A 230,686-nucleotide genomic window follows, 5' to 3' on the forward strand; every position below is an offset into this window, starting at 1 on the left:
CATTTGCTGAAATTCAGGATCATTGCGCCAAGCTAAGTAACCAATTCGTTCTCCAGCAAGACCTAAGTCTTTTGAAAACGACCTAATGAGCCAAGTATATTTATACATTTCCAAAAGTGAGTGTTGTTTTCCTTCATTAAAAAGAACTCTTGCATAAGGTTCATCCGCTACTAGTTGAATGTTTCTTCCATATTTTTCTTTTTGTTTATTTAAAATATTTGTAATCGCAATAAGTTTTTCTTTTTTATATGAAATTCCAGTAGGATTATTTGGTGAATTAATTAATACAATTTTTGTTTTATCTGAAATTTTTTTTTCAAAATCTTCAATATTAGGCTGATGGAACTCATCGCATTTTACAAAAACAGGCTTTGCTCCACAATTTCCAGTATATGGGATGTATTCAGGAAAATATGGAGTAAAAATTATTACTTCATCATTAATATCTAAGAAAGTTCTAAATACAATTTGAATAGCCCCAGCAGCACCTACAGTCAGAAAAATATTATCTTTTGTTAAGTTTACTTTTTCTGATTTTGATAATTCGTTAGCTAAAAATTCTCTTACATCAGGTAATCCAGCTGCATCCATATATCTATGACTGCCTTTTTCATTACTGTTTAATAGATGAATTAATAAATTTTTAATTTGTATTGGTGGTTCAAGATCTGGATTGCCTAAAGATAAGTCAATTAATTCAATATTTGGATTTTTCTGCTTTAAATTTTGTCCAAGCATAAATATTTTACGAATTTCACCACCCATGTTACTTAATTCTAAAAATTTTTTAGAAAATAATTCGTCGATTTGATTTTTATTTAATTTTCCCATCAATCAATCCTCTAATTTTAATTAGTATTAAAAAATTTATTTTCTTGTCTAAAATTTATAACGTATCTAGGGTATTATTCAATAAAAAATTAAAATTATTTAAAGTTAAGAAGAATTTATAAAATTATTTTATAAGCAAAGTCTCTTCAATAAAAGATCAAAGAGACTTTCAAAATTAGCCAAGTAAACGTAAAGCTGCTTGGGGTGACTGATTGGCTTGAGTAAGGACGGCAATACCAGCTTGCTTAAGAATATTAGATTGAGTATATCTTGTTGTTTCTTCAGCAAAATCAGTATCACGAATACGGCTATTAGCTGCAGAAAAGTTTTCACTTTGAATAGCAAGGTTTGCTATTGTTGAATTCAATCTGTTTTGAATAGCACCGAGATCTGCTCTAAATCCAGCAATAGTATTTATAGCTTGATCAATTTTAGCAATAGAGCGCTGTGCTCTATTTTTCGAAAATGTTGAATCTTTTTGATCTGGTTGGAAAACTCCAATGGATCCTTCTGAGTCATCATTTCCTCTTCCTAAATTTAATCCGACTGTACTTGTATCAATTTGATCAAATTTAATTCTAATAATGTTTACTGGGTTTCTTCCAAATGGGTTGTCAATACCCATTGCATCAACACCTTCATACCAGTTTTTACCAACTTGAACTTCAAAAGGAGGAGTATTTGCACGATTTAACATCATTGGATCAGGAATTTTATCTTCCGCATTTTTTCCAATTAGCAACAAACTACCATTGTATTCTGTTGAATTAGTAATACGATCAATTTCATCTTTTAAAGCAACATATTCTTTATTAATAAAGTCACGTTCATTGTTACCTATTGTATCTGAAGCACCTTGTACAGAAAGTTCACGAAGACGATTTAGAATATTTCCAATTTCGTTCATTCCACCTTCTGCAACTTGCACCATAGAAATACCATCGTTCGCATTTCTTTTAGCCATATTTAAACCACGAATATCTGCTTTAATTTTTTCGCTAATAGCAAGACCTGCTGCGTCATCAGCTGCTCTATTGATTCGATATCCTGAACTTAATTTTTCCATAGACAAATCATTCGCCATTGTTGAAAGATGTAAAACCCGTTGAGAGTTAAGAGACTGCATATTGGTCTGAATTCGCAAACCCATACTCTGTTTCCTCCATGAAATCTTTTTCCCCACAAAGTGGAGTGAGCAATCCTCCTGATTGCCATTTCCTTATTTGTAAAAACGTAAATGATTTTTCTTCACTTTACGGTGGCATTAAAATTTATTTTTAAATTTTATTGTGCCATCATAAACAAGGACTGCCTAAAAATTCGGAGAGAGTTTCTTCTTCTTAAATAGGCAATATTTGCTTAAGACAAGCATAAGACGCAATTATAAATTATTACTAGAACAAAAGATATTTGAGAGGTTCTTAATGCAGCCAAGTATAGACAAAATTAAAAATAATCCAAAACTTGTTTCTGGATTTGGTAAAATCGGAATTGTAGTAAATCAAACATCCATTACTTCAAACTATGAAGCAAGTTGTGAAATTATTTATGCTGCAACTAAACAACTAGATACATCAGAAGTATCTTGCATTTTTGGCCCACAACATGGTTACTATCAAACAGAGCAAGATAATATGCGAGAAACTCCAGATGATTACTACACGTTTTATGATGGGAAAAAAATTCCTCTTTATAGCCTTTATTCTAAAACAAGAGAACCAACTGCAGAGCAACTCCAAAATATTGATACTTTAATTGTTGATTTACAAGATATAGGGTGTAGGGTTTATACTTATATGTTGACACTAGCAGCTTGTTTAAAAGCTGCTGCAAAATATGCAAAGAAAGTTGTTGTATTAGATCGACCAAATCCTTTAGGGTTATGCGTAAAAAATAAAGTCAATAAAAATTGGAATTTCGTCGAGGGTGATAGGCTTAATTTAAAATGGCACAGTTTTGTAGGCTGGTACGATATACCAATGCGTCATGGTCTTTCAATGGGTGAATTGGGGCACTATTTCATAAAATATGATAAGTTAAATGTTGATTATCAAGTTATCTCTGTAGATAATCTTTCACGAAAAAACGATATATCTTCATATAAATTAATTAATTGGGCAATGCCTTCTCCTAATATTCCATGTTGGGAATCTGCATATTTTTTCCCTTCTTTTGTCAGTCTTGAAGGAACTAATATTAGTGAAGGGAGAGGAACTACTGTACCCTTTCAATTGATAGGAGCACCATGGTTAAACAATATTGACTGCCTTAAATTTTTAAATAAATTTAAAGAAATCTATTTAAATGATAAAAAAAATCCTTCCGCTATTGTTATTCGTCCGCACAATTTTAGACCAACATTTAATAAACATCATAATCAAATATGCTATGGTCTGCAATTTCATATTGAAAACCCACAGAACATCAATCTATTCAATTTAGGGATTTCATTTTTAACTTTTTGTAACTTTCATCACAGAGAAACTTTCAAATGGTCTGAACCAGGCTATGAATATAATTACACCGACTTACCTATTAATCTAATTTATGGTACTGATCGTTGGTTAAATTTTTTTAATGAACTGTCATCAGATTGGGATTTGACTCTTTTAAAAGAACAACTTGCTATTTCAGATAAAAGTGCGCAAAATTTTATAAATGAAGTTGAGGAACTTTTAATTTATAGAGAACAGGATGAGCAGACATAGTCTTTCTAAATCCACTGTAACCAATATATCCAAATTTTTATTGGATAGAAGCTTTTTTTATTTTACTTCCTTATTTCTTATTCTTTATTGTATACTAATAAATCTTATAACTTATTATTCTTGGCAGAAAAACTTTTTAAGTTACTTCCCTTTAAACATAGACATAATAAATTTACCAATTTTATCTTTTAAAGATTACTTAACTTTAATTACATTAAATTTTATTTCACTAATAATACCTTCAATTGTAATAAGATTTTGCATAGGTATTTTGTTGATAAAATCACAAATAAAAGTACAACGTTTTTTTACTTTAGTTGTAATAATATTGTTTATTTTTTCGACAAATTTTTCAGGATATTTTTTTGGAAAAAACACCGTAAACTCATCACTAGTAGTAAATACTTCCGGAATTCTAGTTTTTTTATTTATAATATTTTTTATTATTTCATTTATGATATTTTTTGTTAATATTAATGAGAATTTATACAAAAAGAAATTGAGAATAATTTTTTTATTTGCTGGTATTATAACTTTTTTAATCTATGACTGGAAGAAAACAGAAAATTTTAGAATTGAAAGCAAAGAAAATATAAAAAACACCAGTATTTTATTCATTCTTGAAAACGAAAATGATACAAAATTTGAAAATTTTAAAAAATCAAATGAATTTAAATATCTAGAAAAAAACTTTATTTATAACTCTTATGAAGTAGCTCTTGTGTCAAACATTCAGTTAGCAAATTACATATCTCTTCTAACAGGGCTGTATCCTTTTGAATCAGGTATTAGAAATGATATTCCCAATTCTTCTTTTTATATTTCCTTAGAAGAACATATGAAAAAAGTGCGAAATAAAAATTTAGAAATTACTTTTAGCAATATAAGTAATCCTTCAAGTATTGCTTCATTAAGTAAATATTTTGACTCAGGAGTACAATGCGATAATAACATCCAAAGTTTAAAAAATTACTTTTTTTTGCAAAACTTAAATCCTATTCTCATATTTCTTCCAAATTCGATTCTCCTGAAATTTTTTCCAGTTGCACTTTGCTTGAATAAAGTTGAAGATATAAGTGACATCATATTAGAAGATTTTTATTTAAGATTAAATGGAAAAAGTGATAGAAAAAAATTAATTGTTACAGTCCTTCCAGATAAATTTGATTCTTTAAATTTAATAAAAATCATTGAAAAAATCAATGAAACTCTTGAGTCTCAAGAAATAAATATTAATATACTCCCTATCAAAAAAAATAAAAAAACAGAATTAATTGAACTTACTAAAAAATCTTCGCCAAATTTGCCGCTACAAAATATAATTAATTTAGGAAATATATTTTTTAACAACTACAAAAATGATATTCAATTCAACTACTTTGAGGAAAATAATAGTCTTAATTCAAACAAAGTATTTAATCTTATAAATGACAGAGTTTCTCTTAACTTTAATGATAATATAAATCAAGCATTAGGGTTAAAAAGATACTACAAATGTATTTCAAATGAAGGCAGAGATGAAAGTTACTTTTATGAAAGTAATAAAAGAGATTTTCCTCAAAAAATAATTTCAAATTATAAAGAATTAAATTCAAATTGTTCTAAACAGATAGAAAAAAGTTTATTTAACGACATTAATTTTTTCATCAACAAACAATTTTTTGAAAAAATATTTATATTATATTCGGAAAAAACATGAAAAAATCTCATGAAAAAAAATACCCATACGTTATTCTATTTTTTCTTTTATTTTTATCATCTTTATACATATTTAGAAATGCAATCTACTATTTTTTGATTAAGCAAAATATATTTATAGAAACAATCCAGAACCTTTCAGTAGATGAATTTATAGAAAAAAATCAATTTAATAAAAATATGTTCCTTCTTAACATAACCAATCTTCAAGAAGATAAATATATTTTCGATCATTTTAAATACAATAAACATTTTAAAAAACAAGAAATAAATGTTGAATTAATGAAAGATAATTCAATTAATAGTATCGAAAAAACTAATAGCTTACAAAAAAAAATTATTTACTCTTTGAGTAACAATAAAAAAGAACTAATTGAGACCACCTCTATTATACTTTTACCAAATGAAAGTATATCATGTGAATGTTATGATTTAATAAAATCAAAAACCCTAGTTTTTGAAAATAAAGGAATTGCAGCAAATAAAAACGAAACTCCAAGCCATGTCATACTAACTTTTGAAAACAATGGAAAGTTACAATTTGAAATTAATAACAATAATTACACAGAAATAAAAATACCTGATAATTTTAATGCAAAATTACTTACTATTTCATGGACAAAAAATTCATCTGGCGCACTTATTTTTCATGGAATAAAGAAAAATAATCCCAATAAAAAATCAGTATTCATCACTTTTAGGTATAAAAAGTTATCAGATAAATTCTTTAATGAAATAAAAAATATATACCAAAGCAGTAACCTATTTTTAAATAGAAACTCATTTCCTTTATCCACAAACTACAAAGAAAATATTTTATCACTTGAAGCAAATAATTCATTTATAAACAATGGATTTACATATAAATCAAATGATATTTTTAATGAAAATTTTAAATATTTATTTAAAATTATAAACAGTAATTATAAATCACTTTTAAAAATAAATATTTCAGAAAATCCTTCAGAAAAATTAAATGAAAGTAATGCAAATCAATATATTTCAATAAATAGAAAAAGGTCTTTTTCTAATATTTCAGACTCATTATCTCAAATTATTAATAACACAACTCAAGACTTCATAAGTATAAATATTGAAAATGAAAGTTTCTCTGAAGAAAATTTATTAAACACATTAAAAAGCATTGACAAAAATACGAATGTATTTTTTCTAAACTCATATGACTTTACCTTTAATTCAGATCAATTAAAATCGAATTTTTCAATTATTGCTGCCTTAAGTAATTCCGTAAATAAATTATTTCTAAATTCATTAAGTAGTATCAAGGAAGACAGTCCTGTTTCTCAAAACCTATTAATTAATTTAATAATTTCTTATATCAAAGGAACAGAAGTATTTAATTACAAAGAATCACAAACTATCGTATTTCATTCACCAAATGAAGAGTATTTTTTATTCAAAAATAATTACTATTTTACAAATGAAAAATTTTTCATTCCATTAACCTATTTTCCTGATTATATAAAAAAAATAGATGAAGAAAGAGATAAATATCAGTTACAAGATTTAGCATTTTCTTTTTACAATTTTAAGACTATAAAGTTTAAAATTTCTACTAAAGACAAAATTGCCCGTTGCTTTTCAGACTATAATATAAAAATTTGGCAAATTTATTTTGACTCAAAATCAGAATCTTATGTTGCGGATTTGAAAGTACAGAGTGAAAGTGCTATCTCAAAACTACAAGTGAATTGCTTATTGTATTCTGAGCATTTTGCAAATAATTTTCAACTCGAATTTTTTAAGGATAATAAAAATTTGGATCAATTGCAACTCAGAGTAGGTGAGTTTTTATTAAGACCAAATCCTAACTTTATTACAAATAATTTGTTTACGATCAATAATTCAAGTGATTTTTATTTATTAAAATCTTATGAAAATCATGCAAATGATCATATAAGTAATGATTTTGATTTAAAAATAATTTCACATTTTTTCCCTAAAATTCCTGACAATTTGCAGTACTTTATATCTTACAAAGAAAAAAAATGAAACTTTTATATAATAAACAAGAACAAAAAATAATTCTTAGTGGAAATACGTTTAATTTAAAAGAAAAAATAAAGAATATTGGAGGAAAATGGGACCCATTAGCAAAAAATTGGTGGTTTTTATTAACAGAAACCAATATTGATAGTCTTAAAAAATTAGGATTTTCTTTTGAAGATCAAGTAGAAATATTAAACCAAGAAGAAAATTATAAACCTGTTGATTCGTATTCAGTAACTAATTTTCTCCAAATTATAAATAGTATTCTTTCAAAAAATTTGCAACAAAACTATTGGATATGTGGAGAAATTACTAATTTAAAACAAAGCAATGGTCATCTTTTTTTTGAATTAGTAGATAAAGAACAAGCTTTATCTAACTTTAATAAAGCAGCTAGTATTCCATGTATTATTTGGGCTAATGGAAAGAAAATTTTGGAACCTAAATTAAATCAAATTTTGCTTTCTGATGGTACAAAAATCAAAATACTAATTCGCTGTGAGTTTCGCAAAGAAGGAGCAAAAATTGTCGGAATTGTTGAAAATATCGATATAAACTTTACTCAAGGTGAACTAGCCCTTCAGCGTCTTGCGATAGTTCAGTCTTTAAAGAAAAAAGGGCTGTATCATAAAAATAAAGCATTACCTTTTCCACAATATCCTTTAAAAATTGCATTGTTTACAGCAAAAGATAGCAGGGCATACTCAGATTTTCTAGATGAACTTTCTTTATCAAAAATTTCTTTCAAAGTAACCGTATTTGACTGTAATATGCAAGGGGAAAAAACTTCCGAAAATATTGTTTCAGCGTTTCAAATCATAGCAAAAAATATTCATTCTTTTGATTGTGTCGTTATAACAAGGGGAGGAGGAAGCAAATTAGATTTGCGTTGGTTTGACGATTTTGCCATCGCAGAACAAATAGCTTTAAGCCCTATTCCCGTTATCACGGCTATAGGTCATTTTGACGATAACAGTATTGCTGATGAGGTTGCCAATATCGCTGAGAAAACTCCCACAGCAGCAGCAGGAATTTTAACAGATTCGGTTCTGAATTCTTACCAATTATTTTTTCAAAGAATTGATAATATTACTTATTATTTACTAAAAAGACTCGCAAAAGAAAAGAATCTTGTTTTATTGCTTCAAGAGAAGTGTACATCAATAGCAATCAACAGAATCCAAACAGAGCAAAAAAATATTAAAAATATTGAAAAAATGTTGAAAATAATCAAATCAAGCATAGAACAAAATCTGCAACGAGGATTTGCTTTAGTTTACGATGAACAAGGTAATCTTTTACAAGGAAAGCATTTTTTGCAAGAATCTTTTTCAAAAAACTTGAAACTTAAATTCGCTGGTGATTGCGAAAATCACCATATCTTTGTAGAAGTCAAAGTGAAAGCAGTAAGCGAAAGTAGAGAATCTACTTAGTTAGACTTTTAAATTTAAAACATGGAATTTCTATGGAAAATCAAAGTTATCCAGTCTTATTAAAACAAGTTAATGACATTTTAATGAAGATGGAAAATGAAACCATTCCTATTGATGAGCTTTCCCAAAAATTAACAGAAGCTTATAACTTAATAGAAAAGTTAAAGTCTCAACTCTTCAGTGCAGAAATTCAAATTGAACAAATAATTAATTCAAGAAATTTAAACTTAAATTCTAGTGAGGAGAACAATGGATCTCAATAAATTACCCAGAACAAAAATTGTTTGTACTTTAGGGCCTTCTTCAAGCAATAAGGAAATGATTTCAAAGCTAATTGATGCCGGAATGAATGTAGCGCGATTAAATTTTTCACATGGCGACCACGAGATGCACGCCGCTAATATAGCGCTCATCCGAGAAATCTCACGTGAAAAAAATAAGCAAGTAGCCATACTACAAGATCTTCAAGGTCCAAAAATAAGAACCGGAAAATTAAAGGATGGCGGAATTAAGATTATCCGGGGTCAAATTTTAACTTTACGTTATGCGCCAGAGCAAACTTCAAATGAATTTATTCCAATTGATTATCGTGAACTCGCAAACGATGTAAAAGTTGGAGCCAGAATCCTCTTAGATGACGGTCTTTTAGCAATGAAAATTATTGATATAAAAGGATCTGATGTCATTTGTGAAGTTACGCATGGTGGTTTTTTAAAATCTCGCAAAGGCGTAAACTTTCCTGAATGCCATCTTTCTATACCCGCAACAACTGAAAAAGATATTCGTGACTTATTATTTGGCGTGGCGCAAGGAGTTGACTACGTTGCTCTTTCATTTGTCCAAACTCCAAGCGATGTTGCAAAACTAAAAATGATGTTACGTGCCCTAGGAGCAGATACTCCTGTAGTAACAAAAGTAGAAATGCTTGGTGCAATTAATTATATCGATGAAATTTGTGATGTCTCTGATGGAATTATGGTTGCTCGTGGTGATTTAGGTGTTGAATGCGGATTTGCAAATGTGGCTGCATATCAGAAAAAAATTATTGAAGCTGCCCTCAAAAAAGGCAAACCTGTCATAGTTGCGACTCAAATGCTCGACTCTATGATTGAGCACAGAAGACCAACCAAAGCGGAAGTGTGTGACGTAGCAAACGCTGTGTTTGATCACGCCGATGCAACAATGCTGTCAGGCGAAAGCGCTTCTGGTAAATACCCTGAGCTTGCTGTGTCAACTATGCGTGATATTTTGAATCGGGTTGACAATAGCAAAACACTAGCACCAATAGAAACTATCCCCTTTAATGAAAATGAAAATGAGTTTTCAGGGGAAGCTTTTGCTAAAACAGCTGTAGAACTTGCAGAAAAAATGAATGCGACAGCAATAATTTGCCTTACTTTAACTGGCAGTATGGCTAGATATGTAGCAAAATATCGCCCTCAAACTCCCGTAATTGCTTTTAGCCCACGCCCAGATGTTGTCAGAAAATTATGTTTAGTACGTGGAGTGCTAGGGGTTTTGAATAATATTTTTTATGATACGGATACTGCATTTTCAGAAATTGGAAAATATTTAGTAAAAGAAGGATTTGTAAAAGAAGGTGATCTTATTTTAATAACAGGAGGCATTCCAGTTAGCCAAATGTTACCAACAAACACTTTGAAAGTTCATAGAGTAACAAAGGCTGATTTTCTTTAAACCAGCCTTTGGCGTTCATTAAATAAGATTAAAATAATTACCAATAATTTTTTAGATTCAAAGCCTCTCTGGCGCGTTTTGTTACTTGTTCTGCATAATATTGCGCCCGTTCATAGCCTGGGCGCAATATTTTTTTCACCGCGTCGATGTCACTTAAGTAATACTCATATTTTTCACGATAGTTTCCAAATACTTTTTCATGTTCTTCTATGAAATCTTTTTTTGCATGACCATAGCCATAGCCAGTACCATTTTTTAGTCTTTCTTGCATGTAAGAAATTGCTTGTGGTGAAGCAAAAGATTTAAAAATTTGAAATATCGTACAGGTTTCAGGATCTTTAGGATCATCTAAACCTTTTGAATCTGTTTTAATTTCTTTTACTTTTCGTTCTAATTCTTTTTTAGAAGAAAAAATAGGTATGACGTTGTCGTAACTTTTACTCATTTTTCTCTCGCCATCAGTTCCGACAAGAGTAGGTGTTTCTTGGATAATCGCTTTAGGAATGTTAAAAACATTTTTTTTCACTGCATTGTTGAATAATTGAGCCATATCCGAAGCATATTCCAAATGTTGCGCTTGATCTTTTCCAACAGGTACAAATTGAGAATCGAAAGTTAAAATATCTGAAGACATTAATGCGGGATAAAATAACAAACCGGCAGTAGGTGTTTTTCCATTTGCTAGAGCATCTTTATAAGCGTGTGAGCGTTCTAGCATTCCTGAGGCTGTTACACATGATAAATACCAAGAGTTTTCTTGAATTTGTGGAAAATTACTTTGCAAAACAATAGAATTATCATTTATGTTAAAACCTAAAGCCAGATACAGTGCTATTAATGGATGTGATAATTCACCTGGACGAAATATTTCTGTTTTATTTGTTAAACCATGCCAATCAACACACATCAGGATAACTTCATTATTTTGGTCTTGAGATTGTTCAATACAGGGTTTTATTGCGCCAAAATAATTTCCAATATGGACTTCTCCTGTAGGTTTAATACCTGTTAAAAATCGCTTTTTATTACTTTTCATTTTTTGAATATCAAGGTTTTCAAGTTTTTGTGTGCTTTCTTTCATTTTCAAGCGACTCCTAAAGTCTGTAAAAGGCGAATATACAAGCGGTAGCTATACCATGTTAAACTTTTAATTACAATTAAGTGCATTTTAGAAAAAAAAATGGTAAGCAAGAAAAGCTTCCTTTTTCCTATTTTTTGTCGTAAAGGCTATTGACCACAGGAGAAAAGTTGACACTGATGGGGATTGTGTTTGTCCTGATAAATGTGAAAAAATAGAACTATAAAAGTTCTTGCTTGTTATCTATAAGAGGGTGATTATGACTCTAACAAAAGACAAAATTGTCGAATTAATTCGTTCTAAGACTCAATTTTCTTCGCAAGAAGCAAAGAACTTGGTGGAAACTATTTTAGAATCTATCAAATCTAAACTTGAAAACGGAGAAGAAGTAAAAATTTCCGGTTTTGGAAAATGGGTAGTACGTGAAAAAAGAAGCCGTCCAGGGAGAAATCCTCACACAGGACAGCGAATTGAAATTTCCGCTCGTAGAGTAGTCACCTTCCATCCTTCTGAAAAACTAAGAGAGGCTGTAAACAACGCTAATCTAGATGATAGTAAGGTTGTAATGGCGGGTACTCATGAAGAAGAATATAATGAGTAAAAAGAAATAATTTAAATTATTTCTTTTTAGCTGCAGATTTTTTAGCCACTCCAACTCTTTCCTTTAAAGACTTCGCAACGCGGAAACTAATTTTCTTTGAAGCTGGAATTTTAATTTCTTCACCTGTTTGTGGGTTGCGGCCTTTACGAGCAGCGCGGTCTTTACAAGTAAGAATACCTACTTTATCAATACGTACTTTATGCCCACCAGCAACATTGTCTTCAATAGCTTCAAGAAATGCTGAAATTACTTCTTTAGTAATTTTCTTTGGTAATTGTTCAAATCTAGCTGAAACATCTGCAATGATTGCACTAGTTGGAACAGTTGTTAATGTACTTTTGCTTTTTGCCATAATAGAAAAACTCCATGTGTTAATTAATGATACCGATTGCCCGGAAATTTGTATTTACAATTCATTCTTTGATAATGCAAGAATTGCAGTAAAAAAATCTGATCAAATTTTCCGAAAAGAAAATTTATTAATAAATTTGTGTCAATTTTAGATTGATTCATATATGAATTCGCATTGACATCTGCTTAATGGATAAATTGGGACAGCACATTATTATGAATAAATCTTCTTTAATTTCTAAATACTTCTTTCCAGAAGCAAACGAGAAAGAGTTTAATAAATGGGCAACTATTACTTTAAATGCTTCACTCAATTTTTTATACAATAAAAATGGAAAAAAAATCTACGGCGAAATTTCCCCGAAAGAAATTTCAAAATTATTTTCTTCGCCATTGGTTCCCTTGAAAGGTGAAAAAATACCCAAAGTTTTACAGGAAACAATTGACAATATTGTTAAAAATTCTGTAAAAGTATCTCATCCTAACTTTATTGGTCATATGACAGGCGCAACGCCTAGCTTTTCTTTACTATGTGACTTATTAATAAGCACTTTAAATCAAAATGTAGTTAAAATTGAAACTGGACTTTCTGCCACTTATGTGGAATGGCAAACCCTTACATGGCTTCATAAACTTGTCTATAAAAGAAATAAGATATTTTATCAAAATATTATAAATAATGCTGATAAAGCTCTGGGAAATTATTGCAGTGGAGGGACATTAGGTAACCTAACAGCTCTGCTTGTTGCCAGAAATAAAGCTTTTCCAGAGGTTCATAAAAAGGGGGTATATGCTGCCTTACTTAATTCAGGCTTTCAGCGCACAGTGATTTTAGTTAGTCAACGTGGGCATTACTCAATAAAAAAAGCAGCTACTATTCTTGGCATAGGTGAAGATAATATTATTAGCATACCTTGCGAAGCTTTTACTAATAAAATAAATATCGTGGAATTAAAAAAAATAATTCACAATCTGCTTAATACTAAAACAAAAATAATAGCATTAGTTGGTATTGCAGGGACTACAGAAACTGGAAATATTGATGATTTAGAAGAACTCGCTAAAATTTGTCGAATGTACAAAATATGGTTTCATGTAGATGCCGCATGGGGAGGAGCCTTATTGCTTTCCAATAAAAAGCGTAATTTACTAAAAGGAATTTCTTTTGCAGATTCTGTTGTTATCGACGGGCATAAATTCATGTATTTATCAATGTCACACAGCGCTGTTTTATTTAAAGACGAAAACGCTTTAGACTCTATTAGACACAATGCTAACTATATTATCCGCAAGGGGAGTATTGACTTAGGCAGAACAACGATCGAAGGCAGCAGAAGATTTGACTCTTTAAAATTATGGTTTCATTTTAAGGCACTGGGTAAAAATGGTTATAATCAATTAATTTTAAAAGCTATTAGTAATACTTCACAATTAGCAAAACTGATTGAGAAAAGTTTAGCATTTGAGTTAACAAGTTTTCCTGAGACAAATATTGTTACCTATCGATATACAGGCAAAATTTTAAAAAACTTTTTCCAGAAAAACAGTAAGATTTTTAAAATATTTAATAATCAACTCAGAAATGATAATAATGATATTAGTGACAAAAAATTACTGAATTTATTAATTAAAATAAATTTATTTCTTAATGAGTTAAACATTTATATCCAAAAAAAACAAAGACAGTCGGGAAAAAGTTTTGTCTCAAGAACAACTTTAGAAACTGTTTATCCAAGCCAAGAAATTGTCGTCCTTAGAGCAATTCCTTTTAACCCTCTCACAAATAAAAAAATTTTAACCGACATCTTAAAGGAACAGGAGTTTCTTGGGAATGAGTTTTTGCAAAAAAAAGGGAAAGGTTTCTTAAAAAGGGTGCCAGAGTTGAAGGATTTTATTTAATCATATTTAAGTCTTAAATAGTTAAATGGAAATGGTGTTGCGTATCCTCACAAATGTCTTAAAATGAAGGAATGGGTTTAATTTTAACATGACCGCAAAGGAGTAACTCAATATGGCTGATAAAAAAACGACAAGCCGAACATTACCACTTTTGCCCCTGAGGGAGTTGTTGGTTTTTCCGCATACTGTCGTCCCTTTGTTTGTTGGTCGTGAAAAGAGCATCAAAGCTTTGGATGATGCTATGGCGAGAAATAGAGAAATATTCCTTGCTGCACAGAAGAAACCAAAATCTAATGATCCTCTTCCAGAAGAAATTTATGAATTTGGAACGATAGCTCAAATATTGCAACTTCTTCGCTTACCAGATGGAACCGTTAAAATTCTAGTCGAAGGAAAAAAAAGGGGGCGTATTTCCAAGTATGTTGAAGCTAACGAAATGCTTGTAGTCGAAATTACCGAAGTACAAGAACCTAATGGACGTTCAGCTGAAAATGAAGCTCTTGTGAGAACGGTAAAACAAGCATTTGATACTTATGTTAAATTAAATAAAAAAGTCCCGCCAGAAATGGTATTTTCAATTTCAAGTATTGAAGATGAAAGTCGTTTAGCTGATACGTTAGTTGTGCAATTAGCTAATTTAAAACTTGCCGATAAGCAAAGAATTCTTGAAACAATCGATCCTGCTAAAAGATTAGAAGAAATATTTAGTATAATTCAGTCAGAAATTGAAATTTTGCGAGTTGAAAAGAAAATCAGAGCGCGTGTTAAACGCCAGATGGAAAAAACTCAAAAAGAATATTACTTAAACGAACAGATGAACGCTATTCAAAAAGAATTAGGCAATTCTGATGACATCAGAACAGAAATTGCAGAAATTGAAAGTAAAATTAAAACTAAAAAACTTAGTGAAGAAGCGAAAGAAAAACTTAAAAAAGAAGTTAAAAAACTACGCAGCATGAGTCCAATGAGCGCTGAAGCAACTGTTGTAAGAAATTATATTGATACAGTTCTCTCATTGCCTTGGGCTGATTATGCGCCAACCATAAAAGATCAAATGTTTGCTGAAGAAGTATTAAATGAAGATCATTTTGGCTTAGAAAAAGTAAAAGAAAGAATTTTGGAATATTTAGCAGTGACTAGTCTATCAGACAAAATTAAAGGTCCAATACTATGTTTAGTTGGCCCCCCTGGAGTTGGAAAAACGAGTTTAGCAAAAAGCATCGCACGCTCAACAGGACGCAATTTTTCACGCATTGCACTAGGTGGAGTCCGAGATGAAGCTGAAATAAGAGGGCATCGTAGAACATATATTGGCGCTATGCCTGGAAAAATATTAAATGCAATTAAAAAGTCGGGGAGCGGAAATCCCGTTGTCTTGTTAGATGAAATTGACAAGATGAGCTCTGACTTTCGTGGAGACCCTTCTAGCGCTATGCTCGAAGTTCTTGATCCTGAACAAAACCATGCTTTTAATGATCACTACTTAGACTTAGATTACGATCTTTCTCAAATATTATTTATTGCAACAGCCAATAGTTTAAACGGCGTACCAAAACCTTTACTTGATAGAATGGAAATCATTCATTTGAGTGGCTATACGGAACAAGAAAAAATAAATATTGCTCAACAACATTTGGTGTTAAAATCTATTAAGTCAAACGGACTAGAAAAATCTGAACTAAAATTTGAAAATTCAGCTTTAGAAGAACTTGTTCGTTACTATACTAGAGAAGCTGGAGTCAGAAATTTAGAACGTGAAATTTCTAGCATATGCCGAAAAATTGCCCGGGATTTGCTTAAAACTATTAATAAAAAATCTAGTAAAGCAAAAGAAAATAAAGAAAATAAAGAAACAGAAAATACTGCAAAAGCCGTTTCCTTAGAAGGGTTAAAAGCTCCATTAATTGATGGAGCATTAGTGCAAAAATATCTCGGCCCTAGAAAGCATAGTATTGGAGAAAAAGAATCTAAAAATGAAATAGGTGTTGGACAAGGTCTTGCATACACTGAAGTGGGTGGCGATCTTTTAGTCACTGAAGTAGCTGTAATGAGCGGAAAAGGTAACTTAAAAATTACTGGTAAACTTGGCGATGTCATGCAAGAATCAGCTCAAGCTGCTTTCAGTTATGTCAGATCAAGAGGTACTTTTTTAGGCTTAGAAGATGAGTTTTATTCTAAAATTGATATTCATGTCCATTTTCCAGAAGGTGCAATTCCTAAAGACGGGCCAAGTGCAGGGATTACAATGGCGACTGCTTTAGTTAGTGCTCTAACAAAAAAACCATTTAATCGAGAAGTTGCAATGACCGGGGAAATTACCCTCCGTGGAAGAGTATTACCAATTGGGGGATTAAAAGAAAAACTTCTTGCAGCGCATAGAGGCGGAATTAAAAAAGTAATCATTCCTAAAGAAAATGAAAGAGATTTACTCGAAATTCCTAAAAATATCTTACAAGATTTAGAAATTATTCCAGTTGATCATATGGATACAGTCCTTCTGCATGCTATTGCTTGGGAATCTAATGATGCTCTTGAAACCAAGTTAAAAAATGCGCAAATAGGAATTGCAGCCGTAGCGAATAAAGGTAATCCAACTCCTTTACACCATTAATTTTATTTTCATGAACCTTCTGAGCGGAGCTTATGAAAAAAAATAATGACTTAGAGAAATTAGATTTAGAAGATTTAAAACATCAGTGGTTGGCAATGATTGATACCATTGCAGATCCATTGGTGTTTATTGATAATCACTACAATATATTACGAATCAATAAATCCTATTTACAAATCGCAAAAAAATTTAATCCCAAAGCTACTTATAATACATTAATTAACAAAAAATGTTATTCCGCTTTTGCAAATAAAAATGAACCTTGCAAAGACTGTTTACTTAACGAAGCGAAAGTTAACAGACCTGACATAGAATGGACTAGCGAACATTTATTTCCAAATGAAACATTCACAATACGTGCGCATGTAATGGAAAAAACACCTGAACACAAAGAAGGTCGATATGTTATCCACTATCGGAATATTACTCTACAAAAACAACTGCAGAAAAGTTTAGCACATGCAGACAAATTAGCTGCAATTGGAAAACTCGCAGGTGGTATAGCGCACGAGCTAAACAGTCCATTAGCAGGAGTACTTGCTTTTACTCAAATATTACTAAGTGAATTAGATTCTACTGATAGGCACAAAGAAGATTTGCAACAAATAGAGATTGGTGCGAAAAAATGTAAAGAAATAGTTGAAAATTTATTAAGTTTTGCAAGACAAGATGGAAAAATAGAACTCTTTACAGAGATAAATTTAGTTCTCGAATTAGAAAAAACATTAAAACTTGCAAAAGGATTTTTACAACAAAAACATATACAAACTGTTTGGGAAATTAGTAATACAGAAGGAATTATTTCTGGTAATTCAGGGCAAATAGGGCAAATTTATTTAAATTTGATAACTAATGCAATTCAAGCTATGAAAAATGGTGGAGTTATTACGTTTTCAAAATATGAAGATCAAAAAAATATTTATATAGTAATTGAAGATACGGGTTCTGGAATTAAACCAGAAAATATTGATAAAATCTTTGATCCCTTTTTTACCACTAAACCAATAGGTGAAGGTACTGGATTAGGATTATCAATTACCTATTCCTTAGTTAAACAGCATGGCGGAGAAATTAAGGTAAAATCAATTATAAATGAAGGTACTACGTTTACCTTAAAATTTCCTAAAAAATTATAAAGTATAATTTACATATTTTTAAATAAATTTTCATCCGCTGTTATTACTTGATATTTAATTTTTCCGTTAATCACCACAAAAGTATCACTACCAATGTTATAATCTATTCCGTTTACTTTTACATTCCAAGTTAAATATATAATTTGATCAGAAATTAAAAATTTATTTATACTATAGCCTTCAATAGCAGCAGAAGCAGCCGCAATTTTAACAAAAACTTGTTCGATATTGCTCTTTCCTGTAATTACTTTACCATTAATAATTAACTGCGCATCATCACTATAGTCAGATAAAATTCCACTTATATTTTTATCTTTTAAATACCCAACCCGTCTATCAAACAATTTCTTTGATACTTCTGTTAAATTTGCTGGTTTATTACTCGCAATAGTATTATTTTTTTGATTCTTTTTCTGACTACCAAAACTAAAAGGATCATACTCTGAATTTACAGCGTTCTTTTTCTCACACTTCTTAAAGTTCCATTGAACAAGTGGTGATGTAGTTATAGGCATAGCAACTGAAAAATTACTTGGATTGTATTCATGTACTTCTAAAGCAAGTCCATTTTTTACTCTAGAAGAAAGGATTAAATAACTTCTATTTGTTTCTTTTTGTTTTAATTCTGTTACTTGTGAAAAATAAGAAGAATTAAGACTCGAATAGTTTCCATTCATAATCGTATTATTACTTAAAAACTCAATAGAGTTATTTTCTTTCAGAATATCTATTTGATTTTGTGTTAAATTAGGCAAAAATCTTTTAACTTCATTTATAAGGTTTTTATTATTAATTTGATAAGTAGCAACATTACTTCCTTTATCATAGCTCACTAAAATATCATTTTTGTCACAAGAGAGATATACTTCATTTGCAAGTGAATTAGATGAATAAACTGATAAACCCATCAAAACACTTAAATAAAGATATTTATTTTTCATATATTCTCCAAATTTTTATATTAAAACAATTAGAACACAGTTAATTTAATTAATATTAATAAAAGTAACAAAAATTTAATATATTTTTATTTTTTTTTAGTCAAATTTTTAAGGAAGTATTTTTATTTTGAAATTTTATTTTTTTATTTAATTAAAACTAGTTAAATAGTAATTATAATGCATTAAAACATTCTTTGGATATCTTTAGATATAAAACTAAACTATATAAAAATTAAAATAGTAAATTAATTTTTATATAATTAGTTTACTATTTTTTTCATACTTAAATTATTTCGAGAAGATCTAATCTATAAATATTTCTAAATTTTTTCTGAAAATTTTAGATAAATCATTCTGTTTCTTTAATTACTAAAAATTCTTTCTCGAAAATTTATAAAAGGAGTGGGGTCATAATAAAGTTCTAACTTCTCTATTAAATGATTTTTAAAATTAAGCTGTACAGCAGCTCGAGAAGTTTTATTTTGAAAAGTTAACAGATAAGTTAACAATACTTTTTCCCCATTAGCAAAGCTTTCTAGAATCTCAATGTTTTGAACTATTTGAGAATATCCTTCGATAGCTCGCAAAACATTTTCTTTCTTTTTGATTGAGCTCATAGGTCCTACAAATTCAATCTCTTCGTCAAGCAACTCGCTTAAATTATTGATATTTTTTTCTACAATCCATGCATAATACTGTTTTGCTAATTCAATATTGCTTTTTCGCATTTTTTCCTCTTAAATTAGTAATCTAGATGAACCTATATTAAATATAGTATACTATATTTAATATAGGTTCATCTAGATTATATGTCAAGGAGATTTATGAAACGCACATATCAAGCACAAAATAGAAAACAACAAGCAATAAATACAAAGACTAGAATTCTAGAAGCTACAAAAAAATTATTAATTTCATTTAATTATAATGACATTACGGTTCCACAAATTGCCGCAACTGCGGGCGTTTCAACTCCAACAATTTATTCGCTCTTCAAATCAAAGCTCGGTATTTTAAAATCTTTACTAGATTCAGCCACAGACGCAGAAAAATTTTCTCAATTAGTAATAGAAACAAAGTCATCCGCTACGTTAGAAGAAAAATTAGCTCAAGCTGCTAAAATGACTTCCCAAATTTATTCTGCAGAACAAAATTTAATTAACACTTTAAATGGTTTAACTGGTATTTCTAATGAATTAAGTTTAATACAAAAAGAATTAGAAGAACGGAGATATTCACGCCAAGAAGAAATGGTGAAACTAATTTTAGGCGATATTAAAAATTGTAACCAAATGGAACTTCAAAAAGCACGTGATATTTTTTGGGCTCTAACAAGTAGAAATTTTTACCAATTACTAGTCGCAGAAAGACTGTGGAAGGCAGAAGAATTTGAAAACTTTCTTAAACAAATACTAGTTAATATTTTTCGAAAATAATCACTTGAAAACCAAAATATATTTAAATATTGAAGAAAAACATGCGCTTCAGGATAGAGGCATATGCAAATACTAGAAAAAACTGAACATTATAAATCTCGGTGGGATACATTTTTTAAACTGGTTGAAAATTAAAAAAGCCGCATTATTGCTAATGCGGCTTTTTTAAAAGAGAAAGCTTATTTGCTTTCCTTGTGGATAGTATGCTTGCGGCAATACTTACAATATTTTCTTAGTTCAAGCTTTTTAGTGGAAGCCTTTTTATTTTTTGTAGTTGAATAAAGATTGTTCCCAGAACATGCAATCTTGCCATCACCACTACAAATTAATTTAATGATATCACGCATTTAGTTAACTCCTAGTTTCAATATCTGTGCACACGCATATAAAAACGCAGTGGCGCAAAACGTACAAATAAAATTAGAATTTTGCAAGCAGTTTCTGTCAGCATATGATACAGCAAAAGGTTTTATTGATTATGCTCTGTATCGGAAAGGATAAAATGGCAAATGGCAAATTCACTCCAACATATTGAAAATATTATTAAAATAATTGAAGACGATATTTTAGCGACAAATTCAACTGTTGTGAAAGAAAATATTTGCCACCAAGAATTTTCTGAAATAGCTGCAGCCATACAGTACCCATTAACTGCTGGTGGTAAAAGAATTCGCCCTTTACTTACTCTTCTTTGTGCCGGAACTTTTGGAGGAGAAAAAGCCATTCAAAATGCTCGAAATGCAGCTTTGGCACTAGAGATGATACACACTTACTCACTAGTTCACGATGACTTACCATGTATGGACAATGATGATTTACGAAGAGGCAAACCAACTACCCACAAAATTTACGGAGAAGCAAAAGGACTACTCGTTGGAGATGCTTTATTGACTGAAGCTTTTTTCCGTTTAGCTCAAACTGAGTGCAAGGTTTCAGAGTATTTGCAAAGTCTAGTCCAGGAATTAAGTTATTGCTCAGGTATTCAGGGAATGATTGCTGGACAGTGGCTTGATATCAGTTTTACAGGAAAACAAGATCTTTCCTGGGAGCAAATTGAATTAATTCACAAAAACAAAACAGGTAGACTGCTCGGATGCGCTTTTGTATTAGGGTATATTTGCGGTTTAAATGTACTAGAAAAAGTTGATAATCAAGAAAATTTAAAAATAAATAAAGACAAATTACGACAAGCGGGAGAATTCGTCGGAATTGCTTTCCAAATTATTGATGACATTTTAGATATAACTGCCTCTAGCCAAAGTTTAGGAAAAACGGCTGGAAAAGATCAAGAACAATGCAAAGCAACTTCAGTAGCAATACTAGGATTAGAAAAAGCTCAAATTTTGGCCACAGAATTTACATCCAGAGCTTATACGTTACTAGAAGGTGTTTTTGAAAAATTACCTACTAACTCTGAAAATGAGATTTATAAAAATTTACTTTTTCAACAATTAGAACAATTGCTAGTGAGAAAATATTAATTAGAGAAAAAATACTATCTAAGGCAAAATATTCATCCTAATAGTTAACAAATTTTATTATTATTAATAAGAAAAATTACTTCTCGAAACTATTAGGGCAATTGGCATGACTAAGAACTTTTTTGTTTTTCTGATGCTTGTTTCTTTTTCATTAATTTCATGTGTTAGTAGAATGAGTGATTATAATGAAGAAAAATTACTTTCAGAAAATACAGATAGCGCAGAAGGAAATCGACTTGCGGGGAATTCTAAGTTAGATGTTTTAGAATCTTCAGGAAAAAACCATGAATTTCGTATTGTTGATTTAGAAAATCAGGTGAAAAAATTAAATTACCTTATAAATGATTTAACTCAAGATAATAATGTTTCAAAAAAAATTATATCCATTTTAAAAAATGATGTAAGTAGTTTAACGGAACAATTAGCGACCAATAAAAAAGAAATTGAAATCATAAAACGAGGTATTCGTTCAGGGATATTTGAAGACCAGCCTAGTGAGAAGCAATCGCCCGCACAAATTGGCTTATCAATGTTACCTGACATGAACGAAGGCCGGGACATATATTTTGAGAAAAAAGAAAGTCCTATTTTACCAAATACTTCTTCTATGCAAATGAAAGAAACAAATTTAGCAGATCCTACAGGACCAACTCAATTAATAGCAGAAGCTGAAATAAAACTTAGACAAGCACAATATGGTGAGGCAATTTTAGAACTCAATAAATTGAAAAAAAATTATCCTAATTTCGATGACAAAGGTCATTCATATTTATTATCAAGTGAAGCATGGCTCCGCTTAGGGGAATATAATAATGTTCTAAACGAATTAAGAACTTATTATATTAAGTTTCCAAATTCACCTGAATTAACACACGCTAAATTATTAGAAGGCCAAACTTACGAAAAGTTAAATAGCAAATCTAAAGCTGCTCAAATATATCAAGAAGTCATAACTCTTTCCCCCCAAAGCACAGATGCGCAAAATGCCAGGGATGGACTATTACGTATGCGAGATGCAAAATAGAGTGATGTTATGGATAGCAAAAGGTGCCAATATCATTAAATATATTTTGTTTTGACACAAATCACGAAACGGATCTGTAATTGTTTGTAATTATGCGATTTTTATAAAATCAAATGATTTCATTCTGATAAAATGGAAAAAGAAGTTATTTTTGTGTTGCAGTGAGAGGTAAGGCATGCTACAAATCAGGCTAGGACACCTAAAAGGGTAGCCCAAAAGTAATGTCGTTCGGGTATTATTTTTGACCTTCCTTAAACAAAATATCCTTTCCTTTTGAACTCTTGCCTTTAGCATTATCCATTCAAAAATTTCCTATCACTTTCCCTCCTCAGAGGGACGACAAGCCGCCGAGCACCGGACAGCACGGCGGCTAGATTTTGTCTAGATTCCCAATTTTTTAAGTTGGTTTTGGAATTCCAGTTTTGTCAAAAATATCTTCTTTAGCAAATTTTCTTAATTTTATTAAATTTGTATCTATTTTTTCTATGTTTCTATTGATAGTTGATACCATATCCTGGAAGTTTTCATGGTCAAATTTAGGATCCATATACCTTTTATTCTGCGTATCTTCATTTAATTCTTCTAAAAAACCTTTGGTGACAAAGAGCGCATTATTAATATCATGAATTAATTCACGAAGATGAAGGCTAACCATATTAACAATAGCTTCAGGGCTCTGCTCTGGCATAATCCCATCTCCTTCTTCTTAAAATGTACACAATAGCTTAATTATAAAGCATTTTTTAAAGATTTAAAATATATTCTTCAATTGCCCTAGTCACTAACCTGACACATTTTCCAGTCGCACCCGATCCTTCAGACCAGAGAAAAGTTGGCTTATCACACCACATGTAGGTATCAATATGATTCCATTGAGTATTCCCAATAAATTTTTGTAAAAATAAAGCTGCGGTGATTGAACCAGCAAAACCAGAACTCCCACTATTGGCCAAATCTGAAATATTGGAATCTAAATAGCTCTCATAATCTGCTGGTATAGGAATGTTCCAAACCCAGTCTCCTGTTTCAATTCCGGAACGGTACAACAACTCTGTTGTAAATTTATGATTTCCAAATAAGGAATCAACCATTGTTCCTAACGAAACCCTTGCGGCACCCGTTAACGTTGCTAAGTCTATCAGCCAATCTGGACTTTCTTGGATGGCGAGAGTTAATGCGTCAGCTAAAACTAATCTTCCTTCAGCATCAGTATTGTCAATTTCAATTTGCAACCCATTTTTGGCACGATAAACGTCTCCTGGACGCATCGCATTACCCGAAATCATATTCTCTGCTAAGGGAAGCCAACACGTTAAATGAACTGGTAGCTCTAATTTTAGACAGGATAAAAATATCCCAAATGCTGAGGCAGAACCTCCCATGTCTTTTTTCATAATCCGCATGCCGGAAGAGGGTTTAATATCATATCCTCCACTGTCGAAAGTAATTCCCTTTCCAACTAAAGAAATTTTAGGCAATTTTTTTGAACTATTCCTAGGCTGATAAGTTAACTTAACAAGGCGAGGTTTAATTAAACTTCCTTGCCCAACTGCACAAATCAAGCCGCAATCTTGTTCCTTTAATGCTTCATACGACATTACTTCCATATGAATTTCTGCTTTTTCTTCAAAGAATTTTTTTTCATTTTCGATGATGAAATCAAGAAAATCTTCATAAGATTGAGGATTTAAAATGTTTGGTGGCATATTTACAAAAGATCGAGTAATACACATCGAGTCATGAATTGATTGACTTTTATTTAAATCAAAAGGTGAAAAATTTATATCATTGATATTAATTGAAATTTTTTCTTCTTGTAAATAATTTTTACTTAACTTATTTGAAATAGATTTTTGCAAAAATCCAACAAAAAATTCGTATTTAATTGAAGAAAAATTATCAATAAAATTATTTTCAAAATTTAGTAAGTAATTTTTAATTTCAGGATTTTTATTTGAATGATTTAATAAAGAAACAGAAAGCAATGAGCCTAGGTAGCATAAATAATGCGACTTTCCAGGCAAATCAAAGCCTAAAGATTTAGGTAAATCTTTAGGGAAAATAAAGAAAAACTCTTTACCCGAATCATTCATTGGATAAAGAGTTTTTGATTTTACTTCACCATAAATTCGAAAAGCAAAATCATATAGCGCTCTATTTTCGGTAAATTTATCTTCAGTTAAAAGATTAACGAGAACCCCCTTGGGCTGTCGGACTCCTAATTTAATGTCTTCATTGCTTTGAAGATTAAGACTAAATGGAGAACTTAACAGCCATTCTGAGAGAGTTTTCATTTTATACTTCCACCTTTGTTACTTAAAATTGTCCTACGCAAAACAAGGCTTGATCCGCCTGACTTCTTTTTTGCAATTACGGCATATTTTTTCATAGCAACTTTTCTTGCTGCAAGAAACTGGGCATAAAAATTACTTGAAGCAAATTTAAATGAAGGAGAACTATAGTGATCTATTACTTTACAAAGATCCCGTGAACCAGTCTCATCAATAGCTCTCAACATACCGTTTACACCATGATTATAAGCCGTTAACGTAAGAGGCCAATTTTGAACTTTATCGTAGTCACTTTTTAAGAGTTTCATCGCTGCTCGAGTTGAAATTTTAGGATCAGTCCTTTTTGAAACTGCATTTTTTCCTTCCAATAACTTCATCGTATTTGGCATTATTTGCCAAAGTCCCATAGCTCCTACTTTGGATCCAGCTTTTGAGTTATAGCTACTTTCAACATGCGGAAGGAATACGATATCAAGAGGCAAACCGCTATTTTTTATAATAGGATAGACAGTTGGCAAATAGTTAATACTTCTTTGAACACCAGCATCAAACTGAGTTTTCAATCCTGTTTGAACCCTCAAATTATCAATTGCTGCTAAAACATTCTGAGTAGTTAACGTTCCTGGCTTAAAAAGAGCTGCAACTCTTTTTTCATCGGCATTCCATTTTTTTGCAGAAGATTTCAACTTATTAGCTAAATTATTTAAAATATTAGTATATTTTTTTCTTTCAGCTTCAATTTGCTTGTTCCTCAATGCTTTACTTGAGGCAAGAGAAAAAGAACTGTAGATGATACCTAAATCATTTTTATCATGTAAAAACGCATCGTTAACGTCAATTTCAGTATAAACTCTTTCCCAAAAGGCAACATTATCAGCAATACAAGCCAAAGCTGGAAAAGGATCTTTCGAATTACGAGTTTGCGTTGATTCAACAATTTCTGCTTCCTCACTCTCATAAACGGTTTCATCCCGCATTTGTCGTGATTTTTTTGCATTTTTTATAGGTTCATTTTTAGATACATTTAAATTTTGTTGGTTTTTTTTCTTATTTTGCACCAAATTTTCTGGTGGAGGTGGAATACTAGAATCTTCTAGGATTTCGTCTTGGGTCTCAGCAGTAAGTTCATCATTTTTTTTATTTTTATTATCTTTTTTCTTATTTTTCGCGATTTTACCTGAATCATCTGTTTTAATACTAGTTCCAGAGTTAGGCTGTTGATCGACTATTGGATTGTAATATAACACAGGTTCTTTGCCTGCATTTTGGGGTAAATCAACTTTTAGATCTAGCCCATAGACCGTTGAGGTATGCAAAGCAATTACGATTGTAGTCAAGAAAGAAGTTCTTGTTAATTTTAGACTTTTAAGAAACATAAGAAATCCTCTGGCAGAAAGCAATTAACAGCTTTGCGCTTAGAATGATTGAAAGGCAGTGATATGTCTCGCATATCTAAATTGATTTTTCCAGTTTTTTTTGTAATGTTTTTAACTTTTATAGCTGAATTAACGTTACAAAAAGCTAAGGTACCAGAATATATTATACCTTTGCCATCTAAAGTGACAGAAGTATTTTTAGCAGACTGGGAAATTCTGTTACAGAACACTAAAGTGACAACAGTAGAATGGCTAATAGGGGTATTTCTCTCAATTATTATTGGATTTTTCTTAGCTATAATATCTTATAAATTTTCTAAACTAAGAGCATTTTTGTCGCCTTTTTTGACAATCTCTCAAAGTGTTCCTTATTTAGTTTTCATACCATTACTTATGATCTGGTTGGGTCTTGGAATGGCTCCAAAAATTGTTTTAGTAGTACTCACTTGTTCATTTCCTATTGCAATAGTATTGCAAAATGATTTATTAAATTCTTATAAAGAATATTTTTTATTTACTAAAATGCTTAAAATTAAACCTATAAAAGCATTTTTTCACATATACTTTCCAAATTCATTGCCAGGTTTTTTTAATGCTTTAAAAATCAGTGTTAGTTATTCTTTTGGGTCTACAGTATTAGCCGAATTAATGGGTAGTGAAGAAGGATTAGGTATTTACTTATTAAGAGCTCAAGCAACTTTTAGAACAGATAAAGTGATAGCAGTTGTTCTAATTATTATTACTATTAGTTTAATTAGTACTAAATTAGTTTCATTTATAAGTGAAAAAATTATTTTTTGGAATTCTACTAAAAAATAACGATAGGAAAATATTTATGTTAGATATTCATGTTGAAAATTATAATTATAACAAAATAGAACCAGTTATAAAGAAAATTCAAGTAAAATTAAAAAAGGGTGAAATCACTTCAATTATTGGCGCATCAGGGTGTGGAAAATCAACTTTGTTACGAGTTTTGATGGGAATGGAAAATGGAGCATCCGGATTTATAAGAACTGAAAATCAAGAATTTATGTTAGAAAAATGGGGTGAAAAACAAAATTTATTTACTTTAGTACCTCAAATTCCTCATCTCTTACCTTGGAAGAATATTTTAGAAAATATAGCTTTTGTTGTTACAAATATTCAAGTAGAAAAAGAAAAGAAATCTAAAAGAGAAATAGCTTTAGAAGCTCTAAAATTGGTTCAGCTCGATCAACATGCAATGAAATATCCTAATGAAATTTCTTTAGGCATGGCTCAACGCATTTCTTTTGCAAGGGCATTGGTTATGAATTCTGAAGCCATTTTACTAGACGAACCGTTTGCTTCACTAGATGCTCATTCAAAACATTTTTTTCAACAATGGCTTTTTCAGAAAATAACTCAAACTAATAAATATGCTATTTTGGTGACCCATGATGTTCGAGAAGCTTTAAATTTATCAAAAGATATTCATGTTATTGGAGAGAAACCTGCAATAATAAAAAAATCTTTTAAAAATATTATAAACGAAAATGAATATTTAACTGAATTTGAAAGAGAAATAATTAGTTATATTTAAAAGTTAATGAGATACTTTTTTAATAAATTGGCTATTAATATTTTTTAAATTTGATTCATCAAATACATCGCAAGCTAATTGAAAATCATCAATATCTAAATATCCCTTTTCACTTAACACGTCTTTTAATTTGTGAAAAGAATCCATTAGCATTCCATTTTGATCAAGCAAACTATCCATTTCTGCCCTTAATTTACAAACTTCACCGCCTACTCTGGTAATACTATCAAGAATTTGCTCAATTTGTTTATTTAGACCAGCATTTGCAGTAGCATCATCGGCTAACATACTTGCAGTTTCCAAATCCATCGCATAACCCTCTAGGTTTTCTTCATTGAATTCTTCAAATATGTCTTGAGATGTATTAGACATTTTAATTCCTTCCACTAAACTCCAATGAGCTTTCAGTCCTTATGGCTTGTCGGAAGGTTCGATTATGAAATAAGAGGAAAGAAGGGATGACCTGTCCCTAAAATTGGCACACTTGCGGATTGTATGTTAAAAGGCTGGTGGTTTTAAGCTTTTTATTTTGTTTGAAAGGATAAACTTTAAGTCATGTTAAATATTCTCAAATCACTCTTTGGAACGAAAAACGATCGAGAATTACGTAAAATTGCGCCTATTCTTACAAAAATAAATACGCTCGAAGCAACGTTGCAAGCATTCACTGATGCACAATTAAAAGCCAAAACAGCCGAATTTAAGGAACGCTACCAAAAGGGCGAAACCCTAGATTCCCTTCTTCCAGAAGCATTTGCTGTGGTTCGTGAAGCAAGTAAAAGATCATTAGGAAAAAGACATTTCGATGTCCAATTAATCGGTGGTAGTGTTTTACATCAAGGTAAAATAGCAGAAATGCGTACAGGAGAAGGAAAAACTTTAACTGCAACAGCTCCTGTTTATTTAAATGCGCTTACTGGCAAAGGCGTGCATGTAGTCACAGTTAATGAATATCTCGCCTCGACACAATCTGAAGAAATGGGAAGACTTTACAGTTTTTTGGGATTAACAACTGGTTGCATTTTAAATGGAATGAGTGATCAAGAACGCCAAGAGGCCTATCGTTGTGATGTTACTTACGCCACTAATAATGAGTTAGGTTTCGACTATTTAAGAGACAATATGAAAGTTAGTCTTGAAGATTTTGTGCAAAGAGGCCATCATTTTGCTATCGTTGACGAAGTGGACTCTATTTTAATAGACGAAGCGAGAACTCCATTAATTATCAGTGGTCCATCAGATACAACTTCAGATAAATATATTACTGCTAATAATGCAATCAGAGGCTTACGAAAAGAAATTGATTATACCGTAGATGAAAAATCTAGAGCTTGTGCTTTAACCGAAGCAGGAATTTCAAAAGTAGAAAAACGTTTAAATGTTGAAAATCTTTTTGATCCTGAAAATAATGAACTCGTACATGCCTGTAATAATGCGTTAAGAGCCCATGTATTATTTAGAAAAGATGATCATTATATTGTCCAAAATGGACAGATCATCATAGTTGATGAGTTTACTGGAAGACTCATGCATGGCAGAAGATTTTCTGATGGCCTTCATCAAGCTTTAGAAGGTAAGGAAAATGTTCAAATTCAACCAGAAAACCAAACTCTTGCTCAAGTTACTTTACAAAACTACTTTCGGATGTATGAAAAATTATCTGGGATGACTGGTACTGCAGACACTGAGGCCGTTGAATTTCACAGTATTTATAAACTAAGTGTAGTTGTGATTCCAACTAATAGACCAATGGTAAGAAAAGATCATGATGATGTCTTGTATCTAAAACAAGCGACTAAATTTAATGCTGTGGCTGATGAAATTGAAGCCATTCATAAAAAAGGGCAACCTGTTCTTGTCGGTACAGTGAGTATAGAAAAAAGCGAATTACTTTCAGAATTGTTAAAAAAGAAGAATATACCGCATCAAGTTTTAAATGCGAAACATCATGAACAAGAAGCAAAAATTATTGCTGAAGCAGGACAAAAAGGAAAAGTTACACTTTCAACCAACATGGCAGGAAGAGGTACTGATATTATTTTAGGGTCTGGAGTACCAGAACTTGGTGGACTTTTTGTTATTGGAACAGAAAGACATGAAAGCCGGAGAATAGATAACCAGTTGCGCGGACGTTCAGGGCGCCAAGGGGATCCGGGGGCAAGTAAGTTTTTCTTATCTTGGGAAGATGAACTAATGCGTCGCTTTAATAATAAAGCCAATCAGTTTATTATGGAAAGGTTTGTTGGAGATGAAGCCATTCATGACCCTCGCTTAACAAATGTAATTGGCAAAGTTCAAAAAAGAGTTGAAGGTTTTAACTATGATATCCGTAAACAACTCTTGCAGTATGATGATGTGCTAAATCAACAAAGAAAAGCCATTTATTCTGCCCGTATGAGAATTTTACGCAAAGAAAACGTGAAAGATATTTTAGCTGGCGAGCCTATCCAAAAGTTTGCTCGAACTATTTGTGATGACTTTTCTCCTCCAAGTGGATTACCAGGAGAAATGGTTGCAATTGACTATCGTAATTTAGAAAGAATATTATTTCGCAACTTTAATAAGGCAATCCCTTTTACTCCTGAAGAAAGAGTAAAACCTGAGCTAACTCGCGAAGAATTTTATGAGCTGATTACTAAAAAGCTAGAACAAGAATACAATGACAAAGAAAAACTTTTTGGTGTGGATCAAATGCGCGACATTGAGCGCTGGGTAATGTTACAGACAATTGATTCTTGGTGGAAAGATCATTTATTAAATATCGATCATTTAAAAGATGGCATCGGTTTAAGAGGTTATGCGCAAAAAGATCCATTACAAGAATACAAAAATGAAGCATTTGAATTATTCATCAGATTAATTGCAGCAGTAAAGCAAGATTCTTTGCAAATGATCTATCGCATTCAACCTAACTTAGCTGAAAAATTTATTGCTGAAGCAAAAGCTGAAGCTGAAAGAAAGGCCGAAGCAGAGTTAAAAAATGCGCATGCTGAACATGAAGATCCGGAAGAAGCTTTTGAAAATAAGCTTGAAGAACAAGAAGCTTTAGAACGGAAAAGAGCGATGTATTCTAATCCTTAGAGTACATCTTAAACGGCTTGAGAATGTAATAGTAACTTACTTTTCTATAGAGTTTATTAATTGAGTAAGCTTCTATTGTTTTTTCCTATATATATGGTGAGTTTAGAATTGACTAAGTTTCTATCAAGGTGGCAATGACCATTTAAGGTATTAATAATATTTTCTAAATTGGAAACTATTCTATCATCTTGTCTTCCATTTACAGATTCCTTCGCTACTTGAAAATAATTCTTATTCTCATAATCAAATAAGAAATTAAAAGTGCAATTAGCATAAGAAAATTGGATCTCTAATTCACTTTCATTTTCTTTAAATTCAAACAAAATCCATCTGTACTTGGATGATTCAAAACTTTCAATAGAATAATCTATCAAAGAAATAAAAAGTTGAAAAAACATTGCTGAGTTTGTTTCAATCATCAAATTATCAGTAACATGCGATATAAATTCTAATTGAAACTGTTTTTGTTTTATTTTTTTTCGATATATTTTTTGCAAATATTTAATGACGCTAGATAACGAAACTTGATTTTCAGGAAATTTCGGTTCCGTAGAAATACTTTTAAAATCACATTTTACAGAATCACTATCTGAAAAAAGCGGTGTTAAATTAAGAGCAAGAGATGAATTATAACTTTCATTTGAGTAAATATTGTTCAAAGACTTAACATCACTTCCAATATAAGAATGTATCTTTGAATTATTAAAATTACTTTCTCCGAAACTAAATAAAGCATTACTTTCAATGCTACTTGTTTGATGTTTAATTAAAGTTTCTCTTCCGATTTTTGGAATTTGTAATTTAACAGCTCGTGACTCTTTTGCTAACAGAACTTTTTTTCTTCTTAATTCCATTAAATTCATTACTCGAGAAGCTAAATACTTTAGATATTGAAATTGTCCTTCACTAAAATCATTTTCCTTCGTGTCAAAAATCGCTAAAGTACCAACACAATGCCCATCGTAAGAAAAAAGAGGAACAGCAGCATAGAAACGAATAAATGGATTTTGAACCACATAAGGACTTAGCGCAACTCTTTTATCAATTAATGTATTGTGAATTACAAAATAATCCTCAGAATATATTGCATACTGGCAAAAAGAAAAAGATTTTTCATATTCAACTGGGAAATTACCCACAACAGATTTAGACCAAATTCTATCTTTATCTATAAAATTAATCATAGCATAAGGACATTTAAATGATTTAGCTGCTAAATAGGCTATTTCATCAAAATTACTATCAGTTAAACTATCTAAAATAAAATAACTTTTTAAGGACTCTACTCTTTCCCGTTCTTGCAGTAAAGAGAGAGAGTTATTACAAAAGGATTTTTTTTTCCCATGAATCATCCTAATATCCTTAAAGTAGAAAAAATAATGTTAAATTCTTGAAATAAAGAATAAAATATTACTTGCTTATCAAATTTTTATTAAAGGAAAAATTAAAACAAAATGCCTTCATATAAAGCAGACATTATTAAGATTAGATTAACAAAAAAAATAAAAATCCGCAATGAATTTTTGTAAATTTTTCGATAAATTAAATATAAAAAACTTGAAAACCTTAGAAGAAATGGAATAAAAATTGTATATAACTTGTTATTTTTATTTTTTTTACAAATTAGAAAATTATCCACAAATGAAAGACTTTTTAAAATTATATTTTTAAATAACCACACATGAATACTTACATGAAAACGTTTTTTTTGAAAATATAAAAATTATTTTTTTGCAGAGTTAAATTTTTTAGATATTAGAAGATTTTAAAATATTTTCTAATAGAATAATATGACAAGAAAAATTTTCTAGGGATATTCTGACAACTTTTCAAATATTTATAATATATAACATTTTTGGTGTGCTAAAAATTATAGTAATATTTTTTTATTAATTTTTGTCTAAATATCTAAAAAATTTGTTAAAATAAATTTTTTTGGAGAAACATTTTTTCTAAATTTCTATAATTTAAAACACTTTCGATAAATTTAGAGTTTATTTCTATCTCATTAAAAACAAAATGAAATGTATTAACTAAAGATCTCACTTTCTCTTGACCCCTTAATGATAGATTTCTAAACGTATCATTTAAATTAAGAATTTCTTTTATCTGACTGGAAGAACTGTAATTAAGATAATTATTTTCTTGTAAAATTTTTCTTCCATAATTTTCAACAAATTTATCTAGTTTATTTAAATTATTGAAAGATAAAATTTCTCTTTCAAAGCAATCAAATATTTTTCTAGAACTTGTTGGTTCTAACCAGATTTGGAGACAGAATCGATCCAGTAGGGGGCCACTTAATTTTTGTAAGTATTTCCTGATTTCTTTTGGATGACATCGGCATGCTTTTACTGAAGAAAACAAATAACCGCAGCTACATGGATTTGTAGTTGCGCAAAGCAAAAACTTTGCAGGATATCGAACATGTCCACTCGCTCTTGAAAGGCTCACAAATTTAGAATCTAAAGGTTCTCGCAGTGATTCTAAACTTTGACTGGAAAACTCAGACAATTCATCTAAAAAAAGTATACCCTGATGGGCTAAAGAAACTTCCCCAGGTTTTAAAGAACTTCCTCCAATTAATGCCGCTGCCGACACTGAATGATGAGGATTTCTAAATGGCCTTACCAAATCGGTATCTTTAGAATGGATCATTTGAATTTCAAACTCTTCAATTGCTGATAATGGGGGCAATAAATTTTCTATTTTTTGCAAAGAATAAGTTTTTCCTATTCCTGGTTCACCAGCAAATAAAATATGGTGTTTTCCCATTGCAGAAACCAAAACCCCCACGGCTGCCTTAGGATTTTTAGCAATATTTATCACAGTGTTTTTTATTTCATCAAGAAAAGTATCAGAAATAGACTTTTTGTTAGAATCACTAAATACTGAATATGTTGATATAATATTTGATTTACTATTTATTAATTCTTTTTTTCCAATCGTTAATTCCCACCAATCTAACAAATTTTTGTAGTAGTTAATAAAACTTCCAGCTTCAATTTTTCTATTTTTTACTGATAAATTAATTTTATAATTAATATTGTTATTAAACAACAAAGCTTTATAAATTAAAATATTATCTAATTCTTTAATATTTCCGGAAAGGGTTAATTCTCCAGCAAAATATTCGTATATATTATCATTAAATATCAATTTATCTGGATATAATGATGATAAAATTGAGGCTGCTACAGGAAAGTCAAGCTGAGATAATGGAGTTCTGGATTCTTTTATTTTTTCACTAGGTGTAATATTTACGACAACTCTTTTTGCTGGAATTAATACTCCAATAGATTCAAGAGCTGACCTAACTCTCTCCCGCATATTTCTAGAAGCTTCCGAATTTAAACCTAAAATATTTAAACCTGAAAAACCATTTCCAATAAAAGTTTCAATTTCAACAGTGATAACGTCAACACCAAGAAGTAAACAAGCATAAGTTTTTGCCATAATATAAAATCCTCTATAATATCCCCCTTTTTTGTAACAAATTAATCTATAAATGAATTAACAAACAAAAAACTGAACAAAATTAATGATTTTCTATACATTTAAACTAAAACTTGATTAGGAATAAAGAATTAAAAAAATAATCCGATCATTAAAAGGCTGTAAATTTTAGTAAGGAAAACATATGGCTAAGACCATTTTGGTAGTTGACGATGTAAAAACAATAAGAAATGTAGCTAAATACGCCTTATCAAAATCAGGATTTACTGTCTTAGAAGCTGAAAATGGTTCTGTTGCTCTTTCCATTGCAAAAAGTCAACCTGTAGATCTTGTCATTTCAGCTTTAAATATGCCAATGATGGGTGGTTTTGAACTTGCCAAGGCTTTAAAAGCAGATCCAAAAACCCAAAATGTTCCCATTTTTATCCTTGCAAAAGATACAAACCAAGACGATGCCCAACTTGGAAAGGAAATAGGTGTCATGGCTTGGTTTGTGAAACCTTTTGTACCAGACAAACTGGTTGCAGCTGTTAAAAAAGCTTTAAATTAAAGTCTTTAATTCTTCATAGCCACCTTGTGAAGCCACTCTCGTTTCTTTCACACCTCGGTGGTTTAGATACATTTCAGCTCTTTCCGCTCTTCCCCCCGCCTTACAGTAAATAAAAATTTCTTTCTCAACAGGAATTTCCGAAAAACGATTTTCTAATTCCCCGACAGGAATATTAATACTACCTTCTAAGGAGCCTGTAGCACATTCATCTGGTTCTCTTACATCAAGCAATAATTTCTTATTTGCATCCGCTTTTTTGTATAAGGTCATAAATTCTTTACAAGATAATTTCATTCTAGGCTCCAATTCAAAATGTTGTAATCGATAAAGGAGGAAATCATTTCTTCCATCTATTTTGCAACGAACATGAGACGATTATACTCATAAGAAGTGGTAGAAAGAAATTTCTGACCTTAGTCTCTTCAAGTAAAGGTAATTTTTCTATGCCATCAAGTATTCTACAAAAGATCAGAAATGTTGGAAGATTAACACATATAGTAAATATTTTAGCCCGTTATGGCTTCAAAAGAGAAATTCAACGCACTGAATTAAGTGACCTTTTGCAGCAAAGCTCTTCATCAGAAACAAATTCTTCACCTTCAAATCTCAACCAAAACTATACTAGAGCCAAACGCTTAGCTCTTGCTTTTGAAGAATTAGGACCAACATTTATAAAACTTGCACAACTTTTATCTGCAAGAGAAGATTTATTGCCAAAAAGTTATATTGAAGAATTTAAAAGACTTTGTGACAATGTTAAACCTATTCCAAAAGAAATAGTTGAGAAATTATTATCTACTGAACTTTCAGAAAAGCTATTCTCTGAAATAGAATCTTTTGATTTTGATCCAATAGGATCAGCAAGTATAGGACAGGTTCATAGAGCAATTTTGAAAAATGGTTCACATGTAGTTTTTAAAATACAACGTCCTGAAGTTGAAACTATAATAACAAATGATTTAGCTATTTTAATGACAATAGCTTCTCTTTTAGAAACAGCTTTTCCTGAGTTAAAAGTTTTAAAGCCTACTGTTATTGTTGCAGAACTTAGACGTTCCCTATTTAATGAACTTGACTATACAAAAGAAGCTGCGAATACCGAACGAATGCGGCATTTATTTAAAGACAACACAAAAATTCATATTCCAAATATTTACTATACATTTTGTACATCAAAAATTTTATGTATGTCTGAAGTCTCTGGAGTAAAATTAACTGATACCAATTCCCTAAAAAATTCTGATGAACTCATTAAAATTGGTGTTGAAACTTTCTTAGATATGACTTTTCAATTTGGAATATTTCATGGGGATTTACACCCCGGTAATTTAATTCAAATGCAAGATGGAAAATTAGGTATCCTTGATTTTGGTTTAACAGTTCGATTAAAACAAAGCCTAAGAAATACTTTAGCATTTATGTTTTATTCTCTAGCCAAGCATGACATAGAAACATGTGCAAGATTATTTATCGAACTAACTGAGAAAGAAGATCTTTCTATAAGCAGTCAACTAGAATCAGAAATTATTGAAATTTTAGACAATATTATATCTGTTCCGCTTCATGAATTGCAATTAGGAAAGACTTTAATGCGAATAGCAAGAGTAGCTGCTAGCAAAAATGTTCCACTTGAAAGAGATTTAATTTTATTTTTTCGCGCTTTAATAGCGTTAGAAAGTTTTGCTAGAAGCGTTCAACCAAAATTTCAATTTATAGAATTTGCGAATGAATATTATGAAAAAAACTCATTTCTGCAATTTGATAAGCAATGGCTGGAAAGAAATTTGGGTCTTGCTTTGCATGATTCTGGTGCATTTTTAAAAGATCTTCCCATTACTCTAAGAATCCTTGCAAAAAAGTTGCAAGCAGGTTCATTATCCTTTCAGTTTAAGTCAGAAGATATTATATTTTTAACACGCGAATTAGACAGAGCTTCAAATAGATTAAGTCTTGCTATACTTTTAGGTTCCATAGTTCTTGGAAGTAGTATTGCTACTTATGGAAAACAAGGTAAACTCTATGACTTCTTAGCTACCTTTGGTCTTATCGGCTTTGGTACGGCTGTGATACTTGGTTTGTGGCTCATTATTGGAATTATACGGTCAGGAAGATTTAAATAAATGTTACCTGGATTTTGTGTCGACATTTGGTTTTGTTATGGAAGTTTCTCGTATGGATTTGAAAGTATGATCCATGACTACGGGGAAAATGAACTTGCTTTGTGTTTACAAACAAACTCTGATGAACAATCCGATGAAATTGAAAGTTTTTTTGAACAAGTAGTAGATAAACCTAAAGGGCTTTTAAGAGTTGAACTTCGGATATACGGTCCGGAAAAACTTTTTAAACGGCATAATATCAATGGTCCTGTTTATTTATTTACAGATATGGTGCCTAAACAGGGGCCTAAATTTGGCGGTCTTCCTATTCTCAAGTTTTTCAGCATCAAAGGAATATCTCCAGCAAACTCAGAAAGTTGGTTTAAACTCGTCCGTCAAATTTGGAATCAAGTCCAACAAAAGTCACACTAAACAAGTTACAATTACAAAGATTGGCTTAATTCAGATCCCTGCAAGCAAAATTTTTTTCTTGGGAGGCTAACGCCTTGCTAAATAGAATATTAAATTTTAGGCAAATTTCATGGCTATTCTTAATTCTTATATTTATTCCAAAAATTTCCTTTGCTGAAACGCATGCAAATGTTCACAAAGAAAATGGGGAAGAAGTATATGAACCAAAGGCAGAAACCAAAAAGTCAACTCCAATGAAACAAAAGGAAGAAACCTCTAAAAAAAGTGTAGAAAAACAAAATTCCCACTCAGAACACAAACCATCGGGAACTGAGGCATCTAAACAAAAAGATGCTCATGCTACGGATTCACATGGTGATGAAAAAAAAGATGCTCATGCTACGGATTCACATGGTGATGAAAAAAAAGATGCTCATGCTATGGATTCAGCAAAAAGTAATATGAAAGAAGAAAAAGAACATAAATCAGGTTCACTGCTAGATAGATTTAAAAATAATAAACTTGTTACTTTAGAAGAAGAAGACCCTTACGAAGTAAGAAAACCTATGGGAATTTTTTGGTTTGCAGGAGTTTTTCTAATTTTATTAATAGTTATTTTTATTTTTACTTAAAATCTACTTGGATTTAAAATGCCTGGTTATAAAAGCTATATTGAAAATGATTTACAAAATAAAAATAATTTACTTTCACTAAATACAGTAGAGCATTTAAGAAAATTCGATAAAATCCCTAAAGACTATGCAGGATTGTGTGCAGGAATTTCATGTCTTTGGCTAATTTGCATGGAAAATTTTTGGTTTCAAAACAATAAATCTCCAAAAAATAATAAACTATACTACTCAAAGTTTTCCCGTGATTTAAAGCGGAAAAAAGATGCAATGCCAAATTTAAGCAAAGCACTAGAACAAAATAATATTGATAAAAATACTATGTTTTGTGGGCTGGCATTAGATTTCAACATTGAATGGTTTTATAATAATATTTCATCCATTCAAAGTTTTTTACATTATCCAGATGAAAATTTAAATAAAAATGAAATAATATTTATTGAAACTATTAAAGCATTATTCAAAGATATAAATAATTATTTATATTTTAGCAATATAGGCGTTACATTAATTGATAAATTAGAGTTATTTCTTGCAAATATTATCGATCAACTTTCTATCTATAATTACTTATGCATATATATAAATGCAATTAATCATGCAATGGCTCTTTTTGCAGAATTAGATAAAAGCTCATTAAATACTAAAATAAAACTAACTTTTTTTGATCCTAATATAAATAATGGTCAATTAAATATTTTTTTTAATCTCGATCAAATTTACTATACTTTAGTTGGAAAAAATTACAATGAAAAATGCAAGAATAATGTCTATCTTGCTTTCTTGAACAAAATTTCTTCTCTAGTATATAACAGTCTTTTTAATAAAAGTGATTTCTTAAAAAGCATTAAAGATAAAGAACCTATTTCTTTCCAACTTTTTACTTTTAAAGCACAACAAAAAGATAATTATGAATTTGAAGATAGAAATATCTTTGAATTGAATATAAACTATAATAACATTAATGAACTTCCTTTTTTGCTAAATGGCTGTGTACGACTAGGAAATTTAAAAGCTTTTGAATATTTGTTAGATAAACTTAGGTTAAATATAAATTTAAACTTTATTTTCCCAGATGGTTATACTCTGTATCATTTAGCAGCTATTCAAAATCAAATTTTTATTTTAAAATATTTAAATAAATTTAATCATTTAAATCCTAATATACCTTTGACAATACTTTCAAAAGAATATCCAATCCATTCTGCAATCGCAAATAAAAAAATTGAAATTCTAAAAGTAATATTAAAAAAAGGAAATATTGATGTATATTCACTAGATAAATTTTCATTATCACCAATAGGTTATTGCATATTTTTTAATAATTTAGAAGCACTAGAGCTAATATTAGCTTATCCAAATTTTGACCCAAATAAAATTTTTTGTGAAATTACAGCACTAGAATATGCTATGAACTGTGATAACTTAGAATGTTTTAAAAAAATATTATTTCATCCCAAAACCGATCCAAATACTTTAAATACAGAACAATTTTTTTGCTTATATTTAGCTTCAAGTAAAGGAAAATATAAATATGTAGAAATTTTACTTACGCATCCAAACTTAGAAATAAATAAAACAAGTATGGGTTTTACTTCCCTGCATGTCGCAGTTACACAGGATGATCCCAAAATGATCAAACTGCTTTTAACCCATCCAAAGATTGATGCAAATTTATTAAACCCATCTCACAATTCAGCACTTTTTATGGCAGTAAAAGATAAAAAAATTGATTGTATTACAGCCCTACTATCTTCAAATAAAGTTAACGTTGATAGTAGAGATGATAAAAGTTTTAACATTTTAACTTACTTAACAAGGGAAAGACTTTTTTCAGAACCTATGGAAAGGGCAATTTTAAATAAATTACTCAATGTACAAAATTTAAATCCAAATATAGCATGCTTTGTTGATGATAATACTCCACTTCATTTTGCTGTGATTAATAAAGACATTGATGTTGTAAAAAGTCTTTTAAAAATGAGAAATATCAATAAAAATTTAAAAAATGCAGAAAATAAAACCCCAAAAGAAATAGCTATCGAAAAAGGTTATTTAGAAATAGCAAAAATTTTATAATTCTAAGCTTTTCCAGCAATAGCTTTAAATGCAAGAATTTCGTTTACTCCTTCCAATTCTTTGACTGTTCCAACTATGTATATTACTTTTTTGCAATATTCATCTTTAACTTTAATTTGAACATTTTCAATTCTTTTTTCAAAATAGTGCAGAGCATGAATTATGCAATTAGATATAGTTTTTGTATCCACAAAATAAGCTGAAATATATTCAGATAAATCAGGAAGTCCAAAATCTAATACGGTCAATTTTTTTTCTAAATATTGCTCAACCGTCAATCCTGATTTTGTATTTAAAATATGATAAATATTAGAAACAATAGAATTAAGCAAAATATTTTTTCTTTTTGTTATTTTCCAAGTATCATCTCCTTTTTCTTCTATACTACTTGTATAGAATTTTTCAAAAAAAAGAGTTTCAATAATTTCTGGCATAGCTACTCTACTTTTTCTGGTAAAAGAATATCTCTTCAGGTTTTAAAATACTTTTATTGTCATTAAAAATACAGAGTTTAAAGTTTTCATTTGTAAAATTTTCCAAAACAAGCTCAAAAATAGTAACACCTCTTGCTGGCACAATATTTTGCACTTTTTCCATTTTATTTCTTTTATAACCTAGAACCCTATTTCTTATAAAAATATCTAATTTATTTTCATCACATATTATAGCATTTGAAAGCCATTCTATAGAATTACTTTCATTATCACCTATTGAACGTTTAATTCCTATATAAATAACTGAATTTAATTTAGATTGAGGAATATCTAATACATATTTAAATCCATTTTCTTGAAACAAAATTGAGTAGTATTTATCGCTAATACTTTTTTCAAGCAATTGATTCACTAATTCTAAGTTTTTTTCAAAAATGTACTGCAAGTTTTGATGATCATAAACAATAGGAGTCTGGGCAATAAAATTTTCATTAAGCTGACTTAATGCAGCAAGCAATTTAATAAGAAGCTCATACAATTGAAAAGGCGTTACTCTATCACAAGTTAAGTAAAACTCAAATAATGGCAGTATTTGATTTAAGGAAATTAAAAATAAAAAACTTTCATTAATTTGACTATACTTATTTTCAATATTATTTAAATTGTCAGAAATAATATTTGCTTTTATTCTTGTCTTATGAACTATATCTAAGCATCTTTTGTATAAGTATGATGATTTTTCTAAAAAAAGTTGGGCTGGTATATATTCTTTAAATTGCCATGTGCCATTTTGTACATGTAAATCGCACAATTTTATTTTATTCAATTGAGAATTTAATTCATTTTCTGCAGCAATAAAAACATTTGGGGTTAGGCTTGATATTTGAATTGGGTCAGATAGAGTATTTAAATCTTCAACATGCTGAATTGTTGATGAAATATATCTTGGATAATGACCAAGTACATAATTTTTTTCTGACAATTTTGGAACACATAAAAATAAACTAATTTTTTGCTTATTTGAAGATGGATCTGGTAGATTAAAAGTTAACTTTTCTTTTTCACTTTTTCCAGATTTAATATATAATCCATCTTGCATAATTGCTTCAACGTAATTAATACTATAAACATTTCTGATGATCTCAATTTGATCGATATCCAATTTAATTATTCCATACTTATTTATATCAAGGAATGTAAAATAACTATTTACTAAAGCTTCATACCTGAGATTTAGTTGCTGAAAATGATGTGGTAATAAAGGCATTCCTTCATGCCATTGAATCATTTCTGGAACTTGATTGAAATTCATTTAGTTTTCCTACCATACTAGATGCATTATTTTCTCAATAAATATTATTTAATATACTTGATTTTGTCACTAGGCATTTTTTTCATTTACTTTTTTGACACAAGTAATGAATATTTTTCTTACTAAATAAATTTAAACCATTGCTAACATAAGAAGGGGCTAAATTAAAAAATAACATAATGGAGAATATTATGGCTTCAGAAAGCACACAGCATAAAATATCCCGTATTAGAAAACCAAGAGTACAAATCACCTATGATTTAGAAATAGGCGATGCACGAGAAAAAAAAGAACTTCCATTAGTAGTTGGAGTTATTGCTGATTTGCAAGGCCATAGTACCCCTAGTAATGCTCTAAAAGAGAGAAAATTTGTTGATATCGAAAAAGCAAACTTTGATTTAGTCATGTCTAAAATTTCACCCGCTTTAAATATTTCCGTAGCAAATAAAATTAAAGGAACTGAAGGCGAAAAAAGAGAATTTAATTTAAAATTTGAATCAATTGATGATTTTAAGCCTGGAAATTTAGTGAAAAATGTAGAGTGCTTAAATGAACTTCTGGATAAAAGAAAAAGTCTTTTAGACTTAATAAGTAAAGTTGATACTAATGATAAATTACATCTTTTATTACTTGAAGCAGCAAAAGATTCAAATAAAGCAAAAACACTAATTGAATCTAAAGAAACACCACCAGAAACAAAAAATTAAAAGGAACAAAATATGTCAACAGCGTGTATTGAATTAGTGCAAAATTCTCGAATGATTAAAGATGAAAGCCAACTTGATTATGCAAAATATATAGTTTCATCATTTGCAGATGAAGTAGTTAATGGCAAATTTGGTGAAATTGTAGATTGTGAAAATTTAATTATCCCATTACAAAAAAGAATTGCAGAAATTGATCAAATCTTAACCGACCAAATTAATGAAATACTGCATCATCCTGAATTTCAAAAACTAGAAGCTTCTTGGTTAGGTTTACATAAATTTGTTTGCAATACTGAAACAGGTAGAACTCTTAAGATCAAACTTTTATCAGCTGATAAAAATGAGTTACTAAAAGATATTGAAAAAGCGCTAGATTTTGATCAAAGCGCTCTCTTTAAAAAAGTATATGAAGAAGAGTATGGTACTTTTGGAGGCGATCCTTTTTCATTACTAATTGGAGATTATTTCTTTAGCAAATCTCCAAAAGATATTGCCTTACTAGAGGGAATTTCACATGTTGCAGCTGCTGCACATGCTCCTTTTATTAGTTCTTGTAACCCTAATTTATTTGAAATGGACTGTTTTACAGAAATGCCAAATCCAAGAGATCTTGTTAGTTTATTTGAAACTTCAGGTTTTCTCTCATGGAATTCTTTTCGTAATAACGAAGATTCTAAATATGTAACTTTAACTTTACCTAGAGTAATGCAACGTTTACCATATGGAAAAGGATATTTAGAAGTTGATGAATTTAATTTTGAAGAAAGCATGAATGGCGCAGATCATACTAGATACTTATGGGGAAATCCTGCATATGTATTAGGTAACAGAATTACAAGTGCATTTACAAAGTATAGCTGGTGTGCCGCAATTAGAGGAGTTGAAGGTGGAGGCTTGGTTGATAATTTACCAGTTTATACCTATATTTCTCCAGCTGGTGATAGAGAAATAAAATGCCCAACAGAAGTTATTATTACTGATAGAAGAGAAAAAGAATTAAGTGATCTAGGCTTTATTGCATTATGTTATAGGAAAAATTCAAATCAATCTGTTTTCTTTGGTGGTCAAACAGTCGCTAAAGTAAAAGAATATGAAGATCCTGTAGCCACTGCAAATGCTAATATAGCTTTGCAACTTCCATATATCCTTGCTGCTTCAAGATTTGCACATTATCTTAAAGTGATTATGCGCGATAAAATTGGCTCTTTCACAAGCCTCGGTGAAATTTCAATTTTTCTAAATAACTGGATATCACATTACGTATTATTAAATGATTATGCTTCACAGAGCGTAAAAGCATCCTACCCGTTACGCGAAGCAAGAATTGATGTGTATGAAATTCCAGGAAAACCGGGCTGCTACCGCTCAGTTTGTTTCCTTAGACCCCATTACCAATTAAATGAACTCACTGTTTCAATTCGTTTTGTTTCTGAACTTCCACCCCCAGCAGCAGGCTAAGGAAGTTTTTAGCAATTTATAGGAGATTGATATGAAGTTTTATGATCGAGACTACTACGTTGTTCTTTTCGAAGGCGGGACTTTGAAAATTGAGGGCGATTTTCAAGGAAAAAACTATGAAAAATCAGTGGAAATATTAGAATTTAGCAAACCTATTTCCGATGAAAAACAAAGTTCACCTTCCAAGTCAGATCCAGAGGCTATGGTAGGACCTATAGAAATCACTTTAAAATTAGATGATGGAGCTTCAAGAAAAAAAATTCACAATGATTTTATCAAAGTCGTTGGTGGAAACTATGATCACTATACAAAAGTTAAAGTTTCTAAAGTATGTAAATTAAATGATGCATATAGTCCGAAACTCGAACTTGAATTAGAAAATGTAAAGATTCATGGTTATGAATCAGGAATGCGGCATGGAACATTCATTTTACATTTTACCAATGGAAAAATGACTGAAAGTGAGATTACTGACCAAGGTATTCACAAGGGCAATCTCGATTCATTTTTGATCAAGTGTACAGATCCACCTGTGGGTAGTGCTGGTGTATAATTTCATTGCATTAGGTAATTTATTCCCACCAAAAAATTTCCTCTTTTTAATAAATGAAATAAAATATAAGTAAACAATACTAGGCTGGAATTATGCTAGAACAAACAGAAAATGAATATATTGAAAATGAATTAATGTATTTATATGAGAAAATTCAAAATTACTCTAAACTTTTTCCAGATGTCGCATCAAAACTAAGATTTTCTTTAAATGGGAGCGATGATCCTCATATTCAACTCATGCTTGAGTCATTTGCTATACTGACAAGTAAATTACAAAAACAAATAGATAATAGCACATATCCTATTACAGCTAATATTTTAGATAATTTACATCACTCAGGAAATAAACCGATACCTGCTCAAAATATAGTGAAATTTGAACTAGATGAGACACAAATTAATACTTTAGTAAATGGGATCAAAATTCCAAAAAATACTATAATATATCGGAAAGTTGAAACTGAATTTTGTAAATTTATTACTGAAACAGATTTAACATTTTTACCATTTGAAGTGAAATCAGTTTCAACTGAAAAGGATTTAACAAATAGCAAAAAAATAAATTTAACAATTACTTTCAATCCTCTACAGGGAAAACAAAAACAAATTAATATTGATAGTATAAAATTTTATCTAAATGCTCCAAAATACTCTCGATCACATTTCTTAGATCTTTTATTTGATAATAATACTGAAATTTATTTTAAAGATAAAAAAAGAAATATTCAAAATAAAATTTCAAAAAATAATGTCTCTTTACCTTACTTTAAAGAGTATTCTGAGAGTTTTGAATACTATAAAAATTTTCATGATGCTGTAAAAATAATACGCGATTTTTTTTCTTTTAAAGAAAAATTTTACTATATAGAAATAATTCATGAAGAGTTTAAAAAAATTTCAGGAGAATTTGAAATTATTTTAGCATATGAAAAAAATCAAGAAAAGGAATTTTCATTTAAAAAAAATTACATTCTTTTTAACACTGTTCCAATTATTAATCTATACAAAAAAACAAGTGAGCCTTTAATTTTTGATGAGAAGAAAACTCAATATTCTGTATACTCAAACTATAGCTTGAAGAATTTTGAAACAATATTTTCTATAAATAGTGTTTATTATGCCAATAAAGAAAGTGAAGAAATTCTACCAGTTAGCTCTTTCTTGCCGAATGAAATACTGTCTAGTACTTTTTATGAAGTGAAAAGGGACCTTCTAAACCCCTCTCAATTGTTATTTAATTTTCATCAACCTATTAATAAAAGTTATAATAATACTCCTGTATTTTGTAATTTATATGTAACAAACGCAAAATATGCAGAAAAAATATATGAAAATGATTTATTTGAGACAGACTATGCATGTCCTGTAAAAAAAATATATGCCTTAAAAAATAGTAGTTCATTTATTGGAATAAATACTCAGAACAATCTTCAATGGGGACTATTGAACCTATATCAAACAAACAGCCTTCCACTTTTTGATGAAAAATATTTTCTTCAAAAAATCAGAAATATTATTGATTTATATGGTCTCAACATGCCAGAAAACTATCAAGAAACAAATGCTTTTTTTAATAGTATTAAAAAATTTTCAATAAATAAAAAAATGATAAACAAAAGCAAACGGATGATAGATGGAATGATCGATTCGTTTGAATTTAATTTCACTTTAGATAATGATAACTCTAAGTTAGATAGTTTTTGCATATTTGGAGAGTTTTTACTTTTTATTATAAAATCATATTTACCAATAAACAATGAAGCAACTATAATAATAAAAAAAGAAAATAAGATAGAACAATTTTATAGAAAATCTACTATATGAATAAACTTTCTAAAAAACAAAAAGAACTTCTAAAAAAAATTCCTAATGATTATGAGTTAATTCCTCTTCTTAATTTCCTTAGAAAAAATTTTAAAACCAATGAAGATAACTTAACATACAACATTAACTACACATTTTCAAATAAAATAAATAACATTCATGAAGTAATACTAACAAATGAGAATAACTTAAGCATTAAAGTAAATGCCAATAATTTCCTTGGAAATAAAGGAATTTTACCAGACTATTTACTTGAAATGGCAAATTACAATAAAAATAATTCTTTTAAAGAATTTTTTAATATTTTTTTCAATAAAATATTTCATCAATATTTAGAAATAATTAAAAATAGATTTATTCTTCAAAATAGGGAGCAATATTTTGAAATTTTTAAACACTTGAATTTAAGAGCATTAAATAATTCATTTTATTTTAAATTTACTTCTCTAATTAATAACGATTTTCAATCTAAAACATCATTAAAAATAATTCTAGAAAACTTCTCAAAATTAAAAGTTATCATTGAAAATAATAAAGGAAATTTTTATAAAATACCACTCAATAGACAAGCTCAATTAAATTCTATTTCTAAATTAGGAGAAAGTTCATATTTAGGAGAAAGAATGGTAATTCCTTCTAGAAAAATAGATATCATTTATACTTTAGAAAACGAAGAAAAACTTGAAGAAACTATAAAAATTATCACTAGCAGTAAAATGTTAGACATCATAAACATCTTCACTAATAAAAAAGTTTGTTATGATTTATATATTACATTTAATATTAATAAACCTATGACAATTAAAAATAAAAATAACATTCTAGGAATTAATACTTACTTAAAAAAATTTAACTCAAAATCAAACAAAATAAAATTAAAAATATTTAGGATGATAGAAGATGAATACTGATGTTACAGAAAAACTTCAGATTGAAGTATATTCAGAGATAAAAATTGAATCTATTAAAAACAAATATATAATTAATAAACTTTTATTGGCACAAAAAATATCTGAAATTGATGAATTTATAATTTCAATTATTGATACTAATAATGAAATAACAGAAAGTTTACTTAATAAAAAAATCAGTGTTTATATTGAAATACCAGACAAAATAACAGATTATCCCAAACAAAACAGAGTAATTAATTACACCGGCTACATTTACAATTTTTTCTCTGAAAATAATGAAACAAAGAATAAAAAAGAAAAAATATTTACCCTCGATGTAAAACCAAGTTTTTATATTTTAAATGAAGGAAAAAGAAGAAAAATATATCAAAATAAGTCTTGCATTGAAATAATTGAAGAAATTTTTAAAGAAAGTAACTATTCAGAATATACTCTTAATATTTCAGATAAATCTATCTATAAAAAAATGGAATACATCACCCAGTATGATGAATCCAACTTAGATTTTATTTCAAGATTATTAGAACAAAATAGAATTTTCTTTTTATATATTTATGATATCAACAAAAAAAATTGTCAATTAATTATTTCTGACAATTATGCACAATTTAAAGATGAAACAAAATCTGAATTTAATGTCGTATTTCAATTTTCATCAAAAGATAAGTTTACAGAAATATTTCCTCCAATAAATCGTGAAAGAAAAAAAATAAATTCAATTTTAGTTAATGCATATAATTACAAAATACCAAAAACTAAACTTACTAAACAACAAAAAAATGATTACTTAAATCTATTCTCAATTTATGGTGAAAATTTTGTAAGTATATCAGAAGTAGAAAATTATTTGACAACTTTACTTCTTGAAAAAAACTTCGATGCAATTAGCTTTGAAAGTTTTATAAGAAGACCTTTAGATATTGGAACAAAAATAAAGATAAAATCTAAAGACTATGCTGAATATGACGGGGAGTATATTATAGCTAGAAGAGAAATAAAAATAGAAAAAAATAAATTGTTATATAAAATTATTTTCTTCCCAGCGAACGTAAAATATGCACCTAATTTGAAACTTAAAAAACCAATCGTTAATGGAATACAATTAGCTGTTGTTGTTGGAAACAAAAATGAGAATGTTTATGTAAATAAATCAGGAACTATTAGAGTACAATTCTACTGGGATCAAGACCATGAATTTAATCAAGAAAGCTCGAACGACATTCGAGTTTCACAATTTTTTGGTGGAAGAAGCGGAGAAAATAGCTCCATGGGTGCTTGGTTTATCCCTAGAATAGGGCAAGAAGTTGTTGTTGGTTTTATCAATGGAGATCCTGATCAACCAATTATTCTTGGCTGCCTTTACAATGGAGCCAATGCCTCTCCTTTTGAAGGAAAAGAAAGTTCAGATGGATACACAAAATCAGGTATTAAAACTTGTTCAATTCCTGACGGAGAAAAAGGGCATGAGTTAATTTTTGAAGATAAAAAAGATGAAGAAAAAATAACCTTATCCTCAGCTAAAGATCTTGAAATTCTTGTAGCTAATGACTCAAATTTAAAAATACAAAAAAACTCCTTAGTTGAACTAGAAGAGGGAGATTACACATTTAATATTAATAAAGGCAATCGGAAGGTAAGCCTGAAAGAAGGAAATTATTCTATAACGATAGAAAAAGGTGAACTCATAATTGAAACAGATAAAAATATTACAATTAAGTCGAAAGAAAATATTTCTTTAAGCGCAGATAAAAATCTTGAATTAACTGCAGAAAATATTTCTCTTATAGCAAAAGATAGTATTAAAAATTCAGCAAAAAATAATTTTTTGATAGACGGAAACAATATAAAATCATCTGCAAAAACGGATACACAATTAACTGCAGCAGCCAATATGAAAATTTCAGGAGGTACAGCAACAAATTTAAAAGGACCCACGATTGGAATTGAAAGCAATTTGTCTTTTGAAATGAAAGGTACCATTGGAAAGATAGAAGCTTCTGGTCCCTTAGAAATAAAAGGTGCTATAACTAAACTTAATTAAATATAAACTGGAGTTCTTATGACTTCAACTGATAGTAATTTAGAAATAAAAGATTATTACGAAAATGGTAATTTGAAAAGTATCTGTTTAAAAAATGATTTGGGATTAAATGGTGAGTATAAAATATATCATAAAAATGGTAAAGAAAAACAAATATCTTACTATTTAAATGGTTTATTACATGGAAGAACAACTATTTGGGATGAATTTGGAAATATACTATATGAAATGGATTTTCTAGCCAATAAATTAAATGGACCTTTTATTGTTTATTCTCAAGGAATAAAAAATATTTGTATGCTATACATTAATGGTGTCTTGAATGGAAAATACGAAGTGTATTCAAGCAATGGAAATTTAATTCAGTCATCTACATACTTTAATAATTTACTTGAAGGTGAAAGCAAGTATTTTAATGAAACTGCAAATACATTGATTAAGCAAGAGTTTTATAAAAAAGGAAAACTTTCAGGAATAGTTACAACTTTCTACCCAAATCAAACTAAAATGCTAGAACAAGAATATTTAGATGGAACTTTAAATGGATTTTCAAAATTTTATTCGCTTGATGGAAGTATAACTGAATATAAAGCATATGAAAATGGAAAAGTAATTTATCAAAAGAATTTTGATTCAGCAGGAAAAGAAATTTCAAATTCAAAATCACCAACTGTAAAATTATCTTTTGCAAGTAAAATCTTTGGTAAATTGTTAAACTACAAAATCTGAGTTTGTCCAGAATTCAAAAATGAGATCAATCCACCCCACATACATATCCCTTTTGAATTTATATCTAAAGCAGGTTTTCCTCCCATTAGAACTGTTGGTGAAGTCGTCAACCAGGGAGCAGTTATAGCTGGAATACATGGTGCAGGAGTAAATACTCCCAGAGCAGCAGCTGTTAAAGCAACAACCATTGGATTTGCAGGAGATTGACACATACCAAAAGGGGGAATATTTACCATAGGTAGATTATCCATAATTTTTCCTGCTGGTGTGGGCATAAATACCATTGAGTCTGGAAGAGCATTAAAAACAGCAGGTGTCATTCCAAAACTACATTGCATTTGACCTGCTGTACAAGTTAAAGGACATGGCATTTTTACACTCCTTAATCATATTGATTATCATTTCCTTGATTACTTAATCATATTGATTATCATTTCCTTGATTAGAAAACTTTTCCTGTAATTGTGTATCCTCAAATAAAGCAAGAAGACTATTCTGATCACTAGAAATTTTTAAAACCTCAAATACAATTTCCAAAAACGAACGATTTTGCCACTTTAATGCTCTTAGTATTATTAATGGAACTGGACTGTGCGGTTCTATTTCCAAAAGCATATCAGCAAATTTTTTTAAATTGTTATAAATATCATTTCTACTCAAAGTATTATTCTCTAATTTTTCATAGTAAATTTCTTTTTCAAGATTTGGAAAATCATTTTCAGGTGCAGTAATTTTTTTAACCTCAGCATTTTTTGTAACTTTTAATTGTGATGTAATAAATTTCTTTATTTGATGAAAAATTTCAAAAATTTTAGAAAATATATTATCTTCTAATAATTTTTCAGAAAATAAAAATTCCTTTAATTTTTTTAAATTTTTTTCAATTTCTTGGATTTCATCCTGAATAATCATAAGAATTTCAAAATCATCTTGTTGAAATAATAATTGCATTGTATCTGAAAATTCTTTCTTTCCAGTATAAAGTTCTATATCCTTATAAAATATTAATTTACTAGAATTCTTAACTTGAAATAAAGGAAGCGTCTTTAATAAAAATGGTAATTTTTCATCCAGCCATAAATAGGGAGACTTTCTCGTATCGTTCTCATTGAGTAATGCTGGAAATACATTTTCCCAATATTTAGTGCTAATAGACAGTAAAAGTTCACATGAATTTGCTAAACCCAATATACCATACTGTTTTAATCTTGCTTCTAATAAATAACAACATACCATTAAATCTTTAGTTTTATTTTTCAGTAAGTCTATACATAAATGCTCTATTCTATTCCAATTTGTTTCTTTACTATCACTTACTACCCAAACTCCTAAATTTTCATTTTCAGGCTGCTGTCGATCTCTTTTGATTTGTAAAAAATTTTCGTCGTACATTACATCTTCACCACAAGGTAAATTTTTACTTATTGGTTCTAAAAGCTGAGAAATATTTAAAAGATTTATTTCCATACATTACTTCCTTCATTTTTAGAATAAGAAAAATTATTTGGGTAAGGAGCTTCCGTTGGAAAAGGAGGAATTGGTATAAATTGTTTTTCTAAATTTTCAACGCTAATTTTCATTACTATTTTTGCTAAATTAGTTTCTACTTCATCTGTATTTTTCTTGGTTTTAATTTTTTTCACTGGAATATTAAATTTTAAATAGTGTGATGAAAAATCAGAATTAAATTGATTTGAGTATTTTCTTTGCAAAGCAAAAATAGACCACTTATTGTTAAATTGAATAGTAACTTTTTTATCTAAATTCTCAATCTCATATAAATTTTTTCTCTTTTCAATTTGTAAATTTGGATAAACAGGAAAATCTTTCGCCCATCTTAAAGACACTGTTGTTGGATCAAGATATTCCCAAGAAATTTTCTTTGTTCTATTAGTTGTAGATATCTGTTTGTTTCCAAAATCAAACTCTCTTTCCACAATACTTTCTGTATTTTCTTCATAATTTTTAGAAATTTTTAAATCAACTAAAAAATTTAATTTTAATTGATCTGCCTCTGATTTAACTGGATCAAATTGAATAATTTTAAAAATATTATCTAATTTGCTCAAAAATTCAAAAGAATCTTTCCATTTGCTTTTATCCGAGATTAAAATTTTATATTTTTCTAAATCTTTGAATGAATTATACATAGAGTATAGCCTACTAAATTTATCAATATCTAATTCATCATTTGAATTTACAGGAAGATTTAAAGAAAATGGAAATTTTCCAGAAATTTCTTTATTAAAAAATAAAGCTAGTTTATCATATTCTGTTTTATAAAAATTTTCGATAAGATCATTACACTGACTTTTTAGTAAAGTTACCAAATTTTTTTGCTTTTCTAAAAAAAAGTCATAAATACTTGAATTATTATTATATTTTTCAACGTTTTCATAACAATTTAAAGTATTAATTTTTGGCATAATATTCACGATAAAATCTTGGAGAATTAGAAAACTACTATCCTTACTTTTAGATTCTAATGCTGCAATGTTATTTTTCCAAAATATTATATTTTTTAAATCATTTTGTGAAATTTCGCTTCCTAAAAATTGTGATAATTGTAATAAACTTTGAACATAGTCGGTTTTAATTTTAATAATTTCATTTTTTTGTATTTCAATAAATTCATTTAATTCTTTCATATCACTAACCATATATGCCTGGAATGACAAGTTTTCCACTCCATTCCACCATTTAAAATTTGCATTTTTAGGGGTAAAAAAACCTTTTTTATTAAAATCATCCTGAATAAATGTAAGAAAAATAGATATATCATTATTGAATGAATTTTCAATGGATTTTAATAAATTACTTGCACCAATTTCTTTCAACTTATTTAAGATATAAATATTTCTCTTCAAATTTTGATTAAATGCTAAAATTTTATCTTTTCCTATATTTTTGTTTTCATTTAAATAAGAAATATCATCTGTATGCTTAATTTTTTGACTCATTTCAAAAGAAATACTTTGCGCAGTATATTTTGTCAAAAGCATAACAAATTTCGAATTTATATTTTTAGTTTCATTACTAATAAATTTATCATATTCAAGTAGCATAGACTCTAAATATTCTAAATCACTTTCTGACCATTTATATTTATCCTGGAACTGTATATTATCAGGTAACTTTATACTCATAGAATTAATCATAAAATTTTTTTCTTTGAATTTATCTAAAGCTGCAAGTAATTCAGGAATTAATGGTGAAATTATAATTTCACCTTCATTTTTATTTTTATCTGATTTTTGTGTCAAGAATAGTGGTCCTAGAAGTTGAGAATTTAAAGAAAGTGATTTACTATTTCTTATAGAAACCGCATCTTTTATTTTATTTTCATATAACTGCAAGGAATTTTCATCACTTAAAAGAATTGATTTTTGGAGAATAATCTTAATTCTTTCTATAGGATTTAATAAGTTAGCTGGTACTTTAAAATTTCCTTGTTTAGCTGAAATAAAAGAGTTGTCAATTAATTTATTTAATAATTCGTACAATTCATTGTATTTTCTTTGTGCAATATTTAATGTCAAGTCTTTTTCTATATTATCTATTTTTTCTACCGCTGAATTTGAAATTTGAAAAAGTGAAGAGTCACCTTCAATACCTTGTTTTGCCGTGCTTAGAAGATCTAAAAATTTCTTACTAAAAACATTTTTAACTAGCCTTAAATCTATATTATCTTGACTATAGTCTTTATTTATCTTAAAAGTGATATTATATTTTTCAAATAAATCCGTCAAATCCGCATCAAGTAAGTAATTAAGAATTCTTGTAGAATCTACAATATTTACTTTTTCATTTAGCTTATTAAATAGGTCAATATAATTTTCATTTTTCCAGCATAATTCAGAAAAAATATATAATTCTTTTAATTCACTAATATTTGTATCTAATTCTAGATTATCAAGACCTCCAATGTAATTGCTCGCAAGAAGTTTATTATTCCTTTCTAGTAAAGAATATTTTATTGGCTTGATTAAATAAAAAACTAATAAATTACTATATAAATTTTCGATTCTATTGCTATATCTAGATATATAACTTACTGGATGAAATATGCTTTTAATATCATTCTCAAATAAAGGATTGTACAAATCATAGACATATACTATATTTTTTATGCTTATTTCTTTATCTTTTAATTTTAATTTATTTTGTTCATAATTTTTATCTATGAAAGAAGTCATGTAGTATATATTTTTATCCACTAAACTAACATAATCTTTTATTTTTTTGGAATAAGAAATTAAGCTAGTAGTAAATAAAATAACTAAAAATGGAAGAATAATTTTTGGATATAAAGCATAACGCTGTGCGCTTAAAAAATAATTAAATGTTGGAGCACTGAATTTTATCTCTGATAATACTTTCCTTTGGAAAAAATCTTTTATAAATAGACTTTTACCAAAATTCACATATTCAGTGGAGTTATTTTCAATACTACTTAAAAAAGAATCTGTATTTTTTGCTTTTATTGGAATTTTAAGACCTTCAGCATCAAATCCTGTTAAATAAATTCCTCGTAGTGTATAACTATGATTAAACGATTTATTATTAAAAATTATGTTAACAAACTCTTTTAATTCATTTAAATATATTTCTAACTCAAATGGAAAATTTATCGCATCTTTATTAAATTTATTCTCTTCCTCACATATTTGTCTTTCAATATTAAATTGTTTGATTTTTTCTAGAATATTACTTAAAGCTTCATCAAAAAAATTTTCCTTAAATATCGCTTCTAAGTCATAAGGATTAGACCATCCAAAAATATGATTTTTTAACTCATCATTTAATTGAGATGTAAATTGATTAAAACCATAAATATCTTCTAACTCAGTGATTAATAAATATACAGGTATTTTTAAACCAGATAAATTCTGAATATAATTTAAAATATTTTGATACTGCAATGCTAGTAACTTAATTTTTTCTTTTTTAGTTGTTTGATTTTCATAATAAATTTCGGAAATTTCAGTTATTGGAAATTTTAAAATTATAGATGAAATCGGTTTTAAGTATCTAAATTTTGCAATTGTACTAATAATTTTCTTTATATTTTTTTTAAAATCAGTAGATCCATACTTTAAAAAGATTTTTTGTTGATCTAAATCTAATAAAATATGCTCACTGTATGTTTTAATCTCAAGTAAATTTTCAAACTTTTTTTCACAATTAAAAACTAAATTTGGATTTTTAAAAATATCTCTTTTTTCTTCTTTATACATTCCAAAACTTAGAATAAAGTTTGGGCTAATCTTTTGATTATTTAATTTTTTTAAGTCTCCTATAGAAGATTTCAAATACAATAAAAATGAATCTTTTTCAAAAAATTTAAAACTTCTGAAACCTAATCTTTTTCTTCCACTTGTATGTGTTTTACTTTTTTTTAATTTAATTTTCTTAGCTTTTTTATTTTTAAAAAATATCCAGTAAAATACCAAAAATGAAGATAAAAAAACTATAAATATAAATGAGAAATACACTAAAAAGAAAAGCATTGAATTGGTTGCTAGAATTTTGTTCAAAATTAATATCATTTAACTAACTCGTTTAATATGGAATTATATTTTTCAATTTTTTCATTGCTTTTATTCGTAAAAACAAGCCAAATAAAACTTGAAATAACAAAATAAATAAAAATAGTAATTAAAATATAAAAATACCATTTTTTTATATCTGGTAAAAATAGGTCTTTAATATTTTTTGGAATATTTAATGAATTAGATAAAACAAATTCTTTTTCTTCTGTTATATTCATTTTACTATTAATTATTCTAAAAAGTTCTTTTTGATAATACTTAATTTTATCTTCTTCATTGTTTATATGATATTTCCCTTTAAAACCTAAACCTAGCAGTAGTAAATAAACATATGCTAAGTCAGAATTAAGTGTATCATTTTCCCTTATAATTTTATCTATCTTATCAAAAATAATAGTGCCAGATGACCTTGTTCCATAAAATATATATTCTAGAGTATTATCTTTCCAGTAATCGGAAATTTCATTATTTTTTTTTAAAAAAAACTCATCACTTAAAGCTATCATAGCATATTGAAATTCTAAATATAATTTTCCATTTATTCTATCATAGGAAGTATTATTAGAGACAAATAAGACAATATTTTTATAAACATCATTCCAAACTTCTTTTAATTCCGTATAAAATTCTTTTAAATCACTATTCGATTTTTCTTTAAAAAATTGGAGTTTAGAGTCTACTTTTTTTTCAAAAAGACTTAAATCAAAGCAAAATTTTTCAAAAAATTGAATATTTTTTGTTTGGAATACTGACATACTCATATTATATCCTAATTTATTGCATTATCTAATATTCTCATTCATTTTGAATTTAAACTAAGTAAATTTTGCCTTGTGTTAGATTATTGTTACTTTTAATTTTCTTAATATTAAGAAAATTATAGTAGTATTATATTAATTAAGGATAAATATGAAATTAAAGATTACTTTTATATTATTAATTACTTTTTGCAAATTAAATTTTAGTTTTGCAGAAGAATCTAATATCATTAAAGTTGTATCTTGCCACAGTCCACCTTATTTCTTCTATGAAAATAATAAATTTAAAGGTTCTGAAGTTGAGTTACTAGCATTAATTTTTCGTGCCATGAAAGTTGAATATAGTTTTAGTATCACTGACTGTAATGATGCTGTCCAGAAAACTGAAGTAGGTTATTTTTCAGTATTACTTCATAATAGTATAAAAAAAAATGAAAGTTCTAACTTACTATCTAGCGATCCAATCTTTCAAATGAATCATGTTTTTTTCCGAAAAAAATTTGATTTTACTCAAAGTTTTTTGACAAAACTTACAATTGGTGTGCCTTCTGGATATTCAGACATAAGTTTAAAAAAAAATAAAAATTATAATCTTGTTCCAGTTTCAGGAAATAATAACTATCTAAATGCGCTTCTTAAGGTTTATTTCAATGAAATAGACTATTTTCTATGTGATCAAATTACTTGTGAGTACGTTATCGATAAATACAAAAATAAATTTCCAGAGCTAAATCGTATTGAAAGAAGAAGCACTCAGTTGTATGAAAAACTATCAAGAAACGCTTATTTTTCAAAAATAAGCTCTTTAAATAAAGAAAGATATTATGAATTTAATAGTATTTTGAAAAAAATTAAAAAAACATACAGTTACAAAAACATTGCAAATAAATATAATATTAGGAATAACTAAATGAAAAATATTGCTACTATTTTTCCAATGAGTATTTTTTTTCTATCATGCAGTACATCAAAAATGCATTTGGAAGCAAATATAGATTTAAACGCAAATAATAATTCTGCAATTCCAATTGACATTATTTTTATTTATGAAGAAAAAATTTTAGATGAATTTAAAAAAATGCCAGCTTCAACTTGGTTTTTAAAGAAAGATCAGTATACAAATGACTATGCAGTAAACAATTTAATTCAAGTAGTATCTTATGAAATAGTACCTGGTCAACACTTTGCTGTCTCTGATTTCAAACCAGACAAAACACCATTAATTACTATTTTGTATGCTAATTACTTAAATACAAATGATAATAGAATTATTTTATCAGACTATAGTAATATTCGCTTGAAAATGAAAGAATCATCTTTTTTATTAAGCCAATAATTTGTATTTAAAATTTGAACAATATTTGTTACTGTCCTCCTGGTAGCTCGAATTATGTTTTATCTGTGAGGTTTATATGTCTGAAAAAACTATATTTGAAAAAATTTTAACTGGAGAAATCCCTTGCAAACCAGTATATGAAGATGAGTTTACTCTCGCATTTCATGATATTTCCCCCCAAGCACCTGTTCATGTATTAGTTATCCCAAAAAGAAAAATTGTAAATGTCGCAACATCTAGTGAATCTGATATTGAACAAATGGGGAGAGTGCTCTTTGCTGCCAAAAAAGTTGCCGAAGTAACAGGCATAGATAAATCTGGCTACAGATTAATTATGAATAATGGTGAACATGGAGGACAAACTGTTTATTATATGCATTGCCATGTCATGGGTGGTCGTAGTTTAGCTTGGCCGCCGGGATAAAGAAATATGAAAAAAGTAGCATTTCTTTATAGTAAAGCAAAGCTACTTAAATAATATCCTGTTTTAAAGATTTAATCATTTAAATTTGCAAAGGTTTCTTCAATTTTTGTTAACTTAGAAGCTTTTGAGATGTTATACTCTGCTAATTTAATTTGTGCTTCAGTATAATTAGCACGAGTATTTTTAGCAGTTTGATTTATACTTAGATCATTTTTAAAAGTATTCAACATAGTAAGTATTGCAGCATAATTAATAGGTTGTTTATTTAATTCTTTATCTAACTCAGTATCAAAGTCTGTAAGCGCTTGTATTACAGCAGCATCAGTTACTGGATCTAAAGCAGTCTTAGCATTACTGTACTCTGATTCTTTATCTGAAAGAAGAAGTGCTGTTATTTTAGCGTCTATATCATCAGTTATAATTTTTATACTGTTTTCTTTGCCAATTTGTAGCAATTGATTTCTTTCGTCAGCAAGATTAGCTGCTGCTTCTTCAGTTGGAAGAGTAACTTTATTAAATTGGTATGTATTAACTTGATTAGATGTAGAAGAAATCATAGTGTACATAGTATAATTTTCATTATCAAATTCTGTGAAATCTGTAGGACAAACTTTAAGCTTAACGTTGGGACTTGTACCAGCAATGTGATTATTAAACTCAGTAGATGTTAAAGTAATACTATCACTTGTTTTTGCAATTACACAAAGCGCACCTGCTTGTAGTCCAGAAATTTTTAATTTAAAACCATCAACTTTTGTAAAATCTTTGGATCCTAAATTTCTTTGTGTTTTATAACTGTATTCAACAGTATAACCATTTCCTAAACCATTAGTGCCATTGCCAATTCCAACCCAAAGTAATTTTTTAGTTAATGCATTTTTATCTATTTCTTTTATTATGCTGTTTGCCACTGTTGGAGTAATTGCCTTATTGTCATCTTTAAAGAAGAGGTTTAAAGCTCCTTCTGCTTCTTTTTTAGCATTTAGGTACATTATTTCTAAATTATTTGAGCTATTTTTAAATTCACCAAAGTTATCTGAAAAACTTATAGTTTTATTAGCAGTTAAATTTAAACTCAATTCTTTACCAGCTGCAGCTTCCCATGTAATAGAATTTGTATCGTTACTTGAGTCAATAATTTTATTAATTTTAATTTCACAAGCTTTATCTGCAATTACTAGGAGTGTCGGATCTGCGCTATTTATTTTTAGGGGACGGAATTCTTTTTCAGATTCACATTTAACGGATCCTTCAATTGCTATTTTTTCACTTACTTGCCAATTTTGCCCTGTACGAAGTACAAAGTTTGTATTTATTTTCTTGGTTTCTGAATTTTTTTCCGCTGCTGTTGTCGTTTTATTATTTTTCCCACCACAGCTATATAAAGCTACAGATGTTAAACTTAAAGTTGCAACTAATATATTTTTAGCAAGCATTTTTTTCTCCTAAAGAATTAGCTTATTAATTCTGCAAATTGCAGTTATTTGAAAATAATATGTAGTAATATCTAAAAAATTAAGATTACCATAACTTTTTTCGTTTTTTTGTTTAAAACAAATAATTAATAAAAGTCAATTTTTTTAGAAATTATTTTTTAAATTTTTCTAATAGAAAAAATTTTTATTTTAATACGATTCGAAATTAAAAATATAAATAAAAAGTACTAATACACTAGGAAAGTTTATGTCTATTTTATTTTCACATTATAGAGATCTGTTAAAAATGCTTTTGATTTTTTTAATTCAATTATTTCAGGCAAATTTTCGTACTCTTTGGGAAACACAGCTTCTTTAAGTTGTTCTCCGAGAGCTATAACATTTAAACCGCCTTGAATAATCTCATATTTTTTAGGTTTTTGAATGTATTGAAAATCAAAAAAAATATGATTATCTTCGATAATTATATTTTTATAAATTCCAATTTCTTCGTCTAAAGAACTTTTTTTCAAAAAATTTAAAGTTAAGTCTATTTTTTTAATATCACTTCTTTCTATTTCTAGAAGCAATCTATTATTTTCTAAAATTTCCAATATTTTATGATAAAAATAAGCTCTAAAATACGCATTTTTACTATGAATTTTATTAATAATCCAATTAGAATCCTGTTTAGTTAAGCTAACATGTACTTTAGAAGCAGAAAAAATTTCCACTAGTACATCTGGTAGATGTAAGTGATTAAATTCAAGTTCATTTTTAATGTGGATTAATTTGCTGGGAAAAATTGTTTCTTTGGCTAATTTCTCTCTTTTTTTAGAAGAATAAGAGTCACTAGTTTGATCTTTTACCAGAATATTATTGTCACCAATTATAGGTAGGAAATCATTATACTCAATTACATTTTTGTTTTTTATACTTTTTGAATTAAGTAAATTTTTTGCACCTTTTTCGTTTTCAGAAATAACTTGCTTTGTATTTTTATTGTCAGTTTTTTCCACAATAGGTTTGCTTCTAGAAGGCAAGTTTCTTTTTTTTTCTTCTTTTCTTGTTGGAGTTAAAGGACTTTCAATTCTCTTTTTTTGTTCTTTAGAAGAAGCTATTACATCTTCAGAACTTTTTTTTTTCTATAATTGTAACCTTTATGGGAGGATTCAATAATTGTCGATAACTTTTAAAATTTGGTAAGTGAAAAGAATTATAAAAAATAATACCGCCAATAAGCATAAAATGTAAGAATACAGCTATAATAATTAACGAAATTTTCTTTTTTATCTGATTTTTTATACTCAGAAGAAACATTTAAGTTTATTTTCCATATGCTTGACCAAACGCTTGCAAAAATGCCTCAGCACTATGCTCTCCATTATATTGTTGCCCATTAATATAAATCAAAGGTGTCCCTTCAATTCCTAATTTATTTGCAAATCCAGCATCATCTTTTAACTTTTGTACTTCAACATGCGAATTCATACATTGCTCAAAAGCATTTGTATTTAGCCCCATTTCTCCTACATGCTTTTTTAAACCGTCAGAAGAAAAATTTTCGGCTCTTTGGGCATTATTCCATGTTTGTCCCTCAAATGCCCAAGTTTTAAATTCCCAAAATTTTCCCTGTTGTCCTGCACAACGCGCAGCTTCAGCGAGTGTACAGCTGTATGGATAAACTCCTTCATGCGAAATATGTGGATTACACTTGTTACTAAAAGGAAAAAACTTATAAACTATGACTACTTTTTCTAATCCAAAAGCATCTTGAGCTTTAGTCATACCTTCAGTTGCAATACGACAATGTGGACAACCAAAATCAGAGAAAACTTGCACAACCACTTTAGCTGAATCACTTCCCCTGCGATAATCTTCACCATTACCAACAAAATTTGTTTTATTAAAACTCATTAAATTATTCATTTGTTGCATATTGCCAGGATTGGAATTATTTACCGGAGCAGTTGAATTATTTACGGAAGAAGAAGTTTTATCTTTATCGGAGCTAGAAAAATAAGGTGCAATAATTGGCGCAAGAAGGCCAATTGCTAACGGAGGAAGCCCCAGGCATAAAGAGACAGCCATAAAACGAATAAAAGCATCATTCTTCGGACCAACTGGTGTATTTTTTACTTTAATATATTCAAAAACTTTCATTCCCGAATATAAAAGAACAGTAATATGAACAATAGAACAAGCAGGGCATACTAACTGCAATTTGAAATAAGAAATGTATGCTAAACAAATAACACTAATAAAACCTAAACCTGCCAACATTAATTCAAGTTGTGCTAACCATTTTTTTGTTACCTGTGTAAATTTTGGTAAAATTGCAGCTGAAAATAGGATTGCAAAAAAAGTCATTCCGTAAGCACCCAAAGGTATAGATGCTATTTCACCAAATGAGCTGCCAATCACTGCTGAACAACTTACAGTTGAATTAAAATCACAAAGCTGTTTTCCACTACTTTTTAAAGTAACTTGTAAATGCACAATTAATGAATACAAGGAAACAGAAAAACCAATAACACTCAGAATGATTGATGTTACATTTAATTTAGATGTGAAAATATTTTCTTGGTCAGTCGATTGCATAACCTTCCTTTTCAATTAGTAATTAGAATTATTTAGCTTACCTTTAATGATGTCATTACCACCACTTGTACCCAAACGAGTAGCTCCAGCTTGAACAAAAGCAAAAGCGTCATCGATAGAACGAACGCCACCACTTGCTTTTATTCCTACTACATTTCCAGTTTCTTGTTGATAAGCATTTAATGCATTTTTTATTACTTCAATATCTTGAAGGCTTGCGCCTCTTGAAGAAAAACCAGTTGAAGTTTTAATTACATGAATGCCGCATTTTGCCGCAATAAGAGTACATTTATAAATTTCTTCAGTAGACAATAAAGCTGTTTCTAAAATCACTTTAACTAACTTATCTTTTGCATTTTCAACTATCAATAAATATTCTTTTTCTAAAGAATTAAACTCACTATTTTTGACAAAAGTGTTATTTTGCACAAAATCGAATTCATCCACAGAATCCATTATACTTTTCATTTCTTCTACTTTTGCAGCAGTAGAGGTATATCCAAGCGGAAAACCTAAAACTGTGCATACTTTTACAACTGAATTTTTTAATTTTAGCTTGGCTTCTTTTGTATAACATGGAGGAACACAGACAGAACGAAATTTAGCAGAGAGAGCATCTTCACATAACTTATTTATTTCACTTTTAGTCGCAGAAGGCTTTAATAACGTTGAATCAATTAAATTAGCAAAATCAAGAGTATTAAATGATTCTTTAATTTTATTTTGCCAGTAAAAATCTTGTTCTAATTCAGAGTGTACAAATTTTATCATTTTTGCTGCTCCACATGACATATACCATCTCCACTGTAATCAACACAAAAATCTCTAGTAATAGCAAATGGGATTGAATTGTGAGTTCCTACCAAAAAATCGGGTAGATATTCATCCCCCCATGCCAGCCATCTTACGGTAAAAGCTTTTGTTTCCATAATATTTTCTTCAAAACTAGCTGAAAAAGGTTTTGATAAGTCTCCTCTATCCAGAACCCATCTCCTCCGCAATTTACCATTTACATACATTTCTACTACACTGGTAGAATTCCATTCAGGAATAAGTACTCTTAATCTAAATTTTTGCTGTACATAACTGGAAAACATACTGTCATTATCTAAAAGAGTAAGTGGTTCAAAGATACTAAAAGTAACTCCATTGCTAGCTTGAACATTTGTATATTTTAAAAATTCTGGTCGATAAACTAATCTGTTAATTTTTGTAAAAGCAGAAAAAGGCACTGCATTATGCGCAATATTTTTTTCCCCAGTACCACCCAAGGGTATCCCTAGAAAAGGTAAATTTTGGCTTTCATTTCGCAAGAAGGAAACGTTCGACGATAGCATTTTTCCAGAAACACCCAAATAAATTTTATTAAAATCAAAATGATTCATTTCATTCATTGAATTTAATTGACTGATTAAAAAATTATTAGAAAATGAAACATATTTGTTGTCTTGATTTTTTGCTATAAAGTTTAATTTTTTATTGACCTCTTGATCAAGATCGTTTTTTATTTCAAAATCTAAGTTAACATTATAAAAATTTGCTAATAATATTTTATTACTTGCAAACAACCAACTTAAAAAAACATTTGACTCCATTAATTGGATTGGAAAAATTGAGTTATCAAAAATATAACTATTACTTTCTTGTTCGGAATCAAGAAAATATTTATCCTCTCCCTCACAATTTAACTCAAAGATTTCGTTATCAGAAAGTTCGATTGTTTTTAAGCAAACTAATTTATTCTTGCGTAAAATTGCAAAAGTATACAAGGCTGGTTCTAATTGAATTTCAAAAGGTTTTTCTCCAATGAAAATTGAAGTTTTTTGATATTCATCGACATTCATCCTTTTGGTTTGAATGTTTCCTATTGAAAAAAGATCTCTAGCTATCTTTGAAGGGATTAACAAACTTCCAGCTTGAAAATTTTCTTCAATTTTTTTCAAATTTTCTTCTGAAAGTGTTCTTCCTAATCGAAGAATGTCACCATTTTTTATTCCATTTATTCCCTTCGGAACTATCTTTGCATAACTGCTATCAAAGAAAGGGACTTTAACATTTGTTAATTCCCCTTCGACTTGAAATTCTCGTCTTAAATCCCCATAGCCACTTGATATTACATATTTTTTAAGTGCAATAAAACAACTCGCTTTTCCTTCAGAATTCATTTTAACCATAGCAAATGGTTTTTTGCTTTCAGAACTCATTAAAAAAAATAGTTTTTTATAATTGTGATGTGGAAATAAACTATCTGATTCAAATTGAATTCGTTTAAGTTCACCTTTTGGTAAATTGCTTATTTCGGAGTCATCTACAATACGACAATTTCCTGGTTCAGGTGGTAAAATAGGGTTATTAGCTCCATTCCAATAGCCAATTAAAGAATCAGAGGGAAGGATAGACAGCCAGTTTTCATTTGGAAGAATAAATGGTGCCCAAACTAGCCCTTCTTCCTGAAATGGGTTTACATCGACATAACTGCTCATTATGAGAATGTTTTTATCGATAGAAGGGTTATAAGGATTGGAGTTTTGCTCAAAAAACTGAATTTCAGCTTCATTTACCGAGCGGCAAGAGCTAAAACTAAAAAAGAAAAGAAGGGTCAAAAAATGTAAGGATATGTATTTTTTAATTTTTTTACAAAAAGTATCATATATCATAGTTATTATTGATCCATATCAAAGAAATTTCTCCTGAAGTCATTTAGCTTTCTGTTTTCAGGCATGATTCGCCTAGACAATACATATCTTATAAATATTCCAATTTATATAAAATGAGGTCACTATGTTTTTACTTCGTCAACGCTCAATCACCCTAGCTAATGGACAAGAGTGTTCTACTACAAAAGAACACCAGCCTAGCCAAACTTCCGATCTTGCCAACGGGGAGAGATATGAGAATGGACAAAGAGTCAAAACACTTCCTCCAAGTGTGATTAAAGATATCGAGCAAAAAAACATTGCTAGACGTTTAGCTGGTTTATCCCCTATTCACGTACGCGTTCGTCGCTGCCTTACTTGTGGTTCCATGTTTGAATCAGCTGGCAACAGAACTTGCGGTTGTTCTAGTCGTACAGCAGGAACAATAGCAGGTAGAGAAATCATTTAATTTTTTTCCTTTATTTTCTAATTAAACTTCTTGTTAAATTAAAAGTGCAAGAAGTTTTTTTTTATGCCTCAATATTAGGTTTTCTTGACCATTTTCTGTAGTCCCAACACCATTGATTTGGATGTTGCCGAATTTGCTCTTCTATCCATTTTGTAAAATAGGCCATCTCAGAGGCGACTTCTGTTTCTCTCTCTTTTATTTTATCTTTGGCAAACAATTCTGCTGGAATTAAATACTCATCTTTTGCATATATTTGCTGATAATTTTCAAGAATATTTTTCTTTAAATGCGGGTTTTTTCCACTTTGCATTTTCAATCTTACTACTCCAGGCATAACACGGTAAGCAGCTGCATAAGCAATAACCATTCCTTGATTCATACACATTCTTAGTCCGGAGGTTGGAAATGCTGCATAGTCATTAAAAAACTGAATAAATAATCCGCCACTTTTCGGTTTTTGGTCAACCAGCATGCAAAATGAAGCTTTCCCTGATTGAATGAGCTTTTCCATTTTATGAAATAAGGATTTGTCCGTCATAACAACACCCATACCTGGGCGTACTCGATACCAGCTCAATAATTTATTTACCCATTGGAACTTTGCTGGCTGAGCTAAAGCATAAACTTTATTATGTTTTCCCTTTACTACTTCTTCTGTGACAGGTAAAGAATACATTTCTACATTTGCCATATGCGATAAAATATAAACAATTCCTTTTTCACTTAAAGCTGGATATTTTTTCTTTAATTCAGCATAAAAATCTTGATAAATAAAATTATCGCTAAATTCACATATATTTAAATTTAACTTTTGAAAAATAAAAGCTTCAATAAAGTAATATAAGTAATTTAAGTAGACCTGTGTTATTAATATATTCGATTTAAAACCTTTAATATTAAGCTGTTGTCTTAAATTTTGCTTTGCTGTTTGGGTAGGAAAGATAGGTAAAAAAGTGAGAAAGAAACTAATAAAACCAAAAAAAATATAGAGAGGTAAAAACAAAATGTTTAGCAATAAAAGGATGATATATTTAATTTTTTTCATAAATTTAAGCCTTACATAAAATTTTCCGATCACCATACTAAGCATTTTTTGCCTATTAAGGGAGAGATCAGTGGTTTTGCCAGTATATGATCGAACACCTTACAATGTCGAATATTATAAGGATGGGGTAAAAGAAACAATTCGCCGCGTTCCTCCCCCAAAATTACATGATATGGAAGAAGGAGATGAAGTCAAAATCATTCGCAAAAAAGGAGATGACTGGGATCAAGGTGATAGAGTAGATATCAAAGCAATTAATCCAAGACAAGCAAATACATTGACTATAGAAAAAGCAAATGGTGATTATACTTTTTTATCATATGATGATGTCGAATTAAAAGAAAAATCAGCCTTGCATTATATTAGGGAAGGAAGAGATCCTTTTGGAAGCCAATATTTACTTTGGCCTTAAAAAATATTGTGTCTCTTTTTAGCATAGTCTTGGTCTGTTTTAATCAATTTTTGATGCATTTCAGGTAAATAAGATGTTGGTAACGTAGGATAAAGATGATGTACCAAATGATAACAATCATTTCTAGGAAAAAATATAGCATTTAATAACGGAATAGAAAATATGTGATTTCTAGTTTTCTCTTCTTTTTCAATTTGATAATAAAGACCGCCATGGTCTAAATAGTCAGACAATATTTTACACATTTGATAAGATGTAAAAAAAGGAAGTAAAAGAAAAAGAAAGATTATTTTAAATCCAAAAAACAAACAGAGAAAAAAAATCATTATGAATGTAACACTATGAATGAAAAAATTTTTTTTCTCTGTATAATTTAACACGAATGAATTTTTAATAAGAAGAAACCAATTTTTAGGAGATAGTACAACCTTAAAAAGAGTTTTTAATGAAAATTTATTTTTACTACAAACACCAATAATTTGTCGAGAAATAAAATCTTTATCAAGATTTAAATCACCTAAATACTTATGATGCGAGTGATGATCTTTTAAATATCTATCAAAGCAAGAAAATTCAAGAGCAGATAATATTTTTCCTATATAATAATTTTGTTTCCTTGAAGAAACAAAATTAAAATGACTACACTCATGAATAATATTTCCAAGAGCACGCATTCTAGTGCCATTTAATATAATAAAAAATACTGAAAAAACAAGAAAAATAAAATTATTTTCAAATTGAAGAAAAAAACAAATAACAATCGGAATAAATAGAATTGTTATATGAAAAAAAATTGTGCTAAGTCCCCAAAATAAATTACCACAAGCGGATTTTTTTTTAAGTATATTGATGGAATTTTCAGTATTATTCATAAACTTTCTGCATTAAAAAAATAAACTCTATATTTATCATTACTATAGAATTTATATCAACGCTCCACATTTATCAATTTCTCTTGAAAATGCAATTGTATCTTCTCATTTTTTTACATTAATTTAAAATTATCTTTTTAAATTAATTACTTCTTCTAACATGGTATCAGTTGTAGTAACCGCTTTTGAGTTGGCTTGGAATCCTCTTTGGGTTAATATCATATCCACAAATTGTTGTGCCAAATCAACGTTTGATTCTTCCAAACTTGCTGAATAGATACTCCCCCTAGAGAGAGTTTGCGGAAGACCTATCCTCGCTTCACCAGCTTTTGGAGTTGCAATGTAGTTGTTACGCCCAATTTTTTGCAACCCATGAGTGTTTTGAAAGACAGCTAAAGCCACAGCCCCCAGTCTTCTTTCCAAACCATTCGTATAAGTACCTCTAATAATGCCATCTAAATCTATTTTAAGAGTTTTTAAATACCCTGCCTCATAACCATCTTGAGAGTGGAAAGCCACCCCAGATTTAGCAGCTAAACTCGTTGAACCTTGAGTCCCAACAATACCATCTTCATCAATAGTTGGACCAAAATTGAATTGAAGTTTTTGTGGTCTTGCCCCATTTACAAATTGGACATCAAAAGCATCTGTTTTATTTATATAATCTATTTGAATGGGTGTTCCAGCCTTGTTTTTAAAATTTAAAATAGGTTTCCCATCTTCATCAAATTCAACTACTCCTTCCGCAATAACCGCAGGTAAAACCTTTCCTTTTTCATTTACCGGAGGATTCATAGAGATCTCCTGGCCATCAACAGTTGCATACCAGTGCCATTCATTTTTTGTTGCGTCTGTAGTTCTGGTATAATAAATAACAGCTTGCCGCCCATAGCCAAAATTATCAAAAATGGTAACAGCACTGGCAAAATTTGAAGTATCTGCTGGACGTGATAAGTCAAAATCATCTACCGGAGGTCTTTCTCTCACATCCAAATTTGTAACTATATTTACGATATTAGTTGGTTTTGGTGGAATAATATTTGTTATGATCTGCATATCAGTCATTTTAACAGAAAGCCTGTTGTTACTATCAGGATCGGGCATGTAACCTTGTACTCGAGCACCAGTCGGATCTGTTAATTTTCCGTCTTTATCAAAGCGAAAGCTTCCTTGTCTGGTATAGAAAAGGCCATTTGACTCTTTGACCTCTGCCACATCGCTTTTAATCACAAAAAATCCATCACCTTGAACACTTAAATCTGTAATTTGTCCCGTATTCGTAACAGCACCTTGATTATATAATGTGGTTATATTCCTAAGCCTCGCACCACGGCCTAATTGGGATCTCTCATTTAAAGTAACAGCAAGCATGTCCTCGAATTCTGCTCTATCTGTTTTAAATGATTTTGTATTGGCGTTTGCAATATTATTTGCGACAACAGACATTCCATCAGCATTTGTTCCTAAGCCAGAAACCGCACTAAATAAGGCATAATTAATAGGCATATCAGCATTCCTTCAAAAATTATAATCTTAAAGTCCTAAGTTCTACCGTTTATCCCATTGACTGTGGGTGCACCTCCATATTTAGGGGCTGCCTTTGGTTCTTGATAATTTTCAACTGCTCTTTGCTTTGGAGGACTTGAAACATTACCAGTGCGTGTTGAAGCTTCTTTTGGCTCCGTAACTTTATTTTGATTTTTATATTCAGTTAAATTTAATTTTGGCTCAGAAAATACATCATTGGGATTTGTTTTTCCTGGCACAGCTTTATTTTTTCCAGTTCCATTATCATTTTCAAAAACTTTATTTTTTGCTCCCGCAAAATCGCTTTCAAAAACTTTATTTTCGTTACCTTGTGTTACAGAATTTAAATGATTTGCTTTAAATTCATCTATATTTTTGCTTGCAGCTGCATCAAATTTATCTTCATCAGGTTTGAATGCTGGTGTTAATTGCCCAGCATGCTCACCTATTTCTTGTAAATTTTTCACTGGTTCTTTTAATTGCGCACTAGATACTAATTGATTTTTTTGTGGCTTTGTCTGAATAGGAGCTGTTACTGGCTCAGGATTTCGAATTGCAATTATTTTCGCCGGATCAGCAGATCCAACATCTGTATCCAATTTTCCTCCAGCTAAAATATCCGTAATTCCTTCAACTTTAGCAATGTAAGAGGTTTTAGCAGTCATTGGTTTTCCATCTTCGGAAGAAGCTAAAATATTAAAAGTATATGTTCCGTTCGGTTGTTTTACACCTTTATCATTTGTTCCATCCCAATTTATTTTATTAACACCTGGCTGCAATGCACCCATTGGAATACTTTTTATAACTTTTGAATGCTCATCTCTTATTTCAGCAATGACATTTGCAGCTGCAGCTGGAAGTTCAAACTTAGCTAAATTAGCTTTACCATCACCGGTTAATTTTATATTGTTACCTTGTATCTCAATATCTTTTCCTAAATATTGAGAAAGTTTTTCAGCTTTTGCATCATTTTGCATTTTTTTCATTTCAGTGAGCACTTTATTAACACCCATTAATTGCTCAACTGTATTAAATTGAGCCATTTGTGAGGCCATTTCGTAATGTTCCATTGGTTTACTTGGATCTTGATATTTTAATTGCGTAACTAGTAAATTTAAGTAGTCGTCTCTTTCAAGTTTATTTTTTGCTAAATCTTGTTTTTTTCCAGTCACTTTTTCTAATTGTTTTCTGAATTCTCGATCGTTTTTTGTTTCTCCCAGACGGAAATCTCCACCCGCTTCATTTTTTTCCTTTTCAATTTCAGCTTGCCTGGCAAGATTTGATTCATAAATCATATTTTCAAAATTTGGAGCATCATCACCTTTTTCCATTTTTAGGCCAACAGATTTAGGTGGCTCAGGGGCTTTTTCAGGTATTTTAGCTACGCCTCTAGATTCTCCGATATACATAACTTTCTCCATTAACAAAAACTTACTGAAAAATTAACATATTTAAACAATAACTTTTATAGAACCATTTGCACCACGTTGTATATTTGTTGTGGAATTTTTTTCCATATTCTGAAAATTATTTATTTTATTATTGCCAATATTAGCTACTTTTACATTTTTAAATTCATCACCCAAATAAGCTGAGTAATTATTCCCATTATTATTCATAAATGAATTTGCTGAGTTTCCTGCAAAAGAATTTTGGTTTAAACTTTGCTGAAATGAAAATTCTTGCTGTTTATGATTACTGCTTTGTTGTTGGGAAAAATTCTGACTACTCATAGCGCCAAAAGTATTATGTACGGTCTTTGTTTCTAAAGAAGTTACCTTAAAATCTGTTAAAGAAATATTTTGACTATCTAGTGCTTTTTTCAGAGAATCAGAGTTATTTTCTAATACTGTTTTTAAATTGCTATCTGAAGCTTTAATTTCCATCGAAACACTATTATCTTTTTTCATTTGAATATTTAATTCAATGGTTCCTAATTTTTCATCTTGAATTTGCACTTTTGCAACTCCACCACCTCTAGCTTGTAATTGGTTTGAAAGATCTATTGCCCTTCTTGTTGCAGATGAAATCAGAGGATTTGAAAAGTCTGAATTACTTTTATCTGAAACGACTATGGGAACATTTACTTGTGATGACATGGTTTTTTCAAAAACACTTGGCTTGTCATCTAATTTTATAGTTTCTTTATTTTGTTTAGATTCACCTGTATTTTGCTCAAAATCCGAAAACTGTAAAGATGCTTCTTGTTTATCAAATTTATTTACTAATGGTTGTATTTTTTGTTTCTCCATTAGAGGTATAATATCTTCCATTTTATTAATTTTTAATGCATTTTTTTTGTCCAAATTTTCAACAAAAACTTTTTGACTCCCCATTATATTTACAGGTTCATCATTTTTTTTACTTTCCTCTCCTTTATTTATAATCATATTTAATTTACTTATATTTTCAATATTTTCTAATTTATCTATTTTTATAGGATAAATTTTTGCTTTCTCAGGAACATCTCGAAATGGTATATCTAAATTATTATTACTAAATTCTTCAATAATATTGTCTTCTTTTGGAGAATTAAATGAATCAAAACTTAGCAATTTTTTAATTCCATCTAGTAAAGAATTTTTTTCAATTATTTTTGATGGAATTTCCTTAATTTTATCATTAAAAATTTCATTACTAGAAAAATTTTTCACGAAAACAGGTAGAGAAAATGTTTCATTTTTTTCATTCTTAAAAGCAGTTGGCTTATTTTCTGAAGTATTTTCACTATTGATAAATTCAATTTTATTTCCATCTATTAAAAATGAATTTTTGTCATTGTTTTTCGTCAAAATTGTTCCTAGAAAAATTTTCTCACCATTTTCATCTTTACTTCCAATATTTTTTTCACTCTTTAATATAAAAAATCCTTCCACTATATTTTTTTTGTCATTTTTAAATGGCAGTAACTCAATCCCATTCTCAAGTTTGATTAGATCATTTTTATACTCTTCTTTAATTTGAATTTTTGTATCAAATTGTTCAGGAATTTTTTCTTTTTCAATTGGAGCTAAATTACTACTAAATTCTATTTGAATATTTTTCGGAATTAATTGTTCATTATTACTAAGTAAAACATTATTTGGGAAATTTTTCTCCATTTCTTTCATACTATTTAAAGATAATAAATTTTTTATCTCCATAGTTTTTAAATTATCAAAATTATTATTTAAAATTTGATTATTTCCGATATTAAAAATATTTTTTAAGACTTCATTTTTATTACTACTTAATTCTTGAAAATTAATTTTATTATCGAATAAATTATTCTTAAATTTTCCATTTTCGTCAGGAAAATTTAATTGCATATTGTTTTGATTTAAATCCATTATTTTTGGCTCAAAATAATCTGCATAGGGTATATAAATACTACTAAAATCAAAGTTTTTATTATTTTTCTCATTCAATTCATTACTTATCTTATTATTTAATTGCAAAAAAGTAGGATTATTTTTTTGGTTTTCTAAGATACTATCTCCTTTTTGATTATCTAAAAAAAGATCCTCCCTAGAATTACTTTGAATTTGAGTTGGGATATTTAGAAAGTTATTTAGTAAGTAATTTGGTTCAAAGTCTTTAACAACACTATTTTTCTTACTTTCTTTACTAGAATGCTCGAAAGAGTTTGGTTCACTATCATTTTCTATTTTTTTATTGTTCAATAATTTTTGAAAAGATGTTTCTTTTTCATGTTCTACAGGAAGGGATTCTTTAGCAAACTTATTGGTATCTTTTGCAAACCTATTTGTTTCTTTTGAGTTTTTCGCGGAGTCATACTTTGTTCCAGTAGAAAAATTATCCTCAATTTCATTTTTGGGACTGTTTGTTGCCCCGAAAGTAATGAGTTGGGTAGATTTGGGAGTATTTTGGATCATATCCTCTTCCCTCTTTTTAAAACTTTATCTTCATGATTTAAAGTAGCGAAGAATTCCAAAAAACTTTAGTCCCGAACTTGCCGTTTAAAAAAGTTGTGGCTTAGGTAAGAAGCAATGGAAATGTCAGAGCTTTTTTGGGCAAAATAGACCAATCCAATTCCTTCTTATTTTTTTTATTCAGTAATTTCAATATATTAATAAATATTCGTTTTTTTTCCTGGATTTTAATTCCTAGTATTTTTTCCCCTACCTGCTAGGATTTCTAAGAAAAAAAAGGATTGACTTTGACACCAAGCTTTTTTATTGTCACCCACTTGCCAAAGGCAGTGATGTGAGCCAACTTTACGCCAAATAAAGCGGCTCTTTTAAGAACAAACGGCTACATACTAGGAAAGGTTTCGTATGCCAACCATTAACCAGCTTGTTGCTAGCGGTCGTAAGCCAAATCCTTACCGCAGCAAATCTCCAGCACTTAAAGAGTGCCCACAACGTCGTGGCGTTTGTACACGCGTTTACACTACTACACCTAAAAAGCCGAACTCTGCGATTCGTAAAGTTGCAAAGGTACGCTTAACTACTGGTATCGAAGTTATTTCGTATATCCCTGGTGAAGGTCACAACCTTCAAGAGCACTCTGTTGTTCTTGTTCGTGGTGGTCGTGTAAAAGACTTACCTGGTGTTCGTTATCACATTGTACGCGGAGCTCTTGACACTACTGGTGTTGCAAAGCGTCGTCAATCTCGTTCTCTTTATGGCGCAAAACGTCCTAAAGGTGGTGCTGCAGCTGCAGAACCAGCAAAAAAAGGTAAGAAATAATTAAGTAATTTTATTACTTAAAAAAGGAGAGATCCCCTACTCCCTGCCTGCAATAGGGCAAACTTAGCGGACAGAGACTTGGCAAAATGAATTGCAAGTTTTTGAGTAAAGGTTTTTGAAACTTTGAAGTTTCTCTTATTAAAAAGGAATCTAAACTATGGCACGTAGACGTCGCCCTATAAAACGTGAAGTACTACCAGATCCAGTATTTGGCGATATTTTAGTAACAAAATTCATCAACTGTATGATGGAAGATGGTAAAAAAAGTGCTGCAGAAAAAATTTTTTACGGTGCAATTGAAATCGTAAGCCAAAAAACTCAAGGCGAAGAAGCAATTGCAGTGTTCAAACGCGCTCTTGAAAATCTTAAACCACAAGTTGAAGTAAGAACACGCCGTGTTGGTGGTTCTAACTACCAAATTCCAGTAGAAGTACGTCCAGAACGCAGACAAGCTCTTGCACTTCGTTGGCTTATTTCCTATTCTCGTTTGAGAAATGAAAAATCCATGCGTGACAAATTAGCTGCTGAAATTGTAGATGCTGCTAACCGTCGTGGCGCTGCTATCAAGAAACGTGAAGATGTTCACAAAATGGCAGAAGCAAACAAAGCTTTCGCTCACTATCGTTTCTAATTTTAACATTCTGCGTCAGTTTGTTTTTACATCTTTTTTTGGCAAAAAGGCTCACAAATTTTTTGTGAGCCTTTTTTATTTAAATAAATTCTATTAAAATGAAAAGGCTTGATCATAAATGGGAGAATTGCATGAAATTAAAAAATTTATGTTTTCTTATTCTTTTACTATTATCCCAACTAAGCTTTGCTGAAGAAAAAAAGAATTTTGGAAAGATATACGCTCGTGCTGATCTCTGGTGCCCCTTTAACTGTAAACATAATGATGAAAATCCTGGATATCTCGTAGAAATATTGCAAAAAGCATTTGGAAAAGAAAATATAAAATATGAAACAATGAATTGGGCCAGAGCAATAAGTGAAACAAGAAGTGGAACTTACGATCTTATTATAGCTGCATCAAAAGATGATGCTCCTGACTTTCCATTATCAATTCAAATAGGAAAAAGCAGAAACTGTTTTTTTGCTCTTGAAAAGAGAAATATAAAGTTTGTTGATTTAAAATCCCTAGAAAAATTAAAATTAGGTGTTGCAAAAGATTATTCTTATTACAAAGAGTTAGATGAATATATTGCCAAAAATAAAGAAAATGAAAATAAAATTAATGAATCATTTGGTGATATTGTATTAGAAAAATTTATCACTAAATTAACACAACAAGAAATTGATGCTTTTGTTGAAGATCCCGTAGTGGTCAAATATTTTTTAAAACAAAATCAAGATATCACTGTACAGATAAAAACAATTGGTTGCGGAAACACCACTGATCTTTATTTTGGATTTGCTCCGAACAAAAAAGAATCAACAGAAAGAATTTTGCAAGTTAATAAAACAGTAAAAGAAATGATAAAAAGTGGAGAAATGGAAAAATTAGTAAAAAAATATGGGATTTTAAAGTGGTATTAAGTTGCAATAGTTATGAAATTACAAAGAAAAAGTTGAAGATAAAAAATATCTTCAACTTAAAATTTTATGCCGCTTCTTTTTGACTTTCATCTTTCAGTTTTTGTTTATAGTTTTTCACTAAACTTACAACAATATTAACTATAGCAAGGACAATAATTACTGGATAAAAGAATTCCAATATAGGTGCCATAAATGCCATAATTCCAGTAAAATCTGTTAATGCTATTACATACGTAACAGCTAGACATAAAAGAAGCGTAAGCGTTCTTCTTCCATTTAATGGTTTGATCTTACTTTTCAAAAAATCTACTGAAACTGACGTAAGAGCAACAGCAGTTGTTAAGCATGAAACAACTAAAGTAAAAGAAATTAAATAATCAGAGGCCTCACCTAATGCTATTCGTGCAATATTAGGTAATATTTGAGGGCCTGGCAAATGCGAAACTTGACTAGAATAGGCAGCCCCTAAATAAACAAGCGCTATATAAACTAACATTAAAAGAAACATTCCCAAAGACATGGCAAGTAAAGTTGATTTATAAGGAATTTTATCGCTGTTTTCTGGTTTAAAGTAATAAACTAAGCTCACACCAAAGAAAATAGCAGCCATTAAGTCCATAGTATTGTAACCTTCAAAAAACCCTGCTTTGAAGGCATTTAAAGGAGTTGTTTGACTTGTTGCTATTAAAACTTCACTCGATGAAGTAGCAAAGTATAAAGAGCCCCCAATCACTAAGGCCAAAGCTCCTAGCTTAAAAGGAGTAAAATATTTCCCAATAATATCAACAATTTTTCTATCACTAATGGTAGCTAATAATATTACCCCAACGCAACACAAAGCAAAAATCCAAAGGGGAGTGCTTGGAGCAAAGGATTGCCAAGCTCCGTATCCCACTGTAATGCAACGCGGAACAACACCAAATGGGCCAATCAACAAAAGAATCAGAAAAGGTAAAATCCATGCACCTTTTTTGCCAAACCATCTAAAAAAGGCATCTTGTGAGCCTTTTAAAAAAGTTAAAGCGACCAAACCAAGCAAAGGAACCACGACACCGGTAATGGATAAGCCCACAGCTGAAAAAATCCAGTTGGATTGTGTGTCACTACCCATTTTTAAAGGAAATACAAGATTTCCTGAGCCGAAAAACATAGCAAAAGCGGCAAAACCAGCTATTAATACCTTCCATGTCGGAACGGTGGCGGTCCCCTGATTTAACATAAAGTATGAGCTCCTTAGATTGGACGACTAATCAAAACAGAAGATGATAAAACCTTGTTAAACAATAAAAGTCAACAAATAATATAATGAACTTTATATTAAGCAATAAATTATTTAATAATTTTAATAATTTGATTTTAATTAACTGTTACTTATAAATTTTAGCAATAATTCATTAAATTTTTTCGGATATTCGAATTGTGGCAAATGTCCGCAGGAATCAAAAATTGATAATTGAGAATTTTTTATTAATTTATGAGCTTTTATAGCATGACTAACATAAATTATAATATCATTTTTACCCCAAATGATTAAAACAGGAGCCCTTATTTTTTCTGCGTCTTTCGCAATACTTCGTACAATTCTTCTTCTAAAACCAAAAATATTGATAGCTGCTCGACAAACATTTAAAAGGGTTTTGCCCATTTCAGGGTGTAATGAATAAGTATATAATTTATTTGCAAGTCCACTTAAATCTAAATTTTGATGGTATACATTTCTTCTTAAGGCACTGAAAAGACCTCTTTTATTTGGCCGAATAAAGAACTCACCCACAAAAGGCAAAGAGAAAATTCTGAAATGGATTGGAATTTTTCTTGAAAATCCAGCGCTTGAAATTAAAGTCAAGGAATGAACTTTATCTGGATTTAACTCGCAAAATCGTGTGGCAATGAGTCCACCCATAGAGTGCCCTACAAGATGAACTTTATCTATGCCTAGTGCAATTAAAAAATCAGAAACAAATTGCGGATAAACCTCTACTTTTTGTTTCTTTTTAGGTTTATCAGTCAGTCCAAAACCTAATAAATCAAGTGCAACTACAGTATAATGCTTTGATAATTCAGAAATATTATGTTCCCAAATCTCTATTGAAAAAGCAAAACCATGCAAAAGTAATAAAACAGTCTTTTCTTCACCAATTTTCCAATACCTTGTATTATAGCCGTTAATAAGAATATAACGATCATTCATGGTACTCATGTGACTCCCCTCAGCGAACTTTCAGGACCTTTGTCACAAAAGACTACATGAAATCTTCTTGAACTCCTAAACCTGGATAAGGTTGGCTTCGTTCTGATAAGGTGTATTTACGAATAAAGGTGAAGCATCAAATCCTAAGGCTAAAATTCTATCTGCCACGGATAAATCTAAATAAGGTAACCATGCCTGAGGGGCATTTTTTGTAGTTATACCGTAACGCAAAGGAAACAAAGCTGTAGGATGCAACTGAGGTTTTGAAGGAGGTCTTTGTAACTTAATTCCCAGCTCCTCAATTGTCTTCGATCCTTTTTTCATATTACAAGTTTTACAAGCAGTAACTATATTTTCCCAAGTAGTTTTTCCGCCTTTGGCAGATGGTAACAGATGATCAAGAGTTAAAGTGGAAGCTCCCCCTTGACTCATACAATATTGGCAACGAAAACCATCTCTTAAGTAAACATTCTGCCGAGAAAAACGGGGACCATTTAAGCGTTTTGTTCTTGGGCGGCAACCATTCAATCGAACAATCCAAGGGACTTTCCAGGTTTTTGCAACACCTTGAATCTGTCTCTCTGAATCCATGATAGAAGTAACACGCCCTGCATAAAGCAAAACAAAACCGAGTTCCATAGTTACAATCTTTACAGGTTCATATCTTGAATCAAGAACAAGCACTTTTCTTTCAAAACTGCCCATAATACTTCCTGGTTACTGATAAATTCATCAGGCGCGCCACTTCCCAATCAATTATTTTATAAATTGATGACAAAACGTCTCATTATGTTTTTCTGTTCTAACGAATATCTTATCGGTCGGAAAGTAACAAATCAATAGTGTTTCAGGTCAAAATTATTTACTATGCGTAGGATCAGTCGTAGATAAAATGATATAAAGTCCAGCAACTACTAAAAGTATTAAGAAAAAAACCACAAAGCCTAATAATATAGCTTTTCTCAGATCCTTTGATTGTTTTTTTTTGGTATAAATTTTCCAAAGTTGCTTAGTCTCATCGCCACTACTTAATGCAATTGGAGTTGTTTTATTTTCTGTGTGCAGCAATTTATTTTTATTATTTTCCATCTTTTTTTTCTCCAGAATACATCCAATCAAATTCAGGCCAATGCCGAAGTAAAATAGTTTCTTCCTGAGTAAGGAAAAGACAGTTCAATTGTTGGTAAAAATCGGAAAAAGAAGTTGTTCTTAGCAATTGAGGTTGCAAAAACGGTTCTCCTAAACCACTACGCAAAGAATTCCATATCATTTTGACCTTTGCAAAGCTCTGTCTGTCAATCACTATATCTTGTGGGGGAATAAATGATCCATAATATGCTATAACCAATTTTGCATAATATTGCTCCCAAGCAGAAAAATCATTGAAACATGTTTCAGAAAATAATCCGTTTTTTGCTTCTGATAAAAATCTTTCAGGATCCTTTTGAAAAAAATCTTGCATTACAGCATAACTAGCAAGAGCTAAACTCAATACTCCAAAAGTAACAGTAACTTTTTTTCCTGAACTTAACTCCTGAAATATCCAAGGATTACGCAACGCTCCTCGACCAATAATTAACTTTCTAACATCATGACATTGTTGGTAAAAATTTTGAAAAGACTCAAGATCAAGAACGTCCCCAGATCCTACTACAGGAAAGGAACAAACTTTTGTAGATAAAGAAACAAGTTCCCAGCGCGAATGGGAAGTATATTTTTCCGCACGAGTTCTTGCATGCAAAGTAAGTTGAGCCAACCTCCGAGCAGCGATAACCTCTAGCAATTGAGGAAATTCTGAATGCTGATGAAAACCAGAGCGCATTTTTATACTAAAGCGATTAGCTCCAATTCTATCTTCTAATTCTTTAGTAAATTTATCAAAAATTTCAGGAGTTTGTAATAAGCTACTGCCAGCATGACTACCAACCACTTTCGGAGATGGACAACCGCAGTTGATATCAACAAAACTTGTAACTTGTAGCAGCGGTGAAGCAATTCTTTCTAAATCTTCTGGCGAATTTCCCATCAATTGCGGAATTAGAGAATAAGGAACAACGTCTTTTAGGTCAAAAATTTCTGCTGCATACGTTGAAGGTACGCGTTTCCAAGGGTAATCTTTAGTGACTCGCAAAAAAGGCGTCATAGCAAAGGCTGGGCGAGAAACTACTGAAAACCATAGTCTTGTCGCTATGCAAGTCACACCTTCCATAGGAGCAAGTCCAATTTGGATATTTCTGTAGGTCGAATTTGTTAAATGGTTTGGCACGTGTTTTCCTTTTTTGCTTACTTTCCAGCCCAAAGTGCTGCTCGAGAGTTTGTATATTTTAAATTAGATTTGGCTTCAACTAGAAAGAAACAGGCATAAACGTATGGAAAATTTGCAGTCACATGAACGGATTGGTTTAACTGGTGCCTCAAGCTTTTTAACTGGCTTAGTGTTAAAGCGGTTAGCATCTTTAGCAAGCATAAAAGAAATTCATATTTTTGATATCAAGCCTCCTACAGTAACATCAACAAAATTCATCTTTCATAGAGTAGATCTTACCAAGGATGAGGCAAGTGAAAATATAGCTGCTGTATTAATAGAAAATAAGGTTACAGCATTTATCCATGGAGCACTTTTTTCTGGACCCACTAGAAGAAAATCATATCATCATGAAGTAGAATCTATCGGGACGTTTCATGTTTTAAATGCAATGGCAGAAGCTAAAATAAAAAAACTAGTTGTACACGGGGCAACATTTGTCTACGGAGCGCATCCTAAAAATCCAAATTTTATTCATGAAGATTATTCTCTCATTTCACAAGGTCCGCATTTTGTTAGAACTCGTGTTGACGTTGAAAACCAAATTCAAGATTTCATTTATAATTATCCAGAATGCGCCGTAACTATTTTAAGATTTGCGCCAATTCTAGGACCTAATTCAACCAATATTCGTGCGCGTTACTTTTTTGCAGGTATTATTCCAAAAGTTTTAGGTTACGATCCTCTTGTGCAATTTATCCATGAAGATGATGCTGTGCGAGCACAATTAGCCGCTTTATCTGCAAATATATCCGGTGTATTTAATATTGTTGGAAGAGGTGTACTTCCTTTAAGTACAGGAGTGCATATGTCTGGTAAAATTCCTGTACCCTTTATTTCACCTATGTGCCGTTCGTTTTTTGCAGCTGGTTATGCTTCGCGTATTTGGGAACTTCCAGCAGAAATTGTCCCATTTTTCCAATATATTTGTGTTGCAGATGGAAAAAAAGCTGCAGATCTCCTTGGATTTATTCCTAAATACTCCAGTAGACAAGCGCTAAAATCAATGATTGAAGCAAATCGCTTAAGAAAAATAGGTTTCTCAATGCCATCTTCTTCATTAGGTGAAGATGTAGCTTATGCTACTTCGCAAGGGTTTCAACAAATTTTCTAAGGATAAAAAATGTATGGCTATGAATCTTAATGAGAAGCATCAACAGCAAAGTTCAAATGAAAATTTGCATCACTTTTCTAATCAAATATTCAATATTAGAAAATTGTTTGTTGATCAATTTAATCGAATAGAAAGAGATCTCCAAAGTAAATTTAATAATAATCAAGAAAAATTTGCAACGAAAGAAGAATTGTATAATGTTCTTGGTAAAATGCAAGAATTTAGACATGAAATAGAAAAAATTCTTACCATTCACGACGATCAAGGTAACAGTGAAAAACCTACCGATGATTTAGTAAAGGGCTTAAACCCTTTTAATATTAGAAAAAAATATCATGAATTATCGTTAAGTTTACGAAGTGAAGAAGTAGATTCTTTTGGTTATGATCCCATTTTTGATCAATTTTTAAGACCACTATTAGATTTCTTTTATTTAAAATACTGGCGAGTTGAAACATATGGAATATCTAATATTCCAGCCGAGGGACCTGCTTTATTAGTTGGAAACCATTCTGGAGGATTGCCTTATGATGCTACAATGTTAAAAGTGGCGATTCAAAAAGAACATCACATGCATCGCGAATTAAGATTTATGGTTGAAGATTTTCTTTTTCATTTTCCATTTCTTGGTTCATTAATGAATAGGTTTGGCGGAGTAAGAGCCAGTCAAGAAAATGCGCAACAATTATTAGAAAATAATCAACCCGTAGTAGTCTTTCCTGAGGGTGTAAAAGGTCTCGGTAAATTATACAGAGATAAATATCATCTTGCACGATTTGGCCGTGGTGGATTTATTCGCTTGTGTTTAAGAACACGTGCTCCTTTAGTGCCTGTTGCATTTATCGGACCTGAGGAAATTCACCCTATGTTAGCTCGCGAAACTGTTTTCTCCCGCATGATAGGAGTTCCATATACGCCGATTACATGGACTTTCCCATGGTTAGGACCATTTGGTCTTATCCCCTTGCCTAGTAAATGGAGTATCCATATTTTACCACCAATTGATTTCAAAAATTTTGGCCCTGGTTCAGAAAAAGATCGTGTTTTAGTTTATAAAATGAGTAAAATGGTAAAGGAACAAATTCAAGATACAATAGTTGATAAATTAAAAAACAGGCGGAGCATTTGGTTTGGATAAGGGGATATTATGTCACAAAAGATTAGAGTAATTTATAATCAAAAAGGTGGTGTGGGAAAAACAACAATTGCTGTTAATTTAGCTGCCTGTGCTGCAATGAAAGGGAAAAGAACATTATTAATTGATTCTGACCCACAAGGTAACGCTACTAGTTACATTTTGGGACATAATAATCAACCAGAAAAAACCCTTGCAGATTATTATGAGAGTTGCTTGCATATCAATATTTTTCGCCAATCCTTATTTGATTATATAATCCATAAAACAAATATTCCAAATCTACATCTTATTGCTTGTAATCGAGAACTAGAAGAACTAAGAACAAAACTTGAAAATAAGCATAAAATAATGAAATTAAAAGATGGTCTAAAAAATAATACCTACGATCATGTTTATATTGATCCTCCACCTGCTAACGATTTTTTTAGTTTAGCCTGCCTAATTGCAGCTACAGAAATTATCATTCCAATAGATTGTGATGCATTTAGCATCAAAGCAGCCCACGAAATTAAAAATACAATTGAAGAAGTGAAGCAAGATCACAATCCGAATTTATTAATCCGAGGAATGATAGTAAATCAATTTCAAAAAGGAACTAAACATTCGGCAGGTATCCTTCAAGATCTGCGGAAAGTTGGTTTTGATATTATTGAACCATTTATCCCAACGAGTATAAAAGTAAGGGAATCTCATTCTGAAGTAAAACCAATTGTACTTGGACATCAAGATCACACTGTGAGCCAAGCTTTCGTAAATATTTTTAATAATATAGAAAATTTATCAAATAAAAATGAGAAAAAGAAAAACTATGAATTAGATACTAGCATTTAAATTAATTTATTTCTAATAGAACTTTTACTTTTATTTTTTTTGAGAATTTTTTATCTGTTTCTGAAACTGCCAGAACTTCAAATTCACCAAAATAAATTCCGACAGGTAATCTAATATTTTTTTCTTTATCAAAATCGATAAAAAGAGCCGCCTGATTTTCTGTGTAAAAAGTAGCAAAATTATTTATAGAAGAATTAAATCCATATCCTAAATATCTTTGCGCAAATAAAAATACATCATAAAATCCCGTACCATTTTTATTCATTAATTTTATTTTTAATTCTGTTCCAACTTTTTCTTGAAATATCTCATTTTGTTCATGGAATGTTTTTTGTGGACCAATTCCAAATGGTTGAATGGGAACAATAAATGCGACAGGTCCATCTTTCATATCAGCTGCAATATTTGGAGTAAAAAATAATTGTGAATTGTAGTTATCCCCATTTTTTTTAACTATTAAACATTCATTTGCATAAATTGTTTGAGCACAATCTTGTTCGGTAATATTTGATGGAAAGCCATTTATGTGCGTCACATTTAAAGAAGTTTCACCTTGAGTTGTTTCCCCATTTTTTGAAGAAAAATGTATTTTTTTACCACATCCAGCAAGTACAAGTATGCTGAATAAAACGAATAAAATATATTTTTTATCTTGTGGTTGAAAAAACCTTAGCATGACTAATGCCTCTAATATTTTTTAATCAATAATATCAATATGTTGAAAAGTAGAGAAAAATCTACTTTTCACCCTTAATAACACAACTAGGTTTACAGAATGATGAAATTGATATTAAATTTGGCCGCAAAAAGAAATTAATGTAATATATTTAATAACTTATGCACTTTTAAACATTACTAACTTAGCATCTTTACTTATTGAATACTTTACATAATTTTTTGGAATGAAGAGTTGAAATCTTGAGCCTAGGTCAGTTTTTGAGATTATACTACATTTTATGTTGTATTTTTCGCATGAATTTCTTACTGCGTCTAATCCTATTCCTCGACCACTTAATTCAGAAATTTCCTCTTTGGTTGAAAAACCTGGAGCAAATAGTAAATCAATAACTTCATCTTCACTACACTGCTCATATGTTTTGCTAATTAATTTTTTCGCAAAAGCTAATTCATACACTTTTTTTGTATTTACACCTCTTCCATCGTCAACAATTTGGATAAGGAAAGCTTCATTATTTTCTTCATATTTTAATTCTAAAATACCTGCTTCGTTTTTATTTTTTTCTAATCTTGAATTACAATCTTCTATTCCATGATCCAATGCATTTCTTAATGAATGAGTAAAAGCTTCTGATAGAGGAATACTAATTTTAGAGTCTAAATATAAATCCCACTCAGGAAGCTTTAATTCAATTTTTTTTCCCAGATTTTCAGCTATTTCATTCAAAGTATCAGTAAAAGAAAAAAATAAATTTTTTAGACTAAAAAAGTTTTTATTTCTAAAATCTTCCATCCATTTAAGAATATTTTCTACAGTATTTACCTTATTAAGCAATAACTTTTCCAAAATTTCTAGAGCATTTTTTTCAGCGTTATTTCCATTGCTTTTTTCATATAATTCTTTATAAATTTCTCGATAATTTTTATAAAGTAAATTCAAATTTATTAATTCTTGAGTATTTATCGTAAAACTATTTTTGTCTTTATTCACAAGTGATAATCTTATAGGTTCTAAAGTATCTTCTAAAATATGGACTTTTTTTGCTAGAAGTTTTAATCCAACACTTCTAGCAGATCCTTTCAAAGTATGTAAGTCTCTAAGCATGACTGAGGCATCAGCGTCTTTAATTGTTTCTTTATATATAGAAAAAGACTCAACTCTTGGATCATTTTCTTTATAAAAAGTCATTAAGTTTTCTGGTTTTGAATAAATATTTTCTTTTAAAATAGTTTCTTTCAAAGAGTTTTCTTCATCTTTAGCTGCTAGTGAAGCTCGTAAAGCTAAAATTTCTGTAATGTCCGATATGACAAAAATTATTTTTTGTATTTGATCATTAAAAAAAATAGGTGAGTATTTTAACGCTAATGTTTTATTTTTTCCATTAACCTCAATATTTACTAATTTTAGTAAATCGCTACTCGATAAACTCCATTGAAAATCATCTGCATATTTTAGAACACCTAAGGTAAACAAATGGCGTGAATTTTCTTCATTATATTTATCAAGTTGGGAAAACAATATATCTTTTATATCTTTTTGATATAATTCAGTTAATTCTAAAATCTTTAATGCAGCTGGTGAATATGTTCTTCCTATTATCAAATCTGGTGAAACTGTTAAAACTCCATCTTCAAGATTGTCTAGTATTTCTTTTATTTCAGAATGAGCTAAAGCAAGTTCTTTAGTTCTTTCTTTAACACGTTCTTCTAGGAATTGATTTGCATCTTCTAATTTATAGTTACTTACTTCTAATTTTTGATAAGTAATAAGTAAATAAACTGCTAATATATATAAAATAATACAACCCAATAAAGTAATAAGAATGATACCAAAATTTATTCTTTCTAATGTCAAAAAACGATAAAATTTTAATCCAAATTTTTGCCCAAATTTATCTACATAATTTTCAGTATATAGATTTGATAAAATCAATTTATTTTGTATATCTTTATCAATCCTTCTAAAGATATCTTTTTCTACTTTTTCCCCACTTAGTATAGTAGTTAAAGTAATTTCAACCTGTTTGCTCCACTGTTCATCCCCAAGTAATTGAGTTAAATCAGCGGTAACTCCAATTATACCGCGTAATTCACTCTTACTTTCATTAATATAGATAGGAATAAATAATTCAACAGCAACATTTCCATTTTCTAAAAGAAAAGTTTTAGAGGCCTGTATAGCTTTATATTTAATTACATAATCAATTGTATCTTTTTTGGTTTTATCAGAATTAATATCCCAGCCAAAATATGTGGTTTTCATCGCACCTGAATTTACAAATAAAATAGGTAAATAAAATTCACGAACTTCAGAAGTTTTTATTTTAGAGTTTTCATCTTCACCACCTTCAAGAATATCATTACCTATTGCCATTTTTTTTAACTTTTTTTCAAAATCTTGCCTTTGATTTTTTTTAACATAATCATAGAAATTTACATTTATTAAAAACAAATTCTTCTGCATTATTTCAGTTGCAAAATTTCCGAATTTATATTGATTCATATTTTGGTCAAGATAGGAAAATGCATAAAACGCAGTAGAAATATCTTCCATTGCTTTTATACCTTGATTAAAGCTTTGTTTAATTCTTATTGTGTCAGTTTGAAAAACACTTTCTGCTACACTTATAGTATACTTCCATGCCCCGAAGAGAATCATAAAAATAATGCCACTGAGGGTTAATAAAGAAATATATTTTATTTTTTGTAATCTATTCATGAATTCTCCTTCAATACAGATATTTATAGTAATTAATTTTAGAAGAGTAATCATGTTTAATTTTTGACATTTTTAAATATTTACTTGGCATATAATAAGAAAAAAGGAGATCCAGATGGATTTATCAAAAAAAATGATACTAAATTCTGCCATTCTTGCGATTTCAACAAACGTTACTTTAATAAATGCACATGCGGCTCCACCTAAAAAAGGAGATTCGCATGTAGAATGTTTTGGAATAAATAGTTGTAAAGGAACTAATGGTTGCAGCGTCAGTGATGAACAAATTAAACTTGCAAACCAAAATTATAAGAATAAATATACTAAAAGTGTTAAAATTGATTGTTCAGGAATGTCAAATTGCAGTGCCAAAAATGGTTTTCTAGCATGGATTAGTAAAAATAACGAAAAAGAATGCTTTGCCCTTGGTGGATTTATATTTACAAAAAACAATAATACTCTTAGCATAAAAGATAAGTAATTATTTAAAACAAAAAACAAGATAAATATAAATGCGAACGATAAAAATCACAATCATTAAAATACTATTCCTCACTGCATTTAATAATACTCATGTATGCATAACTTCATCATTGCAAAAATTTTAATTAATTATTTTACTAGATTAAAAACAAATACGTTATGAAAAATTCTGGATAAATATAATACATTTCAATAAATATCGATACATCTTTATTCTAATTTTTTTATAACAGAATTTCCAATTATTTTGTATGATAAATCACTAATATTTTTTTCCGCAATTTTAGAAGTTGGAACTAAATCTTGATACTGGCTATATAAAAAAATAGATCGCCAATTCTTTTCATAAAATTGATCTATTTGTGCCATTTTTAATAATGCCATATCTCTTAATGGGGGACCGTTTCTATATGCTTTTTCAAAGTGTGTATATGCTTTTTGGAATGAACCGATTTTTTCTTGCATATCACCTAAATTTATTTCTACTTTTGAGTCGTAGGGATCTATTTCATTCCTTAATTTTAGGAACCATTCATATGCTTCTTCTTTTTTTCCTAAAAACTCAGCTGTCCTTGCTCTTGTTTCATAGACTGCATATAAGTTTTCCAATGTAATAGCAGATGGGTTTTTTGCATAAGCTTCTTCAGATAGTTTAATATAAAGGTTTGTTTCTTGGCTTAGGAGATTATAATTTTTTTCAAGATAAGGAATAAAACTACTAAATCTATACCATCTTGAATGAAGAATAATTTTCTCATGCTCTGTAAATTTAGTTGAAGAAATAATCTTCTCAATTATTTCTTTTCCAAGAAAGTACCAATGCTTAACCTTTTCAAGCTCTTTATTTTTACCAAAATAACCTCCACACTGTATGCACATCATGAGTTTTAATCTTAAAGTTTCATCGCAATCAGGAAATTTTAAATATGCTTTATAGCATTTATCAAAATATTCTAAATCATTGCCTGAACGATAACTGAGAAGCAAATTAGTATATACCAAGTAACAATGATTTATATCCCAATTTTCTATATTCCATACCCATGAAGTTGCATTATTAGCATCTTTCTCTAGTCCTAAATAAAGCAATAAACGCGAATAGTAACATGCTTTTAATGAATTACTTGATTTATTTTTGAGAAATTCCTGCAATGATTCAATTAAATTATTGCTACTATAAATTTGCATTATACTAAAATTTTGAATATCAAAAACACTAAATTTATTCAATAAACCTATTTCTTGAAGCGCCGATATTGTCATCCTAGCTTTAAAATGATAGGGTTGAAGGCTTTGAAAATAACAACTTTCAAAAAACAAATCTTTTTCAAGTTCAATTACATCTATAGCATTACTAATTTGTCTATACCAAAATGGAGAATTGCTATTTGTATCCTTTTCAAAGGACCATAAAGAAGGATACTTTTTATAAACATTACTTTGTTTTATTAAATCAAATAAATCATTTTCATTATATTTAAATGACTGATACTTATTATCAGTAGACCAAACTTTTTTTAAATCAGAAGATAAATCGTCACAAAATTTATTACTAGATTCAATTTTTCTAATTTTTTCATAGCAAAAACTTTTTTCGCTAAAACCAATTGAATATGCAAATTGATAAGAGTTTTTTGCAAGAGGGTACATTCCTAAATTCTCTTCTATCATACCTCTTAAAGTATGAACTGCTGAACAAAATGGATCTATTTCAATTAGCTTAGGTATAAAAAAAAGCGCTTGTTCATATTTATGAATAAGACAAAGTCTTGTACAGTAATAAAATAATAGCCTTCTAAGAGATTCTACTTCAAGATAATTTGTAAGAGATACTTCTAATGTTATTTTTTTAATTTGTTCGCTAAGTTCTATTAATTCAAGAAATCTCTCCGAGCAAAAGAAAAACAAAGACTGATATCTAAGTTTTCTTGCTTGAAAATAAATTTTATTGATAGATTCTGGCTCTTGCCATTCACTAATTTCCGCTTCAAGTAAATCTAATATTTTTCTGCTATCTATATTTAAATTTTGACTATATGAATTCATAAGCAAAAATTTCATATGATATTTTACTTCATTTGTTTCAATTGCATCAATATTACTTTTACAAAATTTAAAATCTTTAGTATTTAAAACATATTTTTCTAAATAAATTAAATAACTTGCCCAATCTTGTATGGAACTTTTTTTTGATTTTAATAATTTTGATAGCTGTATTGAATTTACTTTATATATTCCTAAGTAATATAAAAGACGAGTTTGGTAAAGACAAATTTCTTCGGGACATTGATCTTTAAAATTATCTTGTAAATAATTATTAACAATTTTAATAGTATATTCATCATTAATCAATTTACAATTATCTTTATATTGCTCCCTTGTATTTGGATGCAAAACCATCGTTGCACCAAAATTATTATATTTTTTTTGCTTTAACCAAAATGTAATTGCTTGTGAAGTAATATTATTCTCTAAATTTGAACTGAGATTTATAAATGGAGAAATAATTTTTTCTCGAAATGTGATTAGCATAAAATCACCTAGTAAAGTATGTATGTTAGAACAGTCAATAAAGAAAAGTGGAACAAAGTCCTTGGTGCAATCAAAGTAAAAAAGATGTGCATTATGACTCCTAACCAAATTGCGAATATCTTAAATAAGCTGAAGTAAAGCATTATAGGAATAATAATTTCCAAACCTATAGTCAGTAATGAAAGAAATTTAATGTTTATAAAGCTAAAATTATACTTTCTTATGATAGAGGCAAAAGCATTATCAAATTTATAGATACGCTTATCACCTTCTTTTGTTAAATGTTTTAAAGTCATTCCTAGCGAGTATCCAGTTCGGAATTCTTTTTCTGAAAACTTCCTAGTTGCTGAGAAAATATAAAGTGCACTAGTCAGTGACGTAATCATTGCAGGTAGTAGCCATTGAGATTGATTATCAGTAAATTTATTAAAAATACAATCGATTAAAATAGAAAATGCTGTTAAACAAAAATAACAAGTATGAAATTTAAAAGTAATAAGATTCTGGTAAAGCAAAAATATAAATATAAATAAAATATTTATAAGTGGTAAAAAATTACATAAATAACTTAGCAAAGACAAAAAATAAAATATGTTCATAGATTTATAAAATATATTACCAAATATAATTTTATTAAAAATCGTATATTTTACATACCTAGTATCTAAATAATACTTTAAAAATTTATCTTTATCTAAATATTCAAAATAACCTCTTGATATTTCACTTATTAATTTAATTAAACAGCACAATATAAAACCTTTTTTAAAAAAAAGGACAGTTGATTCAGGCCTTAAAAAAACTGAATTTAAAATTTGATCTATGCTTTCTAACATTTCTTTTTCTAACCTGAGTTATTTCACATTCATTAATTTTAATTTTAAAAACAAGAGGATACTCAATTAGAGTTATAGACCCACAAATATTAAAATGCTTTTTCTTTAGATACCTTAGTATAAAAAGAAGAGCATTAAAATTTATTGCAAAATTTGAATGTGGAATAATCTCCCATATTTGTAACTTTTTATTATCTTGATAAAGATCGAAAAATGCACGAGGACTTTTAGTAAACATTCTCCATGAAGCAAAATGTGCTTTTTTACTCAGACCTTGCTTAATAAGAAATAAAATAAAAAGCAAAAAAATAGTTACAGAAATAATTTTCATTAAAGTTAATTACTCCAAATTCCTATAAAGTTATTAATCAAGAAAAACCATTATACCTCTTTTTAAACCTTCATCAATTTTACAGCTTTCATTTGAATTTTCAGTACTATTAGATATTTGGTTTTGATCATGTTGATTTAAACTATTATTATCAGCTATCATCATAAGATTATTGATTGTTTCCATAGATAATTTCGAATAGTTTTTCTCAATGAAACTTAATATTTCCATTTTATCTGAACATTCAGTTATTTCTGGTAAAGATGAATAAACATTAGAAAGTATTTTTGCTTCTTGAGCTGATAAAGAATTACTTCCCATTAAAATACCCGCTAAGACCGCAATTATTTTATATTTTGAAATTTTGAGCTGCATAATATCCTCCATGATATTAAATTACTTGAAAAAAAATAAAAATAGCTACACTGCTATCTTCGACAAATTTTTAATATAAATATTAAAAATTTGCAAATTACTTTTTAACAATTGTTTATTTGTTTAATTTAATTAAACAAATAAACAATATACAATTGTTATAAGGTATTGCACTTGTAATAGTAAGATATCCTCGCTATAGCAAATAATTAAAAATTAAAAGTCTGAATTTTGTTACCTTTATAACAGCTCCACTTTAAGTACCTCTAATTCAAAAAAGTTTATAACTTCTTTCTTTGATTGATAATTTGTTAAATGAAGATGGATTTTAAATAACAATATCTTAGAAAATTACAGCCTTTTTTGTCAGTAGTTTTCTGAATGTTAATTAATGCAAGAGCTTTTAAAAAAGAATATTCTTCAGTGTTTAATATTATCGGAAATTACTTAAAAATTTTTGTGTACTTAGAAAGTATGTTTAATTCTAGCGACATAATCTTAATTCTTATTTTGCTATATTAATAATCATTTTTTAAATTCTCTACTAAACTACTCTTTAGGTAATTTAGATTCAGACAAAATTTCAATTAAACTACAGAATTGGATTCAAAAAAAAATTATTCCAGTTTTAAATAATTGACTATATTTAAAATTTTGTTATTTTTTTTAATAAAAATAACATTTTATTAACTACAAGCGCCGAAAATCTGGAAAAAAATATGAAAAAACAGTTCCCTTGTTGATCTTCAGTTTGAAAAATTTTTTTCTTCTTGAAAATATTAATTACACTATGCCAGATAGAATTTTTTCTAGCCAATTTATGTTTTTAAAATTGTTCGCTGTACAACTACATGCAAATAGTTTTTCTAGATTTAAATTTAATTGATTATTCAAATAAGTTAAATCATTTACTACAGAAATAATATTTATATTGATACAGGGAATGGAAGCTGGGTTTATTTAAAAATCATTCGCTGAGGAAATTCTTTGTAAATTTAAGAATGGATTTTTTATTCGATAATTAATTAAAGAGTTTTGATTTTTTCAAACTTAATTTATAAAAAACTCTACTGATGTTACTACTCTAATTTTTTTCATCATTTCAGATTCACCACCATATGTTTCGTTATTATTCGCAGTAGCAGAACTTATACTGAAGCTTCCTTGCGTAGCTTGACGAATTTTTCCGACACTACTATTAGAATTTTTCGCAAATATTTCTGCAGCTTCTCTTGCATTTGCAGTGGCATTTCGCAACATTTCTGGTTTGACTGAAAGTAAATCTTTAAATGAGTATTGAATAAAATTTCTATTTATTAATATACCAGATTCAATTAATGTTGTAATATTTTGTCCAGATTTTTCAAGTAAATCTACATTTTTAGTAGCAACATTTATACCAGACTGTGCAGTATAATGCGGGACATTTTGCACATTATTTCCATATAAATTTGCTTTATTATCATTTAAATTTACAGTTTCTATTTTAATTTCTTCTTGCTTAAAACCTTGTGCAATTAAAAAATCTTTAATTTTATTTTGCGCATTAGTAGTTTCAGCATAAATTTTCTTTAAATCATCATTTGATACAGAAAATTGGATGCTCCAAGTACCAAAATCCGCCTTAACTACTTTCTCATCTAGTCCTTTTACTTCAACATATCTATCAAAGTTTTTAAAATTACTTATTGATGAGCTTAGTAAAATACCTGAAACTAAAATACCAACTCCTATTGAAAGTGAGGAAACTATAGAACGAAACATTTTTTCTCCTAAATATAAACATGTTTATTTTAATATGTTATAAAATTAATTAGTGAAGAATATCCTCAAAAAAAGCACCAAATTTTAAATCTTTAGTACAAATATGAATTTCAAGTACCCAACGCTCTGCAGCAGGATTAAAATCTAAATCAAAAAGTTTTTCATTTGTATAAAGTTTATGAGAAAATTCTGACAATCTATGGCCTTTTACATAGGCAGGATTTAGCAAATAACCAGCTTCTAAAACAATTTTATGCGCAAATTCGCACAATTCTTTTCCAGTTACTTTATGTAAACGCCAGTAATCTTGAACTTTATCGAAAATATTTTTTACATCATGAGTTATTTTTTTTTGTTCTTCTGAAACATTACCAACTAAAAATGTTTTACCACAGTCCCCTTCAATATTTTCCCAGATAGGACCTATATCAATAAAAAAAATATCATTATTTTTAAGAATACTGTTTTCAAGATAGGGATCATTAAAGCTGTAAATTGTATTGCTTCCAAAGCGAATATGCGTTTGATGCCAAAACTTTTTGACTCCTTGTAACGCTAAATATTGATTTGCAATTTTAATTGCTTCTTTTTCAGTCATCCCTGGTAGTAACAGAGAAGCTATTTTATCAATTGCTTCCCATGTTTTATGCCGAGCTATGGTCATCATTGGGACAATAGCTTCAGGCGATATTTTTTCAATGAGTTCATTAGACATATTTCACTCTTTTTTATACTATTTCTTTTGAATAAAACACAAAGATAAAACTCTATCTGTTCCTGGAAAAGTATCATAGGGTTCAATAAAAACAATTTTGTAACCAACTCCATCTACTTCTTTAGCCATTTTTATGATGTCATTTGAAGATGAAGATAAATAAAATAAAACTTTAGGTTCTAACGATACTATATTTTTTAAAGATATATTGTTTAATTTTTCTTCTCTAGAGTTTAAAATAATGACTTCACAATTTTTTATAATTTGGTTCGATATCAATTCATTTAATTTATCAGACACTTTACCATGATAAAAACCTATATTTTTAATTGAATTTAAGCGAGCATTCTTATTTGCATCTTGAACTGCGTTTTCAGATGCATCTATAGCTGTGACATTTCTAGCTGATGCTGCTAGTAAACAGGAAAGTTCGCCAGCACCTGAATTTAATTCTAAAATTGATTCTCTACCAGAAAGATCTGCGAGCTCTAAAATTCGATGAAAAATTTTGTTATATATTCTAGGATTCGGCGGTAAATAAGTTGATGATGAATATTTAATACTTAATTCACTATACTGTTCTTCTATTTCTTCTTGCCCAACTAATTTTGTAACTTTAATATTCCTATTATCATCGCCATGCTGAGGTTGCACAACTTGAGCAAATACTCCTTGAATATTCATTATTTTTTCTGCTAATTCTCTTGCAATTGGTTTTAAGAGTTGACTTTCATCTTTTGTAATATTGATTATTACTTGAGCTTGTCTTGTAGAGTGAGTCGTTCTAATAACTAAACTATGTATTAATCCTTCTCTATTTTTTGGTGTATAAATTGATAAGTTATGAAGACGTATTCCTGTTCTAAAAAAAGCAGCGATATCATTTGCAAGAGAAGTTTGCACAGGACAACGTCCGATATCTACTACTGAATTAAAAGATTGATTATATAAACCGATATCTACCCAACGTTTCGGGGATACGGGATCATTGCTATAATGTTCAGAAATTATAAGCTTTATTTGATGCCGATAGCCGAAACGATCTTCTGAGGCAATACAATCTTTAATTATTATTTTTTGATATTCTGGGTTTTCCGAATGAATACTTTGTTTCAATTCATTCGTTTTTTGCAACAATTGAGTTTTATAAGGCAGATCAAGATTCGGACAATAATTGCATTTTTCAATTATTTTACATGGTTGTTCATGAAGAACTCTTTCAGAAACTCCTTCTTTTGTAGTCATCATTCTGATATTCAGTGGTTGAGTTCTAGCTGGTTTCCAGGTTAAGGAAGAGGATTTTCCTTTTTTCTGCATGTTAGAATCAGGTTTTTTTTGTCCTCTATCAAAGGAACGAGAAAAATTGCGTTTAGGATTAAATTCATTCATTATCAACACACCATATTAAAATTTTCAAACAACTATACAAAAAGAAATGAATAATTTTGATTTACTAGCTTGGAGAGCTGGTTTGGACAGAAGAATCAGATATTTCCAAACCGCCTGTCGTCTTAGCATTCACGGGCATTATTGCATTCCATGCTTCAGCTAATAGCCTATCTGCTAGAACTTCGCCAGAGGAAACTTGAGGAATTGGGATATTTTTTTGATTCAGAACCCATTGTGAAATGTTTGCTATTCCTTCTTGATAGGAAGTAACTTTAGCATCGGATAATTCCCGCATCTGACGCATAAGTTTGTACATTTTTCTAGCTGTAATGGCTCTGTCATGCCATTTTACAAAAAAGGCTGGATCAAGGGGTTTTCCATCATTTGTTTTAGCAGCATCAAGCCATAGCGATAAGTCGTGTTCAACTAATTTTAGTTTTTCTTGAAGGGAAGAAATTTTGGCTTGTTGGGTTTTCTTAAATTTATCTACTTCATTTAGCTTGCTTTTTAGTGTTGAATTTTCTTCTTTAAATTGCGAAATTTCGAGCATCTTCTTTTCAAAGTCGATCAATGGAACATTATTTCTTTGATTATTTAACGCTTCTTTTAATTGCAAATCTAATTCTTTTAATTGGGTAATAAATCGACTGTTTTCTTCTGTCAAAGAAAATAATTTGTTTTTACTTGCTACTTCTTCTTCTTTTAACGCTTTTTCTTTATTTTTAATTTCTTCTTTTGCTTTTTTAATATCATCTTTTAATTTAGAATTTTCTTTTCTTAAATGAAGCAACTCCTGTGACGATTGATGATTAATATTATTTTCATTTTGCATCTTTTGTTGGGGAATTTTATCTTTTTTTTCAGTTGAAGAATGATCTTTTTTTTCGCCTTGGGCTAAAATATTATTTTCCAAAACAAAAATTTTACTTTGTAACTGTTTGTTACTTAATGTTAGTTTTTGTTTTGAAAGAATAAGCCATGCACATACTAAAAGCGAAATTCCAGAAAATAAAAAAGCGGTGATTGTAACAAAATCCATAAGTTGGTTTCCATGAGTTGGTTAGAAACTCAAGCCCTAAATACAGCTTTTTAGGCTATTAATTTCTATACATCAGAAAATCTTTTAACCGAATGTTGATCAAAGTACGACTCATCCAAAACAAAGCCATCAATTGTTCAACCGAATCTCTTGCTGGATCACATTGGCTAAAAGCAATTTGTAGCAAATACGACGGCATAAGCAAGAAAAGAGCCAGAGTGTTTCCTAAATTTGGATTTTTTGTATCCGACAATTGATTTTTCAACGATTCTTTTTGCAAAAGTACCTGCGCCAGTTCTTTTGCTAAATAAAAGCGAAGAGCAGTTCCCATTTTTTCGCCTTTAGGCCAAGATATAAGTGTTTTTCCATTTTCCTCTTTCGTCAGCACAAAATCTTTTTGACTTTCTTGCGTTTTAAAATCAACTTGCGGCACAATATTTCCAAATTCCTGGACAAAAATAGGTAATGCTTTTACATTTGCTTTTTCAATGAGATTGTTTGCTTCATTAATTAGCAAATCTCTATCTTCTTTCGCACAGCTAAATTCTCCATATCCTTGGTATTCTATCAAAGCGTCCAGTAGAACATTTTTTCCAAGTGAAATATCAATTAAATTGCGAGGATCTATTTCTAAAGCTTTCGCGAGTTGATTTAAATTTTGAATTGATTTTATGTTTTTCCGGCCATATTTCCAATGTGTGCAATCTGCAGGATCAAATCCTAACAAAGCTCCAACATCTTGGTCAGTTATTTTTTCCGCTGTGTTTTTTCTGATATTCAAAACCTCTTTACAAAACTTAAAAAGTTCTGCGCTATGTGGAAAACGATTATTTTCAATATTGATCATGTTTTCTGTCCTTTTTAAAAATCTAAAACAAATATTGAATGAAGTTACCTTCTTGAATTGTAACACAAAAAAAATACATTCCTAATAAATAAGAAAAACAAACAATGCTTTTAATACCTACAACAGAATTGACACAAATCGCTTCCAAATTAAGCATTATTTGATAGCGTAAAAAAGAGACCCATTTTATCAAAGTAATTCCTAAAGAATCCAAATCTCGTTTTTTTGAATGGAGAGCGCAATGGGCTACAGGATAATGACCAACGTCACATCGATAACGAACCAACGGCATATGCGAAATACTCGCAAAATGCTCGATCAAAGCTTGGAACGATTGGCGTCTGGTTATCGAATCAATAAAGCTGCGGATGATGCTGCTGGATTAGCCATTAGTGAAAAGCTACGCTCAAAAATTAGAGGATTACAACAAGCTCAGCGAAATGCAAATGATGGTATCAGCTTGATCCAAACTGCCGAAGGTGGAATGAACGAAATTCAAAATATGTTGATCCGTATGCGAGAACTTGGTGTTCAAGCCGCTTCTGATACCATTGGACCAAAAGAAAGAGTTTATCTTGATATTGAATATCAAGCATTAAAAGATGAAATAGATAGAGTTGCCTATGCAACTGAATTTAATGGCACGCAATTACTTGATGGTACTGGAGGAATTCTCGAAATTCAGATCAATACTGGCGGAGATAACATCTTAGGCGTGGATAGGCTTGAATATAATTCTTTTAAAGCAGACGTAAAAACAAATCGGCTTGGCGTTTCCGAACTTGCCCTCGACACAAAAGTTGGAGCGCAACATTCATTAACCGCTATAGAAGGTGCGATTGATTATGTAAGTGCCATTCGTGCGGATTTAGGTGCTCTCCAAAATAGGTTAGGCTCAACAATAAATAACATTGGCACAACTGTCGAGAATTTAAGTGCTGCTAACAGTCGTATAAAAGATGTTGATATCGCAGAAGAAAGCTCAGAGTTAACTCGCAATCAAATTTTACTTCAATCTGGAACAAGTGTATTACAACAAGCAAATACAACTTCAAAAATGGCATTACAACTTTTAGAAGGAAGATAAAATAAACTATGACTGATAATTTTAAAATCTCTCATGAAAACTATGTTTCTATAGTAAAAGATCTCGTAAAAATTACTGATACTATTTTGAAAAACGTTGTATCAAAAACTGAGCAAGCAGCACTTGAAATTGGAAATAAAATCCAATCCGTATCATCACTATCTTCAGATCAAGCGCAGACAGTGAAAAGTTTAATCACTAGTATGTATCAGGAAGGTACTGATGAGCATTCAGAAGTTGAAAAAATTGCTTCAGAAGCAAACAACATGGCAAATGAAATCTTTGAAAGCGCAGCAGCAGGTGATATTGATAAAGCTAAATCAATTGGAAATAGCGATAGATATAAAGAATTAGGAAGTAAAACAACTAATTTATCTAAACAATTAGAGAAGTTATCTGAATCCGACAAAGAGCTTGCAAATATGATTGCTCCGGTAATTATGGCACTTCAATTTCAAGATAGCGTAAGACAAAGTTTAGAAAATATAATAAAATGTTTTCAAGAATTCAGCAATCGTTCGCAAGAAGTTTCTCAACAAAAATTATCAGGAGACTTAGAAAAAGATTTTTGGAGCACAATGGAAAGTAAGTTTACAACAACTGATGAAAGAAATATAGTGAGAAAAACTGTGTATGGTGAAAAAGCAGAATTAATTGTTGATACACCTAAAAATGATCCATTCTTATTTTAAAAATTTAATCTACATAACACAAATAAATGATTAATATCAATTAAAGTATTTAAATAATGACAACAACTTTCTTTGCTAAAAAGCAATTTTAATTATAGAATAAAACTGATGAGAGAGAGAACTCTCATGTGTTGTTATTTTATATTTGGAGTAAAACCAAATGCTTATTGTATTAGAATTTATTGTTATTTTAGGCTGCCTTCTTTTAGGTACAAGATATGGCGGAATTGGATTAGGAGTAATTAGCGGAATTGGTCTCTTAATCTTAACTTTTATTTTTGGATTAAAGCCTGGATCCCCTCCTGTCGGTGTTATTTTAACTATCATGGCTGTTATCTCATGTGCGTCTGTTTTACAAAGCGCAAAAGGTCTGCAAGTCATGATGCGTTTTGCAGAAAAATTATTAAGAAAAAAACCAAATTATATAACTGTACTTGCGCCTTTAACTACTTGGACTTTGACTGTTCTTTGCGGAACCGGACACGTGGTTTATACCATGTTCCCAATTATTTATGATATTGCAATTAAGAAAAATATACGTCCTGAAAGACCAATGGCTGTTGCATCAGTTGCATCACAAATAGGAATTTGCGCTTCACCAATGTCAGTTGCAGTTGTTTCTTTAGTATCAATTCTAGCAGCATCACATGGAGTTGGAAAATATATCAGCATGATTGATATTTTAAAGGTAGCAATTCCTGCTTCGTTTGTTGGTGTATTGATGGCTGGACTTTGGAGCCTCCGGCGTGGAAAAGATTTAAAAGATGATTCTGAATTTCAAGAAAAATTAAAAGATCCTGAAACAAAGAAGTATATTTACGGCGATTCAGAAAGTACTTTATTAAATGAAAAATTACCTAAAGAAGCTTATATCGCAACTTTTATTTTTCTTTTAACAACTGCTGTAGTGGTATTTTTTGGAGCATTTGAAAACTTTCGTCCCCACGTTATGGATCATGGTAACAGTGTTCCTTTATCTATGAATTTATTAATTCAAATATTAATGCTTGTTGCTGGCGCACTAATATTAATGATTTGTAAAGTTGTGCCAAGAGATATACCAAACGGAGCTATTTTTAAAGCTGGTATGACTGCAATTATCAGTGTTTTTGGGGTTGCTTGGATGGCAGACACATTTTTTGAATCCCATTTTTCTCTGTTAAAACAATTTTTAGAGAGTGTTGTTGCAACAAAACCCTGGACATATGCAATTGCATTATTTTTAGTTTCTAAATTAGTAAACAGTCAAGCAGCAGCTATCACTTCAATAGCGCCTATGGGACTAAGTTTGGGGGTTGATCCTAAAATTATCATAGCATTTCTTCCTGCTGCATATGGTTACTTTATTTTACCAACTTACCCTAGTGACTTAGCTTGTATTGGATTTGATCGTTCAGGAACTACTCATATCGGGAAATTTATAATCAACCATAGTTTTATAGTACCTGGTTTGATAGGGGTTGGTACTAGTTGCTTCTTAGGATATTTTCTAGCTCAATTAGCATTTCCTTAAAGCAACCTACAAAATGCTTTTCAAATGGAAGATTTTGAAAAGCAAATTCTGATTAGTAACTTTGTTTAAAAAAATTTTTTAAAAATTTAATATCTATTGTTGCATTTTTTATTTTAGTTTACTTAAAACATCCAAGATAAATTTCAATTTTTTCACAAATTTCTTTTGGACCAAGGCCAAATCGTATGTAAGATTTTCCATTGTGATTAAAATATTTTGGCTTGACACAAGATAATTGTTCTGCTTCCTGAAATATATTTTGATTTATTTTTGCTTCTAATATTTCTATCAAGATAAATGGAGCTGAAGAGTGAAAAACATTTAAGTGTTTAAATGTTTTTTCTGCAAATTTTGCTGCATAAGTTAACATCTCTTTTCGATTGCTTAAATACCAATGCTTAATTTCTAATGCATTTAAACATGCTCTTACATTATGGCGCTGTATCCCTAATTTTAGTTTAAAGGCATGAGGAACAGTTCCTACAGCATAACCTACTCTTAATCCAGGCATCCCAAAAAGTTTTGAAAAACTGCCAATTGAAATGACATTGTTTGAAGTATAAAAAGAATGATATTGGGAAGAAAAAAGATCTGAATAAACAAGATCTAGAATAAAAATATGCTGGGGAAACCTTGCTATTAATTCTAGTAAATTATCTATTGAAGCATGATAACCAGTTGGATTATTAGGTACTGTTAATAAAACAACAGCCTCAGATATATTAGTTAATTCTTTAATAAAGATTTGTTGATTGACTTCAATATCTTTCTGCGTAAAGGAGTTTGGAATTTTAATTTTTTGATAACCCAAACTATTAATGATAAACTCATAATTATTCCAAGAAAAATCTTCCATAAGAATAGTTTGACGATCTTTTCTTAACCATGTTAATATTTTTATCAAAGCATCTTCAGCACCATGAAACAGTGTAATTTGATCCAAATTCGATAAATTAGAATTTTTAGCAATTTCTTTCAGTAAATAACCTTGTTCTTGCAAAGATGCATAACAAGATATATCTAAAATGTTAAAATTTGAAAATATTTCAATAATTTTTGGATGATGCTGAAAAAAGTATTCATTTCTGTCTAGATGAATGTGTGACAAATTTCTCTTCCTTTTGTAGTAAAAAAAAACAATTAAACTAGAAAATTAAATTTTCTTCGGTTAAGTTTCATTTATAACTTTTTTGATACATTCGTTCTAAATCCATAAAGGCTAAGAATTATGCTTAAAGTTCAAAGTACAATAACAGAAAAAGTGATCAAACAATTATGGAGTATCTATAAATCAAAGGTAGGTCAAGTTAAAACGATAGAACAGGCTATTAGAAAAATGGGTGACACTTGGAGTGAAGATCATATCGCTTTTAGAACGTTACCCGGAAAAAATTGCAACATGAAAGTTCTTTCAAGTATTTTTGAAATGTTAGGTTATACTCACGCAGGTAACTATGATTTTCCTGAAAAAAAATTAAAAGCTATCTCAATGAATCCTCCAGTGAAAAAAAATGCGCATAGTGCTAAAGTGTTTCCTAAAGTTTTTATTAGTGAGCTTCTTTTAGATTCCTTTTCAAAACCTTTTAAAGAATGCGTTTTAAAATATACTAATGACGTAACTGATTCACCCATAGAAAAGTTAAAAATTCAACTAAGTCAACTAAATGCGGATAATAAAAAAGTAAATCAGTTCGCTAATGAAATAGCATTATTTTTAGGATCAGGTGCCATGTGGCGAGTTCCTAAATATCAAGACTACGAATTGCTAAGAATTGAAAGCGAATACGCTGCTTGGACTTTGGTATTTGGCAATACCCCTAACCACTTCACCGTCAGTGTTCACCTCATGGAAACTTTTAAAAATCTCCAACAATTTAATGACTATGTACAAAAAAAATTAAAAATCGAGATGAATAAATCTGGTGGAAGTATCATTAAAGGCTCCAAAGTTGTAAAATTAGAGCAGAGTGCAACATTAGCGGAAGAAAATGTGGTTCGGTTTCAAGATGGATTTTACAACATTCCATACGCATTTGTAGAATTTGCGTTTCGTCATCCGCTACAAGGCAAAAAACATGATGAATTATGGGAGAGCTACTATCAGGGTTTTGTGACTGACAACGCTGATAAAATATTTGAATCTACAAATAAACGGACTGGTTAAAGATATTCTAGAAAAGAGAAATATATTCAGAAATATTTAATTCTTCCAAAAAGTTTTTATCATGCGAAACAACCAACATAGCACCTAAAAATGATTTTAAACTGGATAATAAAATTTCAATAGAATGGATATCTAAATTGTTAGTTGGTTCATCTAAAATTAAAAGTTCAGGTACATTTTCTTGCAAAAATAAACAAGCTAATGCTACCCGCATTTTTTCCCCACCACTTAACCAATTTATTTTTTTAAATATATCATCTCCATAAAATAAAAATCTTCCTGCACTTATTCTGATTTCATGTAATTTCTTGCTGGGTAAAGCACATTTTTGCATATTTTCTAAAATCGTGTTTTCCTGCTCTAAAAAAGAACAAGATTGATCTAAATAGACAATTTTTTTTGTTCCTAACTTAACAGTTCCAGATTGAGGTAATATTTCACCCAAAATAATTTTTATTAAAGTTGACTTTCCACTTCCATTATTTCCTAAAATAGCTAATCTTTTATTTCCAATTAATGAAAAATTTAAATTCTTCTTCCAAAGAGGATATTGAGAATTAGGATATTGAAAGTTTAGATTTTCACAGATAATAATTTCTTTGCATGATGGAATTTTTGCATTTTCTAAATCTACTTGAATTGAAAATTTTTCGCGGATATTTTCTTTTGAAAGTTTTACTTTATTTTCAGCTTCAAATAATTTTTTCCGATGTATATCCAGCAGATTTGCTGAAGTTTTTTCGGCTTTAGATTTTTTATATTGCAATTCTAAAATAGACATCCCTTCATTTTTAGCTTTTTCTTTCCCTGTAGCAGATTTATGAGCTATTTTTTTCAATACCTCATTTGAAATGTTTTGAATTTTTTTAAGATTTTGTTTTGCATTATCTAAAGTATTTGCGTTCGCAATTTCTTCAATTTCTTGTTGCTCACGGTAAAAACTATAATTCCCTCCATATACTTTTAGTCCTAAATTAGAAATTTCAAATATTCTATCCATCCTATTTAATAATTCAATATCATGACTTGAAATTAAAACGGTTAAATTAGGCTGAATTATGTTTTTCATTAAGTCAATTTTAGCATAGCCATCTAAATTATTTGTTGGTTCGTCTAGTAACAAAATATCAGATTTATCTAAAATTAATTTCGCAAATAATAAACGGATAAGTTCGCCACCGCTTAAACTTTTACCCATTCTATTTAGTGGATAAGGAAATAATTTTACCGCATGAAAAGCAAGAGTTATTTCTCGTTCTAAATCCCAGCTTTGATCTATTATTTGAAAATCTTTCTCACAAGCAACTCCAGAAAAAACATTTTGGAGAGAATTTACTTTTTCTTTTACTTCAAGAATTTCCGCTATTGATTTATTTGCAAAGTCATATAAATTTTGTGGAAAATAGGTAGTTTTACCATGTATTTTGATATCTCCTTGCGTTGCAATTATTTCTTTTTTTAATAAGCGCAATAAAGTTGTTTTTCCAACCCCATTTTTTCCTACAAGCCCTATTTTTTCTCCTTTTTGTACTGAGAAATTAAAATTTTGAAATAGTAAAGTACCATCAGGTAAATTATACCTAATATCACTTACTGAGATAGGAGAAGACATAAATTTTTGGTCTCCAAAAAAATATTTAATTGTTTAAGTAACTAATTTTGTAAAGAATTATTGGTAAGATACGGTATTCATGGCACTCTTTCAAGAATGAAATTAACAGGCAGGGATTGTTTATCAAATTTTAAAGAAAATTGCAAGATATAATCATAGAAGAACTCATAACACCAGCGATAACCCCTATTGATATAGCAATTATTGAAATTAAATATTTATTCTTCATATAGCCCTACTTCTTCTGAAGTAATATTAGAATACCTGAATCATCTCAATTTTTTATGCAATTTTTCTTTTAGAAATGTTGATTGTTTTAATTAATCTAAAAAATGGAGAAATGCAAACTTTACTAAGTTTGTATTTCAACCGCTTCTACTTTCGGTAACGGAATAGAAGTAAAAAAACGGGCGATGCTTTCAAATTGCTCTGGAGAATCCGTACATAAAACTTGTTTCTCTCCATGATTTAATATTTTTTCATATTGATTAGTAGCTATAAATTGTTCAACAAAGTTGACTATTGGTAGCGAAGACTCTACCAAAAAAATGGGATCATTTTGGTCTTTAGAGCCAAGTTTTAAAACCCAGTCACCGTCAATTGATTTATAAATTACAGTTTTCCCTAATCTTCGTTCCAAAGATTCAGCAATTGGTAAAGTTAAGCGTGGATAATGAGTACACGCAAGCATCACAACTTTTGTATCCTCAGGGATATCCCACAAATACATATCACAAGCGGCATCGACCATAGGGCCTTGAGAAATACCTTCCTCAACTAAAGGAACAAATAAAGGACATGCCCTTGCCCAAACATTTTCTACACCATTTCTATTCAATTCTTCATTAAAACGGTTACTACGAACGGTAAATTTTGTCCCAAGAACTGCGACTGATCGTGTTTTATCATCTAGTAACGTAGCAACAAATTTACAAAAACCTTCCACTATTCCTATTATAGGAAGTTTAAATAGATGTTGTAATTCTTTAGCTGCTACACTCGAGGCCGTACCACAAGCAATTATAAGTAACAAAGCATTGCGACTCGCTAAGTAGAGCGTAGCTTCTGAAGCATATCGAGTAATAGTTTCTTGACTTTTGTTACCATAAGGACAACGGGCATTATCCCCTAAATATTGGGTATTTAAATTTGGAAAGCGTTTTAATACATTCTCCCAAACGGTTAAGCCGCCCTGACTGGAATCAAAAAAAGCAATGTTAGGAAGTATGTTTATTTTAGTCATAAGCCTATTACATTTCTAAAAATATTTTCCACTCTTCTCGCTGCATTTATGCCGAATAGTAAATTTTCCCTTTCTTTACATAATGTTTTTAATTCCAAATCAGATATTTTGTTACTTTCTATCATTGCCATTATATTTTCATTTAACAAATTTACCAAACTTGCATTCCAACCAAAATCAATGGCGGCTCTTACATTAGCAGGTGTATCATCAATAAAATATGTATCTCCCACATCTAATTTTTGGCGATATTTTTTGGCAATAAATGCCTGCGCTTCTGTAAAAGCAATTTTATATATTTCTTGATCTGGTTTTTCACAGCCCACATCTTGGCTAAAAATAACAACATCAAATAATTCGCGCAAAGGAATTTTTTTCTCAATAACAACTTCATGCCAAGTGGTAGCGTTGCTTAATACACCAATACCAAAATTAAGTTCACGCAATTTTTTAGCCATTTCTAACACAGATTGCCTAGGAGCACCGACGACATAACTATCAGCTTTTTTAATCTCTTGGATAGAAATTTGATTTTCCAGCTGCGGCATTTTTGCCGTTTTTACTAACACATGGATAAAAGATTTGGCGTAATCATACGCCCCCATTTTACCGCAACACCATTTTTCAAGAACGGCTTCCTTTTTCAATACGCTATAGATACTTTTATGATCTTTCACAGCCGTGGGAGGTAATAATTGCTCAAATGCAGTGATATAATAATCCCAGTCTAAATCAAGCAAAACACTTCCAATATCAAAAAACACAAATCCCGAATATGCTTTATTTTTAAAACAATTTTTATATTTTTCTCCAGAAAATATGTTATCTAGTTCACGTAAGTCAGCTATCTGGATCTCAGGCCAAAGCATTTATCTCTCCTCAAGGGTCGTCAATGACACCCGATAAACATAGTTGAAATCTCATCAACTTTGCAACCATTTTGGATTAGAGAATATGAATAAATTAAAAAACATCAGAACTATCAAAAGTAAAAATCCAAATCCAAAACTAACTGTTCTGCTAGGAGATGAGCATTCACTTTCAGCGAGTATGGAGGGCTTAGTTCTCTCCCAAGCTGGATTTGCTGTAAAACATGCTAAATCTATAGAAGAAATAATCAAAATGATTGCAGATGAAAAAATAGATATTGTTATGCTTGATTATCTATTCCAAAAAGGAAATGCACTGAAAAAAATAGTCCAAGCAAAAAAAATTAGTTTAAATCCAAAAATTAGGTTTGTTGTTACTAGTGTTGTAAATAGCGAAGAATATAAAGATGATATTTTTCAAAATAACGCTGATTTATTTTTGCTAAAACCCAGTCCCAAAAGTAAATTAATTGAAGAATTAAAAAAATTAAGTAAAATTGATTTTAGAAAAAGCTTAAGAGTGAAATGTAATATTCCTTTTAAAGTAAAAAAAGAAAACAAATATTTTGAAACTTACGTTATCGATATTTCTGCTGATGGTTTACATGTAATTGACCAGTCAAATCAGATAAATCCTGTAATCGGTACAGAATTAGAATTTGAATTTTTATTGCCTAAGTCAGATGATTTATTAAAAGCAAAAGGGAGTGTAGTAAGGTTTACCGATGAAGGATTTGGAATAAAATTCACAGAAATAACAAAAGTTACAAAAGAAAAAATAAATAAGTTTGTGCAAAGTAACAGCATAGAAATGAAGTCATCACATTATTATTTACAATAATTTTATTTATGTAATTTTTTAAAAATAGCATTAATTTTAATTCAAATAAAAATCAAAATTAATCCCATTGAGATAAAATTAAAGAAACATCATACCTATTTTTTACTTAGTGAGTTCATACTGCTTACAGCTGGTTTCACTTCAGCAGAAAGATTTACAGCAGCCGCACTTGATTTCTCGTTTTTTAAATTTTTATTATTTGCTTCTTCTATTGACTGTTGATTTTTAATTGATTTTAAATAAGTTTCGTATAATTCTGGTTGTAGAGTTGGACTAGGAACACCATCAGGTCTAGGGTTACTAACCACATCACGCCAAGCTTCGTATAAGGTATTTAAAAGTTTTTCAGCTACTTCAATATCCTCTACTTTATTATTAATATTTGCTTCAATTAATTTATCCATTATAAACATATACAAATTTTCTAAATCAGCAGAAAGTTGTCCACCTACTTCATGGTCAAGAGTGTTTATTAATTCAGCAATTATAGCGATTGCTTTACTTAAGTTTTTTCCTTTTTCAGCAATTTTTTTCTCTTGCATTCTAACTTTAGCAACACGTAGAAATTTTATACATCCTTCATACAACATTAAAAGAACTTTTTCAGGCTTTGCAGTTGTTACATTAGTAGACTGATACGCCTTAAATGCTTTCACATTCATTGAAAAACCATCCTTGAAAATTATGTCTTTAGTAAATTATGCAACTATCCCATAGCATCTAGTTTTTGTTGCAATACTTTACCTTGTGCATTCATTCCACTGATAAGTTGTTCAACATATGCAAACTGTCTTCTTAGTCCTTCTTCTCTTTGCTGAGCCTGTCTTGTTTTCACAGCAATGTCTTTGTCAAAATTTTCGAGAATTCTTTTATATTCTCTTTCTTTTGATGGGATTACCCCACTCTGTTGACTCTGAACATTCCGCACAGCATCTGAGAGTCTTGGTCCTATACCTGAAGAATCATCTGATGTGATGAACAACTTAGAAACACCGACATAATCTTCGGACAAGGATTGTTTAGCTTTAGATTCGTCATATTTTAAGTTGCCAGTTTTTGGGTCGGTAGAAATTCCTATGTCAGCTAAAGTTTGAAACTTTCCTCCATTCACACTAAATTGCATTGAACCTTGCAATGCTCTTCTTAATGTTCTTAAACTGTTATCTTTTGAAAGGACTCCCGCTTTATTGGTATTAGGATCAACTTGAAATTGTTTATCAATAAATTCATTTACTTTATTATATGATTCAATAAATTTTTTTATATTTTCCATAGTTTTATCTACATCATAATCAATCTTAATATTCACTTTTGTACCTGGTTCTGCTCTTTTTATATCTAATACCATTCCAGGAAACAGTTCAGTTACTTTATTTGATTCATTATAGACTTTGACATCTTCAAATAACATTTCTAAATTTCTACCAGTTACCTGTTCTTTAAATTCAAGGTAGGTGGTATCAGGATCTATTGTAACTTTAGCTTCTTTTCCAGATTTTTCTGATATGACAATCAACCTGTAATTTTCTTCATCACTATCTTCAATTCCTTCTTTTGTATTGATTACAATTGCTTTAACTCCTTTATTTAAAGAGTTAATTTGCACAGCAACATCATTTAAAGTCGACCTATCAGGATCAATATCCACATCAAAAGACTCTCCATCCTCTTTTTCAATTGTCATATAACCAAATCCAACAGGAGTGGTGTCTTTATCTGTAAAAGATTGAGTAAGTAATTTATGTGTTCGAGCTAAATGTCTTACTTCTAATTCGTAGGTACCAATGGGGGCATTGTTATCAACTGTTCCTTCAATTATATCAGGATGAGAACTTGTGAGTTTTAATTTATAAAAATCTTGTCTTGTTCTTAATCCATTTAAATTAGTACCTAAAGTACTAACCAAACCTTTTAGATCATTAAATAGTTTATGTTCATCATTAATTTCTTTTTTTCTGGCTTCAACTTTTTTAATAGGTTCATGCTCAATTTCAATTAATTGATCAACCATTTTTGGATCAATTCCTGAACCTGTATTGACTCGAATTCCAGCCATAAGTTAAAATCTCCATATTATAAATATGGCAAAAAACCCAAAATAGATAGGAAAGAATTTTTCCCTCTCTGCCAGATCTTTATTCAGGTAGATATTTGATTCCTTAATGATCTAATTTATAGTATAAAATTTTCCGGTTAAGCAATTTATTGCTTTCAATTGGATATTTTAATATTGGAAAACTGAATGCGAAATGCACCTCAAATTATACACGTAAATACCTCGCAAGCTTTTGGCGGACTAGAACTTTATACTGTTCTGTTAATTCAAAAATTAATAGAAAATGGAATAAAAACATGCCTTTATTGTTTACCAGGAAGCAAAATAGAAATAGAAGCACATAAATTAGGAATAAAAACAATCTCTGGCTATAAACAAGCGCGCATAAGTTTAAAAGATATTAGAAAATTAAGAAAAATAACAATAGCTGAGAATTATCAAATTATTCATACCCATACTCGCCAAGATGTATGGCTTGCTAGTTTGGCATTATTCGGGTTACCTGATAAAAAGCATATTTTTAGCCTTTATATGAGCGCCCCATCAAAAAAAGATTTTATTCATAAATTTATTTACAGTAAAATTCATGCTATTACATCTTCATCTGTTATATTAAATGAAAGAATTAAGCTTAATTATCCAATCCCAAAAGAACAAGTTTTCTTGCTTAGATATGGGAGAGATCTCTCTATTTATCAAAAAAATCAAAGAGAAAGGGAAGAATATCGCAAAAAATTTAATATCACTAGTGATGAAAAAGCCATTATTACCATGTGCCGAATCGATCCGGGCAAGGGGATAAAAGAATTTGCTGAGGCGTTTTTACTTCTGCCAACGGAAATAAGAAAAAAAGTCCATTTTATTATCATGGGAGAGCCTACTCTAGATCACATAGATGCGGCTGGTAATAAAATATTTGAACCTCAAGCAAAACAATTATATGAGTGGCTTCAGGATTATATTGCTAACCCTGAAGTCATGGGAAGAATTCATCTGGTACCTTTTCAAGCAAATTTTGTTCCTTTTTTAAACGCTAGTGATTTATTTGTATTGGCAACTTATAAAGAAACCTATTCTTTATCTGTATTAGATGCTATGGCCATGGGCCTCCCCGTTATTGGGACAAATTCTGGAGGTACTCCTGAGCAAGTACTCAACAACGAAAGAGGGCTCCTTGTAGAACCAAAAAATTCTCATGCAATTGCTAATGCTATTGCAGAATATGTAATATCTCCTGAAAAAATCTTGGAACATGGAGAAAAAGCAAAAAATTGGGTATATACTGAGCATAATTGGAAGAAAAAAATTAGTGAACTTTTAAATTTGTATTATTCTTGTCTGGAGAAGCAAAATGCACATACCTCTATCTAAACCACATATACCCAAAAAAGTATTCGAAAATATAAATCAGGTCTTTGCATCTGGGAAATTATCTGGAGATGGTACTTTTTGTCACTCAACCGAAGAAAAGCTAAAAAATATTCTTAATGTTAAGCACGTTTTACTTACATCATCTTGCACACATGCATTAGAGATGAGCATGTTATTATTGGATGGGAAGGAAGGAGATGAGGTTATTTTGCCTTCATTTACTTTTACATCTACCGCAAATGCCATCCTCGTTGCTGGTTTAAAACCTGTATTTTGCGAAATAGATCCTAAAACTTTTAATATTGATATTAATGATGTCCTGAAAAAAATTACATCTAAAACTATAGCAGTAATTCCAGTTCACTATGCAGGAGTAGCATGTGATATGGAAAAACTATTAGAAATATGTCGTCCAAGGAATATAAAAATCGTCGAAGATGCAGCTCACGCAATTGGAGCAAAATGGAATAATACATATTTAGGCACAATTGGTGATATGGGATGTCTAAGTTTTCATGACACTAAAAATGTTATCTGTGGTGAAGGTGGTGCTTTTTTAACTAATGATGATTCTTTAGCAGAAAAAGCAATGATAATTAGAGAAAAAGGCACTAATCGTTCGCAATTTTTAAAAGGACAAGTTGATAAATATACTTGGGTTGCGAAAGGATCTAGTTATATTCTAGCTGAGCCGTTAGCAGCTATTTTATCAGCAGAAGTTGATATTATGTTTGAATTAAATGCAAAAAGAGGAATTATTCATCATTATTACTACGATACTCTGAAAACATTAGAAGAAAAAAATATTTTAACTTTGCCTTTTCTACCAAACTACGCTGAAACAAATTATCACCTATTTTATATTGTTTTGAATTCTCAGGAACAAAGAAATTCATTAATGTCCCATCTAAGAAATAAGGGGATTGGCGCTACTTTTCACTACATCCCTTTACATTCAGCTCCATTAGGAATTGAGTTAGGCAATAAACCTAATGATTTAACAAATACTGAAGAATATCATTCGAGATTACTTCGACTTCCTCTTTACCCAGATATGGAAAGAAAAGATTATGAAACTGTCGCAAGTGAGATCATGACATGGGCTCAGAAATTTAACTAAACAACTAATTTAATTAAGATAATTATTTATTTTTATCTTTTTCTTAATTTTTTCTTTTCCTTTCCAGATAAAAGCCGATAGCAAAAAGAACAGTATTATAAGGATGACAATGAACCTTAGGCTTTTATCTTTGAATATAATAATACTATCAACAAGTTTAATTTCTTCTGCTTGTCGGTATACACCTACACAGCAAATGCCCCAGAATTACTCAGCTGATAGGTTTCCTTATTCTCCAGAAAAAGATACGCAACGGAACCTACTTGTAAACCAAATTTATCAAATAAATTCTGGTCTTCAGGAGCCAATTCCAAATTTCACAATAGAAGGTAACGTTTTTTGTACTGGGAAATCTACATATAACAGACAATTTATTTCTAATTTAAATGACCACACTTTTAAAATTTCGCCAAATTCAACTTGTTCAGTTACAATTGAAAAGCTGCACATAAATAATAGCGAATTTATTCCACAAATTTATGCTCCAATAAAAAAATATAAAATTTCAATTTTAGAAACAGGTGAATATATATTACCTGATGAAAGCGTTATATATCAAAATGCAATTAAATTTTTTTGGTTAAGCGCTAAAGTTTTACCAAATAATTTATTAGAATTTTATTTATCTGACACTAGCAATTCTGTTTTAACTACAAAATAATAAAAATTTAAAATATTGCAGAAAAACTTTTTTTCTTTTTACTAAAGTGTTAACTTAAAATTTAAATTCTAAATATTCAGGAAACAAAAATGGTAAAAAATATAGCAAAAAATGAGCAAAAAAATGTCAACTTACTAAATCATCCTATTTTAAGTCACTCCCTCTCTTCATTGCGAAAAAAAGAAACAAATTCTAGTGACTTTAGACGTTTACTTAGTGAAATGAGTCGCCTTATGGCTTATGAAAGTTCAAGAGATTTGAAAGTAAGAAACCATATTATTGAAACTCCCTTTGAAAGAATTGAAAGCCCTTTTATTTCTGAGGATGTAACTATTGTCGCTGTAATGCGAGCTGGTATGGGTATGCTTGATGGTTTTATGCAAATGTTCCCTCACTCAAAAGTTGGACATATCGGCATATATCGCGATAAATTTTTAAATAATACAGTTGAATATTATTTTAGACTGCCAAACGACATTGAGAATAACAAAATTTTCTTACTTGATCCGTTACTTGCAACGGGTTCAACTGTTGTTGCTGCTATAAATAGATTAAAGCAATATGGGGTCAATGAAATACGTTTTCATTGTTTGCTTGCTTCACCAGGAGGTTTGGAATTACTCCAAAATACACATCCAGATGTCTCTATTTATTGCTTATCTGTCGAGCGTGGTTTAGATGAAAAAGGATACATCTTGCCTGGGTTAGGAGATGCAGGAGATCGTATCTACGGCACAATTTAATTTTAATTAGGGTATTCATTTGAAAAACAAAAAATCTTCTACCGTTATTGCAATTACTGGGGGCAGTGGTTCAGGAAAAACCACTGCCGCACGCAAACTTTTGAAACTTTTTGGTAAAGAACAATGCCAGATAATAAGTCAGGATAGTTACTATTTTGATCATAGTAAAAAATTTACTGGAGATGGGAGCGTTAATTTTGATCATCCAAATTCTATTGATTTTACATTAATGGCAAACCATATAGAATCATTAGCAAATGGTCTTCAAATAGAAATGCCAATTTATGATTTTGTTACCCACACCAGAAAATCTGAGACAATCCAAGTAATGCCTAGTCCCTTTTTAATTGTAGATGGGATTTTAATATTATCCCAAGAAGTTTTAAGACCTCTTTTTGATATCTCTATTTTTATAGATATCCCTGAAGATGTCAGGTTCCAAAGACGCTTGAAGCGAGATGTAGAAGAAAGAGGAAGAAGCCCTGAAGGAGTCAAAGTTCAATATAATTCATTTGTTAAACCTATGCATGACCAATTTGTCCAACCTTCAAGAAAATTTGCCTCATATATTGCCTATGATAACGATACTGTGAATAACTATTTATTAACCGAATTAGTTGAGAATCTAAAAAATTAAGCATTAAAAAATCCATATCCTTTAAATTTTCTTTAAAATTGCTATCTACATTCTTTCTTATTTGTTTTGAAAATTCAGCATTCAGTGTATATTTCGATGACCTTAAACTTTTTTCTGGGGGAAAAATGAACTTTTCTTTAAAAGATTTGTTAAATAAGAATAAATATAGAATCGCAACAACCGTAACATTAACAACTTTAGCTTTTATCGGGTGTCAATCCCAAAAATCCAAAAGTTCTGATGATGTATTAGGCTCCTTTAACTCTAAAACCATTAAATTTAAAGATCTTTCAACAGCTGAAAAAACTGAACTTATCAATGCACAAAAAAAAGTATATGAAACGGCATCGGCTATTTTAGAAAAGCACTATTTAGATGCATGGTTTGATGATTATAAAAATCAAAATAAACTAGCTTCCTTAGATGCTGCTAAAGAAGATTACTATTCTAAAAAAGCAGTAGTTGGAGATGAAGTTGTTAAAAAATTTCTTGCAGACAATGCTAACAACCCTCAACTTTTGCAGATACCAGAAGACAAACGTTCTGGTTTGGTCAAACAATATCTAACAAGAATGGAACAAGCTAAAGCTGAACAAGAACTTATAGCTGAAGCTCAAGATAAAGGCAAAATTAAAGTTACTGGGATTGAAAAACCACAAGAAATAGTTGTCACCTTTAATGATGCAACAGGATATAAATATAATAGTAATTTAAAAAATCCTAAGGTTACTATAGTTGAATTTGCTGATTATCAATGTCCTTATTGCGTAAGAACTCATGAAACTCTTGAAAAAGTAATGGCTGAATACAAGGACAAAGTTCAATACATTTATAAAGATTTTCCTTTAATGCAAATCCACCCAGAAGCTCTACCAGCTGCAATTGCTGCGAAATGTGCTGCTAATCAAAACAAATACTGGGACATGCACAAATCGCTATATGTTAAAGGCTCTACTGATAAACTTTCATCTGAGACTTATCAAAAAATAGCTACAGAGCTAAAATTAAATATTGCTGATTTTAAAACCTGTTTAGAAGACAAAGATAAAACCATAAGCCAAGCTGTAATGGCACAAATGGAAGAGGGAAATAGTGTTGGAGTGAATGCTACTCCTTCCATTTTTATTAATGGTGAAAAATTTGAAGGTAATTTAAGCGTTGCTGGTCTGAAGAAAGAAATTGATGCTAAATTAAACGCAAAGTAACTTAGACCTTTCCATTACCAAACGACCAACAAGCTCTTTTCATTAGAAAAGAGCTTGTTTTTTATTAAATTAAAAAAATAATTAAGAGTGTACAAATTCATGACAGCAGTGTATAAAAATTATACATTATTTCTTTCTTAAATTATAGTTCTTTACCATTAACTGAAAATAAATTATACACTTTACCTTTGTTCACTTTCTCTACTTAGAACTTTATCTTTTTAAAGAATAAAAATAATTTATAAAAATAAAGAAAAAAATTTATTTTTTTATCCATTTTTCTATAAAAAACATTAATTCAATTTTAATTCAAAATTAATTAACAGTTATCTTTTTTGAAATAATTAAAAATCATCTAAATATTTTGGCACATTATTTGCTTTGTTTTTTTTATCGGTTCGTTCATCTTGAGCAGGGAGAGATCATGCAATTAAATAGTCATAATGTGAAGTATTTATACACTAGTCTGCTTTCCTTAGTTGCAGTTAGTTGTAATGTTGATTCAAAAAAATCAAAATCAGAAAAATTTGATGGTTCAAATTTTGTTACTGTTAGTGAGAAGAATTATAATAAAAATTACGACCTATCTACAGAAATAAATGAAAATAAAGTAGTAAAATTAGAAGGAATTAAAAATTCTGAAAAACTTCAAGAACTTTTATTTAAAGTTTCACCAATTGCATTAAATGATTCTGAAAGTAGCGATAAAGAAACTGACGTTTATTTATATAAAAACAATGAAAATAACCTTAGCTTAATTTCTGCAAGCAGCAATAATAAAGATACTGAAAAAGAAGTTGGAAAAATGATTTATGCTGAATTAAATTCAGAAAATAAATCTGATACTGAAGAAAATGATCAACCTCTTGACAAATCTTCTGTCACAGTAACTATTTTTGAGGAAAATTTATCTTGTTTTATGCCAAAATTAAGCAAAGATGACTCTCAATTAATTGATTACTGCGATAAAAAAGCTAATGTAAAATTACATTTTAAAGTAGATATGTTCGGCTCTCGTGCTGGAGAATTTATTCCTAAGGAAAATCCAAGTCAAAAAATAAGAACTGAAGATGGAAAATTCATAACTTTTAGCATTTCCCCAAGTGAAAGGGGTGGCCCAGGGTGGCATATAAAAAATTCTATCAAACAAGAAAAAATAAAATATGGAGACAGAATTTCTCCAGTAGCAAACAAGTATTTTTTTGAAATAAACTCTGACTCAAATAGTGGGAAAACTTTAGAAAATCAAGTACATATTGCAAACACTTTTCCAACAAATTTAAATCCTAAAACTACTTTTAGCGAAACGATAGGTTACAACTCAGGCATATCTGGTGGCTTAAAATTAGGCAGTAAAGCTGAATTCAAGCCAGCAGTTTCTCCAGCAACAGGACTTAGTCTTGGAGAAGTTGAAGCAAATGTTGGCTTAGAACTTGGTGCAAATATATTAAGAACAAGATCTAGAACAATTCAATTTGAGACATATGAATACACTGTCGAAAATAATAGCAATGGAAATAAAGCAATGTGGATTTGGGATGCAAAAATTCCAGAAAACATATGCACCTATTTAACTGGTTTTGACACAAAAAATTGTGACTTTAGTACATTACCTTGGAACACCAGATGGGCATCAAACATTAATAAGTTTTCAGCTATCAGCCACAAATCTTTTACACCAGCATTTTTGGCTACATATAGAACTTCAACTAGAAACAAAGGGATAACTTCTTTTGAAATCAGCACAAAAGCTCAAACAGCTGCTATATTTGGAGAAGTTTCACAATTGGTTATAAAAAAATCTTATAAGCTTGAAGTAGGTACTGGAGAAATTTCTGTAAATCCAATTGTAGTTTCAGTGAATTGGAATTCTCCATTTTTTGCCTCTGAAGAAAATATAAGATTGCAAAAAACAAATAGCCTTTATGCAACAAAATGTTTGGCTGTAAATAAAGCAACCAATGTTGTTTCATTAGCTGACTGTGATAATACCCATGAACAAATTTGGGGATATGACATAGAATTAAAGCTATTTAAATCTAGAACTGGACTGAATAATCTTTGCTTAGCTCTTCAACAAGATAAATCTGGACAAGATGTTGCTGTAGCCGAACCATGTTTTGCAAATAGTGAAGATAAAGTTGTAAAAAATAATCAAATTTGGGAATTTACAACTGAAGGCTATATAAGGTCTAAAGAAGATCCTGAGCAAAGAGTGCTTGATACGAATGATAATGGAGAACTTGTATTAAAAGTTCCCAATAAGTTAACACCAAAATTTAAAGCTTATGACGCCAAACTTTAAAAGCTCTTTAGCAAAGAGACGAAGATAATAACATCCTCGTCTCTTTTTTTGTTAACGCTTCTAAAATTATTTTAAGATTTAAAATTTCGTTTGAAAAACAATTTACTTAGCTAAAGCAGCAACTCCTAAAAGTCCTTTTATATCTTCATCCGTGATAGATAAACCAGCACCTACAAATGGAAACGGCTTATCATATAAAACCAAGCCGTCTACCCCAGCCGTAAGAAAGATATTTGGGGTAATAAATACGTTTGTAAAAGCTTTGATATTAAATGGACCTTTGCTGCCATATTGAGTATCAGATGGTGTTGGGCTGCCACCAAATTGAGAAAACTCAATAGACCCAACTAAACGATCTTTAAATACAAAAAAATCTGTTGCAAATCCGCCTGAACTAGCAAACATACCAACCCTCAGCCCCATAAAACCAATTCTTTGCGAAATTTGTAAATTATACCGTAAATTTGAAACATTTTCATTGGTATTTTTTTGGGTAGTTGTAGTGGTTGTATTTCCATTTGTAGTGGTTGTTGCAGTTGTCGTATCTACTTGTCTTCCATATGATACATTTGTAATACCTAATAAATAATATCTATCGGGGCGTGTGGAAAACATTAAATCAAACTCATTTGTAAATTTATCGCCAGTTTGCGCATTCGCCACCCTAAATTCAGCTCTATCCATCATTGTTAATTTTAATTGCGAAATAGGTTTTACGACGTCTTGAATGCTTTTCAAAGTAGCTTTAACTTCATCTGCAGTTTCATCTTTTGCAATTAACTGCCCAATAGTTCCTTCACCTTTTTCAATTTTAGAGGCCATTCTTTTTATAGAAGCTGTTGCCTCATCTACATTGGCAATAATATTTTCAATTTTTTCACGGTTTTCAGGAGTCGAAATATTTCTTAATTCAGAACTAAATGTTTTTAAATCGGAAATAATTTGATCTACTTTCGAGTCATTGCGCTCAATTAAATTTGAAATTCTAACTGCGCTATCTCGTATTCCTTTAATTGCTTCTTTTATGTTTGTTTTTTGCGAAGAAGTTATATCACGCAAATCAGCAGATACACCTTCAATATTATCAAGAATATTTTTAACAGAATTTTCACCTTCTTTAGTACCTAAAACATTCGATAAAGACCCAGTAATTTTTTTAATATCTCGGGCAATATTATTTAAATTTGTCATAAGAGCTTCAATGTCATTGGATTCTGGATTTCTAGGCATAAATTCGCCTGAAGACATATTTCCGACACCAGCTTGGTTTCTGACTATTTCAATAAATACATCACCTAAAATTCCTCTTGATTTTATTTCAAGAAAAGAACCCTTCGGTATTTTTAAATTACCGTCAACACTAAAATTTATTTTTGCACCATCCTGCAAAATTTCTACTGAAGTAACTTCACCAACCTGAACACCTGATGCACGCACTTGAGTGCGCTCTGCAACTCCTCTAACGTTACTTATCACAGTGTAAAAATGTTGTTTTTTTGAGGCAAAAGGATTTCCACCTAAAACCACAGCTGTGGTTGTTAGGACTGAAGCACCTAATATAGTAAATAAACCAACTTTAACTTCAGAGGACAGTGCCATTGTAAAACTAATCCTTAAATTCTAGATTCCGCATATTTAAATATTAAATTAAGCTATAGGAACTTCTAATGGTCCATTTCTGCCGCCAGTTAAAAATTGTCTAACAAGTTCGTCGCGACTTGATGCAAAATCATTTGGAGTTCCATGAAAGTATATTTTTCCTTTATGCAAAAGAAAAACATAATCTGCGACATTCATCACAGATGTAATGTCATGGCTTACCACAACAGAAGTGATACCGTCCAAATTTTTTTGCGTGTTTATTATCAAATTATCAATTAAGTCTGAAACCAGGGGATCCATACTTGTTGTAGGCTCATCATAAAGTAACAACTCAGGTTTTAGTGCCAAAGCTCTTGCAAGACCTACCCGTTTTCTTTCACCTATTGATAACTCTGGAGGATATTTTTCTTGGATACCAGGTAAACCAACCGTAGTAAGTAGTTGCGCTACTTCACTTTCTAATTCTGATTGCTTTAGTTTGCGATGATTTTGGAGTGGAAAAGACACATTTTCAAAAATAGTTAAACTATCAAACAATGCACCATCTTGAAAAAGAATACCAATTTTACTTCTAACTAATTCCCATTTTTCCTCAGAAGCACTCATCATATTGTTGCCATTAATAAAAATAGAACCGGAATCTGGTTTTAGCAGTCCGACTATATTCTTTAAAGTAACAGATTTTCCTTCTCCACTTCGTCCAATAATGAATGAAATTTTATTTCTTGGAATTTCTATATTCAATCCATTTAACACATGGTTATTACCAAACGATTTTTTTACTTCGACAAGTGAAACAATGCTCTGACTTGACATAATTATAATGTTTTACCTTATTTGGAAAATAGTTATGAAAAAGTCACCAACTAATATTGATAACAAACTAGCAACAACTGCGCTAGTAGTTGCCTCACCCACTCCTTTTGCTCCACCTTTTGCCTTAAACCCTTTATAGCAAGCAATAGTTGAAAAAATAAAACCAAATGCGGTAGCTTTAATTAAGCCTTTAACTACATCACTCCAATAAACAATCCATTTTAATTGCTGCATAAAAGTCATCGTATCAACTTTATAAAAGATAACTGCTACGGCATAACAGCCAATGACACCAACAAATAAAAAAATAGCTGCCAGAATTGGCATCATTATTGTACTTGCTAAAACCCTAGGAATAACGAGATAACTAATAGGATTTACACCCATTGCTTCCATTGCATCAATTTGTTCATTAACGCGCATAGTTGCAATTTCAGCAGCCATTGCAGCACCTGCACGCCCAATGACAATAAAACCACACATCACTGGTCCTAATTCTAGTGCGAGAGATTTTCCAGTTGCAGCACCCATTAATCCTTCTGCACTAAACAATCTAAAAATAACACCTAATTGTAATCCCAATACCCCACCCACAAAAAAGGCAGAAATTAAAATGATAGTAGCACTTTTATTTCCTACAAATTCTAATTGTTTAATTAAAAGACCTAATCTAAAAGGAGGCTTAAAAAACCAAACAAAAACTTCTTTAAAAAACAACAAAAAACGTCCTAAACCTGCAAGTAATTTTATTAAAACATCACCGATTACAAAAGGAACTAACGTAATATATTTCATTTTAAATATTTCCTGTTTTTTGCTGAATAATATCCCCTAGAGAAGATAAGTCAGAAAAGCGTAATTCTTGCTCACCGTCTAATCCAGAAGCGATTGGTATTTCAATGATGGATATTTTTGCAAACGAAAGTTCCTTAGAAATTTTTGTTTGTGTGTCTAAATAGCTTTTTAAATAGTTAGTAAATAATTTTTCTTTCTCATCAATAAATGAATTATCTTGAATAAACTGCAAAAGATTGGCATCTATTTTTAAATGCTCAGGAAAAGTTTTATTAATAATGGCATATTTGGGTTTAATACCTAAATTAACTAATATTCTTTGAATTTCTTTTGCTGTAAAAATTGCATCTTCTCTTATTGCGGTAACAATAAATATTTGAGTAGATGGCGTATTTAACCATTTTTGAGCTATTTTAATTCTTTCAAGTGCTGTAATAAAAACTTCGTCTAATAAAATTAAAAACTCACCAAAATTGACTATAAAATTGCGCCCACCTACTAAAGCTAAACCATCAATAATTTTTTTTGCTCCAGATTTAAATGCCCTTGCTACAAAACTTTGTTTTTCATGCGCACTTCCAACAAACCATTTAACCCAATCAATAATTTTACTATCTAAAAATAGTGAAACTTTCTCAGGCTTGGCAATAAAATCTATAGCATGAATACCGGGTGCTGTATCTATAACTAGCTCCTCTGTTTCAGGATATTGTTCAAGCCATTCCGCAACCCTTATTGCAGCTAAAGTATCAATGGCTGTGGCCATTTTGTTCGATAGTGCAGAAAAATAAGGATTTTTTAACAAATCATCCTTTTTTTCTTGCGACAACCCTTTTTCTTCTACCCAACGCATTAAGCTATCACCAATATGCAAGACGGAAGCACGTAATTGTCCTTTAGAATTTTCCAGAGGTATGATCGTACCCTCCTCTGTAATCGAGGTTGTACCTAAAGCTGTTTGTAATCTTTTAGCAGGATCAATACTTATGAGTCCGACATTTTTTCCCTTTTGCGCCATTGAGATGGCAAAAGAAGCAGACAACGTCGTTTTTCCAACTCCACCAGCTCCTAAAAAAACATGCAATCTTGGAAAAGATTTTCCCATGGAAACCTCTTAAGGAGTTCATTTTTTAAAAGTAAGAAGATAATAATTCAAGCATTTGGGGATGTGAATTAGACTGATTAATAATATTTAAATCAGGTAAAGAAACTATTGGAAGAGAATTATTTTTTTTATCCCTTTGATTTTTTGCCCAATTTGTTAATTTATTTTCATTCAGAGTTCTTTTATGCAGTATCGACAAAATTAATTTTAGTTCATTTTTAGCGTTATTAGTTTTTAATTTTGCTAATAAGTTTTTAAACCAAAAATCTTCTTCTGAAAAATTAAATGCAGGAAATTGATCAACATTTACAGATTGATTCACTATTAAAGCCAAGGGAGGTCTGAGCAATTGACTTGTAATTTTGGGGATAGTTTCTATACTTTCTTCGATTGGTAATTCCTCTGGTAAAGTAACAACTAAAACTCCTGTTTTTTCTCCATCCAACAAAAGTTTATTAACTCTTTCACACTCATAAGCAAGTGGCCCGGTCATTCCTAAATTTGCAACAGCAGGTGCAATGCCAAATAGTGATAAACCGTGTCCTGTCGCAGGAGAGTCTACGATAACTTTATCGTAGCAATATCCTTTTTCTTTTTCAGCGAGTTCAACTAACCAAAAAAGACGACCAAGAAAAAATAACTCTTGAACTCCAGGGGCGGCATGAATCAGTCGTTGTACGTGCTTATTTTCAATGACGACATTATAAATTAATCGCATTTTAAGATGTTCAACAAAGTATTCCTTAATAGACTCAGACGCAGAAAAGTTCATTGTCTTATAACCATGCGGAGTAGAAGATTCTTTGTGCGTGCAAGCAGGGATCGAATAAAGTTGAGAAATGGCATCTTTTAATGCCCATTGAACTAACAAAACTTTTTCACCTTGTTGCGCATAACGATACGCAATGGAAGCCGAGACCGTGGTTCTTCCTACACCACCTTTTCCTACTACAAATATAAGCTTTTGCTTTAATTCATTTAAAAGCGTCATGCATTAGACTTTTGGAACTTCTTTGTGCTCAACGTCTACAACTTGATTTTGATGTTGTGAGTTTTGCGGTGGAGTAATTTGCTTATCTTCAGTAGAGGAACCATTCAATCCTTTTTTAAAATTAGAAATTCCTTCTCCAAGTGCCTTACCCACAGAAGCAATTCTTTTTCCACCAAATAATACAATTACTATTCCAAAAATGAGTGCCAATTCACCAAAACTAAAGGTGTGCATAGACCACCCTCCTAAGAGCAGAAGAAATTGTTAGGTAAAACCAGAGACTAGAAAAGCCTCCCACCACGATTTCCCTTGGGATAACCTTAGCACAAAGATATGTCAAATATCAATTCTACCTAGAACTGCTTGCTTTATTCACATCACTCGGCATTGCTAGCATGACAGCTTCAGCAATATCCATAATCTCTAAGTCTTTTGTTTTTTCAATATTTTGGAAAGCACTTTTAAAGTTGATCATACAAAATGAACAACCCGTTACTAATGTTTTAGCTCCTGTTTGAGCAACGTGTTCTAATCTTTTTTCAACAATCTTTCCACCACCTTCACTTTCATACCACATATTACCACCACCCATTCCACAACAGCTGGAAGTTTCTCTACTTGCCTCCATTTCAGCTAAACGTAAGCCCGCTACTGCTTCTAAAATTTTGCGCGGCGCTTCGTATTCACCGTTGTGTCTTCCTAAAAAGCAGGGATCATGAAAAGTAACAGTTTTATTTACTTCAATAGGTAACAATAATTTATTTGCTTTATGAAGCTCTGATAGTAATTGTGTATGATGATAAACTTCATAAATTCCACCATACTCTTGATAATCATTTTTCAAAGTATTAAAGCAATGCGGGCAATGGGTAACAATCTTTTTAAATTTTAATTTATTTAGTTGTTCAACATTACTGTTTGCAATTTCTGCAAAAGAATACTCATCACCCAAACGCTTAACCGGTTCTCCATTACATTTTTCGGCTTTACCCATCACAGCAAAGTTTACTCCACAATATTTTAAAATGGAGACAACAGCTTTTGCTACCTTTTGATTCCCTAGATCATAAGCGCCTGCACAACCAACATAATACAGATATTCTACTTCAGGGGAGTCTCCAGTAATAATCGGTAGATCTAGTCCGTCGGCCCATTTAAAACGCTCCGCAGAAGCGAGTCCCCAAGGATTACTATATTGTTTTATATTTTCTATTGCTTTGCCAGCTGAAGCAGGAATTTCTCCCAAAGATAAAGTTTGGTAACGTCTTAACTGCATAATTGTACGAAGTTGATCTATTCCGACAGGACATTCATTTACACAACCACCGCAATTAGTGCATGCCCAAATTTCATTGTGTGTTATTACACCATTTTCAAATAGAAAATGCTTTTCTTCTTCACCTTGTTTTGGAAATAAAGCTTCAACAGTCATACTGTTCTTCATTTTTAAAATTATTTCCCTAGGATCTAATGGCTTTAATACTGCATTAGCAGGGCAAATATCTGTACATCTTCTGCATTCAGTACAACTATCAAAACTTAACAAATCTTTCCATGAAAAATCACGAATATCTCTTGCTCCAAAATATTCAGCTTCAGCATTTTCAAAATCCATTTTTGCTAGCATTACAGAAGGGGTTAATCTTTGAGTATATAGATTAAGAGATGCTGTTACAATATGCAAAGCTCTTGTATATGGTATTGTTGCTATAAAGGCCATGGTTGTTACCATATGAAAGTACCATAACGAAGTATAAATCATATTGGCATTACTTGAATCCATATTTTTTGGAAAGAGAAGACTAAATAAGTAACCAACAAAAGCCCATTGCGTATCTGGTGCATGCAGATCAAAAGCTAATCTAAATCCTTGCAACAAAAATCCTTGAATAACTAATAAAAAAAGGAAAGAATAAAGTAACGTATACCCAAGACTGTGGCTAAATTTATATTCTTTATTTGATCTTCTGAAAATTCCCAGAAGAAGACCAATTGCTAAAGAAACACCTCCAATTTGCCCGGTAACTTTTACAAATGCATAAAACCAACCATGATAAAGATCTGTGATGTTATAATCTTTTAAAGCAACAATAGTTGTACAGAAAAATAAAGCAAAAAAACCATAAAAAATGAGTCCATGCATCCATGCAGCATATATTGATCTTGGTTTAGGATCTCTTTGCCTGCGTGAACGCAAAACTTTTGCTTGCGCAATAACATTCCGGAAAAATAAAATAATTCTTTCAACAGGCTTATCGAAACAAACTTCTGGTTTCCCAGCCCGCCAAAGAACTATGTGCTTCCAAACACCATAAGCAAAAACAACAGTGGCTATGGCTAACCAAAAGTACGTTGTCATATGCAAAATTTCATTCAATCCACCAGAAGGTGACCAATATATTTGGCGTGTCAGTTGTTGAGCGTCCATGCAAAAAACCTTCATTTTGTTTAGTTATATAACTGAGTACAACCATAAAAATATAATAAAAAAAATTGAATTTTACAAATTCTACTGACCTCGCATTAAATGCTTTTGAACATATTTTGTAACTCCAGCACTTAAAGATGTAAATTCATGTTGAATACCTATCGCACGTAGTGTTGAAAGATCTGCGCATGTATAATTTTGATATTGATTTATAATGTTAGAAGGCATTGGGATATATTCAATATTGATAGGGAGCGAAAGAGCTGAAAAAACTTGTTCTGCCAAACTATTCCAAGATTCGGTAATTCCTCGACCAATATTTAAAAATAACCCATTTTCAGGTAAATTAATGTTAGATTGTTCATGCTTTCTTGCTAACGATAATTTAATTAATTGAATAGTCACTTGAACGATATCATCTATATATACAAAGTCTCTAAGTTGTTCACCATTTTTATATTTTGGAGAGTTACTTTCAAAAAGTTTTATCTTACCAGTGCGTGTTGCCTGTTGGTATCCATGATATACCATACTTGCTTGACCGCCTTTATGCGATTCAAATTGCCCAAAAACATTAAAATATCGCAGACCAAACCATGAAGGTGGTGTATTTGATTGTTTTAAAGTCCAAATATCAAAATCAAGCTTAGATTTTCCATATAAATTAAGAGGAGTATATTTTTCACAATCTTCTTTTTTATCAGAAAAACCTAAAGATCCATCACCATATGTTGCAGCACTTGAAGCATAAATAAATGGGATAGAGTACTTAGCACAAAATATCCATAATGCTATTGAGTAGTTTAGGTTTAATTCAGCAAAGACGTTGACATCAGTTTCTGTTGTAGAAGAGCAGGCTCCATTATGAATGACGACATCAGGTTTCTGTGGCAATTTTTCAAGATAGGATATGAGATCTCTGTAGTCAACATACTGATAACGAGCTGAGCCTAAAAATCGCTTCGCTGTATCCCTATTTATACTAGTAGATAAGTCACTAGCGATGACGGAACATCCTAAATCTTGATGTCCTTGTTCCATAAAGTTAGAAAATTTAATTGGCTTTTGTTGCGGAAAACCCATTTCAGTAGGATCCATAGCCAGAATTTTTTCTACAATATTTGTCCCAATAAACCCATGGGCTCCAGTCACAACAAAAAGTGGCATACTTTATCCTTTTTTCTTTCTAATTTAAGAAATGCCATTAAAATCAACAAAAGAATGTATTGAAAGAAACAGCATACTTTGCAATATAAACTCTTAACATAAATTTAGGTATCGTTAAGACCCAAATTTATAAAATTTTATTTTTTCAGAATCTTAAAAAGGATAGTTCTATGAATGTTGCAGTAATTGGCGCTGGATTAGCAGGTAGTGAATGTGCATGGATTTTAGCGGAACACTATCAATTGTCTGTCACTTTATATGAAATGAAGACAAAAAAAACAACTCCAGCCCAAATATCTCCTCATTTATTTGCCGAATTAGTCTGTTCTAATAGTTTAAAGTCCAAAAGCCGTTTAAATCCAGCCGGAACTTTAAAAATTGAGCTAGAAAAATTAGGAAGCCTTATTTTACCAGCAGCCAGAAAAGCTGAAGTGCCAGCAGGAGAAACTTTAGCTGTAGATAGAGAACTCTTTTCATCTGAAATTACGCAAAAGTTAAAAAATCATAAAAACATTGAAGTTATTGAGACCATAGTTCAATCAATCGATGAAATTAACCTTAAAAAAGATTTTAATGCCATCGTTATTGCAACCGGTCCTTTAACTGATGACGCACTCGCTGCAGACCTAAGAAAAATTACGAAAAGTGATCAGCTTTATTTTTATGATGCCATTGCCCCAATTTTAGATGGCGATAGCATTAATTATGATGTTGCTTTTTATGCGAATAGACTATCAAAAACCAGTTTATATGAAAAGAATTTAGCGCAAAATAAAGAAAAATCACCGGAATTACTGAATGTTTCTAATGCAGAATTAACGCAAGAAAAATTAACTGGATTGCCTGATGTTTCTAATGCAGATGAGGATGGTGATTATTTAAATCTCCCCTTTAATAAAGAAGAATATTTTGCTTTTGTTGAAAAAGTACTACTTGGAGAAAAAGTTCCCCATAAAAACTTTGAAGAACCTCGTTATTTTAATGGTTGCCAGCCAATTGAAGTTTTGGCAGAAAGCGGTCCACGCACCCTTTCATTTGGCCCGATGAAACCAAAAGGTCTTATCAATCCTAAAACCGGAAAAATGCCATATGCAGTAGTTCAATTACGGAAAGAAAGTTTAGGCGATAATGCTTGGAATATGGTAGGATTTCAAACTCGCCTAACATGGAAAGCTCAAAAAGAAATATTCTCCACTATCCCAGGCATGGAAAATGTTGAATTTTTTCGTCTAGGAAGCATGCATAGAAATACTTATTTAGTTTCGCCATCTGTATTAAATGAAGATTTTAGTTTAAAAGAAAACAATAAAATATACTTAGCTGGACAAATTATGGGAGTTGAAGGCTACCTTGAAAGCACCGCTATGGGATGTTTTATAGGTCATTTAATTGGAATTAAATTAACTAAACAAAAAAAATTATCACTGCCACCAGCAAATACTTCTTTAGGATGTTTAGCTCGCTTTTGCATCTATTCTGAAGCAAAAAAATTTACCCCTATGAACATTCATTGGGGCTTATTTAATGATTTAACTAAAGAAGATATTGAAAAATACAGTAGTAACTCTGAAAAAGTTTTAAAAATGAAAAAAATAGATAAATCAACAAAAAGAGAAATGCTTGCCTCTCGTTCAGAAGAATTATTTAATGATTGGTTTAATAAAGAGTTTATTTAATATATAAAATTGATTAAAATTTTTATAATTCACTTTCATTTTCAACATAAGCTCGCACTGTTTCTTGAGTTATAAACTCTTCTACTGATTGCAGTTGATTTGGTGTTCCATTTTCATATCTAAAAATTTGTCCCTTTAAATTTGAATCAAGAAAAACTACATAAGATGTTCTATTTTTTTGTCCAGGTTTTCGTATTGTTTGTAAAACTCCATGTATATTTGCTTTAACTGGTAATTGCATTGTTTCTGTCAATAATTCAAATGCACTACCAAAATTTATTACAAAATATCCTTCTTTAGGATTTAATGCATATAATTTATTATCAATGAATGCCACTAAACCTGGTTCTGTGCATCTTAAAACAGTTATCCAACCCGAATCGCGATGGAATTTAGTTCCTCTCGTTTTTTTCTCAGATCGATAATGGTTAAATGCTAGCATTTGATGCCCATTTTTCTTACTCAATCCGCTTGTTACAGTATCAATATGTGATTCTGCGACTCCAATTTTTAGTAAAATACTTTTCAAAACTCCAATTCCAAGATCTGCCATAGCATGCCCTAAAGCTTCTATTTCTGCTGGAAGAAATTCTTTCCAGTGGGACATTTCAATGAAAAAATTTTCTAACTGATCATTTTCTCTATCAAAATACCCCTGAAAAAAACCTTGAATTTTTACATCTTTATATCCTCTATAAGCATCATCTTTATCTCCATTTTTAGCTCGGAAAAAATTATTTGTAAATTTATCTCCTAACGAAACAGAAAAGTTACTTGGAATTTTTAAGAGAAAAAATCCATCATGAATCGCACGAAGGAATCCTTCTTCACCATTAGAAAATACAATATTTTCATCTATAAACTCAGATTCTTCCATATTAAATTCTGGTAATAATTTTTCTTCTTCAGTACTTCTAGGCATTTGTGGCATACTAGAAATTTTTCTAAAAGTTACTGAAGTTGAGAGATCACTTGATAAGCTTTTTAAAACAGAAGTTTCAATATCATTCATGCGCATTCCTTTGCTTTTTAAATAATAAAAATATGGATTTACTGTTAGTGGAGAAAAGAAAAATCGCTCTCTAACATTGTTAGAGAGTAAGCATAAAAATAACTAAAGGCAAGTTTCTTTAACCTAAATTTAGTTTGAATATTTAAAAGAAAAAATTAGCGTATAGTTTTAGACTTTAATAGATTTAAAAACAATTTAAAAATGTTTGGTGCATAAACAGGTTCCACTTTTAATATTTAGCATTATTATTTGCTATTTTAAACAATTCCACGAAGAAGTCCGCCTTCAACTCGCAAAGCAGCTCCGTTCGTCGCTGAAGATAAAGGACTACAAATATAGGTAACAAAGCTTGCAACTTCATCAACAGAAGCAAATCTTTGGATGAGTGACGAGGAACGATACTCTTTAAAAAATTTCTTTTCCATTTCCTTATTAGATAAATTATTTTGTACTGCTAAATCATTTACAAACTTTTCTACACCTTCAGACCATGTAGGACCTGGTAATATTGAATTTACAGTTACTCCCGTCCCTAAAGTCGTTTCTGCCAACCCTCTAGCCAAAGCTATTTGTGCCGTTTTTGTTACTCCATAATGTATCATTTCTGTTGGTATATGAATTCCTGACTCACTTGAAATAAAAACCATTCTACCCCAATCCTTTTTTTTCATTTGGTTTAAATAATATCTACTTAATCTAATTCCTGACATTACATTTTGGTTAAATATCTCCATCCAATTTTCATCACTAATTTCTTCAAATTCACGGGCAGCATATACTCCATAATTATTAATCAAAATATCAACACTGCTAACTTCCTCAATTACTTTTTCACAACCTTTTTTAGTACCGACATCGGCAGCTAAACCAGATATATTTTTTTTATGAATATTCTGTTTACTTAGCTTTTCAATAGCGGATTTAACCCTATCTTCCGTCCTACCATTAATAATAATAGAAACTCCTTCCTGTAGTAAGGATTGAGCAATTGCAAAACCAATTCCGGAAGTAGATCCTGTAATTAAAGCTTTTTTCTCTTGTAACTTTAAATCCATTTTTCATCCTTTCAATACCAAAGTAACAATTCTATTTAATCCTTTTATTTTTATTTTTCAAGTTAGCAAAGCAAATTAATAAAATTAAAAATGAAATAATAAACGTAACTAAATTCGCTATTATTATAATCAAATCAAATATCATTATTCCGTATATTAACCACAAAAAAACTCCAGAACAAAACATGGAATACATAACTAAAGAAATACCGCTTGTATCTTTGGTTTTGATAGTTTTTATTGCTTGCGGTAAAAAAGAAGATGTGGTTAAAAATGCGGCAATATACCCAATAATTAAATGTTTATATAACAACATAATAATCCTTTAAAATTTATTTATTACATTACTATATCACAACTTTACGTTCCAAAATTTTATTTATTAATTTTTTTTAAGTATAATTTATTAAAAAATAAAGAAGCTACTAAAACAAAAAACATTATGAAAAGAAAAATATTTTCAGGAATTGGTTTATCTATAGTTAAGTATGTAAAGCCTAAATTTAAATCTTTAATTTTTAAAATGACATTTATGCCTGCGATTCCCACTAAAACAAAAGCTGTTTTTTCAAGAATTGGAAATTTTTCAATTAATTTTATAAAAAATTGGGCCGCTATTCTCATCAGTAAAACACCTAGTAAAGCACCTGAAATTAACACCCACTTAACATCAGATATTGCCAGAGCAACTGCAATAGAATCAATAGAAAACATAAGATCCATCATCTCAACTTGAATAATGACTAAAATAAATTGTTTTGTACTTGCTTTCAATCCAGTTGGTATAATGATTTTTCCAATACTTTCTGAAGCAGATAATTCATGCGTTGATTCTTTATGAAAAAAAAGTTCGTGACAAGATAAATAAAGCAAATATAAACCAGCTATTGTTTTAACCCATTCATATTTCATCAACCAAACACCAACAAAAATAATACCTATTCTAAACAGATAAGCTCCCCAGATTCCCAACAGTAACGCTTTCTTTTGTTGCTGAGGATCTTTTAGCTTTTTTTTGACTAAAGCTGCTAATGCCAATGCATTGTCAAAACTTAATAATCCTTCTAAAATAACGAGTTGAAAAACAATGAACAAATTGCTGAGAGTTAATTCAATCAATTCAAAATCCTTTCAAAATGAAACATTCTGTTACAATTAATGCTTTAACTTCATTTTTATGCTATTGAGCAATTGAGAAAAAATCATTTCTGATGCTTTTTTCAACATTTAAACAATAACCAAAAATATCAACTACTTGGAGCCTTGCATCTGTGAACTATAGTGAACAATATCTATATGCTCTTACTACCCTTGTGGAAAAAATACAAAAGGCTCTAGCAACATTTAAAAGTGGCGGTCTCATCCTTGTTGGAGATGATGGTCGCCGTGAGAACGAAGCCGATCTCGTTTTTCATGCTTGTGGTGCTTCCCCAGAAAATGTAAATTTTGCCATCACCCATGCAAAAGGTTTATTATGCGTGTCTTTAAGTCATGAAGTTGCTAATAATTTAGGAATATATTCGGCTCCCCAGATTCCCGGAGGCATATCTCATACCAATTTTACCTTGTCAGTAGACGCAAAAAAAGGAATTACTAGTGGAATTTCTGCTAAAGATCGAGCCTATACAATTGAACTTATGGCTGATCCAAAGGCTTCTATTGGAGATTTTGTTAGTCCGGGACATGTATTCCCTCTAAGAGCCATGCAAGGTGGACTCCTAGCTAGAGCTGGACATACAGAAGCTCTACTAGAACTCTGCAATTTTGCTAATTTACCAAGTGTAGCTGCAATGTGTGAAGTGTTAGACGAAAACGGGAATGCTATAAATCCTAAACATTTCGCTGATATTAATCACAAATATAATGTATTTAAAGATATACCTTATATTACAACTATAGATATCCTTTGGGCTAAAATTTTCTTTCAGCCTTTAAAAAACCAAACGTTCCATGCAGTACAAAATTTCACAGCTCCTGAAATACGTGAAAGACCCATCTCAGTATTTGAATTCCAACAACGTCAAGAAAAAGAACTCACGTTGCCAACATTTCTCTGCGTTTATAAAGAACAAATAAATCCAGAAAAAATCCATATCAGTATTACAAATGCAGCAAATATTTGGAATAATTCTGTTGAGTTAAATAATTGTGATGCTGCAGTTTTTTTATATTGCCCAGGAAATTGCTTTGAGAAAATACCATCAGATTTCTCTGATTTTTGCGATATGAGTGCTAAAGAAGGATTAAGTAAAACAAAAATTTCAGTAAAAAGATGCATAAGTATCTTAAGAACAATGCAATTTATTTCTACAACATTCAATTTAAACATAAATCAAATAATTAATAATACTCCATACCTTGTCCCTGAAGACAAATACTTTCTAAGTAATATTGTTCATTCAAATTTTAAATTATATTAAATAAAGGAATATTAATATAATTCAAAATTTCTCTTTTCCTTTTAATTACTTTTAATTTTGGTAGTCCTAAACTCTTAATGCTTCGTTGTAATGAAGTGCAAAATACCACATAGCACAAATATGATTTTCAATTTTTTTTGAAAAAGATAAAGTTTTCCTCACCAATCTCGAACACCTTTGCCTGAAAGTGTTATTTAATCTTTCAACATAATTCGTTAATCCTGTATGTTTACTAACCGAACTGTGTTACTCTTTTGGAAAAATAACTTCATAGGATTCCCAAAAATCTGTGTAAAAATATCCTTGCTCTCTATAAATTTTAGGTATTGACTCCCACAACCCCTTTGCTCCTTTTGCAGATCTCGTTCCAATATAAAAACCAATAATTTCTCAATTTTCCTTATTTATTGCAATCCAAATCCACTGTTTATTTTTTTTATTCTTTACGAATAACCACATTTCATCACATTCGATTTTAACTTGAATTTTTTTTATTATTAATAACAGATTCCGGTATTTTCTTATCTAAATTATCGTATTTCTCATTGATATATTTCTGATTCCAAGGTTCAGAAATACCTGTGACACGTGAAATTTCAGCATTAGGAATTCTTTCAAGCAAAAGTTTATCAACTAAATTCCAAGCATCCTTGCCCTCCAATTATTTTCATATACTCTCAACAAAAATAATTGGGAATCATCAATATCTTCGCAGCATTAAGAGATTAGGACTACCCAAAAAATGAAGGAATGACTGCTGTTACAGAGTATGTTGAAGTATTTCACAATAGAATTCGTGCTCACTCTGCCCTTGATTATCAAGCTCCTTTAGAGTATGAAATTATGAAATTTAACTGTTCACTTTTCGGGAATCAGACCAAATCTAGCCGTTCCAACTAGCTGGAGGGGGTAAACGCCATATCTTTGGCTATTCCACTAGAAAGAATGAAGCTATATTTAGTAATCTAGTTTCAAAAATACATTTTTCGATGAAAAAATAAACAAAATAAAATTCATTGAAATTTTTTTTTCTGCATTAAAATAATTTTATTTACTTGGAGAATTTCTAAATGTTTCAAAACAAACATAAAACTGAAAGAAACGTTATAGAAAATCAATTAGAATATGAAAACTAATCTTAATTATGCTTTGTTAAAATTTATTTTATCATTAATAATTTTATTGCCTTTTTTTTCTATATACAGCTTAGAGGAAATAGAAGTTCTTTATGATGAAAGAATGATTCCTTGGACATATAGAGATTCTAATAGAAAATTAGTGGGTTCAAGCGTTGAAACTTTTAGTGAAGCACTCAAAGGAAAAGGTTATAGGATAAAATGGACAAATATGCCATATGCTAGGGCAAAAAATGAATTGCAAAAAACTTCAGGGAGAAACAAATACATTATTTCAATAAATAGAGATTCAAATAATGAATCAAATTTTAAATGGATTTTCGAGATTAGAAAAACGTATCGAGGGATTTTTTCAAAAAAATTTCAAAAAGAAATGTCTATAGAAGAAATTAAACAAACACAGGAAAAGATTGGAATACGAATTGGTGCTTCTATATATAATGAATTGATAAATTTGGGTCTAAAAGATCAAGTCGAACAATCTATATCAGGAAATATTATAGCAAAAAAAATTTTAAATAATAGGATTGGATTTTGGGCTGCTAATTCAGATACAAGTAGTTATGATTATAAAACTGCAGGAGGAAATTTTAAAGATCTTTTTCTAGTAAATAAATTTAAGAAAGATTCTAAATTTTATGTTGTAACTTCAAAAAATACAGAAGAAAAAAAAGCTTTAAAAATAAAAAAATATCTCAATAAATTTATAAAAACTCAGAAATATAATAAAATAATAGATAAATACTATAAATAAAACAAATAGAAATAAAAACAATAATAACTTATCTAGTTGATATATAGCTATTTTCAGATGTCAAAATTTAATACAATTTGTACAGAGTACTATTAACAGTAATACTTGTAGTAGTTATTATTTTTTCAAGTATATTTCTTTTTTACCAATTATTCTTTATAAATCCTTATTGTTAAAGATTTAAAAAATTCAACATCCACTGTATGCTATTACTAGTTTTTATGAATATATTTAAATATTAAATCTGAAAGATCTGTTAATTTATATTTTTGAGTTATCGGTGCATCTACGAAAGTATTTTTATCTAAACTAAAATGTCCATATCTTGGTAAACTTAGCAGACATTGCCCAGTATCTTCATTTTTTTTATCTTGCATTAAATATTTTTCAATATCTTCTAAAGAAATATTTTTAACAGTTTTTATTGGATATCTTTTAACTATATCAAGAATAATTTCATACATTTTTTCATGCTGTGAAGAAATAGATATAAAATTAGACTCAACTAAAAAATGTAACCCGTGCGCAACAGCAATCCCATGCGGAAGAGTTTGCAAATATTTTTCTTCACCTAAAGCCTCTATGATATGGGCTAATGTATGTCCAAAATTTAAAGAAGATCTAATATCTTTCGTTTCAAGTAAATCTAAATTTACAATTTGCGATTTATATCCTATATTTTTAGCAACTAAATACTTAAATTCTGTATTACTATTTTTCCTGTGATAAATTTTTTGAATAGCTTCATAGTCATTAGCAAACTCTCCAAAAATCCAGGATTGTTTAATAGCTTCGACTAAACCACAAACGATATTTTCAAATGAAAGAGATTGAAAATACTCAGGATTGCAAAAAATTTTTTCAGCTGCATAAAATAATCCGACCTGATTTTTCCCAAAAGGATAAAAGTTAACTCCCGTTTTTCCACCTATTCCAGCATCAACAGAAGCTAATAGAGTGGTAGATAAGTAATTAACTTTAACATTTAATAATCCCGCAACAAAACCCACAATATCTAAAATAATTCCACCACCCATTACGAATAATAATTCTGTATTATTTGGCAAAATTTTTATCCAACTATTAACCGTTTCTAAGCTTTTTGTCGTTTCTTCTGGGGAATATACTAAAAAATTTTTATCTTTTAGGTAATCTGAAATATTGTTTTGCTTCTCATAAAAATTTTTATCTACAAAAAAATATACTTTATTTTTATCTAATGAATCTAAAGTTTTCAATAAGTCAAATTCATTAATTATTGTTGGTATTTGAATGGAAATATTTGTATTTAATTCATTATTTTGTAAAACAAACCCTCGTTTATAAATTTTACATACGAAGTCGAATAATTCTCTGCTATCTTTTAAATTATATTCTGGTTTAGATTTTCTAGAAAACCCCTTCAGAAAAAATTCATTTAACATAATTAAAATTTCTGAGTAGTTTTGAGGAAGAATATGATCCATAAAATTCTTTCCATTACTTTAAAAATTTTGGATTTAAAGAAATTTGGCGTAATAAATGATCAGCAATAACTAACCAAAACATAGCTTCAACTAAAGGAACAGCCCTAGGTAACACACAAGGATCATGTCTGCCTGATTTTACTTTTAATTTTGATTCTTTTAGATCTTTTGTAACTGTCTTTTGTTCTTTGAATATTGTTGATACAGGTTTAAATCCAACACTAATAACAATGGGCATTCCATTTGAAATACCACCTTGAATACCACCCGATTTATTTGTTTCAGTAACTACACTACCATTTTGATTTAGGAGGAATGGATCATTGTTTTCACTTCCTTTCGCAAAAGTAGAAGCAATACCATCTCCAACTTCAAAATATCTAACAGCCGGTAAACTTAGCATTGCTTTTGCTAAATCAGCTTCTAATTTATCAAATACAGGTTCACCTAACCCTGCGGGAATATTTTTTGCAACGCAACGAATAACACCACCTAAAGAATCACCTTCAGTCTTAGCTTGTAAAATTTTTTCTTTCATTTTACTTTCAACATATTCATCTGGACAGCGGATCATACTTGCTTCAATTTCTTGAAAAGAAATTGTATTCGCATTTACCTTAGCTTGAATATCATAAATTCTATCAACCCAACCAATTACCTCTATATTTGGAAGTATGTGTTGGACATATGCTTTTGCCACGGCTGCTGCTGCAACTCGTCCAATAGTTTCACGAGCACTTGCCCTTCCTCCTCCACTAGAAGGATGAATTCCATATTTTTTGAAAGTAGTATAATCAGCATGCCCAGGACGAAATACCTGATTAATATCGCTGTAATCATTTCCTTTCTTGTCTTGATTGCGGACTACAATAGCAATAGGTGTCCCTAAAGTAATTCCATTTTCTAAGCCAGAAAGAATTTCACAAGTATCAAGCTCTCCTCTTGGAGTTGTAAATTCATTTTGTCCTGGTCTACGCCTATTTAAAAAAACTTGAACAGTTTGTTGATCTAAAGAAATTCCAGGGGGACATCCATCAATAATACAACCAACCCCAACTCCATGCGACTCACCAAATGTAGAAATGCGAAAAAGTGTACCTAAATGACTCGCCATAATTCTTAATTTTCCTTTAATGATTCAATTTGAAAGCCCAGTTCTTGAACTTGATTAAAAAATTGAGGTGCTGTTTTTTCTACACACTTAGGGTTGTTTATGATTACGTTATTTAATTTTGAAGCTATTAAAAAACCTGTCATTGCAAAACGATGATCTTCCCAAGTTTCAAATTCCCCCAATACTTCATCATATTTTTTATCAATTGGATATATAATAAATCCATCATTTTTTTCTTCTATTTTTAATCCTAAATTTAAAATATTTTTTACAAAACAAGAAATTCTATCACTTTCATGATGACGAATATGTGCTACACCAAATATTTCAACTGGAGCATCAGCAAATAAAGCAATAGCACCCATAGTTAACGCTTGATCACTATATTGAGAAAAGTCAAAACAAAAATTTCCTTTAGGTTTTGTTGGATTTTCATTTTTAAGAACAAAAATTTCATTGCTAAAAATTTGAATATTGGCTCCCATTTTTTGCAATAATTCAAGAAATTTAAAATCTGGTTGCAAAGTTGAGAACCCTAAATTTAATACTTTTAAATTAAAATTATGTAAAAATGCTAATGCTAGAAAGTAACAGCACGTTGAGGCATCAGCTTCAATAATATAATTTTCAATTCCTAATTTTTTAATAGGTTGAAAACTAAAATTATTTAAATCTTTATCATGCTCAATAACACCACCAAATTTTTCAATAGCTTGTAACGTCATTCTTACATAATCCGGTTGCACTAAATTATCTATCCGCTCAATATTAATATTTTTATTAGCACCAACTGCACTTAATAGTAATCCACTTAAAAACTGTCCAGAGACTTTTCCACTAATCTTACAACTTCCTTCAAGCTGTGAAGATTCTATCGCAAATGGCATTTGATCTGAATCTATTTTTGCATTTAGTTCTTTTAAAGCATGAATAAGTGGCGACAAAGGACGACGCATCAATTGCGGCTCACCACTAACCTTAGCTTTTAACTTTGAAAATGCGGGAAACGTATTTTGCCAATTTAAAATAACAGATGGAAAAAAACGGGCTAACGTACCAGCTTTGCCAAAAAACAATTCAACACTTTCATTATTATTATGCTTTGGAGGAGAAAGAACAACTTTTTTTAATTCATAATCAACATATACGCTATAGCCAAGTCTTTTTAAAGACTCGAGTCCCCAATAGGAATCTTCTGAAAATAAAAAACCATATAAATTTATTGGTTTTGCACAAAGCCCTGCTAATACAATAGCTCTATTCGTAAAACTTTTAGATCCTGGTATCCATATTTCTTTTACAGCGCTATTTGTTACGCATGATGTTATTTTAATGGCTTTTACATCTTCAGAATGATTTAGTTCGAATAAAAATTTTTTTATCTGCATAATATTTCATAGTATTATAGGTTTAAGTAGTAATTAAAACCATCTTAGACAAGATAATCTTAACCAATCAGGCAATCACTGAATATCTCATTTTGTTATTTAGAAATCAAATAAATATATTCATAATAATTTACTTGCTGCTATTAGAGTTTCATCTTTTTTACAAAAAGCAAATCTAACCCAATTAAAATTATTTGGGGACTTTTGATAAAAGGAAGATAATGGAATTGTAGCTATTTTTTTTGTTATAAGCAATTGTTTTGTATAGATAATATCAGAAATATCTCCACCTAAATTCTTATAATTAGCTGTTATAAAAAATGTCCCTTCTGTTTTGCTCACTAAATATCCTGATTTTTCTAAGGTTGTAGTTAAAAAATCTCTTTTTAGCTGATATAATTTTCTTTGTGAACTAAGATAAGAAGTTAGCCAATCTGTCTGGGACAGAATTTCAGCAAGTCCGAGTTGCGTATAAGGGTTAAGGCAAAAAACAGTTGCTTGATGAACAATTCTAATATGTTCTGTTATATTAGCGGGAGCACATACCCAACCAGTTCTAAGTCCTGTAAAGCCAAATGTTTTGCCAGCAGAGCTAATTCTAATCACTAAAGGGCGAATTTTTGCTACATTGCTCAAAGAAAAGTGCTTAAACGGTTCATAAACCAGATTTTCATACACTTCATCACATATTGCAATAATCCCATGTTTAGCAAAAATAGAAGCAATTCGTAATATTTCATCTTCAGTAAAAACTTTACCAGTTGGATTATGTGGGGAATTAAATATAGCTAATTTAATTCCTGAAGCACAAACTGCTTCAAATTTAGACCAATCAAGTGTCCAACTTCCCAATGAAATATCTGGCGCCTTTAGAGAAAAAGGAACAACTGTACCACCCGCATTGGCTATGGCTTGATAATATAAATCAAACGCAGGCTCAAAAAGCAAAACTTTATCACCTTGATTTACTAAAGCTGTAACAGAAGAAAAAAGTGCTTCCGTCGCACCATGTGTGATTGTAACTTCAGAATTAGGATCATAGGTAACACCAGCTAAATTTTCAATAAATTTTGCTACTTGTACTCTTAAAAGAGATTCACCTTGGGGAGGGGAATATTGATTATGACAATGAACTAATTGATTAGAAATGGAATGAAGAATTTCTTGTGGCCCAGAAAAATCTGGAAAACCTTGGCCTAAATTAATGGCATTATGTTGTTGTGCTAATGCAGACATTTCAGAGAAAATACTTTTTCCAATATTTTTCCATCTTTCTGCTATTGAATTTTGAATTTGCATATCTTACCTATCCATAATAAGTATAATTAATATCATTAAAAAATTATCCATCCTTACTGTTGATATTTAATATCATTAAGAAATACCTAGTAAATTATTTATTTCTACATATTTTCTTATAAAAAAGGTTTTACTTTTAATTAATTCTTAATCTTAATTGCACAATAAAGTTTAAGTTAACAAGAGTACTCAATAAAAAATTAAAAACTATTCAGAAAAAAAAATCAACATATAAAATATATTTTTTCTTCCAGATATTTCAAAGAAAAATCATTAAAAATAAAATTAAGCTTGAAAATAAATATTTTTTCTATAGAATAAATTTTACGTACAATGTTACGTGTATTTAAACCGCCATAACAGGGAATAAAATCATGCTGGCCAATTTACGAAGAATAAAAATAAATACTAATATTAATAATTTATTAACCTCATTTTCTTCTTCAGCATCTTTTTATTTTTATTCCTTCCGATTTTATAACTATTAAAAAAATCCATTCATAAAATTAAATATTACTAAAATTAAACTTATTAATTGATGATAAAAATATTTTATTAATTAATAAGATAATTCAAGAAAAAAAACAATTATATTGGAAAGTATATATGAATTACAATATTTTAAAAAAATTACCAGATTTCACCGAGATAAAAAACCATGCACCACTAAAAATAAGTACTAAAGAAAATATAGCTCAACATAGAAGCGAAGTAAAAAATATTTTAACCGGAAAAGATAATCGTATATTATTAATTATTGGTCCTTGCTCTGCGTGGCCTGAAGAAGCAGTATTAATATACGCTGATAAATTATTAGCTTTAGAAAAAAAAGTGAATAAAAAAATAAAAATTGTTATGCGTGTTTATATTCAAAAACCAAGAACAACAAAGGGATGGATTGGTCCAATTATTCAAGCAGATCCTTTTAAAAAACCTGATTTAGTGACTGGATTAAAATATTCTAGAAAGATGATGATCGATGTCGTAGATAAAGGACTCGCCATTGCTGATGAAGCCTTGTCAACTCATAATGCTGATTTATTTTTAGAACTTCTTTCTTGGGTTGCAATAGGTGCAAGAAGTAGTGAAGATCAAGAACACAGGATTTTTGCCTCTGCAATTGAATGTGCTGTAGGTTTAAAAAATCCAACTCATGGTTCACTAAAAGTTAGTGTCAATAGTATAGTGGCGGCTCAACATCATCATACCGCTCATTTTGACGGATATGAAGTTGAAACTAAAGGCAATCCTTATGCCCATTTAGTTTTACGTGGTAGTAATAATGGTCCAAATTTTTCAAATGAAAATTTAATTGAAGTAAAAAAATTTATGACAGCTCAAAACATCAAAAATCCAGCTGTTATCATTGATACTAGCCATGATAATTGTTTAATAAATGGGAAAAAAAATCACCTCTTCCAAATTAACAATATGTTTGAAATTTTAAATAATATAAAAAATCAACACGAAATAAAGAAACTGGTTAAAGGATTTATGGTTGAAAGTTTTTTGAAAGATGGAAACCAAATTCTTGATTTAAACAAACCTAACCAACTTGACTTAAATGGATTATCGATAACTGACCCATGTATTGGATGGGAAAAAACTGAAGAAATGATATTAAATTTATTTAATAATTATGCATAATAATTTGTTATCTGGAGGAAATAAAATTGAAACTAGGTATTTCTGGAGACATTGCTTCTTTTTCTGAAGAAGCTGCAAAAATATATAGCAATTTATCGAAAAATGAATTTAAATTTAGTTACTATAATGACATTGACGAAGTTTTATTTGCTGTATCAAAAAAAGAAATAGAATACGGCATATTTCCTATTTACAATTCCAAAGCGGGAATTGTGAGAAATGCATTTGCAGCTATGGGTAAATTTAATTTTAATTTTATTGAAACTATAACAATTAAAATTGAGCATAATTTAATTTTAAAGAAAGATATTGAATTAAATGAAATAAATAATATTATTTCTCACCCCCAAGCATTTGCTCAATGTGAAAATTATTTAAAAAAAACATTCAAAAATATTAAATATATTGAAGAAAAAAATACCGCACTTGCAGGAAGAAAATTATCAAATGGTATGTATCCGGAAAATTCAGCAATAATAGGTCACAAAAATATTGCTGCAGTATACAATTTAAAAATCAAAGCTAATAAAATACAAGATAATCCTGATAATCAGACTACATTTATTATTGTTGAAAATATTATTTGAGAGTTTTATTTATCTTTTATTTTTGGAAAGGAAATAAATTTTGAATTTAGAAAATCTCAGAACAGAAATTGAAAAAATAGATAAATTCATAATTGCATCAATGGCAAAAAGAGAAAAAATTTCTTTTAAAATAGGCGAATTAAAGAAAGAAATGGGAATCCAAATTTATGATTCAGAACGAGAAGAAAAATTAAACAATTACTACAGAAAATTATCTGAAAAGTATAATCTTGATCCTGTTTTTATTTTAGAAATTTTCAGTTTAGTCATTAAAAATTCTAGGACTATTCAAAAAAGAAAGTAAACTAAACTTCAATGCTCTTCACTAAATAGAGCATTGACAAATTCGTGAGCTTCAAACACTTCAAGATCCTCTACAGCTTCACCAACACCAACATAGCGTATTGGTACTTTTAATTCTGCGGCAATAGCAATAGCAATTCCGCCCTTTGCTGTTCCGTCAAGTTTAGTTAAGACTAACCCTGTTATATTAACGACTTCTTGAAATATTCTTGCTTGCTGTAAAGCATTTTGCCCAGTTGTAGCATCTAATACAAGCAAAACTTCATGGGGTGCTTCCGGATTTTCTTTTGCAATAACTCGACTTATTTTGGCCAACTCTTGCATAAGATCTTGCCTATTTTGCAGTCTTCCAGCTGTATCAATTAAACAAACACTTGAACCATTTTCTGCAGCTTTTTTAACTGTTTCAAAAGCAACCGAAGCGGGATCTGTTCCTTCTTTTAAGCGAATCATTTCTGCATTTGAGCGTTGCGCCCAAATAGCCAATTGCTCTACTGCAGCAGCACGAAATGTATCAGCAGCACCTATCACAACCTTTTGGCCTTTTAAATGTGATTTAAAAGCCAATTTACCTGTTGTTGTAGTCTTTCCTACGCCATTAACACCGACCATCAAAACAACATGTGGGAGTTTTTTTTCACTTAAACTTTGCAAGGGATTCTCAAGAACACCCTTAGGATTTTCTTTGGTGGAGGTTAAAATAGTAAAAATTTCTTCCCGTAAGATACCTTTAAATAATTTAGGATCAAGATAAGCTTCTGGAGTTAAGCGCCCTTTTACTCTGTCAACAAGATATTCAGAAGTTTTAACACCGACATCTGCCTGAACTAGAAGTTCGAATAATGTTTCATGTATTTCTGCTCTAGTGGCTTTGTCTTTTTTAGAAAGAAAAAACTCATCCAAATTTGTTACTAATTGAGTGTGAGTTTTTCTAAGCCCTCCTTTAAGACGCTCAAACCAATTATGAGTCGGCAATGATTCTTTAATGGAAACTTCTTTAGGAACATCCTTTTGCACAACAATTTTTTTTGCTGTTGAAGAAGCCTTAACACTTTCCTTATCTTTTGCTTTTTCTTCTGTTAAAGCTATTAAAGATTCGCGAATTGTATCTTTAGATTGTAATTTTAGAGATGAATTTTCTTTTTGTTTTTTATTATAACGAACAATACCTGATATAACCAGGATTGAAATTATTAAAAAAGTAATTCCTCCAACAATTACAAACTGATTGGTAGTCCATTCATTCATACTAATTAATTCCTATTATACCAGAAATATTCTACTAAATTTCCAAATGGATCCCGAAAATAAAATGCTCTTCCATCGGATCGATCATACGGAGCTCGAATAATTTCAATGGAAAATTTTTTCAAATGCTCATAAAATAAATCTACTTTTTCTGCAGATTGTGCTTGAAAACCATAATGGTCTAATACTTGTTTTTCTAAAGCACCCGCTTGACGTGATTTATCTACAGCATCTTTTTCAAGTTTAGCTACAAGAATTGAAGTCGAAAATGGAATCATTATTTGAGTATCTCGAAACATAAAGTAAGGCGTTTGCAGAACCTCACCAAAAAACCATTTTCCTTTTTCGAGATCGTCAATGACAATAGCTAAGTGACCAATGTTCTCAATCCAGGGATTCATGTCTCATTCCAGCGATGATTTTGAATTATTGAATTGACAACTCCTAAAAATCTGGAGTTATCATCACTTATTGGACTTTTAGCTAAATTTAAAATAATGTCTTTCGCTTTTCTATTGCTTCTAGCTTGTTCTTCTAGACACTCCAGAGCTGCCATTCTTAAATTGTCGTCCCTGCTAGATAAAAATTCCACAACTTTACCAACTATGATATCATTTGCTTCTTTTACATCTTTTAAAGCTAACAGAATTTCTTCATTTCTTTCAATTGTAGCTTCATCAAATTCGGCTATATTTGTTGATAAATTACTCAATAATAAATTGATAAATTCTGATTCAGCATATAATTTTTCAGCAATTTTTATTGGCCAAGATATTTTTCGTTCTTTAGCTAATACATTTTCAATAAAAACCTTAGCTTGATCACCATAAGCAACAATCAATTTCATACATTGTTCTTTTTCTTTGGTATCTTGCAAACCAGAATCAACTGAAATTTCAAATCGCTTTAGTAATTGAGGCACAGCTTGTTCAGCTGTAAGACCTTCCAAAGCTTCTATTGCTTCTAGTCTTTGTTCTTTAGTAGTTAATATTTTTTTTAATACATCTCCGTATTTATCATAAGACTTACTTGAAGAAGAAAATAATTTACTAAATAAACCCACGTTTAACCCCTTTTACCTATAAAACTTAGCAGAATATATCACCATGAAGAGGCCTACAACGCAAAAAAGAATCCCTAAGATTACTCCAATTTCCATTGCTATAAAAGAATATTGAGATGCGTGATGGATTTTGACTTCTTGATTTATCATGGTTCTTTCCTCAAAACACCAAAAAATGGCACAGTAATTTCTTTGTAATCGGGATCATTTGTTTTTACAACAAAAAAACCAGAAACATTCACACCAGGTGGAACAGAAGAATCGCTACTAACACTTGTCATTTTTTTTGGGAAGCTAAGTTTAAATTTGACAATATACGATGAAACTATTCCTTCAGATGTTGCCTGACTATGCAGCGATTTATCTTTACGTACATCAAATAGATCAGTTTCTTTGATATTTTTTAATTCAGGTAGCTTTTTTAAATCAACTTTGACTCCAGTAATAGCAAAATTTTTATCTGTTGATTTAAAACTGATAACTCTCTCAGAAGGTTTTTGACTATTAACTACGCCAAACTCAACATACTTTGCTGACATTTGCACATGCCCAATAGATTCACCAATAATAGGAATTTCAAAATTTTTATAGAAAGTTGAATTATTCCAAATTTTTAATTTGGCATTAATCGTTCCAATGGGAATATTTTTTTCATCAAACTCTAATATTATTTGCGGCGGTTGCCCTGTTACTGTAGGCACTAATTTAGTTTTTATATAGGGAACAGAGGATTCAACTGCAATAATTCTTAATATATCAGAATTAGAGAGAATACTATCCTTGTTAGATTCTGCTATTTTTGAATTTGTAATTTCCTTTAATAGATAATCTTTCACTTCACTTTTATTTGATGATTTTGCACGTCCTAAAAGATTTACTGTTATTGTATAATTTTTTTTATTTTCTCCAGTAATTTTTCCAACGTATAATAAAGCAGGATTAGAAGTAATTTCTTGAAGGACATTTGCAGTTAAAGTTAAAGTAACAGTTGGTGACGATGAGCCCATATTCGTTTCTAAAGTAATTGTCCTAATTATACTACCTGAAAAGTCTTGCGAATTGAATTCAACATTAACTACTCCACTTTCATTTGGTTTAAATACATTTTTTAGAGTTTTACCATCATCTGCATAAATCTTTGTATTAATACATCCGCATGCTGCATGAATATTACTAAAAACTAGGACTCCATTCCCAGTATTTTGAAATTTAAACAAGTGAGTCATTCTCTGCCCGCGATAAATTTCACCAAAATCGTAACGAGTATAATCAAACTCAACTCTTGGGATTTGACCTTGTAAATTGATTTCAGATGGGTTTTGTGCATAACTTAATATGGAGTGAAAAAAAGTGAGTGATAAAAAGAAAAAAACTACTATAAGTCGCAAATGGCTCATATTGAGATCTCCAATGCCCCATGTTATCATCAATGCCGCAGTTGGTATAAACTTTTTTTCTGTTTAAGTCCAAATCTTATAGGTCATAATAAGTCCATGATTAACTTTAAATCAAGTTTTCTTAAGTATCTTAGTGTTATTTTAAGTGGTATCTTAGTTTCAATGGGGTTTCCAGGACTTCATTTTCCAACTATAGGTCTTGGAATTATCTTGCCTTTTTCTCTTATCCCACTTTTTATAGTGATAGAAAATTTATCAAGAACTAAGCATGTTTCTTCCCACTTAAAACAACATTTAATAGCGTGCTCACCTTTTCAAAGATCTTTGAAAGCTTTTTTATGCTTTTGGTTATTTGGATTTGTATTACAACTTTGCGCCTTTTTTTGGATATCTAAGCCAATTATTTTCTTCAGTTCTTTTAAAGCTACAACAGCTTATCCCTTATATATAGGGATAAGTTTTTTTACCGCTTTGTACTTTCCCTTTATTTTCTCTCCATTAATCTTTAAAACTTGGATTTCAACACGTCATCCAACAAAAAAACTTCCAACTATTGCAATTGCTATGATGATTGTTCTGTTAGAAATAATGGCTCCCCGTTTCTTTAACTGGACTTTTGGAAGCTTAATGCATTCAGAAATATATGTTAGCCAATTAGCTAATTTATTTGGTTTTAATGCAGTTTCATTTTTTATTTTATTTACAAGCTTATCTCTTGCTAACGCCTTTTCAAATATTGTAAAAAATAAAAACCTTCTCATCTCTGCTATTGTTGTAAATTCAATTCTTTGGGGGCTAGTCTATTGTTACGGTTTTTATAGAATTTACGATGCTGAACACACAGAAGAAAAACCTAAAACTTCTAGAATTGCTTTTGTTCAGCCAAATTTTACTTTTAATTCAATAGCATCATTACCATTACCTGCAAATGATGCACAAAAACAAAATATTACTAGACTTCTTGAAATGACTGAAGAAGCCATTCAAAAAGCAATTCAAGCTGATGGAAAAAAACCCGATTTAATTGTTTGGCCTGAAAGTGCCACCCAAAGTTTTTATTTACTTGATCAAAGAGAAATAAATCTTACAAAACAATTCACTGCAAAAAATCAAATTCCAATCTTAGTTCAAGCTACCAAGTGGGATGTAGAAAATATAAAAGAAGTAGGAATTGAAAAAGCCCCAGTTTGGTCAGCTTCTTTTTTGATCCGACCCGATGGTTCTAAAAGCAAAGATTTTGAAAAATGGGTGCCAATGCCGTTTGGTGAAAGTTTTCCTTTTGAAGATTATTTTCCAGCATTAGGAGATCAATATCGAAAAATTTTTGAAAATGCCAGTAAACTTGAAATTGGTTCAAGCTTTGATGGGTTAGCATACAATGAAAATGAATTTGTCGCGCCTTTAATTTGTTTTGATTCTATCAACCAACAACTGCCAAGGTTACAAGCAAGTAAAGGAAAGGCAAGCCTGTTTGTCAACCAAGCAAATTTTGTTTGGATGGTTGATAGCAATGCTGGATTAGAATTCAGTATTTTGAATAAATTTAGGAGCATAGAAAACTCAAGAAGTTTAGTAATGGTATCAAATACGGGACCTACTTTAGCTTTTGATCAATTTGGCAGAGAAATTATAAAGCCAACAAAATTATTAACACAAGCAACTGGATTTGTAGATGTTCCTTTATCAAAAGAAGTAACAGTATTTTCTTTATTAGGTAACTGGCCCTTAATTATATTAGGCATTATTTCTACTATTTGGTTTCTTTTTTCAATGAAAAATAATTCTAATGATTATCGAAGATAAAATAGAAAAAAATGAATCTTTGCTTCTAGCAGAAAAATTGCGACCTACTAAAAACTCTATCCATTTATTGGTGGGATCTGCAAAAAAAATATGGGATAGAGACTTAGCACAATGGAGAATGAATCATAAATTTCACTTAATATTATGGGGGCCGCCAGGATCTGGCAAAACAACATTAGCTAGACTCCTTGGAGAAAACTGTAACCTTCCTTTTATTATGCTCTCGGGTGTGAGAGATGGAGTAAAAGAAATTCGCACTGCTATTCAAAATTGTTCAACTCCGCCTATTTTATTTATTGATGAAATTCATAGATTATCTAGAACACAACAAGATGCTTTGTTACCTATTTTAGAATATTCAGAAGCTTGGCTTATTGGAGCAACTACAGAATCTCCTACAACTGAATTAAGCGCTCCTTTTTTAAGTAGAGTAAGATGTATTTATAATGGACCACTCCAAGAAGAGGATATCCTTCATGCTTTAGAGCAAGGGTTAAATTATTTAACAATAAATAAACCAAATATTTTTCAAAATAAAGAAACAAATTATATTGATTACTTAAAAAACGTTTGCTTTGAAAAAATTGCGAAAATGAGTGGTGGAGACTTAAGATTTTCCTTAAACTTACTAGAAAATATTTGTTACTGTAATTCTCTTGAAGAAGAAACCGAAGTTTTTGCTAATACTTTAAAATCATTTACAGCAAAAAATCATTATGACTATATCAGTGCAATGATTAAAAGTATGCGCGGCAGCGATCCAGATGCTGCTTTGTTTTATGCGATAACCTCTTTAGATAAAGGTGAAGATCCTTTATTTATAGCTAGAAGGTGTATTATTTTTGCTAGTGAAGATGTAAGTAATGCCGATCCTCAAGCCTTAACTTTAGCTTTAAGTGCATATAAAGCCATTGAGGCTGTAGGAATGCCTGAAGGCAGAATACCACTTGCACAATGTGTTACTTATTTAGCTAGTACCTTTAAAAGTAACAGAGCCTATAAAGCTATTGAAACAGTAAGAAATTGGCGCCAAAAAGCAGAAGAAAATGGAATGTCAATTCAACCACCTGTTGAATTGACTCTAAAAGGTAAAAGTAAATATAAATATCCTCATGATTTTGAAAATTCTTTTGTTTCTTTTAATTATCTACCAGATTCTATTGTAGAGTTAAAAAGAACAGAAAAAAAACCAGCCTATCTTCCAACTGATAATGGGGTAGAAAGTCGCTTAAAAAGTAGATTGTCAGAGCTTTGGAAGAAAAAATAATTAGGCAGCAGAATCATTTTTATTATTGTTACTATTAATAGTATTTTCTTCTTTATTTTTTTACATTATTCTTAATTATCAATTTGGAATTAAAAATTTTAAAGAAAAACCAATAAAGATAGATTATATGTTGTATTATTAATGTTTTGAAATGCCCTGTAAGCCCATTCTAAATTACTCCTTAAAGATTTATTTGATTTAAGGAGTAATTTAAAGCCGTATAGTCTTGTATAATTTTTTATGACATTATATTTTCAGAATAGGCTTTAATATTCAAAAAATTATTAAATAATATTTTAAGAAAAAATAATTTTTTTTTCATAGTATGTTCTCATCAAAATTTTCAACAACATTGTAAATTCTATTATTATCAAAGGTTCCATTATATACTATTTTTAAATGAGCTTTCTTAAAATATAAGTCACAAATTAAATCTTTATATGAAGTTTTTAATTCCATTGATCCTGAAAGGATTAATTCCTTATATATTAAAATAGATAAACCTGAAGAAAGGGTTTTTGTATTTCCTAAAATATTAGAAATAGCATCACTATCAAAATCAATAGAATATGAAATATTTTCAAAATTTAAATGATTTGTAAAAGTTATATTTTTTCTGCTTATATTTATCTCTCTTTCAACATTAGATAATATTTTTGTAATAAATTTATTACTTAGAAAATCAACTCTTGAAATAAATTTAATACTTGAACTCTCATTTTCTCTTACAAATTGAATCATTTTTAAATTAGCAAAATCTCTTATCTTATTACAATTATCTTGAGTTGGAGAAAACAAGGAGTCTGAAATTATTTTCATCTGTCCAGTATATATTGCTGGAAATGATTTTATTTCAACAATTGCTGTGTTTTTTTTCCTTTTAACAACAACATCAATTTTCTGATCTGAACCCTCCGCTGGAATTTGGATATTGGTTACTAACTCATCTCCTGGTATCTGCGTTTCTTGATTACCTACATCAACAATATTACCTATACCATCTATTTTATTGTTATTGTCTGGCTTATCTTTTGAAGAATCATTACGACTATTTTCAATTCCACAGGATGTAATCAATATAAATGAAATAAAAAATATTAATACATTAAATATTTTCATAGTAAATTGTATCTCCTATATTTTGTGTAAAAGTTTTGCAACAACAAGTTCTAAAGACCTATACTTCATTTTATTTATGTACCCTTTACAATATTTATTTGCTGATAAAAGTTATTTGATTTGTCCTATCTATTATTTGATATCCACTAACGCTGTCTTTAGACCACACGTTGGTTTTCTTTTGAAATTCAGAAGCGGCATTTGAGCCACCAAAAAGTGATCCGATAGTTCCCAGAACAAAGGATCCCACTTGGCAATAGAAATGATTACATAAATTTAGTCTATTAGACGCATACATTATTCCAGAAACCGGCGGTGGCATTAAACCTGGAGGAGTGGATCCAGCATTTATCATTGCAAATTGTCTCAGAGCCCTATCTACTAGTAATGTTTTTTCATCTATTTCAATTTCTTTTTGTTCTTGAGGTGTATAACCAAATTCTGCAGCATTTCCATCAAACTTGATCCTAAACCAATCTTCAGATTTATTATCTTCAATTATGGAATGCACGGATGCAGTAGAAAACCACCCCCTTGAAGATGAAGCCTTTTCAATTCTAGAAAACATATTGAAAAGATTATAGGTAGCTGTAAACGAACGATGCGCTTTCAATTGAAAAGTATAGTTTGCTCTTAAAATCAAATTGTCAGATATGTCGTTAATGTCTTTGCCAGGAATTGGTTTATTTACATCATCAAAATATTTGCATGCACCAAGCAAATTTAACCTGACTATCCCAGAACTACTACCAAATACCGTTTTTTCGCTGGATACTTCTTCTGTAAGCGAAGGTGGTGGTAAAGTAGTATCAAAGTTTTTAACATTTTGAAATTTCATCCCAGGTATAGTGGCATCTATTATCGCTCTATAAGTTGACTCAGCTTCTCCGGTAGCATCTTTTGTTGAGGCATAAACTACAGCATCTTTAATTTGCATATTTTGCCAAGTAACATGATTTAATGAAGGATTTAATCTTATATACTGCTGAATAATATCTGAATTACTTGGATTAAATAATAATTGCGCTGTTAATCCTTCTAACATAGAATATCGTTCATAAGACCGTATGACAGATTGTGCTAAATCATCAACCAGCTTTTGTAATTCATTAAAGGTTTTAAATTTTCATTATATTTATTTTGTTCATACTCATATTCTTCTTTAGAAACAGAATATCTTTTTTTAGAAATATAATATTTATCCTCTACAGGATTAAATTCATTGTCTAAAAATTCACGATATTTTTTTCTTAAATCTTCAAGAATTAAAAGTGCATTTTTAGTTTCTTGTGAGTCAGGATCTTTCCTTTTTAATTTGTTGTAAATTAAGTAAGCTTGATCAATTTCTTCTCCTATTTTTTGCTCTTTAACTTTCAATGAATCAAATTGTTCTTTAATAGCATTAAAAGTTGATTCATTTTTTTTCATTTCGAAATATAATTGATCTACTTCTTTTTTAAAAGGTTCATAGTCTTTTATCATCTTAGTAATAGTTTTAGTAATTTCTAATCTATTACTTTCACTTTCTTTTACTGATTCAGAAACCAAATTTAATGTTTTACAAAACCCCAAATTCATATTTTGCTGAACTGCTGTTACGCTAACTTTACCAACTTCTGGAGGAAGAACATAAGCATTGGAACATTCTTCATCAAATGCAATTCCCATAGAGTTTTTAGGATGATTTATATTGCCAACATAACATTTATTATTAACTGTCGGGGTTCCACTAAAAGCACTGGTAATAAAAAATAGAGAAGGCAAAGTAATCAAAGAATGAAACTTAATTCTCATATAATTCCTCCAAAAAAAAAAATAAATCTAAATCTTGTCTCTAAAGTTTCAATTAGGTAACAAAGTAAAAAATACTTGTCAATACAGTTTCTATTTCCTAAAAAATTGATAAAAAATTTATGTATTTAATATTTTTTAGATATTAAATTTATCTTTATTCATATGAATTACATAAAAAATACTAGAATTATTTTCCAAATTTTTTAAAAAAGTAAATAATAAATTAATTATTATTTACTTTTTTAATGCAATAATATTTATGAAATAGAATTATTTTTTAATCAAATAAAATTTTTAATTTAAAAGATAATTTTTTTAGATAACAGTCTATGATTATAATTTTTAATAGAATAAAATTATCTGATTATAAAAAATAGTTAAATATTAATATAATTAGGCAGCAGAATCATTTTTATTATTGTTACTATTAATAGTATTTTCTTCTTTATTTGTTGCTTTCCCTCTTGGAACATAACTTACAGTATCAATGTAACTAAGAATTAAACGGACAAAATGTCTTCTTGCCCGAACTACACTTTTTGTTTTTGAAATATCAAAATTAAAAAGAGGTTCTCGAGTTAAGCGTGAATATACTATCATATGTAAATAATCTTCTTTTAAATTAGGATCATATTCTATCACAACATGCCCCATTTGCTCCCAACTATATTCAATTTTTTTCATTCCATAAAATACTTGAATTCCAGCAAGTCCAACTAAAATCTTTTTAATTCCATGCATATTGATTAAAAGTAACATAAACCAAGGAATAACAACTAAAGTAAAAAATGAAAATAACAAACCTGGAGGAATGGAAGATTTTGAATGTTCAAAAAAAGTTGGACTTGTTATCAAAAATAAAAAACATCCCATTAAGCCTATTAACGAGATGAGCATTTGCAAAGGTGAAAATTGAAAGTACCATCTCCCCTCTGGAGTCAATCTGCTATAAATTAGTGACTCTCTATCCTCATCTATTCTTTTATCTAGTTCGGCATAAGGCTCTTCTTCCGAAGAAGACAACTTGCCCAAAGTATGCAAAAGAGATAAAGATTCATCGAATCTTCCCCAAGCATCTAGGATAAAAGCTTTCATTCTTATCGCTTCAGTGTTTCTAGGTGATAGAGAAAGCAAATTCTCTAGAACTTCCATCGCCCCTGCTGAATCGCCCTCTTCTATTAGTAATTTAGCATCTTTCAAATGTTTCATAATCAAGACAATCGTCTTAAAAAGGAAAAAACTTAAAAAGAGTCAAAAAAAAAGTAAGGGCATTTCCCTTACTTTTTAAATTATACACATTCACTAAAGAATTTAGTTTTGCGCAACAACCCAAATATTGAATTGAGCAGAAACCTCTGGATGAAGTTTAACTACACCTTTATAAACACCAACAAGTTTGATTTCATCAAGGATAGAAATCATACGGCGGTCAATTTCATGTCCAGCTGCACGGAAAGCATCAGCTAGTTCTTGTGTAGTAACTGTACCGAAAATTTTATCTTCTTCACCTACTGGTTTTTGGATGGTTAAAGAAAGAGCACTAATAGTAGCTGCAAGTTCTTTAGCACTAGTAAGATCTTTTTGTTTTTTAGCATCAGCTTGTCTACGTTGATGATCTAATAGTTTTTTATTTCTTTCATCAGCTAAAACAGCTAATTCACGAGGAAAAAGATAGTTTCTAGCATAGCCAGCTTTTACCTTAACAAGGTCCCCGATATGACCTAAATTTGGTACATTTGCTTGTAAAAGTACGAGCATAATTTATATCCTTCTTTCATAATATCAATAAAAAGTTGATGTGAATAACGCAAATTAGCTTTGTTTCTTGCTAATTCCACGCCAATCATACACATAATCAAGTAAGCCAATGACTCCAAAAAAGCCAATAATTTCATATGTTCCAATGAATTTATTCACTAATAGCAGAGCAAAAATAAGCACTATCGGAAATAGAGCTATAGTCGTTAGTCTTTTATACAGAGTAAACATTCCTTGTAAAGCAACAATTGTAAGCAGAATAAAAGAAAATAAACTAATTCCCGCTATTAATGGTGCATAAGAAGAATGTTCAAGAACTTTAAGCATAGTTTCAAAATTAGTAAAGCTTAATCCAATGGAAGCCAATCCAGCAATAGATGCAATAACTAATGGAAAAGGGAGAGTGAACTCTCTTAAATTCCAAGAACTTTGGCCTTGGAATCGAAAAGCATAACCCTGCCAAAACATAGAATTTTTAGGTTTTAAAGGCTTCCAGAAATAAGCTAAAATACTAGAATCTTTTTTATCGCTGTCTTCTGAATTAAGTAATTTATGCTTCTCTATCATGATTGGTGTACTTGTTCGGCCTGTATTAACCATCGGCATTGCCAGCAGACTGTTGACTAGCTGGGATGTAAAAGATGAAGAGTTTCTTAATATATAATTAACTATAGATCTTAAACGCTCAATTTGTTCAAAGCCAAAATCGACAAAGACAACATTTGCAAATGAAATAAGTAAGCATAATAATAAAAATATAGATCCTGACCCAAATACAAAAAATAGAATTCGTTGCCATGAACTATAGTTCAGAAAATCAGTAACATACTTAATAAGGCCAGGATTTCCCTTTTCGAAATTTTCATAAAAGGCTTTAACATCCGGACTTTTAGGATTACTAGCTTTGTTAGTTTTTTCAGCGATGTTGGTATCAGGATTATTAATCTTTTCAGAAGCACTGAAGTTTTGCATGGATTTATCTTGGCTTGAAGCTGATTTTTCCTGCTGAACTAATCCAATATTTTCACCCATCTGTTGAGCAAACTCTTTTTTGTCAGCTACAAAAATAGCTGTATAAAACAGAAAAAGAGTGGGTAAAAACATAATAACAGCGGCAAATAACCAATGCTTATTTTTCTCCCTGATCATAACAGCAGACATAAAAAACGGAATAGCCAATAGAACAAGAATTCCAGTAGCCAAAATAGTAGGAGCAAAGGCGCTTCCTATCAGGATTAAAACTAAAGCTACCGCTATCATTAGCAAAACAGCTTTTCTTTTTCCAAGAATTGCAGAAATTTGTGCAACATTAAAAACCGCAAGAGGAATAATTTGAGTTATGAAACTTACAGCAATGAAAAATCCTGAAAACAGCAACGTAGGAGTAAATTTTTTGGACGAATTTACTTCTTTATTATGGCTATTTTGGTTTTGTGACTCATTTTTATTTGGTTTCAAAATAAATCCTCTTTTTGCAACCTTAAATAAATTCAGTAAATACAAGAAATTAGTCTTCTTGTCCTCTACGTGCACCCAAGGATTCAGCTTCTGCTTTTTCACGCGCGGCTTCTGCTGCACGTTGAGCAGCAGCTTCTGCTTGTTTTTGTAGTTCTAGACGACGTGCTTCAACATTTACGCTATCAGCAAGTTTTATTACCATAGAACGTAGAACATTTTCTTCTAATTTAAGAATACGCTCTAGTTCATGAATATTTGCTTGATTTGTAGCAACATCATAAACGAAGTAGTTACCACGTGTTTGTTTATTTATTGGATAAGCGAGACGACGAACGCCCCAAGTCTCTTTTTTGACTACTTGTCCACCATCTGTTCCAATGATAGTCTCCCATTTAGAGACCATTTTGGATAGTTCAGCTTCAGGTAAGTCAGCCTTTGCAATAATCATTGCTTCGTATTCACGCATAGAATTCTCCTTATGGATCGTGCAACTTAAACTTGAGCCCCAAATATGAGGAGCAAGGAGTTTGGTCGAAGTATTTCCCCTAACTTTATTTCACAATTTTTTCAAGTCTAATTTAATAAAGGCTGTTTCTTTTAAGGTTTTCCTCTTAGTTTTCATCCTTCTCCCTCTAAAAGGCTATGCTGACAGAAGAGTTATTACTCTATTTCCCCATGATGATTTACAACTCATTGATAATAATGAAAATTATAAACTTATTCGCATTGGTGTTACTGAAAGTCTTTTGAACCTCAGTTTTATTCCCTGTCTATTCGAGTTTAATCAAATTCCTCTTCTCTATTCAGTTTTACAAGTAGGACTAAGCTGTTCTACCAAAATTGCTCAAGCAAACATTCTTTCAGTTAGCGTACATCCCGAGACAAATTATAGTAAGGAAGTAAATAAAAAGGGCGTCGCTCTCGGTATAGGTTTAGCTTATAATTACTATTTAAATACAGAAAATAATGATTGGCTCTTTTTCTTTAAATTTAATTATAAATTTTGGGATAATGAATTAACTGATTCTTCATATCAATTATCAACTAAACAATTGTATCAAATTTGGGGCAGTGTTTTTGATTCAAATTATAAAATAGGATTGATTCACAATTACTATGATAGCGACACACCTTTGCAGACAAATCTTTCTCTGGAATTTTACTATCTTCAAAGTTTTCCTTTAGAATGGAGACAAATAGGTGGAGCTAGAAATACAGCATCAGTCGAGTACAAAGCTTTAGGCTTTTCAGTAAGAAAAGAATTTATTTCTCATTTTATACTTGGAGTAGGAATTGCCTACTGGAATTTGACTTTTGATGGCATTAGGATATCAGGCCCTCTTCCCGATGCATACCTTGGAATAGATTTTTAAATTCATAATTTGGAAAAAAAATGAATAGTTTTAAATTGGGAATTCTAATTATATCATTGTATTTTATTGTTGCTTGCCAGATTGAAATCAATAAACCTCCTTTTAATGCTTCTAATAATGAAAACAGTCTTTTTTTTCCAGCAGACTCAAGTGGAGGAATGGGATCTCTTTCCTCCAATTTGCAAGTTGGCATGAGCGCAAAATCAATTTACCCAAACTTTCCAGTAAGCTTATCAGGATTTGGCTCACCACTACGTAGATTAATTCCTCCTGATTTAATTAATATTGGGGATAGCTCAACTTTTTGTAAACCTTTTCAAAATATTGATCATTCACCGAGAATAAAAGTAATTCTTTTCAAAGGAAAAAATAACTCCCAAGATATGTATTACTTACTTATTAACTTAGATATAATTGCTATTCCAAGTGATTTTAATTTAAAAATGATAAAAGAACTACAAAATAATTTTCCTAGTTTAAATTTAAGTCATGCAAATGTTCAATTTATTGCTACACATACCCATTCTGGTCCTGCAGGATTAACAGAAAATCCTTTTTGGGCTGCGGCTGTTTGTGATAGATTTAATCCAAAGATCTACGAACTTGTAAGAGCACAAATTTTTTCTGGATTAAATGATGCAATAAGTAATTTAGGAACAATCCAGTCTTATGATAATGCAAATTATACTGCATCCGGATACAACTTTACTAGATTTGCAGGAATGGAGGTTGATAGATCTACATATTATTTAAATTTAAAAGACGTAAGTTCAAATTCGCTTGCTTGTTTCAAAGTATTTAGTGGTCATCCTACTTGGTATGGAGCTGCGGAGTTAACATTAAGTGGTGACTTTGCTGGATATTTAGAAGAATCTCTTCAAAATTTAACACACTCTACAAATTGTGCTTTTTTTAATTCTGTAGTAGGAAATGCATCAATAAATGCCATAGATAATATAACTGATAGAAAAACATTTGCAAACACGTTTGTTAACGAAACTATCGCAAATATATCAAATAATTCCAATTTATTGAGTTTAAATTATGGAACTTTATTTATTACTTTACCTGGATTTCAAATTAACTTTACTGGTTGTGGTATAAGTTTTGGAATAATACCAGAAAAATATTTTTCGGATATTATTTCTATAAAATCTACTGATATAACAAATAATATTACAAAAATTTCTTGGTTTTCACTAGGATCAACTTATTTCTTTTTATTTCCGGGAGAACCTCTCTTTGATACAAAACAGCTTCTTCAATCAATGCTAGCTACTTACTTTCCAACTATTTCATCAATTGTAGTATTATCAACTGCTAATGATTATGTTGGTTATCTAATGACTAGTAGCAATTATTTAGTTAAAAACATGGATACTTGTTCAACTATTCATGGCCCAAATACCTCTGCAAGTATAATAGACGGATTTAAAAACTCTTTAAATCAATTTGGCCTATAAATTATTTTTTAAAGAACTTTGAAATTTTTCTTTTTAATATCTTAATAATTTAGAATATCTCCAAAAAAATTTTTGATCAATATTTTTTTCTCATTAACAAAAAATCATGCCTAACTTTGGAATTCTTTTTATAGGAAAAAACATATTTTTATATAAAAATTATCCAACATGCTAAAAATTTTATGTAAATTATTTTTTTTTAAAAAATTTGCAAACTATAAAAAAATATATTATTTATTTGCTTTATTTAAAATAATTTGTTACGAAGGTTTTATAGTTATATAAATTAAAATATCTTTAATATAAACTTTATTAATTTTAAATATTAATAAAAAGGAGTATTGCAATGAAAAGAGAAATCGTTGCTCCTAAAATCTTATTACCTTATTACTATTCTTGGAAAATAAATGAAAATAATACAAATTATAACGTGTGTTTTTCATATAGCTTACCAATGAATATATCAATTGAAAAATTAAAATCATGTATTTTAAAGCTTGTAGAGTATAGACCAGCCTTGAGAGCAAATTTTGGATTCAAAAATAATGAAGTAAAATACTACGTCCATGATATTTTAGCTCCAATATTCTATGAATTAAGCGCAAAATGCGAGGATGATTTTAAAAATTTATTGAACAAAGTAAAAAATATAAATCATGATTTACATAATGAATCATTAATCAAAGTAGGGTTCATCAGAAAAATTTATAGTTTAGATACTGAAATTATATTTAACATTCATCATTCAATAATTGATGGAACTTCACTAGACAAATTTATTTTAGATCTAAGCTCTTTATACAATGAAGGTAGTATTCTAGAAGAAAGTACTGAATCACATTTAAATTCTTTTTTAATTCTAAATAAAAATGAACAAAATTTAAATGAGAACAATATTAAATTATATGCTAATTTATTAAGTGAAATTTCTTTAAAAAATGAAAAAATATCTATAAAAAACAATGAAATTATAAACACTTCCAAATTTGCATTAGATCATTCAGAATTAAAAAAATTAAAAGCATTTACAGAAAAATATAATATTAGTTTGTTTAATTTTCTTTTAGTATGCTGGTGTATTTTTGAAACAAAACTATTAAATAAAGAATTTTGCATCACTAATTACCCAGTTAATATAAGAAATAACAAAGAAGTTTCAGGTTGTATGTTAAATAATATCTACTTTCCTTTTATCTATAAGAAAAATTCCAATATAGAAGAAGTTCTGAAAGGTTTAAAAAAACAACTGCCTTTTCTTAAAAAGCTTCACCATATTAGTCCAGTAGATCTTTTCGATAAAAATGATAGCAAACTAAGTCATTTCGCCTATTCAGGATTTGCTAAACTAAGAGATTTGCAATTACAAAATTTTCATATTGCAGGAAACGCTTTTCCCCAAATGGCTAACTCAAGTTTAGGTATGCGCTATGTGGAAACAGAACAATCTTTACATTTATTATCTGAATGTTATGAAAGCATTCTTCCACAAAATATAGCCTGTGAACTCAGCAAAAGATTTGCCAATTTTGTAGGAAAATTAGTTGACAATTCTACAAGCAACTTTCAAAAAATTGATATACTTTTTGAAAACGAAAGAGCAACTCTTTTAAAAAAAAATGTTTCCAAACCGAACAAAGATCCTGGGAATTCAATTGTTTCTCTCTTTAGAAAGATATCTGAAAAATTTCCAGAAAAATACGCTGCGGTTGAAGGCGATAATAAAATAACATATAAAAATTTAAATGAAAAATCAGATAAATTAGCTAAGTTTCTCAGCGCAAAAACCTCTAGTGAGAACATAATTGGCATTTTAATTGATAATAAAATAGAAATGTTAATTGGTATTCTGGGAGTATTAAAATCAGGAAATTCTTACCTACCTTTATCCCCAGATACTCCTCGCGAAAGAATTGAGTATATTTTAAAAGACAGTAATGTAACAACTGTTTTAAGCTTAAAAAAATATTCAAATTTAATATCTTCAGCAAGGCAATTTTATGATTTGGAAGATGAAATTTTATATTCACTAACTGAAAAATTCTCCGCACAATATCAAAAATCTCCTTCCGATTTATCAGCTTATGTTATTTATACCTCTGGCTCTACAGGTCATCCCAAAGGTGTCCTAGTCAATCAGCATAGTGTCATTAACTTAATAGAAAATTGTAAAAATTTATTTAATATTAGTGAAAATGATAATATTTCTAAGTATTCTTCTTTTAGTTTTGATGCCTCAGTAATTGAAATCTTTGTCTCTATACTAAATGGTTGTACGTTATATTTTGTTCCAGAAAAAATGCGCTACAATATTAATCTACTAAATGATTTTTTTCATACCAATAATATCACTTTTACATTTTTAACCACTAAAATTGCAGAAGTTTTTATGGAATTAGAAAATTTTTCTTTAAAAACTTTACTTACTGGAGGAGAAAAATTAAAAGCATTTAAAAAAAATAACTACAATTTAGTAAATGCATATGGTCCTACTGAAACAACTGTATTTGTTACTTCATATAATGTTCAACAGTATGACGAAAATATACCAATAGGAAAAGCAATAGAGAATGTTGATGTTTACATTTTAGATAAAGAATTAAATCCATGCTTGTATGGAATGCGGGGAGAGATTTATATTGGTGGAGAAGCACTAGCTATTGGATATATTAATAATGATGCGCTTACGAAAGAAAACTTTATAATCAATCCTTTTTGTCAAGAGAAAGAAGAAAAATATAACAGACTTTATAGAACAGGTGATATTGGGATAAAGTTATTTGATGATAGTATTTTAATTTCAGGAAGATTAGATTCACAGATAAAAATTTGTGGATATAGAATTGAATTATCAGAAATTGAAAAACAATTATTATCTTTTCCTGATATAATAAATGCAGCAGTAGTTGCCTATGATGATGCTAGTGGGTATAAATATTTATGTGCTTATATTGAAGGTAAAAGCAAGATTATAATTGAAGAATTGGAAGAATATTTAAATCTTCAATTACCTGAATATATGCTTCCTAAAAAAATAATTCAATTAGAAAAAATACCTTTAAATTATAATGGCAAAACTGACATAAAAGCTTTAAAAATGCCTAAGGACTTATTTACAATTAGCAAAGTGTATTTTCCACCTATAAATTCTTATGAGGAGAAAATAAGTACTTTTTTTAAAGAAATTCTTCAAATAGAAAGAGTAAACAGAACTGATGACTTTTTCTCACTCGGCGGAAATTCTATCAAGGCAATTCAACTTATTACAAGAATGCAGAAAAGCTTTAACATTGATATTTCTTCTATTTACAAGCTAAGATCAATCGATAAAATTGCGGAAAAAGTAAGGATAGATGAGGAGACTTAATAAATGGTCGGGGGTGCGGGATTCGAACTCGCGACCCTCTGCTCCCAAGACAGATGCGCTACCACTGCGCTAACCCCCGAACTCAGTGAAACGATACTTGCCACAGAAAAAAATTAAGTGCAAGCTCAGATTCTGATTTTTTTTAGAATTCACTTATTTTTTTTAGAAATAAGCAATATCATGAGGTTATAGTGTCGCAAGAAGTTGTAGGGGTCCTAGCAAAAATTATCTTTGAAAATGAAAGGGGAGATTTTAGAGTTGCTGATTTCATTGATCCACAAACTGCCAAAAGATTTAGAGCTTCAGGAAAAATTTTTCTTTCCCAAAAAGCAGATGCTAGGCAGAAATACAGGCTCATAGGAAATTGGGAAAATAACCCTAAGTATGGAGAGTCTTTTGTAGCTATCTACTCAGAAGCGGCAAGACCTGCTGAAGCAAAAGGAATCGCGCCATATCTTGCTAATAACGTCAAAGGGGTTGGAGAGGCCACTGCATTAAAACTTGTAGAAGCTCTAAATATCAAGAATATTGATATGTTAGTGCGAATTTGCAAAGAAGATAAAGAAAAAATTTATTCATTTTTTGGTTCTAAGCGAAAAAAAACAGCTGAAAATGTCATCACTTCTATGATTACCGACGAAGTCTTTAGAAGTGTGATGATATTTCTTCATGAACATAATATTCCTCCAAAATTTGCAAAAAGAATTTATGAAAAATACGGAGCGCATTCTTTAAACAATTTAAAAGAAAATCCATATCGATTAATAGCAGATTTTAGACAAGTAGGCTTTAAAAGAGCCGATGCTATTGCTGAAAAATTAGGAGTTCCACCCACTTCACCATTTCGCATGGAAGCCGCATTTGTTTACACTTTAGAAGTGGCACAGGATGATGGCCATTGCTGTTTACCAAGAGATCTTTTAATTGATAAAGCTCGAGATATTCTTGGTGTGAAAATAAATCCGGTTTTTTCACGTGAATTTGTCTTAGATAATTTAAGACAAGTATACAAAAAAAATCGTGAAGTAAAAAATGAAAGTTTTATAATTCGTGATACAACAATTTTTAAAAACAATCAAAATATCGAAAATGAAGTATTATTTTACTTACCTGAAGTAATTAAAATGGAAGATGATGTTGCTGGTTTTATTTCTAGTTTACTTAATAAAAGTATAGCTACTGAATACAAAGAACAACAAATATTAAAAGAATTAGATGCTGGTGACAAAAATATCGATGAATTATTTCCTCATTTACCTTGGGATAAATTATCTGATGAACAGCAAACGGCTGTCAGAATGAGCCTTGATTCGCGTATAATGGTTCTAACAGGAGGACCAGGTTGTGGAAAAACCTTTGTACTAAAGGCAATATATGGAATACAAAGAGCTTTAAATCGCAAAGTGGCATTGTGCGCTCCAACTGGTCTTGCCGCAAAAAGAATGACTCATTCAATTGGTGAACACGCCAGTACTTTACATAAATTACTTGGATTAGGCAGAAAAAAAGAGGAACAAGTAAATATTATTGAAGAACTTGAAGGCAATACTAGTGCATTAGATAATTTTAATGTTGTTATAATTGATGAAAGCTCTATGCTTAGCCTTGATTTATTTCATTCGTTACTTTCATCTCTGGGCCCCAATCGCAGATTAATATTAGTTGGAGACGTTGATCAATTACCTAGTGTTGGCGCAGGAAATTGTTTAAGAGATATTATTAAATCTAATAAAGTACCAATAGCTCGTTTAACAAAAATATTTCGCCAAAGTTCAGAAAGCCCAATACCTATAGCAGCAAGAGAAATTATCTCTGGCAATAAACCAAATTTTAATTTTGTAAGTTACTCTCCAATATTTTCTTCTCCTGAACCTATTGCATTTATTCCATGCTCAACACAAACATTTTTTGATCTCTTACAAAACTTTTTATCCAACACTATTCCAAACATATATGAGCTTGATCCGGTAAAAAATGTTCAAATTTTGGTTCCTATGCGAAAAACTGAGGTTGGCCAAGAAAATATAAATAAAGTAATGCAAAATTTTCTCAATCCTTCTTCTGAAAATAAAAAAGAATGCTCATTAGCATTTGGTGGAATATTAAGAGAAGGTGATAAAGTTATTCAAACTAAAAATAATTATGAGTTAGATGTTTTTAATGGAGATCTTGGCTTTTGTAAAGCAATTACTAAAACAAAAGACAAGCTAGAAGTAACAATTGAATTTAGCGATAAAACTGTGGCATATGAAGATGAAGATATTGATGATTTACAACTTTGTTATGCAATGACTGTCCACAAATCACAAGGCTCTGAATTTCCTTTATGTATCATTCCTATGTTTGGCGTTTATTATAGTATGTTAGATAGAAATTTACTTTACACAGCAGTAACTAGGGCAAGTAAATATATCATTATTTTTGGTGAAGAATGGTCAATAAAAAAAGCTGTTGCTAGCCAAAATGCAATTAAAAGACACACTTTTTTAGACAGCTTAATTGAATCTTAATCTAATCAATTTAAATATTTTTTTGTAACCTTAAAATTGACAAATATCTTCAATACACTATTATAAAAATTCAAAAATTTATTGTGGAGGTTTTATGTCGCAAATTTCTATAGTCTATCATTCAGGATACGGTCATACTGAAAAAGCTGCTAAGGCCGTTTTAGAAGGTGTTAAGTCTGTTGCAAATACAACAGCCCATTTAATTTCAGTAGCAAATATTGACTCAAATTGGGATGTGTTAAAAAATTCTAGCGCAATTATTTTTGGTTCTCCTACTTATATGGGGAGTGCTTCCGCCCCTTTCAAAGATTTCATGGATAAAAGCTCAAAAATTTGGATGACACAGGACTGGAAAGATAAAATTGCTGGAGGCTTTACTGTTTCGGGAAGTCAAAGTGGCGATAAATTAAGTACTTTAGAACAGTTTATGGTTTTTGCAGCACAACATGGAATGATTTGGGTTTCTTTAGGTATTTTACCAGGAAATAATTCAAGTAAATCAAGTGTAAATGACTTAAATAGATTAGGTTCTTCTATTGGGCCTATGGCACAAGCAAATGTAGATCAAGGAGCTGATGCCATGATAGAAAGCGATCTAAAAACTTTGAATTTGTATGGCAAAAGGATAACTGAAATAGCTCTTAAGTTTAATAAAGCATAAATTCTCCTATGCCTTTTTCTATCTCATGCAAAATATTCCTATTTAATTAAAAAATTTTAATTACTAAAATTCACATATAGCTTTTATTTTAAAGGTTAATATGTGGATAATTGAGTTCGCATTAAAACGCCCATATACAATTGCAGTAGGAGTAATACTTTCCTTTATATTAGGATTTATTTCTATTAATAAAATGCTAATAGATATTTTTCCAGTAATTGATATTCCAGTTGTAAATATCATATGGAATTATCCAGGATTGACTCCTAATGAAGTTGAAAAAAGAGTTATTTTTCTAGCTGAAAGAGCCTATACAACAACAGTTAATGGAATTGCAAAATTAGAATCAACATCAATTCAAGGTTTAGGAATTCAACGGATTTATTTTGAAGAAGGAACTGATATTGGATCTGCTATTTCCCAAATTTCAGCAGTATCAGGAACCGTAACAAGAATTATGCCGCCAGGAATAACACCACCCGTTATTTTGAAATTTAATGCTTCCAATGTCCCAGTAGCTCAATTAACTTTATTTAGTAGTAAATTAAAAGAAGAACAAATTTATGATTACGCAACTAATTTTTTAAGAGTTCAACTTTATACTATTCCTGGAATATCATTACCAGCTCCGTATGGAGGCAAACAAAGACAAGTAAACATAGATCTTATTCCAGAACTTTTAGAAGCAAAAAAACTTTCACCGCAAAATATTGTAGACTCTTTACAAGCATCAAACATAATAGTTCCTGCAGGAAATGCAAGAATACATAACTATGAATATAATATTTTAATGAATTCCAGTCCTCTAAGTGTAAATGAATTTAATGACATTCCAATTAAAGTTATTAATGGTGCAACTGTTACTTTGAATAGTGTTGCAAAAATTTCTGATTCATTTGCAGAACAAACAAATATTGTAAGAATAAATGGGCAAAGAGCGTCGTATTTAAATATCTTAAAAAAAGCACAGGCTTCAACACTTAATGTTATTCAATCTATCAAAAATAAATTACCAGAAATTTCAAACTTGGCACCAGCTGAATTAAAAATGCAACTCGATTTTGATCAATCTTTTTTTGTAAAATCAGCAATACAAAATGTTTTGCTTGAAGCTATTATTTCATCCCTCCTTGTTTCAGTTGTTATTTTGCTTTTTTTAGGGAGCTGGAGAAGTGTTATCATTGTTTGTACTTCTATTCCAACTGCTATCTTTTGCTCACTCGTAGTCCTTTATCTTACTGGAAATTCTATTAATATCATGACAATGGGGGGACTTTCTTTAGCAATCGGAATGTTGGTAGACGATGCCACAGTGGCGATTGAAAATATTCACCGCTTACACAAACAAAATAAACCTCTCATATATTCTATAATAGAAGGGTCACGGCAAATAGCTCTTCCAGCTTTATCAGCGACTTTAGTTATTTGTATCGTTTTTTTTCCAATTGTTCTTCTAACAGGCCCTGCAAAATTTTTATTTACTCCATTAGCACTTGCTGTTGTTTCAGCAATGTTAGCTTCGTATATTTTATCAAGAACATTGGTACCATTATTGGCAAAAATGTTATTAGTAAATGAACAAAATCATCAAAATAATATTAATCTTTCAGAAAAATTTAATAACCTATTTTTATTATTTCAAAACAAATTTGGCGAAATATTAAGGGTTTGTCTAAAATATAGAAAATTTGTTTTAATAAATTTCTGTATTTTTTTAATCCTGTCTTCATCTTTAATTTTTCTAGTAGGCACCGACTTTTTTCCTCAAACCGATGCTGGAATAGTAAAGTTACACTATCGTGCTAGGGCAGGAACTAGAATTGAGGAAACAGAAAAACAGGTTCAGATTTTAGAAACAAAAATTAGAGAAATTATTCCAAAAAAAGAATTGCAAACAATTAATTCAATGATTGGAATTCCTGTTAGCTTTAATTTAGCTTTCGTTCAAACAGATAATTATGGTCCTATGGATGCTGAAATTTTAATTTCATTCCAGAAAGAACATGAAAATATTCAAAATTATATGAAAAAAATTAGAAAGATGATTACTAATACTTTTCCAGAATCTGAAGCTTTTTTCCAATCAGCAGATATTGTAAATCAAGTTTTAAATTTTGGATTAAGCGCGCCAATTGATATACAAATAGAATCTCAAAATCTAGATAATTCAATTAAAATAGCAAAAAAATTACTTTCGAATCTTAAATTAATTCCAGGATTAGAAGATATAGCTTTGAAACAAGTTTTAAATTATCCCGGACTTTATTTTAATATCGATAGAATCAAAGCTGCACAAGTAGGAATAAGTCAAAAAGACATTTCTAATAGCCTTCTAATTGCTTTATCTTCAAGCTCACTGATTTCTCCATCTTATTTTCTAAATCCTCAAAATAATGTAAATTATTCAGTGATTGTGAAAACTCCTTTAGAAAAAATATCAAACTTAAATAGTATTTTAAACATTCCTATAGCAAGTAATGGAAACATTTTAGAAAGTAACTTAACCTCAACTTACATGAATCAACTCAATCTAACTCAACAGACTTCCCAAACCATACCTCTAAGAAATTTAAGTACCATCCAAACAATAGAAACAATGACAGGAAACTCTCATTTAAATGTTCAAAGAGTTTTGGATATTTATGGTACACCTGAGGGGCGAGATTTGGGATCGATAATAAAAGATATTGAATATCAAATTAAAAAATTAGGTGAACTTCCAAAAGGAGTTAAAGTTACAATAAATGGTCAAGGAAAAGTAATGCGTGAAGCTTTTTCTACATTAAGTATTGGGCTAATTTTAGCTATTATTCTTGTTTATTTATTAATTGCAGTTCTATTTCAATCATGGCTAGATCCTTTTATTGTCATGGTTGCTGTCCCCGGAGCTCTTTCTGGCATTCTTTGGATCTTATTTTTAACAGGAACAACAATAAATGTGGAATCCTTTATGGGAGCAACCATGGCTGTAGGTATTGCGTCTTCAAATTCTATTTTGTTAGTAAGTTATGCAAATGATCTAAGAATATCAGATAAATTAACTGCCATAGATGCCGCACTTGAATCAGCAAAAACACGATTGCGGCCTGTTTTAATGACGGCAATTGCCATGATTATTGGAATGTTACCTGCCGCACTAGCAATAGGAGAAGGTGGCGAACAGACAGCCCCCTTAGGAAGAGCTGTAATTGGAGGATTAATAGTTGCAACGACTGTAACTTTAATCATTGTTCCCATAATATATTCTCTCTTGAGAAAAGAAATGCCTAAAAAATATTTGCTTGACGAAGAATTGAGAAAGGAAAAAATGATCAAATGAATTTATTCAATAAAGAGCTTAAATTCAAGACTTTTTTACTTATCATTTTATTAACTATTATTTTAATATTTATTATTTTAGTAGCTAATAAGAGTAACAAAATATTAGCTGCAAATTTAGAAAAAAAAGCAGAAAGTGAGAAAGGTTTAAAGGTAAAGGTTATAAAAGTAAGAAAATCTACTTCTGAAAAAGAAATTTCACTTAATGGAGAAACAAAACCATCTCAAAGTGTAACTATTTATACGAAAATTAGTGGATTTCTAAAAAAAATTTATGTTGATAAGGGCGACTATGTAAGCAAAGGTAAAATTCTAGCCACAATAGAATCACCAGTAATTGATGAAGCCTATTTAGGAGCATTATCTAATTTTAAAAATAAAAATCTAATCGCAAAAAGAGCTTTGGAGTTAAGAAAAGAAAATTTAGTTTCAGAGCAAGAAAAGGATCAAGCCGTATCAGATGCGGAAATTGCAAAAGCCCAATTGAATACGCAAAAAATTTTAAAAGATTATGAAATTATTAAAGCCCCTTTCTCTGGCACAATTACAGCGCGTTACGCTGATATAGGTGCTCTTGTCCAAAATGCTGAAAACTCTCAAAACACAGCATTGCCAATTGTAACTCTATCAAACATTGAAAAATTAATAGTAACAATATTTATTGATCAACTTAATGCACCCTTTGTAAAAAAGGGTACAAAAGTAATAATAGAAACCGCAGACAGTATTAAAATTGAAGGATTTATCTCTCGAGTTACTGATAATTTAGACCCCAAAACAAAAATGATGCTTGCAGAAATAGATATTACAAATGAAAATAAAAAAATTCTATCTGGCAGTTTTGTTAAGGTACTTATATTTACAAAAACACAAGTTAATTACATCCTTCCAGTTGAATGTTTAATCATTCAAAATGACAAAAAATTTATTGCTTCTATTGATGAAAAAAGCAAAGCAAAGTTCAAAGAAATTAATGTAACTAGCAATGATGGAAAAAACATTTTTTTCACAGGAGAAATTAGTGAAGATGAATACTTCATATTAACTCCTACTATAAATCTAAAAGAAGGAAATCAAGTGCAACCTTTAATTCAATATTAATATTGGGGAAAAATTGATTTTTGTTAAACATACTAAAAAAATTATATACTTTTTTTTAACCTTTTGTAAATTGATACCAGTAATTGCAATTGAGTTGGAATCATATTTAACAAAATTACCAACTAGTTATATCGAATTGAGTTTAGAAAAATGTATTAATCTAGGATTACAAAATAGCATTAGTATTTTAAGGAACAAAAGCAATCTGGAACTTACTGGTTATGATATCCTAAAAAGTTATGGAAATTTTTTACCAAATTTAGCACTACAACTAGGAAATAATTATACCTATGGAAATTCTTACTTAACCACGACTTCACCTACTTACGTTAATACAGCCGGTTTTTTTGGAAATTTTACTATTTCAAGTACATTAAATATATTTAATGGATTTGCTGATATTACTAATTTAAATTCAATTATTACAAAAAAAGATTCGGAAAATTTTACTTTTGAAAAAGCGAAACAAATAATAATTATTGATATTATCCAAAATTATTTGCAAATTACTCTTGACAATAATATGATAGAAATTGCTACACAAAATTTACAGGAATACCAAACCAGAGAAAAATTGTTATTAGCTCAAACAAATTTAGGAGCAAAAAGTATTGCTGACTTATATTTACAACAAGCACAAACCAGTTTAGCCGAATCAAATTTAAATAGTCTTAAAAATAAAATACGAAATGATGAAATATTATTACTAAAAAAAATAAGATTAGATTATCAAAAAAATTACAAATTTATTCCTGTAAAATTTGAAGATGTACTACAAGATACAAATCAAATTACAGAAAGCAATTTGATTAAGATTGCTTTAAATAAAAGATCTGATCTAAAATCAATCCAAGCTTTAAAAAAAGTTTCTGAATTGGAAATTGAAACCGCTAAATCTTCATATTATCCAAAAATCGATTTTACCGTGTCTGCAATATCAAATGCAGCTTATGTGAATAGTCAAATTGTAAATGGTTCAAATATACCTTATTCATCTCAAGACCCCTATCAAAAACAATTTTTAAGTAACTTTAAATATCAATTTTTATTAAATCTAAATTGGATTATTTTTGACAAGTTGATTTCCTATTCAAATGAAAATCAAGCTATACAAAAATATTCGCAAAGTAAAAATGAGGAAATAGAAGAACAACAAAAAATAATTAGTGAAGTAAGAACTGAATTTGGAAACTATAGACTTGCCTTACAAGAGTTAGATTCTACAGCAAAAGTATTATTAGCATCAAAAAAAGCATATCAAGTAATGAGTGGAAGATATAAAGTAGGTTCAGCAAGTTTTATAGATCTGATTACTTCTCAAAGCACACTTGAGCAAGCAGAATACAATAGATCAAAATCACTAATAAACTTTTTAATGCAAAAGTGGAACTTAAAATTTATAACCGGAGATCTGCAAAATTAAAAAGTCCTTACTTAAAAAGAACAATTCAAGAAGGACTTCTAACTTTAATTAATTTAAATTCATTCCAGGTTCTTGATTACCACCTTCAGTTGACTCTGAAGAAGCTTTCTTTGATTTCCTTGTTCTAGTTTTTTTCTTTAATTTATCAAGTTTGCTTGGACGACCGCGTTTTTTAGCTGTTTTTGTACCAGCCTTTTTTGGACGACCGCGTTTAGCTGTTTTTCTTTTTGCTGTAGTCTTCTTTTTAGTAGTTTTTTTAGTTGTCTTTTTTGCTGTTTTTCTTTTTGTAGTTTTCCTCTTAGTAGTCTTTTTACCAGCTACCTTCTTTTTCTTTGTTCCTGTTTTTCTAGTTGACTTTTTGCGAGTCGCTTTTTTTGCTCCAGTTTTTTTTGCAGTTGACTTTCTAGTTTTTTTAACAACCATAAAATTCCCTTTCATTTAAAGTAAATTAATATTAATTTAACTTTAGCAGTAATCATAAAAGAAAGATAGTCATTAAAGTCAAATCATTGACTTTAAATTAATTTTTATTTTTATATTCTGATGAAAACAAAATTTTTATTTTTCTATTTTTAAAAAATAATTACAAAAATAACTGCTAAAAAAAATTATTTTCTTAGGTAATGACAATTATATCCATTCGGATTTTTCTTTAGATATTTCTGATGATATTCTTCTGCTAAATAAAATTTCACAAAAGGAACAATTTCTGTAACAATAGGTTTTACCCATTTTTTTGAAACTGTTAGTTTTTCTTTTATGTCCTCAGCATTTTTTTTCTGTGTTTCGTTGTGATAAAAAATTGCTGATCTATATTGTGTACCTTTATCATTCCCTTGTTGATTTAAAGTAGTTGGATCATGGAGTCTAAAAAAATACTCCAAAATTTTCTCAAAAGAAATCTTTTCAGGTAAAAATTCGATTTGGATAGCCTCTGCATGTCCTGTTGTTCCTAATTTAACAAGTTCGTAAGTAGGTTTTTCAATTATTCCACCAGTATATCCAACCCTAGAGGAAACAACTCCATCTAACTTTGAAAATAACTCTTCTACACCCCAAAAACATCCACCAGCCAGAGTTGCTAATTCTGTTGTCATTTATTCCTCCTCAAAAAAAATATTCAGCTAATTATGTTTTATGCCAATTAACCTTATTTTCAAATTTTTAATTTCCTAAAAGTAAACTTTCAAAAAAAATAGATTCGTAGAGTTATGCATTTTGAAGGTGATGTACAAATGAACTTACAGGAAAAGGGACTTTTCATTAAACTCTTAAATTTATTTTTTTTTAGGATAGTTAAAATAGAAGAAAGGGAAAAGCAAAGTATGGAAATACTTTCAAATTTTACTTAGTAATAGTTTCATTATCTATTTTATTAACAAACTGCTGCTGAATAGCTTTTTTAAGATCATTTTGAGATTCTCTTTGAGAGAATCGTTTCATTTCTTCCATAATAAAATGTTTAGTTTGATATTGAGGATCTTTTAATACAACTTGTTTTCCTAACCTATTACTTAGGTTAAATACTAAAGGTGCTTTTAAGTTAGCACTCATTTTCTTTGGATCCATCGGTATAGTAACAATAACAGAGATAACAGCTTCGTTAGGATTTGAAAGCTTTAACGAAGCAACTTCTTCTTCTGTAACCTCAACCATATAGTCTGGACGAAAAGATAGAGGACTGATAACGATAAATGCCATCGCTGAATCAGTTACCGATTGAAGCCATTTAAATGGTGAATCTTGATCATGATCTAATAATACAAACTGATTCAATTCAGGAAAACCAATCAGACCTTCAGGTAAGGTGATTATATCTTTTTCATTAATTTCTACTTCTCCAAAACGCGAGGTATTTATTTTCAAGGTCACCCTCCTCAAATTTCTATAGTCTTCTCATTATTTAGGTTAAGTGAGCAAAATAAATTCTGCAATAAGTTTAGATTTTTTTATTGACGTGTCAAAATATCTTTAGGTGTATTAGCAGTAATTAAATATTCAAATGCAAAAATTATTTTATATTTTGGTATGTTAGGTGTACTGCCGGGATTCATTCCCCGTATATTAGACTGTCCATAAACATCAGCGGATTCATACCTATAATCAATGAAAGTTTTAATTTGTTCATTAAACTTATAGCTTAAACCAGTATGAAAAGAACTGATTTGAAATCCAGGAAAATAATTTGCAGATATTGCAGATGGAGGAACAGAATTTTGTTCTGCAAAAAATTTATAAAAAGCAAGAAGTAAATTTAACTGACCAAATTTAAAATTTTGTTCAAAACCAAACATTTTTCCAAATGAATAATTTGCTGAGATTAAATTATTCCAATATTTTGCATTAATATTTGTTTGAAAAAAATTATTTCCCAAACTTAGTGAGCCCGAATATGTTAACAATCTATATTGCTGATCATAATTAGTTACAGGATTTTCAATATATTGCTCTCTACCAAAAGTTAATGAACTTAATGTATAATCAGGATCTGAAAAATAATCATAAAAGGTTCTCATACTAACAGAAAGAAGAAAATTTTCAAAATCATATCGATAATTTAAATCTCCTTCAACCCTTGTTCTTTCAATATCAGTAGAAGTCGATTTATTAGATCTGGAAGAATATACCGAAAGAAGATCATGGCGTGCTAGAAAATTTAAAGAGAATGGTTTTGTCTCAACAAGATCTATTTTTGTGAACACCGATTGATAAGGCCAACTTTTTGGGGTAAGCTCATCTATTTCATCAGGAAATCTTCCAAATTTAAATTGCAGCTGGCTAAAAATTTGATACTTTAACCAAATTTCACTTACTTGTGAAAAGTCGTAGTCTCTCAATGGTATTTCTATGAAACCATCTTCTTCACGGGTAGGTGACTGGGTCATAATTTTTACTTTTGCTTCTAATTTATTAAAATTATGAATTGGATAAAATAAAAAAGTTAAACTTGATTGCAATAAATTAGGATGATGTTGATTCATATACAAAGCATTCCCAAACCCGAGAGAATACAAAATTTGCCAATCTGGTAAATTTTCTTTTTCCTCAAATTGCTGGAATGCATATGCTCTTGAATTATTCCAATTCTGAATTTGCCAAATTAAAGAAATAACAATTAAATACCGACACGTTAGAAAGATAATTCGACTAATAGGAATAAGAAGCTTTAACATATGCCGATCTTAGAAGACCTCAATAAAAGAAAAAAAGAAATAGAATCTACTCTTGAATCGTTACATGAACTGATCGACAGACGTAATGCATTTCTTGCAAGTGTTGAACGCTTGGCATTTAATAGAGTTGTGACAAAAAAACGCACTTTACTTAATTTGAGCAGCAAAGGCAGCAATGTTAATTTTATGAAAAGATCGACAAAATCAACTGATCTTGAAATGAAAAATAGCAGAAAATGTCTTTTTTATTTACATGCAAGAAAAAGATACTTAACTAAGCTTTTAAATGAAATAATTGCACGTATTGATGACTTGCAAAGTACCAATGATGATTTTGTTCCCAAAGAATCCAGCTAGAATATTTTTCCTATTTACAATTAAATAAACATAAAATAAATTATTCCTAACAGTAATATAATATTTAAGGAAAATATTTCCTACTATTTTGAGAAAATTGAATGAATATGTTAGATATTCTAAAAAATACTAAAAAAAATATTCGTAGATTTATTATTATTTTTATTTTCATTTTAATACTTTTGACTGCATTGATTATTGTAATAAATTTTTTAAGCACAAATGGTTCACAGAAGAAAAACGAATATGTACCAACTATGAAGCAAAACAAAAAATTAAATGCAAAAAATATGGTGCTTGTTCAAACTACTGAAGTAAAACAAAAAGATGTGCCCATTTATCTCAGTGCCATTGGAACTGTTACTGCTTTAGATAGCGTAACTGTGAAAACTCAAATTAATGGAGAACTAACTAAAGTAAATTTCAAAGAAGGTCAATTTGTCAAAAAAGGAGAAATTCTTGCTGAAATAGATGATAGAACTTATAAAGCTCAATTTCTTCAGTATCAAGGACAACTAAATAGAGATCTAGCACTACTAAATAATGCAGTAACAGATCTGAGACGTTATAAAAATTTATATCCTGCTGGGAGTATTTCCAAACAAACATTAGATACTCAAAAATCTTTGGTTAAGCAGTATGAAGGAATAGTTGAATATGATAAAGGTCAATTAGAAGCAATTAAAATTAATTTAAATAATTGCAAAATTTCCTCTCCGATATCAGGAAAAGCTGGATTAAGACAGATTAATCCGGGAAATTATGTGCAAATAAATGATCAAAGTGGAATTGTAGTAATAAACAAATTGCAACCAATTTCAGTTTTATTTTCTTTATCTCAAGAATATCTTCCTAAACTTACAGAAAAATTTACAGATACAAATCCTTTAAAAGTTCTCGCTTTTGATAAAGAAAATAAAGAACTTATAGCAGAAGGAAAATTGAATACTATTGATAATCAAATAGACACAACAACTGGTACTATAAAACTAAGAGCTGAATTCGAAAATAGCAATTTAAATTTATTTCCAAATCAATTTGTAAACATTAAACTTTTATTACAGGTTGAAAAAAATGCACTTACAATTCCAATATCTGCAGTACAACATGGGAAAAACGGGGACTATGTATATTTAAAAGAACAAAACAAGGCTAAATACAAAAAAATAGTTACTGGGGATATGGATCAAGACAATATATTAATAAAAGAAGGATTAAAATTAGGTGAAATTGTTATAACTGATGGACTTGATAAACTTACTGATGGAGCTGATCTTCTTCAATGATCAATATTTCAGATCCATTTATAAAACGACCTATTGCAACTACACTTATTATGTGTGCAGTTTTTTTAGTAGGTATATTAGCTTATAAATTAATTCCAGTTGCTGCTTTACCTGAAGTTGATTATCCTACTATCCAAGTTAAAACTTTATATCCAGGTGCAAGTTCCATTGTTGTTACCTCGTCAATTACAGCACCACTTGAGAAACAATTTGGACAAATGAGTGGACTAAAATTAATGACATCTTCCAGTGGAGATGGATTATCTTTAATTAACCTTCAATTTGATTTGGCAATGAATTTAGATATTGCTGTTCAAGAAGTTCAAGCAGCGATAAACACAAGCTCAAACTTATTGCCACAAGATATCCCAAGTCCACCAATTTACTATAAAGTGAATCCTGCAGATACACCTATTATGACCCTATCATTTACCTCAGACACTTATACTCTACCAGAAATACATGAACTTATTGAAACAAGATACGTACCAAAATTATCAGAAATTCCTGGTGTTGGACTTGTAACAATAAATGGAGGGCAAAAACCAGCAATTCGTATTCAAGTAAATCCTACAGCAATAGCAGGATACAATTTAAATATTGATGATATTAGAAATGCTATATTAGCTTCAAACGTTAATTTAGCAAAAGGAAACATTGATGGTAACAGAGTATCTTTCACCATCAATGCAAATGATCAATTACTCGATATAAATTCTTACAAAAATTTGATAGTGTCATACAGAAATAATTCTCCAATTTATTTAAAAGATTTAGCTAATATAGAAAGTTCGTCAGAAAATATACGTCTGGCAGCATGGAAAAACTTAACACCAGCACTTATCTTAAATATTCAAAAACAACCCACATCCAATGTTATTGATGTGGTAAATAGAATAGAAAAACTTCTGCCAATTTTACAAGTGAATATTCCGAAAGATATTAAAATTGAAATTTTAAATGATCGGACTCAATCTATAAGAAATTCTGTTAGCGACGCTCAATTTGAACTTTTTCTTGCTGTAATTTTAGTTGTTCTAATTATTTACGTTTTTTTAAATGATCTTAAAACAACTCTAATTCCAAGCGTTTGTGTACCATTATCACTAATTGGTACCTTTTCAGTAATGTATATGCTAAATTTTAGCTTAAATAATTTAACTATTATGGCTCTTACTATAGCCACAGGTTTTGTTGTCGATGATGCTATAGTAATGATTGAAAATATTTCACGATATGTTGAATTAGGAGAAACAAAGATAAATGCAGCTTTGAAAGGTTCCGCCCAAATAGGATTTACAATAATATCTCTTACTGTTTCATTAATTGCAGTTTTAATACCTTTGCTATTTATGGGTGATATCATTGGTAGATTATTTCGTGAATTTTCTATTACATTGGCTGTTTCAATACTTATATCAGCGTTTATATCTCTTACATTAACTCCTATGCTTTGCCGTTTCTTTATCAATGATAATCATATTAAAAAAGATAACAAGTTAAATAAATTTCTTAAATCAATGATTGATAAATTGATATTTAATTACTCTATTACTTTAAAAATAATATTAAATAATCAAAAAACTGTATTATTAATATCTATATTAACTTTTTTTGCAACAATAATGCAATACTATTTTATCCCAAAAAACTTTTTCCCTCAACAAGATATTTCATTAATTCAAGGAATAACCGAATCTTCTGAAAGTATCTCATTTACAAATATGCTTGAAAAACAAAAACTTATTGTTAATGAAATTTTACAAGACGAAGCTGTATTAAATGTTTCTTCTTATATTGGAGTTGATGGCAATAATTATTCAATTAATAATGGAAGATTACTTATTCGATTAAAAGACAATGAATTAAGAAAAGAAAAAATAAATACAATAATTGAAAGGATACAAAATAGTGTTCAAAAAATAAAAGATATTTCTTTATATATGCAAGCTGTTCAAGATATTAATATTGACAATCGGGTTAGTAAAACTCAATATCAATTTAGTCTATCATCACCATCTCTTACTGAGGTTGATAAATGGACAAAAATACTTGTAAGTGAATTAACTCATTCTGAAAATTTAAAAGATATCAACCATGATTTACAAAATAATGGTTTACAACTAAAAATAGAAATTGATAGAAATTCTGCTGCACGTTTCGGAATAACAACAAATATGATCGATACAGCTTTATATAATGCATTTGGACAAAGACAAATTTCAACAATATATACTCAATCTAACCAATATCATGTCATTTTAGAAGTTAATCCTTCTTTAGACATTAATGCAAACAATATATTAAATAAAATATTTATTTTATCGAATAATAAGATAAGTATTCCATTATCTGCTTTTACAAAAGTGAGTTATGATACAGAACCACTTGTAATTAATAAACAAGAACAGTTTCCTGTTGCAACTATATCTTTCAATTTAATTTCAGGTCATTCGCTTGAACAAGCTGTTAATGATATTGAAGAAGCAAAATTAAAAATTAATTTACCCAAAAGTATAGAAACAAGATTTGAAGGAGCTACACAAAGTTTTCAAAATTCTTTAAAAAATCAAATTTACTTAATTATAGCCGCTATTATTGTTGTTTATATTATTTTAGGAATATTGTATGAAAGTTATATTCATCCGATTACTATTATTTCCACACTGCCTTCTGCAGGAATGGGAGCTTTGTTCTCCTTACAATTAACTAAACAAAATTTTGATATTATTTCGCTAATAGGTATTATTTTGTTAATAGGGATTGTGAAAAAAAATGCAATAATGATGATTGATTTTGCATTAGAATTAGAAAGAAAAGAAAAGAAGAAACCAATAGAAGCTATTTATGAAGCCTGTTTATTAAGATTTAGACCAATACTAATGACTACTTTAGCTGCATTATTAAGTGCTATTCCATTAGCTTTCGGAACAGGAATGGGATCAGAATTAAGACGACCATTAGGTATTTCTATTATTGGAGGACTTATTGTAAGTCAATTACTAACTCTTTATACAACACCTGTTATATACTTATTTTTCTCTAAATTATTTTCTGAAAAAAAGAAAAATATAATTCAGAAAGAATCTAATTTATCTTTTCGTGAGGATCATTAATGCATAGTTTATCCTCACCATTTATTAATCGACCAATAGCAACCTCTTTAATAGCTTTACTTATTATTTTAGTTGGAATTCTTGCTTTTAATTTATTACCAGTTTCACAATTACCTCAGATTGAATTTCCTACAATATCTGTGCAGGCAAATCTCCCGGGAGCAAGCCCAGATGTGATGGCTACTTCTGTCGCAACTCCCTTGGAACACTATATCGGAAAAATTTCTGGAATAACAGAAATGACTTCTAGTAGTTCCTTAGGAAAGACAAATATAGTTATTCAGTTTGATTTAAACCGAGATATTAATGCCGCTGCTAATGAAGTTCAAGCGGCTATAGATCAGGCACTACCATCTTTGCCAGCAGAAATGCCAAATCGTCCTACATACCGAAAAGTAAATCCTGCAGATGCACCTATTATGATTCTCGCATTAACTTCTACTGAGCATACAAAAGGTCAAATGTATGATATTGCTACAAATATTTTGCAACAAAAAATTTCACAGGCCAAAGGAGTTGGACAAGTAATTGTTGGTGGTAGTTCATTACCAAGCGTTAGAATTGAAGCAAACCCTTTTTTGTTGAATAATTATGGATTAACTATTGACGATATTAAAAATACAATTCAAAATTCAAATCAAAATTCACCAAAAGGGCAATTATCAAATTTATTTCACACTTATTACATAGCAACAAATGATCAATTGCATTATTCTGAACAGTATAAGCCACTGATTATTAGTATTAATAACGGAAGTGTCATTACTTTAAAAGATGTTGCTGAAGTTAAAGATTCTGTGGAAGATATTAAAAATACAGGCTTGGCTGATAATAAACCAGCTGTTTTATTGATTATATTTAAAGAACCAGGAGTTAACGTTATAGAAACTGTAGATGGAATTAAAGGATTAATTCCTCAACTTTCAGCTTATATTTCTGCTGACATGCAACTTACCGTTATGATGGATAGAACATCAACTATACGCGCATCACTAATTGATATTGAAAAAACATTACTTATTTCTATTGCTTTAGTGATTTGTGTGGTTTTTTTATTTTTAAAAAATATTTATACGACAATTATTCCAAGTATTGTTGTACCTATTTCAATCTTAGGTACATTTGCAGTAATGTATTTACTAAATTTCAGTTTAGATAATTTGTCTATCATGGCTTTAACAATTTCTACCGGATTTGTTGTAGATGATGCAATAGTTGTTATTGAAAATATAACTCGCTACCTTGAAAAAGGTTTTTCTCCGCTAAAAGCGTCTTTAATTGGAGCCAAAGAAGTTGGATTTACAGTTCTTTCAATGAGTGTTTCGTTAATAGCAGTTTTTATTCCAATTTTACTTATGGGAGGAATTGTTGGAAGATTATTTCGAGAATTTGCAGTTACTCTATCTATTGCTATTCTAGTATCATTACTTGTTTCTTTAACAATTACTCCATCTATGTGTTCTAAAATTTTAAAACCTGACAAAGAAAGAAAACAAGAAAAAAATGTTGCAAATTCTTATTATGCTGCATCATTGCAGTGGGCAATAAAACATAGCAAATTTATGTTAACTGTTCTCATCTGTATAGTTATCTTAAATATTTACTTTTATATTAAAATACCCAAAGGGTTTTTCCCCCAACAAGATACTGGCAGAATAATGGGGTTTGCTCTCACCGATCAAAATACATCTTTTAAAAATATGGAAAAAAAATTTGGAGAAGTAATTGAAGTATTGAAATCAGATGAAAACATTGAACATGTTGTCGGATATGTAGGAGGGGGTTCAGTTAATTCAGGAAATATATTTATTAGTTTAAAATCTCAATCTAACCGGAAATTAACCGCAGATGAGGTTATTGGTGTTTTAAGAAAAAAACTCATAAAAATACCTGGAATCTCTGTTTTTCTTTTGGCAGCACAAGATATTATGATTGGTGGAAGACAGGGCGGTGCACAATTCCAATATTCTATTTCTGCAGCAAATATCAAAGAATTAAATAAATGGGGAGATTACTTAATTCAAGAACTTAGTAAAATTCCAATTATAGCTGATGTAAACAGTGATCAAAAAGATAAAGGAATTGAAACCTATATATCTATTGAACATGAGACAGCAAAAAAAATTGGAATTTCACCATTACTAATAGATAATGCCCTATATGATTCTCTTGGCCAAAGACAAATTTCGGTAATTTATAAGGACTTAAACCAATATCATGTCGTCTTAGAAACAGATCCAAAATTTACAAATTCACCAAATTTTCTTAATGTTTTATATTTAAAAAATAATAATAAGCAAATTGTTCCTTTAAATGCAGCTGCAAGTTTTGAAACAAAGAAAGCAATTCTTTCTATAAGTCATCAAAGTCAATTTCCTTCTATAACTTTATCTTTCAATTTAATCCCTGGAACAGCACTGGGAGAAGCAGTCAATAAAGTGAGTGATAAAGTATCAGAATTAAATTTACCCTCTAATCTATCAGCTTCATTCCAAGGTACTGCTAAAGTGTTTCAAGCAACTCTTGCGAATCAACCAACATTAATTCTAGCAGCAATCCTTACAGTTTATATTGTACTAGGAATTCTATATGAAAATTTAATTCATCCAATTACTATTATTTCTACTTTACCTTCAGCTGGTTTAGGGGCATTACTTGCTTTATATTTCACTAAAACTGATCTTTCATTAATTGCTTTTGTAGGCATCATACTTTTAATTGGTATCGTAAAGAAAAATGCAATCATGATGATAGATTTTGCTATTACCTTGCAAAAAAATCAAAATTATCCAGCTGATAAAGCTATTTTTGAAGCAGCAATTCTTAGATTAAGACCAATTATGATGACTTCCTTTGCTGCATTACTAGGTGCTGTTCCTTTAGCTTTTGATCATGGAGTAGGCTCTGAATATAGAAAACCATTAGGGATCTCAATTATTGGCGGTTTACTCATTAGTCAATTACTAACACTTTACACTACTCCTATAGTTTTTCTTTATTTTGAAAAAATAGCTTCTTGGCTAAGAGGAAAAAAGTTAAAAGGAAAAGTTTATGAAGCTAAATCAAATTACTAAAATTGGAATTTTATCTTTTTTCTTTTTCACCAAATGTACAGTTGGTCCAGACTATCAAAAAATTGTAACTGATAGACCTGAATTTTTTAAAGAAACAAAAAGCGGTAATTGGAAAACAGCAGAACCTAAAGATGATATTTTCAAAGGTAAATGGTGGGAAATTTATAATGATCCTTATCTAAATGAACTAGAAGAGCAAATAGAAACTACCAACCATAATATTTTAGCTAGCATTGCACAAATGGATCAAGCTCAGGCTCTTTTAGGACAAAGTAAAAGTAATTACTTTCCCACAATTGGAGCAAATTCAGGAATAACACGTCAAAGACAAGGATCAGGTTATTCACAAAATCCAACAGAAACAACAAATTATTCAGTAAATTTAAATGCAACATGGATTCCTGATCTTTGGGGAAATATAAGGAGATCTGTAGAAGCTAATGAAGCAGCTTTTCAAGCTAGTGAAGCGCAAGTTGAAAATATAAAATTATCTGTCCATGCATCGCTAGCGCAATATTATTTTCAACTTAGAACAGTAGATAAAAATCAAGTTATTCTAAATGAAATTGCAGAATGCACAAAAAGACAATTAGAAATGATTTATAGAAGTAAAGAATTAGGGACTGCTAATTCTATTGAGGTACAAAAACTAGAATCTCAATATGATTTAGCCAAACTTAATGCCGAAGATAACTCTATTTTGCGAGAACAATATGAACATGCAATTGCAATAATATTAGGAAAATCTCCGGCGGAATTCTCTTTAGAAATTAAAAATACTAATATTCAAATCCCAATTTTACCTATGGTTTTACCATCAGAGTTACTAGAAAGAAGACCGGATATTGCACAAGCTGAACGCCTTGTTGCACAAGCTAATGCACAAATTGGTATTGCGAAAGCTGCTTATTTTCCTAATTTAAATTTAAGTTCGAATGTTGGTTATTCTAGTAATGATATTTCTAATTTATTTACTTTACCTACTCTTATTTGGTCTGTTGGAGCAAGTTTAGCTGAAACAATTTTCGACGCTGGTTCAAGGAAAGATAAAGTTGAAGCAGCTGAGGCTAATTACAGAGCTGTTGTTAATCAATACAAACAAACGGTATTACAAGCTCTTCAAAATGTTGAAGATAATTTAAGTGCATTTAATCACTTGAAAAGTGAAGAACTTTTTCAGTTCAATTCAATGAACAAAATTGAATCTATTTATAATTTAAGTAATGAACAATTTGAACAGGGAATAATAAATAATATAGATTTACTAACCGCTAAAATAAATTTGCAAAATAGTAAAAAATCATTAAATGATTTAATCAATAAAAGAGTTTTAAATTCTGTTAATCTTATCGCATCTTTGGGAGGTGGTTGGAAACAATTTTTTATGAAGTGACTAAACTTTAAGATAACTGTAAAAAAAGTAAAAGCTTAAAATCCCTATAAAAATAGAAATTGTAGCATTTCTTTTCCATACAAAAAAAAGAATAACTGGAATTGCAGCTAAAAAACTTGAAAATACAAAAGATCTTTGAATATGCTCTTCAAAAAGACCAGCCGAATACAAAAATAAAATAATCATAATTCCTGGTGGCAATTTTTTCCCAAAACTTAACATAAAATCATTTTGAATAATTTTTTTGGGTAATATAAAAGGTACTATTCTTAATAAAAAGGTAATGACTGCGATGACGGAAATTAAAATTAGCAACTCAGTTAATGACATGTTTTTTCCCATAAATTTTATACCATTCATAAATAAGCATAAAAATGAAGTAAAGAACTACTGCGAGCAATAAATTTCTTTTGAAGCAAAAAAAAGAAATAAAGAAACAGATTGTTCCCAATATGACAGACATATAATATTTCGATGAAATTAAACCATCCAATGCCATAATTAGAAAAAGAGCCGTTAAAGCATAAACTAAAAATTCAGTATCAAAATGTCCCATAAGAGAGTAGCAGTATACACCTAGAAAAGTTCCAAAAACCCAATAAAAATGACTTAAAAAAGAAATATAAAAACTATATGTATTGTTATAAGCTTTAGGATTGTTTGCAAGTAACGCATAAGACTCATCTGTTAAAGCAGAAACCATATAAGTTTTTAATAAAACATTTGTTTTAAATTTATCAAGGAATGAAAACCCATAAAATACATGCCGTAAATTAACTATAGCAGTTAAATAAACAATACTCCAAAATGAACTATTTGCTATAAGCATACTTACTAAAATAAATTGAGATGCTCCTGCATATATAAACAAACTAATTAAAGGAGCAATAAACCAGGGATAACTTAATTTTTGACAGACTATTCCAAATGAAAGCCCAATCGGGATATAACCCGTCATGGCAGGAATACTATCTATAAAAGCTTCTTTAATAGGGCTTTTCTGAAAATTATATTCCATTATTCTAATTCCTATTATTATTTTTCCTGAAACAAACTAAATGGGTACCTGAGTTATAAAAACTACCCTTTGATGTTGAATAAATTCTTTCATGTAGTATGATTTCAAAATCATTTTCAATAGCCATTGATATTAAATTTTCTACACTTGTTTTACACTCTACTTCATAATCTAAACCAGCAACTAATGCTTGTAGTTCTAAAAATGATAATCGATAATAAGCTATAAAAGAGTTAGAAATATTGAAGTTATTTTTAAGTAGATCACTCATTCCTATAAGTAACTCTCTACACATAATTTCTGCTTCTGAAACTTTTCCGCTCAAAGCCAAAATATTAATTTTTGGAAACATCTTATGAGATAATTTTATTAATTGTATTTCATCATCGGTACAATTTTTTGGTATTTCATTAATTTGAGGAGCTAATTTTAAAATATCAATGATATATCCAAGATGATGTTTAATTATATTTTCATATCTTTCTATTTTTGTTTTAAATGGTGATAAAAATTCATCAGAAATCAATAAATATCCTCCATTTGCTAAAATTTTGTTTGCATGCTGAAATAAAAAATGTGTATTAAAATGATGGGAAGCACCAATCGAAATTGCTAAATTTAAGGTTTTACTTGGGTAGTAATCAAAAAAACCTTTTAAAAAAGGATGTACAAAGTGATTATCTTTAAATCTTTCCTTTAAATATGTGAAAGCTGTTGGACTTGGTTCAATTAAATCAACTTGAGCATAAGAATCTAAAAGTTCTAGTAACATTTGGATGGCGGTTCCAGGACCAGAGCCAATATCAATAAAATAATTAGTGTCTACATTGTTTTTTAGTAAAAATTTATAAATACTTATAACTTGATATGCATAAGCGGGATGCACCGCTTCAAAAAAATTATATGAATTAACATCGATTTTATTTTCAAATAAATTCCATTCATCCGGATTAGCATATACAGATGTTAAAAGTTTTTCATTCTCATTTTTTATAAAATTTGGAGCGTTAAATTTTCTTTTTTTAATACTATTGAATTCACTTATTAATGTTTGTTTCAAATATGACAATGGAGTTAAGTTCTTTAAATAAATTTCTATATCGCTTAATAATCTATTTTCATAATTTAAATTATGATTAAGAAATGAATATATTTCTATATGATTTTCATCCGTAATATTAATTAAATAATTAATTTTCCAAATAAATTCATTGCGATTAAAAAAATTGTTTACGCAATTCATAAGAACAGTATATTCAATTGTTGATTTCATTACTAGGATATAACTACAATCAATACCATTTTGAATTTCAATCCATTTTTTTTCTAAAGTTTGTAATAAAAACTCACTACTCTCAAGATTTTCTATTATTAATTTATTTTCTTCAAACAGATCCTTCTGCATTAAAAAATCCTTCTATTATCAATATTAATAAATTTAAATTACCAAATTTTAATAGCATATCTCGTAATATAAATATGACAACTATTATTTAAATGAATCATTCTTAAAATGAACGAAAATCAATAACGGGATAGCATCGAATTTCATATTAATCAAATTTTAAAAAAAATAAATTAAAAAAGATTACCAACTTAATTATTATGATTTTTTTTGCTTACCAATAAAAAAGAATTAAAAAAAGAATTACATTAGTATCAACAATAATTTAAATTACTTTTCATTCGTAGAAAGTTGATCAAGTAAATCTTTAACAGTCATTCTAGATACCCCCAAGCTTCTTAGAGATGACGAAACAACATTTAGGATTGATTTTTCTAAATCAAATATTTTTTGTTCACCAATAAGTTTGTAAACCGGCTGATGGGCATCTACTAAAGCTATAGCGTCTGAACCTAATTCAGTCTTAAGATAATCAACGCTAGGATGAACATTTTCTATATAAAATTGATAACGACTAAGTAAAGAAGTTTCATCATCATCCGCTCTTCCTCTTTTAGTTGCTCTTGACAACATTTCTTGTTTACTAATACTTAAATGTAATACTTTAATAACTGGAATATTAAATCTTCTTAGAAATGCTATTAAATGTTGAGCTGCTTTCACTGTTCTAGGATAGCCATCAAGAATAAATGGATTTACTTTAAAACTTGAATTGTGTTCTATATGTGCAACAATAAAGTCTTGTGTCCAACGATTTGGAACAAGTAATCCATTCATAGTACAAAATTCCAGCCACTCTAGCTGACTAGTAAATTTATCCATATCTTGTCTTTTAAAATAGACTTGCATTTCAGGTAAATAATTTAAAACTTTTTTAGTCAATTCTTCAGTTGTATCTACGCAATCAAAAATATTCGAATCTGCTGAAAGTTTATAATTTTCTGCTAAGAGTTTAGCATAACTTTTATCATTCTTTGCTTTTTGAAAAGTATTTCTTAATATTTCACCCATAGAAAGATGTGCATCTTGCGGTATTGACATAACTTTAGAAAGCGCCGATGCCACCTCTCCTTTTCCGCAACTAGATGGTCCAGTTAATATCAAAACTCCCGGTCCTCTTAATGAAACACGCTCTACTTTAATCTTTGATTCAAGTTCATAAGCTACACGATTCAAACTCATAGATAATCCTATAATAAAATTTCGTCTGGTATATTATTTTGTTTTAATTGTTTTAAAATTCCTCTTAGCAGTTCTTCTTCATGCTGTTCTGCGGGATATAAAGGTGCTCGCAAAATATTTTCACACTCACCTAAATAAGCGAGCATTCCTTTCACACCTATAGGATTAGGAAGAGCAAAAATTCCATTGTTTATACAGTAAGAAGACAAATGTAATTTTTGTGCTTCCTTAATATTCCCATTAAAAAAACTATCCTTAATTTTTAAGAGGGTTTTTGGAATAATGTGAGAAGTAACAGAAATAACTCCATCTGCACCGCACATTAATGCAGGAGCGTATGTAGCATCATCGCCTGACAATATTCTTACATCACTTTTTTTATTTAAGTTTAATATATTTCTCATTTCAACAATTGAGTTAACATTTCCAGCTGCTTCTTTGATTGCAACTATATTTGAATTTTCTTCAACTATCTTAGCTAATGTATTTGGGAGAATGGTAATTCCTGTCCTGCCTGGCACATTGTAGATACAAATTGCTGTATCTTTAAGTAATTTAGAAACTTCTGAATAATGTTTAACTAAACAGGATTGGCTTGGTTTATTGTAGTAAGGAGTTACAAGCATTATTCCATTTGCCTTATTTCTATTTTTTCCCAAAATATTTGCAAATTTTATGCTTTTTTCTATGGTAGATTTAGTGTAATTTGTACCTGTTCCAACATAGATATGAAAAGAATCTTCTTGATAATTTAGAGCTTTTAGCACCAAAGCTTCAGACTCTTGATCAGATAAAGTAACATTTTCACCAGTGGTTCCTAAAACTACAATTCCATTAATTCCAGATTTTTTTTGCTTTAGTATTATTTTTTCAAAAGAATTAAAATCTATTTCACCGGTGGGCAAAAATGGGGTAATGATGGCGGTCATAACGCCTGAAAAAGGTAAGTGACTCAAGAGGTTCTCCTTCAAGTAAAATGATTGAGATTCGCTGCAGAGAATAGCTTTCTTACCTTCAGTGCGCAAGAAATCTTCGCTGAACTTATTGACCTCCGCTTAAGGATTTGCTAACCACTCAAATACTAAAAGTGGGGCCGGTAGCTAAATGGTTACGGCGGCTCGCTCATAACGAGAAGATCTGGGGGTTCGAGTCCCTCCCGGCCCACCACAATTAGTTTAAAAGCTCTTCAATATCCTTAGCGATTTGATCTGGAGTGTCGGTCGGAGCATACCTTTTTAAAACTTCTCCGTTTTTCCCAATTAAAAATTTAGTAAAATTCCATTTTATAAATTCAGTTCCAAGAAATCCTTTGCTATTTTTCTTTAAATATTTATATAACGGATGCGCATTTGCTCCATTCACTTCAACTTTAGCAAACATTGGAAATGAAACATTATAATTTAAGGAACAGAAATTTTTTATTTCTTCCTCATTTCCTGGTTCTTGACTACCAAATTGATTACAAGGAAACCCTAATATTTTAAGCCCTTTCGACTGAAAACTTTGATAAAGTTTCTCTAACCCCTCAAATTGAGGGGTAAATCCACATTTACTAGCAGTATTTACAACTAATAAAGCGTTACCTTTAAACTCAATTAATTTCTTAGTATTACCTTCGATGTCTTTAACTTCAAAATCATAAATAGACTCTTGTGTCATTTTATCACCTCTTTTTTAGCAACAATTTGGGTTTATATCTTATCAATATAAAAATAACTGTCTACTATCTTTAAACTCTTAATCAAATTAGGAAACTAGACACTTCCTATTGACAATGTTACCCTGCTTAGGTAAACGAATTTTCACTGCAGTCGTAGCTCAGTTGGTTAGAGCACCACGTTGACATCGTGGGGGTCAGAAGTTCGAGTCTTCTCGATTGCACCATCTAAGGGTGTCCTTTTTTATGGACTCTAACAATTATAATATTTATAAAGGGTTACATTCTTCCCTTGCACAAATATATGACGCAACTAATGACACCTTAACTTTAGGTCTCCACCGTATCATAAAAAAAGTTCTTTGTTCATCAGCAATTAAATTAGCTCCCCAGAACTCCAAACTACTCGATCTTGCTACAGGTACCGCAGATATCATACTAGGTATAGCTCCTAAAAGACCAGATTTGGAAATTGTTGGTATTGATATTTCTGAAGCTATGCTAGAAATAGCTGAAGAAAAAATTAAAAAAAAAGCTTCATTATATAGAGATAATATTGAATTAAAAAAAGCTTCAGCGTTAAAAATTCCATATCCAGATAACACATTTCATACTATTACTATTTGTTGGGGAATACGCTCTTTAAAGCCCTATAGTGCTGCATTAAGAGAAATTCATCGGGTGTTAAAACCAGGAGGCCATGTTCTTATAGTTGAAAATGGAAAACCAGATTTCAAATTTCTACGAAAAATTTATAATTCCTACACACATTTGTTACCTATTTTTGGAAATAAAATTAAAAATCTAAAATCTTCTCACTTGCTATATAAAACTTCTATTGATCATTTTCCCAGTGGAAGTCAGTTTGTGGCTGAATTATTTGAATATGGATTTACAAAAGCAAATTTTAAAAATTTAGGAACTAATATTATTTTTTTCTATACGGCTCAAAAACCATTTTTTAAATAATAATTAATAGTTTCTTTCAAACCTTGTTCAAGACTATATTTAGGATTCCATTTCAGTTCAGACTGAATTTTTGAATTATCTATAGCGTAGCGCCAGTCGTGTCCAGGCCTATCAGTTACAAATGTAACCAATTTTTTATAGTCTTTCTCTCCAGGATGAATTTCATTTAACAACTCACATATTGTATAAACTAAATTTAAGTTTTTTACTTCGTTCTTCCCTCCTACATTATAAGTTTCTCCAACTTTCCCATTTAATATTATTTTTTCAATAGCATCACAATGATCTATAACATAAAGCCAATCTCTAATATTACTTCCATCTCCATAAACTGGTATTGATTGGTTATTTAAACATGATTTTATTACAGTTGGTATAAGCTTTTCTTTGTGTTGATAGGGACCATAATTGTTAGAACAATTTGAAGTTGTAACAGGTAGACCATAAGTATGATGATATGCTCTAACTAAATGATCAGAACCTGCTTTTGATGCTGAATAAGGAGAATTAGGTGCATAAGGTGTTTTTTCACTAAATGCGGGATCAATTTCTTTTAAAGTACCAAAGACTTCATCTGTAGAAATATGATGAAATCTACAAGTATTTTTATCTAACTGTAATTCATCAAGCCATTTTTTTCGAGCAGCTTCAAGTAAGGCAAAGGTACCAAATATATTTGTTTGAATAAATTCACTTGGGCCGGTAATTGAACGATCAACATGACTTTCTGCTGCAAAATGAATAATTGAGTTTACTTTATATTGATCTATGATTTGTTCAATATGAGCTTGATTACAGATATCTCCTTGAATAAAAAAATGATTCTGTTTATTCGGCAAATTTTCTAAATTTTTTATGTTACCTGCATATGTTAACTTATCAAAACTAATAATTTTTATTTCTTGATTATTACTTAATAAATTTCTTACAAAATTACAGCCTATAAATCCAGCAGCTCCAGTGACTAAAACATTTCTCATAAAAAACATATATTAACTCGCTTTTAGTAAATAATTTAAATCAAGCCTATTCTGAATAGGTTAATGAATATTTTTATAAAATTATTTACTAGTAATTGCAAATATTTTTATTTTTTATTGATTTTCTTTATTATATCAGAATATGCAGAAGTTTTCTTAAATGCCTCAAAAGCAGTTGAAACTTTTTTAACTAATTCGCCAGAAGTAGCTGAAGTTGTGGCTATATATTTTTCTTGGATGGCAATGGGTTTACCTATGCGAAAGTCTTTAAACTCCATTTTTTCCGTTTTTCCTTGAGTATTAATCAAAGTATTTGCAACAATATCCAAAGTAAACCAAGCTTCTATTTTTTTCCCAATTAATTTCTTAAAGTTTGTATTATCATTTGGAACAGCTTCAATTTTTGCTTTATCTAATGAATGCTCAGGATTTAATAATATTGTTTCATAAGAAGAGCCCGCTAATACTCCAACTTTAACTAACTTGGCATCAGCCATTGAATCGACATTTTTAGAACCATTTAAAGTTAGAAAAATTGTTTTTGATTCATAAATTTTCGAAACCTAAACAAATTTTTCTTCTCTTTCTTTATTTCTAGTCAAAGGTATTATGAAGGTTTTTTTATCGGAATTGTCCTGTGCTTCAGTAAAGGCTCTTTTCCAAGGTCGCCACAATACTTTATATGATATATTTGCTGACTTTAAGGCTTTGGTAACTATTTCTCCACCTATTCCACCAATCTCATTTTCTGCTACTTTATCTATTTCTCCAGCAAAATCACCATCTGCTAAAATATTTATATCTTCAGCTAAAATAACTCGAGGAAAACAACAAATAAAAAAAATAGGTATAAAGAAGGAAAAAAATTTAGTCATAAATACCTCAAAATGAAATGAAAATTTTATCTTTAAAAAATAAACCAAAATACCATATTTTGAAATGTTTCAAAAAGTTAATTCAATCATAAACTTTAGAGGTAGATTTTTAAAATATTGATTTATTTAAAAGAAACAATTTAATGACTGTATTTTAATAGTTTTAACAAATACTCGCCATAGCCACTTTTCTTTAATGAATTTGCCAAAAGTTCAAATTGAATAGAATTAATAAATCCCTTTCGCCAAGCAATTTCTTCAGGACAAGCTATTTTTAGTCCTTGCCTATCCTCTAAAACAGCAAAATATAATGAAGCATCAAGTAAAGAACGATGCGTTCCTGTATCTAACCAAGCCACACCTCTTCCGAATTCTTCAACAGATAAATTTCCTTGCTTAAAATATATATTAATTAAATCTGTTATTTCTAATTCGCCTCTGAGCGATGGTTTCAATTCTTTTGCATAGCGAGAGACATGTTCATCAAAAAAATAAAGACCAGTTATAGCTATGTTCGATTTTGGTATTTGAGGCTTTTCTTCAATAGAAATAGGTACTCCATTTTTATCTAACTCAATGACACCATATCTTTCAGGGTCTTTAACAGTATAGCCAAAAATTCTACAACCAGTGTGTTCTAATCGATACTGATCAATAGTAGTCATAAGTCCTTGACCATGAAAAATATTGTCACCCAATATTAAGCACACATTCTGATTCTTTATAAAATCTTCTCCAATTACAAAAGCTTGCGCTAATCCTGCAGGAGTTTTTTGTTCCAAAAATTCAATCTGAATTCCCCACTGCGAACCATCCCCTAATAAACTTCGAAAAGCAGGTAAATCTCTTGGAGTTGAAATGATAAGAATTTCCGTTATGCCGCCCATCATTAAAGTAGAAATAGGATAGTAGATCATAGGTTTATCGTAAACTGGAAGAAGCTGTTTACTCAGACAGCTTGTTGAGGGATATAAACGAGTACCAGATCCTCCAGCAAGTACTATACCTTTCATTTTCTTCATAACTCTCCTCTGACACATTTTTAAGATGTCGCATGTGAATCATTTGAGAAACCAACCCACTTGACACAACCTCATTGCTGTTTAGCCTATATCTAATGCCACTTGTGGGCAAATACAAAACCTTTAAATAGGAGATATTTATGAATAAGTCCATTCGCCCTCTTAATGATAGAATTCTTTTAAAACGAATTGAAGCTGAACAAAAAACTGCTGGAGGAATTCTTATTCCTGATAATGCAAAAGAAAAACCAATTGAAGGAAAAGTCATTGCGGTCGGAAACGGAAAAATTTTAGAAAATGGTTCTCGCCAATCACCAGCACTAAAAGTTGGAGACAAAGTATTATTTGGCAAATGGAGTGGCAACGAAATAAAAATAGAAGGCGAAGAGTACCTTCTAATAAAAGAAGATGAAATTCTTGCTGTAGTTGAAGCTTAATAATTAATTTTAATAAATAATTTAATAATAAAAGGAAGTTTTATGGCTGTTAAAATGATTTCTTTCAATGAAAATGCACAAAAGAAAATTTTATCTGGTGTTAATACTTTAGCCAATGCAGTTAAAGTTACTTTAGGACCTAAGGGTCGCAATGTTTTAATAGAAAAAAGTTATGGAGCTCCTCTTATAACTAAAGACGGCGTTACTGTAGCAAAAGAAATCGAACTTGAAGATCGTTTTGAAAATATGGGCGCACAAATGGTTAAAGAAGTTGCTTCTAAAACCAATGATGATTCCGGCGATGGAACAACTACCGCTACTGTACTTGCTCAAGCTATTTATCGCGAAGGATTCAAAATGCTTGCTGCTGGACATGCTCCAGTAGAACTGAAAAGAGGAATCGACAAAGCTGTTGAAACCGTTGTTAATAATCTAAAAAAAGTAGCTCGTCCTGTTAACGGAACAAAAGAAATAGCTCAGGTCGCAACTATTTCGGCAAATAATGATTCTACTATTGGAAACATGATCGCTGAAGCTATGGAAAAAGTTGGTCAAGATGGTGTAATCACTGTTGAAGAAGCTAAAGGCCTAGAAACTTATGTAGATGTAGTTGAAGGTATGCAATTTGATCGTGGATACCTATCTCCATACATGGTAACTGATCAAGAACGCTTAGAAGTAGTATTTGAAAATCCTTTTATTTTATTATTCGATAAAAAAATATCTGTAATGAAAGATATGGTTCCATTACTAGAAAATATAGCACGTAGTGGCCGTCCATTACTAATTATTGCAGAAGATGTTGAGGGCGAAGCTCTTGCTACCCTAGTATTAAATAAATTATCTGGAACTATTAAAGTTTGTGCAGTTAAGGCTCCTGGCTTTGGTGATCGCAGAAAAGCAATGCTGGATGATATCGCTATTTTAACGAGCGGTACTGTTGTTTCTGAAGAAATCGGTATGAAATTAGAAACAACAACAATTGATGACCTTGGACAAGCTGATAAAGTTGTTGTTGATAAAGACAACACTATCATCACTGGTGGAAAAGGATCTGAAGCAAATATCAAAGCTAGAGTTGCAGAAATAAGAAGCCAGATTGAAAAAACAACTTCTGATTACGATCGTGAAAAACTACAAGAACGTTTAGCTAAATTAGCTGGTGGTGTTGCAGTTATTCGCTTAGGCGCAGCTACTGAAGTTGAATTAAAAGAAAAGAAAGACCGCATTGAAGATGCTCTAAATGCAACTCGTGCAGCTGTAGCAGAAGGAATTGTAGCTGGAGGTGGTGTCGCTCTTGCAAGATCATCCCTAGAATTGACTAACTTAAAAGTAGAAAATACTGAACAACAAGCTGGAGTTGAGCTTGTACGCCGCGCACTTGAAGAACCAATTCGTATAATTGCAAGCAATGGTGGACATGAAGCTAGCGTTGTTGTTGATAAAATTTTAGCTAATAATAACATCAGCTATGGTTTCAATGCTTTATCTGACAACTATGAAGATCTTATTCAAGCAGGAGTTATTGACCCTGTTAAAGTAACTCGTTGTGCTTTGCAAAATGCAAGTTCTGTTGCTAGTTTACTGCTTACAACTAATGCAATGATTTCAGAAAAACCGAAAAAAGATTCCGCTTCACCTATGGGTGGCGGCATGCCAGGAATGGGTGGTATGCCAGGAATGGGTGGCATGGGCGGAATGGATTACGACATGTAATTTTGACTTTTTATTGCCTTTTAAAGGATTTACCTTTAACAAAATTCTATACACTAAAAAAAGTGTATAGAATTTTTTTTTTAGGATGAATTTATCATGAATAGCAAAAAAAAGCATTTATCAAAGGAAGTTATAGCAGGTTTAACCACTTTTTTTACCATGTCCTATATCGTAATTGTTAATCCACAAGTCATGTCGTCAAGCGGGACAGGCATGTCAGTAGCTGGTTCACTCACAGCAACCGTTTTAATTTCATTTTTAATGACATTATTAGCAGGTCTTTATATCAAACTTCCTTACGCTCTTGCCCCTGGAATGGGCCTAAATGTCTTTATCGCTTATTCTTTAATTATTGGTGAAAAAATTCCTTGGCCTACAGCATTAGGTCTTATTTTTTGGTCAAGTATTCTATTTATTTTAGTTTCTATTTTCCCAATTCGCCAAAAAATTGTAGAAGCTCTACCTAATAATATGAAACATGCAATGTCTTGCGGTATTGGTTTATTTTTAGCATTTATAGGATTAAAAAACCTTGGACTAATTGTAGCACATCCAGCGACATTTGTTACTTTAGCTGATATTAATTTCACAATTGCTTTGGGACTATTTGGTTTCATTATTGCCTTTTACTTATTTAATAAAAATAAACCTTATGCATTTTTATTATCAATTCTAGTTGTCACTATAATTGCAATGTTTACTAAAGAAATTGAATTTCCAAAAGAATGGTTGGCATTACCTGACTTCGATTCTCACTTTTTTAAATTAGATCTTATTGGTTCATTAAAGTGGAGTTTTATACCAGTAATTATAGCAATTTTTATGACAAATTTATTTGATTCAATTTCATCTATAATAGGTTTATCTACTAGTGCTGGGTTTGTGGATGATAAAGGCAATCCACAAAAACTAAAAGAAACATTGGTGGTAGATTCCATTGCTTCTTTATTTTCAAGTTTATTTGGTACAGCTCCTGCAACTGTATATATTGAAAGTTCAGCAGGCATCCAAGCGGGTGGTAAAACAGGCTTAAGCTCTATAGTCACAGCTTTCTGTTTTTTGCCTTGTTTATTCCTCGCTCCACTAATTACTGTCGTACCAGCTTATGCAACAACCCCAGTTCTTATATTAGTTGGTATTTTAATGTGCAAAACTTTAAAAAACATCCATGCCACACAGCTTGACGATATTATACCAGTTTTCTTAACTATCATTCTTATGCCATTAACATTCTCTATTACTCAAGGAGTTCTATGGGGTATTGTAAGCTATGTGTTACTTAAAATATTAGTGGGCAAAATTAAAGTTATTTCTCCTGTTTTATGGATTTTAGCCATTATTTGTTCACTTGCTCTAATTAGTGAGCATAGTACTTTATTCAAATAAATTTTATTGTAAAATAACAATAGATATTTTTCTAATTAATATAACACTATCCTTAAAAATACTAGATTATTCTCTTTAAATAATTAAAATATTATTTAACCTATAACATCTAATATAAAATCAAATAATTTCAATATATTAAAAAATAGTTATTAACACCATACCACCCAATCTGTTTCTTTATTAATTTTTTTAACAGTATTATCAATCACTTAAAAAGAAGCAATAAATACCTAGTTGACATGTATAAATCTAATCAATAATAACATTTTTGATTTTTATACTCTATGAATTTAATTATCAATTAAAGGTAATAATATATGTTCAAAAACTCAATAATCTATTTTCTTTTAAGTTTTTTTATTTTTATATCTTGCAATAAAAATAATGAAAAAAACACAGATAATAGTGAAAAATTTGTAAATCAAAATAAAATCGAATTAATATCTTTAGATAGAAGTATTGATTTATCAATAAGTACAAGAGCTGCTTGTTCAATTAATGACGATAATTTTTTAATTTCAAGACTTGATTCTAATAATTCAAAAGTTATTCAAGAAATTTTTAATAATGCTAAGTTTAAAACATTTTGTCTTAATTATTTAACAAATGAACTTCATAATTCTATTCAGGACAACAAAAAATATATTAAAACTATAGAAATGAAGTTTTATGACAAAAACAAACCTGATTATGATATTGTCATAGTTGGAGCAGGTGTACATTCCTCAATATTTAGCTTAAATTATAAATTGAAATATCCAAATGCAAAAATACTTGTAGTTGATTCTGCTAATTCAATTTCAGAACACTTCAAAAGTACTGACTACCTAATCAATTCCCCTGAAAATCGGCCTATGGCTCCATCTTCTACTAATATTTTGCCAAATAGTCCGATACAATTAGCTGATTTTGGAAATAAAACTGATACATTCTTCATTGCAAATAATTTATGGAAAACAATTGTATTAAATTCATTTGCATCAGGATCTGATATTTTACTAAATACTGCTATCACTGATTACAGCTACAATCATAAAAATAAAATATTTACAGTTAAGTTGGATAATAACGCAACTATATTTACAAATAAAATCATCGTTTCAAATGGTTTAGGAACTCCAAAATTTGAACATTTTTCTGATGAAAATTTTAAAAATTCACAAATTAATTTGGCAAGTAAATGCTTTAACTCTGATTGCTTACCTTCGGTAATGACTTTTGATGATTTAATTAAATTTAATGAACATTGGAAATCAAAAGGAAGTAATGTTTATAATGTTTTAAAGAATAAAAAAGAAATTGCAGTTGTGGGTGCTGGCGATGCTGCAAATGTTCTAATAGAATTTCTCTACGATGCTGCGCCACCTGAAGCTTACTCACACGTATCATCTAATAATCTTTACCAAAAAATAAATAACTTATATTGGTATGCCCAAAAACACTCAACATCAGTTTCATTTCTAAGTGATGATAATATTAAACCTAGATATAAAACATTTAGATCAGTATTTTACAAAGATTTATTTGATAATAAAATTAAATATAAAATGAATCCTTATAATTCACATTTAACTAAGATTAGTTTTGATAATATCAAAAATAAAGTATTGTTAACTGATGATAGTTTTAATACTTTAGAATTTGATCAAGTTATTTTAACATCTGGATATACTAATAGTGTTTCTGGAATTATTTCTCCAATATTAAAGAAACAAATAGATGAAAAAGATCTAAAAAATAATTTCATTGATGTCTTAAACTCAAAAAATAGAGCTATTGCTAGAAAACTTAAATTAGAAAATGGTCAGCCGATTGAATTATATGTTATAGGAACTGCGGCAGGGGCTTCACCGAGTTGGCATTTAGCAAATGATGATGATTTAAAAGAATCTGTTACAAAAAACTCAGCTTCTATAAATGTTTTAGCACCTAAAAGTGCTGAATTTGCAAGTAGTTTGTAATTTAAAAATTCTAAGCTAATGAGCCTCTTTTTTAATTGGGGCTCATTAATTAATAAAAACTTGATTAATTTTATCAAGAACTAAATTAACAGTAATATTATTATAAGCATTTACTTCTTGTTGTTTAGCTATTTCTTTTTTCCTAATAAAAATTTTCTTTATTTTTATATTTTTACATTCATTTTTTATACAATAAGAACCCTCACCTAAACATCCCCAGCGCTGAGGAGAGGCACTTCCCATTAATGTTAAAGTAGGGGTCGAAGTTCCAGCAGCAATAAACTGCATTGAACTCGTATTAGTAATTAATAAATGTGATTGTTTCACAATATCTATCAAATCAATTATAGTATTTGGTTGAATTATTTCAAAATCATCTAAAGCAACTTCTTTCAACCAACCTGTTTCCTTCGGCGATCCAATAATTTTTACATTGTAAGAATTATCTTTTAATATTAAAGCCAATTCTCTAAAACGAGAACTACACCACGCCTTTTCCCTAATACTTGCAGTTGGATTAATTAAAATATTTTTTGTTGAATTATTTGTTAAAAAATGATTTTTTGGAAACCATTTTAAAGCTGGTAATCCATTTTTTTCCCAAAATTTAATTTTTTGTTCAATATAGTTTTCATTTATTGAGGATAATATTTTTAAATATCTATCTCTTTCATGAATTTCTGATTTGTTTTTTATTAAAGTAAAATGAGTAAAAAAAACTTTTGCTAATTTACTTTTACTTGCACCTATTCTGATAGGTATTTTAGCAAAGAAAGCTTGATATGCAAATCTTAAACTTTCAGTTCTAAAATCAATAGATAAAGAATAATTTGACAAAACTTTTCTCAAAGACTTTTGCTTTTTTAATAACTTCCAACTTAATAATTGATCACAGGGTTTCCAAATTTCTAAAGACTTAAAATTTTTATTTGTTATTATAATATTTTTGATATTTGGCCAATTTAAAGGTAAAATGACCTCTTTCCATAAATCACAGCCAATAATTGTAATTTCAGAACTTGGAAACATAGTTGTAACTTCAAATAAAGCTGCTGTAGACACCAATAAGTCACCTAGGGCTCCCGTATGGTAAACAACAATCTTCTTTGGTTCGGGTATGTTAGACAGTTCAATGTTAATCAATGTGTATACCCTTAATATTCAATTAGGCTACCGATGCGTGGATCATATAAAAAATATAAATTCATGGCAAATTTTTAATATTTATTTTAAATTACAAATTATATTTAAATAAAAATTAGAATAAATCTATTTTTATTTTTAGTTTATATATTTCCCAAAATTTGATCAGTTTTTTAGAAAGAACTTCCTCTTTGCAAGGCAGATAGACATAGTGTATGAGGAAATTGGATTCGATTTATCTTTATCAGGAGGCTCAAATGGCTCTCATTTCTTTAAGACAATTACTAGATCATGCAGCAGAAAATAGTTATGGTGTCGCCGCTTTTAATGTTAATAATTTAGAACAAATTCAAGCCATTATGGAAGCAGCAAAAGAAACAAATAGCCCTGTCATTTTACAGGCCAGTCGTGGTGCACGTTCATATACAAATGACGTTTTTCTTAGACATTTAATTTTAGGGGCAGTCGAATTGTATCCAGACATTCCTGTCGTAATGCATCAAGATCATGGAAACAGCTTACAAACTTGCCTTTCAGCAATTCGCAATGGTTTTACAAGCGTAATGATGGACGGAAGCTTAAAAGAAGATGCCAAAACACCATCCGATTTTGAATACAACGTGAAAATTACAGCTGATGTGGTTCGTATAGCACATTCTATGGGAATTTCCGTTGAAGGAGAATTAGGTTGTTTAGGTTCTCTTGAAACTGGTAAAGGTGAGAAAGAAGATGGGCATGGTTTTGAAGGAACGTTAAGCCATGATCAACTTTTAACAGATCCACAAGAAGCGGCTCAATTTGTTGAATTAACAAAAGTCGATGCTCTTGCTATTGCAATTGGAACAAGTCACGGAGCATATAAATTTACTAAAAAACCAGACGGTAAAACTTTAGCTATCGATAGAATTCGTGAAATTCATAAACGCCTACCTAATACACATTTAGTGATGCACGGCTCAAGTTCAGTTCCTCAAGATTTGCAAGCAGAGTTTCGTAAATATGGTGGGGAAATGAAAGAAACTTGGGGAGTTCCTGTTGAAGAAATTCAAGAAGGAATTAAAAATGGTGTTCGAAAAATAAATGTTGATACTGATAACAGATTAGCGATGACCGCAGCTATTCGTAAACTTTTAAGCACCAATCCTTCAGAATTTGATTTAAGAAAATACATGGTTCCTGCTCGTGATGCTATGAAAAAAGTTTGCGCTCAAAGAATGGTGGAATTTGGCCAAGCTGGTCAAGCTTCAAAAATTAAAGCAATTCCATTAGATACTATGGCTAAACGCTATGTCTAATTCCAAACAAGCTGACTTAAAACTAGAACCATTTGAACTGACAGAAGAAAAAAATGTATTTCAATGTAGCATTTTTCAGGTTAATGCGAGAATCGCAAGCACTAAAGACCACAAAAATAAATTAAATGTTTATACATTTAATTGTGCTGATTGGGTTAATATTGTTCCTATTACAGCTTCTGGTCAGGTTGTTTTAGTTGAGCAGCATCGTTTTGGAACCAATTCTTTTACTCTCGAAGTTCCTGGGGGAGCAGTCGAAAGATCTGAAAAAGACAGCACACTTGCAGCTCTTCGAGAATTAGAAGAAGAAACAGGTTTAACTAGTCAAAGAATACTGTCGTTACCTAAATTTTTTCCTAATCCTGCATTGCAGAATAATAAAGTAACTTATTTTATTGCGTTTGATGTTCAACCCCTAGCAGAACCAAGCGCTCATAATGATCCTTTTGAAAATATTAAATTACATTTTATTGATTTTCATGAAGCAGTTAAAATGGTACGTTCTGGACAAATACAACACTCACTATCAGCGCTAGCTATTTTGCTTGCAGAGCCTTATTTTACTACTAAATTTCCTAGGCCACTTCCGTAATTTCAGTTCGTCTAATAACAGTAACTCTTATTTGTCCAGGAAATTCTACTTCCTCTTCTAGTTTTTTAGCTATTCCCTCAGCCAATCCATTTATTTCAGTTTGTTTTACTTTATTATTATCAACAAAGACATGTACCTCGCGTCCAGCATGCATAATAGCCGAGCCAGTAACTCCTTGTTCTTGAAAACTGTTCACAACTCCAGAAATACCATCAATTCTTCTATGATAGCCTTCTTCCATATCTACTCTTGCCCCAGGTCTTGCGCCAGATAATGCATCAGCCGCTTTTAAAATATAGGCAAATGGAGTTTCAACTATTTTATCATCGTGATGAGCTAAAACAGTATCAACAATATCTTCTTTTTCTCCATAACGGATTGCATAATCACCACTAATTACAGCATGACTTCCTTCAATTTTATAATCTAAAGCTTTACCAATATCATGTAAAATTCCCGCTCTTTTAGCATGTAAATTAGATACACCGATTTCGTCCGCAATCATACCTGCTAATCTAGCTACCTCAATGGAATGAAAATACTGATTTTGCCTATGGCTCGTTCTATAATTTAAGGAGCCAATCAATTTTAATATTTCTGGATGCATATCATGTGGTAATCCAAGTCCTTTTATTGCTTCCTCACCAATTTTAAAAATATATTTATCTATATTTTTTCGATTTCGTTCAAAGATATTTTGAATTTTATCTTCAGAAAAAATATCTTTGCTTAAAATTTCCTCCAAAGTGAGTCTTATAACTTCTTTATCAACACCAGATCCTCCAGCAATTTTTAATACTGAAGGCAATTCTTCGTTAAAATTAAGGACGCTAATTGAAGAATCAGTTCCATTTATAAGAAAACGTACTATTGGTGACTCTTCATGAAAATGTTTAGTAAGAATTTCTTTTGAATTAACTGGTACAATAAAAGAAGATTTTGGCCAAATAAAATTAGGTTGATATCTTAAATAAACTGAATTTAAAGTGTCTCTGGCGAGTCTTTGAGATTCATTTTTCAAAAATTCAGAATTATCCATGAGCCATTTTGAAATTCCCAATTTTTCAGCAGCAACTAGTTCTTCAGACAATTCATGAAACAAATCATGTTTATTTTTACCCACTTTATTTTCAAGCATAGACTGATAATTATTATTTATTTCTAAGGTATTTTTATCTAGATGTTTGATATTTTCAACAGAATTATCTATATCATTCTTTTTCCTAGCAATTGCTTCTTCTTTTTTATCAAGCTCATTTCCCATTTTATCTAATTCTGATTGTTTTTCATTCAATTCTTGTTCATAGATTTCCTGATGAGCCAACAATATTTCACGTTCGCTATCAAGTTGTTCAGCATCGGCTTGATATTGTTCTTTAGTTGCAATTAATGCTTCTTCAAGAATCATTTTTCTTTGAACTTCTGCACTTTTTAAAATAGCTTCCATATTTTCTTTAACGGGGATCTCAGTAATATTTCCTAAAGAGCGACGGGCAAAAGCTTTTGCTAGAAAAAACCCGCAAGTCAAACCAATGAATGACGCTCCACAAATTGTGTATATTGACCAATGCATTTTAAAACCTTTTTATTTTTCATATTATGAAAGGACGACTCCTTTTACAGGCAATATACATTACCAGAGAGAGAAGCTACCTTTAGAACAAAGGTAGCACGGTTATCTCATTAGAGAAACTATATTCTATTTAGGAGAGAAATAATGAGCGCATCTCAACCCACAGAAGCTTTTATAACCCAAATAGCCCAACAAGCAGGAGAAATTACCCTTGAATATTTTGCAAAACGATTTAAAATTTCGGAAAAAAGCAATAATCAAGGGATTGTAACTGAAGCTGATCTTCATTCGGAAAAAGTAATTAAAGCAGAAATTCATAATTGTTTTCCATCTCACAGTATTTTAGCTGAAGAATCAGGATTAACAGAATATGCGAAAAAAGAAGATTTCGAACCCATCTGGATCATAGACCCATTAGATGGAACCACTAATTTCTCGAAAGGAAATCCATATTATTGCATTTCAATAGCCTTTGGTTTTTTAAAAAATAGAAGATTTTTATGCCAATTAGCAGCCATTTATCAACCAACTACAAAAACTATATTTTATGCTGAAAAAGAAAAAGGAGCATATTGTAATGGCCAAAAAATACAGGTTTCAACTTTAGAAGAATTGAAAATGGCTAGTATTTGCACAGGATTTAGTTCTAATAAAGGGAAAGATCTTGTTCCTCTTACAAAAACTATTGGCGAAATACAAAATAATTCATTGGGTTTAAGAATTAATGGAGCTGCAGCACTTGATCTAGCTAATACTGCAAAAGGTATGTTTCAAGGATTTTATGAAACTCCATTGGCTCCATGGGATACAGCAGCAGGAGCATTATTAATAATCGAAGCTGGAGGAAAAGTAACTAATTTCCAAGGAAATGAATTTTGTCCGCTACAAGATCGAGGTATTATTGCTGCAAGTTCTCAAATTCATGAAAGCTTATTTAATTTAATCAAAATAAATTACGCCAATTAATTGTGTTTTGATTTATCAAAACTTTGATTACTTACTTCTTGTTGGCTATTAATAGGATTACTACCATCATCTAAGGCTTCTTTAAAGTAACTACCACCAGTTTCGGTTCCATCTATTATAAAAACACCAATTGCATCACTTCCTGTTGAACGTTCTCCGGTATTTTTATCAATAGCTATTTCATGAATACCTGTGGGTCTTGTCCAATTTTTTAAAGAATAATTTTTAATTGCACCTTGCATCATTGTTTTCCAAATAGGTGCAGCCATTGCAGATCCCGTTCCTCCAGTTCCTAAAGTTTTAGAATTGTCGTCATATCCAATCCAAACTCCTCCAACTAGTTGCGAAGCAATTCCAAGGAACCATGCATCTGTATTTGCATTTGTGGTTCCTGTTTTTCCTCCAACATAATTTCCTAAACCTAAAACACCTTGTCCAGTTCCAATATGAACAGCTGTACGTAAGAGATCTAAAGTAACATATGCTGCCTGAGGTGAAATCATTTGCAATTTATCTATTTCATTCTCTTTTTCCACTGTTTTACCAGGAAGAAATGGAGCATCTTCAGGAAATTGTGGCTCGATTTTTAAGGGGAATATTTTTTCATTTTTTGCTGAATAAATGACTTCACCATTTCTGTCAACAACTTCATTTATATAAAATCCTAAAGTCATTTTTCCTGAATTTGGAAAAATAGAATAAGCTTGAACCATTTTAAGTAACGATGCAGTTCCTGCTCCTAATGCTACGCTCAAATCAGATAATGGCCAATTAAAACCAAAACGAGTTAAATGCTTTGTAACTTTAGATGGCCCCATAACGTGGTACAGAAAAATACTTGGAATATTATAGCTTAAAGCTAAGGATTGCATTAATGTTGTTCGCCCAGATTCTTTTCCGCCATAATTTTCAGGTTGCCATCCATCTAAATCTATTTTTGGACTGTCTATTTTTGAAGCAGGAGTAAATCCACAGTCAATTGCATAGGAATAGTAAAGAGGTTTTACGCTACTTCCCACTTGACGTTCTGCTTGAGTAGCACGATTAAATTGACTCACTAAAAAGTGTTCACCACCCACCATTGCAAGTATTTCACCGCTTTTTGAATCCATCACCATAGCAGCTGCTTCTATTCCAACTGTGTCAATTAAAGTATATCTAGCAAAACTCTCTTTAGATGGATTATTAAAATATTGTAAATATGAATTTAAAGTAAACATAAATTTTTTATCATTAACAATTCGTGATTGCATTTTTTTATTTAATTTTTGCACATGTATTTCATCACCAACTTTTAGAACATTGTTAATATCAGTATCTCCTGTTTCTTTGTTAATATCAGCATTTAGAGCCCACATGATGTCTTCTTCTAAAATGACACCAACACCTTTTTGAGTGGCTATTCCTACAGCTTGAATTTCTTCATTAATAAAAGTAACAATAGCTCTTTCTTCTTCATTTTCTTTTGGCTTTGATGAAATAAACTCTTTTAAATGTTGATTAAATGACGAACCATGTTGTTTAATTGGCCCTTTAAAACTTCTTCTTGATTGATATGCATCAGCAAAATTTTGTATTGCAATTTGAGTTGCATTTTGAATTTTGGAATTTAGAGTAGTATAAACAGTTAAACCACTTTTTCCTAAATTTTCTATTTCTAAATTATTTATTAATTGTTTTTTTACTTCTTCTACAAAATATGGAGCTACTTTATTATTTGGGGATTCAGCCCTATAAAAAATTAAATTTTCATTTACTGCTCTATCATATTGATTTTTTGTAATCATTCCAGTTTTGAACATTCTTTCTAAAACATATGACTGTCTTAATTTTGCCGCCTGGAAATTGTCATTCGGATCATACGCAGATGGAGCGGGAGTTAATCCAGCAATGAGAGCTGCTTCTGCAAGAGATAATTTCATATTATTTTTTCGAAAATAATTTTGCGCAGCTGCTTCCACTCCATAGGAACCGTTACCTAAATATATTGTATTCAAATATAATTCCAAAATTTTATCTTTTGGAAATGAATTTTCTATCTCATTTGATACAATTATATCTTTAATTTTTCTAATAATTGTTCTTTCTTTTGTTAGTAAAACATTTTTTGCCAATTGCTGAGTAATTGTACTTCCACCTTGTTTTTGATTTGAAAAAGTTACGAAATGTAAAAAAGCTCTTAAAAAACCTTTCCAATCAAGTCCATGATGATTATAGAACTCTGCATCTTCTGCTGCAATAAATGCGTTTTTTACAAATGGAGAAATCTCATTTATCAATACTGGGTAACGTCTTTCTTCAAAAATCTCTGCAATTTTAACACCATCTTGACTATAAATGACAGTGGGTAAAGCTGGTTCATAATTGTAAAGTTTTTCTAAATTTGGAAGTGTTCTTTTAATTTTTTTAAATTCATAAAAAGAAAACGAAGCTAACAAAACAAAAATAAGAATGATTAATATCTTATAATGTTTAACAATAAGTTTAGAATACTTGATAAAAAAGTTTACAAGTGGCAGAAGTTTCACCAATTTATCTTTTAGCATAATTCAAACCTTGTATTCATCTACAAAGATTTTAACGTCCAATCGTGCCCTCATGTTTCGGTTTTTTTTTCTAAAAAATAAGAATTAGTTAAATTTTAAGACTATGGGGAGAGAAGAATGGGTACAAGTTTATTTATTTTAGTTCTCAAACAGGGCAAAATAGTGCTAGTGTTTCAACATGAAAATACTTTAAATACTGTTAGATTTTCAGTTTTTGTAGTATTTTCAATAAATTCAATATAATTAATAGGATACCATACAATGAGCAGCCAAAATAACGACTCCAATCAAAAAGAACCTTCATCCTCACATTCACAGGAAGACCAAAGCTGCAAACACAATCCTTCTAAAAAATGTTGTAAATATGAAAGTGACCACCATCATCACGAACACGCTGGCTGCGGACACGACCACCACCATCACGAACATGCTGGCTGCGGACATGACCACCATCATCACGAACACGCTGGCTGCGGACACGACCACCATCATCACGAACACGCTGGCTGCGGACACGACCATCATCACGAACACGCTGGCTGTGGACACGACCACCATCATCACGAACATGAAAATTATAAACGGTATGAGTTTACGACAACAGAAATAGATAGTTTTTTAACTAAAAATATTGAAGAGCTTATTCATTTAGTAAATCACCAGTTAGAAAATGAAAATTTTGGCAAAGCAGTACCTATTTTGGAAATTATTGCTAAAAAACTTGAACAAAACAGCGATATTTCCAACGAAGAACAGAATAAACACAGAATTGAAACTCAGCATCATTTGGCGTTAACTTATGGAATTATTGGTGAACATTCTAACTCTATTCAATTTTGGAAAAAAGTAATCACACATTTAGAAAGTGAAGCTGATTTAAACGAACTATTAGAAGCTTATTATAATGCCGCTTTATCTTCGGAACAAGCTCGACTTGAAAATGATTTCATTTCTTATCTAAACAAGGGATTGACAAAAGCTGTACAAAATAATTTAAATGAATGGGAAGCGACTTTTGAACACGAACTAGCTATTTATTTCTTTGAAAAACAAGAATTAAGCATAAGTGAACAAAAACTTAATCGCTCAATTAAAATTTTTGAAGATAGTAACAATCAAGAATCTTTAGTTGCATCTTACTATTATCTTGCATACTTAAAAGAAAAGTTAGAACAAATTGAAGAGGCAAAGAGAATATACGAAAAAGCTTTAAATCTTTCTAAAAAAGAAGAAATAAGAGATTTCGTTGAAAATGAAAGAAGTTTGATAGAAGAAAGACTGGCTAATATCAATAAAAAAATTTTAAAAGCAAAATTAACTAACTTTTAATTAAAGGATTGTTTATGAAATATTTACACACAATGCTCCGAGTAAAAAATCTTGAAAAATCATTAGAATTTTATTGTAATGTTTTAAATTTTAAACTTCTTTCTAAAGATGAATTTAAAGAAGGTGAATTTACTTTGGCATTTTTACAAGCCCCTAATGATGAATCTAATGGACCTACCTTAGAACTTACTTATAACTGGGGAGTTGATCAGTATGAAATAGGAACTGCCTATGGGCATTTAGCCTTTGAAGTACCAGACATCTTTGAATTTCAAAAAAAATTACAAAAATTTGGACTTGATTTAAGTTGGGGGCCAAAAAAATCTCCGAGTGGAAAAAGATATATCGCTTTTATGATTGATCCTGATGGATATAAAATAGAATTACTAGAACCTCGCCCTTTGTCAGGAGAACTTAGTTAAATCTAACTAACGTTTTTCAAAATTTTCTTGAAATTTTTTACTAATTTAATTACTTCTTTTGAAAGTTCTCGTGATTTAGATACAACCATAAGACTATCAGAATGTTGAGTTAGTAAATAATTTTCAGGACAATCATCACGAAGTATTTTTATTATTTCTACTTCTTTCCTGTCTTTAAACTTTTCCCGCAAATCATTATAAACTAATTCATTATTATAACCTTCTGAATTATATAAAACTATTTCTTTTAAATCTAAGGGAAACCATTCAATTTGCGTTCCTAAATTTAAATCTATGTTTATTGCAGAAAAATTAATACCAATTGATTTTTGCATTACATAATAATTAGCAATACTTTGATTCATTGTAGGTATTATATTTAATATTTTTACTTCATTATTACAAATTTTACAATCAATTTGAATCAATCCTAAATCAAATCCAATTTTTGGTAAAATATGGATTAGTTTTTGAAATAGAAAGTCACTCTCTTCGTATTCTGCTGGAAATTGTGTTGTAATATTTAAAAATCTACCATCATCTAATAGAATATTTTCTCTTTTAAAAACTCCAGCTAAAATAATAGTGCCTTGTTCTGACTTTACAAAATGGACTGAATATTCATTTCCTATTACTTCTTCTTCTATCAATACCCCTGGATAGTAATTTTCCCATGAAAGATAAATATTTTTAGCATAATTATTTAAAAAATATTCTTTTAAATCTTTCACACATGATATTTTTTTAGAGTAAACATATTTACTTCTTTGAACTGGCCTGACAATAAAAGGAAATGAAATTTCAGATGTAGCTAAAAGAGCTTCATTTAAAGTTTTTGCAAAGAAAAATTTAGGATTAAAACCTTGATTTATTTTTTTTAGCATATTTCTCATTTTAAATCGATTTGTAATAGATTCTAAACATTTTTTGCTTGTATATTTATATCCAAAATATTCTTTTAATTCTGCTGTTTGTACTAAAAAATCATCATCTAAAGTCATAATACCAATGATCTTATCTTTTTTCTCAATAAAATTACAGGCACTAATTAGCGAAGAAATTTGATTAGTATTAATTTCCATTACTTCATCGCAATATTTTGTTACTTCACTACTATAAAATAAAATACTTTTACAAAGCAAAATTATTTTTGTGTTTTTTGACTTTAAATAGTTAAGCGAAGCAATATTCATAAAATTATTTGATATTTCAATAAAAATAAAACAATTCATTTCTTGCTCCTATAAAAATAAGTATAAAATTTAATTAAAATATTAATTAATTTAAATAAATATTTTATAATTTAGATATTCTGTTTTTAAAAATAATTCATATCAGCTTCTATATACATTTATTATTTATTCGTTGTCAATATAATATATTTTAAAACTTGAGATTTTTTTAAAATATAAAATGGTATTCTATTAAAATTTAGCTATATCAGCAATAACAAAAAATTCCAAAGAAAAGTAGAAAAAATTCTTTATAAAAGACAAAAATATAATTTAAATACTTTTTTGTGTATAAAAAATTTAAATAAAGATAAAATGAGTGAAATTAAAGAAATGGATACCAATAAATAGATATCTATAACTTGCAAAATATTAAATTTCATACTATAATTCAATATCTAATTTATATAAATAAATAATGAGGAAATCATGATTTCTGAAGTCATTCCAAATATTGCAGAGAAAAAACTAACAAAAAAAGAAATGAAACTTTTTTTTATTTCTTCACTTGGTGGAGCATTAGAGTTTTATGATTTTGTTGTCTACATTTATTTTTCAACTATCATTTCAAAACTTTTTTTCGATCTTTCCTCAGCTTATACTAGCTTACTACTTACCTATTCTGTTTTTGCTACTGGATATTTAGCAAGAATAGCTGGGGGGCTTCTATTTAGTCATTATGGTGACTTAACAGGCAGGAAAAAATCTTTTACATTTACAGTATTTTTAATGGCAGCGCCTACTTTTATAATAGGTTTATTACCAACCTATTCACAAATTGGTATCTTAGCTACTATTCTACTTTTTATTTGTCGTTTTTCTCAAGGTCTTGCTATAGGAGGAGAAATTCCATGCTCTATAACTTTCATTTATGAGCATGCAAGAAAATCACAACGGGGATTAGCAATTGGAATTTTATTTGCTGGAATAATATTAGGAATTTTTTTGGGATCTAGTGCTGGATACATAAGCTCAAAATTTTTAAGTGAGAAAGAGTTACATTCATGGGGATGGAGAATTCCTTTTTTATTAGGTGGATTATTAGGACTCATTGGTGTTTACTTGAGAAAATATTTAAGTGAAACTCCTGTTTTTAGAAAAATGCAGCTAGAAAATAATCATATACCAATAAAAATTGTAATTAAAAACCATAAATTTAACTTAATCCAAACGACTTCAACGATATGGTTAATTGCAATTTCAGTAACCCTATATTTTCTATACTTACCAAACTACTTTGTTACTTATTACAAATTTAATTTACAGGATATTTTAAAAATAAACACATTTTCTGTCCTACTTTATTCTTTTTTAATTATTATTTTTGGAATTATAATTGATTACATAAATCCAAAAATTATTCTTTTAATTTCTTGTGTCTTATTAGTTCTATTTAATATTCCAGTTTTTTTAGCATTCAAATCAAGCTCATTTATTTCCATATATATTGCTTATTTATTTATTTCTTTTACAAATTCTGCAGCAACTGCAGCAGGAATTTTAATGCTTGCAAACTCTTTTCCAACTTCAATTCGCTATACAGGAAGTGCTTTTGCATATAATCTTGCTTTTGGAATTTTTGGAGGATTTACACCTCTCATTTGTACTACATTAATAGAAAGTACAAAATTAAAGTACTCTCCAGCATTTTATATAACTGGTGTAGCATTGATAACATTAATATTAAATTCTTTGAACTCAAAAAACAGTATGGAAATTTAAACTTATTAATTTTATTACTTTCTTTAAGCCGCTTTTTTATTTGTTTGGCATTTACAAATACTTGGTAAATCTTTGCAAAGAATCCCCTGACAATTATCAAGTTTTCCTATTGGTTTTGAATTTAAAGTAAACTCAGGATAAATGTGTAATGTATTATTGAGTAAATTATATTTTTGTGTAACAGTTAATTCATAAACCTGCCCAACTGGATTTTTACTGACTTCTCTTAGTTCCACAGGAAAATCAGCTCTATAGTTGGAAACCCTAAGACCTTTTTCAATAAACCTATTTCGATAGTAATTAAGATTTGTTTTTCCCTTCTTCTTTTTTTCATTAACAATAACAATATATCTTTTATCTTTACTTAAGGTAACCATTAAAAATCTCCCTCTCACAAAAGTTACAAAATCTTCGGCTTATTTTTATTTGACTTTATTTTTCCTATTTATTACTTGATTTTAAGGTTCTTTTTCTTGATTCTATATTTTTTACTTTACATAAAAACCACGAAGGATAACTAATGAATATTTTTGGAGTATTTTATATTATACTATCTTCAATTGCATTTTCTCTAGTCGGAATATTTGTTAAACCTTTGTTAGCCGAAAACAATTCCCTTTCAGTAATTTTAATGACCCGCTCTTTATTAACTTTAATAATATTAATACCTTTTATTCATTTTCAACAACTTTTAAAGCGAGAAAATCTAAGGGAAGTTTTTTTTGGCGGATTGTTCTATTTTTTGACAACAGTTTTCTACATAAGCGCCGTTCCATACATTGGAGTTGGTCTTTCTACAATTTTAGCATTTATCTTTCCTATTTACATTTTTATCTTTAGCATTATCCGCAAAGAAATTCAATTTAGTTATACAAATTTAGCTATAATAGTAGTAAGTTTTCTTGGTCTTGTTCTTTTAAGTAGTAATAAATTACAAACATTAGATTCATTTATAGGTTTTTCTTACGCATTATCTTGTGGAATTTTATATGCAGTTTATATTTATTTTAATAAAAAAAGCAACAGCAGCAATAAATTAAATGTTTTGTCACTTCAACTAATGGGAGCAAGTCTATATTCATTCATTTTAACTTTTTTTGATCCACCAAAATTAAATTTTACGACAAATTTTATCATAAATATTATTTTATTATCTTTTATTGGTACTTTTATTTGTTTATTTTTCTTAATTAAATCAATAGAAAAAATAGGGCCATTTAATACCTCTATTCTCTCATTAACAGAACCAATTTTTGCTGTTATATTTTCCTATATTTTTATCCAAGAAAAAATCAATTTGGCTCAATTTATTGGTTTATCATTAATAATATTATCTTGTTTTTTAGCAATATATCTACCTATGAAAAAAGAAAAACTGAATACATTCAAAAAAAGTAATTAATAGCAAATATTATTTGCTATTTTTACCATAAAAATCTAATCGTTTTTTCCTCAAATCTTCCAAGTTTGGAGTACTATAATTTTCTTGTGCATTACTTTTCTTAGAATTCTCTTGTTCTTTCTTTTTCTTCTGTTCATTTGTTGATTTTTCTAAATCTTTTTCAAAATCAGTTTGTAAACTATTCATTGAATTATTTAAATTATTTGACAAATTAAAAAACTGACTTGCTGGGGCAAATTTATGAACTTTATTGTCATTAAATACCACTTCTTTCTCACGTAAAATAATTCCTTCACTTGAAGGTAGTTTTGTTTTATTACTAAGAATTACTTTTGTAAAATCGGTATAGTATACAAAAGAATTTGTAAAATTAGCCCCACTCAAATTTGCTCCTGTAAAATTTGCACGGGAAAGATCTGCATCTGTAAAATCAGCATCAGTAAGATCTGCGCCAGTAAAATCAGTTTCGATTAAAGTTGCAGACTTAAAATTAGCGCCTTTCAGATTAGCTTTAACAAATTTTTCTTTATAAAATACTCTTGAAGTAAAATTAGAATTCTCTAAATTTTTATTCGAATATCCTGATTTCAAATTATAATTTTTATTTGAATAACTTGTACTTTCTGTATTAGAAAAATTTACACCATAATTCGTTGTATAACTCGGGAATGAATCACTTTTATAAGCCGGATAGTTAGAATTTAATGTACTATATTTAGAACTGTAAAAAGCATGATTAAATTCATTTTTTAATACAGTATTGCTGCTTTTATCAACTTTTTCATATACACTTATTCCAGAGTGATCTTGTTTATCTTTAATATTGAAATCAAAATTAAATAAATCTTTATAACTCAATAATATTCTTAATAAATTTTTATCACTAGTATTAAAAGCTAAATGAAACAAAGTCGAAGAATTTTTATAATTAAAAGCTAAATTTGGAGGAAGGAATTGAAGTACTTTAAATGCTGTATGAACATAATCCATTGCTTTGTAGTAACTTGCTAAATCACTTCTAAATGTTTTCAAATCACCCTTTTCAGCAGAAGAAAATAATTTGTCTTGTGCTTCCTGTGTAAAATAAAGTTGTCCATTATTATCAATTTCATAAATTTGCGCACAATTTTTTTCATCTATTTTAATATCATTTTCAACCTTCGTATTTTGATTATTTGAACTATTAGTATAACTTGTATTAGAATAACCATACTTTGGATAATTATTTACTGCACCATTTTGAATTAACAGATTTGCTAAATTTTTATCTTGAAACCTTTCTGCTGCATATAAGGGATGCTTTAAGTGATTTAAAGGACTATTCATTTTATTTTTTACTTCAGTATATTCTAATAGAAATTTTGCTGATTTGTAATCATTTCTATTGCTAACATTAAACAACGGTGTATTCCCATAATAATCCTCAGCTATTAGGTTTACATCATATTTGTTTTGAAATTTTTGCAATATTTGTAAGTATTCAAAAGAATTTTCTTTAAATTCAGTTATGTAATGAATTAACCCCTTTTTATGAAAACCACTTATTATTCTATTATCAACATAAAAATTTAGATCAATTTTTCTTTGATCATATGAATATGTATTAATCAAATTACTAAGCACTTTATCAAATTCAGAATTTGAATAGAAGTAACGTAAAGAATTCATTATTTCAGTTTTTTCATTTTCTTGTAACTGAATATACTCATTTTTATTAGCGTCATTATTTACTTCAGAATTAATTGTTTGACTATTCCCATAATTTGATTGACTATATTGATCTGTTACATCTTCAATAGTTAAAGAATAAGAATTTAAAGAAACAGACATAAGTGAAAAAGCTAGCATTTTTCTCATAATAACTCCATTATTGTGAAGAGAAACTTTATAAAAATATATATCATCCTACTAGCACCGGTTTTTTTTAATTTCAAATAAATTTAATTTTATTTTAACTATTTTTTAATTTTATGTAACATAACTAATATCCTACTTTTCCTTTATTATAATTACAAAATATTAAAGAATTAAATTATTAATTTTAAATTTTATAGTAACATATTTGTAAATTAAATTTTAATTTCTGTTAATTCAATCGGAAATTATTTTTTTTATTTATTTTTTAATGTATAAAAAATATTAATAAGTATTTTTTTATATTTTAGCTTTAAAATAAGGAATAAGTAAATTTTCATATAATTATATACACTTATAGTAATCTATTAAAGTAAAGTCATTTTCAAACTGCCAATTTTATTTTTCCAATAAAAGTAGCTGTCTAAAATTATGTGTTACAATAATTCTAGTTTCTCAATTTTCAAAATATTATGCATGATTCAATAAGGTAATGATATGATAAAAGATTTTGATGATTCTTATTTAGAATTAAAATTAAATGAACTCTTTTTTGAAGTATTCAAAATCACGGGTTCAATCGATTATAACCAACTTGAATATCAGAAAATTCATCAATGGGATTCATTAAATCATATAAACTTAATGCTTGGAATTGAAAAAAAATTTAATTGTCAAATACCTAAAGGCAGTGTTTTGCAATTGACTAATTACAATAAAATAAAAGAGTTTTTAATTTCATTAAGTAAATTAAATTCTGATGAAAAATCCCAACATACAGATGGTTCTGATAAAAAAATTTATCGAGGATTAAACAATATTTACTATGATGAAACAAAAATCTCTTATATTGATGGCAATAATGGTCATCTTTTATACCGTGGATACAAAATTGATCATTTAGTCAATAATTATTCAGCTGAAGAAGTTATGTATTTATTAATTGAGGGCAATCTTCCGGATAATGAAAATCTTAAGAAATTTAAAACTAATTTAGAAAATGAACGATATTTATCTAAATATGTAATTAAATTCTTAAAAACAAATGCAAAAAAATATTCTCTAATGACATGTATTAAATCTTGTTTAGCTTTAATAACTGAAGAACTAAGTACATATAGTTCAAAAAAACAATTAATTTGCTTAACGTCAAAAATACCCCTACTAATTGGCAACTACTTGAGTATAGTAAATTCAAACAAAGAGTTTTCATTTGATAAAAATATTTCTCATGGTGATTTTTTAGCAAAATGCATTTTTCAAAAATTAAAAATACAAACGAATTATGTCAAAATGCTTGAAAAAATGTCTATAATTCAGTTTGAACATGAAAGTAATGCGTCTGCATTTGCAGCAAGAGTAGCTACTGGTACTGAAAATTCATTTGGAAATGCTATATTAGCAGCTACTTCAACTTTTGAAGGTAAATTACATGGTGGAGCTATTAAATTAGTTGCTGACATGTTAGAAAATATTACTATAGAAAATGTAGATAAATATATAAAAGATAGGACCAAACAGAATTTACCTATTTATGGTTTTGGTCACCGAGTGTATCGAACTGAAGATCCCCGTTCTGTTATCCTAAAAAACTTGCTAGATGAATTTTATCGGGATAAAAAAAATAAAACAATACTAGAAATATTGGCAAAAACAAAACAAGAAATGAGTGAATTTATTAAACATGGAATAGATATCAATGTTGACTTTTATTCTAGTGTATGTCTTAAATCACTTAATATTAATAAAAATTTATTTCTTCCCATTTTTATTGCAAATAGGGTCGTAGGATGGGGCGTTCATATTATTGAACAAAAAATGAATAATATATTAATTAGACCTCGACTTAAATATTCAGAAATAATAGAATAAAATAAAAAGAAAAGGATATATGAAAAAAAATCTTCTAAATGGTATAATGAAATCATATAAAAAATATCAAAATAATTTAGCACTACAAATTGGTAGTGATGCTTATTCATACAAGCAAATAATTTTAGAGAGTAATTTATGGGCTCACAATATTATAGAATATTTTAAAACGCAAAAAATTAATTCTATAGGAATATTATCATCAAAAGATTTTGTTGGTTATCTCGGAATTATAACATCATTAATGTTAAATTCATCTTTTGTACCCCTAAATCCTAAGCTTCCAATAAATAGATTACTCTATATTATAACTTCTTCTGATTTAGATGTTATTATTTTAGATGCAAAATATGTAGAAATTTTAATTGAACTAGATAAAATTTTAGATAATAATCACTCAAAGAAGATAAAAATATTTTCACCCCAAAGTAAAATAAAGAATGAATTTAGAAATTTTAAAGTTATTGATTCACATATAAGTAATGTATCAACTTTTTTGAATGATAATATTAAATCTAGTAGTATTGCGTATATTCTTTTTACTTCAGGAAGTACAGGGAATCCAAAAGGTGTACCTATAAGTCACAAAAATGTAATAAGCTTTATCGATTTCAATCAATCGAAATATAAAATTAATTCAAGTGATAGACTTTCTCAAACTTTTGATCATAGTTTTGATCTTTCAATGTTTGACATATTCATGGCTTGGTTTCATGGTGCAAGTGTATTTTGTTTGCAATCCTTAGATCTTCTTAGCCCTGAAGAATTTATAAATACAAATAAAATTTCAATTTGGTTTTCTGTTCCTTCTATTATAGGTCTTTTAAAAAGACAAAACTATCCACATAAAAACACTTTCCCAACCTTAAGATTAAGTTTGTTTTGTGGGGAAGCTCTTTCTTTAAATTACATAAAATTTTGGCAAGAAGCCGCACCAAATTCAATCTGTGAAAATCTTTACGGACCTACTGAACTCACAATATGTTGCTCATTCTATAACGTAACATCAGCAAAAAATATTTTATGCCAAAATGATATTGTTTCTATAGGAAATATATATCCTCACTTAAAGTATTGCATTTGGGACAACTCTAAAAATTGTATTAGCAATGACAATATTGGTGAACTATGCGTCTCTGGAGATCAAATGTTTAAAGGATATTTAAACAAAAATGAAAACAAAAATAAATTTATTGAAATTGAAAATATTAAGTGTAAAGTAAAGTACTATAAAACAGGAGATCTTATTAGAAAAGACGAATCAGGAAATCTACTTTATTTAGGAAGAATAGATAGACAAATTAAGTTAAATGGTTATAGAATAGAATTATCTGATATTGAAAATAGTATTCAAAACCATCAAAATGTTGATTATGCAGTTGTTGCTCTTATCGAGAAACAGGATACTAAAAATTCTTTTCTTTCAGCTCATGTATTTGGAAATCTTCATTTTGAAGAATTAGATGCATATATAAAGAAAAATCTCCCATACTACATGCAACCTAAACATATTAAAATTTCAAATGAGCCAATTCTAAGTCCTAATGGAAAGTTAGATAGAAAATTTATTCAAGAAAAATTAATTTTTGATGGAATAAATTATGAATAATTTTAATAAAATACCATACATGCTTTTGCGGGGTGGAACATCAAAAGGTCCATGCTTTGATTGGAAGTATTTTCCTGAAAATGATGTTGAAAGAAACAAAATACTACTTTCAATAATGGGCTCACCTCATCCTTTGCAAATAGATGGGATTGGAAGTAATCATGATTTGGCAAATAAAATTTGTTTAATACGCCCATCCAAATTAGAAAATATTGATGTTGAATATTTACTATGTCAAAATCATGCAAATAGTGATCAAATTGAAACAAATCTAGATTGTGGAAATATGCTTTCTGCAGTTGCTATATATTCATTAGAAATGAATTACATTAAAATTTTAAAAAAAGAAACAGTATTAAATATTTTTAGCCATAATAGCAAATCTAGAATAGAAGCTACAATATCAACAAAAAATAAAAAAATTAATTATGAACCTGACAATATTGATAACTTTGAATATGGTTGCATAGTTAAATTAGCATTTCTTAATCCTAGTGGCAGCTCTCTTGGAAGTGAATTCCCTACAGGAAATAAAATCGATATTATCGAAAATACACCTGTAAGCTGCATTGATGTAAGCATGCCTATGGTTATAGGACTTGCTGAAGACTTTAATATTTCTGGAAATGAAACGAAAATTGAATTAGATAGAAATCACAATTTGATGAAAAAACTTGAGACAATAAGGAGAATTGCTGCTAGTAAAATGGGAATGGGAAATGTTGAATATAAAACTTCACCAAAAATTTGCTTAGTTAGCAAAGCCATTAGAAATGGTCATATTAATGCTCGCTATTTTATATCCCCATTTGAAAATAATTCTCACCCAACATTTGCAGTAACAGGGGCAATGTGTCTAGGTGGCTCCATCTGCATACAAAATACTCTAACTAATAAACTACTTAAAAATTTTACAATTAATGATGAAGAAAATAATATATCTATTGAACATCCAAGCGGTACGATTAATGTAAGTGTGTATTTAGATAACAAAAAAAATATTAGTAAAATTTCTTATTTAAAATCTGCAAGACCATTAAGTATTGGGCATGTACTTATTCCAAAAAAATAAAATTTAAGAGGTATGAATGATAGAAAATCTTTTAAACTTAATTTTTAAAAATAAAAAATTTAACCAACAAGATTCGGAAATTGCCCGTCTAAATTTAGAAAAAAATCTTAGAGATTTTGGAATAGCTTGGATTCATTTAGGCTATAGTTCTCTTAAAATTCATGAATTGATTGAATATATAACAAAGGAATGTAGTATAAAACCCCCAAGAACAGGGCACTTAGGAAATTGGCATGAAATTATGGCAGGCAGAAGCTGCGCTTTAGATCACAATTTTTTTGTCTGCAAAAATCATATTGGATTTGCATACATTACAGAATTTACTATGACAGAAAATAGTAGTTTAACCTCTGGTGATACTGTTTACTTACCAGGCTCTTTAGTTTATCAAGGTAAAAGAATAATACTACCTTTATTTTTTTATAATGAAAGAAATAAATGGCAAGAAACTGATAAAAATAAGAGTTATTTTTGTCCATTTATAACTGCAAAATTTGAAGACAAAATAAAACCATTAATAGAAATACAAAAAAACCAATTAACTGAAAATATTTTAAAAAGATATGTCGGTCAAGTTTATTTAAAATACAAAACTGAAATTAAAAATCTTCTTTTTATTTTGATAAGTGATAGTATTAAAGATAATTCTAAAATTACACCAAGTGATATAATTGATAGAGTGGTTTTTATTGGAGGAGAATTGAAAAGAGAAAAATTACATTACATTAATGGTAAATTTACTCTTTTAGATAAAGTTTACGTCAATATTGATAATATACTTGAAGATCTATTTTCTTGTTTTTATGCAAGTATAAATTTACTTGAGTTTATTGAATATCATTCGACAAAAAAATTTTTCCCATTTTTATCACTCTCTGTAATGAGTATTATTGATTTCGCAATTTTCCAGATAGAAAATAGAGATGTGTTAGCAAATACAGATAAAATTAGTTACTTGGAATGGGGTGCATTTGGATCTGCTGGTTATCCGCCAAAAAGTAAAGGATATTTTGTCCAAAAATTTCCTATACTAAAACAAATGTACAAAATTTTGCATAATACTGATCCTAAATTATTTAAAAAAATTGTATTTATAGTAATTCCTTCTACTATTTTCAATTTACTACCAAACACATTATTTATTTCCGATAAGGAACATCTAAAATTCCTCTTTTCTAATTCTAAGAAATTTCTTGATAAAAACTCTAATACTTCTTCGGATATTTTAATGAAAGAATTAGAAAAAGAACTTAGTTTAAATATTCAAAAAGAAAAATTATCTTGGTATTTTAAACAAAGATTCTCAAATGCAAGAACTATTCAACATTCACAAGAAATTTATGAAGTTGGAAACTTAGAACTTACAGAAGAATTTTCTGAAATTTCAATACAATTAGCTTGCCAAATTCTAGGATTTTTTACCGAAGAGGCTGAATTATGAATTTTTCTTATTCTTTTTTTACGCTTAACATGAATTCGCCTTTTATTACTCATAAGGCAACTCATTTAAAAGTTCCTCATGTATTAATAAATATATTTTTAAACAAAATTATAGGCTATGGACAAACTGTAATTCTGCCATACTACTTTTATAATTTGGATGAAATGAATAATATTTTTAAATCTCTTGAAAAATTAAAAATTTTCTTTAGTAAAATTCAGAAAGAAAAAATTAAAGACTTAAACGAAGTACTGAATAGAATTCGAATAATTAAATCCATCAATTTAAATATTTATTCCGCTGTAGAGATGGCTTTACTTGATTTGTTTAGTAAAATGAATCAAAAATATTTACATGAGTTTCTAAGTATAGAAAAAAGAGAAGAATTAATAACTTCCATGACTTTGGGAATAAAATCAATTGATTTACTTAAAATTGATTTAGATAAATACAAAAATTGGCCTGTTCTTAAAATTAAAATGAGTAATAACTTAAAAGATAACTACTATAAAGTAAAATTCATTTTTGAAAACTATAAAGGAAAAATAAGAATAGATGCAAATGGATCTTGGTCGATATCTGAGGCTAAAGATATGTTTAAATTTTTGGAAAATTATAACATTGAATTTATCGAGCAACCCTTAGCAGCAGATAGTTTCAGAAATTTAGCAGAACTAAAACAATCTACTAAAATACCTATTATTCTAGATGAAGATTGTAAAAGTATAAAAGACATAAAAAAAATATCAAATTATGCTGATGGCATAAACATTCAGGCATACAAAAGTGGGGGGATTTTGAACTTAATTGAAATGTTCAAAGAGGCTAAAAGATTTAACTTAAAAACCATGATTGGCTGTCAAGCTGAAAGTAGCTTAGGTATTTCAGCCCTCTCACATATAGCTTCATTAGCAGACTTTATTGATCTCGATGGACATCTCGATTTTATAGATGACAAATATTATGGAGTGTCAATTGAAAATGGAAAAATAACTTTACCTGAAAATTATGGTATAGGAGTTAAAATCAATGAGCGACAATTATAATATTTTAATTATACTTCATACTGAGTATGAACGTTCTAATTTTGATGAAGGTATTGAACATAAAAGCAATAATATTTATTACTTTGGGGAAAATAAATATTTACAGACAATCCCCAAAAGACTGAAACACAATAAAATTTTTTCTCCTTCAAAAGAGATTTTAGAAAAACACATAATTAATGAAATTGGAAAGTTAAATATAACCTTTGACTTTATTATTGCAAATTCAGAGTTGACTTTAATGCCAGCTGCAAAAGTAAGGCAAGAATTAAATATTTCCGGAAGTAAACCTGATCAAGTTGAAAAAGTTACAAATAAAGTTGTCATGAAAAATTTTATTAAAAAATCAGGAATTAATATTCCAAAATATTTATCATTAGAATATGCTTTAAAAAACAAGGTTTATGCAGAAAAATTATTTAAAAGAGATAAAATTGTTTTAAAACCAATAAATGGATCAGGAAGTGAAGGCGTTTATTTTTATGAAAATTTTGGATTTTTATATCAGGAAATTTCTAAATTAAATATAAACATAATTGATTATGAAGTAGAAGAATATATTCCAGGAGAAATATACCATTTAGATGCATTAGTTTGCGATAAATCAGTTATTGAATATATTCCTTCTAAATATATAAATACTTGTGCTGATTTTGCAAATGGGGAACCTCTAGGTTCTTTTCAAATTGCAAAAAAGAAACAATATTTGGAACTCTTAAAAAAAACAATAAATGCTCTCGATATTGAAATAGGAGCAGTTCACTTGGAGATTATAAAATCAACAAAAGATGATGAATATTATTTTTTAGAGGTGGCTAATAGGACAGGTGGAGCAGAAATTAGAACGCTTTTTTCGGAAAAAACTGGAATAAATTTCAGTGCGAGTGAATGCAGTCTTCAAATTAACAAAACAATTATTTATAATTCAAGAAAAAAAAGAAATTCATACTTTGGTTTTTTCCAGATTCCTGGGCATCATCTAAATTTTGAATATTGTAAAATTGTAGGTTTAGAAAAATGGCTCAAGCATCCTAATCTATTAAAAATGACTTGCCTTGATGAGCGTAAAAAAATTTCAAAAACTATAACATATCGACCTGATAAATTACCTGTATCAATGACATTAAAAGCATCTTCACCTTCGACACTTGAAAAGCTAATAAAAGACATTTTTCAAGATAAGGAAATTCAAATTTTACCGACTATGAATGAGACAAATTATGTCAAATAATAATAAAAATATTCAATTATATATTATTCTATTTGGAGTTTTTTGGACGAAGGCTGCTGCTATTTTAAGTATGCCATTTTTAACTTTATTTTTGCACAATAAAATTAATCTTTCACTAACCGCTATTGGATTTATAGTAGGTATTCAGCCATTAGCCGTTTGCTTTGGGGGATTAATAGGCGGTTATCTATGTGACGTTTTCAAGAAAAGAAACATAATGTTACTATCCGTTTTTTCTTCAGGATTTATCTTTATTTGTTTTTATCTCACTAGTTTTTTACAAAATACAATTTTACAAATTTTCTTATTCGCTTTTTTTAATTTATTAAATGGATTTTCATCTGCATTTTTTACACCAATTTCAAGAGTAATTTTAACAGAACTTGCAACAAACCCTGAAGAAAATATAAAATTTATGCACATGAGATATATTGCAATAAATTTAAGTGCAACGGTTGGTCCACTCCTTGGGGCTTATGCCGGTATAGCAGCAAATGCAAGTGCATTCTTAGTTACTGCAATCGCATATTACATTTATTTCTTTATTTTATTAATATCAGTTGGACACTTAACTTTGACAGATGAAGTTAGTATTCATGAGAACAAATTTAGGAACTTTTTTCTTGCATTTAAATTTCATATGTCAAATAAACCTTTCTTTTACTTACTTTTAAGTACAAGTATTTTTTCAATGTTATATGTACAAATGAATACTAATTTGGCACTAATTATTGAAAATAATATTACAAAAGGAACAATATTTTTCTCTTGGATGTTAAGTTTAAATGCTATACTAGTTATACTAATTCAACCAATTATTTACCTTGTCACAAAAAAAATGAAACAAAAAATTATTTACTTAGTCGGTTTTTTAATTAGTATATTTGCAGGGATATGTTTATTAGTAACGCCAGTTTCAAAAATATCCATAATAGCATTTTTTGTGTTTCTAACACTTGCAGAGGTATTAATATTTCCAGTATCTGGAGTTCTAACAGCAGAAATGACCGATGATAGAAATAAAGGAATTGCATTTGGATTATTAGACTTAACTAATTTAGGCGCTGCAATTGGTCCATTATTTGGGGGATTTCTGTTGCAATATTATTCTACAAAAGGATTTGCCATCGGATTTTTAGGTGTCACAATTATTAGCTCAATTTTTATTGTAAAGAAAATCTTTGAACATAATCCTCAAATTGAAGCAAAAACTGAAAGCTAAATTACAATATTTCTCGCTATAAAGTGAATATTTTGATAAAATTCATCTTTTAGAGTGAAAATAATTTTCTTGTAATATTAAAAATATTTTAATGATTAAACATACAATCACAAGAAAATTGATTTTATTTATTGACATTTCTAGTATTATCTATCATTCGAGTAAAATTAAAATAGCAAATTTTACCAAGGCTATTTACTAATTATAAATTTATTTATATGATCATGTTTTTTAAAAGGTTAATTACTAATCTTGAGGGTTTTTATGAATTTGGAAAATACGCTTGATTATTTAGTGTCAAAGAAAAAAGGAAATTTTTTATTTCTTATATTTACTATTATTATGACGCTCTTAGGATATTTTTCACAAATTAAATGGATCCAAAAACATTGTGAAAATGATCTGTCAAATTCAATTTGTAAAAATTTAGACGTACGTTTGTACGGCATCCCTGCCTTAATATTAATTCTTTGCATTACTTTGTTTTTTCTATTAAAATTTAGAAGAACTATCGGAAAAAATTTTTTTCCTTTTTTAAATTTAAGTATTAAATATTTAAATTTAATTAAGCAAAAATTTATAAATATATTTAATTTTATTGATAATATTAATGATCAAAATAAGTTTTACATTTCATTTATTGTTATCACTTTCATTTCATTGCTTGTATTTAGTATAAAGTTTTCATTTAAAATATTAGACCCTAGCTACGTAAATTGGTTGAATTCAGGTGATTTAATTCAAAACTACTTAGGATGGTATACTTATCAGACAAGTCCATTAAGTTTCCCACTAGGAGTCCACTACACAATGAATTATCCAATGGGTACTTCTATTGGATATACTGATTCTTTGCCTTTATTTGCCTTAATATTTAAATATATTTTACCAGCTGGTTATCAATACTTTGGAATATGGTTACTAATATGCCATTTAATGCAAGCGTGGCTTTCTTTACTTATTATTAGAATTTTTAATCGTAATTTGTTACTAAGTCTAATTTCATCTGTATTTATTTACTTATCTCCAGTATTTTTACACAGATATCTTCATATGAATCTAGAGTGTCATTGGTTAGTATTACTAACAATTTATATATATATGACAAAACTAAATTTAAATTATAAACTAAAATTATTTTCACTAATTTTAATTATATCTGCATGGATTCATCCATATGTAAGTTTTTTGCTAGCAATTTATTACTCTTTCTTTTTATTTCAAGAATTTATAAATTCAAATTTGAAAATTAAAAATGCATTAATAAATTTCTCTATTACGATATTTAGTGTAATAATATCTTTTTATGTTATTGGTTATTTTCATTTAAATGGTACTGCCGACTATGGGTACGGATCTTATTCGGCCAATATTATATCAATTTTTAATCCAACATCTGATGCATACTCAAATATACTAAAGGTCATACCTATAAATACAGATTCATTTGAATCTTTTAATTACATCGGATTTGGTTTAATACTTTTATTTTTATCTTTATTAATAAATTTTAAATTTAATTTCTATTATTTTAAATCTAAAAAAAATATAGGTTTCCTTCTAAGCGTTATTGTTACTATTTTAGTCTCCCTATCCCCACATATTTCCTTTGGGAATATTAAACTATTTAGTCTTCCACTTACTAATGATATTTACAATATTTTATCTATATTTCGTTCAAATGGAAGATTTTTATGGCCCGTTACTTATTTAATATCCATAATATCTCTATATAGTTTTTTAAAACTTGATTTTTCAAATACAAAAAAATTATTTATCTTAAGCATTCTTTTAATTATTCAAATTTATGACATTAATTATCTCATAAAAAATAGCTACTCTTTTGTTGGAAAACAAAACTATGATAATGATTTGTATACTCTACTAAAAGCTTCACTCAACGAGAAAAGAAATATCATTATTGGTTACCCATCTGGTGCTGAAGTAAATTATCATACGATTCAATATTTGTGTGCACAAAAAAGATGCCAAACTAATGTCGGTTATTTTGCAAGAAATGATTTAAAAGCTGAAAATAAATTTTCTGAAATCATTTTTAATGAGTTAAAAACTAATAATCTGAATAAAATAAATATTTACTATTTTGATAAAAAATATTCAAAAACCTTTGCAAGTACACTGAATTCGGATATAAATCTTTGTAAAGAGACTCAACTTTACAATATTTGCGTCAGAAAATAAAAGTAATTATAAAATTTTGTAAGTTATGTTAGAGCTATTTTTTTTATTTATTGCTCTACTTTACTAATTTTTCTTTTCTAATTTGTAATTTAAAATATTTTAACTTGATTTCCTGTAAAAATATAAATTGCTTATTTAATTATCACAAATTATGTTTATTTTCTGTATTGATTTTTCTAAAAATTTGTTTTATTTTAAAATTTCTTAGCTTTATATCGTTATTTTTATCAACCTTAAAAAATTATCTTTATCTAACGAGTATATAATGATAAAAAAAATAACAAATTTCATAATCCCAATTACTTTCATTACTTTATGGAGTAGTGGATACCTTTTTGCTAATGCAGGTTTAAAATATTGTTCTCCTTTGCTTCTCCTTACACTCCGACTTTTGATTGCAAGTATTTTTATTGGAATATTTCTCTTAATAAATAAAATATCAATAAAAATTTCAACAAAAGAATTTATTCAGATCTTAGTAACAGGTTTTTTTCTCCAAACAATGTACCTTGGATTTATATTTTTATCTTTTGGAGAGAAAACATCACCCGGATTTCTCGCAATTATTTTAGGTATGCAACCACTATTGACTTTATTTTTCAGCGCGGAAAAAACCAATTTACCTCAAAAAATTGGTATTTTTTTGGCGACATTTGGCTTAATTAGCTCTGTTGCAAGTAATTTAGCAATAGGCAGTACTAATTTTTTAGGTATATTTTATGCTCTACTATCTCTATTAGGGATTACAATTGGATCTTTTTTTCAAAAAATTTATTGTTCAAATATTTCGGCATATGTTAAATTATTTATCCATTATTTAGCTAGCTTTATTATTATAAGCATCCTTACTTTATTTATTGAACCTATATACTTTGAATTTAATTCAATTCTATTAATTTCAATTTTATGGACATCTTTAGTTGTTTCTGTTTTTGCTGTAATTCTTTATTATAGTTTATTGAACTCTGGAAAATTAGTAAATACAGCTAGTCTTCTTTTTTGCGTGCCTGTTTTAACTAGCATATTTGATTATATTATATTTAACAGTAAATTCTCAATCACTTCCATACTTGGAATTTTTTTAATCATCTTTGGTTTAATCCTCATTACAAAAAAATACTCTAGTAGTAAAAATATTGAATTAAGAAAGATAGCCTGATTTTTTTCCTACATGTTTTCATTTAATTTCAAATTCCTGAATTTCACCATCTAAAAGCTCGGAAGTATATTTTTGAAAATCATCTTCAGAAAATATAATCTTCGAATTCATTTCCAATTTTAAATTTTTAAAAATAATTTTATTATTAAAAAAATCTTTAATATAAAAAATAGAGTAATTATTTATATCTTTTACATTAATTATACTCAAAATCAAGTTTTGTTGAAATTTTGCAAATTTAAATTTATAATCTTTTGAATTAAGAATATAATTTAAGGAGTATATATTATAATCAATTTTTTCAGAATCTATAAAGTAGTACTTATTTTCTTTTAATTGATCTAAATTTATTTCATCATCTAAAAATAATGTATAATTTTTATTTTCATCAGTTAAAGTATTTATAATACTATTAATTTCATTTACAGATAAAACCATACTAGCCCCAAATTGTATCTGTAAATGTTGATATTCTAAAGATTGGAAAAATTTTTTTATATAAATGTGGTATTTCTTCTTTTTAGAATCTTGAAATTCAATTTTTAATGATTCATTAATATTTAAGTCGTCCGATAATATTTTTGAGAAATTTACACTCTTAATTTCAAAATCAAGATCATTAATTATTAGGTTATCAATATTTTTATTTGGATCAAAGTTATCAATTACAACATGAAATTCATTTTCATAGGAATCAAGCTTTGAAAAATTTAATATATAATTATCATTTCCTTCACCACCATTTAATTCTGATCTTGAGTAATAACCAAAAATATTTAAAAATGACTCATGCAATAGTTCATCCGAATCATCATTTTTTCTATTTGAATTCATCTCAATAGATATTGTGTCGTTTCCATTTTTTCCCCAAATCTTATCGTATCCACCATTTCCAATTAATAAATTGTCAAAATTATTACCAATAATATCATTATTAAAATTAGTCCCAATAACATTTTTTACATTATCAATTAGATCTACTTTTTCGTTTTCCTCTGATAAATTTATATTGCTAAGATCTTTAAATATAACAGTATCTAACTTACTATAGTCAGAATTTTCAGAATACAGTTTCCCATTTTGTCCATAGTACTGATTTCCTGATAAATCTTTAATAATTAAATGTTGATAATTTTCTCCTAAAAAATAATCTTTTATATTAACTACTTTATTAAATTTTAAATTTTCAAAATATCCAATTTCTAAATTATTTTCATTCTTATGTGATACTAAATTTTTAATATCTAAAATAAGTAGATCCATTTTTTGTTCCATAGAGGAATCATAATTATTAATACTTTTAAATTGAGAATTATCTATAGAAAGATCTTTTTTAGAAATAATGTATTGATCTGAACCCTCGCCTCCTGTAAGAATATCAAAACCTTCACCAGGTAATAAGATATCATCTCCTGAACCACCATCTATTTCATCACTACCAATGTTACCATACAGATAATTATTTAAATCATTTCCATAAATTTTATCACTCCCATGGCTTCCCATAACATTTTCAATATTCTTAAAATCAGGAAGGCCTATAGATTTTATTTTATTGTCTAAAGATATTGTTACATTGTTATTTTTAATTCCTTCGAAACTGATAGTATCTATCCCGAAGCCACCATCAATAAAACCTTTTTCAGGATCCTCTGATTTTAATAAATCATAAAATTCAAATATATCATCTTTCTCTCCTCCTATTATATGCAGCATATAAGTTGAGGGATGGATATTATATAAATTATTGCTGCCTTGATCTGCAATAATAGTATGAATCATATTACCATGTTTTCCTTGATCACCATAGCCAAGAAAATACAAATTAGCTTGTTTGCTTAATGACACGCTTGCCAGCATTGCTTGCTCTTCATTTGTTAAATTTGCACTTTCTTCAATCATATATTTGCTAGTTGAAGGGCTAGGGCACGGTATCGTATTATTTGTGTAATTTTCACTTGCCTGAGAGTAGTAATTATTTCTTGGAACAGAAGGAATACCTGCAAATTTTTTTTCTAGTAAATGCTGATTCGTATTTACAGCATTAATATGAATATTTAGTAAATTATTGGAACTAGAATGATTTCTATTAAAATACATATTATTTGAAAGACATAAATGAGTTTCGTTATCAAGTCTTCTTCCTGGAGTTTTATTTGAAGCACAAACTCCATATCCACAACCAGTAATTGTATACTCAAAAGTATAGGGCAAGTATAAATCTAAATCAGGATAGATCATTTTTTTGAAAAAAAAGTGAATATTTTCATGTTTTTTTCCTAGCGAAGAAAAAAACTCTTTATTTTTCTCTTTTAGAATATTAGGAATTACTTCATTTTTAAGTTTAATAGTCTCTATTCTTGTAATGTAAGCTGGATCTTCTGATTTATCATATTGACCAAAAAAACTTAACATTGATTTAACAGTGATATCTTCTTCTTTAAAACCAATTCTTCTTAGTTCTTGTGAAGTTCGTACAGCATTATATGTGCCTTGAGAAAACATTATTGTGTACCCTATTGCTGCACCTATAGGTCCTGACTTGGCTGACAAAGGTAACAAAATTGCAGTACCAATTGAGCTTGCAGCTCTAGCAGTTGTTAAACTGCCATTTACAATAAAATCTATTTTTTGATTATGATCTTGAGTGCTACTGGCAGCTTTATATAAGTCAACAGCTTGCCAAATATCTAATCCAGCTGATGCTAAATTAAATCCAACTTGTGTTCTGCTCATATTATTAAATGCCTTTGAATGCTGAATCCAAAACGAATTTCCCTTTGAAAATTTAATCAAATCCAAAACTAAGTCTGCATTATTTACAGTAAAATTTGTACTTTCTCTAATTCCATCTAACACCATACCTTGTTGAAACGATGTAGTTATATTTTTCAAGGTTTTTGGAGTATTCAACAAAGTCATAAAAATATTGTATTTATTTGTTACACTAGTTAAACTATCAATACCCTTGAAAGAATATTTAGCGAGTTTTTTATATGGTTTATTATCACCATCTGTGAGCAAAATAGAAGATTTAGTAATAGAATTTTTTCTTTCTTCATCTGAGTCACTACTATTTAAATTTAATGAAGATTCAGAACTATTTAAGCTAAATTTAACACTACTAGTAGAGTCTCTCCGATCTATGTTTACTTTATTATAGTAGTCTTTAATTTTATTTAGAACATCATTAAACTCACCTAATTCTTGAGTTTTTTTACTTAGCAAAGTTTTAAAAACACCATTAAAGTGATTTAATTTTTTTAAATTGTTTGGTTCAATTAAATCAACAATATTTGAAGTATTTATTGTTAGATATTCATTATTTCCTTTTTTTATAACATATATCTTATCACTATCATTAGCATATTCGTACAAACCCAATTTGCTTTTTGAAAGTTCATTGCCATTTTCGTCAATTTTAATAGTACTTTTTCTAATACTTACTATGTCTATAGGAATTCCTAATTTTTGTAAATTTTCCATTAATTCTTGTGTATAGGAAACTAAATTTTTGGTATCATTTAAATCATTAGTAGGATTACAACTAATTATGTCAATGTAATCAATCAAATGATTTTTATTTTTTTCACTGAAATCAAGCATTTTATCAGCTAATTCTTTTGCTGATAAATTCCCAATTTTAACTGAATCATTATCTTTTTCTGCATGACCAACTAAATAAAAATTAACTTTTTCAAATTCACTAGTTTCAATATCTGTCAAATGTAAACTATCTAATTTTACAAGAGAGGTTTTTTTAAACTCAGCCATTTTCTTCTTATGGATAAGATCTGCTGCATTTAATATATTTTCCTCACTAGAAACAGGTAAAATAACTTTTCTTAATCCAAAAGTATCATAGTCTCTTGATTTACTTTTAGTTGCCCAAGAAGAATTTACATCTTCTTCTGTAGCATTTGTAAATTTATTATTTTTCAATGAAAATTCAGTAGCTATTTTAACTACTTTATTTTTATAAAAACTTCCTCTTTCTGAAATAAACTCTGGAAATAAATTTTCTTGCGTCTGGGCAAAAACCCCAGGTCCTGATGTTTTTACTGTAATTCTATAATCAGGCAGTAAAGAATCTTTTCTATATCCTTGAATATAGTAATCAACATCAGATTCAGAAAATTTATGAGGAAGTTTATATTTTTTCTTTTCTGTAACTTTGATATATTCTTTGTCAAATTCAAAAAATCCTTTTGGATTATTAATATCAAAAGAATTCAATTTTGCATAATTCCGTAAAATGTTACTTTTTATATCTTCTAGCCAATCAGTGCTACTAGTTTTAGGATGTGATGCTATAAAACTATTTGAATCTTCGGCTGCTTTAAATTCTCCTATTCTGATATTTACATCTCCTAATTTTACAAATATATTCTCAATATTTTTTAATTCTTTTAGAGCAAGTAAATTACTTCGAATAGCTGTTTTAAATTTAGATTTTTCAATAGTTGTTAAATTTCCGTCGTAGTCAATTGATTTTAAAACACCATTTTTATATTTGTTATCCACTTTTCTTGTAGGAGTTAAAAATTTAAAATGATTAAATATTTGTTCGCAATATGCTAAAGAAAGACCTCTAAAGCGTCGAGAAGCCCTATCATCTCCATTTATTTTATCATACTGTTCTATAAAATTATTTAAAGGTTTTATTGCTGGAAGAACATCAATATCAGCATAAACTCCACCAAACTTTCTAAGTAATTCTGCTCTTGCACTGTCTCCAG

The 230,686-nt window shown here is 29.5% G+C and carries 194 protein-coding genes and 3 tRNA genes (2 of these 197 only partly in view); 96 read left to right on the top strand and 101 right to left on the bottom strand.

The window, feature by feature from the left end; all coding sequences use genetic code 11:
* Together QEJ31_RS01555 and QEJ31_RS01560 are read right to left on the bottom strand one after the other, a co-directional pair.
* Positions 1 to 831 carry the 5' portion of a pyridoxal phosphate-dependent aminotransferase gene (locus tag QEJ31_RS01555; RefSeq protein WP_280592031.1) on the bottom strand. Its footprint begins 384 nt before the window's first position, so the window shows 831 of its 1,215 coding nt (coding positions 1–831); it begins with the start codon at positions 829 to 831; its stop codon lies beyond the left edge, outside the window.
* A gap of 175 nt (positions 832 to 1,006) precedes the next feature.
* Positions 1,007 to 1,981: a flagellin gene (locus QEJ31_RS01560; RefSeq protein WP_280592032.1), complete on the bottom strand. Its 975-nt coding sequence runs from the start codon at positions 1,979 to 1,981 to the stop codon at positions 1,007 to 1,009.
* A 274-nt stretch (positions 1,982 to 2,255) separates the two neighbouring features.
* On the opposite strand from QEJ31_RS01560, the gene QEJ31_RS01565 reads away from it, so the two are divergent.
* Positions 2,256 to 3,539, top strand: a complete 1,284-nt coding sequence (locus QEJ31_RS01565; protein WP_280592033.1) for a DUF1343 domain-containing protein — start codon at positions 2,256 to 2,258, stop codon at positions 3,537 to 3,539.
* Positions 3,540 to 3,734: 195 nt separating this feature from the next.
* Here QEJ31_RS01565 and QEJ31_RS01570 read toward each other — a convergent pair whose 3' ends face one another.
* Positions 3,735 to 3,917 carry a hypothetical protein gene (locus tag QEJ31_RS01570; protein WP_280592034.1) on the bottom strand — a complete coding sequence of 61 codons (183 nt, stop codon included), beginning with the start codon at positions 3,915 to 3,917 and terminating at the stop codon, positions 3,735 to 3,737.
* 121 nt (positions 3,918 to 4,038) lie between these two features.
* Between QEJ31_RS01570 and QEJ31_RS01575 the strand changes: the two genes are divergently transcribed.
* From QEJ31_RS01575 to pyk, 5 genes are read left to right on the top strand one after another with little or no spacing between them, the layout of a single operon-like run.
* Positions 4,039 to 5,238, top strand: a complete 1,200-nt coding sequence (locus QEJ31_RS01575; protein WP_280592035.1) for a hypothetical protein — start codon at positions 4,039 to 4,041, stop codon at positions 5,236 to 5,238.
* On the top strand, positions 5,235 to 7,250 hold the full coding sequence (locus QEJ31_RS01580; RefSeq protein ID WP_280592036.1) for a hypothetical protein: 2,016 nt from the start codon (positions 5,235 to 5,237) through the stop codon (positions 7,248 to 7,250). Before QEJ31_RS01575 ends, QEJ31_RS01580 begins: the two co-directional genes overlap by 4 nt.
* Positions 7,247 to 8,680: an exodeoxyribonuclease VII large subunit gene (gene xseA, locus QEJ31_RS01585; protein ID WP_280592037.1), complete on the top strand. Its 1,434-nt coding sequence runs from the start codon at positions 7,247 to 7,249 to the stop codon at positions 8,678 to 8,680. Before QEJ31_RS01580 ends, xseA begins: the two co-directional genes overlap by 4 nt.
* Before the next feature lie 32 nt (positions 8,681 to 8,712).
* Positions 8,713 to 8,943 carry an exodeoxyribonuclease VII small subunit gene (locus QEJ31_RS01590; protein WP_280592038.1) on the top strand — a complete coding sequence of 77 codons (231 nt, stop codon included), beginning with the start codon at positions 8,713 to 8,715 and terminating at the stop codon, positions 8,941 to 8,943.
* On the top strand, positions 8,930 to 10,378 hold the full coding sequence (gene pyk / locus QEJ31_RS01595; RefSeq protein ID WP_280592039.1) for a pyruvate kinase: 1,449 nt from the start codon (positions 8,930 to 8,932) through the stop codon (positions 10,376 to 10,378). The genes QEJ31_RS01590 and pyk overlap by 14 nt, the downstream gene beginning before the upstream one ends.
* 37 nt (positions 10,379 to 10,415) lie before the next feature.
* Here the strand turns inward: pyk and trpS are convergent, their stop codons facing one another.
* Complete coding sequence (gene trpS, locus QEJ31_RS01600; RefSeq protein ID WP_280592040.1) at positions 10,416 to 11,459, bottom strand: tryptophan--tRNA ligase; 1,044 nt, start codon at positions 11,457 to 11,459, stop codon at positions 10,416 to 10,418.
* A gap of 256 nt (positions 11,460 to 11,715) precedes the next feature.
* Here trpS and QEJ31_RS01605 point away from each other — a divergent pair, with 256 nt between their 5' ends.
* A complete protein-coding gene (locus QEJ31_RS01605; RefSeq protein ID WP_280592041.1) occupies positions 11,716 to 12,057 on the top strand; it encodes an integration host factor subunit alpha in 342 nt (113 codons plus the stop codon).
* 16 nt (positions 12,058 to 12,073) lie between these two features.
* Here QEJ31_RS01605 and QEJ31_RS01610 read toward each other — a convergent pair whose 3' ends face one another.
* The gene (locus QEJ31_RS01610; RefSeq protein WP_158998560.1) at positions 12,074 to 12,409 is read right to left on the bottom strand and encodes an HU family DNA-binding protein; all 336 of its coding nucleotides are present in this window, start codon (positions 12,407 to 12,409) and stop codon (positions 12,074 to 12,076) included.
* A 215-nt stretch (positions 12,410 to 12,624) separates the two neighbouring features.
* On the opposite strand from QEJ31_RS01610, the gene QEJ31_RS01615 reads away from it, so the two are divergent.
* The 3 genes from QEJ31_RS01615 to QEJ31_RS01625 all read left to right on the top strand — a co-directional run bounded on the left by QEJ31_RS01615 (position 12,625) and on the right by QEJ31_RS01625 (position 18,054).
* Positions 12,625 to 14,307, top strand: coding sequence for an aminotransferase class V-fold PLP-dependent enzyme (locus QEJ31_RS01615; protein ID WP_280592042.1), 1,683 nt, complete (start codon positions 12,625 to 12,627; stop codon positions 14,305 to 14,307).
* Between the two features lie 112 nt (positions 14,308 to 14,419).
* Positions 14,420 to 16,918, top strand: a complete 2,499-nt coding sequence (lon, locus tag QEJ31_RS01620; RefSeq protein ID WP_280592043.1) for an endopeptidase La — start codon at positions 14,420 to 14,422, stop codon at positions 16,916 to 16,918.
* 32 nt (positions 16,919 to 16,950) lie between these two features.
* A complete protein-coding gene (locus QEJ31_RS01625) occupies positions 16,951 to 18,054 on the top strand; it encodes a HAMP domain-containing sensor histidine kinase (protein WP_280592044.1) in 1,104 nt (367 codons plus the stop codon).
* A gap of 8 nt (positions 18,055 to 18,062) precedes the next feature.
* Here the strand turns inward: QEJ31_RS01625 and QEJ31_RS01630 are convergent, their stop codons facing one another.
* On the bottom strand, positions 18,063 to 18,995 hold the full coding sequence (locus QEJ31_RS01630) for a hypothetical protein (RefSeq protein ID WP_280592045.1): 933 nt from the start codon (positions 18,993 to 18,995) through the stop codon (positions 18,063 to 18,065).
* A gap of 362 nt (positions 18,996 to 19,357) precedes the next feature.
* The gene (locus QEJ31_RS01635; RefSeq protein WP_280592046.1) at positions 19,358 to 19,723 is read right to left on the bottom strand and encodes a hypothetical protein; all 366 of its coding nucleotides are present in this window, start codon (positions 19,721 to 19,723) and stop codon (positions 19,358 to 19,360) included.
* Positions 19,724 to 19,819: 96 nt separating this feature from the next.
* On the opposite strand from QEJ31_RS01635, the gene QEJ31_RS01640 reads away from it, so the two are divergent.
* Positions 19,820 to 20,431 carry a TetR/AcrR family transcriptional regulator gene (locus QEJ31_RS01640; protein WP_280592047.1) on the top strand — a complete coding sequence of 204 codons (612 nt, stop codon included), beginning with the start codon at positions 19,820 to 19,822 and terminating at the stop codon, positions 20,429 to 20,431.
* A 179-nt stretch (positions 20,432 to 20,610) separates the two neighbouring features.
* Here QEJ31_RS01640 and rpmG read toward each other — a convergent pair whose 3' ends face one another.
* Positions 20,611 to 20,778 carry a 50S ribosomal protein L33 gene (rpmG, locus tag QEJ31_RS01645; RefSeq protein ID WP_158998551.1) on the bottom strand — a complete coding sequence of 56 codons (168 nt, stop codon included), beginning with the start codon at positions 20,776 to 20,778 and terminating at the stop codon, positions 20,611 to 20,613.
* Between the two features lie 162 nt (positions 20,779 to 20,940).
* Here rpmG and QEJ31_RS01650 point away from each other — a divergent pair, with 162 nt between their 5' ends.
* Together QEJ31_RS01650 and bamD are read left to right on the top strand one after the other, a co-directional pair.
* The gene (locus QEJ31_RS01650; protein ID WP_280592048.1) at positions 20,941 to 21,912 is read left to right on the top strand and encodes a polyprenyl synthetase family protein; all 972 of its coding nucleotides are present in this window, start codon (positions 20,941 to 20,943) and stop codon (positions 21,910 to 21,912) included.
* A 106-nt stretch (positions 21,913 to 22,018) separates the two neighbouring features.
* Positions 22,019 to 22,936, top strand: a complete 918-nt coding sequence (gene bamD, locus QEJ31_RS01655) for an outer membrane protein assembly factor BamD (RefSeq protein WP_280592049.1) — start codon at positions 22,019 to 22,021, stop codon at positions 22,934 to 22,936.
* 397 nt (positions 22,937 to 23,333) lie between these two features.
* Here the strand turns inward: bamD and QEJ31_RS01660 are convergent, their stop codons facing one another.
* From QEJ31_RS01660 to QEJ31_RS01670, 3 genes are read right to left on the bottom strand one after another with little or no spacing between them, the layout of a single operon-like run.
* Positions 23,334 to 23,624, bottom strand: coding sequence for a hypothetical protein (locus tag QEJ31_RS01660; RefSeq protein ID WP_280592050.1), 291 nt, complete (start codon positions 23,622 to 23,624; stop codon positions 23,334 to 23,336).
* A 55-nt stretch (positions 23,625 to 23,679) separates the two neighbouring features.
* Positions 23,680 to 25,230, bottom strand: a complete 1,551-nt coding sequence (locus tag QEJ31_RS01665) for a M17 family metallopeptidase (protein WP_280592051.1) — start codon at positions 25,228 to 25,230, stop codon at positions 23,680 to 23,682.
* Complete coding sequence (locus QEJ31_RS01670; RefSeq protein ID WP_280592052.1) at positions 25,227 to 26,603, bottom strand: lytic transglycosylase domain-containing protein; 1,377 nt, start codon at positions 26,601 to 26,603, stop codon at positions 25,227 to 25,229. The genes QEJ31_RS01665 and QEJ31_RS01670 overlap by 4 nt, the downstream gene beginning before the upstream one ends.
* A gap of 63 nt (positions 26,604 to 26,666) precedes the next feature.
* On the opposite strand from QEJ31_RS01670, the gene QEJ31_RS01675 reads away from it, so the two are divergent.
* Both QEJ31_RS01675 and QEJ31_RS01680 read left to right on the top strand, forming a co-directional pair.
* Positions 26,667 to 27,422: an ABC transporter permease subunit gene (locus QEJ31_RS01675; RefSeq protein WP_280592053.1), complete on the top strand. Its 756-nt coding sequence runs from the start codon at positions 26,667 to 26,669 to the stop codon at positions 27,420 to 27,422.
* 16 nt (positions 27,423 to 27,438) lie between these two features.
* Entirely contained in the window at positions 27,439 to 28,167 is a 729-nt protein-coding gene (locus tag QEJ31_RS01680) for an ABC transporter ATP-binding protein (RefSeq protein WP_280592054.1), read from the top strand.
* A 3-nt stretch (positions 28,168 to 28,170) separates the two neighbouring features.
* On the opposite strand, the gene QEJ31_RS01685 is transcribed toward QEJ31_RS01680, so the two are convergent.
* Positions 28,171 to 28,539 (bottom strand): hypothetical protein, encoded by a 369-nt coding sequence (locus QEJ31_RS01685; RefSeq protein ID WP_280592055.1) that lies wholly within the window; start codon positions 28,537 to 28,539, stop codon positions 28,171 to 28,173.
* 183 nt (positions 28,540 to 28,722) lie between these two features.
* Between QEJ31_RS01685 and secA the strand changes: the two genes are divergently transcribed.
* On the top strand, positions 28,723 to 31,248 hold the full coding sequence (gene secA / locus QEJ31_RS01690) for a preprotein translocase subunit SecA (RefSeq protein ID WP_280592056.1): 2,526 nt from the start codon (positions 28,723 to 28,725) through the stop codon (positions 31,246 to 31,248).
* Between the two features lie 56 nt (positions 31,249 to 31,304).
* Here secA and QEJ31_RS01695 read toward each other — a convergent pair whose 3' ends face one another.
* Positions 31,305 to 32,600: a GAF domain-containing protein gene (locus QEJ31_RS01695; protein WP_280592057.1), complete on the bottom strand. Its 1,296-nt coding sequence runs from the start codon at positions 32,598 to 32,600 to the stop codon at positions 31,305 to 31,307.
* A gap of 568 nt (positions 32,601 to 33,168) precedes the next feature.
* Positions 33,169 to 34,704, bottom strand: a complete 1,536-nt coding sequence (locus QEJ31_RS01700; RefSeq protein WP_280592058.1) for an ATP-binding protein — start codon at positions 34,702 to 34,704, stop codon at positions 33,169 to 33,171.
* A gap of 184 nt (positions 34,705 to 34,888) precedes the next feature.
* Between QEJ31_RS01700 and QEJ31_RS01705 the strand changes: the two genes are divergently transcribed.
* Positions 34,889 to 35,254 carry a response regulator gene (locus QEJ31_RS01705; protein WP_280592059.1) on the top strand — a complete coding sequence of 122 codons (366 nt, stop codon included), beginning with the start codon at positions 34,889 to 34,891 and terminating at the stop codon, positions 35,252 to 35,254.
* On the opposite strand, the gene QEJ31_RS01710 is transcribed toward QEJ31_RS01705, so the two are convergent.
* Positions 35,246 to 35,548: a rhodanese-like domain-containing protein gene (locus tag QEJ31_RS01710; RefSeq protein ID WP_280592060.1), complete on the bottom strand. Its 303-nt coding sequence runs from the start codon at positions 35,546 to 35,548 to the stop codon at positions 35,246 to 35,248. The genes QEJ31_RS01705 and QEJ31_RS01710 overlap by 9 nt on opposite strands.
* A 149-nt stretch (positions 35,549 to 35,697) precedes the next feature.
* On the opposite strand from QEJ31_RS01710, the gene QEJ31_RS01715 reads away from it, so the two are divergent.
* The 4 genes from QEJ31_RS01715 to QEJ31_RS01730 all read left to right on the top strand — a co-directional run bounded on the left by QEJ31_RS01715 (position 35,698) and on the right by QEJ31_RS01730 (position 40,472).
* On the top strand, positions 35,698 to 37,374 hold the full coding sequence (locus QEJ31_RS01715) for an AarF/UbiB family protein (RefSeq protein ID WP_280592061.1): 1,677 nt from the start codon (positions 35,698 to 35,700) through the stop codon (positions 37,372 to 37,374).
* Positions 37,375 to 37,785, top strand: coding sequence for a hypothetical protein (locus QEJ31_RS01720; RefSeq protein ID WP_280592062.1), 411 nt, complete (start codon positions 37,375 to 37,377; stop codon positions 37,783 to 37,785). It begins immediately after the preceding gene.
* 74 nt (positions 37,786 to 37,859) lie between these two features.
* Positions 37,860 to 38,396 (top strand): hypothetical protein, encoded by a 537-nt coding sequence (locus QEJ31_RS01725; RefSeq protein ID WP_280592063.1) that lies wholly within the window; start codon positions 37,860 to 37,862, stop codon positions 38,394 to 38,396.
* Between the two features lie 18 nt (positions 38,397 to 38,414).
* Positions 38,415 to 40,472, top strand: coding sequence for an ankyrin repeat domain-containing protein (locus QEJ31_RS01730; protein ID WP_280592064.1), 2,058 nt, complete (start codon positions 38,415 to 38,417; stop codon positions 40,470 to 40,472).
* Positions 40,473 to 40,474: 2 nt separating this feature from the next.
* Here QEJ31_RS01730 and QEJ31_RS01735 read toward each other — a convergent pair whose 3' ends face one another.
* Entirely contained in the window at positions 40,475 to 40,906 is a 432-nt protein-coding gene (locus QEJ31_RS01735) for a GPW/gp25 family protein (RefSeq protein WP_280592065.1), read from the bottom strand.
* A 7-nt stretch (positions 40,907 to 40,913) separates the two neighbouring features.
* The gene (tssK, locus tag QEJ31_RS01740; RefSeq protein WP_280592066.1) at positions 40,914 to 42,218 is read right to left on the bottom strand and encodes a type VI secretion system baseplate subunit TssK; all 1,305 of its coding nucleotides are present in this window, start codon (positions 42,216 to 42,218) and stop codon (positions 40,914 to 40,916) included.
* Between the two features lie 191 nt (positions 42,219 to 42,409).
* On the opposite strand from tssK, the gene tssB reads away from it, so the two are divergent.
* From tssB to QEJ31_RS01775, 7 genes are all read left to right on the top strand, one after another.
* Positions 42,410 to 42,925, top strand: coding sequence for a type VI secretion system contractile sheath small subunit (gene tssB / locus QEJ31_RS01745; protein WP_280592067.1), 516 nt, complete (start codon positions 42,410 to 42,412; stop codon positions 42,923 to 42,925).
* A gap of 12 nt (positions 42,926 to 42,937) precedes the next feature.
* The gene (gene tssC, locus QEJ31_RS01750; protein ID WP_280592068.1) at positions 42,938 to 44,383 is read left to right on the top strand and encodes a type VI secretion system contractile sheath large subunit; all 1,446 of its coding nucleotides are present in this window, start codon (positions 42,938 to 42,940) and stop codon (positions 44,381 to 44,383) included.
* A gap of 31 nt (positions 44,384 to 44,414) precedes the next feature.
* Positions 44,415 to 44,936 carry a hypothetical protein gene (locus QEJ31_RS01755; protein ID WP_280592069.1) on the top strand — a complete coding sequence of 174 codons (522 nt, stop codon included), beginning with the start codon at positions 44,415 to 44,417 and terminating at the stop codon, positions 44,934 to 44,936.
* Between the two features lie 92 nt (positions 44,937 to 45,028).
* Positions 45,029 to 46,762, top strand: a complete 1,734-nt coding sequence (locus QEJ31_RS01760; RefSeq protein WP_280592070.1) for a type VI secretion system baseplate subunit TssF — start codon at positions 45,029 to 45,031, stop codon at positions 46,760 to 46,762.
* Positions 46,759 to 47,673: a type VI secretion system baseplate subunit TssG gene (locus QEJ31_RS01765; protein WP_280592071.1), complete on the top strand. Its 915-nt coding sequence runs from the start codon at positions 46,759 to 46,761 to the stop codon at positions 47,671 to 47,673. Before QEJ31_RS01760 ends, QEJ31_RS01765 begins: the two co-directional genes overlap by 4 nt.
* Positions 47,663 to 49,717, top strand: a complete 2,055-nt coding sequence (gene tssI, locus QEJ31_RS01770) for a type VI secretion system tip protein TssI/VgrG (RefSeq protein ID WP_280592072.1) — start codon at positions 47,663 to 47,665, stop codon at positions 49,715 to 49,717. The genes QEJ31_RS01765 and tssI overlap by 11 nt, the downstream gene beginning before the upstream one ends.
* An 18-nt stretch (positions 49,718 to 49,735) precedes the next feature.
* Positions 49,736 to 50,446 carry a hypothetical protein gene (locus QEJ31_RS01775; RefSeq protein ID WP_280592073.1) on the top strand — a complete coding sequence of 237 codons (711 nt, stop codon included), beginning with the start codon at positions 49,736 to 49,738 and terminating at the stop codon, positions 50,444 to 50,446.
* Here QEJ31_RS01775 and QEJ31_RS01780 read toward each other — a convergent pair.
* Genes QEJ31_RS01780 through QEJ31_RS01795 form a run of 4 tightly spaced genes read right to left on the bottom strand, consistent with a single transcriptional unit; the run spans position 50,434 to position 56,759 of the window.
* Positions 50,434 to 50,817 (bottom strand): DUF4280 domain-containing protein, encoded by a 384-nt coding sequence (locus QEJ31_RS01780; protein WP_280592074.1) that lies wholly within the window; start codon positions 50,815 to 50,817, stop codon positions 50,434 to 50,436. The genes QEJ31_RS01775 and QEJ31_RS01780 overlap by 13 nt on opposite strands.
* Before the next feature lie 43 nt (positions 50,818 to 50,860).
* On the bottom strand, positions 50,861 to 51,913 hold the full coding sequence (locus tag QEJ31_RS01785) for a type VI secretion system ImpA family N-terminal domain-containing protein (protein WP_280592075.1): 1,053 nt from the start codon (positions 51,911 to 51,913) through the stop codon (positions 50,861 to 50,863).
* Positions 51,904 to 55,995, bottom strand: a complete 4,092-nt coding sequence (locus QEJ31_RS01790) for a type VI secretion system protein (RefSeq protein WP_280592076.1) — start codon at positions 55,993 to 55,995, stop codon at positions 51,904 to 51,906. The genes QEJ31_RS01785 and QEJ31_RS01790 overlap by 10 nt, the downstream gene beginning before the upstream one ends.
* Complete coding sequence (locus tag QEJ31_RS01795; RefSeq protein ID WP_280592077.1) at positions 55,992 to 56,759, bottom strand: DotU family type IV/VI secretion system protein; 768 nt, start codon at positions 56,757 to 56,759, stop codon at positions 55,992 to 55,994. Before QEJ31_RS01795 ends, QEJ31_RS01790 begins: the two co-directional genes overlap by 4 nt.
* 148 nt (positions 56,760 to 56,907) lie before the next feature.
* Between QEJ31_RS01795 and QEJ31_RS01800 the strand changes: the two genes are divergently transcribed.
* The 3 genes from QEJ31_RS01800 (at position 56,908) to QEJ31_RS01810 (ending at position 58,516) form a co-directional block, all read left to right on the top strand.
* Positions 56,908 to 57,666, top strand: coding sequence for a transporter substrate-binding domain-containing protein (locus QEJ31_RS01800; RefSeq protein ID WP_280592078.1), 759 nt, complete (start codon positions 56,908 to 56,910; stop codon positions 57,664 to 57,666).
* Entirely contained in the window at positions 57,667 to 58,092 is a 426-nt protein-coding gene (locus QEJ31_RS01805) for a hypothetical protein (RefSeq protein WP_280592079.1), read from the top strand.
* Positions 58,093 to 58,168: 76 nt separating this feature from the next.
* Positions 58,169 to 58,516 carry a histidine triad nucleotide-binding protein gene (locus QEJ31_RS01810; RefSeq protein WP_280592080.1) on the top strand — a complete coding sequence of 116 codons (348 nt, stop codon included), beginning with the start codon at positions 58,169 to 58,171 and terminating at the stop codon, positions 58,514 to 58,516.
* Positions 58,517 to 58,587: 71 nt separating this feature from the next.
* On the opposite strand, the gene QEJ31_RS01815 is transcribed toward QEJ31_RS01810, so the two are convergent.
* From QEJ31_RS01815 to QEJ31_RS01835, 5 genes are all read right to left on the bottom strand, one after another.
* Positions 58,588 to 59,952: a hypothetical protein gene (locus QEJ31_RS01815; RefSeq protein WP_280592081.1), complete on the bottom strand. Its 1,365-nt coding sequence runs from the start codon at positions 59,950 to 59,952 to the stop codon at positions 58,588 to 58,590.
* A 251-nt stretch (positions 59,953 to 60,203) separates the two neighbouring features.
* Complete coding sequence (locus QEJ31_RS01820) at positions 60,204 to 60,950, bottom strand: hypothetical protein (RefSeq protein ID WP_280592082.1); 747 nt, start codon at positions 60,948 to 60,950, stop codon at positions 60,204 to 60,206.
* A gap of 307 nt (positions 60,951 to 61,257) precedes the next feature.
* Positions 61,258 to 62,532 (bottom strand): vitamin K epoxide reductase family protein, encoded by a 1,275-nt coding sequence (locus QEJ31_RS01825; RefSeq protein WP_280592083.1) that lies wholly within the window; start codon positions 62,530 to 62,532, stop codon positions 61,258 to 61,260.
* 15 nt (positions 62,533 to 62,547) lie between these two features.
* Positions 62,548 to 63,303 carry a deoxyribose-phosphate aldolase gene (gene deoC / locus QEJ31_RS01830; RefSeq protein WP_280592084.1) on the bottom strand — a complete coding sequence of 252 codons (756 nt, stop codon included), beginning with the start codon at positions 63,301 to 63,303 and terminating at the stop codon, positions 62,548 to 62,550.
* Positions 63,300 to 65,189 carry a hypothetical protein gene (locus QEJ31_RS01835; RefSeq protein ID WP_280592085.1) on the bottom strand — a complete coding sequence of 630 codons (1,890 nt, stop codon included), beginning with the start codon at positions 65,187 to 65,189 and terminating at the stop codon, positions 63,300 to 63,302. Before QEJ31_RS01835 ends, deoC begins: the two co-directional genes overlap by 4 nt.
* Before the next feature lie 124 nt (positions 65,190 to 65,313).
* Between QEJ31_RS01835 and QEJ31_RS01840 the strand changes: the two genes are divergently transcribed.
* Positions 65,314 to 65,637: a hypothetical protein gene (locus QEJ31_RS01840; RefSeq protein WP_280592086.1), complete on the top strand. Its 324-nt coding sequence runs from the start codon at positions 65,314 to 65,316 to the stop codon at positions 65,635 to 65,637.
* A gap of 61 nt (positions 65,638 to 65,698) precedes the next feature.
* Here the strand turns inward: QEJ31_RS01840 and QEJ31_RS01845 are convergent, their stop codons facing one another.
* Entirely contained in the window at positions 65,699 to 66,682 is a 984-nt protein-coding gene (locus QEJ31_RS01845; RefSeq protein ID WP_280592087.1) for a hypothetical protein, read from the bottom strand.
* 70 nt (positions 66,683 to 66,752) lie between these two features.
* Here QEJ31_RS01845 and QEJ31_RS01850 point away from each other — a divergent pair, with 70 nt between their 5' ends.
* Entirely contained in the window at positions 66,753 to 67,094 is a 342-nt protein-coding gene (locus QEJ31_RS01850) for a hypothetical protein (protein WP_280592088.1), read from the top strand.
* On the opposite strand, the gene QEJ31_RS01855 is transcribed toward QEJ31_RS01850, so the two are convergent.
* From QEJ31_RS01855 to QEJ31_RS01870, 4 genes are all read right to left on the bottom strand, one after another.
* Positions 67,091 to 67,966 carry a fatty acid desaturase gene (locus QEJ31_RS01855; RefSeq protein ID WP_280592089.1) on the bottom strand — a complete coding sequence of 292 codons (876 nt, stop codon included), beginning with the start codon at positions 67,964 to 67,966 and terminating at the stop codon, positions 67,091 to 67,093. The genes QEJ31_RS01850 and QEJ31_RS01855 overlap by 4 nt on opposite strands.
* 129 nt (positions 67,967 to 68,095) lie before the next feature.
* Positions 68,096 to 69,472, bottom strand: a complete 1,377-nt coding sequence (locus tag QEJ31_RS01860; RefSeq protein ID WP_280592090.1) for a flagellar hook protein FlgE — start codon at positions 69,470 to 69,472, stop codon at positions 68,096 to 68,098.
* 35 nt (positions 69,473 to 69,507) lie between these two features.
* The gene (locus QEJ31_RS01865) at positions 69,508 to 70,902 is read right to left on the bottom strand and encodes a flagellar hook capping FlgD N-terminal domain-containing protein (protein ID WP_280592091.1); all 1,395 of its coding nucleotides are present in this window, start codon (positions 70,900 to 70,902) and stop codon (positions 69,508 to 69,510) included.
* 42 nt (positions 70,903 to 70,944) lie between these two features.
* On the bottom strand, positions 70,945 to 73,368 hold the full coding sequence (locus QEJ31_RS01870; protein WP_280592092.1) for a flagellar hook-length control protein FliK: 2,424 nt from the start codon (positions 73,366 to 73,368) through the stop codon (positions 70,945 to 70,947).
* A gap of 402 nt (positions 73,369 to 73,770) precedes the next feature.
* Between QEJ31_RS01870 and rpsL the strand changes: the two genes are divergently transcribed.
* The 3 genes from rpsL (at position 73,771) to QEJ31_RS01885 (ending at position 75,720) form a co-directional block, all read left to right on the top strand.
* Positions 73,771 to 74,184 carry a 30S ribosomal protein S12 gene (rpsL, locus tag QEJ31_RS01875; RefSeq protein WP_148698002.1) on the top strand — a complete coding sequence of 138 codons (414 nt, stop codon included), beginning with the start codon at positions 73,771 to 73,773 and terminating at the stop codon, positions 74,182 to 74,184.
* A 157-nt stretch (positions 74,185 to 74,341) separates the two neighbouring features.
* Entirely contained in the window at positions 74,342 to 74,815 is a 474-nt protein-coding gene (rpsG, locus tag QEJ31_RS01880; RefSeq protein ID WP_158998506.1) for a 30S ribosomal protein S7, read from the top strand.
* Positions 74,816 to 74,946: 131 nt separating this feature from the next.
* Positions 74,947 to 75,720, top strand: a complete 774-nt coding sequence (locus QEJ31_RS01885; RefSeq protein WP_280592095.1) for an ABC transporter substrate-binding protein — start codon at positions 74,947 to 74,949, stop codon at positions 75,718 to 75,720.
* A gap of 64 nt (positions 75,721 to 75,784) precedes the next feature.
* Here QEJ31_RS01885 and QEJ31_RS01890 read toward each other — a convergent pair whose 3' ends face one another.
* The 5 genes from QEJ31_RS01890 to QEJ31_RS01910 all read right to left on the bottom strand — a co-directional run bounded on the left by QEJ31_RS01890 (position 75,785) and on the right by QEJ31_RS01910 (position 80,177).
* Positions 75,785 to 76,939, bottom strand: coding sequence for a branched-chain amino acid transport system II carrier protein (locus tag QEJ31_RS01890; RefSeq protein ID WP_280592096.1), 1,155 nt, complete (start codon positions 76,937 to 76,939; stop codon positions 75,785 to 75,787).
* A 141-nt stretch (positions 76,940 to 77,080) separates the two neighbouring features.
* The gene (locus tag QEJ31_RS01895) at positions 77,081 to 77,920 is read right to left on the bottom strand and encodes an alpha/beta fold hydrolase (protein ID WP_280592097.1); all 840 of its coding nucleotides are present in this window, start codon (positions 77,918 to 77,920) and stop codon (positions 77,081 to 77,083) included.
* A gap of 66 nt (positions 77,921 to 77,986) precedes the next feature.
* Positions 77,987 to 78,616: an HNH endonuclease gene (locus tag QEJ31_RS01900; protein WP_280592098.1), complete on the bottom strand. Its 630-nt coding sequence runs from the start codon at positions 78,614 to 78,616 to the stop codon at positions 77,987 to 77,989.
* A 153-nt stretch (positions 78,617 to 78,769) separates the two neighbouring features.
* A complete protein-coding gene (locus QEJ31_RS01905; RefSeq protein WP_280592099.1) occupies positions 78,770 to 79,000 on the bottom strand; it encodes a hypothetical protein in 231 nt (76 codons plus the stop codon).
* A complete protein-coding gene (locus QEJ31_RS01910; RefSeq protein WP_280592100.1) occupies positions 78,990 to 80,177 on the bottom strand; it encodes a tRNA-dihydrouridine synthase family protein in 1,188 nt (395 codons plus the stop codon). Before QEJ31_RS01910 ends, QEJ31_RS01905 begins: the two co-directional genes overlap by 11 nt.
* A gap of 103 nt (positions 80,178 to 80,280) precedes the next feature.
* Here QEJ31_RS01910 and QEJ31_RS01915 point away from each other — a divergent pair, with 103 nt between their 5' ends.
* From QEJ31_RS01915 to QEJ31_RS01925, 3 genes are read left to right on the top strand one after another with little or no spacing between them, the layout of a single operon-like run.
* Entirely contained in the window at positions 80,281 to 81,330 is a 1,050-nt protein-coding gene (locus tag QEJ31_RS01915) for an NAD-dependent epimerase/dehydratase family protein (RefSeq protein ID WP_280592101.1), read from the top strand.
* A 13-nt stretch (positions 81,331 to 81,343) separates the two neighbouring features.
* Positions 81,344 to 82,468 (top strand): lysophospholipid acyltransferase family protein, encoded by a 1,125-nt coding sequence (locus tag QEJ31_RS01920; RefSeq protein ID WP_280592102.1) that lies wholly within the window; start codon positions 81,344 to 81,346, stop codon positions 82,466 to 82,468.
* Between the two features lie 9 nt (positions 82,469 to 82,477).
* A complete protein-coding gene (locus tag QEJ31_RS01925) occupies positions 82,478 to 83,299 on the top strand; it encodes a ParA family protein (protein WP_280592103.1) in 822 nt (273 codons plus the stop codon).
* A gap of 1 nt (position 83,300) precedes the next feature.
* Here the strand turns inward: QEJ31_RS01925 and QEJ31_RS01930 are convergent, their stop codons facing one another.
* Together QEJ31_RS01930 and QEJ31_RS01935 are read right to left on the bottom strand one after the other, a co-directional pair.
* Complete coding sequence (locus tag QEJ31_RS01930; protein WP_280592104.1) at positions 83,301 to 83,975, bottom strand: hypothetical protein; 675 nt, start codon at positions 83,973 to 83,975, stop codon at positions 83,301 to 83,303.
* Between the two features lie 159 nt (positions 83,976 to 84,134).
* On the bottom strand, positions 84,135 to 86,696 hold the full coding sequence (locus QEJ31_RS01935; RefSeq protein WP_280592105.1) for a CHASE domain-containing protein: 2,562 nt from the start codon (positions 86,694 to 86,696) through the stop codon (positions 84,135 to 84,137).
* Positions 86,697 to 86,811: 115 nt separating this feature from the next.
* Here QEJ31_RS01935 and QEJ31_RS01940 point away from each other — a divergent pair, with 115 nt between their 5' ends.
* Positions 86,812 to 87,177 carry a hypothetical protein gene (locus tag QEJ31_RS01940; RefSeq protein WP_280592106.1) on the top strand — a complete coding sequence of 122 codons (366 nt, stop codon included), beginning with the start codon at positions 86,812 to 86,814 and terminating at the stop codon, positions 87,175 to 87,177.
* 212 nt (positions 87,178 to 87,389) lie between these two features.
* Here the strand turns inward: QEJ31_RS01940 and QEJ31_RS01945 are convergent, their stop codons facing one another.
* The 7 genes from QEJ31_RS01945 to QEJ31_RS01975 form a co-directional block, all read right to left on the bottom strand.
* On the bottom strand, positions 87,390 to 89,711 hold the full coding sequence (locus tag QEJ31_RS01945) for a hypothetical protein (RefSeq protein ID WP_280592107.1): 2,322 nt from the start codon (positions 89,709 to 89,711) through the stop codon (positions 87,390 to 87,392).
* Between the two features lie 1,200 nt (positions 89,712 to 90,911).
* Positions 90,912 to 91,253 (bottom strand): hypothetical protein, encoded by a 342-nt coding sequence (locus tag QEJ31_RS01950; RefSeq protein WP_280592108.1) that lies wholly within the window; start codon positions 91,251 to 91,253, stop codon positions 90,912 to 90,914.
* Positions 91,254 to 92,303: 1,050 nt separating this feature from the next.
* Positions 92,304 to 93,017 (bottom strand): SIMPL domain-containing protein, encoded by a 714-nt coding sequence (locus QEJ31_RS01955; RefSeq protein WP_280592109.1) that lies wholly within the window; start codon positions 93,015 to 93,017, stop codon positions 92,304 to 92,306.
* A gap of 49 nt (positions 93,018 to 93,066) precedes the next feature.
* Entirely contained in the window at positions 93,067 to 93,732 is a 666-nt protein-coding gene (locus tag QEJ31_RS01960; protein WP_280592110.1) for a M24 family metallopeptidase, read from the bottom strand.
* 18 nt (positions 93,733 to 93,750) lie between these two features.
* Positions 93,751 to 95,121 carry a methyltransferase domain-containing protein gene (locus tag QEJ31_RS01965; protein ID WP_280592111.1) on the bottom strand — a complete coding sequence of 457 codons (1,371 nt, stop codon included), beginning with the start codon at positions 95,119 to 95,121 and terminating at the stop codon, positions 93,751 to 93,753.
* A gap of 64 nt (positions 95,122 to 95,185) precedes the next feature.
* Positions 95,186 to 96,160: a hypothetical protein gene (locus QEJ31_RS01970; protein WP_280592112.1), complete on the bottom strand. Its 975-nt coding sequence runs from the start codon at positions 96,158 to 96,160 to the stop codon at positions 95,186 to 95,188.
* A gap of 58 nt (positions 96,161 to 96,218) precedes the next feature.
* Positions 96,219 to 97,007, bottom strand: coding sequence for a hypothetical protein (locus QEJ31_RS01975; RefSeq protein WP_280592113.1), 789 nt, complete (start codon positions 97,005 to 97,007; stop codon positions 96,219 to 96,221).
* A 241-nt stretch (positions 97,008 to 97,248) separates the two neighbouring features.
* On the opposite strand from QEJ31_RS01975, the gene QEJ31_RS01980 reads away from it, so the two are divergent.
* From QEJ31_RS01980 to QEJ31_RS01990, 3 genes are all read left to right on the top strand, one after another.
* Positions 97,249 to 98,094, top strand: coding sequence for a flagellin (locus QEJ31_RS01980; RefSeq protein ID WP_280592114.1), 846 nt, complete (start codon positions 97,249 to 97,251; stop codon positions 98,092 to 98,094).
* Positions 98,095 to 98,102: 8 nt separating this feature from the next.
* A complete protein-coding gene (locus QEJ31_RS01985) occupies positions 98,103 to 98,786 on the top strand; it encodes a hypothetical protein (RefSeq protein WP_280592115.1) in 684 nt (227 codons plus the stop codon).
* Positions 98,787 to 98,946: 160 nt separating this feature from the next.
* Positions 98,947 to 100,299 (top strand): anaerobic C4-dicarboxylate transporter, encoded by a 1,353-nt coding sequence (locus tag QEJ31_RS01990; protein ID WP_280592116.1) that lies wholly within the window; start codon positions 98,947 to 98,949, stop codon positions 100,297 to 100,299.
* Positions 100,300 to 100,417: 118 nt separating this feature from the next.
* Here the strand turns inward: QEJ31_RS01990 and QEJ31_RS01995 are convergent, their stop codons facing one another.
* Positions 100,418 to 101,407: a pyridoxal phosphate-dependent aminotransferase gene (locus QEJ31_RS01995; protein WP_280592117.1), complete on the bottom strand. Its 990-nt coding sequence runs from the start codon at positions 101,405 to 101,407 to the stop codon at positions 100,418 to 100,420.
* Between the two features lie 120 nt (positions 101,408 to 101,527).
* On the opposite strand from QEJ31_RS01995, the gene QEJ31_RS02000 reads away from it, so the two are divergent.
* Positions 101,528 to 102,463: a DUF1338 domain-containing protein gene (locus tag QEJ31_RS02000; protein ID WP_280592118.1), complete on the top strand. Its 936-nt coding sequence runs from the start codon at positions 101,528 to 101,530 to the stop codon at positions 102,461 to 102,463.
* 7 nt (positions 102,464 to 102,470) lie between these two features.
* On the opposite strand, the gene QEJ31_RS02005 is transcribed toward QEJ31_RS02000, so the two are convergent.
* The 3 genes from QEJ31_RS02005 to QEJ31_RS02015 all read right to left on the bottom strand — a co-directional run bounded on the left by QEJ31_RS02005 (position 102,471) and on the right by QEJ31_RS02015 (position 106,187).
* Positions 102,471 to 104,075, bottom strand: a complete 1,605-nt coding sequence (locus QEJ31_RS02005) for an ABC-F family ATP-binding cassette domain-containing protein (protein WP_280592119.1) — start codon at positions 104,073 to 104,075, stop codon at positions 102,471 to 102,473.
* Positions 104,076 to 104,427: 352 nt separating this feature from the next.
* On the bottom strand, positions 104,428 to 105,318 hold the full coding sequence (gene murI / locus QEJ31_RS02010) for a glutamate racemase (protein ID WP_280592120.1): 891 nt from the start codon (positions 105,316 to 105,318) through the stop codon (positions 104,428 to 104,430).
* Positions 105,315 to 106,187, bottom strand: coding sequence for an HAD-IA family hydrolase (locus QEJ31_RS02015; RefSeq protein ID WP_280592121.1), 873 nt, complete (start codon positions 106,185 to 106,187; stop codon positions 105,315 to 105,317). Before QEJ31_RS02015 ends, murI begins: the two co-directional genes overlap by 4 nt.
* A gap of 85 nt (positions 106,188 to 106,272) precedes the next feature.
* Between QEJ31_RS02015 and QEJ31_RS02020 the strand changes: the two genes are divergently transcribed.
* Complete coding sequence (locus QEJ31_RS02020) at positions 106,273 to 107,028, top strand: response regulator (protein ID WP_280592122.1); 756 nt, start codon at positions 106,273 to 106,275, stop codon at positions 107,026 to 107,028.
* A gap of 95 nt (positions 107,029 to 107,123) precedes the next feature.
* Here QEJ31_RS02020 and fliS read toward each other — a convergent pair whose 3' ends face one another.
* A complete protein-coding gene (gene fliS, locus QEJ31_RS02025; RefSeq protein WP_280592123.1) occupies positions 107,124 to 107,690 on the bottom strand; it encodes a flagellar export chaperone FliS in 567 nt (188 codons plus the stop codon).
* A 44-nt stretch (positions 107,691 to 107,734) separates the two neighbouring features.
* Positions 107,735 to 109,084 (bottom strand): flagellar filament capping protein FliD, encoded by a 1,350-nt coding sequence (gene fliD, locus QEJ31_RS02030; protein ID WP_280592124.1) that lies wholly within the window; start codon positions 109,082 to 109,084, stop codon positions 107,735 to 107,737.
* A 186-nt stretch (positions 109,085 to 109,270) separates the two neighbouring features.
* Here fliD and QEJ31_RS02035 point away from each other — a divergent pair, with 186 nt between their 5' ends.
* The 7 genes from QEJ31_RS02035 (at position 109,271) to QEJ31_RS02065 (ending at position 117,126) form a co-directional block, all read left to right on the top strand.
* Positions 109,271 to 110,455: a glycosyltransferase family 4 protein gene (locus QEJ31_RS02035; protein WP_280592125.1), complete on the top strand. Its 1,185-nt coding sequence runs from the start codon at positions 109,271 to 109,273 to the stop codon at positions 110,453 to 110,455.
* Positions 110,436 to 111,575, top strand: coding sequence for a dTDP-4-amino-4,6-dideoxygalactose transaminase (gene rffA / locus QEJ31_RS02040; protein WP_280592126.1), 1,140 nt, complete (start codon positions 110,436 to 110,438; stop codon positions 111,573 to 111,575). The genes QEJ31_RS02035 and rffA overlap by 20 nt, the downstream gene beginning before the upstream one ends.
* Before the next feature lie 109 nt (positions 111,576 to 111,684).
* A complete protein-coding gene (locus QEJ31_RS02045; protein ID WP_280592127.1) occupies positions 111,685 to 112,236 on the top strand; it encodes a hypothetical protein in 552 nt (183 codons plus the stop codon).
* Between the two features lie 89 nt (positions 112,237 to 112,325).
* Positions 112,326 to 112,979 (top strand): uracil phosphoribosyltransferase, encoded by a 654-nt coding sequence (gene upp, locus QEJ31_RS02050; protein WP_280592128.1) that lies wholly within the window; start codon positions 112,326 to 112,328, stop codon positions 112,977 to 112,979.
* A 19-nt stretch (positions 112,980 to 112,998) separates the two neighbouring features.
* Positions 112,999 to 113,616 carry a uridine kinase gene (gene udk / locus QEJ31_RS02055; RefSeq protein WP_280592129.1) on the top strand — a complete coding sequence of 206 codons (618 nt, stop codon included), beginning with the start codon at positions 112,999 to 113,001 and terminating at the stop codon, positions 113,614 to 113,616.
* A gap of 125 nt (positions 113,617 to 113,741) precedes the next feature.
* Complete coding sequence (locus tag QEJ31_RS02060; RefSeq protein ID WP_280592130.1) at positions 113,742 to 114,821, top strand: thioredoxin domain-containing protein; 1,080 nt, start codon at positions 113,742 to 113,744, stop codon at positions 114,819 to 114,821.
* A gap of 424 nt (positions 114,822 to 115,245) precedes the next feature.
* On the top strand, positions 115,246 to 117,126 hold the full coding sequence (locus tag QEJ31_RS02065) for a ricin-type beta-trefoil lectin domain protein (protein WP_280592131.1): 1,881 nt from the start codon (positions 115,246 to 115,248) through the stop codon (positions 117,124 to 117,126).
* Between the two features lie 102 nt (positions 117,127 to 117,228).
* Here the strand turns inward: QEJ31_RS02065 and QEJ31_RS02070 are convergent, their stop codons facing one another.
* The 8 genes from QEJ31_RS02070 to rfaD form a co-directional block, all read right to left on the bottom strand.
* Positions 117,229 to 118,725, bottom strand: a complete 1,497-nt coding sequence (locus QEJ31_RS02070) for an MlaD family protein (RefSeq protein WP_280592132.1) — start codon at positions 118,723 to 118,725, stop codon at positions 117,229 to 117,231.
* 48 nt (positions 118,726 to 118,773) lie between these two features.
* Positions 118,774 to 119,544: an ATP-binding cassette domain-containing protein gene (locus QEJ31_RS02075; protein ID WP_280592133.1), complete on the bottom strand. Its 771-nt coding sequence runs from the start codon at positions 119,542 to 119,544 to the stop codon at positions 118,774 to 118,776.
* Between the two features lie 12 nt (positions 119,545 to 119,556).
* Complete coding sequence (locus QEJ31_RS02080) at positions 119,557 to 120,339, bottom strand: ABC transporter permease (RefSeq protein ID WP_280592134.1); 783 nt, start codon at positions 120,337 to 120,339, stop codon at positions 119,557 to 119,559.
* A gap of 1 nt (position 120,340) precedes the next feature.
* On the bottom strand, positions 120,341 to 121,444 hold the full coding sequence (locus QEJ31_RS02085) for an ArsA-related P-loop ATPase (RefSeq protein ID WP_280592135.1): 1,104 nt from the start codon (positions 121,442 to 121,444) through the stop codon (positions 120,341 to 120,343).
* A gap of 25 nt (positions 121,445 to 121,469) precedes the next feature.
* Entirely contained in the window at positions 121,470 to 122,435 is a 966-nt protein-coding gene (locus tag QEJ31_RS02090; protein WP_280592136.1) for an ArsA family ATPase, read from the bottom strand.
* A gap of 3 nt (positions 122,436 to 122,438) precedes the next feature.
* A complete protein-coding gene (locus QEJ31_RS02095) occupies positions 122,439 to 122,669 on the bottom strand; it encodes a twin-arginine translocase TatA/TatE family subunit (RefSeq protein ID WP_280592137.1) in 231 nt (76 codons plus the stop codon).
* A 115-nt stretch (positions 122,670 to 122,784) separates the two neighbouring features.
* Positions 122,785 to 124,863, bottom strand: a complete 2,079-nt coding sequence (locus QEJ31_RS02100) for a heterodisulfide reductase-related iron-sulfur binding cluster (protein WP_280592138.1) — start codon at positions 124,861 to 124,863, stop codon at positions 122,785 to 122,787.
* An 81-nt stretch (positions 124,864 to 124,944) separates the two neighbouring features.
* Positions 124,945 to 126,030: an ADP-glyceromanno-heptose 6-epimerase gene (rfaD, locus tag QEJ31_RS02105; protein WP_280592139.1), complete on the bottom strand. Its 1,086-nt coding sequence runs from the start codon at positions 126,028 to 126,030 to the stop codon at positions 124,945 to 124,947.
* A gap of 170 nt (positions 126,031 to 126,200) precedes the next feature.
* On the opposite strand from rfaD, the gene trmFO reads away from it, so the two are divergent.
* Positions 126,201 to 127,706 (top strand): methylenetetrahydrofolate--tRNA-(uracil(54)-C(5))-methyltransferase (FADH(2)-oxidizing) TrmFO, encoded by a 1,506-nt coding sequence (trmFO, locus tag QEJ31_RS02110; RefSeq protein WP_280592140.1) that lies wholly within the window; start codon positions 126,201 to 126,203, stop codon positions 127,704 to 127,706.
* Positions 127,707 to 127,728: 22 nt separating this feature from the next.
* Here trmFO and QEJ31_RS02115 read toward each other — a convergent pair whose 3' ends face one another.
* The 4 genes from QEJ31_RS02115 to QEJ31_RS02130 form a co-directional block, all read right to left on the bottom strand.
* The gene (locus QEJ31_RS02115; RefSeq protein WP_280592141.1) at positions 127,729 to 128,718 is read right to left on the bottom strand and encodes a 2OG-Fe(II) oxygenase family protein; all 990 of its coding nucleotides are present in this window, start codon (positions 128,716 to 128,718) and stop codon (positions 127,729 to 127,731) included.
* A gap of 257 nt (positions 128,719 to 128,975) precedes the next feature.
* Positions 128,976 to 129,773: an SDR family oxidoreductase gene (locus tag QEJ31_RS02120; RefSeq protein ID WP_280592142.1), complete on the bottom strand. Its 798-nt coding sequence runs from the start codon at positions 129,771 to 129,773 to the stop codon at positions 128,976 to 128,978.
* A gap of 31 nt (positions 129,774 to 129,804) precedes the next feature.
* On the bottom strand, positions 129,805 to 130,089 hold the full coding sequence (locus QEJ31_RS02125) for a SemiSWEET transporter (protein ID WP_280592143.1): 285 nt from the start codon (positions 130,087 to 130,089) through the stop codon (positions 129,805 to 129,807).
* Between the two features lie 59 nt (positions 130,090 to 130,148).
* Positions 130,149 to 130,892 (bottom strand): hypothetical protein, encoded by a 744-nt coding sequence (locus QEJ31_RS02130; RefSeq protein WP_280592144.1) that lies wholly within the window; start codon positions 130,890 to 130,892, stop codon positions 130,149 to 130,151.
* Positions 130,893 to 131,044: 152 nt separating this feature from the next.
* Between QEJ31_RS02130 and QEJ31_RS02135 the strand changes: the two genes are divergently transcribed.
* A complete protein-coding gene (locus QEJ31_RS02135; RefSeq protein WP_280592145.1) occupies positions 131,045 to 132,193 on the top strand; it encodes a 3,4-dihydroxy-2-butanone-4-phosphate synthase in 1,149 nt (382 codons plus the stop codon).
* 475 nt (positions 132,194 to 132,668) lie between these two features.
* Here QEJ31_RS02135 and QEJ31_RS02140 read toward each other — a convergent pair whose 3' ends face one another.
* Complete coding sequence (locus QEJ31_RS02140; protein WP_280592146.1) at positions 132,669 to 132,854, bottom strand: hypothetical protein; 186 nt, start codon at positions 132,852 to 132,854, stop codon at positions 132,669 to 132,671.
* Between the two features lie 464 nt (positions 132,855 to 133,318).
* Between QEJ31_RS02140 and QEJ31_RS02145 the strand changes: the two genes are divergently transcribed.
* Positions 133,319 to 134,083 (top strand): transporter substrate-binding domain-containing protein, encoded by a 765-nt coding sequence (locus QEJ31_RS02145; protein WP_280592147.1) that lies wholly within the window; start codon positions 133,319 to 133,321, stop codon positions 134,081 to 134,083.
* A 212-nt stretch (positions 134,084 to 134,295) separates the two neighbouring features.
* Here the strand turns inward: QEJ31_RS02145 and QEJ31_RS02150 are convergent, their stop codons facing one another.
* The 4 genes from QEJ31_RS02150 to QEJ31_RS02165 form a co-directional block, all read right to left on the bottom strand.
* On the bottom strand, positions 134,296 to 135,549 hold the full coding sequence (locus QEJ31_RS02150; RefSeq protein ID WP_280592148.1) for a hypothetical protein: 1,254 nt from the start codon (positions 135,547 to 135,549) through the stop codon (positions 134,296 to 134,298).
* 13 nt (positions 135,550 to 135,562) lie between these two features.
* On the bottom strand, positions 135,563 to 136,663 hold the full coding sequence (gene aroC / locus QEJ31_RS02155) for a chorismate synthase (RefSeq protein ID WP_280592149.1): 1,101 nt from the start codon (positions 136,661 to 136,663) through the stop codon (positions 135,563 to 135,565).
* 5 nt (positions 136,664 to 136,668) lie between these two features.
* Positions 136,669 to 138,051: a 3-phosphoshikimate 1-carboxyvinyltransferase gene (gene aroA / locus QEJ31_RS02160; protein ID WP_280592150.1), complete on the bottom strand. Its 1,383-nt coding sequence runs from the start codon at positions 138,049 to 138,051 to the stop codon at positions 136,669 to 136,671.
* Between the two features lie 120 nt (positions 138,052 to 138,171).
* Entirely contained in the window at positions 138,172 to 139,350 is a 1,179-nt protein-coding gene (locus QEJ31_RS02165) for an aminotransferase class I/II-fold pyridoxal phosphate-dependent enzyme (protein WP_280592151.1), read from the bottom strand.
* A 606-nt stretch (positions 139,351 to 139,956) separates the two neighbouring features.
* On the opposite strand from QEJ31_RS02165, the gene QEJ31_RS02170 reads away from it, so the two are divergent.
* Genes QEJ31_RS02170 through QEJ31_RS02180 form a run of 3 tightly spaced genes read left to right on the top strand, consistent with a single transcriptional unit; the run spans position 139,957 to position 141,888 of the window.
* Positions 139,957 to 140,997, top strand: a complete 1,041-nt coding sequence (locus QEJ31_RS02170) for a 3-deoxy-7-phosphoheptulonate synthase (RefSeq protein ID WP_280592152.1) — start codon at positions 139,957 to 139,959, stop codon at positions 140,995 to 140,997.
* Between the two features lie 26 nt (positions 140,998 to 141,023).
* Positions 141,024 to 141,584 carry a prephenate dehydratase domain-containing protein gene (locus tag QEJ31_RS02175; RefSeq protein ID WP_280592153.1) on the top strand — a complete coding sequence of 187 codons (561 nt, stop codon included), beginning with the start codon at positions 141,024 to 141,026 and terminating at the stop codon, positions 141,582 to 141,584.
* Between the two features lie 40 nt (positions 141,585 to 141,624).
* Positions 141,625 to 141,888, top strand: coding sequence for a chorismate mutase (locus QEJ31_RS02180; RefSeq protein ID WP_280592154.1), 264 nt, complete (start codon positions 141,625 to 141,627; stop codon positions 141,886 to 141,888).
* 8 nt (positions 141,889 to 141,896) lie between these two features.
* Here QEJ31_RS02180 and ftsY read toward each other — a convergent pair whose 3' ends face one another.
* The 4 genes from ftsY to QEJ31_RS02200 all read right to left on the bottom strand — a co-directional run bounded on the left by ftsY (position 141,897) and on the right by QEJ31_RS02200 (position 145,595).
* Positions 141,897 to 143,135 (bottom strand): signal recognition particle-docking protein FtsY, encoded by a 1,239-nt coding sequence (gene ftsY / locus QEJ31_RS02185; protein WP_280592155.1) that lies wholly within the window; start codon positions 143,133 to 143,135, stop codon positions 141,897 to 141,899.
* Between the two features lie 5 nt (positions 143,136 to 143,140).
* Positions 143,141 to 143,536, bottom strand: a complete 396-nt coding sequence (locus QEJ31_RS02190) for a VOC family protein (protein ID WP_280592156.1) — start codon at positions 143,534 to 143,536, stop codon at positions 143,141 to 143,143.
* Positions 143,533 to 144,198, bottom strand: coding sequence for a hypothetical protein (locus QEJ31_RS02195; RefSeq protein WP_280592157.1), 666 nt, complete (start codon positions 144,196 to 144,198; stop codon positions 143,533 to 143,535). The genes QEJ31_RS02190 and QEJ31_RS02195 overlap by 4 nt, the downstream gene beginning before the upstream one ends.
* Before the next feature lie 146 nt (positions 144,199 to 144,344).
* Positions 144,345 to 145,595 carry a DUF1573 domain-containing protein gene (locus tag QEJ31_RS02200; protein ID WP_280592158.1) on the bottom strand — a complete coding sequence of 417 codons (1,251 nt, stop codon included), beginning with the start codon at positions 145,593 to 145,595 and terminating at the stop codon, positions 144,345 to 144,347.
* Positions 145,596 to 145,691: 96 nt separating this feature from the next.
* Here QEJ31_RS02200 and lnt point away from each other — a divergent pair, with 96 nt between their 5' ends.
* Positions 145,692 to 147,398, top strand: coding sequence for an apolipoprotein N-acyltransferase (gene lnt, locus QEJ31_RS02205; protein ID WP_280592159.1), 1,707 nt, complete (start codon positions 145,692 to 145,694; stop codon positions 147,396 to 147,398).
* Positions 147,382 to 148,665 carry an AAA family ATPase gene (locus QEJ31_RS02210; RefSeq protein WP_280592160.1) on the top strand — a complete coding sequence of 428 codons (1,284 nt, stop codon included), beginning with the start codon at positions 147,382 to 147,384 and terminating at the stop codon, positions 148,663 to 148,665. Before lnt ends, QEJ31_RS02210 begins: the two co-directional genes overlap by 17 nt.
* Positions 148,666 to 148,983: 318 nt before the next feature.
* On the opposite strand, the gene QEJ31_RS02215 is transcribed toward QEJ31_RS02210, so the two are convergent.
* The 7 genes from QEJ31_RS02215 to rpsF all read right to left on the bottom strand — a co-directional run bounded on the left by QEJ31_RS02215 (position 148,984) and on the right by rpsF (position 155,260).
* The gene (locus QEJ31_RS02215; protein WP_280592161.1) at positions 148,984 to 149,784 is read right to left on the bottom strand and encodes a hypothetical protein; all 801 of its coding nucleotides are present in this window, start codon (positions 149,782 to 149,784) and stop codon (positions 148,984 to 148,986) included.
* A 94-nt stretch (positions 149,785 to 149,878) separates the two neighbouring features.
* Positions 149,879 to 150,829: a hypothetical protein gene (locus QEJ31_RS02220; RefSeq protein ID WP_280592162.1), complete on the bottom strand. Its 951-nt coding sequence runs from the start codon at positions 150,827 to 150,829 to the stop codon at positions 149,879 to 149,881.
* A 35-nt stretch (positions 150,830 to 150,864) separates the two neighbouring features.
* Positions 150,865 to 151,578: a hypothetical protein gene (locus tag QEJ31_RS02225; protein WP_280592163.1), complete on the bottom strand. Its 714-nt coding sequence runs from the start codon at positions 151,576 to 151,578 to the stop codon at positions 150,865 to 150,867.
* Positions 151,579 to 151,971: 393 nt separating this feature from the next.
* Positions 151,972 to 152,787: a tetratricopeptide repeat protein gene (locus tag QEJ31_RS02230; RefSeq protein ID WP_280592164.1), complete on the bottom strand. Its 816-nt coding sequence runs from the start codon at positions 152,785 to 152,787 to the stop codon at positions 151,972 to 151,974.
* 102 nt (positions 152,788 to 152,889) lie between these two features.
* Complete coding sequence (rplI, locus tag QEJ31_RS02235; protein WP_280592165.1) at positions 152,890 to 153,336, bottom strand: 50S ribosomal protein L9; 447 nt, start codon at positions 153,334 to 153,336, stop codon at positions 152,890 to 152,892.
* 54 nt (positions 153,337 to 153,390) lie between these two features.
* Positions 153,391 to 154,794, bottom strand: coding sequence for a hypothetical protein (locus QEJ31_RS02240; protein WP_280592166.1), 1,404 nt, complete (start codon positions 154,792 to 154,794; stop codon positions 153,391 to 153,393).
* A gap of 49 nt (positions 154,795 to 154,843) precedes the next feature.
* The gene (gene rpsF / locus QEJ31_RS02245; protein ID WP_280592167.1) at positions 154,844 to 155,260 is read right to left on the bottom strand and encodes a 30S ribosomal protein S6; all 417 of its coding nucleotides are present in this window, start codon (positions 155,258 to 155,260) and stop codon (positions 154,844 to 154,846) included.
* Positions 155,261 to 155,321: 61 nt separating this feature from the next.
* Here rpsF and QEJ31_RS02250 point away from each other — a divergent pair, with 61 nt between their 5' ends.
* The 3 genes from QEJ31_RS02250 to QEJ31_RS02260 all read left to right on the top strand — a co-directional run bounded on the left by QEJ31_RS02250 (position 155,322) and on the right by QEJ31_RS02260 (position 160,994).
* Positions 155,322 to 156,167 carry a hypothetical protein gene (locus QEJ31_RS02250; RefSeq protein ID WP_280592168.1) on the top strand — a complete coding sequence of 282 codons (846 nt, stop codon included), beginning with the start codon at positions 155,322 to 155,324 and terminating at the stop codon, positions 156,165 to 156,167.
* Between the two features lie 20 nt (positions 156,168 to 156,187).
* Positions 156,188 to 157,630: a neutral/alkaline non-lysosomal ceramidase N-terminal domain-containing protein gene (locus QEJ31_RS02255; protein WP_280592169.1), complete on the top strand. Its 1,443-nt coding sequence runs from the start codon at positions 156,188 to 156,190 to the stop codon at positions 157,628 to 157,630.
* Positions 157,631 to 157,976: 346 nt separating this feature from the next.
* Positions 157,977 to 160,994 (top strand): amino acid adenylation domain-containing protein, encoded by a 3,018-nt coding sequence (locus QEJ31_RS02260; protein ID WP_280592170.1) that lies wholly within the window; start codon positions 157,977 to 157,979, stop codon positions 160,992 to 160,994.
* A 4-nt stretch (positions 160,995 to 160,998) separates the two neighbouring features.
* Here the strand turns inward: QEJ31_RS02260 and QEJ31_RS02265 are convergent.
* Positions 160,999 to 161,073, bottom strand: a tRNA-Pro gene (locus QEJ31_RS02265).
* Between the two features lie 112 nt (positions 161,074 to 161,185).
* On the opposite strand from QEJ31_RS02265, the gene QEJ31_RS02270 reads away from it, so the two are divergent.
* The 5 genes from QEJ31_RS02270 (at position 161,186) to QEJ31_RS02290 (ending at position 170,007) form a co-directional block, all read left to right on the top strand.
* Positions 161,186 to 163,504 (top strand): ATP-dependent RecD-like DNA helicase, encoded by a 2,319-nt coding sequence (locus QEJ31_RS02270; RefSeq protein ID WP_280592171.1) that lies wholly within the window; start codon positions 161,186 to 161,188, stop codon positions 163,502 to 163,504.
* Between the two features lie 94 nt (positions 163,505 to 163,598).
* Positions 163,599 to 164,165, top strand: a complete 567-nt coding sequence (locus QEJ31_RS02275) for a flavodoxin family protein (protein ID WP_280592172.1) — start codon at positions 163,599 to 163,601, stop codon at positions 164,163 to 164,165.
* Between the two features lie 100 nt (positions 164,166 to 164,265).
* Positions 164,266 to 167,484, top strand: coding sequence for an efflux RND transporter permease subunit (locus QEJ31_RS02280; RefSeq protein ID WP_280592173.1), 3,219 nt, complete (start codon positions 164,266 to 164,268; stop codon positions 167,482 to 167,484).
* On the top strand, positions 167,481 to 168,584 hold the full coding sequence (locus QEJ31_RS02285; RefSeq protein WP_280592174.1) for an efflux RND transporter periplasmic adaptor subunit: 1,104 nt from the start codon (positions 167,481 to 167,483) through the stop codon (positions 168,582 to 168,584). The genes QEJ31_RS02280 and QEJ31_RS02285 overlap by 4 nt, the downstream gene beginning before the upstream one ends.
* 13 nt (positions 168,585 to 168,597) lie before the next feature.
* Complete coding sequence (locus tag QEJ31_RS02290; RefSeq protein WP_280592175.1) at positions 168,598 to 170,007, top strand: TolC family protein; 1,410 nt, start codon at positions 168,598 to 168,600, stop codon at positions 170,005 to 170,007.
* Between the two features lie 48 nt (positions 170,008 to 170,055).
* On the opposite strand, the gene QEJ31_RS02295 is transcribed toward QEJ31_RS02290, so the two are convergent.
* The 4 genes from QEJ31_RS02295 to QEJ31_RS02310 all read right to left on the bottom strand — a co-directional run bounded on the left by QEJ31_RS02295 (position 170,056) and on the right by QEJ31_RS02310 (position 173,180).
* Entirely contained in the window at positions 170,056 to 170,430 is a 375-nt protein-coding gene (locus QEJ31_RS02295) for a hypothetical protein (RefSeq protein WP_280592176.1), read from the bottom strand.
* Positions 170,431 to 170,615: 185 nt separating this feature from the next.
* Positions 170,616 to 171,104 (bottom strand): peptide-methionine (S)-S-oxide reductase MsrA, encoded by a 489-nt coding sequence (msrA, locus tag QEJ31_RS02300; protein WP_280592177.1) that lies wholly within the window; start codon positions 171,102 to 171,104, stop codon positions 170,616 to 170,618.
* A 247-nt stretch (positions 171,105 to 171,351) separates the two neighbouring features.
* Positions 171,352 to 171,873, bottom strand: coding sequence for a flagellar assembly protein FliW (gene fliW, locus QEJ31_RS02305; protein ID WP_280592178.1), 522 nt, complete (start codon positions 171,871 to 171,873; stop codon positions 171,352 to 171,354).
* Between the two features lie 83 nt (positions 171,874 to 171,956).
* Positions 171,957 to 173,180, bottom strand: a complete 1,224-nt coding sequence (locus tag QEJ31_RS02310) for a hypothetical protein (RefSeq protein WP_280592179.1) — start codon at positions 173,178 to 173,180, stop codon at positions 171,957 to 171,959.
* On the opposite strand from QEJ31_RS02310, the gene QEJ31_RS02315 reads away from it, so the two are divergent.
* From QEJ31_RS02315 to QEJ31_RS02335, 5 genes are all read left to right on the top strand, one after another.
* A complete protein-coding gene (locus tag QEJ31_RS02315; protein ID WP_280592180.1) occupies positions 173,181 to 173,537 on the top strand; it encodes a hypothetical protein in 357 nt (118 codons plus the stop codon).
* Positions 173,538 to 173,638: 101 nt separating this feature from the next.
* A complete protein-coding gene (locus tag QEJ31_RS02320) occupies positions 173,639 to 174,823 on the top strand; it encodes an efflux RND transporter periplasmic adaptor subunit (RefSeq protein WP_280592181.1) in 1,185 nt (394 codons plus the stop codon).
* Positions 174,820 to 177,939, top strand: coding sequence for an efflux RND transporter permease subunit (locus QEJ31_RS02325; protein WP_280592182.1), 3,120 nt, complete (start codon positions 174,820 to 174,822; stop codon positions 177,937 to 177,939). The genes QEJ31_RS02320 and QEJ31_RS02325 overlap by 4 nt, the downstream gene beginning before the upstream one ends.
* A complete protein-coding gene (locus QEJ31_RS02330) occupies positions 177,939 to 181,013 on the top strand; it encodes an efflux RND transporter permease subunit (protein WP_280592183.1) in 3,075 nt (1,024 codons plus the stop codon). The genes QEJ31_RS02325 and QEJ31_RS02330 overlap by 1 nt, the downstream gene beginning before the upstream one ends.
* Positions 180,991 to 182,406: an efflux transporter outer membrane subunit gene (locus tag QEJ31_RS02335; protein WP_280592184.1), complete on the top strand. Its 1,416-nt coding sequence runs from the start codon at positions 180,991 to 180,993 to the stop codon at positions 182,404 to 182,406. Before QEJ31_RS02330 ends, QEJ31_RS02335 begins: the two co-directional genes overlap by 23 nt.
* Here QEJ31_RS02335 and QEJ31_RS02340 read toward each other — a convergent pair whose 3' ends face one another.
* The 5 genes from QEJ31_RS02340 to dapA all read right to left on the bottom strand — a co-directional run bounded on the left by QEJ31_RS02340 (position 182,407) and on the right by dapA (position 186,967).
* Complete coding sequence (locus QEJ31_RS02340; RefSeq protein WP_280592185.1) at positions 182,407 to 182,736, bottom strand: AzlD domain-containing protein; 330 nt, start codon at positions 182,734 to 182,736, stop codon at positions 182,407 to 182,409.
* Positions 182,723 to 183,424 carry an AzlC family ABC transporter permease gene (locus QEJ31_RS02345; protein WP_280592186.1) on the bottom strand — a complete coding sequence of 234 codons (702 nt, stop codon included), beginning with the start codon at positions 183,422 to 183,424 and terminating at the stop codon, positions 182,723 to 182,725. Before QEJ31_RS02345 ends, QEJ31_RS02340 begins: the two co-directional genes overlap by 14 nt.
* Positions 183,425 to 183,428: 4 nt before the next feature.
* Entirely contained in the window at positions 183,429 to 184,829 is a 1,401-nt protein-coding gene (locus QEJ31_RS02350) for a class I SAM-dependent methyltransferase (protein ID WP_280592187.1), read from the bottom strand.
* Positions 184,830 to 185,099: 270 nt separating this feature from the next.
* On the bottom strand, positions 185,100 to 186,011 hold the full coding sequence (locus tag QEJ31_RS02355) for a nucleoside monophosphate kinase (RefSeq protein WP_280592188.1): 912 nt from the start codon (positions 186,009 to 186,011) through the stop codon (positions 185,100 to 185,102).
* 8 nt (positions 186,012 to 186,019) lie between these two features.
* Positions 186,020 to 186,967: a 4-hydroxy-tetrahydrodipicolinate synthase gene (gene dapA, locus QEJ31_RS02360; RefSeq protein WP_280592189.1), complete on the bottom strand. Its 948-nt coding sequence runs from the start codon at positions 186,965 to 186,967 to the stop codon at positions 186,020 to 186,022.
* A 134-nt stretch (positions 186,968 to 187,101) separates the two neighbouring features.
* Here dapA and QEJ31_RS02365 point away from each other — a divergent pair.
* Positions 187,102 to 187,178, top strand: a tRNA-Ile gene (locus QEJ31_RS02365).
* A 3-nt stretch (positions 187,179 to 187,181) separates the two neighbouring features.
* Here the strand turns inward: QEJ31_RS02365 and QEJ31_RS02370 are convergent.
* Positions 187,182 to 187,670, bottom strand: coding sequence for a glutathione peroxidase (locus QEJ31_RS02370; RefSeq protein ID WP_280592190.1), 489 nt, complete (start codon positions 187,668 to 187,670; stop codon positions 187,182 to 187,184).
* Positions 187,671 to 187,818: 148 nt separating this feature from the next.
* On the opposite strand from QEJ31_RS02370, the gene QEJ31_RS02375 reads away from it, so the two are divergent.
* Both QEJ31_RS02375 and QEJ31_RS02380 read left to right on the top strand, forming a co-directional pair.
* Positions 187,819 to 187,895: transfer RNA gene (locus QEJ31_RS02375), tRNA-Val, on the top strand.
* Between the two features lie 19 nt (positions 187,896 to 187,914).
* A complete protein-coding gene (locus tag QEJ31_RS02380) occupies positions 187,915 to 188,637 on the top strand; it encodes a ubiquinone/menaquinone biosynthesis methyltransferase (protein ID WP_280592191.1) in 723 nt (240 codons plus the stop codon).
* On the opposite strand, the gene rfbB is transcribed toward QEJ31_RS02380, so the two are convergent.
* From rfbB to rfbA, 4 genes are all read right to left on the bottom strand, one after another.
* A complete protein-coding gene (gene rfbB, locus QEJ31_RS02385) occupies positions 188,616 to 189,626 on the bottom strand; it encodes a dTDP-glucose 4,6-dehydratase (RefSeq protein ID WP_280592192.1) in 1,011 nt (336 codons plus the stop codon). The two genes, QEJ31_RS02380 and rfbB, sit on opposite strands and share 22 nt — an antisense overlap.
* Positions 189,627 to 189,724: 98 nt before the next feature.
* Positions 189,725 to 190,171: a transporter substrate-binding domain-containing protein gene (locus QEJ31_RS02390; RefSeq protein WP_280593264.1), complete on the bottom strand. Its 447-nt coding sequence runs from the start codon at positions 190,169 to 190,171 to the stop codon at positions 189,725 to 189,727.
* A gap of 9 nt (positions 190,172 to 190,180) precedes the next feature.
* Positions 190,181 to 190,492 carry a hypothetical protein gene (locus QEJ31_RS02395; protein WP_280592193.1) on the bottom strand — a complete coding sequence of 104 codons (312 nt, stop codon included), beginning with the start codon at positions 190,490 to 190,492 and terminating at the stop codon, positions 190,181 to 190,183.
* A 140-nt stretch (positions 190,493 to 190,632) separates the two neighbouring features.
* Positions 190,633 to 191,514 (bottom strand): glucose-1-phosphate thymidylyltransferase RfbA, encoded by an 882-nt coding sequence (rfbA, locus tag QEJ31_RS02400; RefSeq protein ID WP_348524543.1) that lies wholly within the window; start codon positions 191,512 to 191,514, stop codon positions 190,633 to 190,635.
* Between the two features lie 140 nt (positions 191,515 to 191,654).
* Between rfbA and groES the strand changes: the two genes are divergently transcribed.
* The 4 genes from groES to QEJ31_RS02420 all read left to right on the top strand — a co-directional run bounded on the left by groES (position 191,655) and on the right by QEJ31_RS02420 (position 197,017).
* Complete coding sequence (groES, locus tag QEJ31_RS02405; RefSeq protein WP_158998413.1) at positions 191,655 to 191,951, top strand: co-chaperone GroES; 297 nt, start codon at positions 191,655 to 191,657, stop codon at positions 191,949 to 191,951.
* Positions 191,952 to 191,993: 42 nt separating this feature from the next.
* Positions 191,994 to 193,667 carry a chaperonin GroEL gene (gene groL, locus QEJ31_RS02410; RefSeq protein WP_280592194.1) on the top strand — a complete coding sequence of 558 codons (1,674 nt, stop codon included), beginning with the start codon at positions 191,994 to 191,996 and terminating at the stop codon, positions 193,665 to 193,667.
* A gap of 96 nt (positions 193,668 to 193,763) precedes the next feature.
* Positions 193,764 to 195,053 carry an NCS2 family permease gene (locus QEJ31_RS02415; RefSeq protein ID WP_280592195.1) on the top strand — a complete coding sequence of 430 codons (1,290 nt, stop codon included), beginning with the start codon at positions 193,764 to 193,766 and terminating at the stop codon, positions 195,051 to 195,053.
* A gap of 320 nt (positions 195,054 to 195,373) precedes the next feature.
* Positions 195,374 to 197,017: a hypothetical protein gene (locus tag QEJ31_RS02420; protein ID WP_280592196.1), complete on the top strand. Its 1,644-nt coding sequence runs from the start codon at positions 195,374 to 195,376 to the stop codon at positions 197,015 to 197,017.
* A 45-nt stretch (positions 197,018 to 197,062) separates the two neighbouring features.
* Here QEJ31_RS02420 and QEJ31_RS02425 read toward each other — a convergent pair whose 3' ends face one another.
* On the bottom strand, positions 197,063 to 198,160 hold the full coding sequence (locus QEJ31_RS02425) for a glycosyltransferase family 9 protein (RefSeq protein ID WP_280592197.1): 1,098 nt from the start codon (positions 198,158 to 198,160) through the stop codon (positions 197,063 to 197,065).
* 257 nt (positions 198,161 to 198,417) lie between these two features.
* On the opposite strand from QEJ31_RS02425, the gene fba reads away from it, so the two are divergent.
* Together fba and QEJ31_RS02435 are read left to right on the top strand one after the other, a co-directional pair.
* Complete coding sequence (gene fba, locus QEJ31_RS02430) at positions 198,418 to 199,455, top strand: class II fructose-bisphosphate aldolase (RefSeq protein WP_280592198.1); 1,038 nt, start codon at positions 198,418 to 198,420, stop codon at positions 199,453 to 199,455.
* On the top strand, positions 199,448 to 200,047 hold the full coding sequence (locus tag QEJ31_RS02435; RefSeq protein WP_280592200.1) for an NUDIX hydrolase: 600 nt from the start codon (positions 199,448 to 199,450) through the stop codon (positions 200,045 to 200,047). Before fba ends, QEJ31_RS02435 begins: the two co-directional genes overlap by 8 nt.
* Here QEJ31_RS02435 and QEJ31_RS02440 read toward each other — a convergent pair.
* On the bottom strand, positions 200,031 to 201,620 hold the full coding sequence (locus QEJ31_RS02440) for an Rnase Y domain-containing protein (RefSeq protein WP_280592202.1): 1,590 nt from the start codon (positions 201,618 to 201,620) through the stop codon (positions 200,031 to 200,033). The two genes, QEJ31_RS02435 and QEJ31_RS02440, sit on opposite strands and share 17 nt — an antisense overlap.
* Before the next feature lie 144 nt (positions 201,621 to 201,764).
* Here QEJ31_RS02440 and QEJ31_RS02445 point away from each other — a divergent pair, with 144 nt between their 5' ends.
* Entirely contained in the window at positions 201,765 to 202,586 is an 822-nt protein-coding gene (locus QEJ31_RS02445; RefSeq protein WP_280592203.1) for an inositol monophosphatase family protein, read from the top strand.
* On the opposite strand, the gene QEJ31_RS02450 is transcribed toward QEJ31_RS02445, so the two are convergent.
* Positions 202,583 to 205,132 carry a PBP1A family penicillin-binding protein gene (locus tag QEJ31_RS02450; protein WP_280592204.1) on the bottom strand — a complete coding sequence of 850 codons (2,550 nt, stop codon included), beginning with the start codon at positions 205,130 to 205,132 and terminating at the stop codon, positions 202,583 to 202,585. The genes QEJ31_RS02445 and QEJ31_RS02450 overlap by 4 nt on opposite strands.
* Positions 205,133 to 205,393: 261 nt before the next feature.
* On the opposite strand from QEJ31_RS02450, the gene QEJ31_RS02455 reads away from it, so the two are divergent.
* A complete protein-coding gene (locus QEJ31_RS02455; RefSeq protein ID WP_280592205.1) occupies positions 205,394 to 206,461 on the top strand; it encodes a hypothetical protein in 1,068 nt (355 codons plus the stop codon).
* 14 nt (positions 206,462 to 206,475) lie between these two features.
* Complete coding sequence (gloA, locus tag QEJ31_RS02460; protein WP_280592206.1) at positions 206,476 to 206,883, top strand: lactoylglutathione lyase; 408 nt, start codon at positions 206,476 to 206,478, stop codon at positions 206,881 to 206,883.
* Positions 206,884 to 206,885: 2 nt separating this feature from the next.
* Here gloA and QEJ31_RS02465 read toward each other — a convergent pair whose 3' ends face one another.
* A complete protein-coding gene (locus QEJ31_RS02465) occupies positions 206,886 to 208,115 on the bottom strand; it encodes a hypothetical protein (protein WP_280592207.1) in 1,230 nt (409 codons plus the stop codon).
* A 429-nt stretch (positions 208,116 to 208,544) separates the two neighbouring features.
* On the opposite strand from QEJ31_RS02465, the gene QEJ31_RS02470 reads away from it, so the two are divergent.
* The gene (locus QEJ31_RS02470) at positions 208,545 to 209,837 is read left to right on the top strand and encodes an MFS transporter (RefSeq protein WP_280592208.1); all 1,293 of its coding nucleotides are present in this window, start codon (positions 208,545 to 208,547) and stop codon (positions 209,835 to 209,837) included.
* Positions 209,838 to 209,860: 23 nt separating this feature from the next.
* On the opposite strand, the gene QEJ31_RS02475 is transcribed toward QEJ31_RS02470, so the two are convergent.
* Positions 209,861 to 210,214, bottom strand: coding sequence for a hypothetical protein (locus tag QEJ31_RS02475; protein WP_280592209.1), 354 nt, complete (start codon positions 210,212 to 210,214; stop codon positions 209,861 to 209,863).
* 143 nt (positions 210,215 to 210,357) lie between these two features.
* Between QEJ31_RS02475 and QEJ31_RS02480 the strand changes: the two genes are divergently transcribed.
* Positions 210,358 to 211,239 (top strand): DMT family transporter, encoded by an 882-nt coding sequence (locus QEJ31_RS02480; RefSeq protein ID WP_280592210.1) that lies wholly within the window; start codon positions 210,358 to 210,360, stop codon positions 211,237 to 211,239.
* Positions 211,240 to 211,248: 9 nt separating this feature from the next.
* Here QEJ31_RS02480 and QEJ31_RS02485 read toward each other — a convergent pair whose 3' ends face one another.
* Positions 211,249 to 213,096, bottom strand: coding sequence for a pentapeptide repeat-containing protein (locus QEJ31_RS02485; RefSeq protein WP_280592211.1), 1,848 nt, complete (start codon positions 213,094 to 213,096; stop codon positions 211,249 to 211,251).
* A 495-nt stretch (positions 213,097 to 213,591) separates the two neighbouring features.
* On the opposite strand from QEJ31_RS02485, the gene QEJ31_RS02490 reads away from it, so the two are divergent.
* From QEJ31_RS02490 to QEJ31_RS02530, 9 genes are all read left to right on the top strand, one after another.
* On the top strand, positions 213,592 to 214,965 hold the full coding sequence (locus QEJ31_RS02490; RefSeq protein WP_280592212.1) for a citrate/2-methylcitrate synthase: 1,374 nt from the start codon (positions 213,592 to 213,594) through the stop codon (positions 214,963 to 214,965).
* A 19-nt stretch (positions 214,966 to 214,984) separates the two neighbouring features.
* Positions 214,985 to 216,574 (top strand): AMP-binding protein, encoded by a 1,590-nt coding sequence (locus QEJ31_RS02495; RefSeq protein ID WP_280592213.1) that lies wholly within the window; start codon positions 214,985 to 214,987, stop codon positions 216,572 to 216,574.
* Positions 216,567 to 217,646 carry a PrpF domain-containing protein gene (locus tag QEJ31_RS02500; RefSeq protein WP_280592214.1) on the top strand — a complete coding sequence of 360 codons (1,080 nt, stop codon included), beginning with the start codon at positions 216,567 to 216,569 and terminating at the stop codon, positions 217,644 to 217,646. The genes QEJ31_RS02495 and QEJ31_RS02500 overlap by 8 nt, the downstream gene beginning before the upstream one ends.
* 16 nt (positions 217,647 to 217,662) lie before the next feature.
* The gene (locus QEJ31_RS02505; RefSeq protein ID WP_280592215.1) at positions 217,663 to 219,087 is read left to right on the top strand and encodes a DUF6025 family protein; all 1,425 of its coding nucleotides are present in this window, start codon (positions 217,663 to 217,665) and stop codon (positions 219,085 to 219,087) included.
* Positions 219,084 to 220,133 carry an enolase C-terminal domain-like protein gene (locus tag QEJ31_RS02510; protein ID WP_280592216.1) on the top strand — a complete coding sequence of 350 codons (1,050 nt, stop codon included), beginning with the start codon at positions 219,084 to 219,086 and terminating at the stop codon, positions 220,131 to 220,133. Before QEJ31_RS02505 ends, QEJ31_RS02510 begins: the two co-directional genes overlap by 4 nt.
* Positions 220,117 to 221,364: an ATP-grasp domain-containing protein gene (locus QEJ31_RS02515; RefSeq protein ID WP_280592218.1), complete on the top strand. Its 1,248-nt coding sequence runs from the start codon at positions 220,117 to 220,119 to the stop codon at positions 221,362 to 221,364. The genes QEJ31_RS02510 and QEJ31_RS02515 overlap by 17 nt, the downstream gene beginning before the upstream one ends.
* Positions 221,354 to 222,586 (top strand): MFS transporter, encoded by a 1,233-nt coding sequence (locus QEJ31_RS02520; RefSeq protein ID WP_280592219.1) that lies wholly within the window; start codon positions 221,354 to 221,356, stop codon positions 222,584 to 222,586. The genes QEJ31_RS02515 and QEJ31_RS02520 overlap by 11 nt, the downstream gene beginning before the upstream one ends.
* Before the next feature lie 264 nt (positions 222,587 to 222,850).
* Positions 222,851 to 224,788, top strand: a complete 1,938-nt coding sequence (locus QEJ31_RS02525) for a DUF6311 domain-containing protein (protein ID WP_280592220.1) — start codon at positions 222,851 to 222,853, stop codon at positions 224,786 to 224,788.
* Positions 224,789 to 225,053: 265 nt separating this feature from the next.
* Positions 225,054 to 225,947, top strand: a complete 894-nt coding sequence (locus QEJ31_RS02530) for a DMT family transporter (protein WP_280592221.1) — start codon at positions 225,054 to 225,056, stop codon at positions 225,945 to 225,947.
* A gap of 18 nt (positions 225,948 to 225,965) precedes the next feature.
* Here QEJ31_RS02530 and QEJ31_RS02535 read toward each other — a convergent pair whose 3' ends face one another.
* Positions 225,966 to 230,686, bottom strand: partial view of a TcdA/TcdB catalytic glycosyltransferase domain-containing protein gene (locus tag QEJ31_RS02535; protein WP_280592222.1) — the 3' portion only. It continues 955 nt past the right edge of the window; only the last 4,721 of its 5,676 coding nucleotides appear in the window; the start codon falls outside the window, past its right edge; its stop codon occupies positions 225,966 to 225,968.

This window comes from Pigmentibacter sp. JX0631 (genome assembly GCF_029873255.1).
GTDB lineage: Bacteria > Bdellovibrionota_B > Oligoflexia > Silvanigrellales > Silvanigrellaceae > Silvanigrella.

Excerpts from the sequence above, each read along its gene's own strand:
- QEJ31_RS01560 (WP_280592032.1), bottom strand. The coding sequence starts at position 1,981 with ATGGGTTTGCGAATTCAGACCAATATGCAGTCTCTTAACTCTCAACGG.
- QEJ31_RS01565 (WP_280592033.1), top strand. The coding sequence starts at position 2,256 with ATGCAGCCAAGTATAGACAAAATTAAAAATAATCCAAAACTTGTTTCT.
- QEJ31_RS01580 (WP_280592036.1), top strand. The coding sequence starts at position 5,235 with ATGAAAAAATCTCATGAAAAAAAATACCCATACGTTATTCTATTTTTT.
- xseA (WP_280592037.1), top strand. The coding sequence starts at position 7,247 with ATGAAACTTTTATATAATAAACAAGAACAAAAAATAATTCTTAGTGGA.
- QEJ31_RS01590 (WP_280592038.1), top strand. The coding sequence starts at position 8,713 with ATGGAAAATCAAAGTTATCCAGTCTTATTAAAACAAGTTAATGACATT.
- pyk (WP_280592039.1), top strand. The coding sequence starts at position 8,930 with ATGGATCTCAATAAATTACCCAGAACAAAAATTGTTTGTACTTTAGGG.
- trpS (WP_280592040.1), bottom strand. The coding sequence starts at position 11,459 with ATGAAAGAAAGCACACAAAAACTTGAAAACCTTGATATTCAAAAAATG.
- QEJ31_RS01605 (WP_280592041.1), top strand. The coding sequence starts at position 11,716 with ATGACTCTAACAAAAGACAAAATTGTCGAATTAATTCGTTCTAAGACT.
- QEJ31_RS01610 (WP_158998560.1), bottom strand. The coding sequence starts at position 12,409 with ATGGCAAAAAGCAAAAGTACATTAACAACTGTTCCAACTAGTGCAATC.
- QEJ31_RS01615 (WP_280592042.1), top strand. The coding sequence starts at position 12,625 with ATGAATAAATCTTCTTTAATTTCTAAATACTTCTTTCCAGAAGCAAAC.
- lon (WP_280592043.1), top strand. The coding sequence starts at position 14,420 with ATGGCTGATAAAAAAACGACAAGCCGAACATTACCACTTTTGCCCCTG.
- QEJ31_RS01625 (WP_280592044.1), top strand. The coding sequence starts at position 16,951 with ATGAAAAAAAATAATGACTTAGAGAAATTAGATTTAGAAGATTTAAAA.
- QEJ31_RS01630 (WP_280592045.1), bottom strand. The coding sequence starts at position 18,995 with ATGAAAAATAAATATCTTTATTTAAGTGTTTTGATGGGTTTATCAGTT.
- QEJ31_RS01635 (WP_280592046.1), bottom strand. The coding sequence starts at position 19,723 with ATGCGAAAAAGCAATATTGAATTAGCAAAACAGTATTATGCATGGATT.
- QEJ31_RS01640 (WP_280592047.1), top strand. The coding sequence starts at position 19,820 with ATGAAACGCACATATCAAGCACAAAATAGAAAACAACAAGCAATAAAT.
- rpmG (WP_158998551.1), bottom strand. The coding sequence starts at position 20,778 with ATGCGTGATATCATTAAATTAATTTGTAGTGGTGATGGCAAGATTGCA.
- QEJ31_RS01650 (WP_280592048.1), top strand. The coding sequence starts at position 20,941 with ATGGCAAATTCACTCCAACATATTGAAAATATTATTAAAATAATTGAA.
- bamD (WP_280592049.1), top strand. The coding sequence starts at position 22,019 with ATGACTAAGAACTTTTTTGTTTTTCTGATGCTTGTTTCTTTTTCATTA.
- QEJ31_RS01660 (WP_280592050.1), bottom strand. The coding sequence starts at position 23,624 with ATGCCAGAGCAGAGCCCTGAAGCTATTGTTAATATGGTTAGCCTTCAT.
- QEJ31_RS01665 (WP_280592051.1), bottom strand. The coding sequence starts at position 25,230 with ATGAAAACTCTCTCAGAATGGCTGTTAAGTTCTCCATTTAGTCTTAAT.
- QEJ31_RS01670 (WP_280592052.1), bottom strand. The coding sequence starts at position 26,603 with ATGTTTCTTAAAAGTCTAAAATTAACAAGAACTTCTTTCTTGACTACA.
- QEJ31_RS01675 (WP_280592053.1), top strand. The coding sequence starts at position 26,667 with ATGTCTCGCATATCTAAATTGATTTTTCCAGTTTTTTTTGTAATGTTT.
- QEJ31_RS01680 (WP_280592054.1), top strand. The coding sequence starts at position 27,439 with ATGTTAGATATTCATGTTGAAAATTATAATTATAACAAAATAGAACCA.
- QEJ31_RS01685 (WP_280592055.1), bottom strand. The coding sequence starts at position 28,539 with ATGTCTAATACATCTCAAGACATATTTGAAGAATTCAATGAAGAAAAC.
- secA (WP_280592056.1), top strand. The coding sequence starts at position 28,723 with ATGTTAAATATTCTCAAATCACTCTTTGGAACGAAAAACGATCGAGAA.
- QEJ31_RS01695 (WP_280592057.1), bottom strand. The coding sequence starts at position 32,600 with ATGATTCATGGGAAAAAAAAATCCTTTTGTAATAACTCTCTCTCTTTA.
- QEJ31_RS01700 (WP_280592058.1), bottom strand. The coding sequence starts at position 34,704 with ATGGCAAAAACTTATGCTTGTTTACTTCTTGGTGTTGACGTTATCACT.
- QEJ31_RS01705 (WP_280592059.1), top strand. The coding sequence starts at position 34,889 with ATGGCTAAGACCATTTTGGTAGTTGACGATGTAAAAACAATAAGAAAT.
- QEJ31_RS01710 (WP_280592060.1), bottom strand. The coding sequence starts at position 35,548 with ATGAAATTATCTTGTAAAGAATTTATGACCTTATACAAAAAAGCGGAT.
- QEJ31_RS01715 (WP_280592061.1), top strand. The coding sequence starts at position 35,698 with ATGCCATCAAGTATTCTACAAAAGATCAGAAATGTTGGAAGATTAACA.
- QEJ31_RS01720 (WP_280592062.1), top strand. The coding sequence starts at position 37,375 with ATGTTACCTGGATTTTGTGTCGACATTTGGTTTTGTTATGGAAGTTTC.
- QEJ31_RS01730 (WP_280592064.1), top strand. The coding sequence starts at position 38,415 with ATGCCTGGTTATAAAAGCTATATTGAAAATGATTTACAAAATAAAAAT.
- QEJ31_RS01735 (WP_280592065.1), bottom strand. The coding sequence starts at position 40,906 with ATGCCAGAAATTATTGAAACTCTTTTTTTTGAAAAATTCTATACAAGT.
- tssK (WP_280592066.1), bottom strand. The coding sequence starts at position 42,218 with ATGAATTTCAATCAAGTTCCAGAAATGATTCAATGGCATGAAGGAATG.
- tssB (WP_280592067.1), top strand. The coding sequence starts at position 42,410 with ATGGCTTCAGAAAGCACACAGCATAAAATATCCCGTATTAGAAAACCA.
- tssC (WP_280592068.1), top strand. The coding sequence starts at position 42,938 with ATGTCAACAGCGTGTATTGAATTAGTGCAAAATTCTCGAATGATTAAA.
- QEJ31_RS01755 (WP_280592069.1), top strand. The coding sequence starts at position 44,415 with ATGAAGTTTTATGATCGAGACTACTACGTTGTTCTTTTCGAAGGCGGG.
- QEJ31_RS01760 (WP_280592070.1), top strand. The coding sequence starts at position 45,029 with ATGCTAGAACAAACAGAAAATGAATATATTGAAAATGAATTAATGTAT.
- QEJ31_RS01765 (WP_280592071.1), top strand. The coding sequence starts at position 46,759 with ATGAATAAACTTTCTAAAAAACAAAAAGAACTTCTAAAAAAAATTCCT.
- tssI (WP_280592072.1), top strand. The coding sequence starts at position 47,663 with ATGAATACTGATGTTACAGAAAAACTTCAGATTGAAGTATATTCAGAG.
- QEJ31_RS01775 (WP_280592073.1), top strand. The coding sequence starts at position 49,736 with ATGACTTCAACTGATAGTAATTTAGAAATAAAAGATTATTACGAAAAT.
- QEJ31_RS01780 (WP_280592074.1), bottom strand. The coding sequence starts at position 50,817 with ATGCCATGTCCTTTAACTTGTACAGCAGGTCAAATGCAATGTAGTTTT.
- QEJ31_RS01785 (WP_280592075.1), bottom strand. The coding sequence starts at position 51,913 with ATGGAAATAAATCTTTTAAATATTTCTCAGCTTTTAGAACCAATAAGT.
- QEJ31_RS01790 (WP_280592076.1), bottom strand. The coding sequence starts at position 55,995 with ATGATATTAATTTTGAACAAAATTCTAGCAACCAATTCAATGCTTTTC.
- QEJ31_RS01795 (WP_280592077.1), bottom strand. The coding sequence starts at position 56,759 with ATGAGTATGTCAGTATTCCAAACAAAAAATATTCAATTTTTTGAAAAA.
- QEJ31_RS01800 (WP_280592078.1), top strand. The coding sequence starts at position 56,908 with ATGAAATTAAAGATTACTTTTATATTATTAATTACTTTTTGCAAATTA.
- QEJ31_RS01805 (WP_280592079.1), top strand. The coding sequence starts at position 57,667 with ATGAAAAATATTGCTACTATTTTTCCAATGAGTATTTTTTTTCTATCA.
- QEJ31_RS01810 (WP_280592080.1), top strand. The coding sequence starts at position 58,169 with ATGTCTGAAAAAACTATATTTGAAAAAATTTTAACTGGAGAAATCCCT.
- QEJ31_RS01815 (WP_280592081.1), bottom strand. The coding sequence starts at position 59,952 with ATGCTTGCTAAAAATATATTAGTTGCAACTTTAAGTTTAACATCTGTA.
- QEJ31_RS01825 (WP_280592083.1), bottom strand. The coding sequence starts at position 62,532 with ATGCAATCGACTGACCAAGAAAATATTTTCACATCTAAATTAAATGTA.
- deoC (WP_280592084.1), bottom strand. The coding sequence starts at position 63,303 with ATGATAAAATTTGTACACTCTGAATTAGAACAAGATTTTTACTGGCAA.
- QEJ31_RS01835 (WP_280592085.1), bottom strand. The coding sequence starts at position 65,189 with ATGATATATGATACTTTTTGTAAAAAAATTAAAAAATACATATCCTTA.
- QEJ31_RS01840 (WP_280592086.1), top strand. The coding sequence starts at position 65,314 with ATGTTTTTACTTCGTCAACGCTCAATCACCCTAGCTAATGGACAAGAG.
- QEJ31_RS01845 (WP_280592087.1), bottom strand. The coding sequence starts at position 66,682 with ATGAAAAAAATTAAATATATCATCCTTTTATTGCTAAACATTTTGTTT.
- QEJ31_RS01855 (WP_280592089.1), bottom strand. The coding sequence starts at position 67,966 with ATGAATAATACTGAAAATTCCATCAATATACTTAAAAAAAAATCCGCT.
- QEJ31_RS01860 (WP_280592090.1), bottom strand. The coding sequence starts at position 69,472 with ATGCCTATTAATTATGCCTTATTTAGTGCGGTTTCTGGCTTAGGAACA.
- QEJ31_RS01865 (WP_280592091.1), bottom strand. The coding sequence starts at position 70,902 with ATGTATATCGGAGAATCTAGAGGCGTAGCTAAAATACCTGAAAAAGCC.
- QEJ31_RS01870 (WP_280592092.1), bottom strand. The coding sequence starts at position 73,368 with ATGATCCAAAATACTCCCAAATCTACCCAACTCATTACTTTCGGGGCA.
- rpsL (WP_148698002.1), top strand. The coding sequence starts at position 73,771 with ATGCCAACCATTAACCAGCTTGTTGCTAGCGGTCGTAAGCCAAATCCT.
- rpsG (WP_158998506.1), top strand. The coding sequence starts at position 74,342 with ATGGCACGTAGACGTCGCCCTATAAAACGTGAAGTACTACCAGATCCA.
- QEJ31_RS01885 (WP_280592095.1), top strand. The coding sequence starts at position 74,947 with ATGAAATTAAAAAATTTATGTTTTCTTATTCTTTTACTATTATCCCAA.
- QEJ31_RS01890 (WP_280592096.1), bottom strand. The coding sequence starts at position 76,939 with ATGTTAAATCAGGGGACCGCCACCGTTCCGACATGGAAGGTATTAATA.
- QEJ31_RS01895 (WP_280592097.1), bottom strand. The coding sequence starts at position 77,920 with ATGAGTACCATGAATGATCGTTATATTCTTATTAACGGCTATAATACA.
- QEJ31_RS01900 (WP_280592098.1), bottom strand. The coding sequence starts at position 78,616 with ATGGGCAGTTTTGAAAGAAAAGTGCTTGTTCTTGATTCAAGATATGAA.
- QEJ31_RS01905 (WP_280592099.1), bottom strand. The coding sequence starts at position 79,000 with ATGGAAAATAATAAAAATAAATTGCTGCACACAGAAAATAAAACAACT.
- QEJ31_RS01915 (WP_280592101.1), top strand. The coding sequence starts at position 80,281 with ATGGAAAATTTGCAGTCACATGAACGGATTGGTTTAACTGGTGCCTCA.
- QEJ31_RS01920 (WP_280592102.1), top strand. The coding sequence starts at position 81,344 with ATGGCTATGAATCTTAATGAGAAGCATCAACAGCAAAGTTCAAATGAA.
- QEJ31_RS01925 (WP_280592103.1), top strand. The coding sequence starts at position 82,478 with ATGTCACAAAAGATTAGAGTAATTTATAATCAAAAAGGTGGTGTGGGA.
- QEJ31_RS01930 (WP_280592104.1), bottom strand. The coding sequence starts at position 83,975 with ATGCTAAGGTTTTTTCAACCACAAGATAAAAAATATATTTTATTCGTT.
- QEJ31_RS01935 (WP_280592105.1), bottom strand. The coding sequence starts at position 86,696 with ATGAATAGATTACAAAAAATAAAATATATTTCTTTATTAACCCTCAGT.
- QEJ31_RS01940 (WP_280592106.1), top strand. The coding sequence starts at position 86,812 with ATGGATTTATCAAAAAAAATGATACTAAATTCTGCCATTCTTGCGATT.
- QEJ31_RS01945 (WP_280592107.1), bottom strand. The coding sequence starts at position 89,711 with ATGCTAATCACATTTCGAGAAAAAATTATTTCTCCATTTATAAATCTC.
- QEJ31_RS01950 (WP_280592108.1), bottom strand. The coding sequence starts at position 91,253 with ATGCAGCTCAAAATTTCAAAATATAAAATAATTGCGGTCTTAGCGGGT.
- QEJ31_RS01955 (WP_280592109.1), bottom strand. The coding sequence starts at position 93,017 with ATGTTTCGTTCTATAGTTTCCTCACTTTCAATAGGAGTTGGTATTTTA.
- QEJ31_RS01960 (WP_280592110.1), bottom strand. The coding sequence starts at position 93,732 with ATGTCTAATGAACTCATTGAAAAAATATCGCCTGAAGCTATTGTCCCA.
- QEJ31_RS01965 (WP_280592111.1), bottom strand. The coding sequence starts at position 95,121 with ATGAATGAATTTAATCCTAAACGCAATTTTTCTCGTTCCTTTGATAGA.
- QEJ31_RS01970 (WP_280592112.1), bottom strand. The coding sequence starts at position 96,160 with ATGGATTTTGTTACAATCACCGCTTTTTTATTTTCTGGAATTTCGCTT.
- QEJ31_RS01975 (WP_280592113.1), bottom strand. The coding sequence starts at position 97,007 with ATGATCAATATTGAAAATAATCGTTTTCCACATAGCGCAGAACTTTTT.
- QEJ31_RS01980 (WP_280592114.1), top strand. The coding sequence starts at position 97,249 with ATGGGCTACAGGATAATGACCAACGTCACATCGATAACGAACCAACGG.
- QEJ31_RS01985 (WP_280592115.1), top strand. The coding sequence starts at position 98,103 with ATGACTGATAATTTTAAAATCTCTCATGAAAACTATGTTTCTATAGTA.
- QEJ31_RS01990 (WP_280592116.1), top strand. The coding sequence starts at position 98,947 with ATGCTTATTGTATTAGAATTTATTGTTATTTTAGGCTGCCTTCTTTTA.
- QEJ31_RS02000 (WP_280592118.1), top strand. The coding sequence starts at position 101,528 with ATGCTTAAAGTTCAAAGTACAATAACAGAAAAAGTGATCAAACAATTA.
- QEJ31_RS02005 (WP_280592119.1), bottom strand. The coding sequence starts at position 104,075 with ATGTCTTCTCCTATCTCAGTAAGTGATATTAGGTATAATTTACCTGAT.
- murI (WP_280592120.1), bottom strand. The coding sequence starts at position 105,318 with ATGACTAAAATAAACATACTTCCTAACATTGCTTTTTTTGATTCCAGT.
- QEJ31_RS02015 (WP_280592121.1), bottom strand. The coding sequence starts at position 106,187 with ATGCTTTGGCCTGAGATCCAGATAGCTGACTTACGTGAACTAGATAAC.
- QEJ31_RS02020 (WP_280592122.1), top strand. The coding sequence starts at position 106,273 with ATGAATAAATTAAAAAACATCAGAACTATCAAAAGTAAAAATCCAAAT.
- fliS (WP_280592123.1), bottom strand. The coding sequence starts at position 107,690 with ATGAATGTGAAAGCATTTAAGGCGTATCAGTCTACTAATGTAACAACT.
- fliD (WP_280592124.1), bottom strand. The coding sequence starts at position 109,084 with ATGGCTGGAATTCGAGTCAATACAGGTTCAGGAATTGATCCAAAAATG.
- QEJ31_RS02035 (WP_280592125.1), top strand. The coding sequence starts at position 109,271 with ATGCGAAATGCACCTCAAATTATACACGTAAATACCTCGCAAGCTTTT.
- rffA (WP_280592126.1), top strand. The coding sequence starts at position 110,436 with ATGCACATACCTCTATCTAAACCACATATACCCAAAAAAGTATTCGAA.
- QEJ31_RS02045 (WP_280592127.1), top strand. The coding sequence starts at position 111,685 with ATGAACCTTAGGCTTTTATCTTTGAATATAATAATACTATCAACAAGT.
- upp (WP_280592128.1), top strand. The coding sequence starts at position 112,326 with ATGGTAAAAAATATAGCAAAAAATGAGCAAAAAAATGTCAACTTACTA.
- QEJ31_RS02060 (WP_280592130.1), top strand. The coding sequence starts at position 113,742 with ATGAACTTTTCTTTAAAAGATTTGTTAAATAAGAATAAATATAGAATC.
- QEJ31_RS02065 (WP_280592131.1), top strand. The coding sequence starts at position 115,246 with ATGCAATTAAATAGTCATAATGTGAAGTATTTATACACTAGTCTGCTT.
- QEJ31_RS02070 (WP_280592132.1), bottom strand. The coding sequence starts at position 118,725 with ATGGCACTGTCCTCTGAAGTTAAAGTTGGTTTATTTACTATATTAGGT.
- QEJ31_RS02075 (WP_280592133.1), bottom strand. The coding sequence starts at position 119,544 with ATGTCAAGTCAGAGCATTGTTTCACTTGTCGAAGTAAAAAAATCGTTT.
- QEJ31_RS02080 (WP_280592134.1), bottom strand. The coding sequence starts at position 120,339 with ATGAAATATATTACGTTAGTTCCTTTTGTAATCGGTGATGTTTTAATA.
- QEJ31_RS02085 (WP_280592135.1), bottom strand. The coding sequence starts at position 121,444 with ATGGGAAAATCTTTTCCAAGATTGCATGTTTTTTTAGGAGCTGGTGGA.
- QEJ31_RS02090 (WP_280592136.1), bottom strand. The coding sequence starts at position 122,435 with ATGACGCTTTTAAATGAATTAAAGCAAAAGCTTATATTTGTAGTAGGA.
- QEJ31_RS02095 (WP_280592137.1), bottom strand. The coding sequence starts at position 122,669 with ATGCACACCTTTAGTTTTGGTGAATTGGCACTCATTTTTGGAATAGTA.
- QEJ31_RS02100 (WP_280592138.1), bottom strand. The coding sequence starts at position 124,863 with ATGGACGCTCAACAACTGACACGCCAAATATATTGGTCACCTTCTGGT.
- rfaD (WP_280592139.1), bottom strand. The coding sequence starts at position 126,030 with ATGCCACTTTTTGTTGTGACTGGAGCCCATGGGTTTATTGGGACAAAT.
- trmFO (WP_280592140.1), top strand. The coding sequence starts at position 126,201 with ATGAATGTTGCAGTAATTGGCGCTGGATTAGCAGGTAGTGAATGTGCA.
- QEJ31_RS02115 (WP_280592141.1), bottom strand. The coding sequence starts at position 128,718 with ATGAATGATATTGAAACTTCTGTTTTAAAAAGCTTATCAAGTGATCTC.
- QEJ31_RS02120 (WP_280592142.1), bottom strand. The coding sequence starts at position 129,773 with ATGGATTTAAAGTTACAAGAGAAAAAAGCTTTAATTACAGGATCTACT.
- QEJ31_RS02125 (WP_280592143.1), bottom strand. The coding sequence starts at position 130,089 with ATGTTGTTATATAAACATTTAATTATTGGGTATATTGCCGCATTTTTA.
- QEJ31_RS02145 (WP_280592147.1), top strand. The coding sequence starts at position 133,319 with ATGAAAACTAATCTTAATTATGCTTTGTTAAAATTTATTTTATCATTA.
- QEJ31_RS02150 (WP_280592148.1), bottom strand. The coding sequence starts at position 135,549 with ATGGATCATATTCTTCCTCAAAACTACTCAGAAATTTTAATTATGTTA.
- aroC (WP_280592149.1), bottom strand. The coding sequence starts at position 136,663 with ATGGCGAGTCATTTAGGTACACTTTTTCGCATTTCTACATTTGGTGAG.
- aroA (WP_280592150.1), bottom strand. The coding sequence starts at position 138,051 with ATGCAGATAAAAAAATTTTTATTCGAACTAAATCATTCTGAAGATGTA.
- QEJ31_RS02165 (WP_280592151.1), bottom strand. The coding sequence starts at position 139,350 with ATGCAAATTCAAAATTCAATAGCAGAAAGATGGAAAAATATTGGAAAA.
- QEJ31_RS02170 (WP_280592152.1), top strand. The coding sequence starts at position 139,957 with ATGAATTACAATATTTTAAAAAAATTACCAGATTTCACCGAGATAAAA.
- ftsY (WP_280592155.1), bottom strand. The coding sequence starts at position 143,135 with ATGAATGAATGGACTACCAATCAGTTTGTAATTGTTGGAGGAATTACT.
- QEJ31_RS02190 (WP_280592156.1), bottom strand. The coding sequence starts at position 143,536 with ATGAATCCCTGGATTGAGAACATTGGTCACTTAGCTATTGTCATTGAC.
- QEJ31_RS02200 (WP_280592158.1), bottom strand. The coding sequence starts at position 145,595 with ATGAGCCATTTGCGACTTATAGTAGTTTTTTTCTTTTTATCACTCACT.
- lnt (WP_280592159.1), top strand. The coding sequence starts at position 145,692 with ATGATTAACTTTAAATCAAGTTTTCTTAAGTATCTTAGTGTTATTTTA.
- QEJ31_RS02210 (WP_280592160.1), top strand. The coding sequence starts at position 147,382 with ATGATTATCGAAGATAAAATAGAAAAAAATGAATCTTTGCTTCTAGCA.
- QEJ31_RS02215 (WP_280592161.1), bottom strand. The coding sequence starts at position 149,784 with ATGAAAATATTTAATGTATTAATATTTTTTATTTCATTTATATTGATT.
- QEJ31_RS02220 (WP_280592162.1), bottom strand. The coding sequence starts at position 150,829 with ATGTTAGAAGGATTAACAGCGCAATTATTATTTAATCCAAGTAATTCA.
- QEJ31_RS02225 (WP_280592163.1), bottom strand. The coding sequence starts at position 151,578 with ATGAGAATTAAGTTTCATTCTTTGATTACTTTGCCTTCTCTATTTTTT.
- QEJ31_RS02230 (WP_280592164.1), bottom strand. The coding sequence starts at position 152,787 with ATGAAACATTTGAAAGATGCTAAATTACTAATAGAAGAGGGCGATTCA.
- rplI (WP_280592165.1), bottom strand. The coding sequence starts at position 153,336 with ATGCTCGTACTTTTACAAGCAAATGTACCAAATTTAGGTCATATCGGG.
- rpsF (WP_280592167.1), bottom strand. The coding sequence starts at position 155,260 with ATGCGTGAATACGAAGCAATGATTATTGCAAAGGCTGACTTACCTGAA.
- QEJ31_RS02255 (WP_280592169.1), top strand. The coding sequence starts at position 156,188 with ATGAATAGTTTTAAATTGGGAATTCTAATTATATCATTGTATTTTATT.
- QEJ31_RS02260 (WP_280592170.1), top strand. The coding sequence starts at position 157,977 with ATGAAAAGAGAAATCGTTGCTCCTAAAATCTTATTACCTTATTACTAT.
- QEJ31_RS02275 (WP_280592172.1), top strand. The coding sequence starts at position 163,599 with ATGTCGCAAATTTCTATAGTCTATCATTCAGGATACGGTCATACTGAA.
- QEJ31_RS02280 (WP_280592173.1), top strand. The coding sequence starts at position 164,266 with ATGTGGATAATTGAGTTCGCATTAAAACGCCCATATACAATTGCAGTA.
- QEJ31_RS02285 (WP_280592174.1), top strand. The coding sequence starts at position 167,481 with ATGAATTTATTCAATAAAGAGCTTAAATTCAAGACTTTTTTACTTATC.
- QEJ31_RS02295 (WP_280592176.1), bottom strand. The coding sequence starts at position 170,430 with ATGGTTGTTAAAAAAACTAGAAAGTCAACTGCAAAAAAAACTGGAGCA.
- msrA (WP_280592177.1), bottom strand. The coding sequence starts at position 171,104 with ATGACAACAGAATTAGCAACTCTGGCTGGTGGATGTTTTTGGGGTGTA.
- QEJ31_RS02310 (WP_280592179.1), bottom strand. The coding sequence starts at position 173,180 with ATGTTAAAGCTTCTTATTCCTATTAGTCGAATTATCTTTCTAACGTGT.
- QEJ31_RS02315 (WP_280592180.1), top strand. The coding sequence starts at position 173,181 with ATGCCGATCTTAGAAGACCTCAATAAAAGAAAAAAAGAAATAGAATCT.
- QEJ31_RS02320 (WP_280592181.1), top strand. The coding sequence starts at position 173,639 with ATGAATATGTTAGATATTCTAAAAAATACTAAAAAAAATATTCGTAGA.
- QEJ31_RS02325 (WP_280592182.1), top strand. The coding sequence starts at position 174,820 with ATGATCAATATTTCAGATCCATTTATAAAACGACCTATTGCAACTACA.
- QEJ31_RS02330 (WP_280592183.1), top strand. The coding sequence starts at position 177,939 with ATGCATAGTTTATCCTCACCATTTATTAATCGACCAATAGCAACCTCT.
- QEJ31_RS02335 (WP_280592184.1), top strand. The coding sequence starts at position 180,991 with ATGAAGCTAAATCAAATTACTAAAATTGGAATTTTATCTTTTTTCTTT.
- QEJ31_RS02340 (WP_280592185.1), bottom strand. The coding sequence starts at position 182,736 with ATGTCATTAACTGAGTTGCTAATTTTAATTTCCGTCATCGCAGTCATT.
- QEJ31_RS02345 (WP_280592186.1), bottom strand. The coding sequence starts at position 183,424 with ATGGAATATAATTTTCAGAAAAGCCCTATTAAAGAAGCTTTTATAGAT.
- QEJ31_RS02350 (WP_280592187.1), bottom strand. The coding sequence starts at position 184,829 with ATGCAGAAGGATCTGTTTGAAGAAAATAAATTAATAATAGAAAATCTT.
- QEJ31_RS02355 (WP_280592188.1), bottom strand. The coding sequence starts at position 186,011 with ATGAGTTTGAATCGTGTAGCTTATGAACTTGAATCAAAGATTAAAGTA.
- QEJ31_RS02370 (WP_280592190.1), bottom strand. The coding sequence starts at position 187,670 with ATGACACAAGAGTCTATTTATGATTTTGAAGTTAAAGACATCGAAGGT.
- QEJ31_RS02380 (WP_280592191.1), top strand. The coding sequence starts at position 187,915 with ATGGACTCTAACAATTATAATATTTATAAAGGGTTACATTCTTCCCTT.
- rfbB (WP_280592192.1), bottom strand. The coding sequence starts at position 189,626 with ATGTTTTTTATGAGAAATGTTTTAGTCACTGGAGCTGCTGGATTTATA.
- QEJ31_RS02395 (WP_280592193.1), bottom strand. The coding sequence starts at position 190,492 with ATGACTAAATTTTTTTCCTTCTTTATACCTATTTTTTTTATTTGTTGT.
- rfbA (WP_348524543.1), bottom strand. The coding sequence starts at position 191,514 with ATGAAGAAAATGAAAGGTATAGTACTTGCTGGAGGATCTGGTACTCGT.
- groES (WP_158998413.1), top strand. The coding sequence starts at position 191,655 with ATGAATAAGTCCATTCGCCCTCTTAATGATAGAATTCTTTTAAAACGA.
- groL (WP_280592194.1), top strand. The coding sequence starts at position 191,994 with ATGGCTGTTAAAATGATTTCTTTCAATGAAAATGCACAAAAGAAAATT.
- QEJ31_RS02415 (WP_280592195.1), top strand. The coding sequence starts at position 193,764 with ATGAATAGCAAAAAAAAGCATTTATCAAAGGAAGTTATAGCAGGTTTA.
- QEJ31_RS02420 (WP_280592196.1), top strand. The coding sequence starts at position 195,374 with ATGTTCAAAAACTCAATAATCTATTTTCTTTTAAGTTTTTTTATTTTT.
- fba (WP_280592198.1), top strand. The coding sequence starts at position 198,418 with ATGGCTCTCATTTCTTTAAGACAATTACTAGATCATGCAGCAGAAAAT.
- QEJ31_RS02435 (WP_280592200.1), top strand. The coding sequence starts at position 199,448 with ATGTCTAATTCCAAACAAGCTGACTTAAAACTAGAACCATTTGAACTG.
- QEJ31_RS02440 (WP_280592202.1), bottom strand. The coding sequence starts at position 201,620 with ATGCATTGGTCAATATACACAATTTGTGGAGCGTCATTCATTGGTTTG.
- QEJ31_RS02445 (WP_280592203.1), top strand. The coding sequence starts at position 201,765 with ATGAGCGCATCTCAACCCACAGAAGCTTTTATAACCCAAATAGCCCAA.
- QEJ31_RS02450 (WP_280592204.1), bottom strand. The coding sequence starts at position 205,132 with ATGCTAAAAGATAAATTGGTGAAACTTCTGCCACTTGTAAACTTTTTT.
- QEJ31_RS02455 (WP_280592205.1), top strand. The coding sequence starts at position 205,394 with ATGAGCAGCCAAAATAACGACTCCAATCAAAAAGAACCTTCATCCTCA.
- gloA (WP_280592206.1), top strand. The coding sequence starts at position 206,476 with ATGAAATATTTACACACAATGCTCCGAGTAAAAAATCTTGAAAAATCA.
- QEJ31_RS02465 (WP_280592207.1), bottom strand. The coding sequence starts at position 208,115 with ATGAATTGTTTTATTTTTATTGAAATATCAAATAATTTTATGAATATT.
- QEJ31_RS02470 (WP_280592208.1), top strand. The coding sequence starts at position 208,545 with ATGATTTCTGAAGTCATTCCAAATATTGCAGAGAAAAAACTAACAAAA.
- QEJ31_RS02475 (WP_280592209.1), bottom strand. The coding sequence starts at position 210,214 with ATGGTTACCTTAAGTAAAGATAAAAGATATATTGTTATTGTTAATGAA.
- QEJ31_RS02480 (WP_280592210.1), top strand. The coding sequence starts at position 210,358 with ATGAATATTTTTGGAGTATTTTATATTATACTATCTTCAATTGCATTT.
- QEJ31_RS02485 (WP_280592211.1), bottom strand. The coding sequence starts at position 213,096 with ATGAGAAAAATGCTAGCTTTTTCACTTATGTCTGTTTCTTTAAATTCT.
- QEJ31_RS02490 (WP_280592212.1), top strand. The coding sequence starts at position 213,592 with ATGATAAAAGATTTTGATGATTCTTATTTAGAATTAAAATTAAATGAA.
- QEJ31_RS02495 (WP_280592213.1), top strand. The coding sequence starts at position 214,985 with ATGAAAAAAAATCTTCTAAATGGTATAATGAAATCATATAAAAAATAT.
- QEJ31_RS02500 (WP_280592214.1), top strand. The coding sequence starts at position 216,567 with ATGAATAATTTTAATAAAATACCATACATGCTTTTGCGGGGTGGAACA.
- QEJ31_RS02505 (WP_280592215.1), top strand. The coding sequence starts at position 217,663 with ATGATAGAAAATCTTTTAAACTTAATTTTTAAAAATAAAAAATTTAAC.
- QEJ31_RS02510 (WP_280592216.1), top strand. The coding sequence starts at position 219,084 with ATGAATTTTTCTTATTCTTTTTTTACGCTTAACATGAATTCGCCTTTT.
- QEJ31_RS02515 (WP_280592218.1), top strand. The coding sequence starts at position 220,117 with ATGAGCGACAATTATAATATTTTAATTATACTTCATACTGAGTATGAA.
- QEJ31_RS02520 (WP_280592219.1), top strand. The coding sequence starts at position 221,354 with ATGTCAAATAATAATAAAAATATTCAATTATATATTATTCTATTTGGA.
- QEJ31_RS02525 (WP_280592220.1), top strand. The coding sequence starts at position 222,851 with ATGAATTTGGAAAATACGCTTGATTATTTAGTGTCAAAGAAAAAAGGA.
- QEJ31_RS02530 (WP_280592221.1), top strand. The coding sequence starts at position 225,054 with ATGATAAAAAAAATAACAAATTTCATAATCCCAATTACTTTCATTACT.